General features: G+C 64.6%; 146 protein-coding genes, 5 tRNA genes, 3 rRNA genes and 1 pseudogene (1 of these 155 running past the window's edge). 82 read left to right on the top strand and 73 right to left on the bottom strand.

What is annotated here, in order from left to right; genetic code table 11:
• From ACSQ8Y_RS27615 to ACSQ8Y_RS27630, 4 genes are all read right to left on the bottom strand, one after another.
• Positions 1–141, bottom strand: partial view of a DUF1427 family protein gene (locus tag ACSQ8Y_RS27615; RefSeq protein ID WP_436269576.1) — the 5' portion only. The gene continues 12 nt to the left of window position 1, outside the view; only the first 141 of its 153 coding nucleotides appear in the window; the start codon lies at positions 139–141; the stop codon falls past the left edge of the window.
• Positions 138–377, bottom strand: coding sequence for a DUF1427 family protein (locus ACSQ8Y_RS27620; protein WP_436269577.1), 240 nt, complete (start codon positions 375–377; stop codon positions 138–140). The genes ACSQ8Y_RS27615 and ACSQ8Y_RS27620 overlap by 4 nt, the downstream gene beginning before the upstream one ends.
• A 10-nt stretch (positions 378–387) precedes the next feature.
• On the bottom strand, positions 388–2,265 hold the full coding sequence (locus ACSQ8Y_RS27625) for an amidohydrolase (RefSeq protein ID WP_436269578.1): 1,878 nt from the start codon (positions 2,263–2,265) through the stop codon (positions 388–390).
• A gap of 110 nt (positions 2,266–2,375) precedes the next feature.
• Positions 2,376–3,086 carry a dienelactone hydrolase family protein gene (locus tag ACSQ8Y_RS27630; RefSeq protein ID WP_436269579.1) on the bottom strand — a complete coding sequence of 237 codons (711 nt, stop codon included), beginning with the start codon at positions 3,084–3,086 and terminating at the stop codon, positions 2,376–2,378.
• A gap of 106 nt (positions 3,087–3,192) precedes the next feature.
• Here ACSQ8Y_RS27630 and ACSQ8Y_RS27635 point away from each other — a divergent pair, with 106 nt between their 5' ends.
• Together ACSQ8Y_RS27635 and ACSQ8Y_RS27640 are read left to right on the top strand one after the other, a co-directional pair.
• On the top strand, positions 3,193–6,090 hold the full coding sequence (locus tag ACSQ8Y_RS27635) for a bifunctional diguanylate cyclase/phosphodiesterase (RefSeq protein ID WP_436269580.1): 2,898 nt from the start codon (positions 3,193–3,195) through the stop codon (positions 6,088–6,090).
• 8 nt (positions 6,091–6,098) lie between these two features.
• Positions 6,099–7,259, top strand: coding sequence for a histone methylation protein DOT1-like protein (locus ACSQ8Y_RS27640; protein WP_436269581.1), 1,161 nt, complete (start codon positions 6,099–6,101; stop codon positions 7,257–7,259).
• 67 nt (positions 7,260–7,326) lie between these two features.
• Here the strand turns inward: ACSQ8Y_RS27640 and ACSQ8Y_RS27645 are convergent, their stop codons facing one another.
• Complete coding sequence (locus ACSQ8Y_RS27645; protein ID WP_436269582.1) at positions 7,327–8,970, bottom strand: M28 family peptidase; 1,644 nt, start codon at positions 8,968–8,970, stop codon at positions 7,327–7,329.
• Between the two features lie 101 nt (positions 8,971–9,071).
• The gene (locus tag ACSQ8Y_RS27650) at positions 9,072–9,464 is read right to left on the bottom strand and encodes a nuclear transport factor 2 family protein (RefSeq protein WP_436269924.1); all 393 of its coding nucleotides are present in this window, start codon (positions 9,462–9,464) and stop codon (positions 9,072–9,074) included.
• 123 nt (positions 9,465–9,587) lie between these two features.
• Here ACSQ8Y_RS27650 and ACSQ8Y_RS27655 point away from each other — a divergent pair, with 123 nt between their 5' ends.
• From ACSQ8Y_RS27655 to ACSQ8Y_RS27690, 8 genes are all read left to right on the top strand, one after another.
• Positions 9,588–10,406 (top strand): substrate-binding periplasmic protein, encoded by an 819-nt coding sequence (locus ACSQ8Y_RS27655; protein WP_436269583.1) that lies wholly within the window; start codon positions 9,588–9,590, stop codon positions 10,404–10,406.
• Between the two features lie 105 nt (positions 10,407–10,511).
• Positions 10,512–12,851 carry a DEAD/DEAH box helicase gene (locus ACSQ8Y_RS27660; protein WP_436269584.1) on the top strand — a complete coding sequence of 780 codons (2,340 nt, stop codon included), beginning with the start codon at positions 10,512–10,514 and terminating at the stop codon, positions 12,849–12,851.
• Positions 12,852–13,103: 252 nt separating this feature from the next.
• Positions 13,104–14,951: a Mu transposase C-terminal domain-containing protein gene (locus tag ACSQ8Y_RS27665; RefSeq protein ID WP_436269585.1), complete on the top strand. Its 1,848-nt coding sequence runs from the start codon at positions 13,104–13,106 to the stop codon at positions 14,949–14,951.
• Between the two features lie 339 nt (positions 14,952–15,290).
• Positions 15,291–16,859 (top strand): flavin monoamine oxidase family protein, encoded by a 1,569-nt coding sequence (locus tag ACSQ8Y_RS27670; RefSeq protein WP_436269586.1) that lies wholly within the window; start codon positions 15,291–15,293, stop codon positions 16,857–16,859.
• On the top strand, positions 16,856–17,278 hold the full coding sequence (locus ACSQ8Y_RS27675) for a c-type cytochrome (protein ID WP_436269587.1): 423 nt from the start codon (positions 16,856–16,858) through the stop codon (positions 17,276–17,278). The genes ACSQ8Y_RS27670 and ACSQ8Y_RS27675 overlap by 4 nt, the downstream gene beginning before the upstream one ends.
• Before the next feature lie 8 nt (positions 17,279–17,286).
• On the top strand, positions 17,287–17,811 hold the full coding sequence (locus tag ACSQ8Y_RS27680) for a RidA family protein (protein ID WP_436269588.1): 525 nt from the start codon (positions 17,287–17,289) through the stop codon (positions 17,809–17,811).
• A 36-nt stretch (positions 17,812–17,847) separates the two neighbouring features.
• On the top strand, positions 17,848–20,337 hold the full coding sequence (locus tag ACSQ8Y_RS27685; protein WP_436269589.1) for a TonB-dependent receptor plug domain-containing protein: 2,490 nt from the start codon (positions 17,848–17,850) through the stop codon (positions 20,335–20,337).
• 72 nt (positions 20,338–20,409) lie between these two features.
• Positions 20,410–21,309 carry an alpha/beta hydrolase gene (locus ACSQ8Y_RS27690; protein WP_436269590.1) on the top strand — a complete coding sequence of 300 codons (900 nt, stop codon included), beginning with the start codon at positions 20,410–20,412 and terminating at the stop codon, positions 21,307–21,309.
• Positions 21,310–21,484: 175 nt separating this feature from the next.
• On the opposite strand, the gene ACSQ8Y_RS27695 is transcribed toward ACSQ8Y_RS27690, so the two are convergent.
• Both ACSQ8Y_RS27695 and ACSQ8Y_RS27700 read right to left on the bottom strand, forming a co-directional pair.
• Complete coding sequence (locus tag ACSQ8Y_RS27695) at positions 21,485–21,841, bottom strand: nucleotide pyrophosphohydrolase (protein WP_436269591.1); 357 nt, start codon at positions 21,839–21,841, stop codon at positions 21,485–21,487.
• A complete protein-coding gene (locus ACSQ8Y_RS27700; RefSeq protein ID WP_436269592.1) occupies positions 21,841–22,293 on the bottom strand; it encodes a GNAT family N-acetyltransferase in 453 nt (150 codons plus the stop codon). Before ACSQ8Y_RS27700 ends, ACSQ8Y_RS27695 begins: the two co-directional genes overlap by 1 nt.
• A gap of 359 nt (positions 22,294–22,652) precedes the next feature.
• Between ACSQ8Y_RS27700 and ACSQ8Y_RS27705 the strand changes: the two genes are divergently transcribed.
• On the top strand, positions 22,653–24,725 hold the full coding sequence (locus ACSQ8Y_RS27705; RefSeq protein ID WP_436269593.1) for a prolyl oligopeptidase family serine peptidase: 2,073 nt from the start codon (positions 22,653–22,655) through the stop codon (positions 24,723–24,725).
• Between the two features lie 50 nt (positions 24,726–24,775).
• Here the strand turns inward: ACSQ8Y_RS27705 and ACSQ8Y_RS27710 are convergent, their stop codons facing one another.
• From ACSQ8Y_RS27710 to ACSQ8Y_RS27720, 3 genes are all read right to left on the bottom strand, one after another.
• A complete protein-coding gene (locus ACSQ8Y_RS27710; RefSeq protein WP_436269594.1) occupies positions 24,776–25,114 on the bottom strand; it encodes an HNH endonuclease in 339 nt (112 codons plus the stop codon).
• A 4-nt stretch (positions 25,115–25,118) separates the two neighbouring features.
• The gene (locus ACSQ8Y_RS27715; protein WP_436269595.1) at positions 25,119–27,452 is read right to left on the bottom strand and encodes a putative bifunctional diguanylate cyclase/phosphodiesterase; all 2,334 of its coding nucleotides are present in this window, start codon (positions 27,450–27,452) and stop codon (positions 25,119–25,121) included.
• Between the two features lie 201 nt (positions 27,453–27,653).
• A complete protein-coding gene (locus ACSQ8Y_RS27720; RefSeq protein WP_436269596.1) occupies positions 27,654–28,118 on the bottom strand; it encodes a cache domain-containing protein in 465 nt (154 codons plus the stop codon).
• 163 nt (positions 28,119–28,281) lie between these two features.
• On the opposite strand from ACSQ8Y_RS27720, the gene ACSQ8Y_RS27725 reads away from it, so the two are divergent.
• Both ACSQ8Y_RS27725 and ACSQ8Y_RS27730 read left to right on the top strand, forming a co-directional pair.
• Positions 28,282–29,703: a M16 family metallopeptidase gene (locus tag ACSQ8Y_RS27725; RefSeq protein ID WP_436269597.1), complete on the top strand. Its 1,422-nt coding sequence runs from the start codon at positions 28,282–28,284 to the stop codon at positions 29,701–29,703.
• 10 nt (positions 29,704–29,713) lie between these two features.
• Positions 29,714–31,156: a M16 family metallopeptidase gene (locus ACSQ8Y_RS27730; RefSeq protein ID WP_436269598.1), complete on the top strand. Its 1,443-nt coding sequence runs from the start codon at positions 29,714–29,716 to the stop codon at positions 31,154–31,156.
• 3 nt (positions 31,157–31,159) lie between these two features.
• Here the strand turns inward: ACSQ8Y_RS27730 and ACSQ8Y_RS27735 are convergent, their stop codons facing one another.
• A complete protein-coding gene (locus ACSQ8Y_RS27735) occupies positions 31,160–32,107 on the bottom strand; it encodes an alpha/beta fold hydrolase (RefSeq protein ID WP_436269599.1) in 948 nt (315 codons plus the stop codon).
• 137 nt (positions 32,108–32,244) lie between these two features.
• Here ACSQ8Y_RS27735 and ACSQ8Y_RS27740 point away from each other — a divergent pair, with 137 nt between their 5' ends.
• Positions 32,245–32,802 carry a DUF805 domain-containing protein gene (locus ACSQ8Y_RS27740; protein ID WP_436269600.1) on the top strand — a complete coding sequence of 186 codons (558 nt, stop codon included), beginning with the start codon at positions 32,245–32,247 and terminating at the stop codon, positions 32,800–32,802.
• Between the two features lie 24 nt (positions 32,803–32,826).
• Here ACSQ8Y_RS27740 and ACSQ8Y_RS27745 read toward each other — a convergent pair whose 3' ends face one another.
• From ACSQ8Y_RS27745 to ACSQ8Y_RS27780, 8 genes are all read right to left on the bottom strand, one after another.
• Positions 32,827–34,203, bottom strand: coding sequence for a DUF58 domain-containing protein (locus tag ACSQ8Y_RS27745; protein ID WP_436269601.1), 1,377 nt, complete (start codon positions 34,201–34,203; stop codon positions 32,827–32,829).
• A complete protein-coding gene (locus tag ACSQ8Y_RS27750; RefSeq protein WP_436269602.1) occupies positions 34,200–35,198 on the bottom strand; it encodes an AAA family ATPase in 999 nt (332 codons plus the stop codon). Before ACSQ8Y_RS27750 ends, ACSQ8Y_RS27745 begins: the two co-directional genes overlap by 4 nt.
• Positions 35,185–36,543, bottom strand: a complete 1,359-nt coding sequence (locus ACSQ8Y_RS27755; RefSeq protein WP_436269603.1) for a DUF4350 domain-containing protein — start codon at positions 36,541–36,543, stop codon at positions 35,185–35,187. The genes ACSQ8Y_RS27750 and ACSQ8Y_RS27755 overlap by 14 nt, the downstream gene beginning before the upstream one ends.
• A complete protein-coding gene (locus ACSQ8Y_RS27760; protein WP_436269604.1) occupies positions 36,540–38,171 on the bottom strand; it encodes a DUF4129 domain-containing protein in 1,632 nt (543 codons plus the stop codon). The genes ACSQ8Y_RS27755 and ACSQ8Y_RS27760 overlap by 4 nt, the downstream gene beginning before the upstream one ends.
• Positions 38,158–39,120 (bottom strand): stage II sporulation protein M, encoded by a 963-nt coding sequence (locus ACSQ8Y_RS27765; protein ID WP_436269605.1) that lies wholly within the window; start codon positions 39,118–39,120, stop codon positions 38,158–38,160. Before ACSQ8Y_RS27765 ends, ACSQ8Y_RS27760 begins: the two co-directional genes overlap by 14 nt.
• Positions 39,117–39,800, bottom strand: a complete 684-nt coding sequence (locus tag ACSQ8Y_RS27770; protein WP_436269606.1) for an RDD family protein — start codon at positions 39,798–39,800, stop codon at positions 39,117–39,119. The genes ACSQ8Y_RS27765 and ACSQ8Y_RS27770 overlap by 4 nt, the downstream gene beginning before the upstream one ends.
• An 89-nt stretch (positions 39,801–39,889) precedes the next feature.
• Positions 39,890–40,627 (bottom strand): substrate-binding periplasmic protein, encoded by a 738-nt coding sequence (locus ACSQ8Y_RS27775; protein WP_436269607.1) that lies wholly within the window; start codon positions 40,625–40,627, stop codon positions 39,890–39,892.
• Between the two features lie 320 nt (positions 40,628–40,947).
• Positions 40,948–42,225, bottom strand: coding sequence for a TIGR04552 family protein (locus ACSQ8Y_RS27780; protein ID WP_436269608.1), 1,278 nt, complete (start codon positions 42,223–42,225; stop codon positions 40,948–40,950).
• A 184-nt stretch (positions 42,226–42,409) separates the two neighbouring features.
• Between ACSQ8Y_RS27780 and ACSQ8Y_RS27785 the strand changes: the two genes are divergently transcribed.
• Positions 42,410–43,564 (top strand): sensor histidine kinase, encoded by a 1,155-nt coding sequence (locus ACSQ8Y_RS27785; protein ID WP_436269609.1) that lies wholly within the window; start codon positions 42,410–42,412, stop codon positions 43,562–43,564.
• Positions 43,565–43,761: 197 nt separating this feature from the next.
• The gene (locus ACSQ8Y_RS27790; RefSeq protein WP_436269610.1) at positions 43,762–46,716 is read left to right on the top strand and encodes a TonB-dependent receptor; all 2,955 of its coding nucleotides are present in this window, start codon (positions 43,762–43,764) and stop codon (positions 46,714–46,716) included.
• Between the two features lie 59 nt (positions 46,717–46,775).
• Here ACSQ8Y_RS27790 and ACSQ8Y_RS27795 read toward each other — a convergent pair whose 3' ends face one another.
• The 4 genes from ACSQ8Y_RS27795 to ACSQ8Y_RS27810 all read right to left on the bottom strand — a co-directional run bounded on the left by ACSQ8Y_RS27795 (position 46,776) and on the right by ACSQ8Y_RS27810 (position 49,691).
• On the bottom strand, positions 46,776–47,183 hold the full coding sequence (locus tag ACSQ8Y_RS27795) for a hypothetical protein (RefSeq protein WP_436269611.1): 408 nt from the start codon (positions 47,181–47,183) through the stop codon (positions 46,776–46,778).
• Between the two features lie 107 nt (positions 47,184–47,290).
• Complete coding sequence (locus ACSQ8Y_RS27800; protein ID WP_436269612.1) at positions 47,291–48,514, bottom strand: erythromycin esterase family protein; 1,224 nt, start codon at positions 48,512–48,514, stop codon at positions 47,291–47,293.
• A gap of 122 nt (positions 48,515–48,636) precedes the next feature.
• The gene (locus tag ACSQ8Y_RS27805; RefSeq protein WP_436269613.1) at positions 48,637–49,080 is read right to left on the bottom strand and encodes a nuclear transport factor 2 family protein; all 444 of its coding nucleotides are present in this window, start codon (positions 49,078–49,080) and stop codon (positions 48,637–48,639) included.
• Between the two features lie 143 nt (positions 49,081–49,223).
• Complete coding sequence (locus tag ACSQ8Y_RS27810; RefSeq protein ID WP_436269614.1) at positions 49,224–49,691, bottom strand: host attachment protein; 468 nt, start codon at positions 49,689–49,691, stop codon at positions 49,224–49,226.
• 135 nt (positions 49,692–49,826) lie between these two features.
• Between ACSQ8Y_RS27810 and ACSQ8Y_RS27815 the strand changes: the two genes are divergently transcribed.
• Positions 49,827–50,363, top strand: coding sequence for a DUF2058 domain-containing protein (locus ACSQ8Y_RS27815; RefSeq protein WP_436269615.1), 537 nt, complete (start codon positions 49,827–49,829; stop codon positions 50,361–50,363).
• Positions 50,364–50,492: 129 nt separating this feature from the next.
• Here the strand turns inward: ACSQ8Y_RS27815 and ACSQ8Y_RS27820 are convergent, their stop codons facing one another.
• Positions 50,493–52,055 (bottom strand): S8 family serine peptidase, encoded by a 1,563-nt coding sequence (locus ACSQ8Y_RS27820; protein WP_436269616.1) that lies wholly within the window; start codon positions 52,053–52,055, stop codon positions 50,493–50,495.
• 357 nt (positions 52,056–52,412) lie between these two features.
• Between ACSQ8Y_RS27820 and ACSQ8Y_RS27825 the strand changes: the two genes are divergently transcribed.
• Positions 52,413–54,467 carry a TonB-dependent receptor plug domain-containing protein gene (locus ACSQ8Y_RS27825; protein ID WP_436269617.1) on the top strand — a complete coding sequence of 685 codons (2,055 nt, stop codon included), beginning with the start codon at positions 52,413–52,415 and terminating at the stop codon, positions 54,465–54,467.
• Positions 54,468–54,565: 98 nt separating this feature from the next.
• Here the strand turns inward: ACSQ8Y_RS27825 and ACSQ8Y_RS27830 are convergent, their stop codons facing one another.
• Positions 54,566–55,585 (bottom strand): glycoside hydrolase family 43 protein, encoded by a 1,020-nt coding sequence (locus ACSQ8Y_RS27830; protein WP_436269618.1) that lies wholly within the window; start codon positions 55,583–55,585, stop codon positions 54,566–54,568.
• Positions 55,586–55,786: 201 nt separating this feature from the next.
• Here ACSQ8Y_RS27830 and ACSQ8Y_RS27835 point away from each other — a divergent pair, with 201 nt between their 5' ends.
• The 3 genes from ACSQ8Y_RS27835 (at position 55,787) to ACSQ8Y_RS27845 (ending at position 58,550) form a co-directional block, all read left to right on the top strand.
• Positions 55,787–56,617 carry a GNAT family N-acetyltransferase gene (locus ACSQ8Y_RS27835; RefSeq protein WP_436269619.1) on the top strand — a complete coding sequence of 277 codons (831 nt, stop codon included), beginning with the start codon at positions 55,787–55,789 and terminating at the stop codon, positions 56,615–56,617.
• A 20-nt stretch (positions 56,618–56,637) separates the two neighbouring features.
• The gene (locus tag ACSQ8Y_RS27840) at positions 56,638–57,402 is read left to right on the top strand and encodes a transporter (RefSeq protein WP_436269620.1); all 765 of its coding nucleotides are present in this window, start codon (positions 56,638–56,640) and stop codon (positions 57,400–57,402) included.
• A gap of 113 nt (positions 57,403–57,515) precedes the next feature.
• A complete protein-coding gene (locus tag ACSQ8Y_RS27845; protein ID WP_436269621.1) occupies positions 57,516–58,550 on the top strand; it encodes a glycoside hydrolase family 43 protein in 1,035 nt (344 codons plus the stop codon).
• A gap of 105 nt (positions 58,551–58,655) precedes the next feature.
• On the opposite strand, the gene ACSQ8Y_RS27850 is transcribed toward ACSQ8Y_RS27845, so the two are convergent.
• Entirely contained in the window at positions 58,656–60,335 is a 1,680-nt protein-coding gene (locus ACSQ8Y_RS27850; protein ID WP_436269622.1) for a GH39 family glycosyl hydrolase, read from the bottom strand.
• Between the two features lie 202 nt (positions 60,336–60,537).
• On the opposite strand from ACSQ8Y_RS27850, the gene ACSQ8Y_RS27855 reads away from it, so the two are divergent.
• Together ACSQ8Y_RS27855 and ACSQ8Y_RS27860 are read left to right on the top strand one after the other, a co-directional pair.
• Entirely contained in the window at positions 60,538–61,872 is a 1,335-nt protein-coding gene (locus ACSQ8Y_RS27855; RefSeq protein ID WP_436269623.1) for a selenium-binding protein SBP56-related protein, read from the top strand.
• Entirely contained in the window at positions 61,856–62,539 is a 684-nt protein-coding gene (locus ACSQ8Y_RS27860; RefSeq protein WP_436269624.1) for an SCO family protein, read from the top strand. Before ACSQ8Y_RS27855 ends, ACSQ8Y_RS27860 begins: the two co-directional genes overlap by 17 nt.
• 98 nt (positions 62,540–62,637) lie before the next feature.
• On the opposite strand, the gene ACSQ8Y_RS27865 is transcribed toward ACSQ8Y_RS27860, so the two are convergent.
• The 3 genes from ACSQ8Y_RS27865 to ACSQ8Y_RS27875 form a co-directional block, all read right to left on the bottom strand.
• Positions 62,638–63,099, bottom strand: coding sequence for a cupin domain-containing protein (locus tag ACSQ8Y_RS27865; RefSeq protein WP_436269625.1), 462 nt, complete (start codon positions 63,097–63,099; stop codon positions 62,638–62,640).
• Positions 63,100–63,231: 132 nt separating this feature from the next.
• Positions 63,232–63,684: a hypothetical protein gene (locus ACSQ8Y_RS27870; RefSeq protein ID WP_436269626.1), complete on the bottom strand. Its 453-nt coding sequence runs from the start codon at positions 63,682–63,684 to the stop codon at positions 63,232–63,234.
• An 81-nt stretch (positions 63,685–63,765) separates the two neighbouring features.
• Positions 63,766–63,841: transfer RNA gene (locus ACSQ8Y_RS27875), tRNA-Phe, on the bottom strand.
• Positions 63,842–63,964: 123 nt separating this feature from the next.
• On the opposite strand from ACSQ8Y_RS27875, the gene ACSQ8Y_RS27880 reads away from it, so the two are divergent.
• A complete protein-coding gene (locus ACSQ8Y_RS27880) occupies positions 63,965–65,857 on the top strand; it encodes a hypothetical protein (RefSeq protein WP_436269627.1) in 1,893 nt (630 codons plus the stop codon).
• Positions 65,858–66,235: 378 nt separating this feature from the next.
• Here the strand turns inward: ACSQ8Y_RS27880 and ACSQ8Y_RS27885 are convergent, their stop codons facing one another.
• Positions 66,236–67,162: a hypothetical protein gene (locus ACSQ8Y_RS27885; RefSeq protein WP_436269628.1), complete on the bottom strand. Its 927-nt coding sequence runs from the start codon at positions 67,160–67,162 to the stop codon at positions 66,236–66,238.
• Positions 67,163–67,400: 238 nt separating this feature from the next.
• Between ACSQ8Y_RS27885 and ACSQ8Y_RS27890 the strand changes: the two genes are divergently transcribed.
• From ACSQ8Y_RS27890 to ACSQ8Y_RS27900, 3 genes are all read left to right on the top strand, one after another.
• A complete protein-coding gene (locus tag ACSQ8Y_RS27890; RefSeq protein ID WP_436269629.1) occupies positions 67,401–68,846 on the top strand; it encodes a cytochrome P450 in 1,446 nt (481 codons plus the stop codon).
• 145 nt (positions 68,847–68,991) lie between these two features.
• Entirely contained in the window at positions 68,992–69,903 is a 912-nt protein-coding gene (locus ACSQ8Y_RS27895) for a CsgG/HfaB family protein (RefSeq protein ID WP_436269630.1), read from the top strand.
• A gap of 10 nt (positions 69,904–69,913) precedes the next feature.
• On the top strand, positions 69,914–71,215 hold the full coding sequence (locus ACSQ8Y_RS27900; RefSeq protein ID WP_436269631.1) for a hypothetical protein: 1,302 nt from the start codon (positions 69,914–69,916) through the stop codon (positions 71,213–71,215).
• A 1-nt stretch (position 71,216) separates the two neighbouring features.
• On the opposite strand, the gene ACSQ8Y_RS27905 is transcribed toward ACSQ8Y_RS27900, so the two are convergent.
• Genes ACSQ8Y_RS27905 through ACSQ8Y_RS27915 form a run of 3 tightly spaced genes read right to left on the bottom strand, consistent with a single transcriptional unit; the run spans position 71,217 to position 73,999 of the window.
• Positions 71,217–71,390 carry a GIN domain-containing protein gene (locus ACSQ8Y_RS27905; protein ID WP_436269925.1) on the bottom strand — a complete coding sequence of 58 codons (174 nt, stop codon included), beginning with the start codon at positions 71,388–71,390 and terminating at the stop codon, positions 71,217–71,219.
• A gap of 2 nt (positions 71,391–71,392) precedes the next feature.
• A complete protein-coding gene (locus tag ACSQ8Y_RS27910; protein ID WP_436269632.1) occupies positions 71,393–72,127 on the bottom strand; it encodes a DUF4197 domain-containing protein in 735 nt (244 codons plus the stop codon).
• A gap of 15 nt (positions 72,128–72,142) precedes the next feature.
• Positions 72,143–73,999, bottom strand: coding sequence for a hypothetical protein (locus ACSQ8Y_RS27915; protein WP_436269633.1), 1,857 nt, complete (start codon positions 73,997–73,999; stop codon positions 72,143–72,145).
• A gap of 189 nt (positions 74,000–74,188) precedes the next feature.
• Between ACSQ8Y_RS27915 and ACSQ8Y_RS27920 the strand changes: the two genes are divergently transcribed.
• The 7 genes from ACSQ8Y_RS27920 to ACSQ8Y_RS27950 all read left to right on the top strand — a co-directional run bounded on the left by ACSQ8Y_RS27920 (position 74,189) and on the right by ACSQ8Y_RS27950 (position 82,356).
• Positions 74,189–75,829 carry an isovaleryl-CoA dehydrogenase gene (locus tag ACSQ8Y_RS27920; RefSeq protein ID WP_436269634.1) on the top strand — a complete coding sequence of 547 codons (1,641 nt, stop codon included), beginning with the start codon at positions 74,189–74,191 and terminating at the stop codon, positions 75,827–75,829.
• A gap of 119 nt (positions 75,830–75,948) precedes the next feature.
• Positions 75,949–76,665: a glutathione S-transferase N-terminal domain-containing protein gene (locus ACSQ8Y_RS27925; protein ID WP_436269635.1), complete on the top strand. Its 717-nt coding sequence runs from the start codon at positions 75,949–75,951 to the stop codon at positions 76,663–76,665.
• Positions 76,666–76,702: 37 nt separating this feature from the next.
• Positions 76,703–78,331, top strand: coding sequence for a M28 family peptidase (locus tag ACSQ8Y_RS27930; protein ID WP_436269636.1), 1,629 nt, complete (start codon positions 76,703–76,705; stop codon positions 78,329–78,331).
• Positions 78,332–78,373: 42 nt separating this feature from the next.
• Positions 78,374–78,616 carry a hypothetical protein gene (locus tag ACSQ8Y_RS27935; protein ID WP_436269637.1) on the top strand — a complete coding sequence of 81 codons (243 nt, stop codon included), beginning with the start codon at positions 78,374–78,376 and terminating at the stop codon, positions 78,614–78,616.
• Positions 78,617–78,890: 274 nt separating this feature from the next.
• Positions 78,891–81,410 carry a TonB-dependent receptor plug domain-containing protein gene (locus ACSQ8Y_RS27940; protein ID WP_436269638.1) on the top strand — a complete coding sequence of 840 codons (2,520 nt, stop codon included), beginning with the start codon at positions 78,891–78,893 and terminating at the stop codon, positions 81,408–81,410.
• Positions 81,411–81,533: 123 nt separating this feature from the next.
• On the top strand, positions 81,534–81,878 hold the full coding sequence (locus tag ACSQ8Y_RS27945) for an ArsR/SmtB family transcription factor (protein WP_436269639.1): 345 nt from the start codon (positions 81,534–81,536) through the stop codon (positions 81,876–81,878).
• Positions 81,865–82,356, top strand: coding sequence for an SRPBCC family protein (locus ACSQ8Y_RS27950; protein ID WP_436269640.1), 492 nt, complete (start codon positions 81,865–81,867; stop codon positions 82,354–82,356). Before ACSQ8Y_RS27945 ends, ACSQ8Y_RS27950 begins: the two co-directional genes overlap by 14 nt.
• Before the next feature lie 355 nt (positions 82,357–82,711).
• Here the strand turns inward: ACSQ8Y_RS27950 and ACSQ8Y_RS27955 are convergent, their stop codons facing one another.
• The 5 genes from ACSQ8Y_RS27955 to ACSQ8Y_RS27975 form a co-directional block, all read right to left on the bottom strand.
• Complete coding sequence (locus ACSQ8Y_RS27955) at positions 82,712–83,086, bottom strand: collagen-like protein (protein ID WP_436269641.1); 375 nt, start codon at positions 83,084–83,086, stop codon at positions 82,712–82,714.
• A 255-nt stretch (positions 83,087–83,341) separates the two neighbouring features.
• Positions 83,342–84,991 carry a M28 family metallopeptidase gene (locus tag ACSQ8Y_RS27960; RefSeq protein WP_436269642.1) on the bottom strand — a complete coding sequence of 550 codons (1,650 nt, stop codon included), beginning with the start codon at positions 84,989–84,991 and terminating at the stop codon, positions 83,342–83,344.
• A 58-nt stretch (positions 84,992–85,049) separates the two neighbouring features.
• The gene (locus ACSQ8Y_RS27965) at positions 85,050–86,969 is read right to left on the bottom strand and encodes a glycoside hydrolase family 28 protein (RefSeq protein WP_436269643.1); all 1,920 of its coding nucleotides are present in this window, start codon (positions 86,967–86,969) and stop codon (positions 85,050–85,052) included.
• Between the two features lie 61 nt (positions 86,970–87,030).
• Entirely contained in the window at positions 87,031–88,638 is a 1,608-nt protein-coding gene (locus ACSQ8Y_RS27970; RefSeq protein ID WP_436269644.1) for a glycoside hydrolase family 43 protein, read from the bottom strand.
• 2 nt (positions 88,639–88,640) lie between these two features.
• The gene (locus ACSQ8Y_RS27975) at positions 88,641–91,457 is read right to left on the bottom strand and encodes a TonB-dependent receptor domain-containing protein (protein WP_436269645.1); all 2,817 of its coding nucleotides are present in this window, start codon (positions 91,455–91,457) and stop codon (positions 88,641–88,643) included.
• A gap of 224 nt (positions 91,458–91,681) precedes the next feature.
• Here ACSQ8Y_RS27975 and ACSQ8Y_RS27980 point away from each other — a divergent pair, with 224 nt between their 5' ends.
• Genes ACSQ8Y_RS27980 through ACSQ8Y_RS27990 form a run of 3 tightly spaced genes read left to right on the top strand, consistent with a single transcriptional unit; the run spans position 91,682 to position 94,907 of the window.
• Positions 91,682–93,970, top strand: coding sequence for a pectinesterase family protein (locus tag ACSQ8Y_RS27980; protein ID WP_436269646.1), 2,289 nt, complete (start codon positions 91,682–91,684; stop codon positions 93,968–93,970).
• Between the two features lie 20 nt (positions 93,971–93,990).
• Positions 93,991–94,197 (top strand): hypothetical protein, encoded by a 207-nt coding sequence (locus tag ACSQ8Y_RS27985; RefSeq protein ID WP_436269647.1) that lies wholly within the window; start codon positions 93,991–93,993, stop codon positions 94,195–94,197.
• A gap of 50 nt (positions 94,198–94,247) precedes the next feature.
• Entirely contained in the window at positions 94,248–94,907 is a 660-nt protein-coding gene (locus ACSQ8Y_RS27990; protein WP_436269648.1) for a glutathione S-transferase family protein, read from the top strand.
• A 67-nt stretch (positions 94,908–94,974) separates the two neighbouring features.
• Here the strand turns inward: ACSQ8Y_RS27990 and ACSQ8Y_RS27995 are convergent, their stop codons facing one another.
• From ACSQ8Y_RS27995 to ACSQ8Y_RS28005, 3 genes are all read right to left on the bottom strand, one after another.
• Positions 94,975–95,766: a DUF2182 domain-containing protein gene (locus ACSQ8Y_RS27995; RefSeq protein ID WP_436269649.1), complete on the bottom strand. Its 792-nt coding sequence runs from the start codon at positions 95,764–95,766 to the stop codon at positions 94,975–94,977.
• Between the two features lie 15 nt (positions 95,767–95,781).
• Positions 95,782–96,414 (bottom strand): DUF1326 domain-containing protein, encoded by a 633-nt coding sequence (locus ACSQ8Y_RS28000; protein WP_436269650.1) that lies wholly within the window; start codon positions 96,412–96,414, stop codon positions 95,782–95,784.
• A gap of 107 nt (positions 96,415–96,521) precedes the next feature.
• Complete coding sequence (locus ACSQ8Y_RS28005) at positions 96,522–97,535, bottom strand: cyanophycinase (protein WP_436269651.1); 1,014 nt, start codon at positions 97,533–97,535, stop codon at positions 96,522–96,524.
• 225 nt (positions 97,536–97,760) lie between these two features.
• Between ACSQ8Y_RS28005 and torT the strand changes: the two genes are divergently transcribed.
• Positions 97,761–98,846, top strand: coding sequence for a TMAO reductase system periplasmic protein TorT (torT, locus tag ACSQ8Y_RS28010; RefSeq protein WP_436269652.1), 1,086 nt, complete (start codon positions 97,761–97,763; stop codon positions 98,844–98,846).
• Positions 98,847–98,863: 17 nt separating this feature from the next.
• Here torT and ACSQ8Y_RS28015 read toward each other — a convergent pair whose 3' ends face one another.
• The 3 genes from ACSQ8Y_RS28015 to ACSQ8Y_RS28025 form a co-directional block, all read right to left on the bottom strand.
• Positions 98,864–99,229 carry a DUF1840 domain-containing protein gene (locus ACSQ8Y_RS28015; RefSeq protein WP_436269653.1) on the bottom strand — a complete coding sequence of 122 codons (366 nt, stop codon included), beginning with the start codon at positions 99,227–99,229 and terminating at the stop codon, positions 98,864–98,866.
• Between the two features lie 179 nt (positions 99,230–99,408).
• Complete coding sequence (locus tag ACSQ8Y_RS28020) at positions 99,409–100,125, bottom strand: substrate-binding periplasmic protein (RefSeq protein ID WP_436269654.1); 717 nt, start codon at positions 100,123–100,125, stop codon at positions 99,409–99,411.
• Positions 100,126–100,163: 38 nt separating this feature from the next.
• Entirely contained in the window at positions 100,164–101,540 is a 1,377-nt protein-coding gene (locus ACSQ8Y_RS28025) for a methyl-accepting chemotaxis protein (protein WP_436269655.1), read from the bottom strand.
• Positions 101,541–102,316: 776 nt separating this feature from the next.
• On the opposite strand from ACSQ8Y_RS28025, the gene ACSQ8Y_RS28030 reads away from it, so the two are divergent.
• The 3 genes from ACSQ8Y_RS28030 (at position 102,317) to ACSQ8Y_RS28040 (ending at position 106,523) form a co-directional block, all read left to right on the top strand.
• A complete protein-coding gene (locus ACSQ8Y_RS28030) occupies positions 102,317–104,035 on the top strand; it encodes a methyl-accepting chemotaxis protein (RefSeq protein ID WP_436269656.1) in 1,719 nt (572 codons plus the stop codon).
• 221 nt (positions 104,036–104,256) lie between these two features.
• A complete protein-coding gene (locus ACSQ8Y_RS28035; RefSeq protein WP_436269657.1) occupies positions 104,257–104,772 on the top strand; it encodes a chemotaxis protein CheW in 516 nt (171 codons plus the stop codon).
• Between the two features lie 32 nt (positions 104,773–104,804).
• Entirely contained in the window at positions 104,805–106,523 is a 1,719-nt protein-coding gene (locus tag ACSQ8Y_RS28040) for a methyl-accepting chemotaxis protein (RefSeq protein WP_436269658.1), read from the top strand.
• Positions 106,524–106,634: 111 nt separating this feature from the next.
• Here ACSQ8Y_RS28040 and ACSQ8Y_RS28045 read toward each other — a convergent pair whose 3' ends face one another.
• The 3 genes from ACSQ8Y_RS28045 to ACSQ8Y_RS28055 all read right to left on the bottom strand — a co-directional run bounded on the left by ACSQ8Y_RS28045 (position 106,635) and on the right by ACSQ8Y_RS28055 (position 109,928).
• On the bottom strand, positions 106,635–108,278 hold the full coding sequence (locus ACSQ8Y_RS28045) for a methyl-accepting chemotaxis protein (protein ID WP_436269659.1): 1,644 nt from the start codon (positions 108,276–108,278) through the stop codon (positions 106,635–106,637).
• 86 nt (positions 108,279–108,364) lie between these two features.
• Entirely contained in the window at positions 108,365–108,796 is a 432-nt protein-coding gene (locus tag ACSQ8Y_RS28050; protein ID WP_436269660.1) for a phosphate ABC transporter substrate-binding protein, read from the bottom strand.
• A gap of 13 nt (positions 108,797–108,809) precedes the next feature.
• The gene (locus ACSQ8Y_RS28055; RefSeq protein WP_436269661.1) at positions 108,810–109,928 is read right to left on the bottom strand and encodes a hypothetical protein; all 1,119 of its coding nucleotides are present in this window, start codon (positions 109,926–109,928) and stop codon (positions 108,810–108,812) included.
• A gap of 296 nt (positions 109,929–110,224) precedes the next feature.
• On the opposite strand from ACSQ8Y_RS28055, the gene ACSQ8Y_RS28060 reads away from it, so the two are divergent.
• Positions 110,225–111,205: a helix-turn-helix domain-containing protein gene (locus ACSQ8Y_RS28060; RefSeq protein WP_436269662.1), complete on the top strand. Its 981-nt coding sequence runs from the start codon at positions 110,225–110,227 to the stop codon at positions 111,203–111,205.
• 202 nt (positions 111,206–111,407) lie between these two features.
• Here the strand turns inward: ACSQ8Y_RS28060 and ACSQ8Y_RS28065 are convergent.
• Positions 111,408–111,483, bottom strand: a tRNA-Phe gene (locus tag ACSQ8Y_RS28065).
• Positions 111,484–111,938: 455 nt separating this feature from the next.
• On the opposite strand from ACSQ8Y_RS28065, the gene ACSQ8Y_RS28070 reads away from it, so the two are divergent.
• The 3 genes from ACSQ8Y_RS28070 to ACSQ8Y_RS28080 all read left to right on the top strand — a co-directional run bounded on the left by ACSQ8Y_RS28070 (position 111,939) and on the right by ACSQ8Y_RS28080 (position 116,855).
• Positions 111,939–114,563 (top strand): bifunctional diguanylate cyclase/phosphodiesterase, encoded by a 2,625-nt coding sequence (locus ACSQ8Y_RS28070; RefSeq protein WP_436269663.1) that lies wholly within the window; start codon positions 111,939–111,941, stop codon positions 114,561–114,563.
• A 42-nt stretch (positions 114,564–114,605) separates the two neighbouring features.
• Positions 114,606–116,222, top strand: a complete 1,617-nt coding sequence (locus tag ACSQ8Y_RS28075; protein ID WP_436269664.1) for a methyl-accepting chemotaxis protein — start codon at positions 114,606–114,608, stop codon at positions 116,220–116,222.
• Between the two features lie 93 nt (positions 116,223–116,315).
• Entirely contained in the window at positions 116,316–116,855 is a 540-nt protein-coding gene (locus tag ACSQ8Y_RS28080) for a YgjV family protein (protein ID WP_436269665.1), read from the top strand.
• Positions 116,856–116,972: 117 nt separating this feature from the next.
• On the opposite strand, the gene ACSQ8Y_RS28085 is transcribed toward ACSQ8Y_RS28080, so the two are convergent.
• Positions 116,973–118,730, bottom strand: coding sequence for a chloride channel protein (locus ACSQ8Y_RS28085; protein ID WP_436269666.1), 1,758 nt, complete (start codon positions 118,728–118,730; stop codon positions 116,973–116,975).
• Entirely contained in the window at positions 118,727–119,140 is a 414-nt protein-coding gene (locus tag ACSQ8Y_RS28090; protein WP_436269667.1) for a MarR family winged helix-turn-helix transcriptional regulator, read from the bottom strand. Before ACSQ8Y_RS28090 ends, ACSQ8Y_RS28085 begins: the two co-directional genes overlap by 4 nt.
• A 104-nt stretch (positions 119,141–119,244) precedes the next feature.
• Here ACSQ8Y_RS28090 and ACSQ8Y_RS28095 point away from each other — a divergent pair, with 104 nt between their 5' ends.
• Positions 119,245–120,075: an AraC family transcriptional regulator gene (locus tag ACSQ8Y_RS28095; RefSeq protein ID WP_436269668.1), complete on the top strand. Its 831-nt coding sequence runs from the start codon at positions 119,245–119,247 to the stop codon at positions 120,073–120,075.
• On the opposite strand, the gene ACSQ8Y_RS28100 is transcribed toward ACSQ8Y_RS28095, so the two are convergent.
• Positions 120,041–120,655, bottom strand: coding sequence for a LysE family translocator (locus ACSQ8Y_RS28100; RefSeq protein WP_436269669.1), 615 nt, complete (start codon positions 120,653–120,655; stop codon positions 120,041–120,043). The two genes, ACSQ8Y_RS28095 and ACSQ8Y_RS28100, sit on opposite strands and share 35 nt — an antisense overlap.
• Before the next feature lie 403 nt (positions 120,656–121,058).
• Here ACSQ8Y_RS28100 and ACSQ8Y_RS28105 point away from each other — a divergent pair, with 403 nt between their 5' ends.
• From ACSQ8Y_RS28105 to ACSQ8Y_RS28115, 3 genes are all read left to right on the top strand, one after another.
• Positions 121,059–122,630, top strand: a complete 1,572-nt coding sequence (locus tag ACSQ8Y_RS28105; RefSeq protein ID WP_436269670.1) for a family 43 glycosylhydrolase — start codon at positions 121,059–121,061, stop codon at positions 122,628–122,630.
• Between the two features lie 369 nt (positions 122,631–122,999).
• A complete protein-coding gene (locus ACSQ8Y_RS28110) occupies positions 123,000–124,343 on the top strand; it encodes an ABC transporter substrate-binding protein (RefSeq protein WP_436269926.1) in 1,344 nt (447 codons plus the stop codon).
• A 157-nt stretch (positions 124,344–124,500) separates the two neighbouring features.
• Positions 124,501–125,472: an MYG1 family protein gene (locus ACSQ8Y_RS28115; protein WP_436269671.1), complete on the top strand. Its 972-nt coding sequence runs from the start codon at positions 124,501–124,503 to the stop codon at positions 125,470–125,472.
• Positions 125,473–125,518: 46 nt separating this feature from the next.
• Here ACSQ8Y_RS28115 and ACSQ8Y_RS28120 read toward each other — a convergent pair whose 3' ends face one another.
• Both ACSQ8Y_RS28120 and ACSQ8Y_RS28125 read right to left on the bottom strand, forming a co-directional pair.
• Positions 125,519–127,369: an alpha/beta hydrolase family protein gene (locus ACSQ8Y_RS28120; RefSeq protein WP_436269672.1), complete on the bottom strand. Its 1,851-nt coding sequence runs from the start codon at positions 127,367–127,369 to the stop codon at positions 125,519–125,521.
• Between the two features lie 249 nt (positions 127,370–127,618).
• Positions 127,619–128,608 carry a creatininase family protein gene (locus ACSQ8Y_RS28125; RefSeq protein WP_436269673.1) on the bottom strand — a complete coding sequence of 330 codons (990 nt, stop codon included), beginning with the start codon at positions 128,606–128,608 and terminating at the stop codon, positions 127,619–127,621.
• Between the two features lie 178 nt (positions 128,609–128,786).
• On the opposite strand from ACSQ8Y_RS28125, the gene ACSQ8Y_RS28130 reads away from it, so the two are divergent.
• The 4 genes from ACSQ8Y_RS28130 (at position 128,787) to ACSQ8Y_RS28145 (ending at position 135,080) form a co-directional block, all read left to right on the top strand.
• On the top strand, positions 128,787–129,656 hold the full coding sequence (locus ACSQ8Y_RS28130) for a c-type heme family protein (protein ID WP_436269674.1): 870 nt from the start codon (positions 128,787–128,789) through the stop codon (positions 129,654–129,656).
• A gap of 8 nt (positions 129,657–129,664) precedes the next feature.
• Positions 129,665–130,309 (top strand): toll/interleukin-1 receptor domain-containing protein, encoded by a 645-nt coding sequence (locus tag ACSQ8Y_RS28135; RefSeq protein ID WP_436269675.1) that lies wholly within the window; start codon positions 129,665–129,667, stop codon positions 130,307–130,309.
• Entirely contained in the window at positions 130,260–132,356 is a 2,097-nt protein-coding gene (locus ACSQ8Y_RS28140) for a hypothetical protein (RefSeq protein WP_436269676.1), read from the top strand. Before ACSQ8Y_RS28135 ends, ACSQ8Y_RS28140 begins: the two co-directional genes overlap by 50 nt.
• A 162-nt stretch (positions 132,357–132,518) precedes the next feature.
• The gene (locus ACSQ8Y_RS28145; RefSeq protein WP_436269677.1) at positions 132,519–135,080 is read left to right on the top strand and encodes a DUF4214 domain-containing protein; all 2,562 of its coding nucleotides are present in this window, start codon (positions 132,519–132,521) and stop codon (positions 135,078–135,080) included.
• Positions 135,081–135,172: 92 nt separating this feature from the next.
• Here the strand turns inward: ACSQ8Y_RS28145 and ACSQ8Y_RS28150 are convergent, their stop codons facing one another.
• Complete coding sequence (locus tag ACSQ8Y_RS28150; RefSeq protein WP_436269678.1) at positions 135,173–136,111, bottom strand: LysR family transcriptional regulator; 939 nt, start codon at positions 136,109–136,111, stop codon at positions 135,173–135,175.
• A 104-nt stretch (positions 136,112–136,215) separates the two neighbouring features.
• On the opposite strand from ACSQ8Y_RS28150, the gene ACSQ8Y_RS28155 reads away from it, so the two are divergent.
• Both ACSQ8Y_RS28155 and ACSQ8Y_RS28160 read left to right on the top strand, forming a co-directional pair.
• On the top strand, positions 136,216–136,839 hold the full coding sequence (locus ACSQ8Y_RS28155; RefSeq protein ID WP_436269927.1) for a glutathione S-transferase family protein: 624 nt from the start codon (positions 136,216–136,218) through the stop codon (positions 136,837–136,839).
• Positions 136,840–136,842: 3 nt separating this feature from the next.
• Positions 136,843–137,469, top strand: coding sequence for a LysE family translocator (locus ACSQ8Y_RS28160; protein ID WP_436269679.1), 627 nt, complete (start codon positions 136,843–136,845; stop codon positions 137,467–137,469).
• 18 nt (positions 137,470–137,487) lie between these two features.
• Here the strand turns inward: ACSQ8Y_RS28160 and ACSQ8Y_RS28165 are convergent, their stop codons facing one another.
• From ACSQ8Y_RS28165 to ACSQ8Y_RS28175, 3 genes are all read right to left on the bottom strand, one after another.
• Positions 137,488–137,958 carry a helix-turn-helix domain-containing protein gene (locus tag ACSQ8Y_RS28165; protein WP_436269680.1) on the bottom strand — a complete coding sequence of 157 codons (471 nt, stop codon included), beginning with the start codon at positions 137,956–137,958 and terminating at the stop codon, positions 137,488–137,490.
• A 186-nt stretch (positions 137,959–138,144) separates the two neighbouring features.
• Positions 138,145–138,639: a gamma subclass chorismate mutase AroQ gene (gene aroQ, locus ACSQ8Y_RS28170; protein ID WP_436269681.1), complete on the bottom strand. Its 495-nt coding sequence runs from the start codon at positions 138,637–138,639 to the stop codon at positions 138,145–138,147.
• Positions 138,640–138,964: 325 nt separating this feature from the next.
• A complete protein-coding gene (locus tag ACSQ8Y_RS28175; RefSeq protein WP_436269682.1) occupies positions 138,965–139,915 on the bottom strand; it encodes an SDR family oxidoreductase in 951 nt (316 codons plus the stop codon).
• A gap of 130 nt (positions 139,916–140,045) precedes the next feature.
• Here ACSQ8Y_RS28175 and ACSQ8Y_RS28180 point away from each other — a divergent pair, with 130 nt between their 5' ends.
• Together ACSQ8Y_RS28180 and ACSQ8Y_RS28185 are read left to right on the top strand one after the other, a co-directional pair.
• A complete protein-coding gene (locus ACSQ8Y_RS28180) occupies positions 140,046–140,720 on the top strand; it encodes a TetR family transcriptional regulator (protein WP_436269683.1) in 675 nt (224 codons plus the stop codon).
• 21 nt (positions 140,721–140,741) lie between these two features.
• Positions 140,742–141,188, top strand: coding sequence for a hypothetical protein (locus ACSQ8Y_RS28185; RefSeq protein ID WP_436269684.1), 447 nt, complete (start codon positions 140,742–140,744; stop codon positions 141,186–141,188).
• On the opposite strand, the pseudogene cas5 reads toward ACSQ8Y_RS28185, so the two are convergent.
• Positions 141,185–141,247 (bottom strand): annotated as a pseudogene (cas5, locus tag ACSQ8Y_RS28190) (CRISPR-associated protein Cas5); the annotation flags it as partial. The gene ACSQ8Y_RS28185 and the pseudogene cas5 overlap by 4 nt on opposite strands.
• A 29-nt stretch (positions 141,248–141,276) precedes the next feature.
• Here cas5 and ACSQ8Y_RS28195 point away from each other — a divergent pair.
• The 6 genes from ACSQ8Y_RS28195 (at position 141,277) to ACSQ8Y_RS28220 (ending at position 146,259) form a co-directional block, all read left to right on the top strand.
• Positions 141,277–142,380: an IS5 family transposase gene (locus ACSQ8Y_RS28195; protein WP_436269685.1), complete on the top strand. Its 1,104-nt coding sequence runs from the start codon at positions 141,277–141,279 to the stop codon at positions 142,378–142,380.
• A 532-nt stretch (positions 142,381–142,912) separates the two neighbouring features.
• Positions 142,913–143,470: a DUF1643 domain-containing protein gene (locus tag ACSQ8Y_RS28200; protein ID WP_436269686.1), complete on the top strand. Its 558-nt coding sequence runs from the start codon at positions 142,913–142,915 to the stop codon at positions 143,468–143,470.
• Between the two features lie 21 nt (positions 143,471–143,491).
• Positions 143,492–143,845, top strand: coding sequence for a hypothetical protein (locus tag ACSQ8Y_RS28205; RefSeq protein WP_436269687.1), 354 nt, complete (start codon positions 143,492–143,494; stop codon positions 143,843–143,845).
• A gap of 71 nt (positions 143,846–143,916) precedes the next feature.
• Complete coding sequence (locus ACSQ8Y_RS28210; RefSeq protein ID WP_436269688.1) at positions 143,917–144,408, top strand: type II toxin-antitoxin system VapC family toxin; 492 nt, start codon at positions 143,917–143,919, stop codon at positions 144,406–144,408.
• Between the two features lie 561 nt (positions 144,409–144,969).
• Positions 144,970–145,518 carry a hypothetical protein gene (locus ACSQ8Y_RS28215; RefSeq protein ID WP_436269689.1) on the top strand — a complete coding sequence of 183 codons (549 nt, stop codon included), beginning with the start codon at positions 144,970–144,972 and terminating at the stop codon, positions 145,516–145,518.
• Between the two features lie 36 nt (positions 145,519–145,554).
• Positions 145,555–146,259 (top strand): hypothetical protein, encoded by a 705-nt coding sequence (locus ACSQ8Y_RS28220; protein ID WP_436269690.1) that lies wholly within the window; start codon positions 145,555–145,557, stop codon positions 146,257–146,259.
• Between the two features lie 212 nt (positions 146,260–146,471).
• On the opposite strand, the gene ACSQ8Y_RS28225 is transcribed toward ACSQ8Y_RS28220, so the two are convergent.
• A tRNA-Phe gene (locus tag ACSQ8Y_RS28225) sits at positions 146,472–146,547 on the bottom strand.
• A gap of 272 nt (positions 146,548–146,819) precedes the next feature.
• On the opposite strand from ACSQ8Y_RS28225, the gene ACSQ8Y_RS28230 reads away from it, so the two are divergent.
• From ACSQ8Y_RS28230 to ACSQ8Y_RS28260, 7 genes are read left to right on the top strand one after another with little or no spacing between them, the layout of a single operon-like run.
• On the top strand, positions 146,820–148,025 hold the full coding sequence (locus ACSQ8Y_RS28230) for an FAD-dependent monooxygenase (RefSeq protein ID WP_436269691.1): 1,206 nt from the start codon (positions 146,820–146,822) through the stop codon (positions 148,023–148,025).
• Positions 148,026–148,036: 11 nt separating this feature from the next.
• Positions 148,037–148,762 carry a DsbC family protein gene (locus tag ACSQ8Y_RS28235; protein WP_436269692.1) on the top strand — a complete coding sequence of 242 codons (726 nt, stop codon included), beginning with the start codon at positions 148,037–148,039 and terminating at the stop codon, positions 148,760–148,762.
• A 14-nt stretch (positions 148,763–148,776) separates the two neighbouring features.
• Complete coding sequence (locus ACSQ8Y_RS28240) at positions 148,777–149,235, top strand: (2Fe-2S)-binding protein (protein WP_436269693.1); 459 nt, start codon at positions 148,777–148,779, stop codon at positions 149,233–149,235.
• A gap of 10 nt (positions 149,236–149,245) precedes the next feature.
• Complete coding sequence (locus ACSQ8Y_RS28245; protein WP_436269694.1) at positions 149,246–151,498, top strand: molybdopterin cofactor-binding domain-containing protein; 2,253 nt, start codon at positions 149,246–149,248, stop codon at positions 151,496–151,498.
• A 3-nt stretch (positions 151,499–151,501) separates the two neighbouring features.
• Positions 151,502–152,107, top strand: a complete 606-nt coding sequence (locus ACSQ8Y_RS28250; RefSeq protein WP_436269695.1) for a nucleotidyltransferase family protein — start codon at positions 151,502–151,504, stop codon at positions 152,105–152,107.
• Positions 152,104–153,933 (top strand): M61 family metallopeptidase, encoded by a 1,830-nt coding sequence (locus ACSQ8Y_RS28255; protein WP_436269696.1) that lies wholly within the window; start codon positions 152,104–152,106, stop codon positions 153,931–153,933. The genes ACSQ8Y_RS28250 and ACSQ8Y_RS28255 overlap by 4 nt, the downstream gene beginning before the upstream one ends.
• A complete protein-coding gene (locus ACSQ8Y_RS28260; protein ID WP_436269697.1) occupies positions 153,933–155,117 on the top strand; it encodes a GGDEF domain-containing protein in 1,185 nt (394 codons plus the stop codon). The genes ACSQ8Y_RS28255 and ACSQ8Y_RS28260 overlap by 1 nt, the downstream gene beginning before the upstream one ends.
• A gap of 85 nt (positions 155,118–155,202) precedes the next feature.
• Here ACSQ8Y_RS28260 and ACSQ8Y_RS28265 read toward each other — a convergent pair whose 3' ends face one another.
• The 8 genes from ACSQ8Y_RS28265 to rpe all read right to left on the bottom strand — a co-directional run bounded on the left by ACSQ8Y_RS28265 (position 155,203) and on the right by rpe (position 162,175).
• Positions 155,203–155,760 (bottom strand): energy transducer TonB, encoded by a 558-nt coding sequence (locus ACSQ8Y_RS28265; protein WP_436269698.1) that lies wholly within the window; start codon positions 155,758–155,760, stop codon positions 155,203–155,205.
• A 20-nt stretch (positions 155,761–155,780) separates the two neighbouring features.
• Positions 155,781–156,581, bottom strand: a complete 801-nt coding sequence (gene trpC / locus ACSQ8Y_RS28270; protein WP_436269699.1) for an indole-3-glycerol phosphate synthase TrpC — start codon at positions 156,579–156,581, stop codon at positions 155,781–155,783.
• A gap of 10 nt (positions 156,582–156,591) precedes the next feature.
• A complete protein-coding gene (locus tag ACSQ8Y_RS28275) occupies positions 156,592–157,326 on the bottom strand; it encodes a LysE family translocator (protein WP_436269700.1) in 735 nt (244 codons plus the stop codon).
• 10 nt (positions 157,327–157,336) lie between these two features.
• Positions 157,337–158,395, bottom strand: a complete 1,059-nt coding sequence (gene trpD, locus ACSQ8Y_RS28280) for an anthranilate phosphoribosyltransferase (RefSeq protein ID WP_436269701.1) — start codon at positions 158,393–158,395, stop codon at positions 157,337–157,339.
• A 98-nt stretch (positions 158,396–158,493) separates the two neighbouring features.
• Positions 158,494–159,057: an anthranilate synthase component II gene (locus ACSQ8Y_RS28285; protein ID WP_436269702.1), complete on the bottom strand. Its 564-nt coding sequence runs from the start codon at positions 159,055–159,057 to the stop codon at positions 158,494–158,496.
• 1 nt (position 159,058) lies between these two features.
• A complete protein-coding gene (gene trpE / locus ACSQ8Y_RS28290) occupies positions 159,059–160,555 on the bottom strand; it encodes an anthranilate synthase component I (protein ID WP_436269703.1) in 1,497 nt (498 codons plus the stop codon).
• A 217-nt stretch (positions 160,556–160,772) separates the two neighbouring features.
• Complete coding sequence (locus tag ACSQ8Y_RS28295; RefSeq protein ID WP_436269704.1) at positions 160,773–161,510, bottom strand: phosphoglycolate phosphatase; 738 nt, start codon at positions 161,508–161,510, stop codon at positions 160,773–160,775.
• Complete coding sequence (gene rpe / locus ACSQ8Y_RS28300; protein ID WP_436269705.1) at positions 161,510–162,175, bottom strand: ribulose-phosphate 3-epimerase; 666 nt, start codon at positions 162,173–162,175, stop codon at positions 161,510–161,512. The genes ACSQ8Y_RS28295 and rpe overlap by 1 nt, the downstream gene beginning before the upstream one ends.
• Before the next feature lie 142 nt (positions 162,176–162,317).
• Here rpe and apaG point away from each other — a divergent pair, with 142 nt between their 5' ends.
• Positions 162,318–162,692 (top strand): Co2+/Mg2+ efflux protein ApaG, encoded by a 375-nt coding sequence (gene apaG / locus ACSQ8Y_RS28305; RefSeq protein WP_436269706.1) that lies wholly within the window; start codon positions 162,318–162,320, stop codon positions 162,690–162,692.
• Here apaG and ACSQ8Y_RS28310 read toward each other — a convergent pair.
• Positions 162,689–162,820, bottom strand: a complete 132-nt coding sequence (locus ACSQ8Y_RS28310) for a hypothetical protein (RefSeq protein WP_436269928.1) — start codon at positions 162,818–162,820, stop codon at positions 162,689–162,691. The two genes, apaG and ACSQ8Y_RS28310, sit on opposite strands and share 4 nt — an antisense overlap.
• A gap of 52 nt (positions 162,821–162,872) precedes the next feature.
• Between ACSQ8Y_RS28310 and mltA the strand changes: the two genes are divergently transcribed.
• Positions 162,873–164,099, top strand: a complete 1,227-nt coding sequence (gene mltA, locus ACSQ8Y_RS28315) for a murein transglycosylase A (protein WP_436269707.1) — start codon at positions 162,873–162,875, stop codon at positions 164,097–164,099.
• Positions 164,100–164,126: 27 nt separating this feature from the next.
• On the opposite strand, the gene ACSQ8Y_RS28320 is transcribed toward mltA, so the two are convergent.
• The gene (locus ACSQ8Y_RS28320) at positions 164,127–164,570 is read right to left on the bottom strand and encodes a universal stress protein (protein ID WP_436269708.1); all 444 of its coding nucleotides are present in this window, start codon (positions 164,568–164,570) and stop codon (positions 164,127–164,129) included.
• Between the two features lie 49 nt (positions 164,571–164,619).
• Complete coding sequence (locus ACSQ8Y_RS28325) at positions 164,620–165,861, bottom strand: MFS transporter (protein ID WP_436269709.1); 1,242 nt, start codon at positions 165,859–165,861, stop codon at positions 164,620–164,622.
• A gap of 115 nt (positions 165,862–165,976) precedes the next feature.
• Between ACSQ8Y_RS28325 and ACSQ8Y_RS28330 the strand changes: the two genes are divergently transcribed.
• Positions 165,977–166,753, top strand: coding sequence for an enoyl-CoA hydratase (locus ACSQ8Y_RS28330; protein WP_436269710.1), 777 nt, complete (start codon positions 165,977–165,979; stop codon positions 166,751–166,753).
• Here ACSQ8Y_RS28330 and hisC read toward each other — a convergent pair whose 3' ends face one another.
• Positions 166,754–167,824 (bottom strand): histidinol-phosphate transaminase, encoded by a 1,071-nt coding sequence (gene hisC / locus ACSQ8Y_RS28335; protein WP_436269711.1) that lies wholly within the window; start codon positions 167,822–167,824, stop codon positions 166,754–166,756. It lies immediately after the preceding gene.
• 385 nt (positions 167,825–168,209) lie between these two features.
• Between hisC and ACSQ8Y_RS28340 the strand changes: the two genes are divergently transcribed.
• From ACSQ8Y_RS28340 to ACSQ8Y_RS28380, 9 genes are all read left to right on the top strand, one after another.
• Positions 168,210–169,740 (top strand): 16S ribosomal RNA (locus ACSQ8Y_RS28340).
• A gap of 64 nt (positions 169,741–169,804) precedes the next feature.
• Positions 169,805–169,881, top strand: a tRNA-Ile gene (locus ACSQ8Y_RS28345).
• Positions 169,882–169,900: 19 nt separating this feature from the next.
• Positions 169,901–169,976: transfer RNA gene (locus ACSQ8Y_RS28350), tRNA-Ala, on the top strand.
• A 201-nt stretch (positions 169,977–170,177) separates the two neighbouring features.
• Positions 170,178–173,052 (top strand): 23S ribosomal RNA (locus ACSQ8Y_RS28355).
• Positions 173,053–173,190: 138 nt separating this feature from the next.
• Positions 173,191–173,303, top strand: a 5S ribosomal RNA gene (rrf, locus tag ACSQ8Y_RS28360).
• Together the 16S, 23S and 5S rRNA genes with 2 tRNA genes alongside form the textbook arrangement of a ribosomal RNA operon.
• Positions 173,304–173,579: 276 nt before the next feature.
• Complete coding sequence (locus tag ACSQ8Y_RS28365; RefSeq protein WP_436269712.1) at positions 173,580–174,389, top strand: CheR family methyltransferase; 810 nt, start codon at positions 173,580–173,582, stop codon at positions 174,387–174,389.
• 7 nt (positions 174,390–174,396) lie between these two features.
• On the top strand, positions 174,397–174,912 hold the full coding sequence (locus tag ACSQ8Y_RS28370) for a chemotaxis protein CheD (RefSeq protein WP_436269713.1): 516 nt from the start codon (positions 174,397–174,399) through the stop codon (positions 174,910–174,912).
• On the top strand, positions 174,909–175,988 hold the full coding sequence (locus ACSQ8Y_RS28375; protein WP_436269714.1) for a protein-glutamate methylesterase/protein-glutamine glutaminase: 1,080 nt from the start codon (positions 174,909–174,911) through the stop codon (positions 175,986–175,988). Before ACSQ8Y_RS28370 ends, ACSQ8Y_RS28375 begins: the two co-directional genes overlap by 4 nt.
• Before the next feature lie 15 nt (positions 175,989–176,003).
• Positions 176,004–177,263, top strand: coding sequence for an EAL domain-containing response regulator (locus ACSQ8Y_RS28380; RefSeq protein ID WP_436269715.1), 1,260 nt, complete (start codon positions 176,004–176,006; stop codon positions 177,261–177,263).
• On the opposite strand, the gene ACSQ8Y_RS28385 is transcribed toward ACSQ8Y_RS28380, so the two are convergent.
• Positions 177,220–178,443, bottom strand: coding sequence for a sensor histidine kinase (locus ACSQ8Y_RS28385; protein WP_436269716.1), 1,224 nt, complete (start codon positions 178,441–178,443; stop codon positions 177,220–177,222). The genes ACSQ8Y_RS28380 and ACSQ8Y_RS28385 overlap by 44 nt on opposite strands.
• Positions 178,444–178,845: the final 402 nt, after the last annotated feature.

Here is a 178,845-nt window from a genome sequence, read left to right on the forward strand (position 1 = left end):
GGCGACCACGTAGCCGCCTGTCATCGCCACCACCAGCAGCGCGCCCACCGGCGTCGGCGGCGAAGGGGAGGGAATGTCGAACCAGCGGCAGACCGCGCCTACGGCCAGCCCCAGCAGCGCACCTGTCAGCAGCGGGCTCATTTCGCGGCCTCGCCGCCTGCCGGCTGCTCGAGCGCATGGCCGCCGCAGTTCTTCTTGTTTTTCGCCTCGCCTTTGCAGAGGTAGCGGTCGGCCAGCCAGTAGCCGCTGCTCATTGCGAAGACCAGCAGTGCGCCGCTGAGCACGGGCGGCGATGCGGCGGGTATGCCGAACAGCTTGCAGCCCATGCCGACCACGAAGGACAGCGCCAGCCCCAGTGCGATTTTGGTGTAGTTCATGCCATCCTCCTCAGAATGCGAAGCAGCTGCAGCCCAGCGCGCCCCAGAAGCCGCTGTAGTCCGAAATGGGCACCGCCGACTTGCGGGCCCGGTCGTGCGCGTGCGCGTGCACGCCGCAGGGCCCCTGGCACTGGTGCGCCAGCGCGGCGGGCTGGGCCGGCGCGGGGGCGGACCGGCGCCAGTGGCCCGGCGTGGACGCCGCCGGCGACCAGTCCGGCAGCACGGGTATGGCCGGCGGCGCCAGCTTGGTGAACTCGGCCTGGCCGTAGACGATCTTGCCGCCGACGATGGTCAGCACCGACTCGATGGACTTGATGGCTTCCTCGTCCACCGTGAAGAAGTCGGCCGACAGCACGGCCAGATCGGCCAGCATGCCTTCCTGGATGCGGCCTTTCTTGCCCTGCTCGCTGGAGAACCAGGCGCTGCCGGCCGTCCACAGTTCGATGGCGGTGTCGCGCGACAGCTTGGCGCCGGCGTCGTACAGGCGCAGGCCGCCCACGGTGCGGCCGGACACCAGCCAGTACAGCGCGGTCCACGGATTGTAGCTGGCCACGCGGGTGGCGTCCGTGCCGGCGCCGACCGGCACGCCGCTCTCCAGCATGCGCTTGATGGGCGGGGTGGCCTTGGCCGCCTCGCTGCCATAGCGCTCGACGAAGTACTCGCCCTGGAAGGCCATGCGGTGCTGGATGGCGATGCCGCCGTTGAGCGCCTTCACGCGCTCGATGTTGCGCGGGCTGATGGTTTCGGCGTGGTCGAACATCCAGTGCAGGTCGCCGAAGGGGATGTCGCGGTTGACCTTTTCGAACACGTCGAGCATGCGCGAAATCGATTCGTCGTAGGTGGCGTGCAGGCGGAAGGGCCAGCGTTTCTCGACCAGGTGGCGCACGACTTTTTCCAGCTCGGCCTCCATGTCCGGCGACAGGTCCGGACGCGGTTCCAGGAAGTCCTCGAAGTCGGCCGCCGAGAACACCAGCATTTCGCCGGCGCCGTTGTGGCGGAAGAAGTCGCTGCCCTGGCCGGGCGTGACCATGTCGGTCCACCTCTCGAAGTCGGCCAGTTCCTTGCCCTTGTTCTGCGTGAACAGGTTGTAGGCGATGCGGATGGTGAGCTGCCCGTCGCGCGCCAGCTGGTCCACCACCGAATAGTCCTCCGGGTAGTTCTGGAAGCCGCCGCCGGCGTCGATGGCGCTGGTCACGCCCAGGCGGTTCAGCTCGCGCATGAACTGGCGCGTGGAATTGACCTGCAGGTCCAGCGGCAGCTTGGGGCCCTTGGCCAGGGTGGCGTACAGTATCATCGCGTTGGGACGGGCGATCAGCATGCCGGTCGGGTTGCCGGAGGCGTCGCGCTGGATTTCGCCGCCGGGCGGGTTCGGCGTGTCCTTGCCGTAGCCGACCACGCGCAGCGCGGCGCGGTTCAGCAGCGCGCGGTCGTACAGGTGCAGCACGAATACCGGCGTGTCGGGCGCGGCCGCGTTGATCTCGTCCAAGGTCGGCATGCGCTTTTCGGCGAACTGGAATTCGTTCCAGCCGCCCACCACGCGCACCCACTGCGGGCTGGGCGTGCGCAGCGCCTGTTCCTTGAGCATGCGCAGCGCGTCGGCCAGCGAAGGCACGCCTTCCCAGCGCAGTTCCAGGTTGTAATTCAGGCCGCCGCGTATCAGGTGCGTGTGCGAGTCGTTCAGGCCGGGCACCACGCTGCGCCCGTTCAGGTCGATCACCTGGCTGGTGGGGGTGCGGTGGCGCATCACCTCGTCGGGGTCGCCGACGGCCAGGAAGCGGCCGCCCTGGATGGCCACGGCGCTGGCCTGCGGCTGGGATTTATCGACGGTGTGGAAACAGCCGTTGATCAGGATTAACACCGGATCGGGTGCGGGGGCTTGGGGGCTCATGCGATTCTCCAAAATGCGATGGCCTAGTATGCCGCTGCGCGGGGCGCTGTACTATGCGCCATAGGGGAGAGGTGCACAGTAGGGGGGGGGCACCACAGGCCAGCGGGGCGCTACAGCGTCTCGCTGAGGAATACCAGCGAATGGCCGTGCGCCAGCGCGGCGGGTTGCTGCCGGTAAGTGGCGCGGTGGTTGCAATTGAAACCGTGCTCGGCCTCGGTGTAGACGTGCACTTCGATGTTGTCGCGGTCGTCGAAGCGCTCGGCGATCTTTTTCACGGCGTCGTGCGGGATGTAGCTGTCCTTGCCGCCGAAGTGCATCATCAGCGGCACGCGGATCTGGTCGGCGCGCTGCAGCGCGTTCTGGATGCCGCCGCCGTAGTAGGCGATGGCCGCGTCGACGTGGCCGTTGGCGGCCGCGTGGTAGGACAGCAGGCCGCCGTAGCAGAAGCCGAGCGAGGCGATCTTGGCGTCCACGCCGGGCAGGGCGCGCAGCGCCAGCGCGGCGGCGTGGATGTCGGCCTGCGCCTGGTCGATATTGCTGGCGCTTTTCAGCGCCACGGCGCGCTTCCAGTCCTCGTCGCCATAGCCCAGTTCGATGCGTGCTCCCTGGCGCCAGAACAGGTCCGGCGCCAGCACCACGTAGCCGTCGGCGGCGTACTGCTCGGCCACGCTGCGGATGTGTTCGTTGACGCCGAATATCTCCTGCAGCAGCACGATGCCGGGGCCGCCGGCCTTGCCGTTGGCGCTGCGGGGCAGCGCCAGGTAGGCGCCGAAAGTGCCGTCCGCGCCTGCGATGTCGATCCACTTGGAAGTGCCGTTCATGTCCACTCCTTTCAGCCGTCGATGGGGGAAGCAGCATGCTACCCTAGTTCACTGCCGCCGCGGCGCCATTCCATGCTAATCTTGCAGCTTTCACGATAGACGACGGGTGAACCCGATTAGCGCTTCCCCCCATTCCGCCGCATCTGCGCCGCCGTCCGGCGGGCTGGCGGCTTATCGTCCCATGGCGCTGGCTTTGCTGTCGGGCCTGGCCGTGACGGCGCTGCTGTTTGCCGGTGTCAGCCGCCTGGAGCAGGACAATGTATCGCTCGCCTTCCAGCAGCGCGCCCAGGCGCGCGTATCGTTGCTGCAGCAGGGCGTGGCCAACGCCATCGGCGGACTCGGCTCGGTCAACCAGCTGTTCGCCAGCCGCGAGCAGGTCAGCCGCACGGAATTCCATTTGTTTACCCAGCCCATCCTGGCGAGCCACCCCTACATACAAGGTATCAGCTATCTGCGCTTGCTGCCGCACGCGGAGCGGCCCGCTTTCGAGGCTGCCCTGGCGCAAGTGCTGCCCGGTGCGCGCATGACCGAGATGCGCGCCGGAATCCCGGTGCCGGCCGCCGAGCGCGCGCGGTACCGCGTGGTCGAATTCATGGAACCGATGGCAGGCAACGAGGCCGCCTTCGGCCTGGACACCGCCTATCCGGACCTGGGCGGTGCGGCGCGCGAACAGGCTGTCGTCAGCGGCCGGCCCGCCGCCGGCGATCTGGTGCGCCTGGCGCAGGGACCCGAACCGCGCCTGGGGGTGATCGTGTCGATGCCGGTGTACCGCTACGGCGCGCCGCTGCCGGACGTGGCCGCGCGCCGCGCCGCCTTGGCCGGCGAGACCGCCATGGTGATGCGCCCGGCCGACATGATAGACAAGATCTACACGGCGGCCGGCCTGCGCCGGAACATGGGCCTGGACCTGCGGGTGTATGCGGCCGCCACGGCGGATCCGGCCGCGCTGGTGTTCCAGGCCGCGCCGCCGGCCAGCGGGCAAGCCATGCTGCCGCGCTGGCTGTACCCGGCGGCGCCGCAGCCTGTCGCGCAGCAGCTCGACGTGGCCGGCAAGCGCTGGCTGGCGGTGGCCAGCCAGCCGCGCGCGGCACCCGTCAGCGACCATCTGGCCTCGATCTTCACCCTGGCGCTGGGCGCCGTCGTCAGCGTGCTGGGGGCGGCTTATGTGCATACGCTGGCCAGCCGCAACCGCGACATCCAGCGCCGCGTCGACCAGCGCACCGCCGAGCTGCGGGAAGTGGGCCGCGCCATGCGCCTGCGCGACCGCGCCATTGAATCGAACGTGAACGCCATCATCATCACCGGCGCCGGGCCGGATTATTCCTTCGTCTACATCAACCCGGCGTTCGAGCGCATCACCGGCTACAGCATGGCCGACGTGGCCGGCCGCAGCACGCGCCTGATGCACGGCGACGATAGCGACCAGCCGGGCGTGCAGGAGATGACCGCCGCCGTGCTCGAACAGCGCGACGGCCACGCGGTGCTGCGCCACTACCGCAAGGACAGCACCATGTTCTGGAACGACGTCTACGTTTCGCCGGTGCGCGACGAGCACGGCGTGGTCACGCATTTCGTCTCCTTCATGCACGACATCACCGCCATCAAGGCCTACGAGTCGGAACTGCACCACCAGTCCACGCACGACGCGCTGACCGGCCTGCCGAACCGCGTGCTGCTGCAGGACCGCGTGCGCCAGACCAGCACCCACTCGGCGCGCAAGGGGCATGCGCTGTGGGTGGTGTCGATCGACCTGGACCGCTTCAAGTTCACCAACAGCCGCCTGGGCCACAAGGGCGGCGACCGCCTGCTGCAGGCCGTGGCCGAGCGGCTGCAGCTGGCGGTGCGCCCGGTCGACACGGTGGCGCGCATCGGCGGCGACGAGTTCGCGCTGATGCTGTTGCCCGAGCAGGGTGCGGCGACGCCGCGCGCCGACCAGGTGCAGCGGGTGCTGGACTGCATCGCCGCACCCTTGCTGATCGACGGCCAGGAACTGTTCTTCACCTGCAGCGCCGGCATCGCCGTGTACCCGGACGACAGCGCCGAGCCCGGCGTGCTGATGGAGCGGGCCGACATCGCCATGTACCGCGCCAAGGAAATGGGCGGCAACAACTACCAGTTCTACACCGCCGCCATGAACGAGCGCCTGGGCGAGCGCATGCTGATCGAAGGCGCGCTGCGCACGGCGCTGGAGCGGCGGGAGCTGGTGCTGCACTACCAGCCGCAGGTCGACACCGGCAGCGGGCGCATCGTCGGCATGGAGGCGTTGATACGCTGGCAGCATCCTGAGCTGGGCATGGTGGCGCCGAACCGCTTCATTCCGCTGGCCGAGGAAAACGGGCTGATACTGCCGGTCGGCGCCTGGGTCATGCGCACCGCCTGCGAGCAGCTGATGGTGTGGCGCGCGGCCGCCCCGCAAGACGGCTGCCGGGAGCATCTGCGCATCGCCGTCAACGTGTCGGCGCGGCAGATGGCCGAGCCGGACTTCGTGCAGTCGGTGGCGAAGGTGCTGGCCGAAACCGGCTTGCCGCCGGCCTGCCTGGAACTGGAGCTGACCGAGAGCCAGTTGATGACCGACGTCGAACACGCGATCGCCGTCATGCACGAGGTGAAGAAGCTGGGCGTGAAGCTGGCCATCGACGATTTCGGCACCGGCTATTCCAGCCTGGCGCACCTGAAGCGCTTCGAGATCGACGTGCTGAAGATAGACCAGACTTTCGTTCGCGACCTGACGGTGGATCCGGACGACGCGGCCATCGTCATCACCATCATCGCGCTGGCGGCCAACCTGAAGCTGGAGGTGATCTCGGAAGGCGTGGAGACGGCCGAGCAGATGGCCTTCCTGCGCCAGCACGGCTGCCGGCAGATGCAGGGCTACCACTTCAGCCGGCCGGTGCCGGCCGCCGCCTTCGAGACCGTGCTGGCCGCGAACGAGGCCCAGGCGGCCGCCGCCAGTGCGGGCGACGCACAACGCAAAGCCGGCCAGGCGGTCGGCCACGCCATCTGACGCCTGCCATGACGATAGACACCGGCACCCCGTGCTTCCGCACCGAAGACCGCGCCGCCGTGCCGGTCGCCGCCTTCAACCGTCCCGAGGACGTGCTCGAAGCCATGCTTCAAAGCGTGCAGGGCGGCGAGATGCACGTGCGGCCGCTGATGGACCTCAAGGAGAGCGGGCGCTTTGCGCGCTTCGTCGAGATCGGCCTGGCGCTGAGGCGCGCCTTCCGCGATCCGGCGCGGCGCGACTACTTCATCGCCCGCATGAGGCCGCACCTGCGCTTCGTGATAGGCGTGCTGCCGGCCAGCATACAGCGCCACGGCATGCTGCCGCAGGAAACAGCCGGGCCGGCGCCGGACGCCCTGCGCCTGGAGGACGTGGGCGACGCGGAACTGCAGCAATGGCTGGTCGACGACGGCAGCCTGATCTACGGCGAGATGAAGCGCTACGAGCTGGAAAACTATTTCGACGCCATCGCGCCCTTCGTGCAGCCGGGCGGGAAGATGATCGATTTGGGCAGCGGCCTGGGCAAGGTGGTGATGTCGGCCGCGCTGGCCTTGCCGTTCGCGCAGTGCACCGGCGTGGAGCTGCTGGGCTACCGGCATGCCATGGCGCAGGAACGGCTGGCGCGCCTGCTGGAGTTGGGCCAGCGGGGCATGGCGGCGCTGGCGGCGGTCCAGGCGGCGCCGGTGCCGCTGCAAGGTATGGCGCAGGGGGCAGCGCAGGGTGTGGCGCAGCTTGCGCCGCCCGCGCCGGACGCGCCGCTGGCCTTGCCGACGGGCGGCACGGCGACCGTGCGCCATGTGCTGGAGCTGGGCACGCGCATCCGCTTCATCGAGCAGGACATGTTCCAGGCGGACGTGAGCGACGCCAGCCTGGTGTTCATCTACAGCACCTGCTTCGCGCCGCTGATGGACGCGCTGGCTGCCAAGCTGGCGCGTGAAGTGCAGCAGGGTTGCCTGGTCAGCTGCACCACCTTCCCCCTGTCGCATCCGGCGTTCCGGCTGCTGCGCCATTTCCCGGCGCAGACCATCGCGTGGACCGGCGTGTTCCTGTACGAGCGCGTGGGCGCGCCGGATGGCTTGCCGCTGCCGCCGCCGGCCTATCTGTATGCGCCCGATCCGGATGAATGGGAAGCGCGTGCGCGCGCCGAGTGTGCTGCTTACGACATCAGCTAACGTGTCATTCCCGCGCGTGTCATTGCGCATCGACGGGCCGCCGCGCGGGCGGGAATGACATGCCAGGTCAGCGTTTCACCTTGGCGAACGCGTCGCCTTTATTGAAACTGGCCATGGCCGGCGCGTTGGCCACGGCGTAGCCCAGGTTCAGCGTGAACTGCGCCTGCTGCACCATGCCCGACAAGTCCCATTCCGGCCGGTACTCGTCGCTCACCTGGTGGTAGTCCTTCTTGAACGCCACCAGCTTGTCGCTGGACGCCTTCTGGTCCTTCTCGAACTCGAAATGGCCGTCGCCCGAGAACACCGCCGAACCGACGTTGAAGGCCGGCACGCCCGCCTTGGCGAAGTTGAAGTGGTCGGCGCGGAAATAGGCGCCCGAGATATCCGGTATCGACGGCGCCAGCCTGAGGCCCATTTTCTTGGCCACCTGGCCGGCCGTCTCGTACAGCGAGCTGCGCTCGGCGCCCGCCACGCCGATGTCCCTGGTGCGGCCGACGAAGTTCATGCTGTCCAGGTTCAGGTCGGCGCTGGTCTTGTTCAGCGGCCAGACCGGATTGGCGACATAGGCGGCGCTGCCCAGCAGGCCCTGTTCCTCGGCCGCCGGCCACAGGAAGACCTGGGCGCGTTTGGCCGGGTGCCTGACCGCTTCGGCAGCCATCGCCAGCAGGGCGGCTGTGCCGGAGGCGTTGTCGATCGCGCCGTTGAAGGTGTGGTCGGTCCTGTCGTCGCGGCGCACGCCCTCGTCGATGCCGAGGTGGTCCCAGTGCGCGGAATAAATCACGGCCTGGTCCTTCAGCCTGGCGTCGGTGCCGGGCGCGATGCCTGCCACGTTGAACTGCTCGACCTGGCGCACCACGCTGCGCAGCTCGACCTTGGCGCTGGCCTTCAGGTCCACCGGCTGGAAGTCGCGCCGCTCGGCGCGGCGGCGCAGTTCGTCGAGGTCGAAGCCGGAGGCGCCCACCAGTTCGCGCGCGGTGTCTTCGTGCAGCCAGCCCTCGATGCCGTTGCCGCCGGCGTTCAGGTGGAAGCGTTCATGGCTGAAACCGTTGGCCGGCACGCTCCAGCCGTAGGAGGCCGACGGCGTGGTGTGGATCAGCAGCACGCCGGCGGCGCCGCGCCGCACCGCTTCCTCGAATTTGTACAGCCAGCGGCCATAATAGGTGTAGGCCTTGCCGGCGAAGCGGTTCGGCTCCTCGGCGGTGGGCTGCGGGTCGTTTACCATCATCACCAGGATCTTGCCCTTGGTGTCGGCATCCTTGTAGTCGTCCCAGTTTTCTTCTTCCGCCTTGACGCCGTAGCCGACGAACAGCAGCGGCGCCTCGAAGCTCACGCTGGCCTTGCCGCTGCCGGTGCCGTACACGATGCCCTGGCCGGGGATGGGCGTCAGCCGTGTGCCGCCGCCGGCGTGGAAGCTCACGCTGCTGGCCGGCAGCAGCCTGGTGCCCTGGAAGCGCACCGGCTGGCGGTAGCCGCCGTCGGGCAGCGGCTTGAGGCCGATCAGGGCCGCCTGCGTCTCCAGGTAGCGCACCGCGAGCTCGCCGCCGCGCTGGCCGGTGCCGCGTCCTTCGAGCAGGTCGTCGGCCAGGAAGGACAAGTGGGCGCGCAGCGGTGCTTCGCGCACGAGAGGCAGGTTTTGGGCCAGGGCGGGAAGGGCGGCCAGGGTCAGGCCGGCGGCGATGGCGAGCGGGGTGAGGCGCGGGCTGAAATGCATTGCTGCTCCATATTCGGGTTGACAGGTCAGGTGCCGGCTATCTTACCCCGGCCGTGGCTTTTCAGCTAAGCTTGTCAACCCTGGAACGCGGGGCGTCCGCCTTAGTCGGCGGTGGGCTGGCCCTGGAAGGCCTTGTTGGCGATTTTCCAGCCGGCTTCCGTCTTGAGCAGCACGAAATAATCGGTGAAGGTGGTGGCGCCGTGCACCAGCGTGATCTTGGCGCAGGCCGCGCTGCCCTGCACGTCGATCCATTCCACCACGCGCTCGCGCTCTGCCTCGTCGGCGGCCGGCGTGCCCTTGAAACGCGCGCAATAGACGTCCAGCGGCCAGGAGGTCAACACGCCTTCGCGCATCGATTCGATGTGGGCGGTCGGCAGGAAGGCTGCGCGCATATGGCTCGCCTCGTCGTTGGCGTGGCCGAGGAAATAGGCGTTGATCGGGTCCAGCACGGCCGCTTGTTCTTCGTTGAACGGAGGGCGGAAAATGGTGTTCATGTTCATGGGAGGCTCCTTTGTGGAGGCCCATCATGCCGCGCCGCCGCAGTGCTGAACCGCGCTCTGTTGTTATACCGGGTATGCACCTGCACGCATGGCCAAAAGGATGCTAGCATTTCCAGGATGAAACGCGCCGCTGCCCTCGCCACCCTTGCCATTTCCGCCATGTTGCCGCCGCAACCGGCGGCCGCCGCCTGCTCGCGTCCCATGGTGGTGCCCGCGTCCTCGCTCGGGCGGATGATGACGGTGGATCCCGCCAGCGGCGAGGTCGGCGGCGTCTATCCCGAGCTGTTGCGGGAGCGCGGCCGCAGGGCCGGTTGCACATTCGTCTTCCCGGCGGTGCCGCGCGCCCGCGCCGAGGCCATGCTGCGCCAGGGAGAGGCCGACCTGATCGTGGGGGCGGTGCAGGTGCCCGAGCGCGACCTGTGGGGCCGTTACGTGCCGATGATAGGCACCGAATGGATGTTGATCTCGACCGATCCCGACCCGCCGCGCTCGCCCGGCGACTTGCTGGCCCGTCCCGGCATCCGCCTCAATGTGGTGCGCGGGTATAACTACGGGCCGGCCTATTTGGCCCTGCTGGCGCGCCTGGACCAGCAGGGCAAGCTGGAATACGTGAAGGATCCGCAGACCATCGCGCGCAAGATGGCCGCCGGGCGTGCCACCTACGCTTATATGCCCTCCAACACCTTCGCCGGCACGCTGGAGGAGATGGGGCTGCGCGAGTCGCTGGGCGCGCGCGTGCGCTACACGCGGCTGGCCGGCATCCCGGCCTCCACCAGCGGCGTCTACATCTCCGACAAGACGCCTGCGGCCGACGCGGCGCTGCTGGCGACCATGCTGGAGCAGCTGAGCAAGGATGGCGAACTGCTGGCCCGCACGCGCAAATTCTTCACGCCGGCCGAGATGTCGAGCAGCTTTCCGCTGCCGCGCGGGCGTTAGCTGGACGTTGGCTTTCAGGCAAATTGGGCGCTAGGCCGCCGGAGAGAGTAAACTAGCGTCTTTTGTTTCGCATTGGGCGATTCGAACATACTTGTGAGTGACGCCATGTCTGGAACACCGAATACCGCAGTCAACCTATTTTCCGACCTCGACCTGATACCGGCGCTGATCAAATCGCTGAAGGAAGTCGGCTACGAGTCGCCGTCGCCTATCCAGGCCGCGACCATCCCCTACCTGCTGGACGGCCGCGACGTGCTGGGCCAGGCCCAGACCGGCACCGGCAAGACCGCCGCGTTCGCGCTGCCCATCCTGTCGCAGATCGACACCAGGCTGACCGCGCCGCAGGCACTGGTGCTGGCGCCGACCCGCGAACTGGCGATCCAGGTGGCCGAGGCCTTCCAGCGCTACGCCGCCCACATCCCCGGCTTCCATGTGCTGCCCATCTACGGCGGCCAGAGCTACGGCCCGCAGCTGTCGGCCTTGCGCCGCGGCGTGCACGTCGTCGTCGGCACCCCGGGCCGCGTGATCGACCACCTCGACAAGGGCTCGCTCGACATCTCCAAGCTGAAAACGCTGGTGCTCGACGAGGCCGACGAAATGCTGCGCATGGGCTTCATCGACGACGTCGAGCGCATCCTCAAGGAGATCCCGGCCACGCGCCAGATCGCGCTGTTCTCGGCCACCATGCCGTCGGTCATCAAGCGCATCGCCACCACCTACCTGAACAACCCGGCCGAAGTGACCATGGCCGCCAAGACCGGCACCGCCGAAAACATCCGCCAGCGCTATTGGCTGGTGAGCGGCATGCACAAGCTGGACGCGCTGACCCGCATCCTGGAAGCCGAGCCGTTCGACGGCATGATCATCTTCTCGCGCACCAAGATGGGCACCGAGGAACTGGCCGAGCGCCTGAACGCGAGAGGCTTCTCGGCCGCCGCCATCAACGGCGACATGCAGCAGGCGGCGCGCGAACGCACCATCGCCCAGCTCAAGGACGGCAAGATCGACATCCTGGTCGCCACCGACGTGGCCGCGCGCGGCCTGGACGTGGAGCGCATCAGCCACGTGGTCAACTACGACGTGCCGCACGACCCGGAAAGCTACACCCACCGCATCGGCCGCACCGGCCGCGCCGGCCGCAGCGGCGAAGCGATCCTGTTCATCACGCCGCGCGAGCGCCCGCTGCTCAAAGCCATCGAGCGTGCCACGCGCCAGCTGGTGAGCGTGATGGAACTGCCGTCGCTGCAGGCGGTGAACGACGTGCGCATCTCGCGCTTCAAGGACGAGATCACCGAAGTGCTGGCCAAGGGCGGCCTGGAGCACTTCCAGGGCCTGATCGAGGACTACGAGCGCGAACACAACGTGCCTGCCATTGAAGTGGCGGCCGCGCTGGCCATGATGGCGCGCGGCGGCAAGTCCCTGCTGCTGGACAAGAAGAAGGAAACCGGCTGGCACGACAGCCCGCAGGCCGCCGCTGCGGCCCAGGCGGCGCGCGGCGACCGTCCGGAACGCGAGCGCTTCGACCGTGGCGACCGAGGCGACCGCCCCGACCGTTTCGAGCGCGGCGACCGCGTGGACCGTCCGGACCGCGGCGAACGCGCTTTCCCGAAAAAAGAGCGCGTGATCCGCGAGCCGGAACCGGGCATGCAGACCTACCGCATTGAAGTGGGCTACCAGCACGGCGTCAAGCCGGGCAACATCGTCGGCGCCATCGCCAACGAAGGCGGCATCGATTCCAAGTTCATCGGCCGCATCGAGATCTACGACGACTACAGCGTGCTCGATATGCCGAGCGACCTGGCGCAGGACACCATCACCCACCTGCAAGGCGTCAAGATCGCCGGCCAGATGACCCGTTTGAGCCGCGACGGCGAGAAGGCGCCGGCCGGGGCATCGTCCAGCCCGGCCCTGGCCCCGGCACGTCCTGCGGCGCCGGCCCGCGCGCCGGCGGCCCCGGTTGCCGAACGCGCGCCGGCCGCCGAGCGCGCGCCTGCGCCGAAGCGCGCCGCCAAGCCTGAACCGGAACTGGCGCCGAAAGCCGACGACAGCGAGCCGGCGTTCGGCGACGAAGCGCCGAAGAAGAAAAAGAAGGACAAGAACAAGGTCTCGCTGCCGATGAGCGCCTTCCGCATCGAAGTGGGCAGCAAGCATGCGGCCACGCCGTCCAACATCGTCGGCGCCATCGCCAACGAAGCGGGCATCGAAGCCAAATACATCGGCCGCATCGAGATCTTCGACGACCACAGCGTGCTCGAACTGCCGGACGGCATGCCGGACGACGTGTTCCAGCACCTGGGCAAAGTGTGGGTGGGCGGCCAGCAGCTGCGCATCAGCCACGCCGACGCCATGCCGCCGGAATCGGCCAAGCACACGCCGGCCAAGAAGGCGCCGCCGGGCGCGGACAAGCCGCTGCGCAAGCCGGGCAAGTTCAACAAGTTTAAATAAGCACGCATGCATTAAAGCACGCATGCATTAAAGTACGCATCGGGTAGTACGCAAGACCAAGGGGCCGCAAGGCCCCTTTTGTCGTCCCGGCGCCCGCCCACGGTGCGCTGCCTCCTTGCGCTGCACCATAAGAACGCCTGCCCGCCGCGCTCGCGTGCTAGCGCTATCCCGTTTTGCCCGGTAAACACGGTTTTTTGCCACCTGGCCCAAAATTTGCATCGAATGCATTATTTCCTGGCCAGCGAGGGCATCGTGATATCCCGAAATGACTTACTTGAATACGCCGGGGCGGATGGCAAAACCATCCGCGTGCTTTGGATCGACACGGCGCAGGCGAGCGCCTACGTGTACGACGTGCAGGCGCACAGCGCGGAAGCGGAGCTGGCGCGCGTGGCCATGCTGCAGGACGACCTGGTGACCGGCCGCGCGCGCCTGCTGCAGGACGACCCCTACATGGTGGTGGTGAACCAGGACCTGCTGCCGGCCAAGCATCTTGCGCTGCGCGCGCGCGCCTGGGAGATCGTGCGCGAACTGACCGCCATGGAGCCGGCCATCTACGAGCCGCGCCGGCGCGGCCAGCTGGTGGCCGAGTACACCCAGCGCCACGGCGTGTCGCATCCCACCATCTACCGCTACCTGCGCCGCTACTGGCAGCGCGGCCAGACCCCCAACGCGCTGCTGCCCGACTACGCCAACTCCGGCGGCCGGGGCAAGACCCGCGCCGCATCCGAGGGCGTCAAGCGCGGGCGGCCGCGCAAGGCGGGGGCCGCGCCGGGCGTGAATGTCGACGAGCCCATGCGCGCCGTGTTCCGCGTCGCCGTCGCGCGCCACGCGGCCGCGCACCCGCCGCTGTCGCGCCGCGCCATCTTCGACCAGATGCTGCGCGACTTCTTTTGCCGGCGCCGCATCGATGCCGCCACCTTGCGCGTGCAGCGCCACGATACGGTCGAGGCGCAGCCCACCTTCGGCCAGTTCAGCTACTGGCTGGAGCAGGACCAGCTGCTGGAAGCGCAGCGCATCGCGCCGCCGCTGGCGCCGGAAAGCGCCGTCACGCGCCCGGGCCGTCCCGGCGCCGCCTTCCGCGTGGACGTGGTGCAGGCCGACGTGCAGCTGGTGTCGCGCGCCGACCGCGGCCAGGTCACCGGCAAACCCTATCTGTACGTGGTGACGGACATCTTCAGCGGCGTGGTGGCGGGCACTTATGTCGGCATGGAGCAGCCCGGCTGGGCGCAGGCGCTGATGGCGCTGGCCAACAGCGCGGCCGACAAGCGCCGTTACTGCCTGCGCCATGGACTGGACATCGTGTCCGGCGCGTGGCCCGCGCGGCATCTGCCGGAGCTCTTGTTCGCCGACGCCGCGCTGCTGGGCAATGCGGACGACTGCGCCGACAGCACCTTGCGCAACAATTTCAATGTGCGCTGCCTGGTGGCGCACGAGGACGCGCCGGCGGCCTGGCGCGTGGAGTTGGGCAAGCGCTTCAAGCTGCTGCCCCGCATAGCCGCTGCTGCCGCGTCGGCCGGCGCGGCGGCGGACGACAGCGGCGGCCTGCCCTGCGGCGCGGTCGACGCGGTCCTGGACCTGGAGCAGTTCACCCGCATCGCCATCGGCAGCGTGATGGCCTACAACCACAAGCCCGGGCACGATGGCCGCACCCCGCAGCAGTTGTGGGACTGGGGCGTGGCGATGCGCGGCGCGGCGTTGCGGCAATATTCGGAGGAACTGGTGCATTGCAGCCTGCTGCCGGTGAGCGACGCGCTGGTGACTGCCGACGGCATCCTGCTGCACGGCACCTACTACAGCTGCGCGCGCGCCGTGGAAGGACGCTGGTTCGAGCGTGCGGCGCAGCGCGGCCACTGGCAGGTGAAGGTGGCGTGCGACGCCTCCAGCCTGGACACCGTCTACCTGCTCGACCCGCAGGCGCCCATGCATTTCCACGCCTGCCACATTGCCGAGCGCAGCAAGGCGCACCGCCGCCTGTCCTCGGCCGAGGTGGCGCGGCTGCGCGCCGGCGACCCCCTGGCCCGCCCGCACGTACAGCACGTACAGCAGCCGGGGCAGTACGCCAGTTTCGAACGTATCGTGGCGGCGCTTGCCGGCTAGGCGCGGCCGCATCCCCTTGCGCCTTCAAATGGTGCGACGCATCAAAACCGGGCTTCAACCCCAGAAGGCCATGACGTTCGCACCGTCATGGCCTTTTTTCCTTCCCGGTACGGTCATGTTGCGCCGCAAAATAGAGTTGCTCGCGGCGGAAAAGAGTCCGTTTCCAGGCGCCGGACCATGCCAGCCGTCCCGCCCTGCGACCTGCGCGCGGCGCAGCAACATTGTTTTCGGCGCTGGAAAAGTCTGTATTTTATTTCGTATATGAATATTACATTTATAGCTTATTGGCACGGCGATTGCTAAGCAGGAAGGGTAGTTCCAACTACCTGGAGGTTGCCGATGATAAGCAGGAGAGATTTCTTGTACCGGGCCGCGGCAGTAGGCGGCACGGGTCTGATGCTGAACACGATGCGTGCCTGGGGCATGGGGATCGAATCCCGGGCGTCCGCGCCGCCTGCCTTGAGCGGCAGCGGCAAGGGCAAGAAGGTGCTGATCCTGGGCGCCGGACTGGCCGGTATGACCGCCGCCTTCGAACTGGGCAAACTGGGCTACCAGTGCCAGGTGCTGGAGGCGCGCGCCTTCGCCGGCGGCCGCTGCCAGACTGCGCGCAAGGGCTTCGCCCTGACGGAGCTGGGCGGCGAGGAGCAGCGCTGCCAGTTCGACCAGGGCCACTACATCAACCACGGCCCGTGGCGCATTCCGCTGCACCACCAGTCCACGCTGCACTACACGCGCTTGTTCGAAGTGCCGCTGGAAGTCATGGTCAACGACAACGACCATTCCATCGTCTACCTGGAAAACGGCGGACCGCTGTCGAAGCAGCGCTTGCGCCCGGCCCAGATCAAGGCCGACCTGCGCGGCCATGTGGCCGAGCTGCTGGCCAAGTCGGTCAAGGCCAGGCAGATCGACCAGGCCCTGACCGAGCAGGACCAGCGCCTGCTGCTGGACTACCTGGCGCATGAGGGCCAGCTCGACGCGGGCGACCTGCGCTACAAGGGCCGCAGCGGCCGCGGCTACGCCGTCAATCCCGGCGCGGGCATGATGCCGGGGGCCGGCAAGGAGTCCGACCCGCTCGGTTTCAAGGACTTGCTGGAATCGCAGGTCGGCAAGGTGTACAGCGCGGTGCAGGACTTTCCCATGCAGAACACCATGTTCCAGCCGGTGGGCGGCATGGACCAGATCGCGAAGGCGTTTGAAAAACGGGTCGGCAGGCATATCCGCTACCGCGCCGAGGTGCAGCGCATCTTCCACGGCGAGAACAAGGTGTCGGTCACCTTCAAGGACAGCGCCAGCGGCAAGCTGTCCACGGAGTCCGCCGATTACTGCCTGTGCACGATACCGCTGTCGGTGCTGCGCATGGTCGACAGCGATTTCTCGCCCGGCTTCAAGGCCGCCATCAAGCAGGTGGCCTACGCGCCGGTCGGCAAGATCGGCCTGCAGATGAAGCGCCGCTTCTGGGAGGAGGACGACCAGATCTACGGCGGCCATGTGCTCACCGACATCGAGGGCATCAACACCATTTCGCTGCCGTCGTCCAGCTGGCAGAAGCGCAAGGGCGTGCTGCTCGGCTATTACAACTACCAGACTGCGGCCATCGAAGTGAGCGCCATGACGCCAGGCGAGCGCGCCGAATTCGCGCTCGCGGCGGGCGAGAAGATCTTCCCTGCCTACCGCGCATCGTTCGAGAACGCGTTTTCCGTGGCCTGGCACCGCGTGCAGTACAACCTGGGCGGCTGGGCCGACTGGAACGAGGAAAGCCGCAAGCACGCCTATCCGGTGCTGCTGGAAGGCGAGGGGCGGGTGCTGCTGGCCGGCGAACACCTGAGCTACCTGACCGGCTGGCAGGCCGGCGCCATCGAATCGGCCTGGCAGCAGCTGGCCAAGATCCATGAAAGGGCCAGCGCATGAAGGATCCCCGGATTGTCGCGATGCTGATGGCGGCCGCCGCTGGCCTGTGCGCCGCGCCGCTGGCGGGCGCGCAAGGGCCGGCGCAGGCGCCGGCCGGCAAGGCGCTGTTCCTGAGAAACTGCGCGGCCTGCCACCAGGCCAGCGGCAAAGGCATCCCGGGCGCTTTTCCCGCGCTGGCGGGCAACCCGCTGGTGCAGGGGCCTGCGCCGGAGGTGGCCTCGGTGCTGCTGCAGGGGCGCGGCGGCATGCCGGACTTCAGCGCCAGCCTGAGCGACGAGGACATCGCCGCCGTGCTCAGTTTTGCGCGTGGCGCCTGGGGCAACAAGGCGCCGCCATTGGCGGGGGAAGAAGTGGGCACGCTGCGCACCAGGCTGGGCGTGCCGCAATACGCGAACGGCCGGATGTCCAACAAACACTGAAAGAGACCATGAAGAAAACCATCGTTACGAGCTCCTTCTCCGCGCTGGCGCTGTTGTCGGCGCTGGCCCCGAACCTGGCGCAGGCGCAGGCGCAGGCGCAGGCACAGGAAATCATCCGCCACAAGATCCCCGGTTCCGACTTCCCCATCGCCCAGGCGGTGACGCTGCCGCCGGGCGCCACCATCCACTTCATCAGCGGCCAGGTGCCGCCCGTGACCGACAAGAACGCCGCGCCCGACTCGCTGGCGGCCTATGGCGACACCAGGACCCAGACCATGGGCGTGCTGAAGAAGATCGACGAGATCCTCAAGGGCATGAACCTGGCCATGGGCGACGTGGTGAAGATGCAGGTTTTTCTGGTCGGCGACCCGGCCAAAGGCAACCGGGCCGACGTCAAGGGGTTCATGGAGGCCTATACGCAGTTCTTCGGCGGCAGCCAGCCCAACCTGCCCGCGCGCGCGGTCATGCAGGTGGCGGCGCTGAACGTGCCGGGCTGGCTGGTTGAAATCGAAGTGGTCGCCGCAAAAAAATAAGCACATAAGAAGTCACTCAACCCAAGGGATATCGTTATGCACAAGGCCAAATTGAAAGCATGCGCAGCAGCCATCACGGTGCTGTACTCGGGATACGCGCTGGCTGCCGACGCAGCGGTCGGCGCAGCTGTCGATGCGGCGGCCGAAGAAGCACAGGCCGTGGCGGCGGCGGGGGCCGCCGTCACGCCGGTGTCGGCGGGCGCGGTGATCGTGACCGGCACCCGCGCCAGCGGCCTGAAGGTGGAAAACAGCGCCTCGCCGATCCAGGTGCTCGACAACGCCTCGCTGGCCCGCACCGGCCAGCCTGACCTGATGCAGGCGCTGGCGCAGAACCTGCCGTCCTTCACGGCCCAGGCCTTCGGCGGCGACACCGCCAACCTGACCCTGTCGGCGCGGCTGCGCGGCCTGAGCCCGAACAACACGCTGGTGCTGGTGAACGGCAAGCGGCGCCACGGCACGTCCAACCTGGCGGTGCTGGGCGGGCCATTCCAGGGCGGCGCGGCGGCCGACCTGAGCTACATCCCGGTCACCATGATCGACCACATCGAGGTGCTGCAGGACGGCGCGGCCGCCCAGTACGGCACCGACGCCATCGCCGGCGTGATCAACATCATCCTCAAGTCGAACCAGCAGGGCGGCACTTTCAACGTCAACGGCGGCGGCTATTCCGACGGCGGCGGCAAGACCGCCGACGCCATGGGCAACGTCGGCTTCACGCCGTTCGACAAGGCCTTCGTCAGCCTGTCGGCCGAATCGAAATACCACGGCTTCAGCAACCGCGGCGGCATCGACCCGCGCGTCGCCGACCCGGCCAACATCAAGGCCATGCCGCTGCTGCAGGCGCCCGGCTACCCCAACTTGAACAGGATCTCGGGCGATGCGCAATACCACCTGACCGTGTTCGGCCTGAACGCCGGCTACGACATCGACGACGACAGCGCGCTGTACCTGTTCGGCACCGTGGGCCGCAAGGAGGCGCGCGCCTTCGAGAACTACCGCATGCCGAGCCGGCTGCCGCAGGTCTATCCGCTCGGGTTCAGCCCCAAGGAGACCATCAAGGACCAGGACCACGCCTTCACTGCCGGCTACAAGGGCAAGCTGGGAGCGGCCTGGAACTGGGAGCTGAGCACCACCTACGGCCGCGACAAGGCCGACATCGGCGTCGAGGATTCGGGCAACGTCTCGCTGTACCAGGACACCGGCTTCACCCCGACCGTGTTCTCGGCCGGCGCCTTCGTCTCCACCCAGTGGACCAACAACCTGGACTTCAGCCGCGAGCTGGCGCTGTTCGGCGCCAAGCCCGCCACCTTTGCGCTCGGCCTGGAGCACCGCGTCGACAAGTACCAGATCAAGGCGGGCGACGCGGCCTCGCGCTACAAGGAGGGTTCGCAGTCCTATCCCGGCTTCTCGCTGACCGACGCCGGCAAACACGACCGCAACAACAAGGCGGTGTACGCCAACCTGATCGTCTACCCGGCCGACGCGCTGACGCTGGACCTGGCCGCGCGCTATGAGAAGTTCAGCGACTTCGGCAGCGCCAAGGTCGGCAAGGTCACCAGCCGCTACGACTTCACGCCGGCCGTGGCGCTGCGCGGCACCGTCAGCAACGGCTTCCGCGCGCCGACCCTGGCCGAGCAGTACTACTCGGCCACCAACGTGTCGCCGCGCAGCGCCTTCGTGCAGCTGGCGCCCAATTCGCCGGGCGCCGCGCTGGTGGGCGTAAACGGCCTGAAGCCGGAGAAGTCCACCAACTTCAGCGCCGGCCTGGTGCTCAACCCGAGCAGCAGCGTGGCCGTGACGATGGACGTCTACCAGATCGCCATCCGCGACCGCATCGTCGGCAGCGGTTCCCTGTACGGTTCGGGCGGCGCCGACAACTCGCCGGCGGTGACGGCGGCCATCCTGGCCAACGGCAACGTGCTCGATCCGACGGTGGTGCAGACCGGCATCAACATCTTCTCGAACGCCGTCAACACCCGCTCGCGCGGCGTGGAGTTCGTCGCGACCTTGAACAGCAACTACGGCGATGCGGGCCGGGTCGACTGGTCGGCGGCGGCCAACTATAACAAGGTGCAGGTGACCAAGATCAACCAGGCGCCGGCGCAGCTGCGGCCGCAGACGCTGCTCGACAAGACCGCCATTTCGGACATCGAGACCGCCTCGCCGAAAATGCGCGTCAACCTGGGCGCCTTGTGGAAGAAGGGTGCGTGGACCGTCAACCTGCGCGAGGCGATCTACGGCAAGTCGTCCGAATGGGGCACGCCGGACGGCGCCGACTACTACAAGACCGAGATCGGCGTGACCGCCATCACGGACCTGGAGGTGAGCTACCGCATGGGCGACGGCTGGACCCTGTCGGCCGGCGGCAACAACCTGTTCAACAAGTATCCTGACCAGGTGAACGCCAAGCTGCTGGCCGTGTACCGCGCCAACCTGGACAACTCGGCGGTGACGGTCTACCCATCTTTCTCGCCGTTCGGCATCAACGGCGGCTACTACTACGCGCGCGCCAGCTATAAGTTCTAAGGCCCGCGCGGGCATGACAGGCGGGGCGGGGCGCGGTATGCTGCGCCTTGCCCCGTTTTTATTGGATAGCCCATGCTGACCCGACTCCGCAAGACCCTGTGCGCCGCCGCTGTCGCCGGCGCTGCCGGCGGCGCCGCCGCTGCCCCGATGACCTTGCAGGACTACCTGGCGCTGTCCGGCCCCGGGCCTGACCGCCATATCGCCTACGGCAGCGCGCCGTCGCAGTTCGTCGAACTGTTCAAGCCTGCGGGGCAGGGGCCGTTCCCGGTGGTGATCCTGATCCACGGCGGCTGCTGGACCGTGCACTTCGGCGGCATCGCGCAGATGCGCAATATGGCGGGGGCGTTGATCAGGAACGGCATCGCCGTGTGGAACGTCGAGTACCGGCGGGTGGACGAGGAGGGCGGCGGCTATCCCGGCATGTACCAGGACGTGGCGGCGGCGGTGGACCTGCTGCGGCAGGAAGCGGCCGGGCACCAGCTGGACCTGGCGCGCGTGGTGGCGGTGGGGCATTCGGCGGGCGGCCACCTGGCGCAGTGGGCGGCCTCGCGCCACAGGCTGGCGACCGATAGCCCGGCGTACCGCGCGGCGCCGCTGGCGATACCGCAGGTGATCAGCCTGGGCGGGCTGGCCGACCTGCGCAAGGAGGAGGGCTTGATCAAGACCAGCTGCGACCGCGCTATGGTGCAGCTGACCGGCTTGCCGAGCGCGGCGCGGCCCGACGTGTTCTCGGACACCTCGCCCGCGGAACTGCTGCCTGCGGGTGTGCGCACGGTGCTGGTGACGGGGGAGCTGGACACGGTGTCGCCGGTGCGCGTGGCGCAGGACTACGCCCGCCGCGCCAGGGCGGCCGGCGACGCGGCTGACGTGGTGGTGCTGCCGAACGCCAGCCACTACGACGAGGTGGCGGCCAGCTCGCCGGCGTGGAAGCTGGTCTACGCCGAAATCCGCAGGGCGCTGGCGTTGCCTTGATGCTGGCTTGGCGGCCGGCTTGGCGGCTTACGCGCTGGCGCGCTATCCCGCCCTGCGACGCCCCGTAGTTCGCAGGCGCAGCTACCGCATCGCTGCGCCGCTGCATCCCTCTGTAGGGCGGATTGGCACGCAGTACGTAGTCCGCCGGTGCCGCCGCGCATCATCAAGCGCATCATCAATATTCATCATACTTGCGGGCGTCGCCGCGCACCTGCGCGGCGGGGTATTTGGCGCGGTTCAGCTCCATCTTTTCCAGCACCGCGCTGCGCAGGTCGACGCCGGTCTTGTCGGCCAGCTGGATCAGATACAGCATCACGTCGGCCAGTTCGTGGCGTATGCCTTCCCGCTTGCGCTCGTCGAGCTCGTGGTCGGCGCCGGTCGGCAGCCACTGGAAATGCTCGGCCAGCTCGGCCGCTTCCACTGTCAGCGCCATGGCCAGGTTCTTCGGCGTGTGGAACTGGCCCCAGTCGCGCTCGGCCGCGAAGGCGCGCGCCAGGTCGCGCAGCTCGGTCAGGCTGTCCTGCCGCGCCATCACTGCGCCGTCTTGCGCATGAACACGCTGAGCGGATCGTCGCGGTAGCCGCCGTACGGGCCGCAGCGCTGGTAGCCCAGCTTTTCATACAGCGCGATCGCTTCCGGCTGGGACGGCCCGGTCTCGAGCGTATACAAGGTGCAGCCGCGCGCCGCCGCTTCCCGTTCCAGCATGCCCAGCACGCGCCGCGCCAGGCCCTGGCCGCGCGCTTCGGGACGGACATACATGCGCTTGATTTCGCCGAATTCCGGCGTCACCACCATCGCGGCGCAGCCCACCGCCGCGCCGGCCGCGTCGCGCGCCACCGCGAACACCACATTGGGCTGCTTGAGCGACGCCATGTCCAGCGCGTACACGCTTTCGGGCGGGTAGAGCGTCAGCTGGTAGGCGTCCAGGTCCGCGATGAGGGCGATGATGTCGGGCTGGTCCGGCGTTTCGAAAGCGATATTCATGGGCGTGGCGGGATGGAGTGAGGTTGGGCTGGATGACGTGGCTGCAGGGGGCTGTCGGGGTCGCTGTAGGGCTGCTTGCAATTGTAGCGCAAGCCCGGCGGCGGCATGCAGGGGCGCTATGCGCGGCGCGCCGCAGCGAGGAAAATACTATCCCGCGGCGCCGAAAGCTCGCTATATTGAATCTTGACGGGATGGTTTCGTGTAGTGAACCGCGGACGTGTCCGCCGTCCGTGGTGTCTCCCTTTCCGCCGGTGCCAGGCAGGGCCGGCGGGTCTCTTTATGTCCGTGAATCTTGGTATCATGTCCGACTGCGCCGGCCACAAGCTGGCGATTTTTATAACGATGTCGGAGAAAACCGAATGAAATTACGTCTGCTGGTACTGGCGGCCGCGCTAAGCGCGTGTGCCGCCCAAGTGGCACATGCCGCCCCGCGCGGCTTTACCGTGGAAGACCTGGTCAACATGGAACGCGTCGGCAGCCCGCTGCTGTCGCCGGACGCGTCGAAGGTGGTGTACACGGTGCGCTCCACCAATATGGAGAAAAACCGCGGCAACACCCAGCTGTGGATGATAGACCTGCGCGCGGCCAAGCCGGCGCCGGTGCGCCTGACCCAGGCCGACGCCAGCAGCACGGACCCCGAGTGGTCGCCGTCCGGCGACGCCGTCTACTTCCTGTCCGGCCGCTCCGGCAGCAACCAGGTGTGGCGCCTGCCGCTGTCGGGCGGCGAAGCCGCGCGCGTGACCGACCTGCCGCTGGACGTGGAAAACTTCCGCCTGTCGCCGCAGGGCGACCGCCTGGCCATGAGCCTGGCGGTGTTCCGCGACTGCGCCGACCTGGCGTGCAGCAAGGGCCGCCTCGACGCGCAAGCCAAGGACAAGGCCACCGGCAAGGTCTACGACCGCCTGTTCGTGCGCCACTGGGATACCTGGAACGACGGCCGCAACAATGTGCTGTACACCGCGCCTATCGACGCCGGCGGCAAGGTCAGCGCCGCGCCGGTCAGCCTGAGCGGCAACATCGACGGCGACGTGCCGTCCAAGCCCTTCGGCGACCATGAGGAATACCAGTTCAGCCCGGACGGCAAGACCGTCGTGTTCTCGGCCCGCGTGGCCGGCAAGACGGAAGCCTGGTCCACCAACTTCGACATCTACAGCGTGCCCGCCGCCGGCGGCGAGCCGCGCAACCTGAGCGCCGACAACCCGGCCTGGGACACCAGGGCCACCTTCTCGCCGGACGGCAAGACGCTGGCCTATACCGCGATGAAGCGCCCGACCTTCGAGGCCGACCGCTTCCACCTGGTGCTGATGGATGTCGCCACCGGCAAGAAGCGCGCGCTGACCGACGCGTGGGACCGTTCCGTGTCCGACTTCCACTGGGCGCCGGACGGCAAGTCCCTGCTGGCCACCGCCGACGACGTCGGCCAGCATCGCCTGTTCAGCATCGACGCCGCCAGCGGCAAGACCACGGCTGTTTCCGGCCCGGGCTACGTCAGCGCCTTTAGCGTCGCGCGCGACACGGTCGTGATGGCGCAGGCCAGCCTGGCCTCGGGCGCGCAGCTGTACAAGTTCAAGCTGGGCGGCGCTACCGGTGCGGCCAAGCCCGAGAAGATCACCAACGTGAACGAGGCCGCGCTGGCCGACGTGCGCTTCGGCGAATACGAACAGTTCTCCTTCGCCGGCGCCAACGGCGAGACCGTGTACGGCCACGTGATGAAGCCATGGAATGCCCAGCCGGGCCAGAAATTCCCGGTCGCCTTCCTGGTGCACGGCGGCCCGCAGGGCAGCTTCGGCAACGCGTGGAGCTACCGCTGGAACCCGCAGGTGTACGCCGGCGCCGGCTACGCCACCGTCTTCATCGACTTCCACGGCTCCACCGGCTACGGCCAGGCCTTCACCGATTCGATCAGCGGCGACTGGGGCGGCAAGCCGCTGGAAGACCTGAAGAAGGGCATGGACGCGGCCGTGGCCAAGTTCCCCTGGCTGGACCGCGAGCGCAGCTGCGCGCTGGGCGCGTCCTACGGCGGCTACATGATGAACTGGATCGAGGGTAACTGGTCGGACGGCTTCAAGTGCATCGTCAACCACGACGGCGTGTTCGACATCCGCGGCATGGCCTATTCGACCGAAGAGATCTGGTTCACCGAGTGGGAATACGGCGGCCCGTACTACAAGGCGGCCGAGTCGCACGAGAAGTACAACCCGGTGCACCACGTTGCCAAGTGGAAGACGCCGATGCTGGTGGTGCAGGGCGACCTGGACTTCCGCATCCCGACCGCGCAAGCGCTGGGGACCTTCACCGCGCTGCAGCGCCAGGGCATAGCCAGCAAGCTGCTGGTGTTCCCGGACGAGAACCACTGGGTGCTCAAACCCGCCAACTCCGTGCTGTGGCACCACACGGTGCTGGACTGGCTGAACAAGTACACCGGGAAGTAAGCTTGCTACGCTTCCCTGAAGCCCGCCGCGCGCAAGCCCGGCGGGCTTTTTTAATACCACTCGAGATTGTCGACCGCGTTGTTGCGCTTGTTGCCGTCTTTGTGTCGCACGCGCTGGCGGCCGGCGGGATTGGGCAGGTGGGCTTCGGCCACCAGGTCGTGCACGAAGAAATTGCCGGTGCGGGTACCGCTGCGCAGGGTGACGCGCAGGCCTTCCTCCATCGCCAGCGCGCGCAGGCATTGCACCCGCGCGCCGCGCGTCAACAGCACGCGGCCGTCGCGCGAGACCGCGTAATAGTCGCTGCCCACTACCGGCTTGGTGCCGGCCGCGCGCAGCGAATAAGCGAAGGCAGCCACCAGCAGGCAGGCCGCGACAATTATCAATTCCATGGTCTCAGGCCCCTGCTGCTGCCGCCGCTGCGGTGGCGGCGGTGGCTGCCGGCGCCGCGCTGCCCAGGCGCGCCATCAGTTCGGCGAACGGGGCGGGGCGCGCGTACAGGTAGCCTTGCATGGCGTGGCAGTCGCTGCTGATCAGGAAGTCGGCCTGGGCCTGGGTTTCCACGCCCTCGGCCACCACTTTCAGATCCAGGTGGTGCGCCATCGCCAGGATGGTTTGCACGATGGCCGTCACCGACGCGTCGTTCGGCGTGTCCTGGATGAAGCTGCGGTCGATCTTCAGCTCGTACAACGGCATTTTCTTCAGGTAGGCCAGGCTGGAATAGCCGGTGCCGAAATCGTCGATCGAGAAACGGATGCCGAGCGCGGCCAGCTGGCGCATGCGCAGCACCGTGTCTTCCAGGTTCTCCACCAGCAGCCCCTCGGTCACCTCGAAGATCAGCATGCCGGCCGGCGCGCCGGTTTCGGCCAGCAGCGCGCGCACCTGTTCGACAAAGCCGGCCTGGCGGAACTGGTTCGGGCTGACGTTGACCGACAGCGGCAGCGCGTGCCCGGCTTGCGCCAGTTGCAGCACGGCGGCGCAGGCCTGGCGAATGGCCCAGTCGCCCAGCGCCAGGATCTGGCCCGATTCCTCGGCCAGCGGAATGAACAGCGCCGGCGAGACCCAGCTGCCGTCGGCGCGCTGCCAGCGCATCAGCAGCTCGGCGCCGATGACGGCGCCGCTGCGGTCCACCTGCGCCTGGAAGTGCATCGCCAGCTCGCCGTGCTCGATGGCGTGCGCCAGGCCGCGCTCCAGGTTCAGGCGCTGCTCGACCTCGGCTTGCATGGCGGCCTCGAAGAAGGCGATGCCGTTGCGGCCGTCGGCCTTGGCGCGGTACATGGCGATGTCGGCTTCGCGCAGCAAGTCCTGCGCGCTTTGCTCGCCATGCTCGCCCTTGGGCAGCAAGGTCACCCCGATGCTGGCCGAGCTGCTGTAGGTCTGGCCGTCGATCTCGAAGTCCTGGGCGATGGCGGCGCGGATCTTCTCGGCCACCAGCAGCGCCGCGTGCGCCGCAGCCGCGTGCACGCTGCCCAGGTGCGCCAGCAGCACGACGAATTCGTCGCCGCCGATGCGCGCCACCGTGTCGGCCTTGCGCATCAGCTGCGCCAGGCGCGCGGCGGCGTTCTTCAGCAGCGCGTCGCCGGTGGCGTGGCCGCGCGCGTCGTTGATGTATTTGAAGTTGTCCAGGTCGATGAACATCACCGCGCTATACAGCTTGCCGCGCTCCGAGCTGGCCAGCAGCTTGTCGATGCGGTCCATCAGCAGGCGCCGGTTCGGCAGGCCGGTTAGCACATCGAAGTAGGCCAGGCGGTGGATGTCGTCTTCCGATTTCTTGCGCTCGGTGATGTCGCGCTCGACCGCCACCCAGTGCGTGTTGTTGCCGCCCTCGTCGGAGATCGGCACCAGCTCGCGCTCGACCCAGTACGGCTCGCCGTAGCGGGTGTAGTTGAGCAGCTCGGCGCGCACCGCCTCGCTGCGCGCCATGGCCTGCGCGATGCGGTCCAGCGTGCCGGTCGCCGTTTCCGGCCCTTGCAGCAGGCGCAGGCTGCCGCCCATCATCACGTCGCGGTCGTAGCCGCTGCGGCGCTCGAAGGCGCGGTTGACGAAGATGATGCGCTGCTCGGTGCCGGCCACCTCGGCGATGCTGACCATGTCGTTCAGGCGCGCCACGGCGGCGGCGGTCAGGCGCAGCTCGGCGTTGAGCGCGGTCAGTTCCTGCTTGCCCTGTTCCAGGGACGCGGCGGTGGCGCGCAGGTCGGCGATCGAGCTTTCCAGGCGCTTGAGCAGCACGCCGCAGGACAGGGTCAGCACCGCCGTGATGAACAGGTAGTTCAGCGTGATGACGCACCACTTGAGGAAGGCCGCCAGTTCCAGCCCCACCAGGTCCGGCATCGAATTGGTGTAGTAGCCGATCACCAGCAGCGCGGCGGTGTCGATCGCCAGCGCCCACAGGCCGGCGCGCAGCCCGAGCAGCAGCGCGGCCAGCACCGGCACGGCCATCAGGTAGATCTGGCTGACCGGCCCCACCTTCACCAGCAGGCCGACCCCGAACACAAAGGTCACGGCCAGGAAATTCATCACGCGGACGTTGAACGGGACGCTGCGCCAGCGCCAGATGCCGACGATCCACGCCAGCGCCACCACGTCCAGGACGGCCACCGACCACAGGCCTTCGGAGATGCTGAGGATGATGCTGGGCACGGCCGTGATCATGCCTAGCCCAAGCACGAACTGCAGGATGCGCATAAAGATCTGGGCGCGCCAGTGCGCGACGTCGTTCAGCGCTGCCAATGCAGGCCTCCTTGGACACGTGAAAAATTATCTATTATGCAAGGATGATGACTTGCAATAGAGCAGTTGCCAGGCAGACATGGTAACTGGAAACCCGCAGCCTGTCACGGATCAGCCCGGTTCGCAGGGGCTGCCTGGACTGGCGAGGGGCGGGAGGGGCGGCGCCAACTGGCTGGTGCCGCCCGCCTGGCGGGAGGGCGCTTAGTCGGGCTTGTAAATACCGCAGCCGACGATCAGGTCGTCAACCTTTTCGACGTACATCGATTTGGGCTCGATCTTCTTGGTCAGCGGATCGAGGAATTTGTAATCCTGCCAGCCCTTGCCCTTGGTCTTGATGAGTTCGACGCGTTCGCGCATATAGGATTTGCCGTCGGCGTCGCGGATGTCGATCAGGTCCTTGCCTATCATGCGCGGGTTCTGGCCGTGCGCCAGGTTCTTGCCGTTCAAGTCGTACACCACCACGTACAGGTCGCGGTCGACGAACTGGCCGGCGTGGTTGTTGATTTCGGCGAAAGCCTTCTCCCTGCCGTTGGCCTTCAGGTAGGCGATGGCCTTCTTCGCCATGGCCATCGCTTCGTCGGCGGTGCCGCGTTCCGCCGCCAGCGCCGGTGCCCGGGCCAGCAACAGGGCAGTGCCGAGGGTGAGTAATAGCAAGCGTCGTTTCATGGAACCACCTCGCATGGGGAGTGAGCTTGCCCCATCATAATCCCGCCGGTGCCGCGCACAACTGTTCAGTACGCAAAAATTGTTGGCGGCGGCGATCATAGGCGTGTATTTTTGCTATCGTAGCTGCAAAATTGCACGAACAACCAATGAAAGGTGTCCACCTATGCGCATGCGCCACATTCCTGTCCTGCTGGCGGCGGCCTGGCTCTCGCTGTCCGCGCAAGCGGCCAGCGCCGACCGCTGGGACGTGCCGGTCCACGTCAAGAAGCTGGCTAACGGTTTGACCGTCGTCGTTACCGAAGACCACAGCTCGCCCACGGTCGGCGTCAGCGTGGTGTACCGGGTCGGCATGCGGCTGGAGCCGAAAAACCGCACCGGCTTCGCCCACCTGTTCGAACACCTGATGTTCCAGGGCACGCCGAACGCGCCCAAGGGCGTGTTCGACAGGACCATCACCGGCGGCGGCGGCCGCAATAACGGCTCCACCCGCGCCGACTTCACCAACTACATCGAAACCGCGCCGGCTTCCGCACTGGACGCCATCCTGTGGCTGGAGGCGGACCGCATGAAGACGCTGGACTTCAACGAGAAAACGCTGAAGAACCAGCAGGACGTGGTGAAGGAGGAGATCCGCGTCAACGTGAAGAACCAGCCCTACGGCGGCTTCATGTGGATCGAAATCGGCCAGCACGCGTTCCAGAAGTGGGAGAACAACCACGACGGCTATGGCAGCTTCCAGGACCTGGAGGGCGCCAGCCTGGACGACGTGCGCGCCTTCCACCGCGACTACTATGGCCCCAACAACGCGGTGCTGGCCATCGCCGGCGACGTCACGCCGCAGCAGGGCTACGCGCTGGCCGGCAAGTACTTCGGCGCGATACCGAAGCGCGCCACGCCGAAGTCCGGCGACTTCACCGAGGGCCTGAACACGGCCGAGAAGCGCGTCGAACAGAGCGACGCGCTGGCGCAGGTGCCGGCGCTGGCGGCGGCGTGGAAGATGCCGGAGCGGGGCAGCAAGGACCAGGCGCCGATGGCGGTGCTGGGCGAGCTGCTGAGCGGAGGCGACGCCTCGCGCCTGTACCTGGGCCTGGTCAAGGGCCGCGAAGTGGCGCTCAATGTGCAGCCGCTGTACGGCCTGACCGGCCCGTGGGAATACGACGGCCCGACGCTGTTCACCGTGTTCAGCATGTACAAGCCGACCAGCAGCGCCGACGCGGTGCTTGCCGCCATGGACGAGGAAATCGCCAAAATCGCCAGGGAGGGCGTGGACGCGGCATCGCTCAAGCGCGTGAAGACCGCCATGCTGGCCGACTGGTACAACAAACTGGAAAGCTTCATCAACCGCGCCGACACGCTGGCCAGGCTGCAGACGCTGTGGGGAGACGCCAAGGTGGTGAACAGGATCCCGGGCTGGATAGACGGCGTGAAGTCGGAGGACATCCAGCGCGTCGCGGCCACCTACCTGACCAGGGCCAACCGCACCGTGATCGACCGCAAGCCGGCCGCCAAGCCAGCCGCCCCGGCCGCCCCGGCCGTTCCCGCGACTCCCGCGGCCCCAGCGGCCCCCGCGCCGGCAACGAAATAAGGACCGCACCATGAAAAAACTGATACTGGCCATGGCCGTCTCCACGCTGTGCGTCCCCGCGCTGCAGGCCCGGAACGCAGCCGCCACGGCGGCCATCCCGGCCGCTCCCGCTCCCGCCACTTCGCCGGTGCCGCCGTACGGCGCCGACAAGCCGCTGCCGGTGGCGAAGATCGCCCGCAAGACGCTGTCCAACGGCCTTGAAGTGTGGGTGGTGCCGCGCCAGGGACTGCCGCGCGTGGACTACGTGCTCGCCGTGCGCGGCGCCGGCTATGCGGCCGACGACGCGCAGCATCCGGCCTTCGCCAGCCTGCTCGCCTCCCTGCTCAACGAGGGCAGCGCCAAACGCGATTCGCGCGCGGTGGCCGAGGCGGCGCAGGGCATGGGCGGCAGCGTCGACGCGTCCGCTTCCAACGACGGCATCACCGTGTCCGCCAACGCGCTGGCCTCGAACGCCGCGTCCATGGCCGGCCTGCTGGCCGAGGTGGTGCGCGAACCGTCCTTCCCGGATGCCGAGGTGCAGCTGGCCAAGGCCAACGCGCTGCAGGCGCTGAAGGCGTCCGAGGCCCGCCCGGCATTCCGCGCCGAACGTGCCCTCGCGCGCGCGGTCTACGGCGACCATCCCTACGGCCGCACCACGCCGACCGCCGAAGCCATCAACTCGGCCGACGCCGCGCTGCTGCGCGCCGAACACGCCAGGCGTTTCCGTCCCGAGCGCAGCCTGCTGGTGATCACCGGCCGCATCAAGGAAGCGGAAGCCATGAAGCTGGCCGAGGCGGCCTTCGGTGACTGGAAAGCCAGCGGCCCGGCCTTGCCGGCCACGCCGCCCGCGCCCGCGGCGGCTGCGCCGGCACGCCTGCTGCTCGAACGCGCCGGCAGCGTGCAGTCCACGCTGCGCCTGGGCCGCCCCGGTCCGGCGGCCAGCACAGAAGACCACGTGCCGCTGCGCCTGGCCAGCACCATCCTGGGCGGCGGTTTCAGCAGCCGGGTCAACCTCAAGCTGCGCGAAGAGAAGGGCTACACCTACGGCGCGTCGGCCGGCGCGCGCATGTACCGCGAGGGCGGCGGCATCGTCGGCGGCGCCGATGTGCGCAACGAAGTGACCGGTGCGTCGCTGGGCGAGTATTTCAAGGAATACCGCAAGCTGGGCACGGAACTGGTGGGCGAGGCGGAAATGGACATGAACAAGCGCTACATGGCCGGCTCCTACCTGATCACCAACCAGCTGCAGGGCGCAGTGGCGGCCACCCTGGCCAATAACTGGCTGGTGGGGCTGCCGGCCGAATTCCTCGGCGCCTTCGTGCCGAAGATCCAGAAGGTCACCGCCGAGCAGGTGCGCGACATGGGCAGGAAATACTTCGCGCCCGAGACGCAGGCTATCGTGGTGGTGGGCAGCAAGGACGCCGTCGGTGAACAGCTGAAGGAATACGGCGAGTTTACCGTCACCGGCAAATAGGCTTCAGGCCTGGCCCCGGCGGAAGGCGAGGTAGTCCTGCGCGCAGCGCTTGGGCGCTTCGAACATCGGCAGGTGGCCGACGTCCGGCATCATCACCGTGCGGCTGCGCGGGAAGAGCGCAGCGAAGGCGGCGGCGCCGGCGGGGTGCAGGATCTTGTCCTGCTCGCCCCACACCACCAGTGCCGGCATGGCCGCGCACTGCGGCAGGGACTGCAGCGGCTGGGCGCCTGCCAGCTGGCGCATGATGCTGGTGTGCAGCGCGAAGTCGGCCACGCCGCGGCGGCCCAGCATGGTCAGCACCGAATAGGGCAGGAAGGGACGCCTGTGGGTGCAGGCTTCGACCATCGCATCCACGTCCTCTTCCTGGCGCAGCAGCAGCGGCATCTCGCCGCTGGCGAGGTAGTGCTGGACGACTTCCGACGCGTTCGACGCTTCCGTGCCGACGGCGTCGAGCAGCCACAGGCTGGCCACGCGCTCCGGATAGGCGGCCGCGAACCGGGCGGCGATGAAGCCGCCCATGGAATTGCCGCCCAGGTGAACCCGGCCGGGCGCGATCTGGTCCAGCAGCGCGCGCAGGCGCTCGGCTTGCTCCGCCATCCCGTAGCTCGCGCCGGCGTCACGGCTGGCGTCGCCGAAGCCCGGCAGGTCGGGACAGATGACGCGGTAGTGCGGCGTGAGGAAGCGCGCGACGCGGGTGAAGTTGTCCTTGTCGCCGCCGAAGCCGTGGATCAGCAGCAGCGGCTCGCCGGTGCCGCCTTCCAGGTAGGGCATGGTGAAGCCGGGCACCTCCGCGCTGCGCAGGCCCAGGCCGGAGCGGCGCCGTTCCAGCGCCAGGCCGAGGCGGGCCGCCGTCAGCGGCGCCAGGCGGTCGAACAGCACCAGCGCCATCAGCAGGATGGCGGCGAGGGAGAGCAGGGCGCTGATGCCGAAGACCAGCTGCATGGAAGTCATGTCGTTTCCTTTGTTCGCGGATGCCGGATAGTGACATTGTTGATCTGGTTTGGGTAGTATAAAGACGAGCAATTAGAGGGGCTATTCCGGTATGATTGCTGAATTGGTAATTCATCTATCCACCGGGAGCTGCAAACGTGAACAATCCTTACTCGGCGCCGGGCGCCGCCCTGTCCGGCGCGCCTGCGGGCGACGAGACCTACGAACCGAAGGTGTTCGCCTGGAAGGGCCGCATCGGCCGCCTGCGCTACATGGCCTATCTGTTCGGCATTTCCCTGCTCAACATGGTGCCCGTCATGGTGCTGATGAGCGTTCTGGGCGCGACCGGCATGATGAAGGGCAACGTCGAAGCCATCACCGGCCTCAGCGTCCTGCTGTACCTGCCGCTGCTGGTGTTCAGCTTCGTGCTGGCCAAGCGCCGCTTCAACGACACCAACCGCAGCGGATGGCTGTCGCTGCTGCTGTGGATACCGCTGGTGAATTTCTTCGTGTCGCTCTACCTGGTGTTCGCGGCCGGCTCCGAAGGCGCCAACGACTACGGCCCGGCGCCGTCGCCGAACAGCACCATCGTCAAGGTGGTCGGCTTCATCTTCCCCTTCATTTTCGTGGTCGGCGTGCTGGCCGCTATCGCGGTACCGGCCTACCAGGGCTACGTGCAGAAGGCGCGGGCGGCGTCCGGCTCTACCGGCCTGTAATTGGCCGCTTTGTCACTGGCCGCCTTATAGCTGGCCGCTTTCCTTGATGTCCAGATAGCGCTCGATCAGCGCAGTACTGAGCTGGCCGGGCGCCACGTCCACCAGCGCGTTCGCGCGCAAGCCCAGGCGCCGTATGGCTTCCCGCCGCTGCTGCAGGTACAGCATGGCCGCCGGCTGGCGCAGCGCGTCTGGGAAGGTCTGCACCGGCGCAGCCGCCGCGCGGTCCAGCGCCTGCTCGCGCAGGCTGGCGCACAGCACCATGTGGTGCGTGCCGAGCAGCTCGATGGCGCTGCGCATGGCCTGGTCGTCCTCGTCGCGCAGGTTGGTGATCAGCACCACGAAGGCGCGCTTGTTCAGTTTCTTCATCAGCGCGCCCGCCGCCAGCGTGTAGTCCGGCGCGCTTTCATCCGGCTGCAAGTCGTACACGCCCGCCAGCAGGCGGTCGAACCCGGCGCGGCCCTTGTGCGGACTGAGCCACCGGTTGCCGCCGCCGTCCGCGCCGCCGCCAAAACTCATCAGCCCGACCGCGTCGCCCTGTTTCTGCGCCACGAAGCCCAAGGTCAGCACGGCCTGCAGCGCGTGGTCGAAGTGGCTGCCGTGCTGGCCGGTTTCGAGGCCATCGGCGCCGCCGGCGTCCTCCTTGGCCAGCATGCGGCGGCCGCAGTCGAGCAGGAATACCACCTGCTGGTCGCGCTCTTCCTGGTATTCGCGGGCGATGGGCTTGCGCTGGCGCGCCGTGGCTTTCCAGTCGATGGCGCGCAGGCTGTCGCCCTGGCGGTATTCGCGCAGCTGGCGGAAGTCCGTGCCTTCGCCGCGCCGCCGCTTGCGGATGGCGCCCGCCGCCGGTGCGCGGCGGTCGGTCGCCTGCAGGGTCTGGCCCAGCAGGCGCGAATAGTCGGGGAAGACCTTGACCGTCTGCTCGGGGCCGACGCGGTGGCTGCGCTGCCACAGGCCAAACGGCGTGGCGACGCGCACATGCGGCTGGCCGAAGCGCGCGTCGCCGCGCCGGTCGGGCCGCAGCCGGTAGCTGACGGCCGCGTGGGCGCCGCCGGCCACGGTGCAGGCGTGCGGCATGCCCTCCATGGCCCAGGCGGTGGGATAGTCGTCAAACAGCTGCAGCGCCAGCGGGCGCGCGCCGGGGTTGTGCACCGTCAGCGTCACGCCGTGCCACAGTTCCACGGGCAGCACGCCGGACAGCTGGCGTTCCAGCCGCAGCGGCGCCTGGCCCAATGCGCGCCAGGCGTCGGCCAGCGCGGCGGCCAGCAGCGCGGCGCCGCCCAGCCACCACAGCGGCGCCAGCCAGCGGGCCTGCGCCGGCCACAGGCCGGCCGCCAGCGCGGCGCCGGCCCCGGCGGCAGCCCAGGCCAGCAGCAGCCGCAGCAGGCGCGGTGTGGGCGTCATGCGCGCGGCGCGGCGACCTGCTGCACCAGCGTGGTCAGCAACTGGTCGCTATTCAGGCCGTCGAGTTCGCTTTCCGGCGAAATGGCGATGCGGTGGCGCAGCACCGGCAGGCTGGCCTGCTTGACGTCGTCCGGCGTCACGTAGTCGCGCCCGGCCAGCAGGGCCATGGCGCGCGCCATGCGCACCAGCGCGATACTGCCGCGCGGTCCCGCGCCGATGGCGATGCCGGGCCAGTCGCGCGTGGCGCGCACCAGCCGCACGGCGTAGTTGGCCACGCTGTCGTCGACGCGGATGCGCGCCACCAGCTGCTGCAGCGCCAGCACCGTTTCGGGCTTGACCAGGGTGGCCACGGCGGCCACGTCGAGGTTGTCGCCGACGCGGTTGCGGGTGACCGCCTGCAGCATGTCCTGTTCCTCGCTCTCGCTCGGGTAGGCGATGCGCACCTTGATCAGGAAGCGGTCGAGCTGCGCTTCCGGCAGCGGGTAAGTGCCTTCGTTTTCCAGCGGATTCTGCGTGGCCAGCACCATGAAGGGCGGCGCCAGCACGTGCGCTTCGCCCTCGATGGTCACCTGGCTTTCCTGCATTGCCTCCAGCAGCGCGGACTGGGTCTTGGCCGGTGCGCGGTTGATCTCGTCGGCCAGCAGCAGGTTGGCGAACACCGGGCCCTTGCGCACGCTGAAGGTCTGGTTCTTCAGGTCGAACACGGCGTGGCCCATCACGTCGGCCGGCATCAGGTCGGGCGTGAACTGGATGCGCGAGAATTCACCGGCGAAGGTCTTGGCCAGCGCGCGCACCAGCAGCGTCTTGCCCAGGCCCGGCACGCCTTCGACCAGCACATGGCCCCCCGCCAGCATGCAGGCCAGCACCTGGTCGATCACCTCGCGCTGGCCGACCACGGCGCGGCGGATTTCTTCGCCCATGCGGCGCGCGATGTCGAGCGCCTGCTGCAGGCGCTCGGGGGCGATGCCGTTGCTGTCCTGATTATTGTCGATCATATTGGTTTCTCACTTGTTGAAGTATCTGGATCTGGCGCGTGAACGCGGCCGGGCTGGGCGCGGCCGGGCCGTGCAGCGCGTCGCGCATGTCGATCCCGGGCAGGCCGCACAGGCGCGCCAGGCGCGCGGTTTGTTCGTCCGCGCCCAGCGCCTGCAATTCGGGTGCGCGGCGCGCCAGCAGGGCCTGCGTTTCCTGGCGCGCGGCGGCCAGCAGCGTTTCGCGGCCGCCTTTGGCCCGCCACAGCCAGTTGCCGCTCGCTTCCACGTGCTCCAGCAGCGAGCGGCGCTCGGCGGCCGGCTCCGGCAGCAAGGGGCCGAAGCGGCGCGTCGCCCGCCACAGCAGCAGCGCCAGGAACAGCGCCAGCGCCGTCAGCGGCATCCAGGCCGCGCGCCACAGCTTGGCGTACCACGGCACCGCATCCGCATGCAGCACCACCGTCACGTGCCGCGCTTGCTCTTGCCGGTTCAGCGCGGCCAGGCCGAGCAGCAGTTCGGCGTGGTCGAAACGGGGCAGGCGCTGGTTGTTGAAGTAGTTGTCCGACAGCATGACGACGTGGCCCCGCCCTTCGGCGTAGACGCGCACGGACATGCCGTCGATGTCGCTCCACGCCGGCGTGCCGGCCACGCGCCTGGATGCCAGCACTTCGGTGCCGGTGTCCAGCGCGAGCGGGTAGGCGCCGCCCGGCAGCGTCACGCAGGTGAGCTGGCGGGCTTCCTTGGCCGGCTTGGCGGCGGCGGCGGAACGCGCGCCCTGCGCCGGCGCCTGCCCGTCCTGGCCGCCCTCGTCCCCGTCCTCGTCTTCCTCATCCTCGTCATCATCCGGCGGCAGGACGTCTTCCGATACGCAGTTGGCGCGCAGCTTGTGGCGGTAGTTCAGCGCCACGCCGAAGTGCGCGCCCAGCGGGTCCGGATCGAGCAGCGGGCGCAGCCGCTTGCGTTGTGCGTCGCCGGCCTGGCCGCCGCTGCCGATCTCCATCGTGCCCCATTTGGGCTGCATCAGCAGCGTGTTGCCGCGCCGGACCCACGCCAGCAGTTCGGCCGCTTGCGCGGGCGATATCTGGCCGCCGTTGTCGGCCATGATCAGCATGCCGGCGGGCAGCCTGGACAAGTCGCTGCCGCCCAGCCGCGGCTCGACCTCGACCCGGTAGCCGTGACGGTGGAGCAGGGTGCCGGCGGCCAGCATGGGGTTGTCGATGGCCAGCGGCGAAATGTAGGGCACCGCTTCCGGCGAGCGCTCCATGACGGCGTACCAAAGCCACACGCAGCCCGCCAGCGTGGCCGCGCCCGCCAGCGCGCCCAGCACCCGCAGGGTGCGGTCGGCCTTGTTGTTGCCGGCCGCGCTCATGCCGCCTTCCCCGGTGGCGGGAACGAAGGCGCGCCTGCCTGCCCGGCGGGTTGCGGTTCCAATGCCCTTCCTGGCGGCGCCTCGAACTGCGCGCGCCACGCGTCGCAGGCTGCGTGCACGGCGGCGCTGTCCGGCCAGCGGCCGCCGTAGGCGCCGTTGAGCCATAGCGTGGTGACGGTGTCGACGGCTTTATCGCGCGCTTGCGGCAAGCCGGCTTGCCGCGCCATGCGCAGGCAGTCGCCTTCGGTCGCGCCTTGCGCCAGTTGCAGGCCGTCCAGCGTGACCAGGCGCGACAATGTGGCCCGGTACAGCAAGGCCAGCGCGTTGCGGCGCTCGTCCCGGTCCCACAGCGCGCGCACGGCGGCCGGCACGTCGGCCGGCAGGCTTTCGGCGCGGATGTCGAGGCCGGCTATCTCTGTCGCCGGCGTCACCCTGGGCTTGGGCAGCAGCCAGGCGAATTTGCCCCGGTGGCGGTACAGCAGCCACCCGACCAGCGCGACGGCGCCCGCGATCAGCGCGATCTTGACGGCCAGGGCCAGCCAGCCGAGGTCCGGCATTTTCAACGGTTTTTCCTCGGGTGGCCGGTCGAAGTCCTTCAGGTGCCAGGTCTCCTCGCATTTGTAGCCGCGCAGGTCGTCGGTGTCGTACAGCTGCCGCAGTTCGCTGCGCAGCGCTTCCTGCTTCGCGTCGTGCGCGGGAGCATGCTTGCCGACCGGGCTGTGCATGCCATTGGGCGGCGTGCACGCCGTGGCGGACGCCGCTGGCGCTTGCGCCAGCGCGGAGCCGAAGCCGCAGGCCAGCGCCGCCAGCACCGCCAGCACCGCCAGCATCGGCGCGCTGGCGCGGCCGGCCTGCGCATTGCGGCGCGCGGCCGGTGCCTCGATCTGGCGCAGCGTGAGTTCGATGTCCCATGCCTCCAGCGTGGCGCGGCGGTTCAGGTAGAGCGTGAAGCAGCAGGCCGTGTAGACCGGCCCGATGACGGCAGCCCCCAAGGCGTAAGTACCCATGTAGACCAGCTCCAGCGCCTCCCTGGCCGCGGGCGGCGCGTTGACGATATAGGCCAGCGGTTGGACCGACGGCCCGTCGCTGAGGAACAAGCCGACCAGGGCGATCAAGCCGAATTGCAGGATCAGCTCGAAATGGACGCAGGCCATGCCGAAGCGGTAGGCGGCCGCTCCGGTACCGTTGCGGCCTATGGCGAGCCGGCGTTCGGCGGCGGCCTTGCCGCGCACCTGCTCCAGCTGCCAGATCGGTTGATACAGGCCGCGCCCCGGCATGAAGAGGCGCCACCAGGTCAGCAGGCGCACCGTGCCGCCGCCCAGTTGGCCGGGCCAGGCGCGCACCGCCTGGCGCCACGTCACGGCCTCGCCGAACACCTGGCGCGACAGTACATAAAGCGGCCCGCGCTCGAGCAGCGGGCGCAGCCACCATGCCAGCATCATCCACAACAAGTCATAGGCGGGCAGCAGCAGCATCAGCGCGAAAGTCAGCGCCACCGCCGGCAGCCACAAGGCCAGCCAGGTCTTGTACACCGCGCCCGCGTGCGCGTGCAGCAGCGCGAAACCCAGGTCCAGCGCCTGCGGCGCGGGGCGTGGCCGCAGGGCGATCTGCAGCTTATCGATCCGCATGCGGCGCTCCCCGGTCACGTCCCGCCAGCAGGAAGAAGGCGAACACCGCCGCCCAGCACGCCCCGCCCACCGCGTATTTGACAGCTGCCGGCACCGCCGGGCTGGCCGACCAGAACGCTTCGACGAAGGCGGCCAGCACCGTCAGCAGCGCCGCGCCGACAATCACCGGGAACATGGCGCGGCTGGCCGCGAACAGGGCGTGCCGCCGGCTCAGCCGGCCGGGTGCGATCAGCCCCAGGCCGAGGCGCATGCCGGACAGGCCGGCCAGCACCAGCCCCGTCATCTCGAAGCTGGAGTGCGTCACCACGAAGGACCAGAACTGGGTGCGTGTCAGCGGGTCCTTGCTCAGCCAGCCGGCGATGACGCCCATGTGCATGCCGTTGAAGGCCAGGCTGAGCAGGGAGGGAAGGCCGCCGAAGACGCCGCCGGCGAACGTGCGGAAGCAGATCGTCACGTTGTTCCAGATGTAGTGGCCGAACATCTGCACATCGCCCTCCTGCCCGCGCCCCAGCGTGATGCGGCCGGGCCGGTACATCTGGCGGTATTTTTCCAGCTGCTCGGGCGGGATGAAGCTGTAGGCCCAGTGCGGCTGCTGCCACACCAGCAGGCCGAGGGCCAGCGCCACGCCGAACACGGCCAGCGTGGCCAGCAACAGCAAGCGCCATTCGGCGCGCACCCGGCGCGGCAGGTCGCGCAGCATCCAGCGCAGCAGCGCGCGCGGGCGTTCCGCAGCCGCGCCGTACAGGCGCAGGTGGCAGGCCGATGCCTGCGCTTGCAGGTAGTCGCCCAAGGCCGGCGAGTAGCCGCGCTGGGCGGCCAGCGCCTGGCACTGGCACAGGCGGCGGTACAGCGCGGGCAGGGCGGCAGGGTGGTCCGAGCGGTTCTGCAGGATGGCGTCGATGGCCTCCCACAGCGGGGCATGCTGCTGTTCGAACTGCGTCTGTTTCATTGCTTCAGCCCCGCGGCGTAGGAGCGCAGCAGGGCGAGCGAAGCGGCGCCGGTGCGGCCGGTCAGCGCTTCGGCTATGCTGCCCAGTTCCTCCAGCCGCGCCGGCGGCAGGCCGGCTTCGCGTTCGAACAGGTCGGCCAGCGCGCGCTGCTGCGCCGACGTTAGTGGAAAAGGCAGGGGCAAGGGAGGGGACAAGTGCGCGTCCGCGCGCGCGGCGGGACGGGGCGGCGTCTTGTCGCGGTAGACCACCAGCGTGCCGGCCACGATGTCGCCCAGGCGGCGGAACTGGCGGTCGTACAGCATGCAGGCCAGGCCGGTGGCGTAGGCCAGCGGCAGGAAGTCCGCCGCCAGCAGCAGGTTGCGCAGTGCCGATTCGCGCCAGCCCACCGGCAGCCCGTTGGCGCGCCGCACTTGCAGGCCGAGCGCGCGCTTGCCCAGCGTCTGGCCCCGGAAATACACTTCGCAGATGACGGGGTAGCCCCAGTAGGAGAGGAAGGCCAGCAAGGCCAGCAGGCCCTGCGCCAGGCGCGGGCCGCGCAGCAGCCAGGCGGCCAGCAGCATGAAGGCGGACCAGGCCGCGAAGTCGATCGCCCAGGCCCAGGCGCGCGGGGCCGGGCCTGCCGGGGTGAGCAGCAGGCGCGTGCCTTCCGGCGTGGTCAGTGAGAGGCGGCCGTCGATCAAGCCGGTAGCGGTTGGGCTGTCATGGTTTTATATTGTATCCAAGAAAGCATAGCGACGTTGTAAATAGAGTAAACGCGGCGGCGAAGGCCTCAGTCGCGCACGCCCGCCTCGGCTTCCAGATGGCGGTACTCGGGCGATTGCCTGGCGGCGGCGACGGCGCGCCAGATCGCTTCCACGCGGCGCGGATTGCGGAAGTACAACTCGCGGTTGAAGGGCAGGTGCAGCGCCACCACCCGGTACGGCTGGGCGGCCTGCACGACCTGATTCTGGAACCGCGCGTCGTTGTGCACCAGCCGGCTCGCTTCCACACCCTGAAGGATGGCGACGTCGAACATGCCGCTCAGCAGGAGGCGCAGGCCGTCCTCGGCCGACTTGCCCATTTCGCGCGGCCGATAGCCGCGCTCGCGCAGCACACTGGCAACCAGGTAGCCCGACTGCACCGCCACCTCCATGTTCGGCGCCACCAGCGTGCGGCCATCCCAGCTGGCGCGGCCGCCCACGCGCAGAAAGACGTTGACGCTGTCGGTGAACAGCGCGCGCGCCGGGTCGGCGCTGCCGTCGGCCAGCAGGGGAAAGGAGGCGAAAGCGCGCCGCTCGCGGGAATCTGCGGCGGCGATCACACCGTCCACGGTGCCCAGGCGCAGCTCCTCGATGCAGCGGCGCCACGGCTTGGCGGCGTAGATGAACTGTTCTCCCGCCAGTTTCGCCGCACGCCGCAGCAGCTCGAAATTCAGGCCGGTGGCGTCCGGCGCGCTCCAGGGGCGCTGCGCGACGTCCTCGTAGCACAAGGTCAGCGGCACGCCGGCTGCCGCCGCCGGGCCGGCCAAGAGCAGCGCCGCGAGCGGCGCCGCGAGCCGGGCGGCGAGGCGGGCAGAGACGCTGGCAGTGAGGCAGTCGCCGAGCCGGTAAGACCGCCGCTTGGCGAGCCGGTCAGACAGCGGGGGCGCGAGCCGGTAAGACGGCAGCTTGGCGAGCCGGTCAGCCAGCGGGGGCGCGAGCCGGTAAGACAGCCGCTTGGCGAGCCGGTCAGACAGCAGGGCGGCGAGGCGGCAAGACAGCCGGGTGGCGAGGCGGGCGGGCTGCGGCGGCTTGGAAATGGCGTGCGGCTGGGGCATGCGGAAGCGGCTTGCTGGCATGTGGCGGCCGTTCAGGCCGCTGCCGAGTGCTCGGCGACGGCGGCCGCGGCGCTGTCTGCAGCGGAGGCTGCCGGGGCGGTGGCTGCGGGCACGACGGCGGCATGGCCGGCGATCCAGCGCAGCAGCTCGCGCCCGAACACCCGGATGCGCGCCGTTTCAATCTGGCGTTTCTTGTAGGCGTCGTGGCTGGCCGGTCCGCTCAGGCTGCGGTCGTGGCTGGCCTTGTCCATCAGCTGGATCTCGTATTCGAAGAAGAAGCCGACATCGTAGTCCGGTTCGACCGATTCCTGCGCGGCGGCGTCCTGCGCGGCGAAGATGGGCACGCTGCTGCCGCCCACGTCGTCCGCGTGCAGGTGTATCATCTTGCGTACCGTCACCTGGATACTGTTGAAGCCCTCGCCGCTGTGCGGATTGTCGGCGCGGGTCTGCTGCGCGGACAGCGCCAGCAGCTCGTCGTCCATGCGCATCAGCAGCTGCGCCGGGTACTCCTCGCTGCGCTCGAGCATGGGCCGGTATTTGCAGAACACCTGCTTGGCCGCCTCCATGTCCAGCAGCGTGTTGCGGGTGCGCTGCGAATCGACATTGGTCACCGACAGCAGGTGCGCGCGCTGCAGCGTCTGCAGCGCCAGCAGGCACTCGAAGCGGGTGTTGAAGATCATGCGCACGCCCAGGTGGTCGTAGACGTCGGCCGCCAGGTAGCCGGCCTTGTGCAGCAGCTTGAGCAGGATGCTGTTGCGGCCCTTGTTGTTTTTACGGTCGAAGTGCAGCAGCGGCAAACAGGTGTCGCCGTGGGTCAGGAAGTAGTGGCCGTCCTCGCTGCGTATCACCTCGTCCAGCGAGGCGAACACCTGCTCGCGGATGGTGTTGAAGTGGCGCAGCTTGAGATTGTTGTCGATGTAGAAAATCCCGTGCATCACCTTCAGCACCGCGCACGACCACATGCGCAGCGCGTCCGCGTGCAGGCCGCGGTGCGAGGCGTACACCAGCAGCTGCAGCGGATCGGCCGGTTCGCGCACCTCGGGCGGGATCAGCTGCTCCTGGCCGGGTTCGAGAAAGCTGCAGACGATGAAGGCGAGCGCCTCCTTGTGGGTGCGGCGTATCAGGGCGGGGGCGGCCGGCTGCTCCAGGTCGAAACCATACTCGAGCACGAACTGGCGCGCGTCGTGCAGGTTGCGCAGCGCGAGCGCACCGAGGTCGATAGCGGACACGCCGCTGGCGATCGCGTTGAGGTAGCCCCAGTTCAGTGAAAATTTGTGCGCGCTCTTGAGCGATGCATGCAGTTCAGTCATGTGCTTATGCCACCACTCCTATCTGATGAGCAAGTATCCCCTTCGGACGGGCCACGGTCAATCTGCACTGCACCATGTTGCAAATCGGTCGCCGGACGGGGGCGGGAGGTGCGCCAACGGCGCGTCGCCGGGCTTGGCGAAGCGCTATATTGGAACCCTGACGCCCAGCGACCGCGAGGAACCCTTGAGCTCAAACCTGACAGGCAGTACCGACCCCTGCGCCCCCGGCATGGCGCCCGCCACGCGCGCCGTGATGGCATGCCGCGACCAGGTGGTCCTGGCATGGATGGACACCATGCGCGCCGTCGTGCCCCGCGCCGGCCCGCTGCACACGGCCATCCTCGGCAACACCCTGCCGGCCATACTCGAAACGCTGGCACTGCTGCTGACCGAGTCCGAGAAGGACCGCGCGGTCAGCGACCTGACCGTGCTGGCCAGCGAACACGGCGGCGAACGCGCCCGGCTCACCCCTTATGACATCACCACCCTGATCCACGAGCTGCAGCTGTTCAAGCAGGTGCTGTTCGCCGAGCTGGACAAGGCGGCCGTGGCGCTGACGCCGGAGCAGCACACGACGATCGCCACGGCCATCGACAACATGATGCGCGACAGCGCGAACGCCTTCTCCGCCGTGCAGGCGGCCCTGCGCGAGCAGTTCGTGGCTTCCATCACGCACGACTTGCGCACGCCGCTGTCGAACGCGCTGTTCGCGGCCGAACTGATCGAGCGCATGGCGCCCAACGACGACATCCGGCTACTGGCGCAGACCATCCTGCGCAGCGCGCAGCGCATCGACGGCATGACGGGCGAACTGCTCGACCGCATCGTGTTCGGCGGCGGCGGCAAGCTGGGCCTGCACATCGCCCGCTTCGACATGGTCGAGCTGGTGCGCGAAGTGGCGGACAGCCTGAACGCCGGGCGGCACGTCGAGCTGGTGCTGCAGGAAGCGCAGCCGCCCCTGCCCGGTTACTGGTGCCGCGAGTCGCTGCGGCGCGCGCTGGAGAACCTCATCGACAACGCGCTCAAGTACGGCAAGCCCGGCGCGCCGGTGACCCTGGCGTTGACCAGCAGCTTCGAGCGCGTCCAGCTGGCCGTGCACAACGACGGCAAGCCCATCCCGCCCGAGGAATGCGAGAGCATCTTCCAGCTCTACCGCCGCGCCGCGCGCAAGAAGGACGGGGTGCGCGGCTGGGGCGTGGGCCTGCCGTTCGCGCGCAAGGTGGCCGAGGCCCACGGCGGCAGCCTGATGGTGTCGAGCACCGAGCACGACGGCACGACCTTCGTCATCGATGTGCCGCTGGACACCAGGCCCCACCATGGCGCGCCGTCGGCGGCCTGATCCTCGATCCTCGATCCTCGATCCTTGATCTTTGATCCTTGACCCTTGATCTTTGATCTTTGAACGGCAGCAACGAATCAACTAGTTGACTATTTGGCTCCGGCATGCGCCGGCGTAAATGTTTGCGCATATGATCCCAATCGCGTTGGGGACAACCGCATCATTTCCAGATCAAATAAATCAAGAGGAAATTCGTCATGGCTAGCCGTTTACCGTTTCAACCCACCCTGATCGTTCTTGCCGTACTCAGCGTTTGCGCGGCAGCGCAAGCCCAGGAGGCCAAACCCGCCGAGGACGCCGTGGTGGTGGTCACCGGCTTCCGCGCCAGCCTGAACAGCGCCTTGAACACCAAGAAGAACAGCGACGGCATCGTCGACGTCATCAAGGCCGAGGACATCGCCAAATTCCCCGACGCCAACCTGGCCGAGTCCCTGCAGCGGGTGCCGGGCGTGTCGCTCACGCGCGGCGACGGCGGCGAAGGTAAGCAGATCACCGTGCGCGGCCTGAACGCGGGCTTCACGCGGGTGCGCATCAACGGTATCGAGGGCGTCACCGCGACCGGCGCGTCCGACATCAACGGCAGCACCAACCGCGGGCGCGGTTTCGATTTCAGCGTCTTCGCCTCCGAGCTGTTCAACAGCCTGGAAGTGCGCAAGACCTCGGAGGCCGGTATCGAGGAAGGCTCGCTGGGCGCCACCGTCGACCTGCGCACAGCGCGCCCCTTCGACTTCAAGGGCCGCACCTTCAGCCTGGGCGGACAGGAATCGTGGAACGGCCTGTCGCGCAAGGCCGAGCCGCGCGTCACCGCGCTGTATTCGGACCGCTGGGACACGCCGATCGGCAAGATCGGCGCGCTGGCCTCGGTGGCCTACTCCAAGCGCACTGTGCAGGAAGAGGGCTACGAGGCGGTCGAACTGCTGAGCGCGAGCCAGGACGGCGGCTTCTGCTCGCCGCTCGGCTACGCGCCGCAGAACCCGGTCAACACGCCGGCCAAGGGCATCACCGCCACCAGCTGCGGCTTCGGCGTGCCGCGCACCTCGAGCACGGCCGCCTACAGCGACGTCATGGGCCGCACCGACAACTACGGCGGCACGGTGGCCAACCCGGCCGCCGGCTCGGGCGCGTTCGCGCCGCGCATACCGCGCTACCGCCGCTCGCTGACCAACTACGAGCGCACCGGCCTGACCGGCTCGGCGCAGTGGCGCCCGGACAGCAAGACCGAGCTGAACCTGGACCTGATGGGCGGCAAGTTCGTCAACGACCGCTACGACAATTACATCTCCGCCATCTCCTTCGGCCGCACCCTGGGGCAGTCCAACGGCAAGCCGCAGTCGTCCATCACGGACGCCCACTTCGACAGCAACGGCAGCTGGGATTACGGCAAGTTCAACGCCGTCGACATCCGCACCGAGGGCCTGCTGGACAAATACACCACCATGTTCCGCCAGCACGTGGTGTCCGGCAGCCGCCAGGTCACCGACCGCTTCAAGCTCGACTTCCTGAGCGGCGTGTCGAACTCCGACCTGGACGAGCCGATGCGCGCCACCGTGCAGTTCGATTCGCCCAATGTGAACGGCTTCTCCTTCGACTTCCGCAACAACCGCAACGTGCCTGCGCTCAATTTCGGCATGGACGTGGCCAACCCGGCGCTGTTCAGCTTCGCGCCGCAGGAAGCCGACGGCACCTTCCACGGCCAGTTCGTGGGCCGCTACCTGCACACCAAGAACAAGCTGCGCACCAACGCCGTCAACGCCAGCTTCGAGGTGAACGACAACATCACGCTGCGCGGCGGCCTGTCGAACCGCAAGAACACCTGGACCAACGTCGAAATCGCCTCCGGCGGCAACGGCCTGGCGCTGCCTGCCGGCACCACCATGGCCGGCATCACGCGCCAGATCGACGGCTTCGGCCGCGGCCTGGGCGGCAGCGGCGTGCCGGCTTCCTGGACGGCGGTCGACCTGGATAAATTCCGCCAGGTGTACGACATCGAATGCCATTGCTCGAAAGTGCCGGGATCGGAATACAACCTGCTGGGACAGGTCAACCGCGGCGTGGAGGAGGGCATCAATGCGCTGTACGGCATGGTCGACTTCAAGTACGACGTCGGTCCGGTCGGCCTGCGCGGCAACGTCGGCGTGCGCGGCGCGGAAACCAAGGCCACCTCGTTCGCGCTGCTCAACGCCAACGGCGTGCTGACGCCGGCCACCGTCGAGCACAAGTACCGCGACGTGCTGCCGGCGCTGAACGTGACGGCCAGCCTGCCGCAGGACGTGCTGCTGCGCTTCTCGGCCGGCAAGACCCTGTCGCGTCCGGAATACACCGACCTGGCGCCGCTGGCGACCTTGTCGACGCAGAACCAGTCCGTCAACATCGGCAATCCCAACCTCGATCCGATCCGCGCCCGCACCTACGACCTGCAAGCCGAGTGGTACTACGCCAAGAACGCCTTGCTGTCGGTGGGCTACTTCCGCAAGGAGATCAACACCTTCATCCAGGGCGTGTCCGAGCGCGCCGTGTTCTCCTCGCTGGGCTTGCCGGATTCGGTTCTGATCGGCGGCGGCTGCAGCATCACCGGCGGCACGCCGGCCTGCCCGACCCTGCCGGACACGGTGGTGACGGTGGGCCGCAAGGTCAACACGCCGGGCGGCCCGTTGAACGGTTTCGAAGTGAACCTGCAAGCGCCGTTCAGCTTCCTGCCCGGCGTGTGGAGCAACTTCGGCCTGCTGGCCAACTACACCCATGTCGACTCCAAGATCACCTACGTGACGCGGGTCGATAATCCGAACACGCCGGCCAACGAGCTGCTCAGCAAGCAGGCCAACTTCACCGGCCTGTCGCCCAACGCGCACAACATCACGCTGTTCTACGAGGATCCGAAGTTCAGCGCGCGCGTGTCGGCGGCGCACCGCTCGGCCTACCTGCTGAATGTGCTGGGCGACGTGGCCGGGCATGACTTCACCGTGGTGGACGGTTCAACCAATGTCGACTTCAGCGTCTCCTACAACATCACGCCGAAGCTGCGCGTGAGCCTGGAAGGCCAGAACCTGACCGACACGCCGCTGCGCTACGGCCGCGATTTGCAACGCAACGACACCTTGCTGTACGTGCATTCCGGGCGCAGCTTCGTGGTGGGGATGACTTATAAGTATTGAGAAGTACTGAGGCCGCAACACGGCATCAAAAACAAAGCCGCCCAGGGGCGGCTTTGTCCTTACTTGACCGGCGGCGCGTCGGGCGCCGGTTCCTGCGTCGGTTTGATATCGTCGAGCGGCTTGTTGGTTGGCGTCGGCTGCTGGTCCGGGCGCGGTTCGCCTGCTCCGGGGTTGCCGCTGCCGGTGGTGCCGCTGGTCCCGGAGTTGCCCGAGCTGCCGGTGCCCGAGCTGCCGGAATTGTTCATGTCCGGCGCCTTGTTCATCTCGCCGGTATGGTTATGCTTGCTGGACTTTTTGTGTTTTGGCTTGTTCTTGCCGCTATCCTGGTAGTTCGCCGTTGGCGGCCCCTGGTCGGTGGCCATCGAGCCGGTGCCGTAGGCGGTCGGGCTCTTCGGATCCTGGGTCTGCGCCCATACGCCGGTGCTGATCAGCATGGCCAGGATTGCAGTCGTTGTTTTGGCTTTCATGGCGTTCCTCCTTGCATTAAAGAGTGGCCATTATTGCACCGGCATTTTGCCGGAAAAGTAGGAGCACGCGCTATCGTCCGGTCGGACAATGGCGTGCTCACCCATCGCTAGCGCGACATGCTGACCGGCGTGATGTTGCGGATAAAGAACAGCACGTCCCAGTTCACGCCCAGCCTGGCGCCGCTGTGCGTTCCGTATTCGTAGCTGAACTGCGGCCGGGCGCCAGCGGCGTCCGCGCCGGCCAGGCCGAGCACGGCGTTGGCGCCACCGGCCTTGGCGGCCAACGCGGCCTCCAGGCTGTCCGGCGCAATCGCGGGCAGCGGCAGCTTGCTCATGGTGGCGAAATCCAGGATCTCGCCGCCGGCGCCGCTGAATTGCACCACCTTGTAGTCCTGGCCCCAGTGGCGGTGCATGACCTCGCCCGCCTGCAGATGCGCCGGCGTGCGCTGGAAGCCCCGCGCGACATGGACGGTGTGGGCCCAGATCACCACTTTGCGTCCCGGGTAGAGCCGATCCGCCAGCCAGATCGCGTTGTCGCCCATCTGGTTGTCGCGCTGGTAGTCGTGGTCGGCGCTCCAATAACTGGCCGCCTGTGCATCCACGCTTTTGACCGTCTGGCACCAGAATGCAGCCCCTTGCGGTTCCGGGGGCTTGGCGGGCCCGGAGGCGCATAGCGCGTCCTTCAGCGCCGCCGCGTGCTGCCGGAACGCGGCCTGCTCCGCGCTGGACGGCGGCGTGCGCTGCATCTCGAGCAAGGGCTGGGCCGTCCGGGCGTACTGCCGCCATGCGGCGCCGTTCGCCAGTGCGGGTGCGGTGGTGTGCAGATAGGCCTGCAGGCGCGTCAGCAGCTCGGCCTTGCTCAGCGCGCCGGTGTGCTGGCTGTCGATGCCGCCCAGCGCCATCGGCCTGCCCAGCGCGCGCTGCTGGTCGACATAGCGCAGCATGCCACGGCCCTCGGCGCTGTTGGCGTACATGAAGAACACGTTGCCGGGCGCGATGTCGTCCAGTTTTTCGCCGCGCTCGACGCGCTCGGCCAGCCGGGCGATGTCATAGAAGCCGCTCTCGAGCAACAGCACGTCGAAGCCCATTTTCTGGTGCAGGAATTTGAGCAGCCGGGTCTTCAGCAGATACTCCTCCCGCGCGCCGTGGGTCTGCTCGCCCAGCGCCACGATGCGCGCCTTGCCGATGGCGTCGGCGAAAGATTGCAGGTCGCTGTCATCTTCCTGCTCAGCTTGGACGGTGGCCACCGGCCACGGTGCTGCCGCGCAGGCCGGCGCTGCTGTCGCGGCGGCCAGCGCCAGGCTGGCGAGGGCCGCCTTATGGATATGCATGCTTCCTCCGTCGGGGTGATCGGCTTGGTGACCAGGTGGATAACGCTGATGCAATATGACCAATTGCATACCAAAGACGATAATCTAACACCTTTCCGATACCAATTGGAAGAAGCATGCGGTTAATGGTGCAACTGGGCCGCGCTGGCGGCCAGGCCCGGCTGGTCGGTGTGCAGGGCGCGCTCGGCGCCGGCTGTGTCCCAATAGGACTGGAAGCGCGCCACCTTGCCGTCGCGCAAAGTGAACACGTGGACCCAGGGGCTGTCGTAGCTGCGGCCGGTGTTCCTGGCCATCCAGGTGGCGTCGCCCGTCACCACCACCAGATCCCCTTCGGCGATGAACTGTTTGGGAACAAAGCTGATCGGTTTGATGGCGGCGTCGAGCTTGTAGAAAAATTGCGCGATTTCGGCCTTGCCGTGGAAGCAGCCGGCAAATGGCACGAACTCGGACTCGGGACCGAGCCATTCGGCGTCGTCGTGGTAGCGCTCCAGCAGATTGCGTATGTCGCCGGTCTGAAAGAGATGATAGCCCCCCATCACCAGCTGCTTGTTTTCCTGAATGCCCATGACATACCTCCTGAGAACTCGGCGGTCCGCCAGCAATCGCGGATGGTCATGCCGCGAAGAGCCGATCTTTAAAGCGTAGCTCTGCCTTGGGGGATGTCAAGGGCCGGGTCAAGGGCCGGACTCCCAGCCGGGATGCCGCGCGCTCAGATTTTTTCCTGATGGGCGTGGATCTGTTCGCGCAGCTGCTGGGCGTTCGCGTGCGTGTAGTCCTTGTTGATCTCGTAGCTGAGCAGCGGCTTGAGCTGGGGATCGAGGTATTTGCGCAGCGCGCCGAGGAAAGCGGGCGCGGCCACCAGGGCCAGCTTGTCGTAGCGGCCTTGCTGCTTGCCCCTGAGCAGATAGTCGCCGATGTCCTTGGCGAACGCTTCCGATTCGCGCTCCTCGGGCGTCTGCTGCGGTTCGAACTGCTTGCTGGGCACGGCGTCGCCGCTGCCGTGCGTGCTCTTGCCGGCTGCCAGCGGCGCCATCTTGTCGGACACGGTCTCCAGCGTGCGCAGCCGGGCCACGGTGTTGACGATGTCTTCGATTTCCTGCAGCGGCTTGTTGGGGGCCGTTTCTGCGAATATCCGGGCTCGGCCGCTGTCGGCCGATACGATCCAGGTGGTGTCCATAGTTCCTCCGTTACGATAGAAGACCGGGTGCTGAAAACAGTCTATCGCATGCCGATTTTTGGGGCGGCACGAAAGGGGGCCGCAACTTTGCTATGCTAGCGTCTTTTCCTCGGCGTTATTTACGGAGCAGCAGATATGGTCTCGTTACAAGAGCAGTTTTTGAAAGCCGGCCTGGTCAACAAGAACAAGATTAAACAGGTCCACCAGGAAAAGACCGCGCAGAAGAAGGAAGAGCGCCGCACCGGCACCGAGTCGGTGGACGAGGCGCGCCTGGCGGCGCTGGAGGCGCAGCGCAAGAACGCCGAGCGCGCGCGCGAACTCAATGCCCAGCGCGATGCGGCCGCCAACCAGAAGGCCATCGTGGCGCAAATCACGCAGATGGTGCAGAAGAACCGGCAGAGCAAGGGCAAGGGCGACATCGCCTACAACTTCACCCACGGCAGCAAGATCGACCGCATCTATGTGTCGGCCGAGGTGCAGGCGCACCTGATCGCCGGACGCCTGGTGATCGTGGTCCAGAACGGCATGGTCGAACTGGTGCCGCGCGTTATCGCCGACAAGATCGCCGAGCGCGACGCCGCGCTGGTGGTGCGCGTGAACAAGACCACCGCCACCGTCGACGAGGACGATCCGTATGCAGCCTTCCAGATCCCGGACGACCTGATGTGGTAAGTTGACGCGCCAGCGCCTGGCCCTGGAACGGCAACGCCAACCTCACCGGTTGGCGCAGTGCATTGTGAGGGCCGCCTTCCTTGTAAAAACGCCACCCGAAGGTGGCGCTGAATACTGCCGGGTGCGCGCTTAGTTGGCGCAGCCCATGGTGCGGATGCGGTCGTAGGCCGCCTTGGCCTGCACCAGGCCGTAGCCGTAGTAGTCGTCGCGGCCGGCGCTGCCCAGGTCCAGCGCCGACTTGTCCAGCGTGCTGCGGATCTGGCCGGCCGAGCAGCCTGGGAAGTAGCTCCACACCAGCGCCGCGACGGCGGAGACGTGCGGCGTGGCCATCGAGGTGCCGTTGAACAGCGCGTAGTTGACCGCCTTGATATTGATCGTCGCGCTCTGGCCTAGTTGGCCCAGCAGCATGGTGCCTTCGGTGCCGGACGCGGTCACCGACGGGATGGCCGACGGGGTGCCGCCCAGCGTGCCGCTGAATGCTTCCGGCGCGTTGTTGTAGATCACGGCGCCGACGCCGCCGCTGGCCTGGCAGTTGGCGACCTTGACGCCGAAGGCGATGGCGCCGCGCTTGATCAGGCAGACCTTGCCCGCGACGGACGTGTCGACCACGTCGCCGATGCCGAACGGCGCCAGCGGCGCGGTGACCGTGGCCGCCGGGGAGCCGTCCATGCCGCCCGGCGCGTACGTGGTGGCGCCCACCTTCAGCGACGACTCGCGGCCCGCGCCCATCGGCACGGTCGACAGCACTTGCACGCCCGGCGCGGCGATTTCCACCTTGGGCGTGAACTGCGAGAAGTTGGCCACTTTCTTGTTCTCGTCCAGCGCCGCCACCGACATCACGCTAGGGTAGCCGGCCGGGTAGGACTGCGCGTTGTTGCCGTCGTTGCCGGCGGCGGCGATCGACAGCACGCCGCGCTTGGCCAGGCCGTCGAAGGCGCGCTCTTCGGCGCGGCTGATCTCGTCGCCGCCCAGCGACATGCTGATGACGTTGGCGCCGGCGGCGCCGCATTTGTTGGCGGCCGCGATCAGGGTCGAGGTGTAGGTCCACTCCTCCGGGCCGAAGACTTTGACGATGTGCAGGTTCAACTGGCGGTTGGCGTTCACGCCCACCACGCCGACGCCGCCGTTGTTGACGGCGGCGATGGTGCCCGCCACGTGCGTGCCGTGGTGGTTTTCATCGGTGTACCACGGGCCGGTGCCCGGGTTGGTGTTGCCGGTCAGGCGGTTGCCGGCCAGGTCTTCATGCGCGCGGTCGATGCCGGAGTCGATGATGCAGACGGTGCGGTTGCTGGCGTAGGTGTCGGGCAGCTGGTCCGCCTGCACCATGGCTATGCCGTAGGGCACTTGCTGGCCCGCCAGGTAGGGCGTGCCGGTGGACGGGGTGCTGGTGGCGAGCAGCTTGCGCTTGCCGTCGTTCTCGACGAATTCGATGTGCGGGTTGTTACGCAGGCCGTTGAGCGCGCTGGCCGGTACCTCGGCGGCGGCGGCGTCGATGTCGGCCAGGTCTTCCTTGATGCTGCCCTTGGCGGCGGCGATGGCCGCCTTGCCGTTTTGCTGCGCGCCCTTCTTGAAGCCGACGATGACGCGGACATTGTCCGTCTGCGCAGCGGCGGTCACGCTCGCGCTCACTGCGGCGGCGATCACGCCCAGGGCGAACATGGCGCTTAACTTCTTACTTTTGGCTGTGAACATGCTGTCGTTCCTATAGTCTGTAAGTATGGATGAGACGCCTGCTTGTGGCGAGCGAAAGCCGATCTTAGGCAGCTTGTCTGGACAGGTCAATCATGATGTTGAGCAATTTCGATGGAAAAACAACAATGTTGAGCTTTACTTTTTGAAAAGATTGGGTGGCGACCGATGGGGATTGGATCGCATGCGTTGTATTTGAGGAAAAAAAACATCAGTCAAGCATAGTTGTCGCTCTGATATGGCGACGGCGTCGCTGCGCTGTGGCAAGATGTCGGAGTGTCAGCAGCTATCGAATGACAAGGGTGTTACATGAATCGGTTCACATTAGGCGCCTCACTGGCTTTGGCTTCGGCTTGTTCGATGCTGCCGTCGGCGGCATGGTCCAGCCCCACCGAGGAAGACGAGCTGGCCCAGGTGTACGGCGGCAAGTCCGCCATCAGCATCGCCATCGGCAGTTCGCAGCCGTTGCGGCGCGCGCCGGCGGTGGCCACGGTGATCACCGCCGAGGACATCCGCGCCATGGGCGCGAGCGAACTGGACGATGTATTGGAAACCGTGCCGGGCATGCACGTGGCCAAGTCGCCGCTGGTGTACGAGTCGCTGTATATCACGCGCGGCATCTTCAGCCTCAATAATCCGCAAATCCTGTTTCTGCAGAACGGCGTGCCATTGACGACGGTGCTGACGGGCAGCCGGAGCTTTATCTGGTCCAGGGTGCCGCTCGAGCACATCGCACGCATCGAAATCATACGCGGCCCCGGTTCGGCCCTGTACGGCGCGGACGCCTTCAGCGGTGTGGTCAACATCATCACCAAGACCGCAAACGAGGTGCCGGGCACGCAAGTCGGCGCCCGCGCCGGCTCCTTCAAGACGCGCGACGCCTGGGTACAGCATGGCGGCACGCTCGGGCCGATCGAAGTGGCCGCCTATCTGCGCCTGGGCGCGACCGACGGCATCCGTGAAACCATCACCGCCGACGCGCAGACCGCGCGCGACAGGACCTTCGGCACCCATGCCTCGTTGGCGCCGGGGCCGGTCAACAATTTCGCCGAAGCGCTCGACGCCCATGTCGATCTGCGGCTGGACAAATGGCGCATGAGCACCGGCTACATGCTGCGCGACAACGTCGGCACCGGCGCGGGCGTGGGCTCGGCGCTCGACCCGGTCGGCAACATGAAGGCCGAACGCGTGATGGCGGACCTGTCCTGGACCGACGCGCAGATTGCCGACGACTGGGGCGTGGGCGTCATGCTCAGCGGCTTGCAGTACAAGCAGCGCATCCTGACCGATCTGCGCCTGGCCCCGCCCGGCACGCGCTTTCCCACCGGCCTGTTCCCGGACGGTTTCATCGGCCACCCGGACACCTCGGAACGCCAGCTGCGCCTGTCGGCGTTCGCCACCTATTCGGGCATCGCAGGGCACGAGTTGCGGGCCGGGGTAGGGCACGACAACCTGGACCTGTACCAGACCGCCACGTTCAAGAACTATATCTTCAACGCCGCCGGCGTGCCGGTGCCGACCGGGCCGGTCAAAGACTATTCGGCCATCCAGCCTTTCCTGCTGCCGCATCTGCGCAAGGTCGACTACCTTTACGCGCAGGACGTATGGCAGTTCGCGCGCGACTGGACCGCCACGGCGGGCGTGCGGCACGACCGCTATTCCGATGTCGGCGGCACCACCAACCCGCGCCTCGCCGTGGTGTGGGATGCGTCGGTTGACGTCACGGCAAAGCTGCTTTACGGCCGCGCGTTCCGGGCGCCGTCGTTCAACGAATCGTACGGCATCAACAACCCCATCCAGCGCGGCAATCCGGACCTGAAGCCGGAGACCATCGGCACACTGGAGGCGGCGTTCGCCTGGCAGGCTACCACCGATCTTCAGCTCAACCTGAACCTGTTCAGGTACCAGATGAAGGACATCATCCGTGGCGTGGCCAACGCGACGGCCGCCACCGGCAGCACCTTCAGGAATGCTGGCAACCAGGACGGCAAAGGCCTGGAAATGGAAGCGGGCTGGGATGCCAGCCGCGATCTGCGCGTGTCGGCCAACTACGCCTACCAGCGTTCCATCGACGAGAACACGGGCAGGGACGCCGGCTATGCGCCGCGCCACCACTTCAACGCGCGCCTGAGTTGGCATGCGCCCGGCGGCGTCGTGCTCACGCCCCAGATCAACCGCGTGGCCGACCGCCGCCGCGCTGCCGGCGACATCCGCGCCAAGGTGCCGAACTACACCACGGTCGACCTGAGCGCCAGCATGGTCGGCGGCGCGGGCAAGAATTGGGATCTGTCGGTCGTCTTGCGCAACATCTTCAACGCCGACGTGCGCGAACCGAGCACTGCGGCCGGCGCGTTGCCCAACGATTTGCCGATGGCGCCGCGCGCGCTGGGCCTGAGGCTGAGCTATAAGCTGTAGAGCCCGCCGGGCCGCGCGACGCCGAGGCAGCAGCCAGCCCGCAAGCCGGCGACCGGCCGACGGTCCGGCCGTCAAGCTGTCCGGCCTGCCTGCCGGACTCAGTGGGCGGCTTGGCCCTGGTCGGCCACCGGCGCGCCGAAATCCGGGCTGCCGTCGGCGCGCCAGTGGATGACCTGGGCGCGGGTGTGGCGGTTCGTGTCATTGAGCGGATCGCCCTTGATGTCGCGGTAGTTGCGGGCGTGGTAGACCAGGATGTCGGTCTTGCCGTCCGGCGTGGTGGTGAAGGCATTGTGGCCGGGACCGTATTGGCCGTTGGCCTCGCTGGTGGCGAATACCGGCTCGGCCGTCTTGCGCCAGGAAGCCGGGTCGAGCAGGTTGGCGTCCGCGTCCGCGGTCAGCAGGCCGAGGCAGTAGTTGGCGTCGGTCGCGCTGGCCGAGAAAGTCAGGAACACCTTGCCGTTCCGGACCAGCACGGCCGGCCCCTCGTTGACGTTGTACTTGACCTTTTCCCAGGCGTAGTCCGGCTTGCTCAGCATCACGGGCTTGCCGCTGATCGAAGTCGGCGTGTCCATCCTGGCGATATAGATGTTGGTCGACTTGTCGTCCGGCGGGGCGCCGCGCTGGGTCCATACCAGGTAGCGCTGGCCCCGGTGGGAGAAGGTGGTCGCATCCAGCGAGAAGCTGTCCCATTCGGTCTTGATCTGCCCGCGTTCGGTCCAGGCGCCCTCGAGCGGGTTGGCGCTGCTGTTTTCCAGCACATACATGCGGATTTCCCAGATCGCTTCGGCCGGGGCAGCGGTGAAATACATGTACCACTTGCCGTCGATGCGGTGCATTTCCGGCGCCCAGATGTGTGCGCCCATCTGGCCGGACGCGTGCTTGCGCCACACCACTTTGGCTTCCGCCTTGCCCAGCGCGTCCAGCGATTTGGCGCGCCGCAGTTCGATGCGGTCGTATTCGGGCACGGTCGCCGTGTAGTAGTAATAGCCGTCGCTGTGCAAGGTGACGTGCGGATCGGCGCGCTGCGCGACCAGCGGATTGGCGAAGGCCGGTTCGGCTTGTGCCGCGGTGCACAGCAGTAGCAGCGAACAGACGAGGCAACGCAAGGCGGTACGCATAAAGGAATTCCTAGCCAAAATGGACAGTGTCGCAGGGAGATCATGCGCAATCCAATCATATTTTGCAAGGCCGGGATACCGATTTGCATATCGGTGGATCCGGCGCGGCTTCCGGGACCGGGGAGCGGATTAGAATATGGGACCGTCTCACTTCTTCAGGGCGAGGACCCGATGCAGGCAACACCGCTGGAAATCCGTCAAATGCATGCGCATGAACTCGATGCCGTGCTCGATTGGGCCGCCGACGAAGGCTGGAACCCGGGTCTGCACGACGCCGCGTGCTTCCATGCGACCGATCCCGGCGGCTTCTTGCTTGGCATGGCCGGCGGGGAAGCGGTGGCCAGCATCTTCGCCGTCGCATACGGCGCAGGCTTCGGCTTCATCGGCGGCTACATCGTCAAGCCTGCATGCCGGGGACGCGGCTACGGCATGGCGCTGTGGAATGCCGCGACGGCCCGCCTGGCCGGACGCAACGTCGGCCTGGACGGCGTGCTTGCGCGGCAGGCCGATTACGCCCGCTCAGGCTTCCGGCTCGCACATCGGAATATCCGCTTCGAGGGCAGGGGCGGAGGCGGGCCGGCCGCCGCGGCGGACGCGGGCCAGGTCGTGCCGCTCACCACGCTACCCTTCGGCGACATCGCCCGCTACGACCGGAGCTTCTTCGCGGACGAACGCAGCGCCTTCCTGCGCTGCTGGATAGCCCAGCCGCACAGCGTCGCGCTCGGCATCGTGGGACCGCAGGGGCTGGCCGGCTACGCCGTGCTGCGTCCGTGCCGCGAGGGCTACAAGATCGGCCCTTTATTTGCGGACACGCCGGCGGGGGCCGAGGCCTTGTTTGCCAGCTTGCGCGGCCGGGTGGCGCCCGGCGCGCCGGTTTTCCTTGACGTGCCCGAACCGAACGCTGAAGCGATGGCGCTGGCCGCGCGCCACCGGATGCGGCCGTGCTTCGAAACGGCGCGCATGTACACCGGGCCGGAGCCGGAGCTGTGCCTGGCGCGGCAGTACGGCATCACCACTTTTGAGCTGGGTTAGATAAACAACATGGGAGATGTATGAAGATAGTGAAACAGCTTGCGTTGCTGGCGCTGGGCGCGGCAGCCGTGCCGCTTTATGCCCAAGACGAGACGGGCATTACGCCCTACCGTCCATCCGTGTCCAGCCCGGCGCAACTGCCGCTGGCGGGGCAGCTGGAATTCGAGGTCGGCGGCTGGAGCGGCAAATCGGACCAGGGCCGGCGCAAGAGCGTGCCGTACACATTCAAGCTGGCGTTCAGCGAGGAGTGGGGCGTGCTGCTCGGCGGCGAGGCCTACATCGGGGTGCGCGACGCGGCCGGGCAGCGCGAGCGGGGCGTGGGCGACACCTCGCTGGTGCTCAAGCGCGCCTTTCCTGTCGATAGCGGCACCGCCTTCGGCCTGGAACTGGGCGTGAAACTGCCCACCGCCAAAGACGCGATAGGCAGCGGCAAGCGCGACGTCGTCCTCAACGGCATCTTCAGCAAGGACATCGGCGACTTCCACCTGGACGCCAATCTGAACGCGGCCCGGCTGGGCGCCTATGCACCTGGCACCGGGCGCATGCAGACCGGCATGTCGGCTTCGGTGTCGACGCCGGTATCGGAGCAGTGGGGCCTGACAGCCGAGCTGTCGGACACGCACCAGCGCCGCCAGGCGCACGCCACCCAGTTGCTGCTGGCCGCCGGGTATAGCCCGACCAAGCTGCTGACCATCGATGTCGGCGTCGCCAAGGGCATCAACGGGGCGTCCGGGAACTGGTCCCTGTTCAGCGGCATGGTGCTGCCGCTGGCCAGGCTCTGGTAGAGCGCCATACCGAAACGGGTATGGAAGCCTGCAATTAAGTCATTTGAATTGCCGTGCGGGGCGCGCTAGGATGGGGCCCGCGCAGCGGTTTGATGAACTTGATGGGAGTTGAGATGTGGCTCAATAGCAGGAAATTTTCAGCGGCGGGCTGCATCGCCGCCCTCGTCCTCGGCGCGCTGTCCATGCCGGCGCAGGCAGCGCCGGCTGCCAGCCCGCGCGACGGCTATCTGCTGGTGTATTTCACGGGGGAAGGCGCCGACGGCGAACAGATCTATTTCGCCACCAGCAAGGACGGGCGCAACTGGCAGGATCTGAACGATTCGAAGCCGGTGCTGCTGTCCGACCTTGGCGACAAGGGCGTGCGCGATCCCGCCATCGTGCGCTCGGCCGACGGAAAGAAATTCTACATCCTGGCGACCGACTTGCGCATCGCGAATGGCAAGGGCTGGGAAGCCGCGCAGCACAGCGGCAGCACGGCGCTCATCATCTACGAATCGGCCGACCTGGTGAACTGGTCGGCGCCGCGCAAGGTCGACGTCGCGGCGGGCATATCCGGCGCCGGATGCGCCTGGGCGCCCGAGGCGATTTACGACGAAGCCAGCGGCGACTACATCGTGTACTGGGCCACCATTTCACCGGCCAACGGCATCGACAAGGCGCGCATCTACTATTCCAGGACGCGCGATTTCGCGGCCTTCACGCCGGCGCAGCTCTACATCGACCGCCCCGGCGAGGCCGGCATCATCGATACCCAGATCGTGAAGATGAAGGACCGCAGCAGCGGCTACCAGTTCTATCGCGCCTCCGGCGACGGCCAGATCACGCTGGAAGGCAGCAACCAGATCCTGGGCGACTGGACCGCCATCGGCGATCTGCGCTCCGTCGGCCTGACCGGCAAACAGGTCGAAGGCCCTATCCTGTACCAGTTGAATGACAGCGGCCAGTGGGCACTGTGGGTCGACCAGTTCGCCGCCAACAAGGGCTATTTGTTCCTGGCCTCGTCCAACCTTTCCAGCGCGGGCAACTTCCGCATCCTGGATGCGGGCGAATATTCCATGGGTAAGAGCAAGAAGCGGCACGGCTCCATCCTGAACCTGACGGCGCAGGAGTACCAGGCGGTGACGGCGCGCTGGCCGGCCGCGCGCTAGCCCAGGCCAGGCCAGGCCAGGCCAGGCCAGGCCAGGCCAGGCCGCGCCTTGCGGCCTGGCGCCCTTGCAAGCGGACTTGTAACTAGCGGACTAGTAACCAGCGGACTAGTAACTGAGCGTGAGCAGCGACACCGCCTGGCGCGGCAGCTGCATCTTGACGACGGCTGTTCCATTCTGGACCTGCACCGTTGCCGTGGCGCCCAGTTGCGCCAGCTCGCTGGCCTTCTGCAGCTGGACGATTTGCGCGGCCGTCGGCGTGGCGGGCGAGCCCATGCTTTTCCACGCGCTGTAGGAATTGCTGGTGTCGTTGTCGACCCGGAAATGGCGCAGCTGCACCTGCTTGGCGGGGATGCCCGCGATGCGCAGTTCCACCGGCGAGCCGGCGTCGATGACGTCGTCGTCGTGGTAATTCCAGACCATCACGGCGATGCTGTTCTTGTCCCTGGTGGCCAGCGCATTGATGTCGTTGCGCGCGCCGCGCACGCCCTCGGCCATGATGCGCGCCGCGTCGTACGCCTGGTCGCCGCCCACCGCCACCCGGTCGCCGCGCATCATGCCGAACATGCGGAACACGTTCAGCACCGGCTTGTTGACGCCGTTGGTGGCCAGGTCGCGGAAGCCGGCGAACCAGGGCTGGTCCTCGAACTCGAATGACCAGTTCACGGCGCCGATCAGATTGACGCCGCGGCGCGCGGCCAAGTCGAACTCGCGCGCGATCGAGGCCGCCGTATAGCTGGAATACAGCGTGCCGTTGCGGTAGGCGTTTTCCGGACTGGTCTGCATGCCGCAGGCGGCGCAGCCTTCCGGATCGGATTCGCCGATAATCACCGGCACGCCTTTCAGCTCCGGATGCTTTTCCACCAGCGCGAAGCCTTCGTCGAGGCGTTTGAAATGGGTGTCCATGCCCATCCGCACCACGCCGTCGACGAGCTTGGGCGAGCCCTTGGCGTGGAAGGCCACGAAGTCCAGCGGCGCGCCGGTCTTGCCGGTGGCCAGGTTTTTTTCGTGCAGCACATGCCGCAGGAAGTCGTCCATAAAGCGCCCGGCGCCCGCCGTGTGCGGCCCGCCCATGCGCGCCGTCGGCAGCGCGCGCTTGACGGCGTCGGCGGCGTAGTCGTACATCTTGAAGTATTCCAGCTTGGTGTCCGGCGCGATCAGGTAGTGGCCGTCCGGTTCGTTCCACACTTCCCAGTACCAGCTTTCCACTTCCTGCTGCCCGTAGCGCGCCACGCTGTGCTTGACCCACTGGTAGATCAGTTCGGCCCACTTGTCGTAATCCTTGGGCGGCGTGGCCCAGCCGGTCATGATCTCCTGGTAGGGCGTGCCCGGCTTCCAGCGGTGCTGGTAAGGCTGGGGCCGCTGTGACAGCGCCTCCGGCATGAAACCGATCTGCGCCAGCGGCTTCATCTTGCGTTCGACATAGGTGTCGAAGATCTGGTCGACGATGGTCCAGTTATAGACCGGCTTGCCGTCCTTGTCCTCGCTGTACATGCCCGTTGAGCCCCATTTGAGCGCGTAGCTGCCGTCGCCGGAGGTCATCAGATTGTGCGCGCGCACATACACCGGGACCGGGCTCAGGGCGGCGATATCGCTGAGCAGCTTCTTGCCGTTGGGCGCGGTGGTGTAATTCGGTTCGTCATAGCCGAACCATGCCCAGATCGGGGTCATCGGGCCGGTCACCCGGGCCGCGTCGACGGTCAGCTGGACCGTTTGCGGGGCGGGTTCGGCGGCCAGGCACAGCGGCGCGCCGGCCGCAAGGCTCAGGGCGGCAAGGAGTCTCTTCATTGTTGTTCTCGTGGAAAGGGGATGTTGCGCGATGGTAGGCCGGTGCGCCCAGGGGATCCAATCACATTTTTGGCGGCCTGGATATCGAAATAGATATCGCTTGCCGTCCGCGTTTCACATTGATGTGCATCAATCGTGCGGTGCTTGCCGCCGGCTTCGATGCGCGTATATTCGACTGACCTTGACTGTTGCGGGAGATCGCATGAAAACGTCGCGTGGTCTGCTTTTCTGCCTTGCCGCCCTGGCGTTGCCGCTCACGGCAGCGGTGGCGGACGAGACCTGCAATTCCCCCTATCTGGCCAGGCTGATCAAGGGCCAGGAGGACTATCTCCACGTCTGGACCCTGGGCGTGGCGGGCATGGGCGACGGCGCGGACAAACTGGTGACGGTCGACGTCCATCCCAAATCGCCGAAGTATGGCAAGGTGGTCGACGTGCTGTCCGTCCCGGGCCGGGGCGAGGCGCACCACATGGGCTTTAGCGACGACCGCCGCTATCTGTGGGCCGGCCGGCTGGACGACAGCAAGATCTTCATCTTCGATGTCGGCACCGACCCGGCCAAGCCCAAGCTGGTGAAGACCATCTCGGACCTGCCGGGCAAGAGCGGTTACATCGGTCCGCATACTTTCTATCCCATCCCCGGCCGCATGCTGGTGGGGACGCTGTCGAACGCCCGCGACCACGGCGGCGCGACCGGGCTGGCGGTGTACAACAACCAGGGCGACTACGTGGCCAGCTATGCCATCCCCACCGCCATGCCGGGCGGGGAGAAGGGCGACGGCTACGGCTACGACATCGCCGTCAATCCCGCCAGGAACGTGATGCTGACCTCCAGCTTCACCGGCCACAGGAACTACATGACGGAGCTGGGCAAGCTGATCGCCGACCCCGCCGCGATGAAACAGTTCGGCAACACCATGGTGCTGTGGGACTTCAAGTCCATGCGGCCGACCAAAGTGTTCAACACGCCCGGCGCGCCGCTGGAGATCCGCTGGTCGCTCAACGAAGGCGACAACTGGGCCATCACCGCCTCGGCGCTGACCTCCAGGCTCTGGCTGGTGCGGCAGGACGAGCGGGGCGAATGGCAGGCGCGCGACGTGGCGCCCATCGGCGATCCGGCCAAGACGCCGCTGCCGGTCGACATCTCGATCGCGGCGGACGGCAAGAGCTTGTGGGTGAATACCTTCATGGACGGCAAGACGAGGCTGTTCGACCTGCGCGACCCGGCGGCGCCGAAGCAGGTGTATGAGAAAGTCACCGGCAAGCAGGTCAATATGATCAGCCAAAGCTGGGACGGCAAGCGCGTCTACGTCACCAGCAGCCTGCTGGCGAACTGGGACAAGGGCGGCGCGGACAACGAGCAGTTCCTCAAGTTGTTCAGCTGGGACGGCAAGGAACTGCGCGAACAGTGGAAAATCGACTTCACCAAAGAGGCGCTGGGGCGCGCCCACCATATGAAGTTCAGCGCCAAGCCGACCGGGATGGCATCCGTGAACGCCGCCGGCAGCGCGGACCGCGGCCTTGCGTCGCCGCGCTGATTCCATGGCGCTGGCGCGCGCCGCGCTGGGCGCGCTGGCCTGCCTGGGCCAGTTGCAGCTGGCGCTGGCGGGCTCGCCGCCGCGCCAGCAGTTCGTCGCGCCGGCCCCCGGCAGCTACCGGCTCGAGTCCATCCAGGCGGCGCCGGATGGCGAGGTGCTCGACACGGACGGTGCAGCCTGGCCCCTGCGCCGCTACATGAAGGGCAAGGTGACGCTGCTCAGTTTCATCTACACCTATTGCGTGGACCCGGTCGGCTGTCCGCTGGCGTTCCAGACTTTTTCCGACTTGCGCACCCGCCTGCTGGCCACGCCTGCCCTGGCGCGGCGCGTGCGCTTCGTCAGCATGTCCTTCGACCCCACCAACGACACGCCGTCCGCGCTGCGCAACTACGCCGGCCCGCTGGCCGCGCCCGGCAACGCGCTGCGCTGGCATTTCCTCACCACCCGCTCCGTGGCCGAACTGCGGCCCGTCATCGCCGGCTTCGGCCAGGATGTGTCGGTCACGCTGGACGCGCAGGGGCGGCCGACACGGCTCTACAACCACCTGCTGAAGGTCTTCCTGATCGACGCGCGCGGCAAGGTGCGCGAAATCTACACCACCGCCTATCTGATGCCGGACGTGGTGCTGAACGATATCCGGACGCTGCTGATGGAGCGCACGCCCTAGCGGCGTGCCGTCGGCCGCAAACAAAAACGCCACCCGAAGGTGGCGTATGCTTGGGCCTTGCCGCCCGCAGCGATGCGGCGGCGCGCCGGCTCGCTCGGCTAGGGGGCGGTGGGCGCGGGGGTGGACGCGCTCGGTGTGAATTCAGGGTGTGCGATGGTGAGCTTCCCGTCGACGGCTCCGGTATAGAGTACCAGCAGCTTGACGCTCTTGCCGTCCATGGCGCGGCCGCTGTGCAGCGTACTCACCACTTCCGCCAGGGTGTCGCCGGCGTGCAAGAGTTTGGTCGCGCCCGTGCTGCGGGTCACTTCCAGCGTTCCTTCAAGCACGTAGGCGAACGAAGGTACGGGATGTTCGTGCCAACCGGTTTGCTGTCCTGCGGCAATCTCGACAATCAAGGCCGTTACCTCTGCCTGGCCCTGCGGATAAACAATCGGCTTGGCATCCCAGCTCGTCGTGGTTTTCAACAGCGGCGTCACCTTGACGGCGGCAGAATTGTCGAGCGCGCTTGCCGTTTGCGAAGCGCTGAAAAGAATGGCGGTTGCCAGGAATAGAAGTCTCATTTTTCGCCGATTAGTTCTAGTATGAATATGCTGGTTGCCTCAAGACGCACAAGGCGAATGGCGCGCAAATTATACGCGGCCCCGAGCGTTCGCATCAAAGACATCCATGGTCCTGGACGCTTCGCGGACCGGTCATCGGCAGATCTGGTCGACTGAGATGGGCGATCGCTGTTTAGGCAAATCAGGGTTGCATACGACGGCAAGCAGGGAAGGCGTGCTGCGCGGGGTGACGAACTGCCCGCCAAACAAGACGGGTTTTCCTTGCGCCTGAAAGCACAGATTGGTGAGCTGCCGCACGGTATCCGGCGGGTTCAGCAATGAATAAGGCAGTTCGGTCTCTTGCCTGGAGGGGATGCGGAACTCTCCTTGCTCGTCGGTTGTCGTCACCACGGCGGCATCTTTGCAGGGGGCCGAATACTCCGAGCTCGTGCCGATGAGAACCGCCACGTTGCGGGCGGGCGACGCGCCGAGGATCAGTGTGCCGCGAATTTCCGGAACCACGTTGGCCCGGTGCGGAACGGGCGCGCACCCGGCAAGCGCCAGGGCCGCGAAACTGAGCAAGACCGGAAGGGAATTTGGGAACATGTCATTAGCATAACCCGAGAATCCGCGAAGTGGCGTTCCACAAACAAAAACGCCACCCGAAGGTGGCATTTTCTGAATTCTTGGTGGCCCGGGGCGGAATCGAACCACCGACACAAGGATTTTCAATCCTCTGCTCTACCAACTGAGCTACCAGGCCAAGAGGGCGCAATTATAGCAGGGCAAAAAGCGGTTTGCCAAGGTCCCCGCGAATTTTGTCTTTCCGGCAACAGCCAGTGGGGAGGATCTATAATGCCGGCTTCCCCTCACTTTGTATGTCGACATGAAGCTATCCAGCGTTCCCCCGCCTTCCACGCCGCTGCCGGCCCGGCCCTTCGCCGCGCTGGAGGCGTGGTTCGTTCGCCGCACCGCCGCGCTGTCCGGCCCGCGTGCGCCCTTCATCGCTGCGCTGCTGGTGCCGCTGGTGTGCGGCCTGCTGTCGCTGATGCTGGGACAGGACGACGGCTGGGACTTGAAGAACTACCACTGGTACAACCCGCACGCGCTGCTGAACGGCCGGATGGCGGTGGACATGGCGCCGGGCCAGTGGCAGAGCTATTTCAATCCCACGATTGATATTCCCTACTATCTGCTGGCGAGCTGGTTTCCCGGCCCGCTGGCCGGTTTCGTTTTCGGCGTGCTGCACGGCTTGAACTTCCTGCTGGTGCTGGCCATCGCGCGCAGCGTGCTGGGTGCGAGCGTCGCCGAAGGCCACCGCGTGCCGCTGCTGCTGGCCGTCGCCGGCATGTGCGGCGCGGGTTTCCTGTCCGAGCTGGGCAACTCCATGGGCGACAATATGACATCGCTGCTGGTGCTGTCCGCGCTCGCCGTGCTGCTCAAGCGCTGGGATCGGCTGCGGCGCTGGAGCGCCGCCGCTGCGCTGGCCGCGATCGCTTCCGGTTTCGTGATGGGCTTGGGTACCGGCCTGAAACTGACCAACGTTACCTACGCCGTGGCGCTGTGCCTGGCCTTCTTCATCGTGCCCGGCTCGCTCTGGCTGCGTTTCCGCCTGGCGTTCGTGTTCGGCCTCGGTACGCTGGCTGGCATTGCGGTCACCGCCGGCTGGTGGTTTCTGAAAATGTGGCAGACTTTCGGCAATCCGCTGTTCCCGCAATTTAACGACATCTTCCGCAGTCCGCTGGCCATGCCCTTGGGCGTGATCGACAACTTCCACATGCCGAAGAACGCGCTGGAAGCGCTGTTCTGGCCGGTGGTGTTTTCGTTCGACTTCACGCGCGTGTCCGAACTGGTGCTGCGCCAGACCATCTGGCCGATACTCTACCTGCTGTTCGCGGGCGTATGCGTCTGGCTGCTGTATCGCCGCGTGACGAAAAAGAGCGGCGGCCTGCCGCCGCTGTCGCCGCGCGCGCAATTCCTGATGCTGTTTTTTGCAGTCGCCTACCTGGGGTGGATGAAGCTGTTCGGCATCTATCGCTACCTGGTGCCGGTGGAACTGCTGGCGCCGCTGCTGGTGTGGGTGCTGCTGCAGCGCGTGCTGGCGCCGGCCGCCGCGCGCCGTGTGGGCGGCTGGGCGCTGGCCTTCACCACGCTGGCCGTATTCCCCTTCGTCACCTGGGGCCATGCCTCCTGGGCCAGCAAGAGCTTCAGCGCCGAGGTGCCGCCGTTCACGCAGCCCGCGTCCAGCATCGTGTTTACCGCACACGCGCATCCGCCCATGGGCTGGATGGCGACCTTCATGCCGAAGGAGGTGAGCGTGATTTCGCTTGGTTCCGGCTTCCCCGAAACGCCGGCCTATGTGGCGCGTATCAAGGCGGTGGTCGACAGCCGTCCCGGCCCGCATTTCGCGATGCTGTACGCCAGTAAAAACTACAAGGAAACCAGCATGCAGAAGAAGCTGGAACTGGTGCAGGCGCTGGGGCTGACCGGTAGCCCGGCCAGCTGCGCGACGCTGGACAAGCTGTTGCAGCGCGTGCGCTTCCAGGTGCAGATGAAGCCACTGCCCGGCGCGAAGGATGGCCAGCACTGCACGCTGGAGCTGCAGCCGAAGTACCGCATGGACCTGGCGCAGCTGGACCGCGAAGTGGTCGCCGCCGCAGAGAAGAACTTGGCCAACTATGGATTGAAACTGGACGGCCCTGCCTGCAAGATCTACCCGGCCGCCATCGGCGCCGATCCTTATCCGTATCAGCTTTGCCCCGTGACGGTGCTGCGATGAGCGCGCAAGCATGGCCTGTCGTCCTCGCGAACGTGGGGACCCATAGTGCATAGACCTGGCCGGCGAACGATGGATGCCCGCAGGTGCGGGAATGACATCAGGGCACCTCGAATAACCGCCAACTTGTCATTCCTTCGAAGGCGGGAATCCATGCCGTGCCTCTGAGCATGCGACGTATGGATTCCCGCTTTCGCGGGAATGACAGGTATTTCGAGGTGCCCTTTGGGGTTCGCGGCGGCCCTTATCCGTATCAGCTTTGCCCAGTGGCTGTGCTGGGATGAGAGCGCGCGCATACCCCGTCGTCCTCGCGAACGCGGGGACCCATAGTGCGCAGACCTGGCCGGCGAACGATGGATGCCCGCAGGCGCGGGAATGACATCAGGGCTCGCGGCGGCGGAATTTGAGGGTCTTGCCGCCGCCATCGAACAGCAGGACCAGTTCCGCCATCGGCTTCCTGCCGTCCGCTCCCGGCGGCTTGGGTGCTGCGGGCGGGTACTGGTACTGCCACACTTCGTAGCCGCTGTCGAAGCGCTGCGCCGCCGCCGGCTCTCCCAGCGCCGTGCGCGCCGCTTCTTTGCTCGCCACGCCGGGCGGCATCGGCCCTTCCGCCTCTTCCATATACTCGAAACCGATCAGCGTGTCGTCCGGCCAGCTGCGGTCCCATATCGGCGCGTAGTAGCTGCGGTCCAGCAGCACCTGGCAATCGCAATAGGGCAGGGTGGCCGGCGTTTGCGTGCCGCCGGCGTACAGCGCCCGGAACGGCAGCGCCTCCACCCGCGCGCCCGAGTGCAGGGTCGCGCCGAATAGGGGCCGGGGCGCGAACTGCAGGTAATTCCCTTCCGGCGATCCGCACACCTTGTCCGCGTCGGCCAGCATGTCCGACAGCCACGCGAACAGCGCGGCATTGTTCGACACCAGGCCGGCCTCCATCCCCACCAGGCACTCCAGCCGCAGGTCGCCCAGGCGGCGCATGCCTTCCGGCACACCGGCGCTGCGCACCAGCGCGCGCCAGGTCATGCTGCTGGTCTTGCGGTTGGCCACCAGCGCGGCGTCCTCGTCGAGGGCCTGCTGCTTGCGCTCCAGCGTGAAGCTGTAGTCCGGCGCCATCGCCACCGGCAGCGCGATATGGTCGCCTATCACTTTCAGGCCGACGCCTTCCAGCTTCACCGTGGGCAGCCGCGGCAGCAGCTGGAAGCGCAGCGTCGACTGCGGCGCGAGCGCGATGTCGCGCGCGTAGCGGTCCATGCCGCGCACCATCTTGCGGTAGGACTTGTCGACCGGATCGCGCGTATAGGGTACGGTCACGCTGGGAATCGGGACACTGGATGAGGGCGCGGGCGGAGGCGGAGGCGCTTGCGCCGCGGCCCGGCCGCAGCAGAGCAGGGAACCAAGCAGTGGGAGCGCGGCTGCCGCCAGCCGCGCCAGAATCGTGAACGCGTCCATGCGGCCATCTTACGCCGCCGGCGTTTTCCCCATCGCACCGCTGGGGCGATGATCCGGTATCATTCGGCACTCATAGCAATTCGTCATCAAGGATCGCCGCATGCACACCACCGCCACCCTGCCCGCCGCACACCAGCCGCTGCGCCACATCTCGTCGTTGCGCGGGCCGCGGCCCTGGCCGCTGGTGGGCAATCTGCTGCAGATACGGCCGCTGAGCGTACACCGGGATGTCGAACGCTGGTGCCAACGCTACGGCACTCTGTTCCCGGTCTACTTCGGCCGCATGCAAGTGCTGGTGGTGGCCGATCACGAAGCCGTCTCCGCCATTCTGCGCGACCGCCCCGACGGCTTCCGCCGTCCCGGCGTGACAGCCCAGGTATCGCAGGAGATGGGCGGCGGCATGCCCGGCTTGTTCATGGCCGAGGGCGGCGAATGGCGCAACCAGCGCCGCATGGTGATGCAGGGCTTCGCGCCGCACGCCATCAAGGCTTATTTCCCCTCTCTGGTGAAGGTGGCGCTGCGCCTGCAGCAGCGCTGGGACGGCGCTGCGCAGGCCGGCCAGGCTATCGACCTGGCGGCGGACCTGAAGCGCTACACGGTCGACATCATCGCCGGCCTGGCCTTCGGCACCGACGTCAACACCATCGACGGCGGCGAGGACACGATACAGTGTTATATGGACGAGATCCTGCCCGCCGTCGCGCGCCGCAGCATCGCGCTGTTCCCGTACTGGCGCTATTTCAAGCTGCCGCGCGACCGCCGCCTGGACCGCTCGGTGGCAGCGCTGGCCAGCGCTGTCGACGCCCTGATCGCCAAGGCGCGCGCGCGCATGGCGGCAGACCCCGCGCTGGCCACGCGTCCGAACAATCTGCTGGAGGCGATGCTTGCGGCCGCCGACCAGGAGGGCAGCGGGGTGGACGACCGCGCTGTGGCGGGCAACGTCTCGACCATGCTGCTGGCCGGCGAGGACACCACGGCCAACACCATCGCCTGGCTGATCTATCTGTTGCAGCGCCATCCGGCGGCCCTGCGGCGGGCGCGCGACGAAGTGCTGCGCCATGCGCCCGATCCGGCTGGCTTCAGCATCGAGCAGATGGATGGGCTGGACTACCTGGACGCTTGCGTGCAGGAGGCCATGCGCTTGAAGCCGGTGGCGCCTTTCATCCCGCTTGAAGCGCTGCGCGACACGGCGGTGGCGGGCGTGCAGGTGCAAGCCGGCGCGCTGGTGTGGTGCGTGCTGCGCCACCACAGCGTGGCCGAAAGCCATTTCCCGCGCGCCTGCGAATTCGAACCGCAGCGCTGGCTGGCGGATGCGGAAGGCCATATCGCGGCCGACAAGAAAGTCGGCGTGCCTTTCGGTTCCGGCGCGCGCACCTGCCCGGGCCGCTACCTGGCGCTGCTGGAGATCAAAATCGCCATGGCCATGCTGTTGGCGCGCTACGACATCGCCGGCGTCGGCACGGCCAGCGGGGCGGAGGCGAAAGAGATGATGGGCTTTGTCATGTCGCCCGAAAAACTGACCCTGCGCCTACGGATGATTAGTTAATGCCTATTGATTTATGTATTTCGATTGCAAAAATTTCATCTGTTGTGACAGTTGTATAGAATTTAACTAGTTATTTGAAATATACTTCCCGACGACTAAAATGAAGCTCGTCTTTGCCCACGCAAACGTCCAGGGAGTAATAAAAATGACTATGAAGAACACGATCCAGATCCAGGGGAAATACCTCGCCGTTGCCATCGCCGCGCTGACGCTGGCCGGCTGTGCAGGTACTGAAGCGAAACTGGGCGGCGGCGGCAGCGTCGCCACCGGCGCGGCGGGCGGCGAGAACGCCTCCAATGCCAATTCCCAGCTCGAAAAATGCGAGCGCTCGCTCGGCACCCTGGGCGTGGTGGAGGACCAGTCGGCGCCGTGGTACCACGCGCTGTCGCAGTACAAACTCGGCTCCACCGTGCCGGTGCTGCGCATGATGATCCAGCAGTCGAACTGCTTCGTGGTGGTCGAGCGCGGCGCCGCGATGAAGAACATGAACATGGAGCGCGACCTGCAGCAGACCGGCGAAATGCGCGGCGGCAGCAACTTCGGCAAAGGCCAGATGGTCGCCGCCGACTACACCATGAGCCCGACCATCAACTTCAGCCAGAAGGGCACCTCCGGCATGGGCGGCGCGCTGGGCGGCTTCGGCCTGATCGGCAGCGTGGCCGGCCTGGTGGCTGGCGGCATCAAGGCCAACGAGGCGTCGACCACGCTGCTGATGATAGACAACCGCTCCGGCGTGCAGCTGGCTGCGGCCGAGGGCAGCGCCAAGAACTTCGACTTCAACATTTTTGGCGGCGCGTTCGCGGGCGGTTTCGTCGGCGCCGGTGGTTATTCCAACACGCCTGAGGGTAAAATCCTGATCGCCGCCTTCATGGACTCGTACAACCAGCTGGTGAAAGCGGTGCGCAACTACAAGGCGCAGGAAGTGGCGGGCGGGCTGGGAACCGGCGGCGCGCTGGGCGTGCAGGGCGGCTCCACGCCGGCGTCGCAAGCGCCGGGTGGATCGCTGGTGAAAGAGAGCAAGCCCGTTCCTGCGAAGAAGGACACCAAGAAAAAATAAGGGATAGTGCATGCGTAAACTGCTTGCGGGAGGAGTGGCCATGCTGATCGCAGGCGGTGCCTGGGCGGCCTCGGTTCAGGAGGTCGGTGAACGCTATATGAAGCTGGTGCTGGCCGTCGGCCGGCACGACGCTTCCTATGTGGACGCCTACTACGGACCGGCGCAACTGCAGGAGCAGGTGGCGAAGGAGAAACTGAGCCTGGCCGCCATCCGCGCCGAGGCGGAGGCGGCGCTTCATTCCTTGCCTGCCTTGCCTGCCCCGGCCGGTGCCGGCATAGACGCTGATGAGCAACTGCGCATCACTTTCCTCGGCAAGCAGCTGCAATCCATGCTGATGCGCATCGATATGCTGGGCGGGAAGAAGTTCAGCTTCGATGAGGAAACCGCGACCATGTACAACGCGGTCGCGCCCCGGCACGAGCGCGGCTATTATCTGGAACTGCAGGATCGCATCGGCAAGCTGCTGGGCGGCGAAGGTCCGCTGGCCGAACGCGTGAAGGCCTTCCGCGCCCGCGTTGAAATCCCGAAGGACAAGCTGCGCCCTGTCATGGAGGCGGCCATCGGCGCCTGCCGTGAGCGCACCGAAAAATACATCCCCCTGCCTGCCAAGGAAAGCTTCGTGCTGGAGTTCGTGCAGAACCAGCCCTGGTCCGGCTACAACTGGTACAAGGGCAACGCGCACAGCCTGATCCAGATCAACACCGAATTCCCGATCTATATCGACCGCGCGGTGGACCTGGGCTGCCACGAGGGCTACCCGGGCCACCACGTCTACAACGCGCTGCTGGAACAGACCTTGGTGAAGGGCAAGAACTGGCAGGAGTTCAGCGTCTATCCGCTGTATTCGCCGATGTCGCTGGTGGCCGAGGGCAGCGCCAACTACGGCATCCTGATGGCCTTTACGCCGGCGGAGCGGCTGGCTTTCGAGCGCGACGTGCTGTATCCGCTGGCCGGCCTCGACCCTTCGCTGGCCGAAAAATATGCCGGCTTGACGCAGCTGTTCGGCAAGCTGGCCTACGCCGACAACGACGCCGCACGCAGCTACCTGGACGGCAAGGCGACCCGCGCGCAGACCGTCGAATGGCTGGTGAACGTCTTGCTGTATCCGCCCGAAAAGGCCGAGCAGCGCATCCGCTTCTACGACGCGAACCGGGGCTACGTCATCAACTACACGGTGGGAGCCGATATGGTGGGCGATTACGTGAAGCGCCACGCCACCGCCAGCGATCCGGAAGCGGCGCGCGTGCAGCGCTGGGCGGCGTTCCGCCAGCTGCTGTCGTCGCCGCGCCTGGCGGACAGCTTGCGCCAGTAGATCAGTCGCCGGCCTTGACGCTGCCGATGCCGTTGGCTGTCTTGTTCACGTTGCGCGGCTTGCCGTAACAGGTCAGCTTGCCCGTGCCGTTGACCACCGCGTTCAGCGTGTCGCGCGCGGTAACTTTCACGTTGCCGACGCCGTTGAAGTTCACGTCGGCACGCTCCGTGTCCAGCCCTACTTCAGCGCCCCGAACACCTTGCCGATGAGTTTGCTGCCCGTGCCGATCGGGTCGTCGCGTATGGCTTTTTCCTCCTCGGCTATCATGATGTACAAGCCGTCCAGCGCACGCTGGGTCACATAGTCTTCCACGGTGCCGGTCTGCGCCAGGCCCATTTTCGATACCTTGGCCATGGCGCCGTTGTATTTGGCCGAGAGGTCGGAACGGTCGGTGACTTTCTTCACGATGGGCAGGAATTTCACGCCCAGCTGGGCCGACGTTTTCTCGCGGAAGAATTGGGTGACCGAGGTGTCGCCGCCGGTGAGGATGTTCTTGGCGTCGGTCAGCGTCATGTTCCTGACGGCATCCATCAGCAGCGGCTTGGCTAGCGGCACGGCCGCTTCGGCCGCGTGGTTCATGGACACCACCAGCTCGTCGAGCCGCTGCGCCTGGCCGGTCATCTGCAGGATGGGGCGGGCCTGCTCCAGGATGCGCGGCAGCTGTATCTTCACCTTGTCGTTGCTGAGGAAGCCGTTCTCAACGCCCAGCTTGCCGACCGCGGCCGAGGAGCCGCGCTCCAGCGCGGCCTTGAGCGCGCCGTTCATGTCCTGCCTGGACAGGTCGGCCAGGGACACGGCCCAGGCGCTCGACGCCAGCAGCAGTGTGGACAGCAGCGCCGGCAGCAGCGGGCGGAGTGGCAATCGGTTGAGCTTGAACACGGCGGCCTCGCGGAGTCGTTGGTAATCCGCCATGGTACGCCATGCGCGCTATGCCTGCACCCCGGTGTGCACACTGGCCAGGTGGCGCGGCGCTTTGCGGCGGCCGGCCATCAGGCGCAGCTCGTTGCCCTGCAGCTCGGACTGGTGGGTGAGCTTCTGCAGCTCGCGCTCGAGCAGTTCCACCTTCAGCGCGTGCAGGTCCAGGCCAATCTGGCGGGTGGCGAAATCGAGCGCGTCGCACTCGTCGGGGCGGTAGCCTTCGCCGTTCGGCTTGGAACCCAGCAGCACGAAACCGTACAGCGCCCCCCGATGGCTCATCGGCAGCGCAAGCTGCGCCTTGGTGCCCGCGCCCGCGCCGTCGCTGCCGCACTGCAGCGGCGCCATGTCGGCACGCAGGGCGACGGCCACGGCATCGTCTGCGCCGACGCGCACCGCCGCGCCCAGCAGCGTGTTGGTGGTGGCCAACTCGTAGGCGCCGTCCGCCTGGCGCAGATAGATGGCGCAGCCGGCCTGGCAACTGAAGCGGTCGACCGCCAGCCGGAAAGACGTGAGCAGCGCGTCCACCGAGGTGATGTGCGCGGCCTGCTTCACGTACTGCCGCAGCCGGTGCTCGTTCTCGTGCCACTGGTGGAAGAAGATGCGCTCGACCCAGCGCTCGACCTTGCCGTGCATGTGGTGGAACGCGAGGTAGACGCCGAGCGCGATCAGGCCGTCCACCAGCAGCACGATGGCGGGAGCGTCGGCGTGGCCGCCGCCGTGCAGCAGGGAGGACGAGATGCGCTCGACGACGCCGAAGGTGCACAGCAGCAGCACGCTGACCACGCTGAAGATCAGCGCGCGGCTGACGGCGAACTCGAAGTGGAACACGCGGTGTTTCAGCACCGCGTAGGCCAGCCCGACATACATGGCGAGCTGGCCGGCGAAGGTGGCCATGACGGTCCAGCGCATGCCCTGGTAGCCGCCGTCCAGTGCCGGTATCCACACCAGCAGGGCGGGCGCGCTGCCGCCCGCGAACGACAGCATCAGCCAGTAGTGGCGCTGGCGCACTTCGCCGCGCGACTGGCGCCAGCCGTCGACCAGGCTGAGCACGCACATGCCCAGCCCCAGTCCCATCACCGCGCCTATGCAGGGAAGCAGGAAGGGCGCCTCCCTGCCCAGCGCGTACCAGCCGGCGTAGGCGGCGGCGCCGAAGGCCAGCGCCCGGTAGAACGGCAGCAGGCGCCATAGCCAGCGCCGCAGCCGGGTTTCCTGGTAGCGCTGGTAGTGCAGCCCGAACAGCACGCAGCAGTACCACATCAGCGGCAGCGAGGCCAGGTGGGCCAGTTTGCTGAAGCCCAGCGCGAGCCCCGCCGGCAGGTAGTTGATGCTGACGTACATCATGTAGTTGAGGCCGCAAAAGACCATCGCCAGCGCGCGCTGCGAGCGGTGCTGGCCTTGCTTGAGGCCGATGAGCGCGCTGAACAGCAGTGCCGGCACGGCCAGCGCCAGGCGCCCCCAGTAGTCGAACGCTTCGGCGAAGGGAACCGGCGAGGCCACGGCATTGACGCTGATGTGCTGCATGCGGCCGGAGCGGTACAAGGTCAGCGCGACGGGCTCGCCGATGTCGAAACGGCGCCAGCGGTCCTGCACGCGGTCGAATTGCAGCTGGTCGCCCGGGCGGGCGTCGAAAGCGAGCAGCGGCGAGCCCGGTTCCAGCGCAACGATGCGCAGCTGGTGCGTGCCCTGGCTTTCCGGGTGCAGGCCGACATGGTCGTTGAGTTGCGCCCCCAGCGTGCCTTGCTGCTGCGCCAGCACCAGCATGCGGAATGCGCGGCTGGCGTCCATCACCAGCAGCAGGGCGGAAACGGCGGTGAGCATGCAGATCAGCCATTTCCACGTCGTGGTCGACATTTGAAACCCAGCCATTGCCCGCTCCCTGGAAGAAGTGCAAGTGACTGATTATAAATTGACAATTTGTAACGAGAAAGCGATTTCTGGTTAAAGCCCGCCGGAGTCGCGCGCGGGCAACGGTTGCGCCGGCGGCATCGAGGCGAGTCCGCCTATACTAGATCGACACTGGATCGACACCGCATCGTTACCAACACGGAGACTGCCATGCAATGGGAAACCCACGAAGTCGGCAACCAGGCCGCCGAACTGAAAGACTACAACCTCTTCCTCAGCGACCCGCTGCTGCGGGACGCCGTGCAGCGCGGCGGCGCGGGCTGGCACGCCGATGCGCTGGCCGCGCAGGGCGCGCTGCTGGGCAGCGAGGCGGTGATACGCATGGGCGAGCTGGCCAACCGCCACCCGCCGGAACTGCGCACCCATAGCCGCACCGGCGAACGTATCGATGTGGTCGAATTCCATCCGGCCTGGCACGGTTTCCTGGACCTGACGCGCCGCCACGGCCTGGTGTCGCTGCCGTTCACCGAGCAGCGTCCCGGCGCCTGGACCGCCTACGCCGCCAGCCAGTACATGCACAACCAGATTGAAGCCGGTTCCTTCTGCCCGGTCAGCATGACGTTCGCCTGCATCCCCTTGCTGCAGCAGGAGCCGGCGCTGTTCGCGCAGCTCCAGCCGCTGCTGTTCTCCAGGGAACACGACCCGCGCGACCTGCCCGCCGCCGCCAAGAAATCCATCATGATCGGCATGGGCATGACGGAAAAGCAGGGCGGCACCGACGTGCGCTCCAACACCACGCGCGCCACGCCGCTACTCGCGGGCGGGCGCGGCGGCGAGTACAGCCTGGTCGGCCACAAATGGTTCTTCTCGGCGCCCATGTGCGATGCGCACATGGTGCTGGCGCGCACCGATGCCGGCCTGTCCTGCTTCTATGTGCCGCGCTGGCGGCCGGACGGCAGCAAGAATCCCATCCACATCCAGCGCTTGAAGGACAAGCTGGGCAACCGTTCCAACTCCAGCAGCGAAGTGGAGTTCCACGGCGCCTGGGGCGTGATGGTGGGCGAGGAAGGGCGCGGCATCCCCACCATCATCGAGATGGCGACCAACACGCGGCTGCACAACAGCATCGCCAGCGCGGGCCTGATGCGCCAGGCGCTGGTGCAGGCGCTGAACCACACGCGCCAGCGCCAGGCCTTCGGCCGCAAGCTGATCGACCAGCCCTTGATGCGTTCCGTGCTGGCCGACATGGCGCTGGAAAGCGAAGCGGCCTTGCGCGTGTCGATGCGGCTGGCCGAGGCCTTTGGGCAGCAGGACGATGTGGCGCAGGCCTGGAAGCGCATCGTGACGCCGGCCGCGAAATTCTGGATCTGCAAGCGCGCGGTGGAGATGATGGGCGAGGCGATGGAAGTCTTCGGCGGCAACGGCTACGTCGAGGAGGGGCCAATGGCGCGGCTGTTCCGCGAGGCGCCCGTCAACTCGATCTGGGAAGGCTCGGGCAACGTGATGTGCCTGGACGTGCTGCGCGCCATCGCGCGCCACCCGGACAGCATGCAGATCCTGCTCGACGACCTGCAAGCGCGGGCCGGCGACGAGGCGCGCCTGCACAGCGGGATCGCCGGGTTGCGCGACGCGCTGCGCCAGCCTGCTGAGCAGCTGGAGGCGGACGCGCGCCGCATCACGCAAAAGCTGATGCTGGCGGCGCAGGCGGTGCTGATGCGTGGATCGGCGTCGTCCGTCTGCGCGGACGCCTTCCTGGCCAGCCGCTACGACGGCGAATGGGGCCGCGTGTTCGGCGCGCTGGGGCCAAAGGCGGACTGCGGCGCCATCCTGGCCGAGGCCTGGAGCGCTTGAGGGGCTGTGCCTGCGGCGCTTGTGGCGGGTTACGGTGCGCCGCACCTGACCCGCCAGCGCGCCGGCAAGGCCTGCCGCATCGCGCTACACTGCCATCTCTCATACGATGGAGACCACCCATGCCCCACCTCACCGACTTCCCGATCGCCCAACGCTGGCCCGCCCGGCACCCTGACCGCATTCAGCTGTATTCCCTGCCCACGCCGAACGGCGTGAAGGTGTCCATCATGCTGGAAGAGACCGGCCTGGCTTACGAGCCTCATCTGGTCGACATCATGAAAGACGAAAGCAACACGCCCGAGTTCCTGGCGCTCAATCCGAACGGCAAGATCCCCGCCATCATCGACCCCGACGGCCCGGGCGGCAAGCCGCTGGCGCTGTTCGAATCCGGCGCCATCCTGCTCTATCTGGCCGAGAAAACCGGCAAGTTCCTGTCCGCCGACCCGGCCGCGCGCTATGAAACCATCCAGTGGGTGTTCTTCCAGATGGCCGCCATCGGTCCGATATTCGGCCAGGTCGGCTTCTTCCATAAATTCGCGGGGCGCGAGTACGAGGACAAGCGTCCGCTGCAGCGCTACGTGAACGAGAGCAAGCGCTTGCTGGCCGTGCTGGAGACGCGCCTGCAAGGCCGTGACTGGATCATGGACGACGGCTATTCCATTGCCGACATCGCCACGTTAGGCTGGGTGCGCAACCTGATCGGCTTCTACGGCGCGGGCGAGCTGGTGGACTACGCCAGCCTGTCGCGCGTGCCGGCCTGGCTGGAACGCTGCCTGGCGCGACCCGCCGTGCAGCGCGGCCTGGACATTCCGAAGCGCCCTGAGGTTACCCCCTGAATTTACCCCTGAATTTACCCATGAACAGGACGACATAGTGCTGAACCATAGCTCCATCATCGCGGCGGGCCTGCTGGCCCTGGCGGCAAGTGCCACCAGCCTTGCGCAGGACGTGCAGGCCGATAAAAAAATGATTAAAGCCCATCTGAGTTTCCTGGCCGACGATCTGCTGGAAGGCCGCGAAACCGGGAGCCGCGGCTACGATATCGCGGCCAACTATGTCAAAGCGCAGTTCATGCAGTACGGCCTGGAACCGAAGGGCGACAATGGCGGCTTCCTGCAGCAGGTGCCGCTGCGCGCCGCGCGCCTGGTGCAGGACTCGACCGTGGTGGAGCTGACCGGCCCGTCCGGTACCGAGAAGCTGGCCTACCTGAGCGACTACTTCGTCAGCGGCAGCCTGCTCGAGGACAAGTCCGAAGTCAGTGCACCGCTGGTGTTCGTCGGCTACGGCATCGAGGCCGAGCGCTTCAAGCACAACGACTACGCCGGCGCGGATGTGAAGGGCAAGATAGTCGTCGTGCTGTCCGGTAAACCGAAAAGCTTCCCGACCGAGGAGGGTGCGCATTTCGGCAGTTCGGACGAAAAGCGCGAACTGGCAGCCAAATACGGCGCCGTGGGCGTGATCACCATCCCGACCCCTGCCTCGGAAAAAGCCAGCCCCTTTTCCAAGTACAAGGATTACCAGTACATCCCCGTCATGAGCTGGGTGGAGAAGTCCGGCGTGGCAGCGAACCAGCAGCCTGCGGTGCAGAACCGCGCCAGCCTGAGCCTGCCCGCGTCGCAGAAACTGTTCGCGCAGTCCGGCGTGAAGCTGGACGATATCTATGCGCTGGCGGCGGCCAACAAGCCGGTGCCACGCGTGGACCTGAAGCTGTCGGCGCGCTTGGCCAAGCAGAGCACGCGCAGCGAAGTCCGAAGCAGCAATGTGGTCGGCATGATAGAAGGCAGCGATCCAAAACTCAAGCACGAATACGTGGTGTTCAGCGCCCACCTGGACCACCTGGGCCAGGTCAAGGAAAAGAGCGGCGACAACATCTACAACGGCGCCATGGACAACGCGTCCGGCGTGGCCACGCTGATTGAAACCGCGCGCCTGTTTGCGCAGGGCAAGGTCCAGCCCAAGCGCTCCATCCTGTTCGTGGCCGTGACCGGCGAGGAGAAGGGCCTGCTGGGCGCCGATTATTTCGCCAGCAACCCGACCGTGCCGCTGAAGGCCATCGTCGCCAACGTCAACCTCGACATGCCGTTGCTGACCTTTGATTTCCGCAACGTGATGGCATTCGGCGCCGAGCATTCCAGCCTGAAGGACCATGTCACCCGTGCGCTGGCGACGATGAAGCTGGATCTGCTGCCCGATCCTTGGCCTGAGCAGGGCCTGTTCACCCGTTCCGACCACTATATGTTCGTGCGCCAGGGCGTGCCGTCCATCTTCCTGGCCACCGGCATGGGCTCGTTCCAGAAGGGCGAGGATGGGGCCAAGGCGTGGGAGGAGTTCTTCAGCAAGCACTACCACCAGCCCAGCGACGACTTGAACCTGCCGATCAATTTCGACGCGGCGGCGCGCTTCGCCCAGCTCAATTACAACATTGCGCTGGAAATCGCCAATGCGGCCGAGAAGCCGGCCTGGAACAAGGGCGACTTCTTCGGCGACACATTCAGCAAGTGATTTACAAGTAAGATGCTGGTCTTTTAAAGCAAGGAGCGCATCATGACGTACGAAGAATACCTGGACGAAGTCACCACGCTGATCGTGGAAAATTATGGCTTGTCCGACGCGGCGGCCATCAAATTGGTAGTACAGGCGCAGGACAAGGAATTCTTCGTGCGCCATGACGACGACAAGGCCCTGCGCAATCTGGACCAGGCCCATAAAGACGCGAAAACCCTGTACACAGCAGCATCGGCCGCGCCTGCGGCCAAGAAACCGGCGCCATCCAAGCCGCGCCGATAAGCACGCCGGGCCGCCGTTCGCGCGGCCCGAAAAATAAAGTGGTATCGCCGCCAAAGGCAGGCGTTCCGCGTTTATCTTATCCCAGAAATTACCACTAATTACAAATACAACAGTCAGCTGTTGTATTCATGCTCCATAACTTGAAAGAATGGACGCATGACAATGTTACATATACATTCATTCTCTGTAACTGTGCCACGAGCGCGTTCATATCAAAAAAATCCCGTTACAAGAGAGAAGATCAATGAAGAAAAGCTTTCCGTTTGCAGTGTTGATGTTGTCCGCCAGTCCTTACATCCTGGCACAGGAAGTCAAGCCCGCAGCACCGGCCGCCACCGAGGCGGCAGGTGAAGAGATCCAGAAGGTGCTGGTCGTTTCCACCGGTAGCCGCGGCGCGCAGCGCACCCTGGTCGACACCCCGGTCCCGATCGATATCCTGAGTTCGCGCGAACTGACCAAGACCGGCCAGAACACGCTGGATAAATCGCTGCAATTCCGCGTACCTTCGTTCAATACCGTGCAAACCCCGGTCAACGACGCGACTTCTCTGCTTGACCCCTACGAAATCCGCAACATGGGACCCAGCCGCGTGCTGATCCTGATCAACGGCAAACGCAAAAACTCCAGCTCCCTGATCTACACCCAGACTTCCCCAGGCCGTGGCGAAAGCGGCGCCGACATCTCCGCCATCCCGACCGACGCCATCAAACGCATCGAAGTGCTGCGCGACGGCGCGTCCGCCCAATACGGTTCGGACGCCATCGCAGGCGTGGTCAACATCATCCTGAAAGACGCCGCAGAAGGCGGTTCCGTCACCGCGCGCGCCGGCATCACCCACGAGAGCGACGGTCAGATGGGCGGCCTGAGCCTGAACCAGGGCGTGGCGCTGGGCGACCGCGGCTTCATCAACTACACGCTGGACGTCTCCAAGACCAAGCTGTCGAACCGTCCGGGCCTGGTCGACGCCAAGGGTGAAGCGGGCGACTTCGGCGCCTCGCTGAAGGACGTGCAGGCTTTCCTGGCGCTGAAACCGGACGCGGGCAACATCAACGGTTCGCCGGCGACCGAATCGGCCAAGGCGCTGATCAACAGCCGCTACGACCTGAGCGATGGTGTGTCGATCTACGGCAACGCCGCCTACATCCACAAGAAAATCGATTCCTACGCCAACTACCGTACCCCGTACTGGCGTCCAACCGACTACGGCCTGCTGCACCCGTCGGGCACCCCCTACATCGGCTATGTGCCCACCTTCATCGGCAAACTGGACGACTACAACGCGACCGGCGGCGTGAAGTTCGATGTCGCCGGCTGGAAGACCGACCTGAGCCTGACCTACGGCGGCAACGAGCAGGAATACGCCGTGGGCAATTCGATCAACCGCGGCATGGCAGCGGACTTCGCCTCCGGCGCCAGCAAGGTCCAGTCGCCGACCAGCTTCAACGCGGGCGGCGTCAAGTTCGAGCATTTCGTGTTCAACGGCGACATCAACAAGCAAATTGCGCCTAACGTCAGCGCCTACGCCGGCACCGAGCTGCGCCACGAGAAGTACGAAGTGCTGGCTGGCGAAGAAGCGTCCTACATCAGCGGTGGCGCCGACTCTTACGCCGGCAATGACCCGCGCAACTCCTTCCCGTCGTCGCGTTCGAACTATGGCGTGTACGGCGGCGCAACCTGGGACATCAGCGACTCCTGGCTGGTGGACGGCACTGGCCGCTTTGAGAAATACACTGACTTCGGCAGCGCCTTCGTCTGGAAAGGTTCGACCCGCTACAAGGTGAACGAGCAAGTGACCTTGCGCGGCTCGGCTTCCACCGGCTTCCGTGCCCCATCGCTGGCGCAGACCTTTACCCAGAAGAAGCAGTATTCCTTCGTGGCGGGCAAGGGCATCCAGGTATCTGGCCTGGTCAATAACGTGTCCAAGGAAGCGTCGGATCTGGAAGTTGCCAAGCTGAAGGCAGAAAAGTCGAACAACATCACCATCGGCCTGGGTTTGAAGCCGGACAGCAACACCAGCCTGACCGTCGACTTCTACCATATCAAGGTGAAAGACCGTATCGTGCTCGGCAAGGAAATCGTGCCGACCGGCGATCCGAGCAAAAAACTGGATCAGGTGCTGAAAGCGAACGGCATCGTCTCCGTCAGTTTCTTCGTCAACGCGATCGACAGTGTCACCTCGGGTATCGACTATGTTGTATCGCGTAAAAACATTCCATTCGCCGATGGCAAGTTGACGCTGAACCTGTCGGGCAATTACTCGCTGAAAAACGAGCGTGACGGCGCGGTTAACAATCCTGGCCCGGTCGCTTCGGCCGGCCAGTCGGTATTGGACGCCACGCAGGAAGCGCTGATGTTCACCTCGCGTCCCAAGTTCAAGACCATCATCGGTGGCGACCTGGACTACAAGGACATCAACTTCTCGCTGAACAACACAATTTTCGGTCCGACATATTTCCGTCAAGCCGGCCTGGACAGCAATCTGGAAACGGCCTTCAAGACCAAGACCGTGACCGACTTCGCGCTGAACTACAACCTGACCAAGTCGACTACCCTGTCGTTCAACGTCAACAACGTGTTCAACGTGACGCCGAAGTGGACCATCCGCGCGCTGAATTCGACTGGCCAGGCGCTGCTGGATAGCAAAGTCATCGATCCGGCCTACGGCTTGACCCCGGCTGAAATCCAGCGCAACCTGATCACTTTCAACGGCCGCTATTCGATGGTGACCTACGACGGTTCGCAGTTCAGTCAGCTGGGCCGCACCTTCGCCGCGTCGCTGAACTACCGCTTCTAAGTTTTACCGCAGTCCCACCGGAAACCGCCCGGGTCAGTTCGCTGATCCGGGCGGTTTTTTTGTTGACAGCGGTCGCCCCGTTTTATATATTCCACTATGGTTATATAATAAGGAGGCTATGCAATGCATGCCGAGGTACTCAACCGTGCATTTTCTGCGCTGGCCGATCCGACGCGGCGCGCCATTCTGGCGCGGCTGGCGTCGGGGAAAGCGACCGTCAACGAACTGGCCGAACCGTTCGCCATGACGCAGCCGGCCATCTCCAAGCACATCAAGGTGCTGGAGCAGGCCGGGCTGATCTCGCGCGGCCGCGTCGCGCAAACGCGCCCCTGCAAGCTGGAGGCGGCGCGGCTGAAGGAAGTGGCGCAATGGCTGGACGCCTACTGCAGCCTGTGGGAAGACAGTTTCGACCGGCTGGACGCCTATCTGCAATCAACTCAGGAAGGAAATCAAGATGAACACCAATAACGCATTCACGATGACGCGCCAGTACAAGCAGCCGCTGGCCACTGTCTGGCAGGCCTGGACCGAAGCCGAACGGTTGCAGCAGTGGTGGGGGCCGAAGGGCTGCAAGCTGGAGGTGCGGCGGCTGGAGTTCCAGCCCGGCGGCTTCTTCCACTACGCCATGCATTTCGACGGCGCGCCGCCGATGTGGGGGCGCTTCAACTACCGCGAGATCGCGCCGCTGGAGCGTATTGTGTGGTTGAACTCTTTCTCCAATGAGCGCTGCGGCATCGCGCGCGCCCCGTTCAGCGCAGTGTGTCCGCTGGAGATCGAAAACACCGTGCTGTTCAGCGAGCAGGACGGCGTCACCGCCGTCGCGCTGAGCGCCATCCCTTTCGGCGAAACCGCGCCTGAGTACCAGTTCTTCGACGAACTGCGTCCATCGCTGCAGCAAGGCTACGGCGGCACGTTTGATCAGCTGGAAGCGTATTTGCGAGGGTAAGTGTTGCGGGGCGAGGCCGCACCTTTAATTTACTGTGTCGCGACAGCAATGAGGTGCGCGCGCTTTGATAATTGTCAAAGCGCGCAGGGGTGGCCTTGATACGATGAAGATCTGCTTGTGAGTTGGAGGAGACAAACAGACATAGCGTCCACAAGAGACGCTACTACCGGCGCCGGCGGTCGGGAAATATACCGGCACCAATTCTTTAGTACTTGCCTTCCCCCGCGATCGCTCCTTATCGCGATTCCGATCGGGTGGCCGATTGTACAAATGGCAGCTTGAATCCAGTCCGGTTCAAGCTGCCATGCATGGATAAAACTGCTTTAATTGTACAGATCTGCCGCGCGTGCGGCTGTTAGCGCTGCGGAACCACGATCAAGGTGTCGCCGGATTTGCCTTTGGCGCCGGTATCGCCCTTGGCGCCGTCGTAGCCGGTAGCGCCGGTTTCGCCTTTGGCGCCGGTATATCCGGGCGCGCCGGTGGCACCTTTGGCGCCGTCAAAGCCCGGCATGCCGCTGTCGCCGGTCTGACCGGTCTGGCCCGTGGCGCCGGTTGCGCCAGTCGCACCGGCGGGCGCTTCGGCCCCCTTGGCGCCCGTGGCACCGGTCGCGCCAGCGGGACCGGCCGGGCCGGCGACGACTTGCACCACTGGAGCCGGCGGCGCTTCGCGTTGGCAGGCGGTCAGGGAGACGGTGGCGGCCAGCGCAAGCAGTATCAGTGAATGTTTCATGATGTATCCTTTTTGAGAACGGAGACCAGGCGGCCGGGAGGCCTTTGGAAGTGGATGAAGCTTGCGCCACCATGCCGCCTCCAGTCCGTTCGGTTCCGTACAAAGGGCCTTGATCGAAGGCCTGCATGGCCCGCGTCTTGCGGAGCACTCCACGACACCGGCTCCACGGGAACCGGCGCCAGCGATAGATACGCCGTCAGCGAGACGATGCCGGGACCGCCAGCGTTCTTCGCGACATGCTTGCTCCTTCCGGGTTTATTTGCGCTTGGATGCGCTCTGGTCCCGGATGGCGCGGAACTCGGAATCCGTGCCCCAGTTCGGCCACGCCTTCGAATCGGCCAGGTCGCGGCCCACCGCGTACAGCAGCTCCAGGTCGCGCGCCATGCCGGTGAAAGGCCACTGCGCGCTCCACTCGTCCGACGGCTGGTGGTAGTTGTTGGTGTTGTACGACTCTTCAGCCGCCTTGCCGGCCGCCAGGCCGCCGTCTATCCAGTCTTCACCCGAGCCGATCGAGAACGCCGGCACGCCGCGCTTGGCCATCGGGAAGTGGTCGGAGCGGAAGAAATGGCCCGCCTCCGGTTTCGGGTCCGGCGAGTAGACCATGTTCCACTGCTTGGCCTTTTCTATGGTCTGGTCGATCAGTTCCAGCTTGGCGCTGCCGGAGATGGTGAAGTTGCGCGCCGGGCCTTGCGGGCTCAAGGCATCCATATTGATCACGCCTGCGGTCTCCGCCAGCGGATACAGCGGATTGGACGCGTAGTACTCGGAACCGAGCAGGCCTTTTTCCTCGGCCGTCACGGCCAGGAACAGCACGCTGCGCTTGGGCGCGGGCTGCTTGCCGTACACGCGCGCCAGTTCCAGCAGGGCGGCGATGCCGGTGGCGTTGTCCACCGCGCCGTTGTAGATCTTGTCGCCCTTGGCGTCCGGCAGGCCCACGCCCAGATGGTCCCAGTGGCCGCTGTAGATCACGGTCTGGTTCGGACGCTCGCTGCCGTCGATGCGGGCCGCCACGTTCTGCGACTTGATGACTTGCGTGTCGACCGCGTAGTGCGCGGACAGGCTCAGGCCCGTCAGCGGCAGCGGCTTGAAGGCGCGCGTTTGGGCCTGCTTCTTGGCGGCGTCGAAGTCGAGGCCGGCGCGCTTGAACATGTCGGCGATCACGTCGCGCTGTATCCACGCTTCCATCGGCGCGTGCGCCTTGCCCGGCTGCTTGCGCACGATGTCGTACATGGTGTTGGTGTTGGAGTTCTTCACCGTCGGCCAGCCGTAGGAGGCGGGCGCGGTTTCATGCACGATGATGGTGCCCAGCGCGCCACGGCGCGCCATTTCCTCGAACTTGTAGGTCCAGCGGCCATAGTAGGTCATGGCCTTGCCGCCGAAGTCGCCGTCGCCGGTTTCGAAGTCCGGGTCGTTGATCAGCACCACGGCCAGCTTGCCCTTCAGGTCCACGCCCTTGAAGTCGTCCCATTTGCGCTCCGGCGCGTTGACGCCGTAGCCGACGAAGACCAGCGGCGCCTTGTCGAAGTCGACGCGCTTGGCGCCGTTCATGGCGGCGCGCACAGCCATCTGGTCGCCCTGCAGGAAGGGCTGGCTGGTTTTGCCGTCGTTCAGCGACAGCGCCACCGGGCCCTGGATTTCGAAGCGGCCCAGCGGTACTTCCTGGGTCCAGCTGCGCTTGCCCTTGACCAGGTCGCCGCCCGGCTTCATGCCGGCGGCTTTGAACTGTTCGATCAGGTAGTTGACGGTCTTGGTTTCGCCGGCGGTGTTCGGACCGCGGCCTTCGAACTCATCGGATGCCAGCACTTTCACGTCTTGCGACAGGTTCTTGGCATCGAATTTCGGGGTACTGTCGGCCTGCGCCGCCGCTGCGGATAGCAGCAGGGTGACCAGCATGGACTTTTTCACTGATAATCTCCTAGGATTGAATAAAGCGCTGCAAGTATCGGCTTATTCAATCCCGAGGTCAAACCCCCGCGAGGATGGTGTCGTAGCGTTTGCCCGCTATCGTCACGTTGCTCAGTGTGACGTTGCGCACGTTGTGCGTGTACCAGGGCCGCTCCCTGCTGCGCGGTGTGCCGAAGTCGCAGTCCGTGATGGTGACGTTGGCCAGCGGCAGGATCGGCTTCCCGGCGGGACCGTTGTAGCTGTGCGCGACGGGGCCGAGCAGCACGAAGGCCTGGTAGCACGAGAACGCGCCGCCATCGCTGTGCACATTCGCCGCCCGCACATTGGAGATATGCACGTCCGAAATTTCCGGCGGCCGGGTGCGCACGCTGTCGAAGGCGGGTGTGTAGTCGCAATCGATGGTGATGATGGCGCCGCCGCTGGTGGACACGGTCTTGGGCGCGACCACGCCGCCCGGTATCGGCGTGTAGAAGCCGCCCTGCGTCTTCACGCCGTTCGGCAGCGTCATATTGCGCACGTAGAAATGGCGCAGGAAGCCACCCCGGTTCATATTGGTTTTCATGCGGATCGCGGTGCCGAGCGGGTGGTCCGCCCAGTGCATATTGCGCACGTCCAGGTTCTGCGCGTACACGTGCTCGATGCCGGCCGCCATTTCGCTGCCCAGCGTGATGGCGCCGTGGCCGCTGTTCATGACGCTGTTCTGGATCACCATGTTGCGGGTGGGCCCGTACTGCACGTCGGTGTTCTTGCCGGCCTTGATGGCGATGCAGTCGTCGCCGGTGTTGAACAGGCAGCCGTCCACCAGGATGGTGTCGCAGGATTCGGGATCGAAGCCGTCCGAATTCGGCCCCATGCTTTCCATGCGCACCCTGGAGATGTGCACGTTGCGGCAGTCGACCGGGTGGTGCTGCCAGAACGGCGTGTGGTTCAGCTGGTAGCCCTGCATCAGCACATCGGTGCAGCCGACGAATTCGACCATGCATGGCCGCAGGTAGTGGCCGATGCCGAACACGCGCCGTTCGGCGGGCACGCGCGCTTCGGACAGCGCGGGCAGGAAGCGTTCATCGCTGCGCCAGTCTGGGTGGGCGCCCTGGATCAGCGCCAGTTCGGCGGCGGGCAGTTGCGGTGCGAGCGCGGCCAGCGAGGCCGGGTTGGCGCCGTTGACGACGTTCTGGCGCTGGAGCGAAGTGGCCGGCTTGCGCGCGCTCCAGGCCCACCAGCTGGTGCCGCTGCCGTCCTCGAACGGCACGTTGCCCTGGCCGTTAAGGACACTGGTCCAGTCTTCGCCGGTGAGGGCGATGTTGGTCTGGTTGCGGGCGTAGACCATGGGCGAGTAGTTCAGGCAGTCGTTTCCCTGCCAGCGCGACAGCACCAGCTTGCCGTTTGCGCCGCAGTCGAAGTCGCCATCGCGGGCATAGTCGGCCGGGTTGGCGCTGAAGTGCACGCGCGCGCCTGCCGCCAGGTGCACGTTCACGTTCGACAGCAGCACGATGGGGCCTTTGCAGTACCAGTCGCCGGCAGGGATCAGTACGCGACCGCCGCCGGCCTGGCTGGCGGCGGCGATGGCGGCGCGGATCGCCGGGTAGCTGTCGGGCGAGCCTGGCACGGGCATGGCTGTCGCCGCCGGCGAGCTGGCAAGGCCGCCGGCGGGAACCGGTCCCATCTTGCAGGGCCGCGCGCCGTGGGCGGTGACGAGGAAGTCGCGCGCAGGGAAGGGCAGCGGTTTGGCGAAGACCGCGGCGATGCGTTCAGCGCGCGCCCACGGGTCCGCGCCGCTGACGGCGGCACCTTGGCCAGCCGGGGCACCGGCATTGCCAGGGGGGCTTGCAGCGGCACCGGTGCCCGCGCCGCCGGCCTGCGGTGCAGCCGGCAGCGCGGATGCCGGCGCTGCCGCTGCGAGCATGGCCGCTGCCATGGCGCCTTTCAGCAAAGTGCGGCGATCCTGGTCGACAGGGAGCTGTGGTGATATTTTTTTCATGCGTGATCCTTTTTGCAGAACGTCGAGCAATCCCAGCCAGGATGCGGCTCGACCTGGCCCCTTAACGGCTGAGCCGGAAATAATCGACATCCAGGTAGCCGCCGGCAGGGGCGGAACCCACGCTGAACAAGCCCACTTGCGCGCCGACCCAGTGGCCCTTGGTGGCGGCGAATGGCGCGCCGGCCGACGTGTAGCCCTTGCCGTCCACGCTGTATTCGAAGCGCGCCTGCGCGCCCTCGGCCATGGTCATGCGCAGCGACAGCGCGGCGGGTGCCTTCGGCAGAAGCACGGTGCTCTGCTCCTTGCAGCGCGGCGCGAACGGCGTGCAGGTGGTGTAGACCAGTTGCAGGTCCGGCCCTTGCTGGCGCAGGCCCAGCCAGGCGTAGCTCATGCCGTTCAGGATCAGGCCGGCGCGGTCGCCGTCGGCGGCCTTTTGCAGTTCGACGCGGGTGTCCACCGTGAAAGAAGTGGCGGGCAGCTTCTGGCCCAGGATGTTGGGCGCGGCCCGCACCCAGGCGTCCGCCTGCGGCGCGGCCAGCACGGGCAGGCGCAGGCTGCCGGGACGCGCGTCCAGCGAGTGCCAGCCGTCCTGCGGATTGGCGTTCCATTGCCACTGCAGGCCGAGCGCCTTGCCGTTGAATTCATCGCTGGTGGGAGGTACTTTGATGGCCTGCCCCGCGACCGGCTTGCGGTAGCTTGCCACCGGATTGCCGACGCCCGGTTTGGTGCCTGGCTTGCCGATCAGCGGCCAGCCGTCCACCCACGTCATGGGTTCCAGATGCACCGCGCGGCCGTAGGCCTTGCGGTCCTGGAAGTGCATGAACCAGTCCGCGCCGTCCTGCGCGCGCACCCATGCGCCCTGGTGCGGACCGTTGACCGGCGTCGTGCCCTGGTCCATCACGATGCGGTCCTCGTACGGCCCTTCGATGCTGCGCGAGCGGAACACCGACTGCCAGCCTTCCTCCACGCCGCCTGCCGGCGCGAACACGTAGTACCAGCCATCCTGCTTGTAGAACTTGGGCCCTTCCAGCGTGCGGTAGCCGGGCAGCTTGTTGCCGTCGATGACGGTCTTGCCCTGTTGGTCGAGCAGGCGCTGCCCGTCCGGCGCCATGGCGTGCAAGGTTAGCAGATTGTTGATGCCGGAGCGGCTCTTGGCCCAGCCGTGCAGCAGCCAGGCCTTGCCGTCGTCGTCCCACAGCGGCGTGGGATCGATGATGCCGCGCCCCGCCATCAGCAAATGCGGTTCGCTCCACGGGCCGGTGAAGTTCTTTGCGCTCATGACGTAGATGCCGAAGTCCGGGTCGGGATAGAAGATCCAGAACTTGCCGTCGTGGTAGCGCAGGCAGGGCGCCCACACGCCGGCGCCGTGGCGCGGCGCGGCGAAATGCTCTGCCGGCACCTGCTTCGGCAGCGCGTGGCCCACCAGCTCCCAGTTCACCATGTCCTTCGATTGCAGCAGCGGCAGGCCGGGGGCGCTGTTGAAGCTGGAGGACGTCATGTAGTAGGTGTCGCCGACTCGGATCGCGTCCGGGTCCGAGTAGTCGGCGTTCAGCACCGGGTTCTGGTAGTTGCCGTTGCCCAGGTCCGCGACCCAGGGTTCGGCTGCGTGGGCCGCGCCGGCTGCTTGCAGCGCGGCCAGCAGCGCGCAGGTCAGGAGTGGTTTTTTCATGATTAGAACGTGTAGTTCATCCGTACGTTGTAGGCGCGGCCGATCGGCTTCGAGACGTTCTGCGCAAATACCACGCGCGAGCCCAGGCGCTGGTTCGACAGCGGCGGATCCTTGTCCAGCAGGTTGTTGATGCCGAAGGTGAGCTTCATCTGCTTCGAGAACGAATAGCTGCTGGTCAGGTTGTACAGGATGTAGGGCTCGATCACGTTGAAGTAGGGCTGGCCCGGCTTCTGCGTCGGCAGCGCGTTGGTGTCCTCATAGTGCGATGTGTAGGCCTGGGTCAGCTGCACGCCGAAGCCCTGGTGGCTCCAGGAGGCGCGCAGGTTGTGGCGCCAGCGGTAGACGTAGGTGTTGGCCGAGGTGGCCCCGGTGGACAGCGATCCCGGTTTGCCGACACTGTCGATCCAGGCGCCGCCGGCCTCGTTCTGGCCCTCATAGCGGTCCACATAGGTGCCGTCCAGGCTCAGGCCGAACTTGCCCCAGTCGGTTTTCGGCCAGGTGTAGCTCATGCTGGTGTCGATGCCGCGCGTGCGCAGGCCGCCCATGTTCAGGCGGGTCTTGACGATGTAGTCCAGCGAGCCGTCCGGATTGCGCACGAACAGGTCGTTGTAGCCGGCCACGTTGTTGAAGATGGTGTCCTCGCCTATCTGCGCGATGGTGCCTTTCATCTTGATCGACCACAGGTCGAACGAGACCAGCATATTCTTCACCGGCGACAGCACGATGCCGGCGGTGACGGTGCGCGCCTTCTCCGGGTCCAGGTCCGGGTTGGCACCGGTCAGCGTCACCAGCGTCGTGTTGCAAACCTTGGTCGGGTCCAGGTTCAGCGCCGCGTATTTCGGATCCTTGGTCACCGAACCGGTACCGGGGATGGACGGCGTGGCGCTCGGGCACAGCAGCGGATCGTCCCATTTGCCGGTCGAACCGGCGCGGGTGCGCGGGGTGCCGTACAGTTCCGGCAGCGTGGGCGCGCGGAAGCCGGTGCTGGCGGTCCCGCGCAGCATGATTTCCTGGGTCGGCTGCCAGCGTACGCTCAACTTGGGATTGACGGTGTTGCCGAAGTCGCTGAAATGGTCGGCGCGCACGGCGGCCGTGATGTCCAGCGTCTTGGTCAGCGGCGCATCCATTTCCAGGTACAGGCCGGCCACGGTGCGGGCGGCGCTCGGGTAGGTGTTCGGCGTGCCGGACACCTTGTACACCACTTCATTGGCGATCGGATCGGTGCCGTCGTTGTAGATTTCCTTGTGCCAGTCGCCGCCCACCGCGAGCGCGAGCGAGCCGCCTGCCAGCGGCATCAGGTTGCGCGTCAGGTTGAAGTCCGGGCCGAAGTATTCGACCGTCGCGCTGCGGTAGGTGACGCCGTCGGCACGGATGCTGTCGAGGTAGGTCTGGCCGGCCGCGTCCTGCTTGCCGAAGGGATTGAGCGTACCGTCGGCCACGCCCTTGTAGATGCCGGCCGTGGTGAAGAAGCCGCTCTTCCAGCTGACGTCGCGCCGGCTGCGCGAGGCGTTCATGCCGACGCGGTAGTCCCAGCCCATCACTTCGCCCTCGTCGGCGACGATGATGCGGGTGGTGTGCTGGCGGTCGTCTGTGATGGCGGGGCCGGCTTCGTCCATGCTCCAGGTCAGCGCCAGGTCCTGGCCGGTGACGCCGGCCACGGCGGGCACGCCGCCGCTGCCGCCCGGATACCACTTGCTGCTCTTGTTGATGAACAGCGGCTTGCGGACGCCGGGGTTGTATTTGTCGTAGTCGGTCTGCGCGCCGAAGGGCTGCGGCGGGTTGAGCGCGTCGATGTAGGACTCGGTGGCCAGCAGTTCCATGGTGAGCAGCTTGCCGTCGCCGTGGCGCAGCGAGGCCTTGGTGAACAGCGTGGCCTGCATGGCGTCGGCCAGCAGTTGCGGGTACAGCTCCGGGTCCAGGATGCAAGTCTTGCTGCCTGCGCCGGAGGCCTTGGTCGAGGCCAGTGTGGTCTGCGCGTCGTACGGCGCCTTGCAGCCGGCGGCGAAGTAGGGGTTGCCGGTGGTGGTCGTGGCCTTGCCGTTCTGGTACACGGTGAAGTTGGCCGGCGAAGCCGAGGAGCCCGAGGTGTTGGTGCTGAACGGATTGCCGCCCAGTTGCGCGATTAGCGCCGGGTCGCTGATGTTGGGGCGGTCCTTCTGCAGCAGGGATGCGCGCTTCTGTACGTCCAGCGCGGCGTAGACATTCCAGCCTTGCTCCTGCAGGTCGCCCCAGCCTGAGATGATGCTGACGCGCTGCTGGTCGCCGCCGCCGTGGCGCTCCGGCTGTACCAGGCCGCCGCTGATGGTGGTGTTCTTGAAGCTGCGCTTGGTGATGAAGTTGACCACACCCGCGATGGCGTCGGTGCCGTAGATGGAGGAGGCGCCGTCGCGCAGCACTTCGACCCGTTCGACGGCGCTCATCGGCATCACGTCCACGTTGATCGAGCTGTCGCCGATGGCCTCGTTGGGCAGGCGGCGGCCATTGAGCAGCACCAGCGAGCGGTTGGTGTTCAGGCCGCGCAGGTTGATCTGCGTACCGCCGCCGCCGCCGCCCACCGGTTCGTTGGTGGCGCCCACCGTCAGCGAGGTCGCTACTTCGGACATCGTGGTCAAGCCGCGCGCGACCAGCTCTTCGGCGTTGATGCTGGTCAGCGGCAGGGCGTTCTCGGAGGCGACCTTGCGGATCGACGAACCGGTGATTTCAACGCGGTTCATGCTGTCGCCGGTGTTTTGCGCGGACGCGCCGTTGGCCAGGGTGAGGACGGCGATAGCGATGGCGGACAGCGCCAAGCGGCGAGGGATGTGCTTGCTACGGGTCATAAGGTCTCCTATCTTTTTTTGCTGGTCAGGCCGAAAGTTCATTGGCCTGACCAGATTTACAAAAGCATGCGTGAAGATCGATGATTGCGCAAACATTATTTTGTAAATTTGTCAGAAAATCACGACGTTGCTCAGTAAGGGTGGGGTGCGCGCTATGAAATGCGCTGGCGTTAACTGGTCAGGCCAGTTAAAGTATCCGGTCCGTCCTTTAACAGGAAACCATTATGCCGCGCCGTCTTTTGCCGTTCTTGTTCACATTCGCCATCGGTCCGGCGCTGGCGCTGGCGCAGGAGCCGGGGCTGTTGCCCGTGCCTGGCACCGGCAAAGTGCAGCTGGCCGGGATCGCCGCCACTTCCGCCACTTCCGCCACCTCCGCCGCCCCCGCCGACAGCTATGTCGAAAGCCGCTTCCGTCCCATGGAGGCGGGAGGCGGGCAGTTCTATGTGGTGGGCCGCTACCGGGACGAGGGCAACTGGGTTGGCGCCGGCCTGGCTTTCACCCCCGGGGGAAAGCGCATGCAGGTTGAAATCGTGCGCATGCAGGACGGCGTGCTGACGCGCCTCAAGCAGTTCGGGCGAGAGACGGCAGGCGATGGGCGTCTGTATGCAGTGCGGCTGGAAATGGCGGGCGCGATGCTGACCGTGTATTTGAACGGGGAGAAGATCACCAGCGTGATGGACAAGGCCTTGCCGCGGTTTGGCGACAGCGGTGTGATCGCCAGCGGGGTTGCTTTCGAGGCCAGCGCGCCGGCGACGGGGAACGCCGCCGACAAGCCGGCCCGCATTGCGCTGGCGCGCGCGCCGCAGCGCCTGCGTTTGCAGGCGGGCGAGGCGCCGGCACGGCTGCTGGTCAGCGCACTGGGCCCTGGTGACGGAGCGCCCATGCCGTTCACTGCGTGCGCGGGCGATGCGGCGCTGCTGCGGGTGGAGCAGGATGGCGGTGAGCTGGTGCTGACGCCACTGGCATCCGGCGCAACCACGCTGTCGCTGGCCAGCGCGCGGGACCCCAATGTCTTCAACGTGGTGGAGGTCATGATCGAAGCGCGCCCGCCGGCTGCTGCCTTTGCACTTGCTGCCACGTCCCTGGGCGGAGCGGCGACACCCGAAGCGGGTGCGCGCGACATCCCTTACGACACGCCTTTGCGGCTGCGCTTCGATCAGCCTCCGGCGCTGGGAACGAGCGGCGCCATCCGCGTGCTGCGCAAGCGCGACAACGCACTGGCCGATACCATCCGCGTCGCCGACGAATACGATGTGCTGGGCTACGAAGGCCAGGAATTCGGGCGCGCGGTGCGGCGCCAGCCGATAGCCATCGAAGGCCGCAATGCCGTCATCCACCTGCACAGCGCACGCTTGCAACCTGGCGAGGAATACTACGTCACCATCGACGCAGGCGTGTTCGCCGGCGCGTTGAACGGCCGGCCTTTCGGCGGCGTCGCCAAGGAGCAGGGCTGGACCTTCCGTACCCGCTCCGCTGTGCCGCAACGGACGCGGATCACGGTGGATGACGATGGCGCAGCCGACTTCCGCACCGTGCAGGGCGCCTTGAACCATGTGATGCGCCAGCCGCAAGGCGCGCGGCCCGTGACCGTCGCCATCCGCGACGGCCGCTACCAGGAGCTGCTGTACCTGCGTGGCAGGAACGCCGTCACCCTGCGCGGCCAGAGCCGCGACGGCGTGGTGATCGAGGCCGCCAACGGCGACGGCATCAATCCCGGTTCAGGCGCGGGGCAAGCGGCCGACGCGCCCGCCATCAATGGCGGCCGCGCCCTGTTCCTGGTGGAAGACGCGGACCTGCTGACGCTGGACACGCTTACCCTGCGCAACAGCGCCGTGCGCGCCTCGCCCGGCGGCGGCCAGGCCGAGGCGCTGTTCTTCAGCAGTGAAGGGCGGCTGGCCGTGAAAAACGCCGGTTTCTACAGCGAGCAGGACACGGTGCAGGTCAAAGGCTACGCCTGGTTCTATCGCACGCTCATCGCCGGCAATGTGGACTACGTGTGGGGCAACAACCATGCGGCGCTGTTCGAGGAAAGCGAGCTGCGCACGCTGGGCGACAGCGCCAATCCCAACAGCGGGGGCTATGTGCTGCAGGCCCGCACTGTGGGGCCGCTGGACAAGGGCTTCGTCTTCCTGAACAGCCGTTTGACGCGCGGCCGCGGCCCCACCGGCAACCAGGTTCCGGACGGCGCCACCTGGCTGGCGCGCAGCGCCGGCTACGACACCAGCTGGGACCATGTGGCCTTCATCAATTGCAAAATGGATGCGCACATCGCGCCAGCCGGTTGGGCCGGCAAGGGCGTGGGCAGGCAGCCGGCGCCGAATCCGGCCCAAGGCACCGCAGCGGCGGGCTGGCGCGAATACGGCAGCACGGATATGGAAGGCAAGCCGCTGGACTTGGGCGCGCGCCGCCATGTGCGCCTGTTGACGGCGGAGGAGGCCGCCGCGCAGTTCGGCAACCGCGCGGCCGTTTTCGCGGGTTATGGTGGTGGCAGCGGCTGGAACCCGATGCCATAGGCAGCGCCAACTACGGCTCGATGCAAATCCATAACTTTAGCCTGAAGCAAAGCATCCTGGACTACAACTGGGGCGGCGGCACCGGCAGGCAGGGCGATCTTGGCCTGGGCACCAACGGCAGCGGTCATCCGGACTGGACTTTTGCCGCAAGCGTGCCAAATAATCCCGAGTTGAAGAAGCTTGATATGGATCAACGTACGCGCCGCCATTCGATTCGGCGCGCATGATGCTCATTAATGGGTAAGCTTGCGGAACACTTTGCCACGGAGATTACAAAATGCTGCCCTCGCTCTACGGTCATCCCTTTTCCTCGTACACGCAGAAAGTACTCGTCGCGCTGTACGAGAACAACACCCCCTTCGAATTCCGCTGCATCGGGCCGGATACGCCGCAGCACACGGCCGACTGGCTGCGGCGCTGGCCGCTGGCCAAGTTCCCCCTGCTGGTGGACGGCGAACGCAACGTCGCCGAGACCAGCATCATCATCGAATATCTGCAACTGGCCCATCCCGGTCCGCTTCCTCTGCTACCGGCCGATCCGATGGCCGCGCTGGAAGTTCGCTTCCTGGACCGCTACTTCGACCTGCACGTGATGAACATGATGCAGCGCGCCGTGGATGGCGCGCTGACGGGCGACCCGGTGAAGCGCCGCGACGGGCTGGCGCTGGCCAGCGAAAAACTGGAGCGCGCCTACGCCTGGCTTGAAGGGGAACTGGCCGGCAAGGCCTGGGCAGCAGGGGATGCGTTCACGCTGGCCGACTGCGCGGCGGCGCCCTCGCTGTTCTACGCCGACTGGACACACCGCATTTCGGAATCCTTCCCAGTGCTGCGCGCCTACCGCGCGCGCTTGCTGGCCCGTCCGTCCTTCGCCCGGGCGGTGGAGGAGGCGAGGCCGTTCCGGCCGCTGTTCCCCTTGGGGGCGCCGGACCGGGATTGATGGCATCGCGCTAGCGTTGCAGCGGCGCCGCCTGTTGAGCGGGCGCGGCGCTGCCGGGCTCTCCGTCTCAGTACAGGCGGCCGATGCCGGTGGATTGATACAGGGTGGCCAGCCCCCATCCGAGCAAGACCAGCCCGGCGCCACGCCCGATCCAGTGCCCCGCCGGGGCGAGCTTTTCGGCCAGCACGAGCAAAGCCAGGCCGGCGATCCATGCCAGGTTCATGACGCCGCCGACAAAGAGCAGCAGCATCAGCATCCAGCAACAGCCCAGGCAATAGAGGCCGTGCCGCGCACCCATGGCGAACGCGCCGTAGGCACCGCGGCGCCAGTGTGTCAGCACAAATTCCAAAGGGGAGCGGCAGCGCTGCAGGCAAGCTGCCTTGAGCGGCAGCCACTGGTAGATGCCGGCGCCGGCCAGGACCAGGCCGGCGAAGACGACGCTGGTCGTCTCCATCATGGGGGACAGCAAGGCGAGCCTTTCCAGCCCCAGTTGCAGCGCCACCGCCGCCAGGCTGAACGAGGTCCAGACGGCGATATAGCCCAGCGTGAACATGCCGGCCAGCCGGACATGGGTGCCATGCGCCTGCTTGCGCGCGATCGTGGTGTAGAGCAGTATCATCGGCGCGGCGCTGGGCAGCATCATCGCCGCCATCATCACGGCCCACATGAACAGCATGAGCATGATGTAGCCGAAGGTCCACGGCCCGCTAGCCATGGGCATCAGCATGCCTTCCATCGGCTGCATCATGCCGGCGCCGCTGAACAGATAGGCCCAGGAGGCGATGATGACGGCCAGCAGCCCGCCGGCCACCAGCAGGCGGTCATGCCGCAACACCCGTTCCGCGATTGCGCCGCGCATCGGCCGCCCTTGCTCCTATCCCGCCACCCCTTGCGGCGTCTGTACCACGCGGGCCAGCGTACTGTGCGATCCCCTGGTGTCGAAGCGGTTCGCGCCGGTGCTGTGGATGTTGGCTGCCGCCACTTCGCCCTCCAGGTGCTCGAAACCCTCGGGCATGACCACGCGGATGCGGTGCGGCGCGCCGGTCACGGGATTGCGGATCGGCTCGACGTCGGTCTCGAGCACGCCCGGAATTGTGATCCGCGCGAGGCGCGCATCCATGTCGAAGGAGAATTGCACCGGCGCGTAAACGGGTTCGTGCATGGTGCTCACGATCATGCTGAAGATGTTGAACAGCGTTCCCTCGTCCGAATTCTGGCCCGACATGATGGCCAGCAAGGCGTCGCGTTGCGCCGGCGTGGCGCGCTCGTCGATGATCGCCTGCGCCTGGCCATTCCCCTCGTGCAGCGGCCCCGGGAATTGGACCGTGACGAAGAAGCACAGTCCATCGAGGCTCGTTTCGTTGAAATTCCCCTTGCTGATGCGCATGCCGAGCAAGCCCTTGCATTCCCCATTGGTCGGACGGGCATTAAAGTCGCAAGGACAGCCAAATGCGCAATTACAATTCTTGATCCATTCGCCCTCAAGCCGCCAGTTTGCGTGTGCCATGATCGCCTCCCCCTGTTGCCGCAGCCGATACGGCCCCTGTCTTTTACTGTAGTACGGATTCGGGCGTCGGCAATGTTTTTCTATGCGGTGCGGGTCTGGCTCCGGCCCTAGTAGACCGAGCCGCCCGGCTGGCTGGAGCTGAGCACGCCTTTGACGGCGGAAATACTGTAGTCGACGGTGCCGCCCTGGTAGCTGGCCCAGTTGCGCATGTCGAAGCTGGCGCCCCCGGACAGCCGTTGCGTGGTGATGTTGCGGTAGGTAAGCGGCGTCTTGGCCTTGCAGACTTCGGGCAGGCCCACGGTGCGCAGGAAGTACACCGAGCCCACGCCCACGCGTGTGGCGTTGCCGCCGTCGACCAGCAGCGCGGTCTCGACATCCACGCCCAAGCCATGCACGCTGCCGGCCCAGCCGTCGTTGACGACGCGCGCCATGAAGGTCACCAGGCGCCCCATGCGGTCGCGTTCGACCAGGTGCGGGTCGACGATCAGGCCGCCCATGTCGCGCAGGGTCAGGAAATCGCGCTCCAGCGTCACCGACCTGTCGTACGGGTTGGCCAGCGCCGCTGCCGAAGTGATCGTGCCGTTCAATGCGGCGAACGCGAATTTTCCCATCACCGCCATGCCGGCGCTGGTGCCGCCGATGGGGATGTTCTTGCTGGCCAGCGCCTCGATCGCCGTTTGCACCGGTGTGCCCTTCCAGAACTTCACGTAGTCGCTCTGGTCGCCGCCGGCGATGAACAGGGCTTCCGCGCCCTGTATGCGCGCGATCACAAAGGGATCGTTGGCTGCTTCGCGGCTGGGGATGATGATGGTCTCCACCGAAGCCACTCCGCCCATCGCGTAGATGTAGGGGTTGTAGGCGTCGGTGCCGCGCGAGCGGATGACGACGAAATTGCCGCCGCCGCCCTTGTTGATCATCCACTTGAACGCATCGTCCACATCGGGACCGCCGCCCATCAAGACCATGGTTGGCGAGGCCGGAGGCGGCAGCACCACGTTGGCCGGATTGCCAACCACCGCGTAATCGTAGGGCTTGCCCGCCGCCGCATGGCAGGGCATCAGCAGCGCCGCGAGCGAGATGGACAGGATGGACAACAAACCGCGTGGGGAAGGCAGGCGCATCTCGGACTCCGGGAGGTGGTTGTTAAAATGTAATCTGATTATACGCTCAACAGTGCAGCGGCCGGCATGGCTGGGCGCATCGGTGCGCATGTATAATCGCCCGGGGACACAACGATACGTAGCGGATGGTGGCGGTTGCTCGATACGGAAGAAAAGGTCACGATGTCTAATCAACGTAAGCGAGTACTTGCCGTTTTGAGCGCGCTCGGGCTGTGTGTTTTTTCAGTGCGCGCTCAGCAAGTGCCGGATGCGGTGAAGTTCGCGCCCATCCCGGTCCATTCGATCTACCGCCCACTGCAGGCCAACGGCACGGCCGACGACGCCTTGGCGAGCGGCCGCGTGGTGCCGGGCAGTTATGGCATGGCGGCGCGCGCCACCAAACGTTGGCGCATTGCTTTCCTGTTCCCCCACCTGAAGGATCCCTACTGGGTAGGCTGCAGCTACGGGGTCATCAGCGAGGCCCGCAGGCTCGGGGTGGCGGCCGACATCCTGCCGGCCACCGGCTATGACGACCTGGCCGGCCAGTTGCGCAAGATGGACCAGGCGATCGAGGCCCGCTACGACGCCATCGTCATCTCGCCCATCAACATGACCTTCAACATGGCCTCGATTGCCAAGGCCCGCGCCGCAGGCATCCCCGTGTTCGAGCTGGCGAACGACAGCCGCAGCGACGACCTGGTCATCAAAGTCACCACTTCGCTGCGCGGCATGGGCCTGGAGGCGACGCGCTGGGTCATACGCGATGCACAGCAGCGCGGGCTGAAATCGATCAATGTCGCCCTGCTGCCCGGCCCCTCGGGCGCCGGCTGGGTCAAGGGGGAGGTCGATGGCAGCCGGATCGCCGCGCAGAGCGCGCCCATCAAGGTCAATATCCTGGACATCCGCTACGGCGACAGCGATTTCAACGGCCAGGCGAAACTGGCCACGGAACTGCTCGCCAAGAACGGCAGCAAGCTCGATTACATCATAGGGTGCACCGGTTGTGCGCCGCCGGCCTACGTGTCCTTGCAAAGGGCCGGACTGCAGGACAAGATCCGGCTGGTTGCCTTCGACCTGACCGGCGATATCGCGCACATGATACGCAAGAAGGAAATCTACGCGGCGGTCGATACCAAGGGCGTCAGCCAGGCCAGGGTTGCCATCAATGCGGCCGTCAATATGCTCGAAGGACGCAGCAAGGAGCTCCCGCATACCATCCTGATCAATCTGGGCATGGTGGATTACCAAAACTACGCCGACTACCCCTTCGACACGTCCATCGCCCCCGATGGCTACAAGGCGCTGCTATCCTACGATCCCGGGTCGAACTGAATTGGCGTCGTTCCTGCTCAGACGCCCCACATGATGTATTCGTTTTGCTGGCTGGCCGAGCGCAGCATTTCCAGCAGCGGATAGGCGCGGGCAGAAAAGCTAACCCGCTGCAGCAATGCGTGTTCCGTGGTTTCGCCTTCCTCCTGCTCTGGCGTATGGGCGTCGTGCTCGACGTCCTGTTTCGGGTGTTCCTTGGTATAAGCGACTTCCTGCTCCAGCAACGAGAGCGCTTTGGTCGCTTCGGCCGCAGTGATGACGCCGCGCTGCGGACTCTTGTCCAGCAGCCGCAAAATGCGCTCGGCGTGCTCCTGAAACATCAATACTTCCGGGGAGGACTTGGATTTGAATGAAATTAACATATGCACAACTCCTGGCCATGTCATACAGGATGACGTTCAAATGCACTGCGTTTGACCAGGCAGCGGCTTGGATGAGTGCTGCCTGATGTGATGACAATAGGCTTGTTCGGCGAAATTCCCAAACGAAATCGGGCCGCTTAAGCGGCCTTTAAGGCGGGCCCGGCATTCAGCGCCCGGCCGGAGCCGGGCGGCGGTGCGCCCGATCAAGGCTCGATGTTGTTGTTCAGGAATTCCTTTTCATACTGCGCAGTAAGCTTGTCCAGTTCACCCGACTGTTTCATGGCGGCGGTGGCTTTCGCCAGTTTTTCCGCGTTTTGTTTTTTGGCGGGATTGAAGATGGCGCCCTGTTCGAATTTGGCCAGCGTTGTCAGCACCTTGATATCGCCCAGCTTCATTTTCTTCAGGCGGTAATTCCCGTCGATCTCGCTCGATACCGCGACATCGATCTTGCCTTCCTCCAGCATGGTGAACAATTGTTCCGGATTATTCACCTCGGTGACCTTCAGGCCTGCGGTGACGGTCATCGCGTGGGCCACGCCGCGGATAATACCCACCTTGTATTTTTTCAAATCGGCGATGGATGCGACCGCTTTATCGCTCTTGCCGAAGGCGGTGGAGTTCAAGTAGTAATACAAGGGCTTGCTTTGAACCAGCGAGGGATTTTTGGCGGCGTAGGCGTCGATGCGCGCAATTTCGCCGTCGATTTCCCCCGATAAATTCATTTCACTGGCGCGCGCGGCGGGCAGCGGTTTCACCTTCACCGTGACGCCCGCCTTGTTGCCGATATCGGTGATCAGCTTGGCGGCCACCCATTGGTCGGCCAGGCCCTGGTTGCGTCCCATCGTCACTTCCTCGGCCGCGGCGGCAGAGAAAACGCCCACGGAAGCCAACAAGGTGCACAGCCATTTTTTGTTCGTCATAGTCACTTTCCTTGGTTGATATAAAGCTTGCATCGGTATCAGGCGGCGCGCAGCCGCGTACGCTGTTCCGGCGCGGGGAGGCGCGCCGCGGTGGACCCGGCAGCCCGCAGAACGGGGCGGGGCGCGGTGTCGGCGAGGCGGAACACGCTCAGCGCGGCCTCCAGCGCCGTGGTCTGTGCTTTCAGCGAGGCGGCGCTGGCTGCCGCTTCTTCCACCAGCGCCGCATTTTGCTGGGTGGTTTGATCCATCAGGCTGATCGCATCGCCGGCATGGGCGATGCCGACCGTCTGCTCCTCGCTGGCCATGGTGATGGAAGTCATGATTTCGGCCACTTGAGCGACGCTGGTGACGACGTCGCCCATGATGTTCCCGGCCTCGTTCGCCAGTTGCGTGCCGGTGCCGACCTTGTTGACGGAATCGTTGATCAAGGCCTTGATCTCCTGGGCCGCCGCCGCCGACCGGTGGGCCAGGTTGCGCACTTCCGTCGCCACCACGGCGAAACCGCGGCCTTGTTCGCCCGCGCGCGCCGCCTCGACGGCGGCGTTCAGCGCGAGGATGTTGGTCTGGAAGGCGATGCTGTCGATCACGCCGATGATGTTGACGATCTTATGGGAAGCGTCGTTAATCTCGTTCATGGTGGCCACCACCTTGGCAACCGCCTGGCCGCCCTTGCCGGCAATCGCCGAGGTGGATTGCACCAGGCCATTGGCGTTCCTGGCGTTGCCCGCGTTCCGGGTGACGGTCCTGGTCAGCTCGGCCATCGCGGCGCTGGTCTCCTCCAGCGAAGAGGCTTGGGACTCGGTGCGGGCCGACAGGTCGAGGTTGCCGGTGGCGATTTCGGCAGAGGCCGCCGCGATCAGATTGGTTCCCTCGTGCACCTGTTCGATGATGCCCTGCAGGCGGCCGATGAAGGTGTTGAAATTGTCGGCCACCTCGGTGAATTCGGCATTGATGCTGGCCGGCAAGCGCTTGGTCAAATCGACCTCGCCCACGGCGATGTTGCGGATGGCTTGCTGCACCTGTTTCAAGGGGCGCAGCACGACCGTGCTCAAGCTGTGCGAGAGGGCGGCCAACAGCACTGCGAGCAGCACGCAGGTGGCCAGGGCCAGCCACAGCAAATCCTTGTGCAGGGCGGCCAGCATGTCGGCGTAGGCGATGTGGACGGTGACGTCGCCGACCGGGTTGGGTTTGCCATCCTCGAGGTAGACCAGCTTGGCGTGCCGGGTGGCCTCCGATTTGCCCACCTTGTCCGCGCCCACGGCCACCGAGCCGTCCGGCGCGCGTCCCGTGCCCGCGATTATCTTGGCGCCGTTGCTGATCGTGATGCCGACGATAAATCCGGCTGACATTTCAGCGCGCAGGCCCTGTTCGACGCCCTGCTTATCGGAATTCCATATGGCGATAGGCAGGTTCATCGTCATTCGGCTAATGGCCGCCTGCACCTGCCGTTCAATCTCGACTTCCCGCTCGCCTTTCGTCTTGACGTAGTTGATGGCGCCAAATGTCGCGAGCAGCGTGGTGATAATAAGCAGGAATCTGACATTCAGGCGAAACGCTATGCTTTGCACGTTCATAAGAATATAAGTGTATGGAGATTGACGCCTGTCATGGCTATCCAAGGCGCTGGCGCAGGGGCGCGCACCAGAAAACTTGATAATTCCGGCTTTCTTCTTTCAGTATATTTATTTACCTTTGGAATTGGAAATTATTTCTCGGAAATAAAATAGAGTATATTCATAGTGAAAGTGTGAAGGCGTTATAGCGGCACTCTTATAGCGGCGGCTATAAAAAAGATATAGGGAGATTCTTATTCTTGTGTAGGGAATTCGGTAGGGGCCTGATCTTCGTCCAATGACGAATAGATCCCGCCTGCGCGGGGATGGCGCGATTGAGAAAGCGCTATTGGTAGGGATTTCCCTACTGAAATATCGGGATTCTCCGAATGTCGGGGGTTTTGCATTCGGTGATAAAGTTAATATCCGAGCAGGTTGAAAGCGACTATCGCCGCGCGAAGGCGCTTTCATGCCCCCATCCTGCGCATCATCCCTGTCTTGCTCGATTAAGCGTTGTTGTTGGCGGCGGGTTGCTCCGGCCGATATCGATAAGCTGCTCGTCTCCACCGAGATGGATGAGATCCACCGGCCGGCGGAGCGAATCTTATTGAAAAAAAATTAAAAAAGGGGACTGATAAATGAAAAATATGAAAATTGGCGCACGTCTGAGTTGGGGATTTGCCTTGGTCCTTGCGTTCATGTGCGCACTGGCGGTGTTCGGCCTGTCCGCCATGAGCCGCATCCAGTATCAGTTGGACGATATCACCGGCGACAATATCGTCAAAGTCAAATTGCTGGTGGAGATGGAGGATGCGGTACAAACGACCGCCATCGCCGTGCGCAACGCGGTCATGCTGACGGACGAGGCGGACATGGCCTCCGAATTGAATCGGATAATGCTGCAGCGAAAAAAACATCTGGAAAATTTCAATAAGCTGTCCGAAATCGTCAAGAGCCTGGCGGGCAAGGCGGCGCTCGTCAAGATCGAGGCGGCGCGTGGGCAAACGGACCCGTTGGTGGACAAAGTGATCGGACTGGCCCGCCTCAATCACGACGAGGAAGCCGTCCGGGTGCTATTGAAGGAAGTTCGCCCGTCCCAGCGCCAGTGGCTGGAGGCGCTCCAGGCGTTTATCGAGTTGCAGGAGAACGAAACCGCCGCATCTGTCGTAGATGCGCATGCCTCATATACGGGCGCTTTCAGACTGATGGTATGCCTGGCCGTTGCCGCCCTGGTGTCGGGGACGTTGATTGCATGGCTCACCACCCGTTCCATTACCGGGCCCATAGGCGTAGCGGTCAAGGTGGCGCAAACGGTGGCGGAAGGAGACCTGACGAGCCATATCGAAGTGACTTCCAAAGACGAGACGGGACAATTGCTGCAAGCGCTGAAGGATATGAACGACAGCCTGGTCAATATCGTTGGCCAGGTGCGCAGCGGCACCGACACTATCGCCGCCGCATCGAACCAGATCGCCAGCGGCAATCTTGATTTGTCTTCCCGCACCGAACAGCAGGCCGGTTCGCTGGAGGAGACCGCGTCTTCGATGGAGGAAATGACGTCGACCGTCAAACAGAATGCGGACAATGCGCGCCAAGCCAATCAGCTGGCGATTTCGGCTTCTGAAGTGGCGCTCAAAGGCGGGACGGTCGTGTCGCAGGTGGTCGATACCATGGAGTCGATCAACGCATCGTCCAGGAAAATCGTCGACATCATCGGCGTGATCGACGGCATTGCCTTCCAGACCAATATCCTGGCGCTCAATGCGGCGGTGGAGGCGGCGCGCGCCGGGGAGCAGGGGCGCGGTTTTGCCGTGGTGGCCAGCGAGGTCCGCAACCTGGCCCAGCGCTCTGCCGCCGCGGCCAAGGAAATCAAGACCCTGATCGGCGACTCGGTCGAAAAAGTCGATATTGGCGCCAGGCTGGTCGATGAGGCCGGATCGACCATGCAAGCCATCGTCGAGAGCATCAAGAGCGTGACCGATATCATGGGCGAAATCACTGCCGCCAGCCAGGAACAGACCTCGGGCATCGATCAGATCAACCAGGCCATCAGCCAGATGGACCAGGTCACCCAGCAAAACGCGGCGCTGGTGGAAGAGGCCGCCGCCGCCGCCGGATCGCTGCAAGACCAGGCCGGCGGCCTGGCGCAAGTGGTCAGCGTGTTCAAGCTCAATGCAACGCATGCGGCCGCCGTGACGCCGTTGCGTGCGGCAAGACGTCATGTTGCGGTGGCGGCAGTGGGCTCCGCATCGCGCGCGCCCGTCACGCGCAATGCCGGGCGTCCGGCGGAGACGGTACAGCCCAAACAGGTGGTGAATGCGGCCCCGTCCGTTAATAGTGATTGGGAAGAATTCTGACGCGGCCGAGCGCCTCTCCCGCTCGCCTCGGCCCCCGTCCTCGCATCGAAGTCGAACCCAGGCGGCACCCCGCTAACTGGCAAATGCACCTCGTTGCCATCCCCGCTTGACCACAACATGGCCAAGTTTCGCGTCCCCTCCCGATGGTGACCGGCGACAGGCCAATGGCGCCTGTTTGCAATTGATTTTCCAGGCATATTGCTATTTTTAGGAGTTTTTGAGTGAGTACGGCACAAAATATCGCACCGGCAGCCGGTTCTGCCTCACAGGCGAGGGAGCTTAAGCAAGCCCTCGAATTCCTTGCCTTTACTTTGGGCGAGGAAGAATATGGCGTCGACATCCAGAAGGTCCAGGAGTTGCGCGGTTACGAAGCGGTGACCCGGATCGCCAACGCACCCGAGTTCATCAAGGGCGTGGTCAACCTGCGCGGCATCATCGTGCCGATCATCGATATGCGCATCAAGTTCAATCTCGGTACCCCGACCTACGACCAGTTCACTGTCGTGATCATTCTCAATATTGATGGTCGCTTGATGGGCATGGTAGTCGATAGCGTGTCGGACGTCATTACGTTGACGGCGGAGCAAGTCAAGCCAGCACCGGAGATGGGCGCGCTGCCGGATACGGATTACCTGATCGGCCTGGGCGCGGTTGAAGAGCGCATGCTGATCCTGGTCGACATCGACAAACTGATGTCCAGCGACGAGGTAGGTTTGATCGACAGACTGGAAGCGTAAGTTTTGTTTAAAAAAAGAAAAAGGAGATAAGGATGAAAAATCTCAAAATTGGTGGTCGCTTGGGCATCGGTTTCGGCATCGTGTTGTTGTTGTTGGCAGTTGTGGCGGGAGTCGGCATCAACGGCATGAGCCGCACGAAACTTGCGATTGACGATATTGTCGACGCAAATGTCTATAAGATGAACTTGGTGCAAGACATGTCGGAATCCGTCCACATCGTGTCGCGAGTGATACGCACGGTCGTGCTCCTTAACGAGCCGGAGGCCATGGAACGGGAACTTAAGAAGGTCGCCGCCGCGCGCGACAAATATGACGCTTCCTTGGCTGCGCTGGAAAAGACGGCAGCGAGCGCCGAGGGCAAGGCTATCCGCGCCAGGATAAACGAAGCGCGCCGGGTGGCCAATCCGCTCAACGACAAGGTGATCGCGTTGGCGAGGGCCGACAAGGACACCGAGGCGACCGAGCTCCTGATCAAGGAGGCCGGACCCGCAGTGGCGAAATGGCAGGACGCGATGGACGAGAACATCGAACTGCAAAAAGCGAACAACAAGGTGGATGTGGCCCTGGCCGGCGAGGCGTACCGGTCGGCGCGCATGCTGACCCTGACCCTGGCCGGACTTGCGATGGTGCTGGGCGCAGCCATCGCCTGGTCGGTCACACGGTCGATCACGCTCCCCATCAGTGAGGCGGTGACGGTAGCCCAGACCGTTGCACGCGGCGACCTGACCAGCCGTATTCAGGTTAAAGCGCGAGACGAGACGGGGCAATTGTTGCAAGCGCTGAAGGATATGAACGACAGCCTGGTCAATATCGTCGGCCAGGTACGCAGCGGCGCGGACACTATCGCCACCGCATCGAACCAGATCGCCAGCGGCAATCTTGATTTGTCGTCGCGCACCGAACAGCAGGCCAGTTCGCTGGAGGAGACCGCGTCTTCGATGGAGGAAATGACGTCGACCGTCAAACAGAATGCGGACAATGCGCGCCAAGCCAATCAACTGGCGATTTCGGCTTCTGAAGTGGCGCTCAAAGGCGGGACGGTCGTGTCGCAGGTGGTCGAGACCATGGAGTCGATCAACGCATCGTCCAGGAAAATCGTCGACATCATCGGCGTGATCGACGGCATTGCCTTCCAGACCAATATCCTGGCGCTCAATGCGGCGGTGGAGGCGGCGCGCGCCGGCGAGCAGGGGCGCGGTTTTGCCGTGGTGGCCAGCGAGGTCCGCAACCTGGCCCAGCGCTCTGCCGCCGCGGCCAAGGAAATCAAGACCCTGATCGGCGACTCGGTCGAAAAAGTCGATATCGGCGCCAGGCTGGTCGATGAGGCCGGATCGACCATGCAAGCCATCGTCGAGAGCATCAGGAGCGTGACCGATATCATGGGCGAAATCACTGCCGCCAGCCAGGAACAGACCTCGGGCATCGATCAGATCAACCAGGCCATCAGCCAGATGGACCAGGTCACCCAGCAAAACGCGGCGCTGGTGGAAGAGGCCGCCGCCGCCGCCGGATCGCTGCAAGACCAGGCCGGCGGCCTGGCGCAAGTGGTCAGCGTGTTCAAGCTCAATGCAACGCATGCGGCCGCCGTGACGCCGTTGCGTGCGGCAAGACGTCATGTTGCGGTGGCGGCAGTGGGCTCCGCATCGCGCGCGCCCGCCACGCGCAATGCCGGGCGTCCGGCGGAGACGGTACAGCCCAAACAGGTGGTGAATGCGGCCCCGTCCGTTAATAGTGATTGGGAAGAATTCTGACGCGGCCGGGGGCGGCGAACGCGAGAAAGGACAACGCCCGCTTGCATGGGTGGGTATTGGGCGAGCTTGTGTTCTCTGCGCTCCGTTGCATAGTGCAGGGTGCTGTACTGTTCAAAACTCTTCCCAGCTATCGGCCACGTTCATCCTTGTCGAGCCGGCTGCGCGGCGCGATATGGAACTCGTGCCTGTACTGGCAGCTGGGAGTGCCAGGAGATGCTGCGGCACAACAGTCCGTTTGACAGCTGACAGTTTGAATATGGCCAAGCTGGTGTTCAGCACGCCGGCCTGGTCCTGCAGCGATGCCGCCGCCGCAGCAGCCTGTTCCACCAGCGCGGCATTTTGCTGGGTCATCATATCCATTTGCGTGATCGCCTGGCCGATCTCGCCAATCCCCATGCTCTGTTCCTGGCTGGCCTCCGTAATCTCGCTCATGATGTCGGTGACCCGCTTGACCGATGACACAATCTCATCCATGGTTCGCCCGGCCTGGCCGACGAGGCGGGAACCGATTTCCACTTTTTCAACAGAGGTGTTGATCAGTTCCTTGATTTGCTTGGCGGCGGCGGCGCTGCGCTGCGCCAGGTTACGCACTTCGGATGCGACCACCGCGAATCCGCGGCCCTGTTCGCCGGCGCGCGCCGCTTCCACCGCCGCATTCAAGGCCAGGATATTGGTCTGGAACGCGATCCCGTCGATGACGCTTATGATATCGACGATTTGTCTGGCCGACGTGTTGATATCGTCCATGGTAGCGACCACCTGGCTGACCACGTCGCCGCCCTTGACGGCGACATCCGAGGCCGTGACCACCAGCTGATTGGCGTGCCGCGCATGATACGCGTTTTGCCTGACGGTACCGGTCAGGGTTTCCATCGCACTGGCGGTCTGTTCCAGGCTGCTGGCCTGCGATTCGGTACGGGACGACAGATCGGCGTTGCCGGAGGCGATCTCAGCACTGGCGACCCTGATCGTCTCGGAGGCGAGCTTGATGTCCGAGACGATGCCGCCCAGTTTGCCTTGCATGAGTTTCAGGACAGCCAATACGCTGCGCTGGTCGCCGTCGCTGGTGGCGATCTCCATCGACAGATCGCCGGCCGCGACGGCATGCGCGATGGCACAGGCGTACTCCGGCTCGCCGCCCAGCTGTTGCCAGATCGAGCGGACGACGTAAAGCGACACCAGCGCGAGGCTCAGGATCACCACGATGGCCACCAGGATATTCGTGTACAGGACCTTGTGCACACTGGCATCGCTATCGGCGACGCCAGCCTTGAATTGCTGTTGTGCCGCATCGTTGGTATGGCTTAGGTCGGCCTCCAGTATCGTCAAGCTCTTCTGCATGGGGCCGATGGCCGGGCCCGCGTCGCCTTGCTCCATTTCCAGCATGATGCGCGCAACGCTCAGCGCCGGCACATAGTAATCGTCGAACTCCTTGCCCAGGCGTTCGGCCAGCGGCCCTTGCCCCGGAATCGCCGCCAGCGCTTTGATTCGTTCGCGCACCTTGAGCGCTTGTTCGCCCACGAGAGCGATGCGCTTCTTGTCCCCCTCGGAGACCGCCTCCCTGAGCGTGGCGCTGACCCGGTTCACCTCCAAGCCCAGGGCTTTAGTCTGGTCGAGCAGCGGATAGTCGATTTCCGCAGTGGCATTGATCGATGCGATGGCCCCGGTCGTGAAATAGACAGCGATGGTCAGGCCGACGCCAAATAACATCGTGGCGACCGCGGGCAAGGTCCAGATTCTGCGTTTGATGCTCATTTAATTGGATTCCTTTGCGCGACGATCACGTCGATAAAACAGATCAAGCAGGATGGCCGCCGTCTTGCGGCCATGGACTTTGAAAATCAAGGAATGAACACAACCTTGACGGAGGCGTCAACACTGCTCTTGTCGATGTAGCCGATGGCGTTCGGGTCGTTGGCGACGGCCTTTCTGATTTCCTTGCTGTCCGGCAGATTCCGTGGCGGCTCGCCCTTGCTGGAGAAGATGATCCTGGACCAATAGGACTTCATTTGCGTTGCCGATTTGTGCACGAGCTTGTTATAGAACTCCTCACGCTGCGGCGAGTTTTCCGCCTGGTCCAACGGCACCGCAGTTGCGCCGCCTGGAAACGTCGATGTCTTCCCCAGGAAGATGTCCGACACCTGCTCGCCCGACAGCGCAGCCGTCGCGTTTTTTGCCGATATGATTGCCACGACTTCCGCCGACGCGCCGCCGGCCGTCAGCGCCAAAAGAAGGCCGAGCATGGGTAACTGAAGGCTATGCTTAGACGACATGGTATCTCCCTGTTCAGAATACGAAATCGACGGCGGTGCTGAGTACGTTTCCGCCCGCTGCGCCGCTCGCGTTGATGAAGAGACCGGTCGATCCGGCACCGGGGCGAATGTGGTCATACTGCACCTTGATGTCGGCGTTACGCATGAAGTCCCAGCGCAGGCCCAGGGAAGCCGATTGCTGCGGGTTTGCCGGGAACACCGTCGGGGCGGCGGTTTGCTGCATTTGTCCATAGGTGAGGTAGGGCGTGTAGGCGCCCAAACGGACACCGCCGGTCAGGTAGGCGCCGGTTCTCACACCGCCGATGTCGAATGGCCGCTTCTTGACCGTGCTCCGGGATCCTTCGGCCATCACGAACCAATCACTGGCGTCGTATGAGAAGCCGGCGGTGGCGACCTTGAGCGGCACATCGCTTTCGCAACCCGTACAGCCAAAGGCGTTTAAGAACGCGAGGGCTGGCATGTCCATCTTCGTCTGTACGTAGCCAAGGCGGGCGGTGAGATTGCCGGATTCGATGGTGTCGGAGAAGCTAATGCCCTGCTTGAATTTCGATTTTGCGCCACCGCTGTTCGTGTTTTTGGTCTGCCCATACATGAGCGTTGCACTGTTCTTGACGCCGCCGAGCGTGGAACGGTAGGTGGCGTCGACACCGTCGTTATTCGTTAGCACTAGCAGGTTATACACTTCAACCGGTGGACGAATCCAGGGGTTGGTATACCCCACTTTGCGCGACTCCGACCACATGAAGGTGGGAACGAGAACGCGACCGGCACGGACGCTGAAATCCGGCGTGAAAGCGTACTTGAGGCTGGCCCACTCCACAAAAGGCCGGTAGGAATTGTCCCAGCGTTGCTCCGAAACGATTTGCACCACGGCAGACAGTTCATTGCTCAGCTTGGCGTTGACTTGCGCACCGGCGCGGCTATCGACACTGGTGCTCCAGTCCCGCGTCTTGCCGACACCGTTTGGTTGAACCCAGTAGTTGGAAACGAAGTCCGCGTTCCGCATGCTGGAGTAAGCGATGCCAAGCGTGCTGAAACCCGTCACCTTGAACATCGGCTGGCTGTCCTCGGCCAGTACCGTACCCGCAGCCATTGCGAGGATCGCTGCTGCGGCTATTTGCCTTCCTGCCATCCGGTTTCTCCTTGTGAACGTTGATATAAATTGGATGGCAATTGTAATTTCCATCTTGCAACACAACTTGTCTGTGGCGGTACATGGATTCGACCGAGGCGGCCCTTTGTGCAGAAGCGGGATGGGGGCGTGCCCCGCATGTGCCGTGAAGCGCGGCCGCGGTCAGGATTCCCTTACATCACTTGGCGTCATGTCTGACGGCGAAGTCAGGCGTGACTGATGGACGCCGGCGTCTAGTCCCGGCATGCTTGCAGCTTGTGCGAACGCGGTGGAGGCGCCGCCAGAAGGAGACCAGGATGAAGGATCACCCGACAGCGCCGCCGGGACTGCCAGTACATTCGATATCGACGCGTCACGTCCCGCCCGGTAAAGAGCTCGATTACTGGCGTGAGGCGAGCGGGCCCGCCTGTCCGGTGCACTTCGAGGCTGTGGGAGAGCGCCGCTTCCATGGCGATTTGGCGTTGTCCCGTGTCGGTGACCTGGGATTGAGGGATATCCGTATCGGCCCGCTCATGGTGGAACAGTCTTCCGAACTGCTTAGCCGGCGCGGCAGCGACGTGTTGCAATTCACCATAGTCACATCGGGCGTGCTGGAGTGCGCGCAGGAAGGCCGGCACGTCAAGCTGGGGCGCGGAAGCGGCGCCTTCGTGGATGGCGCGCGCCCTTACACAATGCTGAACCGGGAGGATGTGCACATGCTGGTGCTGCAAATTCCCCACGTGATGATGGCGGGGGGAGTGACCGGAAGCGATGCCCTGATCAATCGGGACTTGGCGCTCGCCAGCGAGCTGTTCCCACTGGTGATGGGATACGTGACGCAACTGGCCGCGCACGCCGCCCAACTCGATGCGCTGTCGGCCCGCCGGGTTGGCGGCAATCTCGCCGATCTGGTGAACGCCATGCTGGCCGACGTGGCGCGCAAGACGCCGTTTTGCCTATCCCAACACACGACCGCCGCGCTGATGCGGGTGCATGCCTTCGTCGCGGCGCATCTGGCCAACCCCGATCTGGACCCGCACATGGTGTCTCAGGCGCTACGGCTGTCGCCGCGCTATATCAACAAGTTGCTCGAGGCGGAAGGCACGTCGCTGGGACGCTTGATCTGGCACCGCCGGCTGGAGCGGATCGCGGCGGATTTGCGCGACCCGGTGCTGGCGCCGCGCACCATCTCAACGATCGCGCTGGCGCGCGGCTTCAACGACCTGTCCCATTTCAGCAAGACCTTCCGGCGCCGCTATGGCAAGACGCCGCGCGAGTATCGTGGATCCTCACTATAAAACCAGCGGCCGCGCCGAGATCACGCCGGGCCAGGCAGGGAAAGCTAAAGCGCGACTTGATGATGTGGGAAAGCGGGCCGTGGATTGACCCCAAAAGAAAACGCAAGGCAGAAAGCATAAACCGGGCATTTCCCAAATCGGGGCACAGGCGCCAGAAAGCAAAAAGCCCAACCATGTGGGCTGGGCTTGTTGCTCGATTCTTTGGTGGCCCGGGGCGGAATCGAACCACCGACACAAGGATTTTCAATCCTCTGCTCTACCAACTGAGCTACCAGGCCAAGAGCGCGCAATTATAGCAGGGCAAAATGGCTTTGCCAAGGAATCATTTGCTTTTTGGCGATAGACTGCCGGTGCGGTGCTGTTTGAAAACGATTTCTCACCCAATTTTGCACCAATAGCGGGCGCGGCTGCACCGGGATCGCTCGCTGCGTGGGCGTATGCCGTGAGAATCACCGCTTGCTTCCTCTGGCGTAACGGACTGTGGTTCTGGGCATGATCGTTGCTTGGTATAACGAGGGGCGGCAATGATCGCCTCACCCAAAACCGGTCTAACGAGGGACCGGCAGGACAACGACGTCCGTCTGGCTTGGCATGATGCCGAGGCTGGGCGGGCGTTTTTTATTTTCTGGAATATGGAATGGCAGCGAAGGTTTAATACATGCCGATCACAAGGACTGCGGCGATCCGCAGAAAGCAAGCGTGGCTGCCTTGGCTGATTTTGGCGGTCGGTTTGTTGTCGACTGCCATTGCTGGCTGGCAAATACAAGGCCAGGCCGAGCACGAATTGTCGACGCGGCTTTACCTTCAAAGCAATGAAGCAAAATACAGCGTGGAGCGGCACGTCAACGCCTACACGGAGGTCCTGTGGGGTGTGCAAGCGCAGTTTGCCGTCCATCCCGACATGTCGCGGCTCAGCTTCCAGAAGATCGCCGCCTCGCTGGACCTGGAGCGCCGTCTGCCCGAGGTCAGGGCGGTGGGGTTTACGCAAGGCAGCGGCATGCCGCAAACCTCCTTCCTGATCCAATACATCGAGCCCATCGCCAGGAACCGGCGCGGTGCCTGGGCCGACCAGGCGGCCGAGCCCAAACGCCGCGCCGCCATCGAGCAAGCCCGGGACAGCGGGGAATGGGCGGCAAGCGGCCGCGTACGTTTATTTGCCGATCCGGGCAATGTCGACGGCGTGGTCCTGTACCTGCCGCTGTACCACGGCGGCGGGACGCCCGCCAGCCTGGCCCAGCGGCGCGATCAATTCTACGGCGTGGTGTTCCTGGGCATCGAGGTGGACAGCATGCTGCGCAGCGCGCTCCATCCGCAGCGGCTCGGGCAATTGCACGTGGACCTCTACAGCGCGGGGACCGGCGAGCGGGCCGGTCCCGCCCATCTGGTCTTCCAAAGCGGCGGCGCCGTCCCGGCCGGGCGGCAAGCGCCCGCGCTTTGGCAGGACCTCGAACTCGGCGCCAGCACCTGGCAGATGCACGTGACGGCGCTGCCGGAATTTGGCCGCGGCCCGCGCGACGGGCTGCCCTTGCTGGCCGTCGTGATCGGTACAATGCTGAGCGTCGGCGGCTTTTCCCTGGTACGGGCGCTGCAGTCCTCGCGCCAGGCGTCCGAGGCCTATGCCAGCGAAGTTGAGCGCGCCATGCAGTTCAAGCAAAAAGAACTGGTGGGCATTACGGAATCGATAGGCGAAGTGCTCTGGACCTTCGATTTTCCCGGATGGAAGATCAACTACGTCAGCCCGGCGGTGGAACGCATGTACGGCCGGCCGGCCACGGCGTTTTACGAGGATCCCAACCTCTGGCTCAAGTGCGTCCATCCGGCGGACCGGCAAAAAGTGATCGCCCTCTCGAAGAGCCTGGTCGATGTCGGCTGCACCACGTTTCAGTATCGCATCGTGCGCCCCGATGGGGAGGAGCGCTGGATACGATACGAGGCCCACTTCGTCGCCGGCGCGGCGCCCGGCATAGGCCGCGTCGACAGCGTCGGCAGCGATATCACGCAGCAGCACCGGCTGGAGGAGTCGTTGCGCATGCAGGCCAGCCACGATCAGCTGACCGGCCTGCCCAACCGCACCCTGCTGCAGGATCGCCTGCGGCAAGCGATCGGCCACTACGCGAACTCGGCGTCGCCGATCTGGATCGCCTTTGTCGACCTGGACCGTTTTAAATTCGTCAACGACAGTGCCGGTCATAAGGCCGGCGACATCGTGCTCAAGGAAATCGCCAGCCGGCTGCAGTCGGCGGTGCGCAGCACCGACACGGTGGCACGGCTGGGCGGCGACGAATTCGTGCTGCTCATGTCGGAACGGCCCGACCGGACCGCGAGCTCCGCCGCAGCGGCCATGCAGCGCATACTCGACGTGGTGGCGCAGCCGCTGACCATCGAGGGCCGCGAGTTCTTTCCCACTTGCAGCCTGGGCGTGGCGCTTTACCCGGGCGACGGCGCAGATGCCGACACGCTGATGAAGCATGCCGACGTCGCCATGTACCGTGCCAAACAGCAGGGCGGCAACAGCTTCCAGTTCTTTACCGAGTCGATGAAAGCCGAAGCGCTGGGGCGGCTGCAGATCGAAGGCGACTTGCGCCGCGCGCTCGCGCAGGAGGAATTCCTGCTCCACTACCAGCCGCAGATCGACTTGCGCAGCGGCCGTATCGTCGGCATGGAGGCGCTGGTGCGCTGGCAGCATCCCACCCTGGGCATGATCGCGCCGGCTCGCTTCATCGGCCTGGCAGAAGAAATCGGCTTGATCGTCCCGATCGGCGCCTGGGTGCTGCGCACGGCGTGCGCCCAGTGCCAGGCGTGGCAACAAGCCGGCCTCGGGCAGTTGCGCGTCGCGGTAAACCTGTCGGCGCGGCAGTTCGCCCAGCAAAACCTGGTCAGCATGGTCACGGCCATCCTGCGCGAAACCGGACTGGCGCCGCAGTACCTGGACATCGAACTGACTGAAAGTTCGGTGGTCCAGGATGTCGAGCGCGCGGTGCACATCCTGTCCGAACTGAAACGGGCCGGCGTGCAAGTGTCGATCGACGACTTCGGCACCGGCTATTCCAGCCTGTCTTCGCTGAAGCGCTTTCCCATCGACGTGCTGAAGATCGACCAGTCCTTCGTGCGCGACATCGCGACCAATGCCGATGACGCGGCGATCGTGGTCGCTATCATCTCGCTGGCGCATCACCTGAAGCTCAGGGTGATAGCCGAAGGGGTGGAATCGCAGGCGCAGCTGGACTACCTGCGCCGGCACGGCTGCGAAGAAATGCAGGGCTATTACTTCAGCAAGCCGCTGCCGGCCGCCGGATTTGAACATATATTGCGCAGCGGCCGGAATCTTGCGCTACAGTTCGACGGCGTCGCGGCATAGCCCGCACAGCTTTACAACAATAAATCGGTAAGAGGACGAAAAATGAGTTTTGCAAACATGAAAATCGGCGCGCGCATGGCGCTCGGCTTCGGCGTCGTATTGACGCTGATGATCGCCCTGATCACTGTCGGGCTGCTGCGCTTGCACGGCATCGGCGACATCAACCGCAAGCTGATCGAACTGGACTGGGTCAGGGCGGAGGCGGCCAACACGGTCAGCCTGCTGACCCGGGCCAACGCGCGCTGCAGCATGGAATTGCTGATCGAGCGGGACGCTGCCAAATCGGCGCAGATCACGCAACGCATAGGCGTCAACAAGAAAGCGATCGACGTGGCGCTGGAGACGCTGGACCGCCTGGTCGACCCCGACGGCCTGAGCCTGCTGGCCCGGATCCGCCAGCAGCGCAAGGCCTACGTGGCCTCGTTCAGCGCGGTTGGCAAACTGATCGCGCAGGACCAGCGGGAGCAGGCCACCCAGATGATGCAGGCGGAAACGCTGCCGGCGCTGGACGTGCTGCAGGAATCGATCCAGGCCCTGACGGGCTACCAGAAGAAACTGGTTGAAGCCAGCGGCGCGCAGGCGGAGCAGCATATCAGCCACGCCCGCACCGCCATGCTCGGGCTGGGGACGGCGGCCGTGCTGCTGGGCATAGGCCTGGCGTATTACACCACGCGCTCGATCACCGGTCCGCTCAAGGAGGCGCTCAAGGTCGCGCAGACCGTGGCCGGCGGCGACCTGACCTGTGATATCGACAGCAGCGCCAAGGATGAAACAGGTGAACTGCTGCACGCCTTGAAGTTGATGAACGACGGCCTGGCGGCCATCGTCAACCAGGTGCGCGACGGCACCGAGTCCATCGCCACGGCGTCCGGACAGATCGCCTCGGGCAGCCAGGACCTGGCGGCGCGCACCGAGCAACAGGCCAGCTCGCTGGAAGAAACGGCGTCGTCGATGGAAAACCTGATCACGGCGGTGCAACAGAATGCCGCCCATTCGCAGCGCGCCAACGAGCTTGCGCTGGCGGCCTCGGACATCGCGGTCACGGGCGGTGCGGTCGTGACCAACGTGGTCGCGATCATGGGATCGATCAATGCCTCGTCGCGCAAGATCGTCGATATTATCGGCGTGATCGATGGCATCGCTTTCCAGACCAATATCCTGGCGCTGAATGCGGCGGTGGAAGCGGCGCGCGCGGGCGAGCAAGGGCGCGGCTTTGCCGTCGTGGCTTCCGAGGTCCGGAGCCTGGCGCAACGCAGCGCCGCCGCGGCGAAGGAAATCAAGGGCCTGATCGACGACTCGGTGCAGAAGGTCGATCTTGGCAGCACGATGGTGGAAGAGGCGGGCGGCACCATGGAAAGAATCGTCGCCAGCATCCACCAGGTCACCGACATCATGGGCGAGATCCTGACCGCCAGCCGGGAGCAGAGCGGCGGCATCGACCAGGTGAACCAGGCGATCACGGAGATGGATGGGGTGACGCAGCAGAACGCGGCGCTGGTGGAAGAGTCGGCGGCGGCGGCCGGCACGCTGCACGACCAGGCCGACCGCCTGGCCGAGGTGGTCAGCGTGTTCAAGCTCGGCCACGCGCCCGCCGCCCCGGTGGCCAAGGCGCATACCGCGCGCTCGCTCGCCCTGTCCGGTCCGCAGCGGTCGCAATAGCGGTCCCGTTCGCGTTGCGCCGGACTGGATGGCTGGCGCAGCGTGATCCGTTCCGGCCCGAGGCCGGTTTCATTTCTAGTTGGCATCACTTTCATGGTCATAGACTGGTTTTCGCCGGCGCAATGCGTCGGCTATGCCGCCTTCGTGCTTGGCGTCGGCTCCTTCCTGCAAACCGACGACCGGCGCTTCAAGCTGTTCATGGCCGGCGAGTGCCTGGCCTACGTGGTGCACTTTTCCTTGCTCGGCAATCCGACCGCGGTCGCCAGCTCCAGCATGTCGCTGCTGCGCTCTTTGCTGTCGCTGCGCAGCCGCTCGGCATGGCTGGCGGCGGCGATCATCGCGGTCAATCTTGCGCTCGGGCTGGCCCTGGCAAAGCATGCCAGTGACTGGCTGCCGCTGGCGGCGTCGTGTCTCGGCACGCTGGCCTTGTTTTTGTTGCAGGGGATCCCGATGCGTTTGGTGATGCTCTGCGGAACAGGGCTGTGGATCGCCAACAATGTGATCGCCGGGTCGATCGGCGGCACCGCGCTCGAGGTCGTGATTGCCGTCGTCAATAGCGTGACGATCTGGCGCATGGCGCGCCAGTCGCGCGCCGCACGCTTTCATCAAGCTTGCGACGGGCAACAGTCGTGAGCGGGAAAGCCAGCGCCGCCTGTTTCGCGGGCGACGGCCGCCGCGCCTTGGGGAAGCCCGAAATACCTGTCGTTCCCGCAGGCGGGAACGACAAACTGGGGCTTATCCGAGGTTCCCTTATTCGGGCTTGCCCCGCCATAAGGAAAGGCGGCGGAAGCGGTGCCGCGCATTCTCCTCATCGTGCAGGATCAGCGTCGACTTGATCAGGTCGCTGCGGCTGACCACGCCGACCAGTTCGCGACTGGCTGCATCGGCCACGACCGGGATGCGCTCGAGGCCATGCACGGCCAGCCGGATCGCTACGGTACGGCAGGTCTCGCCGCGCAGCGCGACGATGGGCGCGTTGACGCCGAACAGTTCGCGCACACGGGCGGCCGGCCGGCCCGCTGCGGCCAGGGCCGCGCGGTCCAGCATGCCGATCACGGCGCCCTGGAGCGTGACCGGATAGGCGCGGTGGCGCTGCGCGGCGCCAAAATGCGACGCCAGCACGTCGGCCGCGAGGGCTTCTGCCTCGATGGCGACCGGCTCGGCGTTCATCACTTCGTCGATGCTGTGGCGCTCCAAAGGATCGATGCCGTATTCGCGGTAGATGTGGCGGCCGCGGCGCGCGATCTTTTCCGTCAGGATGGAGCGGTGCATGACGATGACGGTGAAGCCGTACGCCACCGCCGACGCCGTCAGCACCGGCAGCAGGGCCTGGGCGTCGTGCGTCAGCTCGTAGGCGAACACGGTTGCCATGATAGGAGCCCGCATCATGCCGCCCAAGGTGGCGGCCATGCAGACCAGCGGCCATGCCGACGGCGCGCCGCCCGGCAGGTAGGGACCCAGCAGCGCACCCACGCCCGCGCCCAACATGAGCAGCGGCGCCAGCACGCCGCCCGATGTCCCGGAGCCCAGGGCAAGCAGCCAGATGACAGCCTTCGCAAGCAGCAGGCCGACCACGACCCCCGCGGCTAAATGGTTCTGCAGCAAGTCGCTGATCACGTCGTAGCCCACGCCCAGGGCGCGCGGCTGCAAGTAACCGCCGATGCCCACGGCCAGTCCGCCGATCGCGGGCCACCACATCCAGTGCAGCGGCAGCTTGTGGAAGCCGTCTTCCACCCGGTAGAGCGCGGTCGACAGCAGCCAGGCCAGCGCGCCGCACAGGACGCCGGCGATCAAGCAAGAGAGCAGCGCTATGGGCAGCATGGGCTGGGATTGCTGCGGAAACAGGGGCGAGGCGTCCATGATGAGTGGGCGCAGGAAGCCCGCCACCGCGCAGGCGACGGCGACCGGCAGCAGGCTGCGCGGCCGCAGTTCGAACAACAGCAGTTCAACCGCCAGCAGCAGCGCGGCGATGGGGGTGCCGAAGATGGCGGTCATGCCGGCCACAGCGCCTGCCACCAGCAGGGTCTTGCGCTCCGCGCCGCTGACGTGGAAATGCTGGGCGATCAGGGATCCCACGGCGCCGCCGGTCATGATGATGGGGCCTTCCGCGCCGAAGGGGCCGCCGCTGCCGATGGCGATGGCGGACGCCAGCGGCTTGAGCACCGCGACCCGGGGCGACATGGCGCTGCGGTTGAACAGGATGGCTTCTATCGCTTCAGGGATGCCATGCCCGCGAATCTGTTCCGAACCATAACGGGCGATCAGGCCGATGGCCACGCCGCCGATGACAGGCACGGCGATGACCCAGGCCCCCAGCGTGTGGGCCGCCGGCGTATGAAAGGCGTCGGACAGGGTCCGGAAGAAAAACAGATTGGTGAACAGGTGGATGGCCCGCAGCAGCAGCCAGGCGGTGCCGGTGCTGAGCACGCCGATAACGGCGGCAATGGCGGCAATCGGGATGAGGCGCGCATCGCCGTTGAAGTCGCGCCGGATATCGTAGGAGCTCATGCCTGGGCTGCCGGTTGGGGGACGACGAAGACGCCGGTGAGCGATTGCAGCTCGGCGCGGTGGATGGCGGCCAGCCGCGACAGCACGGTCTCGCCGGCAGGCAGCAGATGCACCTCGACGCGGCGACGGTCGGTGGCGCTGGCCTTGCGCCGCACCAGGCCGGCCGCTTCGCAGCGGCTCAGCAGGGCCACCACGCCGTGCTGCTGCGCTTGCAGGCGTTCGGCCAGTTCGCCCACCGAGGCCCAGTCGCGTCCCTGGTAGCCTTTGATGTGCAGCAGCAGCAGGTACTGCAAGGGCGTGATGCCCTCGGCTTGCGCCGCGTTTTCGGAAAAGCGCTCGAAGCGCCGCATCTGGTAGCGGAATTCAGACAAAGCCGTGAAGTCCGCCTTGTTCAAGGCAGGAGTGGACATGGATATATATCATAATGTGATGTAATTTCCGAAAATCATACCACGGCTGGGCACGCATGGTTGCCGGCGAACGTAAATGGAACGGATCGGTGTATCCTGCGGGGATGCCGCTTCCCAACACGCACACAGGTCCCCGCTTCTGGCGCGATGCCAGCCTGCCCTTCATCGAGGCGCGCTCGATCGACGAAGGACGCAAGGTCTGCTATGTCAAGCACTCGCACGAGACGTTTTCTATCGGTGCGATCAGCTGCGGGCGCACGGATTACATCAACAAGACGGCACGGCAGCGCGTCGGCCCCGGCGCCGTGGTCGTGATGAACCCGGGCGATGTGCACGGCTGTAACCCGGTCGCCGACGAACCCTGGTCGTACCGCATGCTGTATGTCGACCGCGCCTGGCTGGGCGGACTGCAGCATGAATGGGGCGTCAGCGCCAACCAGGATTTCCGTCCGTTTGCCGCGACCATGAGCATGGCGCCGGCGCTGTACGCAGGCTTCAACCGTTTTTACGAAGTCTTGACGGACGGAGCGGCCGACACGCTGCAGCGGCAGTGCGCGGCGGTGGCTTTCTTCGGGCAAGTGCAGTCCAGCCTCGATCCTGTCGCCGCCGCCGTTGCCGAGCGCAGCGCGCACCGCAAGCTCGAACGCGCGGCCGAATACATCAGCGACAATTGCACCGCCGCGCTGAAGCTGGAAGACATTTGCGGCGCATCCGGCCTGTCGCCGTCCTATCTGATCCGCGCTTTCAGGACGCGCTACGGCATGACGCCGCATGCCTACCTGTTGAACCGCCGCATACAGCTGGCGCGCGGCCTGCTCAAAGAAGGCGGGGCGATTGCCGCTGTCGCGCTGGAGACCGGTTTTGCCGACCAGGCCCATTTCCAGCGCATCTTCAAACAGTTCAGCGCGGCGACACCGGGCCAATATCGCCGCTGAGCCAGAGGTAGCCGGCGCTGGCCGCCAGCAGCAGCGCCATGGCGCGGTTGAACAGCCGCATGCCGGCCGGATCGTGCAGCCGGCGGCGCAGCAAGGTGCCGGCATAGGCCCAGCAAGCGATCGAGACGTAGCAGACCGCGAAATACAGGGCGGCGAACTGTCCGACCAGCGCCGCGTCGCCGTTGGCGGCAAAGGCACCCATGCCGGCCACGGCGGCCACCCAGGCTTTCGGATTGAGCCACTGCATGGCCGCGCCGGCCACCAGGGACGGACCCTTGCCGCTGCCCGCAAGACTGAGCGTGCCATCGTCGCGCGCCAGTTTCCATGCCATGAACAGCAGGAAGGCCGCGCCGGCCAGCTGCGTCGCGCGTGCCATGGCCGGCACGCGCGCCAGCAATTCATGCAGGCCGGCGCCGGTCAGCAGCAGGAGCAGCGTGAAGCCGACCGTGGCGCCGGTGACATGGCGCATGCTGGCCCGGAAGCCATGCCGGGCGCCGCTGCTGAGGGCGACGATGTTGACCGGGCCGGGAGAAATGGAGGAAGCCAGGGCGAAGGCTGCCATGGAAATGAGGATGCTCATGGATTAAGGTCTCCGATTAGTAACTAACGGAGTGGACGATACGGCGCGGGGCCGGGCGCTGTATTGAAGAAAACGCCCCTGGTGCCGCGTGCGATTACCGGCATGCGATAACCATTTTGTCGTCTGCGATGAGAAATTGCGCTGCCGCAGCCAAAATCCTTCGTTGCGCAAATAAAAGAATGTTATCGTTATCAGGGGGCCTTGAATAACCGCTAAATTGTCATTCCCGCGCAGGCGGGAATCCATGCTACGCCTCTGAGCATGCGAAGTATGGGTTCCCGCCTGCGCGGCGGTCCGCCGATGCGGAACGACAGGTATTTCGAGGTGCCCATCAATCTCTCGTCTGCGGCACCGGGTGCGCGGCTGCGACGTTCCCGGCGTTGAACTTTGCATAGGAAGTGAAATGAAAGTACTGGTAAGAAGTTTGCTGGCGGCAGGCATGGCGTGGTCCGCTTTCGGCCTCGGCTTGCCGGCATTGGCCGTAGCGTCCAGCGAGGAATGGCCCGACGATGCCTGGATCATGGCCTCGTCCGAGGGCGGGGGCGACGGCTTGCACCTTGCCGTCAGTGGCGACGGCAAAGCGTGGCGCGACCTTAAACAGGTGTTCATCAAGCCCTCGGTGGGCGGTGGCCTGATGCGCGATCCCCAGCTGCTGCGCGGGCCGGACGGCATCTTTCGCCTGGTCTGGAGCACCGGCCCGAAAGGCCAGGGCATCGCTTACGCGTCCTCGGTCGACCTGGTGAACTGGTCCCCGCAGAAATCCCTGCCTCTGCCGAAAGGCCAGCCAGGCGGCGGCACGGCAATGGCGCCTGAGATCATCTACAACCAGCCCGGCGGCGAATACTTTATTAGCTGGACTTCGGATAGCAAGGGCCAGCGCAGCTACCGCGTGGCGACCAAGGATTTCGAAACCTTCAGCAAGCCGCAGCTGCTGAGCGGCTCCGGGACCGGCCGCACTGCCGCGGCGCGCAAGGTGCTGTGGGTGCCGCCCTGGTTCGTGAAGGAACTGGAGTCGGGCAAGGCCCAGGCCCAGGCCGGGGCCGCGCCAGCCAAGCCGATACCCGCCCCGCCACCCGCGCTGGAAGGCTTTACCGCCGATCCGTCGATCCGCGTGTTCGGCGACACCTACTACCTCTACCCGACCTCGGACAAGCCGCACTGGCAGACCACCGACTTTTCAGTCTGGTCGTCCAAGAACCTCGTGGACTGGAAGAAGGAGCGCATGGTGCTGGACGTCACGCGCGACCTCAAGTGGGCCAATATCGAAGCCTGGGCGCCGGACGCCATCGAGCGCAACGGCAGCTACTATTTCTATTTCTGCGCCCACGGCGAGATCGGCGTCGCCAAGGCCGCCAGTCCGCTTGGCCCCTTTGTCGACGCGCTGGGCGCGCCGCTGCTGCGCAAAGGGACGGGGATAGACAGCAATACCATCGACCCCTATCCCTTCATCGACGACGACGGCCAGGCCTACCTCTACTATGGCAATGGCCGCCTGGGGAATGTGTACAAGCTCAAGCCCGACATGGTGACGCTGGACGGGCCGCCGCAGGCCATCGAACTCAAGGACTTCCGTGAAGGCATCGTCGTGTTCAAGCGCGGCGGAAAATACTACTTCATGTGGTCCATCGACGATGCGCGCAGCCCCGATTACAGGGTAGGCTGGGGCGTGGCCGATTCGCCGCTCGGACCGGTGACGTCCAAGGCGGACCAGTTCATCGTGCTGCAGCGCTCCGGCACTGCGGTCGGCACCGCCCACCACAGCGTGGTCAATGTGCCCGGCACTGACCGCTGGTACGTCGCCTACCACCGGCACGCCCTGCCGGAAGGCGGCGGTTACCAGCGCCAGACCGTGCTGGCGCGGATGGAGTTCGACAACGCAGGCAATATCCAGCCGATGGACCCGCTGAGCGCGGCGTTCAAACCGGGCGACGTCGGCGAGCCTGTCGTCAACGGCAAAGGGCTGCCTGGCCGTTAATAGTCCATCTAGTCCATCGTGAAAGACAAGCGCCAACTGAGAGGTTGGCGTTTTGCTTTGGGCAGTCAGGGTCGGTATGCGTCGTTGCCGTCAAGGGAACTTGTGTGTACGGCGCAACATTAGCGTTTAACAATTTCAATAAAAAACAACGATTCCGTTCGGTCCTTCGGTACGGATAGACGTGCCGAGGACTCGCGCACTTGCCCTTGTGGGCGCCCTTTTTTGCGGCGGTATCCCGTCATCTACCATGAGTGGAGGCATTGCCGTAAACGAAATTGTTGATAACGATTGTGATTGATGCGTCAGCAATTGCGCTGCTATATTTCGATCGAAGGGTTTCCTTATAACAATACCAAACAGGGGGGGAATATGAAATTGCGGGTTGTCGCCATGCTTTTCGCTTTCGCGTTGTCACCGTCGGACTATGCGCTGGCCGCTCCCATCACCTTGATCACTTCCTTTCCCAAGGAGATCACGGACACCTACAAAAAGGCGTTTGAAAAGAAGTACCCGGACATCAAGGTCGAGGTGCTGAACAAGAACCACAACGCCGCACTGGCCTTCATCAAGGAAAACTCGCCCGGACAACGTCCTGATATTTTTTGGGCTTCCGCACCGGATGCCTTCGAAGTCCTCGCGCGGGAGAAGTTGCTGGAGAAGGCGCTGGACGCCAAGAATACGGCAGCACCCGAAAGAATCGGCAACTACCCGATGAACGACCCGGAAGGTCTCTACTTCGGCCAGGCATTATCGGGTTACGGCATCATGTGGAACACGCGCTACCTGAAGGCGAACAAGATTGCGCCGCCGAAGGAATGGAGCGACCTGACCAAGAGCAGCTACTTCGGCCATATCGCCGTCAGCGCGCCGTCCAAGTCGGGCACTACGCATTTGACTGTCGAAACCATACTTCAAGGTGAAGGCTGGGACAAGGGATGGTCCCAGCTCCTCGAGATTGCTGGCAATTGTGCGCAGATTACCGATCGTTCATTCAACGTTCCAGACGGCGTTAATAGCGGTCAATATGGTATTGGCTTGGTTATCGATTTCTTCGGCTTGGCCGGCAAGTACGGCGGTTTTCCAGTCGAGTTCGTTTATCCGTCGATGACCGCTGTCGTACCGGCCGGCATCGGCCTGATCGCCGGTGCCAAGAATTCTGCCGACGCCAGGAAGTTCATGGCGTTTGCGTTGTCCAACGAAGGGCAGGAGCTGCTGCTCGATCCCAAGATCTCCCGGATGCCGATCATCACGTATGACAAGCTGCAAGGTAAAGTGCCAGCGGGCTATCCCAATATCTTCGAGGTGGCGAAGAAGGCGAAAGTGGAGTTCGACTCCAACCTCGCGCAGGCGCGCTATCACGTCGTGACGTCCATGTTCGATCAGATGATCACGCTCCGCCACAAGGAACTGCAAGCAGCCACCAAGGCCATTCACGAGGCCGAAAAAAAACTCGCGGGTAGATCCACGCCGGAGGAAGCCGCTATCCTCCTCAAACAGGCTCGGGAGCTGGCGTACACGCCGGTGGTCGACGCCGCAATGCTTAAAAAGTCGGCATTCCTCGACCTGTTCTCCAAATCCGTGGCGAAGAAAACGATGGGCGAGTTCGCCGACAAACAGCTCAGCTCTTTGGAAGAGCTGTGGAACGCGAAGGCCAAGGCCAACTACGCGAAAGCTCTCGAGCTTGCGCAGCACGCATCGTCCGCCATCAAGTAGCCGGCAATGCCGGGGCGGCGCGTGGGCCTTCAGCGCGCACCGGGAAAACAAGCGCCAACCGTAGCGTTGGCGTGTTGCTTGGGGCTGCCAGGGTTGGGGTTTGTCGGTATGATGCCTGCTTCCGTCCAACTGCTGAAACTCTGAGATTGGATTTCCCATGGTCATCGTGACTCACAGCGGCAAGTTCCACGCGGACGACGCGTGGGCTGTCGCCACACTGAACGTTTTATTTCCCGGATGCGAAATCATTCGCACGCGTGACCCGGCGGTCATCGCCGCGGCCGACTTCGCGGTCGATGTCGGCGACATCTGGGACCCGGCTTCAGGCCGCTTCGACCACCACCAAAAGGGCTTTAGCGTGGCGAGGCCGACGGGCGTCCCCTACGCAAGCGCGGGCCTGGTATGGCGCGAATACGGAGCACGTTGCGTCGCTGCGCTGGCCGCTGCGCATACAGGGCATCAGCTGCCGGAAGACAAGGCAAGGGAGATCGCCTACGCCATCGATGCCGACATCGTGCAATACCTGGATTTGTCGGACGTCGGCGCTGCGAAAAGCGCACCGGGAGGGTATGGACTGTCGGCGGTGATCTCGGGCTTCAATCCGAACTGGCTCGATGAGCAAAGGCTGGGTTACGGCGACGCTGCGGACGCTTACCGGCTAAGCCAGTTCCGATGCGCGATGGCACTGCTGACGGACGTCCTGGTCAATGGGGTGAAGTACCGGGTCGGTGCCTTGCTCGCCTTGGAACAAGTCCGCCAGGCGGAAGTACTGGAGGGAGGCAAAGTGCTGTTCTTGAAAAACAGCGCGCTGCCGTGGAGCCAGGTGGTGCGCAAGGAAATGCCCAAGGTCCTGTTCGTCATCAGCCACAGCATCGCCGAGCAGCGTTACCTGCTGCACACTGTCCCAATCAGTGCGGGGAGCTTCAAGGCGCGGGCCGACTTGCCGGCGGCCTGGGCCGGACTCCGCGATGCGGAGCTGGCGGCGGTAAGTGGCGTGCCGGACGCGACCTTTTGCCACAACGGCAGGTTCATCGCCGCAGTCAAGTCATACGAGGGAGCGCGCGCCATGGCATTGCTGGCGCTGAAAGCCGTCGAGGAAGACCTGCGGCAGGCCAGCAATCCACCGTGAACTGCCGACATGATCGGTATGAATTTCCCTGGTGGTCCGGCACGGCCTATTTGGCGCCGATCTGCTTCATCAGGAAACTTTCGATGTGCCGCCACAGATCGATGCGGTTTTTTTGCGTCTTCCAGTCATCGACGGTCGAAGTGTATTCCAGCCATTCTGCGTGCGGATTGCCGGCCTTGATCGCCTGGTAGAGCGCCAGCCCCTGTTTGTAACTCACTGCCTCGTCGTCGGTGCCATAAGCAAGCAGCAGCGGCAGCTTGATACTCTTTAGCTTGTCGTCGTCCGGATTGTTCTGGTACGTCGTCAGGCCGGACCAGTTGATGCCGCACTTGAAAGTGTCCGCATCCCTGAGCAAGCCCATCATGGCTGCATAGCCGCCGTAGCCGGTGCCGGCAACGCATACCCGCGCCGGATCGGTGTGGCCCTCGGCCACTGCCCATTTCACGGCGTCTACGATGTCGTCCTGGGATGCGCGGCCGGTTTGCTTGATGCCCGCCTGGAAATGGGCACGGCCGAAACCGTCGACGCCACGCGGCTCAGGTTGCAGTACCGCGTAACCACGCGAAGCGAGGAACTGCACCTCGGCACTCCATTCCCATTTGCCGCTGCGGAGCCCCGCTTGCGCGCCGACCAGCACCACCGTCGGCAGCTTCTGCTGCTGTCCGGTGGCGTTTGGCAGGGTCAGGAAGGCCGGGATCTGCAATCCGTCGCGCGCCTTGTAGCGCACCATCGTCATCTGAGCCATTTGGTCGGCGGCGATCTCCGGCGTAGTTTTACCCAGCAGTGTCCGCTTTTTGGTCTCGGTGTTGTAGAGGATGTAGGCGTGGTTCTGCAGGTCCGAATAGGTGTCGATCAACACGTAAGGCGTTTCACTGGCGTGGCCGCGCGAGATGTTGTTGACCGTGCCGGGCAGCAGCTGGTCAACCTCCTGCTGGATCGCTTTCATCTGCTGGTCGAACCACACGGTGACCTCGGCGTCGGTGGTGAAGCGGAAGCCCAGCATTTTGTTGTCGCTGACGATGAAATAGCCATTGGTGTCGAAGCCAGGGGCCGCGATCAGCGGCTGGGGCACGAGGGCGTTGGTCGTCAAGTCGTAGCGATAGATGTGCGCTTCATCCTTGCCGTTGCGCGAGCTGACGTAGAGAGTGTCGTCCACGTACAGCAATGGATCGAAATTGGACTCGGACTTTTCGTCGCGGTTGTCGATCTGGCGCCAGTCGCCCTTGTCGAAATAGAAGGTGATGACGCGGCTCCCCCGCTTCGCGGTGGCGATGCGCGTATTGCCATCGACATCGGTCAGCCAGCCGTAAGTGTCGTACGGCGCCTTGACCCGGGATTGGCGCCCATTGTGGACGTTGAGGCGCAGGAGTGTCGCCACGCCGTCGTCGGTCTCGATGGCGTCGATGGCTTCGCCTTTACTGAGCGGGAAACCATGCAGAGAGTGCTGTGACGGGTAATTGTGATCGACCAGATCGCTTTCAGAGAACGAGCGCTTGCGCACAATGGTCTGCGACAGGAAAAAGCGGTTCTTGCCATCGCGGTCGATCGCATACAGACCGGATTTACCGGCGTCACCCTCGTGATCGACGTTGATCAGGGTGAATGCCAGGCGCTGGTCGTTGAGCCAGCGAAACAAGTCGATGTCAGCGTTGTTGAAGTTGACGATCGCCCGTGATTTCAGTTCTATCAGATCGATCACCGCGAGCATCGTGCGTCCCTGCGGCGACAGTTTGCGCACGGCGACAAAGCGACCGTTGGGCGAGAGCTCGGCACCGGTGGTGGCCGATTTTTTAAAGAAGGTGGCGACTGGGATGGGCGCGGTATCCGTCGCCGCAGTTGTAGCCAGCGGCTGAGCGGCGCAGATAATCAGCACCAAGGCGCGTAAAGTGAATTTCATGCAAAAAGATTTTGGCTGGAACATGGCGCTTGGAATAGACAGTCATTCTTTCCCAGGAGTAGTGAGAAAGCCGAGATGTTTGCTGAACTGTGCGACAGCGGCCGATGTTAACACAAACTTTCCAACGGGAAATACACGCATTGTCACAAATCATTCTGCGGCGCACCGGTATTGGTGCCAGTTCGTGACCTGGGACGGTACGGGCATTTGGGAACTGCCGTCCGCCAGCAGTGCCGCCTTGGCGGACGGTCAGCGCTGTGGACTTCCTTCCCTCTGCTTTTGAAGCCAGGCCTGCTGCTTGCGTGCGATGTCGTCATAGTAGTTCTGGGTGGCGGTTTCAACGCGGCGGATGTGCGGGCTCTTCATCGCCATTTCCGACAGGCGCGGCATGGCACGCGGATCGCTGCCGTCCAGTATGGAAAGCGCAACGGTGTTATAGGTGGCCGCACGCTGGCGCATTTCCTGCTCGCCGAAGGCGGCGCTGGCCAGGCGGGGCGAGCCGATAAATCCTTCCCAGTTGTCGGCGCTTGCCGCTGCAACAGCTTCGGCCGGCGAATTGGCCGTACGGGGCGCAGCTTGCGCATAGTCGCCCGGTACCAGATCGGGACGCAGGAACAGCATGCGGCTGGTTTCGGACATCCCCGCATGGACTTCGAATTCGCCGTCTTCCTTGCCTGCCTCGGCCGTACGCAGAGGGCGCGCGGGCCGAGCACCGCTGAGCAGGCCCGGCAGGTTGACCATGCGCCCGCCATAGGTGTCATGGAAATAGTCGCCTGCCTGGTCCAGCATCAGGTTATGCAAGGGCGAGCCATGGTTGTGCATGACGAAGATCCAGCGAAAGCCTTGTTGGCCCAGTTCGCTGGACAAGTCCATGAAGGCTGCACGCATGGTCTCGGGCCGCACGGTGTACGTGCCCGGGAAGACAAACTTGCCGCCGAGGACGTTCGCGCCCGAGGTGCCGAGCGGGATGGTCGGAAACAGGATGACCTTCCAGCCGGGCCGCCTGGCGATCGCTTCGGCCAGCGATTGCGCCCACCACTCGTTCATGTAGGTATCCGTCCCGGACGGCAGGTGGGGGCCGTGCTGCTCGAGGATGCCGCCGGTCAGGATGACGGCCGTTCGGGCCTTGTCGAGCGCGGCCAGTTGCCGGGTATTCAGCTCGGCGGCGAGATACACCTGGGCGTGGGCCGTCAGCGGGAGCAGCAGGGCCATTAGCAGGACGCGCAACAGGGATTGCATATCTTTCCTTCGCGGTGGGTTTGCCGGACCAAGTGTACGTGAACTGGAGCAGGAAGGGCTCGCCCGGCGGCGGGCGTTGCGTCGGCGCACATTTTTTCGCCTCCGGAGCGGCACCTCGATAAGTTATGAAATTACTATGTTAGTATAAAAGCACCATTCAGGTCCCAGGCAAACAACCATGAAATTGCTGCATAAATTCAACTTGGTGCTGTTGCTGATTTTCGGCCTGGGCTGGTTCGCCACCGCCAACATGACGCGCGAGGTGCTGCGTGAAAACGCCCGGCGCGAAGTGTTGTCCCATGCCAGCCTGATGATGGATGCTGCCATGGCCGCCCGTGAATACACCACCAACGAGGTCAAGCCGCTGCTGGCCGCAGGCATGCTGGAGGCGTTTCTGCCGCAGTCGGTGCCGTCTTACGCGGCCACGCAGAGTTTTAACAGGCTGCACCAGACGCATCCCGATTTCAGCTACAAGGAAGCGGCGCTCAATCCCACCAATCCGCGCGACCGGGTAGTCGACTGGGAGTCCGACGTGGTGCAGCAATTCCGCGACAATGCCGAACTCAAGGAAGTGATCGGCGACCGCCAGACGCCGTCCGGACCGTCGCTCTATCTGGCGCGGCCGATCCGCATCAGCGACGGCCGCTGCCTGGCCTGCCACAGCACGCCGGCCGCCGCGCCGCAAACCATGACTGCGCTGTACGGCGTCAACAACGGTTTCGGCTGGAAGCTGGGCGAGACCATCGGCAGCCAGATCGTCTCGGTGCCCTTGGCGCTGCCGCAGCGCGAAGCCGAACGGGCCTATACGCATATCATGTGGGGCGTGGCGCTGACCTTCGCGTCCATCCTGCTGGCGCTGAACGCCATGTTCTACCTGCTGGTGCTGCGGCCGATGCAGCGCATCAGCCGCATCGCCGACGCCGTCAGCGCCGGCCAGATGGACGCCGAACCTTTCCAGGCCGGCGGCAAAGACGAGATCGCCGTTCTGGGCCGGGCCTTCAACCGGCTGCGCCGCAGCCTGGAAAAAGCCATGGACCTGCTGGCCTGAGGCGCGCCATGGGGATAGACATTTTCCTTAGCCATTCGCATGTCGACAAGGTGTTTGCCGACGCCATCTGTCATCGGCTGGAGGCGGCCGATATCCGTTGCTGGGTGGCGCCGCGCGACATCCGCCCCGGTGACGACTGGGCCGAGGCCATCATCAACGCGATGGACCAGGCCAAGATGCTGGTGCTGATTTTTTCCGCCAGCGCGAACAATTCGCCGCAAGTGCGGCGCGAGGTTGAACGGGCCGTCAACAAGGGGCTGATGGTGCTGCCGTTCCGCATCGAGAACGTGCCGCTGTCGAAAAGCCTGGAATACTTCATCAGTTCCCAGCATTGGCTCGATGCCATCAGCGGCGATCTGGAGCAGCATCTGGACGAATTGCGCCGCTGTGTGGCGATGCTGCTCGAACGCCTGCCGTCGCCGGCGCCAGCCGCGGCGCCTGCGCCGGCCGCTGCGGCTGTGATTGCGCCGGCCGCGCTGGCGGCAATCGAACGCGCGCTGGCGCTGGAGCTGGGCCCGATCGCCAGCCATCTGCTGCGGCGGGCGCTGCCGGCCGCGCCGTCGCGCAACCAGTTGGTAACGGCACTGGCCCAGGAAATTGACGATGCCGCCGAACGGCAGCGCTTCATCGCGCGGTGCCATGCTGCCGGCTGACGCTGCGCCGCCATCCTATGGGCTGCCTTTCGTGGTGGCCGTCTCCGGCCATCGCGACCTGCACCCCGGCGACGTGCCGGCGGTGGCCGGCCAGCTGTACCAAGCTATCGAACTGATTGCGGCGGCGCTGCCGCATACGCCCATCCATTTTTTGTCGGCACTGGCCGACGGCGCCGACCAGCTGTTCGCCGAACAGGTGCTCGCTTTGCAGCAGGCCTGCGTCGCGCGCGAGGGCGAGGGCGGCCGGCGCATCGAACTGGTGGTTCCGTTGCCGATGCCGGCCGACGACTATTGCCGCGAGCAGGCCGGCGGCGAGGCCGGGTGGCGGCGCGACCCGGAACAGTTCGAGGCCAGGCGGCTGGCCTTTAGCCAGCGCTTCCAGCACTACAGCGCGCGCGCCGGCAAGGTGTTCGTGATCCCGGCGGCGCCCGAGGACGAGCTGCCCGGCACGCCGATGACGCGCACCGATGCGGCGTATGCGCAGCTGACGCGCTACCTCGGCATCCACGCTCAGCTGCTGCTGGCGGTGTGGGACGGCCAGAGCGGCGACGAGGAGTTCCCGCGCCGCCCCGGTGGTACCTTGGCCCTGGTCCATGCGCTGCTGCACGGCGTCGAGCGCAAGCAGCACCAGCGCAGCCGCCAGCGCCTCACCGAGCCGGCGCGCGGCAATCTGCTGCACATATACAGCCGGCGCGCGCAACCCTCGTCGGACGGCCTGCCCAGCGCGTTGGCGGCGGGCGGCTTGCGGCTGCTGCGTGCGGGCGCGCTGGACGGCGAGGCCGCGCTGCACTGGATGGCACCCCAGCCAGAGTGGCCCGGCGTGCTGGCGCCACCGGCGCGATTGTGGCTGCGCGCGCCGATCCGTGCCTGCGAGCGCTGGGCCGAGCACCGCGCCTGGCGTGCTACGCTGGTACACACCGAACGCCGGCTGGAACGCGCGCTCGATGCGCCGGCGCTGGCGGTGCTGTATCGCACGCACGCCGCCGGCCGCGAGATCGACCAACTGAACCGCCTGCACCAGCGGGCGCTGCGGGGGAACGACGGCGCCGCGCGCCGCTACGCCGGCCGTCTCGACGACAGCGGCGGCAGTTTCCTGGCCAGCCTGGGGCTGGACGGCGCGCCCGCCTTGCCGGCCGCCTTGAAGCCGGGCCTGGGGCCGCTGCTGCAAGGCTTTCGGGTTGCCGACGTGCAGGCCGAGCATGCCCAGCGATGGTGGCGCTATCGCTGGCGCTTCATGGCGCTGGCGGTGATCATGGCAGCGGCCGCACCGACGCTGAACTTGTTGAGCAAGCCCCACGGCGAACTGGTGGAGTCGGTCGTATTTTCGTCGGGCGCATTCTGCGCGGTCGGCACGTATCTGTGGGTGGCACTGTCGCGCCAGCGGAATGCCTACCTGGATTACCGCGCGCTGGCCGAAGGCTTGCGCTGCCAGATGTACTGGCTTTGCGCGGGCGAACCATCGCTGGTGACCGACCACTGCGCGCAGCGCGCCGGAGGCGGCTTGGGCTGGGTGCGGCATGCGCTGGACGCCTGCCTGGTCGCCCCGCCGGTGCCGGGCCTGGCGGCGCGGAGCGTATTGCGCGGCTGGATAGACGACCAGCGCGCGTATCTGAGCGGCGCCGGCAACCGCGTGCGGCGGCGCAAGCACACCCGCGCGGTCGCGTTCGGCAACAACATGCTGTTGAGCAGCCAGCTGATGGCGCTGACGGCGCTGACGGTCGTACTGGCTTTTGGCCGCAGCTACCTGCTGCCCCTGGTGGTGCTGCTGGCGGGCATGAAGCTGGCGGCCGGCATCGGCGCGGCCTGGCTGTCACTGGCCACCAAAATGGGGCACGGCGAAACCCTGCTGCAGGCCGAGCAGCTGCACAAACTGTATAGCCGCGCCGATGCGGCGCTGGCGCGCAGCGACGCGGCGCCCTGCTCGCACGCGGAAAAGGAACACCGTGCCCGTGACCTGGTGTTCGCCCTCGGCAAGGCCGTGCTGGACGAAAACGCCGGCTGGCTGGCGGCCTGCCAGCAGCGCCGCCTGAACTGGCACGGGCGCTAGCGATCCTGACATCTTTTTACAGAACCGCTGCCAAAATTCGTCACCTGGCTGACGAGGATTGTCAGTGGCAAGTCCGAAAACCGGTGTATTGTGGTGGCATGGAAAATGCGTTGATTTGTGGCAATTCATTTGCATTTCCATACATTGACAAGGAGAGCCGCCATGGCCACACCACCGAGCAGCGCTGCAATCGAGAAGCTGTACGTCGCCTATTTCAACCGCCCGGCCGACGTGGCGGGGCTGGCGTATTGGACTGCGGTGGTATCGGCCGCCGGTGGCGACACCAGCGCCGTGTCGCAGGCGTTTGCGCAATCGAAGGAATATGCCGACCTGCTGATGTCCAGGACGCCCTCCGAGGTGGTGGACAGTGTGTACCTGAACCTGTTTGGCCGCCATGCCGAGAGTGCGGGCCTGGCTTACTGGACCGGCCTGTACGAGTCGGGGGCGATCGGCGCGGCCGACGTGGTCACGGTGCTGGCCGACGCCGCGCTGGGCAGCGACGCGGCGGCAGTGGCGAACAAGGTCACGGTCGCGACCGCTTTCACCGCCGCCTTGCAATCGTCGGCCCATCCGGAAGCGTATGGCGGCGCCGCAGCGCTGGCCTACGCCAGGCAGTTCCTCGCCGGCGTCAGCGATGGCGCGTCGGCCGTGGCGGCGAGCACCGGGCTGGAAGCGGCCCTGCAGGCTACCGCCGATCTGACCGGTACGCATGCGCTTGACAAGCAGGGGCCGCCATCGGTGGCGGCCACGCCGCTGCTGCCGGCTGCGCACCTCGCCGTGCCCGACCCGTCGATTGCGCCGGGCAGTGTGGATGCGAGCAAGTTCATGGCCCTGCTCCAGTGCAGTGTGTCCTGGTACGGCAAATTCATCCAGCAGGGGCCCAACGGCACGCCGCTGACGCTCACCTACAGCTTCATGACGGCGATTCCCGCTTATTACAGTGAGTACGAATACAGCCACCAGCCGAACGTGGCGCGCGTTACCGGCTTTGAAGTCTTCGGCGACGCCGCGAAGGACGCCGCGCGCGCCATCTTCGACATACTGGCCCATGCCACCGGACTGTCGTTCCAGGAAGTGCCCGCCACGCTGGACGCCGACATTGCGCTGGGCCTGCGCGAGATGGGCCTCAATACCGCCGGCACCGCCTACGAACCAGGGGTGGACGACGGTATCAACAACGACAATCCCAAGTCGCTCGAAAACCTGGACCAGGAAGGCAGCTACGGCGATGTGTTCCTGAACGCGAAGGTCCTGGGCGGCGTGGCGATGACGCCGGGCAGTGAAGGATATTACGTCCTGATGCACGAGATCGGCCATGCGCTGGGCCTGAAGCATGCCGTGGTGTCCGACGACGGCTTGACGCTGGCGGAGGACAATCAGGACTATACCGTCATGACCGAGTCGTACAGCCCGGGCGCCGCGTTTGCCGCGCACTACGGGGCCTATGACCTGGCCGCGCTGCAGTACCTGTATGGCACGGACGCTGGCGAAACGGCGCAGCGCGCCGGCACCAGCACCGTACTGGACGGCGGGGCAATGACGATCACGGCCAGCGCGGCAGGCGGCCCGCTGCTCGGCACTTCGGTCCAGGATCACATGACCGGCGGCGCCGGGGCCGATGCGATGTGGGGCCGCGGCGGCAGCGACGTGCTGCAGGGCGGCGCGGGCGACGACACGCTCGATGGCGGCATCGGCAACGACGTGCTCTCAGGCGGCAGCGGCAACGACTATTTGCAGGGTGGCTGGGGCGCGGACAGTCTCGACGGCGGCGCCGGGATCGATGTCGTCAATGGGGGAGATGGCAGCGATGTGCTGGTAGGCAGCGGCGACGGCGACACCCTGCTCGGCGGCGACTGGGCGCCGTCGGGCGTAGCGGAAACGGTGGACTACAGCGCCGCCGGCGCCGGTGTGACGGTGCTCCTGTCCGGCTCCATCGAGAACAACGATACCGAATACCACTTCGACGGCACCAAGGGCTATGCGCATGTGGTTGGTACGGGGCAGGTGGCGGGCATGGCCACGCGTGACACGCTCATTAACATCAACGGCGTGATCGGGACGGCATTCGACGACTACCTGTCCGATGGCGCCGCGACCTTTTATTTCGATGAAATCCTCGATGGCGGCGCGGGCAACGACACGCTGGCGAGCCACGGCGGCGGCAATTACAGCTACAGCACGCACGACACCCTGATCGGGGGCGCGGGCGACGACCGCTATGTACTGTCGATTTACGAGTTGACCGACGGCGCTGTCAGCATAGTGGAAGCGGCCGGGGAGGGGCATGACACGATCGAGATCACGGGTGGGCGGGCGGTGTTTACCGTGCCGGCCAACGTGGAAGACGTGATCAGCGGCGCCATCGCCAGTGTGGAATTGACGGGCAATGCGCTGGACAACCGCCTGGCCGGCGGCAATGGACGCGATGTGCTGCGCGGTGGCGATGGCGACGATACGCTTGCCGGGGGCGGCGGCTCGGACTACCTCGCCGGCGGCGCCGGCGCCGACCGCTTCCTGTATGCGCCGTATGCCGACGGCAGTGCGCAGCAGGACGTCATCGCCGACTTTGACGGCGCGCAGGGGGACCGCATCGTGCTGTCCGGCGTGGTGCTGGCGACGGTGGGCCTGACCGGCGCCAACGCGCTGCTGACGCTGTCCGACGGCGAGACCATTGAGCTTGTCGGGGTAGCCACGGTCAATCCGGCGTGGATCGTTACGGCCTAGCAGCGAGGTCCCCGGGCTTCAGCGCTTGGGCAGGAGGTGCGCAAACGCTGGCTGGCGGCCTGCCAGCAGCGCCGCCTGAACTGGCACGGGCGCTAGGACGCCTCAGGATGACGACCGATCTGGTCTGGTCGAGCGCGGCCTGCTGGCTGCGTTCGCAGGCCGAAGCGCTCCACCACGAACTCGACAAAACTGCCCAGCTTGGGCGTGGACTGGCGGTCGCGCTGGTAGATCAGATGCATGGGGCGCGGCACAGGCCAGTAAGCGCGCAGGATGGGCACCAGGCGGCCGCGTGCCACTTCTTCCGCCAGCATGGCTTCCGCCTGCATCACGATGCCCAGACCCGCAATGGCGGCGCGACGCAGGGCCTCGCCGTTGTTCGAGCGCATGCGGCAGGCGGGCGGCGCGGCGTCATCGCCGTTCTCCAGGCGCCAGCGCGCGGCGTGGCGCCAGTGCATGAAGTCCATGCACTGGTGCTGCGCCAGATCGGAGGGCGTGCGCGGCGTTCCGTGGCGTTCCAGATAGGCGGGCGCGGCGCAGACGATCATCTGTAGCGGACGCAGGGGGCGCGCCACCATCGAAGTATCTTTCAGCGGGCCGATGCGCACGGCCGCGTCCAGCCCTTCTTCCACGACGTCGGCCACACGGTCGGACAGTTCCATATCCATGTTCACTTCGGGATGGCGGCCCAGATACTCCGCCATGGCGGGCGCCAAACACTGGCTACCGAAGGCGACCGGTGCGCTGAGCTTGATGGTGCCGCGCGGCAGCGCGCGCATGGCCAAGGCCCCCGTCTCGGCCGTTTGCACCAGTTGCAGGATATGGCGGCATTGCTCGGCGTACTGCTCGCCTATCTCGCTCAGGCTCTGGCTGCGGGTGGTTCGGTGCAGCAGGCGCGCGCCGACCAGCTTTTCCAGCGCGACGATGTGCTTGCTCACCATCACCGTGGACATGTCCAGCGTGCGGGCGGCGGCGCTGAAGCTGCCTGCATCGACCACCCGCACGAACACTTCCATGCTGCGCATCTTGTCCATGGGCTGTTAATCACGAGTTAAAGATGTTGTTCATTTTACGGGATTTTTAATAATTCGGAGATGCGGGATACTGGCGGCTCTTGTCCATCAACCCCCATGCCGCCATGCTCGCCATTCTCGGAAAGCCCACTTCCATCAACGTTCGCAAAGTACTGTGGACCTGCGCCGAAATTGGCGTGCCGTATGCATTGCAGCCCTGGGGCGATGCCGGCCTGCCCACCAGCGCGCCCGAATTCCTGCTCCTGAACCCGCGCGGGCTGGTACCTGTGCTGCGCGACGGTAACGAGACGCTGTGGGAGTCGAACACCATCTGCCGCTATCTGGCCGGACGTCATGGCCGTACGGACCTGCTCCCTGCAGAACCGCTAGCGCGCGCCCACGTGGAGAAGTGGATGGACTGGCAGGCCACGGAGCTCAACAATGCGTGGCGCTATGCCTTCATGGGGCTTGTGCGCAAGAGTGCGGAGCACGCCGATCCGGACGCCATAGCCGCCAGCGGTGCGGCGTGGAACCGCATGATGGCCATCCTCGATACGCGTCTGGCCGAGACGGGCGCCTACCTCGCGGGTAGGGAATTCACGCTGGCCGATATCGTGCTTGGCCTGTCCGTGCACCGCTGGATATCGACGCCGATCAAGCATGCCAGCCTGCCCGCTGTGCAGGCCTATTACGAGCGCCTGAGTGAACGCTCCGGCTTTGTCGCGCACGGCCGCAGCCACGAGTCCTGAGCCATGACATTCACACTCTGGTTCGCCTTTTTGTGCCTGGCGCTGGCCGCCAGCTTCAGTCCGGGCCCCGGCGTGCTGCTGGCCATCTCCACCACCATGACCTTGGGCGCTCGGCGCACGGCCTACAGCTCGGCGGGTAATGCGGTGGGCGTGTTCCTGGTGTCCTGCGTGGCGGTGAGCGGCGTCGGCCTGTTGTTCCAGCGTTCCCCGCTGGCGTTTTCGGCGCTCAAGCTGGCGGGCGCCGCCTACCTCGCCTGGCTCGGCGTGAAGCAGTGGCGCGGCGCGGCGAAGGGCGCGCACAGCGCTGTGCCGGCCGCCCCGGCAGTACCGGACGCGGGTAGCCGGTATGCGGTGTTTCGTCGCGGCCTGCTGGTTGCATGCAGCAATCCGAAAGCCATCCTGTTCTTTGCCGCCATTTTTCCGCAATTCATGCCGCCCGGCCAAGTGGACGCCCGCCGCTTTCTTCTGCTCAGCCTGACCTTCGTGGCATGCACATTCGTTTCCCACTTATCCTACGTGCTGCTGGCTGCCGCAGCCGGCGCGCGCTTCCTCACCGGCCCCGGCATGGCCCGCCTCCAGCGCGGCACCGCGCTGCTGTTTATTGCCCTCGCCATCGCCATGGCCCGCTGAGCGTGCGATGGCTGCGAGTTAGACCTGGGGATGGGTTTCGGGTGCGTCGTACCAGATGCCGAGCTTGTCGCCCTGCCATGTCAGCAGGTGGAACAGGTAGGCGTTCGACAGCATGATCAGGCCGCCGGCCAGCGCCGCCTCGCTCCATAAACCGAGCAGGCAAAACAGGAAGCCGCTCACGTGGGAAGTGAGCACGATCCTGCTGGCCGCCCTCCGGGCAGGCCGCGCGGCGAGGAAGTTGAGGGAGAAACAGCACTTGAGCCAAAGCGGCAGACGCTCCCAGTTATCCGTATTCTTGTCGATCACGAGTTCCTCCTGTTCCAGAGTTGATATCTCCACTTCGAGCACCGCAGCCAGACATTTCAGAGACTCGACACTGGCCTTGTGGCCGCTTTCGATCCGCTGGATGGTCCGGACGTTCAGGCCGGACATCTGAGCTAACTGCTCTTGGGAAAAATTGCGGCTAAGGCGTATTTGCTTGAGTATCATTCATGCGCTCCGATGCTGGTGAACCTTGAGTATTCAGCATGATCTGTCCTGTCGGTGACGAAATTGCCCCGACTTTTACCCGACAGTGAAGGATTCCGGCCGTGAAGGAGGCTTCTTGGTGGCCGGAGGCGGAGTCGGACCACCGGCGCCAGGATTTTTAAGCCCAAGCTCCGGGGCCGCCTGGCTTTATCGTGGCGTCATAAACGGCAATAGCGCGCGCTCAGCGGCGCTTGGGCTGAGGGTTGCCGCCGCTAGCGGAAGCATGGCGCGCGCCACCTCGGCTTGCCGCGCCGCGTTGGTCAGCACGGCCTGATTGTTGGCCAGGGAACGCAATATCTGCGTGGTGATGCGGTCCAGTTCGGGACGGACTGTCCGGGCGAGATCGGGCGCGTCATCGAACTTGCCCGCATGTTGCGCCGTCCAGTTGGCGAACAGTTCGCGCTGCACGATCTTCGACGCCTCGATCTGCGCCCGAAATACCGATTCGACCCAACCGTCAGGCAGACCGAGCGTAGCGCCTTGCTTGACGGCTGCCTGGATCACCTGCGCCTCGCGCTGCAAGTCCTCGACCGGTGCCTGCACATTCCATTTGGCACGCGCGACCGCCTGCGCCAGCAGCAGGCGCTGGTCGATGGCCAGCCGCAGCGGCTGCAGATCATCGTGCACTTGGCCGGCTTGCATTTGCGCGCTTGCGGCCGTCCCGACTAGCAGCAGGCACAACAATGCGATGAGTCTATTCAAAACGACACGGAAACTAGCTAGGTGCATGCACGCCTCGAAGCAAAGATTGCAATGATTGATAAGGGCCGGCCCGTAAGCCAGCGTTTTGATGTCGCCTGTCTGTGGCCTATGGGCTGTCATAGTTGCGGCTGGAGTGCAGGGCGTCAATTGCCGATGGCTGCTGCGCCGGGAATGCCTCCATCCACCTGGGCATGATCATAACTTCAGGAGCACGTTAATTGCCAGTGCGAGCGCTCGGCCATATCAAATGCCGCAATGACAGTGTTCATGCTTGCACCAAAGCTTCGCTGGCGCTCCACAGGCGCGCGGCAACGTCGTCGTCGTGCGCCACCGGATTGGGCGAGCTCAGCGGCCAGCCGCCTCGGCGCGATGGCTTGTCTTTGTAGCGGGCGATCTGGCTGTAGTAGGCGCCCGAATGCTGTTCCACTTCCGGAGCCAGCAAGGCGTGCAGGCTCGTCTGCGCGCCTTCCCATGGCTCGATCATGCCGGCCAGGCGCAGCACCGGTATCACCAGCAGACGTTGCAGCCACATCGGCAACGGGATCGCCAACAGGTTGGTGCGCACGAAGCCGGGGTTGACGCTGGCGGTGGTGACGCCGGTGCCGGCCAGGCGGCGGCCGAGTTCGCGTGCATGGAGGAGATTGGCCAGCTTCGATTGAGCGTACGCCTCCCATGAATCGAACGGCCGCCGCTGATAGTTCAGGTCGTCGAAGTGGATATCACCCTTGCGGCCCATAGCAAACTCATGGAAAAAGCTCGACAGGTTGACCACGCGCGACGGCGCCCCTGCCTTCAGCGAGTCTGTCAGCAAATTGGTCAGCAGGAAGTGCCCGAGGTGGTTAACGCCGAACTGGGTCTCGAAGCCGTCCTTGGTATGGCCGAACGGCGTCTTCATCACGCCGGCGTTGTTGACCAGGCCCTGCAGCTTCGGATGGTTGCGGTTCACCTCGGCGGCGAAGCCGCGCACCGATGCCAGATCGCCCAGCTCCAGCTGGTACACAACCAGCTTGGCCGACGGCGCATCGCTGCGGATCTCGGCGGCGACGCGCTGCCCCTCCTTGACGCGGCGCACACCCATGACAATGGTGGCGCCTTGCCTGGCCAATTGCTGCGCGGTGACCAGGCCGATGCCCGAGTTGGCGCCGGTGATGACATAGGTCTTGCCGGTCAAGTCCTTGCTGAGAAGTTCCGGACGAACCATGAGTGGGGTAGGCATAACGTGCTCCAATGCAGGATATTTAAAATAAAGAACCAGTGGTCTCCAATATAAAAGACCGATGGTCTCTTGTCAAGCATGGTGGTAGCCGTTACAGTTGCGGTACATGTTTTCTTGCTTATAGACTTTTATGACAAATCCAGAGCCATTCCAACGCGCCCGCCGCCCCGAGCAAAAGGAGGAGCGCCGGTTGCATCTGCTGGAGACGGCCAGGGCGGCTTTGCGCGGCGGCATGGAGCTTAGCGAACTGGGTCTGAATGAGCTTGCGCGCCAAGCTCAAATGACCAAGTCGAATGTGTACAGGTACTTTGAGAATCGCGAGGCGCTGCTGCTGGCCTTGCTGGAAGAAGAATCGGCACAGTGGCGGAGCGAGTTGAGCAGGCGGTTCGTCGCCATCCCGCAAGCCACGGCAGAAGGGATAGCGCAGGCATTCGCCGGAGCAAGCGCGGCCTATCCGCTGATGTGCCGTTTGCTCAGCATCCTGCCGTCCATCATCGAGCACAACGTGTCGTCTGAACGGCTCGTGGAATTCAAGCTGAGCATTGCGGCATTGCTGGCGGATGTGGCGGCGCAACTGCACCACATCGCGCCGACGTCGTCGGTGGCCGCATATGTTTCCTTCCTGCGCATGGCGATGGCCCTGCTGATAGGCTTATGGCCGCTTAGCCACCCGGCCGAGGCACTTAGCAGTGTGCTTTCTCTGCCGGAGCTGCAACCGTTGCAGTATGACTTTGAATCTGATCTTGCGGCAGGCCTGCTGCTGCTTTTGCAAGGTCTTGCGCGCGAGGTGTCTTTAAAAGGCTAGGTTTTCTCGCGCCTTGCGAAAATGGCAAATGCAAAACTTAGACAGCAGTTCAGCGAAAGGCTGGCGAAGGAATTTATTCGTCTAGGCCTTCCAGTTTCCAGTCCAACCCAGATCGCGAACGAGTTCAACACCCGCTACCCTGCGAAGAAGGTAGCGGCGCAGACAGTGCGTAAGTGGTTGCTTGGTGACGCCATCCCGACGCAGGCCAAACTGGTGGTGCTCGCTGATTGGCTTGGCGTATCGCCCCAGTGGCTGCGTTTTGGGACTGGCGGGCGAAAGGTGGCGAAGTCGAGCGACGCGACGCCTGACGAAGTAGGCTTTCATACAGGCGTCATTGTTGTTGGGCAGCAGCAGGCGTTGCTGGTACCTGTTGTCGAGCTACTGACCCGACTTTCTTCCGATAATGTGCGCCTCGTGGAGAAGATCGTTAGGGCGGTCTTGTTAGAGCAAGATAAAGGTGAGCGCTAGCAGGCTGCTGAAATACCGCCTCGACAAGCCTGCCGAGGCGGCTCATCCAATGTTATCCTGACATCCCCCTATCCCTGCAAAAAAACTGATGCGCGGTCCCGATACCTTCACCGAAAGCCTGTTCTCCGTGCGCAAGCTGGAGGACTTCATCCCGGCGAACCATCCACTGCGTGCGATCCGGCAGATGGCCAATACGGCACTGGAAAAGATGAACGGTCTGTTCGCCGAAATGTACGAAGCCGACACCAAAGGCGGCCGCCCCAGTATTGCGCCCGAAAAGCTGTTGCGCGCCATGCTGCTGCAGGTGCTGTACAGCGTTCGCTCGGAGCGCCAGTTGATGGAACAGGTCCAATACAACCTGCTGTTCCGCTGGTTTATCGGGTTGTCTATGGACGATGCTGTGTGGGTGCCGATGGTCTTCACCAAGAACCGGGAGCGCCTCGTCAAGCACGACGCGATCATTGAATTTTTCAACGAAGTGCTGGACATCGCCGAGAAGAAAGATTGGCTGTCGGGGGAGCACTTCAGCGTAGACGGCACGCTGATCCAGGCCTGGGCTGGCCACAAAAGTTTCGTGCGCAAGGACGACGACCAGAATAACGGCGACGGCGGCGACTTCAAAGGCAGCAAGCGCAGCAACGACACCCAGCAGTCGAAAACCGATCCGGACTCCCGCTTGTACCGCAAGGGCAATAACACCGGCAGTGAGTTACGCTATATCGGCCATACCCTCAGCGACAACCGCCACGGCCTGATTGCCAGCGCCATGGTGACGAAGGCCGATGGCTATGCCGAACGGGAAGCGGCCAAGGCCATGATCAATGACGCGTGCCAAGCGCTGGACGATCCGCAGCGGGAAATCACGCTGGGCGCGGACAAGGGTTACGACGCGGCCGAATTTGTGCAGGCTTGTCAAGCCATGAGCGTCACGCCCCATGTGGCACAGAACAAGTCGGGGCGCAGCTCGGCGGTGCCCGAGTCGATTGCTCAAAGCGTGGGCTATGCGATCTCGCAGCAAAAACGAAAGCTCATCGAACAGGGTTTCGGGTGGGCCAAGTCCGTCGGCGGCATTCGCCAGGTGATGGTGCGCGGCCTGAAGAAAGTCGACCAAATGTTTGTGCTGACCATGGCCGCTTACAACCTGGTGCGTATGCGCACGTTGGGAGCAATCCGTCCGCAGCCGGCGCAATGACGGAAATACGGCGGGAAATATCGTAGAAACAGGTATAAAACGCGGGAATTGGCATCCAAATCCCACTTTCTGAAACGATAACGGCCGGCTCACACCATCAAGGGGCATGACCGGTTCAAGCTGGCCGGTATTTCAGCAGCCTGCTAGCCCTTTGCGCTGAACATCCACAGTTCGGGTAGGAACCGCCCCCAGTATCATAGACAAGGCTAGATCTGATGCCGATCACACGGCCAGTGTTGCCTCCGACGTCACAGCAATCCCCGCCGTCCACTTGAATTCGATAGCCCGGGGCGATTCAGCCATAGCAAAGAATTACGCCCCGCGTCCGTACGCTCCGATCATCCTCTAGTGTGGCGCACGGCGTCGGGGATGTCTTCTCCAAGGTGGGTTTGGCCCTTAGGATTCGGGTGTGCTAAAGTGAGCTAACTCTTTGATAATAGTATAAAGGCACTGGTCTTCCGTGCGGAATCTCAAGACTTGCTCGGGGGAGGTGGCGGCGGTTAGGGTATCTACTTCACGTTGGACAACAACCATGGCATATCGATTAGCACATTGCGAAGAGGAGCCAAACTACAGGTACTCGCTGGTAGTCGAGACGGATGCAAAGAGTACGGCGAGCCTTGTTGTAGTGCAGTGCAATCCTAGCCACGCTTCAAGCTCTCGCTCCGATCCCACAGTCGGAAAAGTGTCAATATGGGCCGAAGAGATGGGCTTTGCCACGATATCGTTCTTAAACCTATTTGCTAGACGCAGCCCAACCGTAAGTGAAATAAGCCATCTACCCTATAGTGATTTAATTGGGCCGAAGAATGACACGGTTCTTAGGCGTTACAGTTCAATGGATGCAACCTTGGTCTTTGCGTGGGGCGCGACACTGCCTGTACTTGGTCACCTGTATGAACGTAGATTGCTGGAGATCCAAGGTATCTTTGCCGGGCAATCCGTCCATCGTGTGGGCGCAATGTCGTCGGTTCGCTATCCGCGCCACGGCAGAATGTGGAACAACGGCAATCGCGCGCTCCAGCCTCTGAGCTGGTCTGAACTATTACCTAACAGCTCGTTCAAGGCGGACGCCGTGGGCGCCGCTTAACTCAAGCATCAGAAGATTGCAATGGCTCAACTGACCTTTAGAGAACAATTGGAAGCGCACGGAAGTGAGGCAGACGTTCGCGATCGAATCGCTCGAGGTCTCTACCATAGCGGCAATTTAGGGGTTGCGAAAGATTGGCTTCGCTCACGTGAAGAAGCACGTCGAAATGCTGCCGATGGCCGTCGCGAAACACGCGAAGAGCAGACTTTGGCTGCGTTGCTTGATAGCACTGCTGCGGCGCTTGACTCTGCTGAAAGCGCAGCAATTAGTGCGGCGGCGGCGCGCCAGCAAGCTAGGTGGGCTATCTGGGCTGCGGTTATTGCCACGACGGCCGCTGCCGTCGCAGCGGCGACCTATTTCCAGTCACTAAAATGACGAAAATTGCTCTAACACTTCAGTCAACCGGACGCGCAAGTGCGCGCCGGTAACCTCCACGTTAGCGAAAAATGCGACCACCTCCTCGTGCAAATTGTTTCGATGCATCCGCGTTGGTGAAGGTGTTCACGGACGAGGAGGGTGGCGATCCCGTACGCGACTATTGGAATAACCGCTCCCCCACGAAGTACACGACCGCGTTTTGCTTCTACGAGGCACTGGGCGTGCTTAAGGTCAAGTGGATGTATCGAAATCAACTCACGAAGCAGCAATATCATGATGCCGCGTTTCGAATGGCCGCTTGGTTTTCTTTCAATACGCGGTATGCGAAGGAAGTTGACATACATGACCCACTTGTATTTTCAAAGGTACGTGAACTGTCAGATCGCTATTCTCTGGATCTTTCAGATGCGTTCCAGATCATCAGCGTCAAAGACGGGTATTATTCGCATCTTGTGAATGATTCGCAAACGGTACTGGTTACCGCCGACGAAGGTCTGGCCAAGGCGGCTCGAAGTGAGGGGCTGAAGTGTTGGTACTGCGTAGGAGAAGCGGAGCCGTGAGGCGCTAACAAGTCGAGCCGGACTGGCCGGATGCGACGCAGTTTTCTGTTTTTGTCCCGGGCGGCCAGCCGCTCACCGTCACGCTAGAGATTCTCTGGAGGCTACGTTGGAAAAAGAAACCGTGGCTGTCTTCTTGGCCCTTCTGTCCAGCCACCTTACTTGGCGAGCTGGGCAGTCGTTGATCTCGTTGCCCCGGTTCGAACGACCTATGTTTTTCGCTCGCCTCAGCGTTATTGGCGATATCTTGATAGGTGGTCTTGTACCCGTTGCCATCCTACTAGCGTTGATAACTATTGTTTGGGGCCAGTTTCACTTAGCGTGGTATTTGCCGATCCCACTATTTGTCTTGGCTGGACTGACTTTCGCGCTTATACATAACGCACTCGCTCGTACTCTCGGCATGGCTTATATCGCGCTTTTTCCAGCATTGGGTGTTATGCTTGGTTGGGTCGCGCTGATAGTCACGCAATGCTTGCTTTGGGGGCATTAATATGCGATCTAACTTTCAGCTCCAGCGGACGCCTGCCGGCGTTGCGTATCGTTCACGTTGGGAAATCGTTTATGTCTGATTCCGACAATTTCGCGTTCACTCCATCGCTAATAGACTCAGTCGCCATTCGATTGGGCGATGGCTCCAGTATCAATGTTGCCATTGGGACTATGCAAAGAATGGCCGCCTTACGCTCCTACGTTGCCTTTAATGACTGCAAGGACTGGATGGAAAAGCTCTCGTGTGCGTATGTGGTTGCACTCGCAACGCGGTCAGCCGATCAATTGTTAATGCAGCATATTCAAGATGATCTTAATGGCCGCATGAAGATTTCTTGCGTCGGGTGCAGAAGAGCGAGTATTGGCCATCCACTTATACGCGAACGACTTTTTCCCGCTTTAAAGGTTGCTCGAGAGCATTCCAACGATCTTATTCATCATCTCGACGATCCGACCAATAAGGGAGTTGCAGAGTTGAACATTGAAGGAGTTTTTCTCTATTGCCATCTTCTGTCCCAGGAAAATATCGAGGCGCTATTCGGAACCATTCCTGACCCCGCCAACAGGTTTCCTCGCGTCATATGTAAAAATTGCAGCGCGAAGCTGAAGAAATCAAAGTGATCCCGTATTTGGTTTCGCCAAAACTTGGAGGGATTTATGTTTTGTAGTCGATGCGGCGTGGTGGCCACTGATGAAGCCCGATTTTGTTGGAAGTGCGGCACGTCGCTGGATGAAGACTTAGATCCCTTAGCACGAAGCACGCCCCAACCAGCTATCGCAATGGAGGCAGACCCTCTGTCCTTTGGAAATCCATCTAATCGCTGGTGGGTGCCGTTTATGGGAAAGAATTCATTCCCCATCGGCTATGAATGGCTTGAGCAACGGAATACGTTGCTGGTCTGTCCTAATCACTTAGTCTTACTGCAGGGGGACGAGAAACGAAGCGGCGCTTTGGATATCATTCAGTCGATGGGTCTTGTTGGCTCTGCGGTTGGTGTTATTCGGAACCTGAAGGATGCGGTAGCGAATAAGAAGTTTGAGCTTTCAGGTGCGTTTGCCACACGTCTCTTCGAAGAAAAGTTAATGGTCTGGTGCAGGAAAAGCGATGCTGTGATTTGGCGATACCACGAGAGGCCTTGGATGTTCATCAAATCATCTTCTGAGCAGCTCTATTGTCAGTTTAATTCCAAAGCGGGTGTTCTACACGCATGTTGTATCCTGTGGTGTACTGCCGAAGATACTGGCCATGGTAAGGGTGATATTGAGGGGTTTGGGTGTCATATCGTTGATGCAGGAAGCAATCTACCTGAGAAGAAGGTTCCTGAAGCCATGGCTGCGTCAAGAGCAGGTATCCCTGACTAGGCGTGTTATGCCCACCGAATTATTACTCGTCTGGCGCGATCTGGTGGGCGAACTCGTAAGATCGCTCAGCCGGAAGCAATGCGGCATCTGGCTGAATGGCGAGATGGCAAGCGGAAATTCCAAGAGCCGAAAATAGACCGGAGCCGAGGACTACGAATCCCGGAAACGACAACGCCCACTTGCATGAGTGGGCGTTGCGCTAGGGATGTTCTTGGTGGCCCGGGGCGGAATCGAACCACCGACACAAGGATTTTCAATCCTCTGCTCTACCAACTGAGCTACCAGGCCAAGGAGCAGAACTATAGCAGGCCTGAACGCATTTGCAAGGGTCTTTTGGGCATTGTTGGCCGATGGCGGATGGTGCTCTCCCACGGCCGCAGTGCTATTTATACAGGATCGTCTGCACGGTCTTGTCGCCTCATTCCTGGCGTATGCCGTCTACGGACCGGCGAAATGGATTCCCGCTTTCGCGGAATGACACGGTGGCGGCGATGGCGGCGGGGACGCATCCGCAGGCCGCCGCCGCTACATTCGCAGGCCGCCGCCGCTATAATGGCCGGATGACTAGTCCAATTTCTCCCACCGACATCTGCATCGTCGGCAATGGCGCCATCGCCAAGACGGCGGCGCTCGGATTTGCCCAGGCGGGACAGAGCGTCACCCTGCTCAGCCCTCCGTCCGCTCCCGCATCCGCCAGCCCGGCGCCGCAAGCCAGCTGGGATGTGCGCGTCTACGCGCTGAACCACACGGCCAACAACTTGCTGTCGTCCCTGAAAGTCTGGGGCGCACTGGACGCCGCGCGCGTGGCGCCGGTCGATGCGATGCTGGTCAACGGCGACGGCGTGCAGCCCGGCGGGCTGGCTTTCGACGCCTACGGTGCGCACACCGGCACCCTGGCCTGGATCGTCGAGGATCGTAACCTGAACCAGGCGCTGGACGCCGCGCTGCGCTTCGCCAGCAACGTCACCACCGTCAGCGGCCGCGCCATCGGCCTGCGGCAAGGCGCCGACGATATCACTGTGCTGCTGGAAGGCGGCTCGGCCATCAAGGCCGAACTGGTAGTGGGCGCGGACGGCGCCGATTCGTGGGTGCGCGGCCAGTGCGACATCGGCCTGGACTACCGCGCGTATGGACAGAACGCCATCGTGAGCAACTTCCATTGCGAACGTCCGCACCACGGTGCGGCGCAGCAGTGGTTCACCGGCGCCGACGGCACCGTGGCGCTGCTGCCGCTGCCGGGCAATCTGGTGTCGCTGGTCTGGTCCGCGCCGGACGCGCTGGCCGAGCGGCTGCGCGGCGAGTCGGCCCAGCAGCTGGCCGACCGCCTGGCGGTGTACGCGCAGGACAAGCTGGGCAAACTGACGCCGGTGCAGCCGGAACTGGTGCGCGGCTTCCCGCTGCGCCTGATGCGTCCGCACGCCATGGTGGCGCAGCGCGTGGCGCTGGTGGGCGACGCGGCGCACGTGGTGCATCCGCTGGCCGGCCACGGCATGAACCTGGGCTTCGCCGACGTCGAGCAGCTGGTCCGCACCGTCAATGAGCGCGAGCCGCAGCGCGGCCTGGGCGACGAGCGCGTGCTGGCGCGCTACGCGCGCGCGCGCAAGGAGGACGTGCTGCTGATGCAGTTGGCCACCGATGGCCTGGACCGCCTGTTCGGCACCGACTTGGAGCCTTTGCGCGTGGTGCGCAATTTGGGATTAAACTTGCTGGACAAATTGCCGGTCCTGAAACGCCGGCTGATTTCCCACGCACTTGGAAAGCAGTAACCGGAGCCCTTATGAAATTCAGCAAGACCGCATTATTATTCGCATCCACCCTGATGGCCTCCTGCGTCGGCGCGGAAAACCCGACCGAAGCCAGTATCAAGAAAGCCATCGAGCCGCGCCTGGGCACCGGCGTCAAGGTGGACTCCATCAAGGAGACCCCTTACGCAGGCTTGTACGAAGTGCGCATCGGCGAGGAAATCCGTTACACCGATAAAACCGGCAGCTATCTGATCGTCGGCCACGTGTTCAACCTGAAAACGTCGGAAGACCTGACCCAGGCCCGCATCGACGACATCAACAAGATCAAGTTCTCCGACCTGCCGCTGGAAATGGCGCTGAAAACCGTGAAGGGCAACGGCAAGCGCGTGATGGCGGTGTTCGAAGACCCGAACTGCGGCTACTGCAAGCGCTTCCGCCAGCAGGCGCTGAAGGACGTGGACAACGTCACCATCTACACTTTCATGTACAACATCCTGTCCGAGGATTCGTTCACCAAGTCGAAGAACATCTGGTGCGCGTCCGACCGCAACAAGGCTTGGGACGACTGGATGGTGTCGGGTAAATCCGCACCGGCTGCGCCGGCCGGCTGCAACACGCCGAACGAGCAGGTGCTGGCGCTGGGCCAGAAGCTGCGCATCAACGGCACGCCGAATATCTTCTTCGCCGATGGCAGCCGGGTGCCGGGCGCCATCGATATCAAGACGCTGGAATCCAAGTTGTCCTCCACTAAACAATAAGGGGAAGTGCCCACATGATCACGTTGAACATCAATGGCAAGGACGTACAGGTCGATGCCGATCCCTCCACGCCGGTCCTGTGGGCCTTGCGCGACAATCTGAATATGACGGGCACCAAGTTCGGCTGCGGCATGGCGCTGTGCGGCGCCTGCACCGTGCACATCGACGGCCAGCCGACTCGTTCCTGCATCACGCCGATTTCGGCGGTGGCCGGCCAGAAGATCACCACCATCGAGGCGATGGAGGGCGACGCGGTGGGCAAGGCGGTGCAGGACGCGTGGGTCAAGCACGACGTGCCGCAATGCGGCTACTGTCAAAGCGGCCAGGTGATGAGCGCGACAGCGCTGCTGCGCACCAACAAGGCGCCCACCGATGCCGATATCGATAGCGCCATGGCGGGCAATATCTGCCGCTGCGGTACCTATCAGCGCATCCGCGCCGCCATCAAAGACGCCGCCAAAACCATCGCCTAAGGGGAGCACCATGCGTACAGAATGGTTGAATCAAGGGATGGACCTGGGCGCTGCGATGAGGACCCCAGATGGCGTATCAAGCACGCTGTCGCGCCGCTCCTTCATGAAGGCCGGCGCGTTTGCCGGAGGCGGCCTGGTGCTGGGCTTCTTCGTCGGCGGGGGCAACAAGATGGCGCGCGCGGCCGAAGCGGCGGCGCCGGCCAAGGTGTTCGAACCCAATGCTTTCCTGCGCATCGCGCCGGACAATACGGTGACCGTGCAGGTGAACCGGCTGGAGTTCGGCCAAGGCGTGCAAACATCGCTGCCCATGCTGATCGCCGAGGAACTGGACGCGGACTGGGCGCAGATGCGCGGCGAACTGGCCGACGCGGGCGAACAGTACAAGGACCCGGCCTTCGGCATCCAGATGACCGGAGGTTCCGGCACCATCGCGCACTCCTATATCCAGTACCGCGAAATCGGCGCCAAGGCGCGCGCCATGCTGGTGTCTGCCGCTGCCGCCGAGTGGAAGGTCAGCCCGGACCAGGTGCGCACCTCGAAAGGCATGCTGATCGGTCCTTCCGGGCAGCAGGCCAAATACGGCGCCTTCGCCGAGGCGGCCATGAAGCAGCCGGTGCCCGCCACGGTCAAGCTGAAAGACCCGAAGGACTTTGTCGTCATCGGCCAGCCCGTCAAGCGCCTGGATGCGCGCGCCAAATCGAGCGGGACGCAGCAGTTCGGCATGGACTTCAAGCCGGCCGGCACCAAGGTCGCGCTGGTGGCGCGGCCGCCGGTGTTCGGCGCCAAGGTGGCCAAGCTGGATGCCAGCAAGGCCAAGGCCATCCCGGGCGTCATCGCCGTGCTGGACGTGGCGACCGACCGCGGTGGACGCGGTGTCGCCGTGATCGCGGACGGCTACTGGCCCGCCAAGCAGGGGCGCGAAGCGCTGGTGCTGGAATGGGACACGAGCGCGGTCGAGAAAGTCAGCACCGCCAAACAGATGGCCGAGTACAAGGCGCTCGCGCAAAAGCCGGGCTTGCCGGTGAAGACGGCCGACATGTCCAAGCTGGCCAAGGCCGCGAAGAAAGTCACCGCCGTCTACGAGTTCCCTTACCTGGCCCACGCACCGATGGAACCGCTCAACTGCGTCATCGACCTGAGGGCGGACGGCTGCGAAGTGTGGGCCGGCTCGCAGTTCCAGACGCTGGACCAGATGGCCATCGCTCGCACGGCAAACCTGAAGCCGGAGCAGGTGACCTTGCACACCATGATGGCGGGCGGCGGTTTCGGCCGGCGCGCCGTGCCGACGTCGGACTACCTGGTGGAGGCGGCCAACGTGGCGCTGGCCTACAAGGCGGCCGGCAAATCCGGTCCGCTGAAGGTGATCTGGAGCCGCGAGGACGATATCCGTGGCGGCTATTACCGTCCCTCGCACGTGCACCGCGCGGAGCTGGGCTTCGACGCCAAGGGCAATCTGCTGGCCTGGAACCACAGCATCGTCGGCCAGTCCATCATCACCGGTTCGCCGTTCGAGCCGATGATGGTGAAGAACGGCGTCGACGCGACGATGGTCGAAGGGATGGGGGAGCCGTACGAACTGCCGATGAACCTTACCGTCCACAACGCCAAGGCCAATGTGCCGGTGCTGTGGTGGCGTTCCGTGGGCTCGACCCACACGGCTTTCGTGATGGAGACGCTGGTCGACGAAGCCGCGCATGCCGCCAGGATGGACCCGGTGGCCTACCGCAAAAAGATCATCGATGCGAAGCACGCGCGCCATCACGCGGCGCTGGACCTGGCGGTCGCCAAGTCCGGCTACGGCAAGAAGACGCTGCCGAAAGGCCAGGCATGGGGCGTGGCGCTGCATGAATCGTTCGGCACCGTGGTGGCCTATGTGGTCACCGCCTCGGTCAAGGGCGGCGTGCCGCATCTGCACACGGTAACCGCCGGCGTGCACTGCAATACGGCGGTTAATCCGATGACCATCGAGGCGCAGGTGCAGGGGGCCGTGCTGATGGCGGTCGGCACCACGCTGCCGGGCGCCGCCATCACGTTGAAGGACGGCGTGGTGGAGCAGCAGAACTTCGGCGACTACGTGGTGGCGCGCATGCCGGACATGCCGGCGGTGGAGGTGCACATCGTGCCCTCGACCGATGCGCCGACCGGCATGGGCGAACCGGGCTTCCCGCCGCTGGCGCCGGCTTACGCCAACGCCATCTTCAAACTTACCGGCAAGCGCTTGCGCAAGCTGCCCTTCGACCTGGCCAAGACGGCCAAGGCCTAGGGTTTGACCGTCACCGGCATCCTGCTGGCTGCCGGAAGGGGCCGCCGCTTCGACCCTTCCGGCCGGCGCAACAAGCTGCTGCAAACACTGGGCGCGGAGGACGACAGCGGCGGCCCTGGTTCCGCCGTTGTCGTGCTCAGCGCGCGCCACCTGCTGGCCGCGCTGCCGCGCGTGGTGGCCGTGGTGCGGCCCGGTGCTGAAGCGGTGGCCGCGCAGTTGCTGGCGCTGGGCTGCGAACTCACCACCTGTCCGCTAGCGGACACCGGCATGGCCGCCTCGCTGGCGCACGCCATCGGCCGCGCCCGCGAGGCCGATGGCTGGGTTGTCGCGCTGGGCGATATGCCCCATGTGCAGCCATCTACAATACAATCACTGAAAACCGCCCTGGAACAAGGCGCAGGCATTGCCGCGCCCATGTACCGGGGCCAGCGCGGCAACCCGGTCGGGTTCAGCCGCCGCTACCTGCCGCAGTTGCTGGCGCTGGAGGGCGACCAGGGCGCGCGCGGCATATTGAAGCATTCTCCGGTGACGGAGCTGGACGTGGACGACATCGGCATCCTGCAGGACGTCGACACGCAGGCCGACCTGCACCCCAAGGACAACACATGAAGAAGACCGACATCGCAAAGAAACCCGCCAGGAATAACGGCATCAGCTACGCCATCGTCGGCAAGGACCTGGCCGGGCATATATTCGAAGTGACGCTGACCGTGGAGCATCCGGCGCCCGAAGGCCAGCTGCTGGCGCTGCCGGCCTGGATACCGGGCAGCTATATGATCCGCGAGTTCTCGCGCAACATCGTGCGCATCCGCGCCGAGTCGGGCGGCCAGGCCGTCAAGCTGGCCAAGCTGGACAAGCATTCCTGGCAGGCTGCGCCGGTGAGCGGCGTGCTGACCGTGGTGTACGAGGTCTACGCCTGGGACCTGTCGGTGCGCGCGGCGCACATGGACCAGACGCACGCCTTCTTCAACGGCACCAGCGTGTTTCTGCGCGTGGCCGGCCAGGAGGATGCGCAGCACGTGGTCGACATCCAGCGCCCGGCCGATCCGGCCGCCAAAACCTGGCGCGTGGCCACCTCGCTGCCCGAGCTGAAAGCCAAGCGCTACGGATTCGGCACCTACGCCGCCGCCAATTACGATGAGCTGATCGACCACCCGGTGGAGCTGGGCGACTTCGCGCTGGCCACCTTCAAGGCGCACGGCATTCCGCACGACGTGGTGATCACCGGCCGCGTGCCGAACCTGAACATGGCGCGCCTGTGCAGCGACCTGAAAGCGATCTGCGAAACGCAAATCGCCTTCTTCGAGCCGAAAACCAGGCGTGCACCCATGGACCGCTATGTCTTCATGACGATGGCCGTCGGCGACGGTTACGGCGGGCTGGAACACCGCGCCTCCACCGCGCTGATCTGCGCCCGGGCGGACCTGCCGACCACCGCCACGCCGAAAGGCGCGGACATCAGCGAGGGTTACCTGAAATACCTGGGCCTGTGCAGCCACGAGTACTTCCACACCTGGAATGTCAAGCGCATCAAACCCGCCGCCTTCGCGCCGTACGACCTGCAGGTGGAGAATTACACGCCGCTGCTTTGGCTGTTCGAGGGCTGCACCAGTTATTACGACGATTTGATGCTGGTCCGCGCCGGCATCATCGGCGAGCAGTCCTACTACAAGATGCTGGGCAAGACCGTGGGCGGGGTGCTGCGCGGCGCCGGACGCCTGAAGCAAAGCGTGGCCGATTCCAGCTTCGACGCATGGGGCAAATACTACCGCCAGGACGAGAATGCGGCCAATGCTATCGTCAGCTACTACACCAAGGGCTCGCTGGTGTGCCTGGCGCTGGACTTGACCATACGCGCCAAGACCGCCGGCAAGAAATCGCTGGACGACGTGATGCAGGCGCTGTGGCAGCGCTACGGCCGCGACTTCTATAGCGGCGCAGGCCGGGGCGTGACGCAGGCCGAAGTGGAGGCGCTGTGCGACGACATCAGCGGCGCCAGGCTGAAGACCTTCTTCGACAAATACGTGCGCGGCACCGAAGACCTGCCGCTGGCCAAGCTGCTGGCGCCGTTCGGCGTGAAGCTCAGCGACGAACGCAAATCGGCCAAGCCCAGCCTGGATGTAAACCTGGGCCGCGAGGGAGCGGACGCCAAGCTCTCCACCGTGCATGAAGGCGGCGCGGCGCACCAGGCCGGCCTGTCGGCGGGCGACCTGCTGGTGGCCATCGACGGTCTGCGCGTGACGCCGGCCGGCCTGGAGGCGCTGCTGTCGCGCTATGCGGTCGGCGCCAGCGTCGAAGTGCACGCTTTCCGGCGCGACGAGCTGCACGCGTTCCGAGTCACGCTGCAAGGCGACCGCGCACCGGGCGTGACGCTGACCTTGGCAGAAGCCGGCAAGAAGTCCACCGGCCCGTTGCGGCCTAGCGCGGTCCGCTGATGAACCCCTGGCCAGCCCAGGCCTTCCAACTGGATCTGCGGACCCTGTTGCTGATGACGACCGTGATGAGCGGCGTCATGAGCGTGGTGATGTATTCGGTGCACCGCAGTTTCCGGGGGGAGGTGCGAGGGCTGGAGCGCTGGTCGCTGGCCCTGGCGTGCCTGGTCCTGGCAGGCGGGATATTCACCCTGCGGGGCTGGCTGACGGACGGTATCGCGCTGCTGGGAGCAAACGCGCTGCTGTTCGCCGGCGTGGGCCTGACCATGATAGGAACGCAGGAATTCTTCGGGCGCCGGCCGAGCTGGCGCTTGTTTCACGGCGTGTGCGCGGTGGGCATCGTTCTGACAGCGTGGTGGCAGCTGGTGCAGCCGCATTTCGGCCTGCGGGTGGCGGTGTTTTCCTTCGCCGCCTTCATTTTCTATGCCGTACAAGTGTGGCTGGCGTGGCTGCACGGCGTGCGTCATTTTTCGAACTGCTTCTTCGGTGTGCTGGTGACGGTGCAGGCGCTGGTGGTGCTGGTGCGCGCGACGATTGCGATGTCGATCGATGCCGGCACCGAGGACGTGCTGCGCAACGGATCGATGGTCAATCTGTTCCTGGCGCTGGCCAATTTCATGTCGCTGATGCTGGCGATCGCCTTCATCATGATGGCGATGCGGCGCCTGCAGACCATACTCGAAGAGCGCTCCACGCACGACCCGCTGACCGGCGTGCTGAACCGGCGCGGATTCGACATCTTCTACAACAAGCAGCGCGTGCAACTGGGCCGCGAGGGCAGGCCACTGTCGCTGATGAGCATAGACCTGGATCATTTCAAGGCCATCAACGACCGCTATGGCCACGTGGTGGGAGACCGGGTGCTGGTGCAGATCGCGCATGTCATCAGCCAGGCGCTGCGCGAAAGCGACTACGTGGCGCGCTTCGGCGGCGAGGAGTTCGTGGTGCTGCTGCCGGACGCCGAGGTGCCGCGCGCGATGCTGGTGGCCGACCGCATCCGCGAGGCGCTGCGTCACGGCTGGGACGACCAGCTGCCACCCTGCACGGTGAGTATCGGCATCGGCACGCATGTGTCGCGGCAGGAGTCGCTCGACAGCCTGATCGGCCGCACCGACGCGGCGCTCTACCGCGCCAAGGAAAACGGCCGCGACCGCGTGGAGCTGGCCGGCACCGCCGAGCTGGCATGATGGGGTGTCATCCTCGCGCAAGCGGGTATGGTGTGCTGGACAGGTGGCGGCGCGTGGCCCGCCTTCGCGGGGCGGCACGCTGGGGCTATTGGACCGGCGCCAGCGTGCGCAGCTGGAAGCGGTAGTCCTTGTTGAATAAGAATGTCTCGCTGACGTCGAAAGTCTTGTGATGCGCGGGCATCAATTTTCCAGGTCTGGGGTAGGGCGCGGCGCTGCGCATCGCGGCGAGGGCGATGCCGCTGGCTTTCTGGTCGCGCGAACGCACCACGCGCAGGCTGGCGATGCCGCCATCGCGCTCGATCTTCACTTCCACCACCACGATGGACGTCAGCAGCGGCGGGATGGCGCCGGTGAAGGTGGCCGCCGGCGTCGCTTCGTTAATCTTGTGGGCCAACAAGCGCTTGTAGTCGTCCAGGTTATTGGCCGGCGGCCTGGCGGCAGGCAGCACCTGTTCGGTCGGCAAGGGCGTGCGGGGAATGTCGGCGGCTTTCACCGGTGGCTCGCGCCGGGGCGGTTCCTTGCCGCAGGAGGCCAGCAAAAGCGTGCCCGACAGCGCACACAACGCCGCACACAAGCGCACATACGCACGCGCCGGCAGCGGCGCCGCCAAGCCCGGCGCGGCGCGGTGCTGAAATCTGCCCATGGCGGGCCTCCGTTTGCTGGTTAGTTGAACAGGCGGCGCAACTCGGCGCCCGGGTCCGGCGCGCGCATGAAGGCCTCGCCCACCAGGAAACTGTGGACGTTCGCGTCGCGCATGCGCTTCACGTCTTCCCCGTTCAGGATACCGGATTCGGTGATCACCAGGCGCTCGGCTGGAATGCTGCCGAGCAGGTCCAGGGTGGTGGCCAGCGAGGTTTCGAAGGTGCGCAGGTTGCGGTTGTTGATGCCGATCAGATTGCTCTTCAGCTTCAGCGCGGCGGTCAGTTCTTCGCCGTCGTGCGACTCGATCAGCACGTCCATGCCCAGTTCGTGGGCGCAGGCTTCCATCTCCGCCATCAGGCCGTGATCCAGTGCGGACACGATCAGCAGGATGCAGTCCGCACCCATCGCGCGTGCCTCATAGATCTGGTACATATCGATCATGAAGTCCTTGCGCAGTACCGGGATGTCGCAGGCCGCGCGGGCCTGTTTCAGGTACGCGTCCGCACCCTGGAAGTAGTGCACGTCGGTCAGCACGGACAGGCAGGAGGCGCCATGCCTGGCGTAGCTCTCGGCGATATCGGCTGGCCGGAAGTCGGCGCGGAGCACGCCTTTCGACGGCGAGGCTTTTTTCACTTCGGCGATCACGCCGGCGTGGCCCGCCGCGATGTTCTTGCGCAGGCTGGCCTCAAAGCCGCGCAGATTGGCGCGCAGTTCGGCGTCGCCTTCCACTTCGGCGCGCAGGCTGGCCAAGCCGCGATGCTTCTTGGCGGCGGCCACTTCATCGGCCTTGGTGGCCAGGATTTTGTTCAGGATATCGGACATGGTCTTGCTTTCAGTGTTGTTCGGACAGCGCCAGGCGCGCACCGAGTGCCAGGAACAGGCCGCCCGTGACACGGTTCAGCCACAGCGCCACCAGCGGTTGGACTTTCAGGCGCGCGCTGGCGAAGGCGGTGAATACCGCCAGCCCGTTACACCACAACATGCTGTTGAAGTTGAAGATGCAGCCCAGGATCAGGAAAGCCAGCGCCTTGTTGGGCGCGTCGGCCGAGATGAATTGCGGTACGAAGGCCAGGAAGAACAGCGCCACCTTGGGGTTCAGCGCGTTGCTCAGGAAGCCTTGGACGAAGATGCGGCGGTAGGTCGGCATGTCATTCCGGATCGCCGAACCGCCGTCCGCGCGTAAGCTGTCATTCCCGCGCACGCGGGAATCCATACTCAGCATGGGCCGCATCGGCGAACCGTCCCGCCTGCGCGGCAACGACACGTCAGTATCATCCTTGAGCTTGGCCCGCAGCATGCCGATGCCGACATACGCGATGTAGGCCGCACCTATCCACTTCACGACGCTGAATGCCGTGGCGGAGGTGGACAGCAGCGCCGACAGGCCGACAGCGGCGGCGGTGACATGCACCATCGTGCCCGCACCGACGCCCAGCGCCGCGGCGCAGCCGGCGCGCCAGCCCTGGGTCGCGCTGCGCGCCATGATGAGCAGTGTATCCGGCCCCGGCATGATGTTGAGCAGCAGGCCGGAAACGATGAACAGCGTGAGGTCGTGTATGCCTAACATACAATTCCCCTTAATTGGCGGCGCCGAGCTGCTGCGTTACCGATACGAACTGCTCGACCTTGGCCAGCGCCGCGCCCGATGCAATCGCCGCGCGCGCCTTGGCCAGGCCGTCTTCGATGGAGGAGGCCACGCCGGCCGCGTACAGCGCGGTGCCCGCGTTCAGCGCCACGATGTCGTGCGCCGCGCCGGGTTCGCCGCGCAGCGCTTCCAGCATCTTGGCTTTCGATTCGGTGGCGTCGGCCACTTTCAGGTTGCGGCTGGCGATCATCTGCATGCCGAAATCCTCCGGATGGATTTCGTACTCGCGGATCTCACCGTTCACCAGCTCGCCCACCATGGTGGCGGCGCCCAGCGTCACTTCGTCCATATTGTCGCGGCCATACACGACGATGGCGTGCTGCGCGCCCAGGCGCTGCAGCACGCGCACCTGGATGCCGACCAGGTCCTCGTGGAACACGCCCATCAGGATGTTCGGTGCGCCGGCCGGATTGGTCAGCGGTCCCAGGATGTTGAAGATGGAGCGCACCCCCAGTTCCCGGCGCACCGGCGCCACGTGCTTCATGGCGGAGTGGTGGTTGGGAGCGAACATGAAGCCGATGCCGGTCTGCGCGATGGACTGCGCGATCTGCTCCGGCTTCAGGTTGATGTTGGCGCCCAGCGATTCGATCACGTCGGCCGAGCCGGACGAGGACGACACGCTGCGGCCGCCGTGCTTGGCGACGCGCGCGCCGGCGGCGGCGGCCACGAACATGGCGGTCGAGGAGATGTTGAAGGTGTGCGCGCCGTCGCCGCCGGTGCCGACGATGTCGAGCAGGTTGGTGGTGTCGGCCATCGGCACCTTGGTGGAGAACTCGCGCATCACTTGCGCGGCGGCGGCGATTTCGCCGATGGTCTCCTTTTTCACGCGCAGGCCCATGGTCAGGGCTGCGATCATCACCGGAGACATGTCGCCGGACATGATCTGGCGGAACAGGTGCAGCATCTCGTCGTGAAAAATCTCGCGGTGCTCGATGCAGCGCAGCAGCGCTTCCTGGGTGGTGATCTGGTGCGAAGCTTTAGGCGTGGGCATGGCGTTTCCTCTTCAATTCGTGTGAGCGCGGGACGGACTTCGGGCTAGGTCGCGGGGCTATGGCAGCGGGGCCAAAGTAGCGCCGCGCGCCCCCCGAATCAACGTTCCAGGAAGTTCTTCAGCAGCGCATGGCCGTGTTCCGACAGGATGGACTCGGGGTGGAACTGCACGCCCTCGATGTCGTATTCCTTGTGGCGCACACCCATGATCTCGCCGTCGTCGGTCCACGCCGTCACTTCCAGGCAGGAAGGCAGCGAGGTGCGTTCGATCGCCAGCGAGTGGTAGCGGATCACGGTGAAGGGGCTGGGCAGGCCCTTGAAGACGCCCACGCCGGTATGCGCGATAAGAGAAGTTTTGCCGTGCATGACCTGCTTGGCGCGGATCACCTTGCCGCCGAAGGCTTCGCCGATGGCCTGGTGGCCCAGGCACACGCCCAGTATCGGCTTCTTGCCCGCGAAGTGCTTCAGCACGTCGATGGAAATGCCGGCCTGCGCCGGGTCTTTCGGCCCGGGCGAGATGCAGATCCGGTCCGGGTTCATCGCCTCGATTTCAGCGATCGTGATTTCGTCGTTGCGGAAGGTGCGCACATCCTCGCCCAACTCGCCGAAGTACTGCACGATGTTGTAGGTGAAGGAGTCGTAGTTGTCGATCATCAGCAGCATCTTAGAACTCCCCATCCAGGCCATCTTGCACTTGTTCGGCGGCGCGCAGCACGGCGCGCGCCTTGTTTTCGGTTTCCTGCCATTCCATTTCGGGAATGGAGTCGGCCACGATGCCGGCGGCGGCCTGCACGTACAGCATGCCGTCCTTGATCACGCCGGTGCGGATCGCGATTGCCACATCCATTTCGCCGCCGAAGGACAGGTAGCCGCAGGCGCCGCCGTAGATGCCGCGCTTGGTGATCTCCAGCTCGTCGATCACCTCCATGGCGCGCACTTTCGGCGCGCCGGTCAGGGTTCCTGCCGGGAAGGTGGCGCGCAGCACGTCCAGGTTGGACATGCCTTCCTTCAGCGTGCCCTCCACATTGGAGACGATGTGCTGCACATGCGAGTACTTCTCGATCACCATGCGGTCGGTGACCTTGACGGTGCCGATGTCGGAGATGCGGCCCAGGTCATTGCGCGCCAGGTCGATCAGCATCACGTGTTCGGCGATCTCTTTCGGATCGGCCAGCAGTTCCTTGGCCAGCTCGGCGTCGCGTTCCGGCGTGCCGCCGCGCGGACGGGTGCCGGCGATGGGGCGCAGCGTGACCTTCTTCTGGCCGTCGGCCAGCGTCTCGTTGCGCACCAGGATTTCAGGCGAAGCGCCGACGATCTGCATGTCGCCGAAATTGTAGAAGTACATATACGGCGACGGGTTCAGCGAGCGCAGCGCGCGGTACAGGGTCAGCGGCGAGTCCACGTAGGGCTTGCGCAGGCGCTGGCCGATCTGCACCTGCATCAGGTCGCCGGCCATCACGTATTCGTGGGCCTTGGCCACCGCTTTCAGGTAGTCTTCCTTGTCGAAGTCGCGGATGGTTTCGGTGCGCACCGAGGCGGACGTCACCGGCGCGTCGACGCCGCGGCGCAGCAGGCCGCGCAGGTCTTTCAGGCGCTGGCGCGCTTTCGAGTACGATTCCGGCTGGCTGGTATCGGCGTACACGATCAGATAGAGCTTGCCGGAGATGTTGTCGATCACCGCCAGTTCCTCGGTCACCATCAGCTGGATGTCCGGCAGGTTCAGGTCGTCCTTGGGGGCGCCGCCGGCCAGCTTCTTCTCGATGTGGCGCACGGTGTCGTAGCCGAAGTATCCGGCCAGGCCGCCGCAGAAGCGCGGCATGCCGGGACGCAGCGCCACCTTGAAGCGCGACTGGTACTGCTCGATGAAGTCGAGCGGGTTGCCTTCATGCGTCTCGATGACGGCGCCGTTCTTGACGATTTCGGTCAGGTTGCCGTGGGTGCGCAGCAGCGTGGTCGCCGGCAGGCCGATGAAGGAGTAGCGGCCGAAGCGCTCGCCGCCCACCACCGATTCGAGCAGGAAGGTATTCTTGCCGTGGTTCTGTGATTGCGCAAGCTTCAGATACAGCGTCAGCGGGGTTTCGAGATCGGCGAAGGCTTCCGCGATCAATGGGATACGGTTGTAGCCTTGCGTGGCCAGCGATTTGAATTCGAGTTCGGTCATGTCTTCTCCATACCGCCAGATAGTATGTGGATGCGCAGATGTGCGGACGGAATACTGGCGGGGTAGTTCAAAAAACCTGTCGGCCGCAAAAATTCGGGCGACAGCAATCAACGGGGGCTAATTAGCCCAGGATTGCCAGCGTCGCCATAGCCAGGCCTCAATCGAGCCCTGGTGCGTGACATTGTGTCTTTTGTTGAGAAACATGCTGTGTTTAGGATCAGTTTGCTGGTTGGTTGTGCAAGCGTATCAAGTCGGCCGCGTGTAGCAGCGTGTCAACTATACCATCGGAATCCGTGTCGTGTATAGACTCGCCGTGATTGTAGCCGTACGGCACGGTCAGCACCGGGCAACCGGCCGCGCGCGCCGCTTGCGCGTCGTTCGAGGAATCGCCGATGGCCACCACCTGGGCCGGTTCCAGCGCGAAATCGCGGCACACCTGCAGCAGCGGCAGGGGGTGGGGTTTTTTGTGCGGCAGCGAGTCGCCGCCGTAGACCACCTCGAAATAGCCGGCCAGGCCTTTTTGCTCCAGCAGGGGCTTGGCGAAGGCGATGGGCTTGTTGGTGACGCAGGCCAGGCGCAGGCCGTGGGCCTTCAGCGCGTCCAGGCCGGCGGCCACGTCCGGATACAGCGCGCTATGGTTGCCGTTGATGTCGAGATAGTGGCGCTGGTAGGATTCCATCGCGGCGCTGAAGTGGTCGTCCACGCCGGCCGCGTCGAAATCGACCGCCAGCACCTGGCGGATCAGGTTCTCAGAACCTTTGCCCACCATCAGTTCGATCTGTTCGACCGCCAGCATCCGGCGCGCGCCGCGGCCGGCGAACAGCTCTTCGCGCATGCGGTTGATGGCGATGTGGAAATCCGGCATCGTGTGCAGCATGGTGCCGTCGAGGTCGATGATGGCGGCCTGCACGCCGCACAGCGGGCTGAAAGCGGGAGTAGGGGCCGCCGTCGTCATTACAGGCCCGCCAGTTCGGCGCGCATGGCGTCGATCACGGCCTTGTAGTCGGGCTGGCCGAAGATGGCCGAGCCGGCCACGAAGGTGTCGGCGCCGGCGCGCGCGGCGGCGGCGATGTTGTCGATCTTGATGCCGCCGTCCACTTCGAGCAGGATGTCGCGGCCGGAGTCGTCGATCAGGCGGCGCGCTTCGGCGATCTTCTTCAGCGCCTGCGGGATGAAGGACTGGCCGCCGAAACCCGGGTTGACCGACATGATCAGTATCATGTCGATCTTGTCCATCACGTGCTCCAGGTAGCTCAGCGGCGTGGCCGGGTTGAACACCAGGCCGGCCTTGCAGCCGTGGTCGCGGATCAGTTGCAGCGAGCGGTCGATATGGTCGGACGCTTCCGGGTGGAAGGTGATGATGTTGGCGCCGGCCTTGGCGAAGTCGGGAATGATGCGGTCCACCGGCTTGACCATCAGATGCACGTCGATCGGCACTTGCACGTGCGGGCGGATGGCCTGGCACACCAGCGGGCCGATGGTCAGGTTGGGCACGTAGTGGTTGTCCATCACGTCGAAGTGGATGATGTCGGCGCCGGAAGCGACGACATGGCGCACTTCCTCGCCCAGGCGGGCGAAGTCGGCGGACAGGATGGAAGGTGCGATGCGGAAGGTTGTCATGGATGGGCCTGCGATAAAAAGATGCGCTATTTTACGCTGACCCTTGCGTGCGCGCCGGATTTGCGGTGCAATGTCAGGTAGACGATAACAATTCGTTACGCTTGTCTAAAGTTTTACCTCAGAGTTTTATTAAGGATTGCCGATGGCCACTTATGAATTCACTGTTTCGGTCAGAACCCAGTATCTGCCCGAGCAGTCCGATCCCGAACGCACCAACTTCGTGTTCACCTATTCGATCACGATCAAGAACACGGGTACGGTGGCCGCGCAGCTGATTTCGCGCCATTGGGTGATCACCGACGCCAACAACCATACCGAGGAAGTGCGCGGCCTGGGCGTGGTCGGCCACCAGCCGCTGCTGCAGCCTGGCGAACAGTTCGAATACACCAGCGGTACCGCGCTGGCGACGCCGCAGGGCTCGATGGTCGGCGAATACTTCTGCGTGGCCGAGGACGGGCACCAGTTCGAAGCCAAGATTCCCGAGTTCGTGCTGTCGCTGCCGCGTACGCTGCACTAAGGCTGCTGGTCCGTGCCGGCGTCCGGCGCGGGCTTGGCCTTGGGCGCCGGTTTCTTCTTAGGCGGCAAAGTCCACCAGACAATGAACACCAGCAGGAACAGCGCCACGAACGCTTCCAACATCAACACCCACATATTCCAGCCCCCAATGTCATTTGAACGCAGTAGTTTAATCCTTTCCATGAGCGCCGTGGCGCTGGCGCTCGCCGCCTGTACTTCCCCGATGCCGCAGCAGCCTGTGCCGCCCGTGCGACCGGTACCGCCGGCGCAGCCGCAGCCCCCTCAGCCGCCGCAGCCGCCGGTGCAGCCGCCTCCGGCCAAGCCCGCCGCCATCCAGTTCCTTCCTTCCACCTTCTCGGCACTGCCGGGCTGGGACAGGGACGACCTGCGCGCCGCCTGGCCGGCCTTCATGTCGTCCTGCTCGGTGCTGGGCAAGCGCGCCGAGTGGAAAGAGCCGTGCGGCGTGGCGCGCCAGGTCAACGCCAATGACGAAAAGGCGATCCGCTTGTACTTCGAAAGCTTCTTCGAGCCGCAGCAGGTCATCGCACCGGACGGCGCCGACACCGGCCTGGTCACCGGCTACTATGAGCCGCTGCTGCGCGGCGCCCGCAAGAAGGGCGGACCCTACCAGACCCCGCTCTACAAAGTGCCGGAGGATATGCTCACGGTTGAACTGGCAAGCGTCTATCCCGAGCTGAAGGGCATGCGCCTGCGCGGCCGCCTGCAGGGGAAAAAGGTGGTGCCGTACTCGACCCGCGCCGAGATCGAGCGCGCCGACTTCAGCGGCAAGGAATTGCTGTGGGTGGACGATGCGGTGGAAGCGTTCTTTCTGCAAGTTCAGGGCTCCGGCCGCGTGCAGCTGACCGACACCCAGGAAACCGTGCGCGTCGCCTACGCCGACCAGAACGGCCACCCCTACAAGTCGATCGGCCGCTACCTGGTGGAGAAAGGCGAGCTGACGCTGGAGCAGGCCTCGGCGCAGGGCATCAAAGCGTGGATCGCCGGCCACCCGACGCGCCAGTCCGAACTGTTCAACGCCAATCCCTCGTACGTGTTCTTCAAGGAGGAGAGGCTGCCGGACCCGAAAGTGGGGCCGAAAGGCGCGCTGGGCGTGCCGCTGACGCCGCAGCGTTCGGTGGCGATCGACGCTTCGCAGTTGCCGCTGGGCGCGCCGGTGTTCCTGTCCACCACCCAGGCCAACAGTGATATCCCGCTGCAGCGCCTGGTGATGGCGCAGGACACGGGCGGTGCCATCCGTGGCGCGATCCGGGTCGATTACTTCTTCGGCTTCGGCACGGAGGCGTCCGAAAACGCCGGTCGCATGAAGCAGCGCGGCAGCGTCTGGGTGCTGATGCCCAAACAATTGCCGCCGGCCGCCGCTGGGCCGTTGACCCGTAAGGCCGGTTAGCGGGCCCTGCCTGCGCAAGCCGCCATGTCAGCGCAGCACCAGCACCGGCAATTCGGTATGCGCCAGCACTTTCTGGGTCTCGCTGCCGAGAAACAGCTTGTTCAGTCCCTTCCTCCCATGCGACGCCATCACGATGGCGTCGCAGCCATGTTTCTCGGCCGCCGCCACGATCTCCTGATACGGGCTGGGCGACAGCGCCACGATGCCTTCGCACGGCACATTGGCCGCGCTGGCCGCCGCGCGTACCCGGTTGACGAAGTCGCGCGCCGCGCCCTCCATCTTGTTTTCGTACACCTCGGCGTCCGGCGCCACCATGCCGCTGTCGCCTGCCAGCGTGACGAAGGGGAAGGGCTGGATCACGCTGATGGCGACGATGCGTCCGCCGTGCGCGCGCGCAAGGTCGATGGCCTGGGCCGTGGCCTTGTCGGATAAGGGCGAGCCGTCCGTGGGCAGCAGTATGTTCTTGAACATGGCGACCTCCAGAGCAAATATGCGATAGCTCAGTGTAGGCTTATTGACATTACCCTGGGCGCACGCTACGCAGCGGTTTGGACAGCAGCAGCGCGGCCGCCAGCATCACGCCGCCGGCCGCCACGCAGGCCATGCCGGTGCGCACGCCGTAGTGGTCGCCAAGAAAACCCGCCGCCAGCGCGCCCAGCGGTCCGGTGACGCCGGTCAGGAAGCGCATGGTGGAGATCACGCGGCCAGTGTATTCGTCCGGCGTTGCCATCAGGCGCAGGGCCATGAAGGGGATGAAGAACAGCATCACCGCGCAGTCGTACATGAATACCACCAGGCCATAGGCGGCCGCGCTGTAGACGGGGTCGCCGAACAGGCCGGCCGGAATCGCCGGCATCAGTGCGAAGCCGGCCACCGTGCCGCAGGCGCCGACCAGGAAAGTCTTGCCCGCGCCGTAGCGGCGATTGAGCCGTTTGACCAATACCGCGCTCAGCAGCATGCCCAAGCCGCCCAGCATTTGCGCGATGCCCAGCATGCCGGGCGTCATGCCCAATTCGCGCGTAGCCAGCAGGATCAGCAGCGCCGTGTAGCCAAAGAAGAAGAAATGCCACAGGGCGGCGCCCCAGGCCAAGGTGCGCAGCAGCGGCTGTTTCCAAATGAAGCCGAAGCCGGTGGCGATGTCGCGCAGCGGATGCTTGTCCGAGGGCACAGGCTGGGGCTCGAGCAGCTGGGTCTTGCGCAAATTCCATGCGGAGATGAAGAAGGTGGCCGCATCGAACAGGATGGCGACGGGCGCGGTCAGCCATTGGATCAGGATGCCCGCCAAGCCGGGCGCGGCCAGGCGCGACACCGAGTCGGTGGTGGTGAACTTCGATTGCGCGTCGATCAAGTGTTCGCGGCCCACCAGCAGGGTCAGGAAAATCTGCTCGGCGGCGCCGTTCAGCACGCCGCATGTGGCGAACAGGAAGGTGACCGCGTACAGCCAGGGCATGGACAGCATGCCCAGCCACCATGCCAGCGGAATGCTGGCCAGCAGCGACCCTTGCAGCAGCCGGCTGGTCAGCAGGATGGGCAGCTTGCGGCGGCGGTCCAGCCAGACCCCGGCGGGCAAAGCGAACACGGCGTACGGCAGTGCCTGGCAAGCGGCGATCAGGCCCATCTGCCCGGGTGTGGCGTGCAGCAATAGGGCGGAGCACAGCGGAATGGCCAGGGTGCTGATCTGGGCGCCAAAACTGTTCAGCACGCTGCTGAACCAGTAGCGGCGGAAGTCGGCGCTGCGCATCAGGGGATCGCTGGCGAGCATATCGCCAAGGTAGCGGCGGAGGGCGGAGGGGAGCAGGGGCATCGGTTGCAAATAATACCAGTGCCTTGCCAAGTAACGCTACAATCCTCCGATACCCGCTTATAAGGAGATCTCGATGCAATATGAAGACCTGATCGTGGAAACGCATGGCAAGGTGGCGCTGATCCGCCTGAACCGCCCCAAGGCGCTGAACGCGCTGAACGACCGCATGATGAATGAACTCGGCGACGCGCTGCACAAGTTCGACGCCGACCCGGACATCGGCTGCATCGTGCTGACCGGCAGCGAGAAGGCCTTTGCCGCCGGCGCCGACATCGCCGCCATGGCCGACTACACCTACCAGGACACTTACCGCGACAACTACATCACCCGCAACTGGGAGCACATCCTGAAGGTGCGCAAGCCCGTCATTGGCGCGGTCGCCGGTTTCACGCTGGGCGGCGGCTGCGAACTGGCCATGATGTGCGACTTCCTGATCGCGGCGGACACGGCCAAGTTCGGCCAGCCTGAAATCAAGGTCGGCGTGACGCCCGGCGCCGGCGGCACGCAGCGCCTGCCGCGCACCATCGGCAAGGCGAAGGCGATGGACATGCTGCTGACCGCGCGCATGATAGACGCGGCCGAGGCCGAACGCATCGGCCTGGTGTCGCGCGTCGTGCCGGCAGACAAACTGATCGAAGAAGTGCTAGCCGTTGCGGCCACCATCGCCGCCATGCCGACCTCGGTCGCCATGATGATCAAGGACGCGGTGAACCGCGCCTTCGAAACCACGCTGACCGAAGGGGTCGGTTACGAGCGCCGTCTGTTCCACGCGGCCTTCGGCACGCCGGCCCAGCGCGAGGGCATGCACGCCTTCCTGGAGAAACGCGCACCGAAGTTCGACGGCTTGTAATCAGTCCTTTGCGCTGCCGAGTATCTCGCGCAGCGCCGCATGCAGCAGTTCGCACTCGTCCGGCGTGCCGATGCTGATGCGCAGATGCCGCTCGGCGCCCGGCTGTTTCAAATGCCGCACCAGTATCGCGCGCTCGCGCAGGGCGGCGGCCAGCGTGGCCGCCTCGTGCTCCGGATGCTGCACGAACAGGAAGTTGGTGGCCGACGGCGTCACATCGAAGCCCAGTGCCGCCAGTTGCGCCGCCAGCAGTTCACGGCTGGCGATCAGCAGCGCGCGTTTTTCCTGGAAATACGCTTCGTCTTCGAGCGCCGCAGCCGCGCCCGCAATGGCAAGCCGGCCCAGCGGATAGGAGTTGAAACTGTTCTTTACGCGCTCCAGGCCGGCGATCAGGTCGGGATGGCCGATCGCATAGCCGACGCGCAGCCCAGCCAGCGAGCGCGACTTCGAGAAGGTGTGCACCACCAGCAGGTTGGGGTACTTCTGCACCAGAGGTATCGCCGTCTCCGCGCCAAAGTCGACATAGGCTTCATCCACCAGTACCACGCACTCGGGGTGGGCGGCGACCATGCGCTCCACCTCGGCCGAGGCCAGAGGCAAGCCGGTTGGCGCATTCGGGTTGGCAAAGACGATGCCGCCGGCGGGGCGGCCATAGTCAGCCGCCACGATGCCTTTTGCATGGTTCAGCGGCACAGCCTCGTAGGCGATGCCATATAAGCGGCAATACACCGGATAAAAACTGTAGGTCAGGTCCGGCATCAGGATGGGCAGTTCCTGGTCGAAAAAGGCATGGAAGGCGTGCGCCAGCACTTCGTCCGAGCCGTTGCCGGCAAATACCTGGGCCGCGCTCACCTTATAGTAAGCAGCCACCGCTTCTTTCAGGCGTGTCGCATCCGGATCCGGATACAGGCGCAGGCTGTCGCCGGTTTCGTCCCGCAGCGCCGCGAGCACGGCGGGCGACGGGCCATAGGGATTCTCGTTGGTATTCAGTTTGGTCAGCTTGGCGATGCGCGGCTGTTCGCCAGGTACATAAGGTGTCAGTTCCCGGATGCTGGGACTCCAGAGCTTGCTCATATCGATTCCGATAGTTAAGAATGTCGACAAGCATGCCACATTTGGCCTTGTCAGGTTGGAGGGGCTTTGCTATAGTTCTGTCCCCGCGCTGCTGAACAGTCACAGCGCAGGGTAGAGAAGGAAAAACGAGGGGTTGACGGCAGTAACGAACAGCCCCATAATCTTCCTTCTTCGCGGCTGACAAACAAAACGCTTTGTCAAATGCCGCAGATCTTTAAAAATTAACAGTTGATAAGTGTGGGCGTTTGGTGATGGAGCCCGCGGCGCAAGCCGCGACTCAAATTATTTAAACGCTCAACAAAAGAAATAAACGTGACCTTCGAAAGAAGGAATCGTCAGTTATTTTGAAGAGCGACCACGATAGCAATATCGTAAAACAGAGATTGAACTGAAGAGTTTGATCCTGGCTCAGATTGAACGCTGGCGGCATGCTTTACACATGCAAGTCGAACGGCAGCGCGGGGGCAACCCTGGCGGCGAGTGGCGAACGGGTGAGTAATATATCGGAACGTACCCAAGAGTGGGGGATAACGTAGCGAAAGTTACGCTAATACCGCATACGATCTACGGATGAAAGCAGGGGACCGCAAGGCCTTGTGCTCCTGGAGCGGCCGATATCTGATTAGCTAGTTGGTAGGGTAAAGGCCTACCAAGGCATCGATCAGTAGCTGGTCTGAGAGGACGACCAGCCACACTGGAACTGAGACACGGTCCAGACTCCTACGGGAGGCAGCAGTGGGGAATTTTGGACAATGGGCGCAAGCCTGATCCAGCAATGCCGCGTGAGTGAAGAAGGCCTTCGGGTTGTAAAGCTCTTTTGTCAGGGAAGAAACGGGTGGGGCTAATATCCCCATCTAATGACGGTACCTGAAGAATAAGCACCGGCTAACTACGTGCCAGCAGCCGCGGTAATACGTAGGGTGCAAGCGTTAATCGGAATTACTGGGCGTAAAGCGTGCGCAGGCGGTTTTGTAAGTCTGTCGTGAAATCCCCGGGCTCAACCTGGGAATGGCGATGGAGACTGCAAGGCTAGAATCTGGCAGAGGGGGGTAGAATTCCACGTGTAGCAGTGAAATGCGTAGAGATGTGGAGGAACACCGATGGCGAAGGCAGCCCCCTGGGTCAAGATTGACGCTCATGCACGAAAGCGTGGGGAGCAAACAGGATTAGATACCCTGGTAGTCCACGCCCTAAACGATGTCTACTAGTTGTCGGGTTTTAATTAACTTGGTAACGCAGCTAACGCGTGAAGTAGACCGCCTGGGGAGTACGGTCGCAAGATTAAAACTCAAAGGAATTGACGGGGACCCGCACAAGCGGTGGATGATGTGGATTAATTCGATGCAACGCGAAAAACCTTACCTACCCTTGACATGTACGGAAGCCACGAGAGATCGAGGCGTGCTCGAAAGAGAGCCGTAACACAGGTGCTGCATGGCTGTCGTCAGCTCGTGTCGTGAGATGTTGGGTTAAGTCCCGCAACGAGCGCAACCCTTGTCATTAGTTGCTACGAAAGGGCACTCTAATGAGACTGCCGGTGACAAACCGGAGGAAGGTGGGGATGACGTCAAGTCCTCATGGCCCTTATGGGTAGGGCTTCACACGTCATACAATGGTACATACAGAGCGCCGCCAACCCGCGAGGGGGAGCTAATCGCAGAAAGTGTATCGTAGTCCGGATTGTAGTCTGCAACTCGACTGCATGAAGTTGGAATCGCTAGTAATCGCGGATCAGCATGTCGCGGTGAATACGTTCCCGGGTCTTGTACACACCGCCCGTCACACCATGGGAGCGGGTTTTACCAGAAGTAGGTAGCTTAACCGCAAGGAGGGCGCTTACCACGGTAGGATTCGTGACTGGGGTGAAGTCGTAACAAGGTAGCCGTATCGGAAGGTGCGGCTGGATCACCTCCTTTCTAGAGTATGGCAACACGCCAAGCGCTCACACTTATCAACTGTTGAAGATTAAAGAACAGCATTGGGGCTGTAGCTCAGCTGGTTAGAGCACCGTGTTGATAACGCGGGGGTCGTTGGTTCGAGTCCAACCAGCCCTACCAGTCTCATTGGTCACACCATGGGGGATTAGCTCAGCTGGGAGAGCACCTGCTTTGCAAGCAGGGGGTCGTCGGTTCGATCCCGTCATCCTCCACCATTACTGTTCAAACGTAAATGCAGACATTTAGGTTTGAGTAGTACCGTTCTTTAAAAATTTGGAAGAAGTAAAGATTTATTATTTTTCGTTCGATCGCAAGATCGAACGTTGGGTAGTGATTGCAATATCAACAAACGCAACAACGTAGTACTTCTTGCTTTATAACGGTTCTTTGTTAGTCGCAAGGGATCAATGTTATAGGGACAAGTGAATAAGTGCACATGGTGGATGCCTTGGCGATTACAGGCGATGAAGGACGTAGAAGTCTGCGATAAGTCTCGGGGAGCTGACAATCAAGCTTTGATCCGAGAATTTCCGAATGGGGAAACCCGGCCTTTTAGGTCATTGCATGCTGAATACATAGGCATGCAAAGCGAACGCGGCGAACTGAAACATCTAAGTAGCTGCAGGAAAATAAATCAACCGAGATTCCCAAAGTAGTGGCGAGCGAAATGGGAAGAGCCTGCACGTTTTAGCATGACGCATAGTGGAACGCCCTGGAAATGGCGGCCATAGAGGGTGATAGCCCCTTACACGAAATGCGATGTGTGGAACTAGGCGTGCGACAAGTAGGGCGGGACACGAGAAATCCTGTCTGAATATGGGGGGACCATCCTCCAAGGCTAAATACTCGTAATCGACCGATAGTGAACCAGTACCGTGAGGGAAAGGCGAAAAGAACCCCGGGAGGGGAGTGAAATAGATCCTGAAACCGTGTGCATACAAACAGTAGGAGCGGACTTGTTCCGTGACTGCGTACCTTTTGTATAATGGGTCAGCGACTTACATTCAGTGGCAAGGTTAACCAGATTGGGGAGCCGTAGAGAAATCGAGTCCGAACAGGGCGCTAGTCGCTGGGTGTAGACCCGAAACCAAGTGATCTACCCATGGCCAGGTTGAAGGTGCGGTAACACGCACTGGAGGACCGAACCCACTAATGTTGAAAAATTAGGGGATGAGCTGTGGGTAGGGGTGAAAGGCTAAACAAACTTGGAAATAGCTGGTTCTCTCCGAAAACTATTTAGGTAGTGCCTCAAGTATCACCATCGGGGGTAGAGCACTGTTATGGCTAGGGGGTCATCGCGACTTACCAAACCATTGCAAACTCCGAATACCGATGAGTGCGAGCTTGGGAGACAGACGTCGGGTGCTAACGTCCGGCGTCAAGAGGGAAACAACCCAGACCGCCAGCTAAGGTCCCAAAGATTGGCTAAGTGGAAAACGAAGTGGGAAGGCTAAAACAGTCAGGATGTTGGCTTAGAAGCAGCCATCATTTAAAGAAAGCGTAATAGCTCACTGATCGAGTCGTCCTGCGCGGAAGATGTAACGGGGCTAAGCCAGTCACCGAAGCTGCGGATATGCGCTTGCGCATATGGTAGGAGAGCGTTCTGTAAGCCTGCGAAGGTGTCTTGTAAAGGATGCTGGAGGTATCAGAAGTGCGAATGCTGACATGAGTAGCGATAATGGGGGTGAAAAGCCCCCACGCCGTAAGCCCAAGGTTTCCTGTTCAACGTTCATCGGAGCAGGGTGAGTCGGCCCCTAAGGCGAGGCAGAGATGCGTAGCTGATGGGAAGCAGGTTAATATTCCTGCACCGTCGTATGATGCGATGGGGGGACGGATCGCGGAAGGTTGTCTGACTGTTGGAATAGTCAGTTTCTGCTTCATAGAAGGCACTTAGGCAAATCCGGGTGCGTAATTCAAGGGAGCGGGACGAGCGCACTAGTGCGTGAAGCAATCGGAAGTGGTTCCAAGAAAAGCCTCTAAGCTTCAGTCATACGAGACCGTACCGCAAACCGACACAGGTGGGCGAGATGAGTATTCTAAGGCGCTTGAGAGAACTCGGGAGAAGGAACTCGGCAAATTGGTACCGTAACTTCGGGAAAAGGTACGCCCCGGTAGCTTGGTCACTTTACTGTGATAGGGCGAAAGGGTTGCAATAAACTGGTGGCTGCGACTGTTTAATAAAAACACAGCACTCTGCAAACACGAAAGTGGACGTATAGGGTGTGACGCCTGCCCGGTGCTGGAAGATTAAATGATGGGGTGCAAGCTCTTGATTGAAGTCCCAGTAAACGGCGGCCGTAACTATAACGGTCCTAAGGTAGCGAAATTCCTTGTCGGGTAAGTTCCGACCTGCACGAATGGCGTAACGATGGCCACACTGTCTCCTCCCGAGACTCAGCGAAGTTGAAGTGTTTGTGATGATGCAATCTACCCGCGGCTAGACGGAAAGACCCCATGAACCTTTACTGTAGCTTTGCATTGGACTTTGAACCAATCTGTGTAGGATAGGTGGGAGGCTTTGAAGCGGTGACGCCAGTCATCGTGGAGCCAACCTTGAAATACCACCCTGGTTTGTTTGAGGTTCTAACCTTGGTCCGTGATCCGGATCGGGGACAGTGCATGGTAGGCAGTTTGACTGGGGCGGTCTCCTCCTAAAGTGTAACGGAGGAGTTCGAAGGTACGCTAATTACGGTCGGACATCGTGATGATAGTGCAATGGCATAAGCGTGCTTAACTGCGAGACCGACAAGTCGAGCAGGTACGAAAGTAGGACATAGTGATCCGGTGGTTCTGTATGGAAGGGCCATCGCTCAACGGATAAAAGGTACTCTGGGGATAACAGGCTGATTCCTCCCAAGAGTTCATATCGACGGGGGAGTTTGGCACCTCGATGTCGGCTCATCACATCCTGGGGCTGTAGCCGGTCCCAAGGGTATGGCTGTTCGCCATTTAAAGTGGTACGTGAGCTGGGTTTAAAACGTCGTGAGACAGTTTGGTCCCTATCTGCCGTGGGCGTTGGAAATTTGAAGGGGGCTGCTCCTAGTACGAGAGGACCGGAGTGGACGAACCTCTGGTGTACCGGTTGTCACGCCAGTGGCATTGCCGGGTAGCTAAGTTCGGAAGAGATAACCGCTGAAAGCATCTAAGCGGGAAACTTGCCTTGAGATGAGATTTCCCGGAGCTTTAAGCTCCTTGAAGGGTCGTTCGAGACCAGGACGTTGATAGGCTGGGTGTGGAAGTGCAGTAATGCATTAAGCTAACCAGTACTAATTGCCCGTAAGGCTTGTCCCTATAACATTGATGGTTGTAGGCGAGAAGTACGCATGTTGTGCGTAGTTGATACGCAATCGCTACAATAATAAATCTTGCTTCCTCCAAATTTTAGAGCGCTGTTGCCCAACAGGGAACAGTGACTCGACCAAGTCAAAGCTTGATGACCATAGCAAATCGGTCCCACCCCTTCCCATCCCGAACAGGACCGTGAAACGATTTTGCGCCGATGATAGTGCTGCAACCAGTGTGAAAGTAGGTTATCGTCAAGCTAGTTATAAGAGAAACCCCCTCCGGTGATCCGGTGGGGGTTTTTTGCGTTTGTGGCTCCCCGTGCCCTTTTTTGTCGCGCTCTATTGCCTGCCTGCAGCACTCGGCCTAGCATGGGGCTTCAAACTGCGATAATGGGAGAGTCATGATAGCGCCGCTGCCGCTCCTTGCCTGGCGTCTCGCGCCGCGCCAATCGGCCGGGCAGGACGGCGAACCGGATGAATCGCAGTTCACGCGATTTTAGCTTGGGAGGGAATTGAATGCGGGACAGTGTTGCAATGTCAGTGGAACCGATCAGCGAGCGTGAATTCTGCCAGTTCCAGCGCTTCATTTTCGAGGTGGCCGGCATTACGCTGGCATCGGGCAAAAAGGCGCTGGTCAGCGGGCGCCTCGCCAAGCGCCTGGCGCACTATCAGCTTGCCAGCTACGGCGCTTATTTCAATATCATCTCCAGCGGGCAGTCGCCGGCCGAAACCCAGACCGCGATCGACCTGCTGACTACCAACGAAACCTATTTCTTCCGCGAGTCCAAGCATTTCGACCTGCTGCGCAAGCTGGCGGCCGAGGCGCTGTCGCAGCGGCGGCCGTTCCGGGTCTGGAGCGCGGCCTGCTCCTCGGGGGAGGAACCGTACAGCATCGCCATGGTGCTGGATGACGTGCTCGGCGCCCAGGATTGGGAGCTGTACGCGTCCGACATCAGTAGCCGGGTGCTGGCGGCCGCACGCACCGGCCACTACACGCGCGAACGCACCAGCCACATTCCGCCGGTTTACTTGAAGCGCTACTGCCTGCGCGGCATCGCCGAGCAGGAAGGCACGCTGCTGGTGGCGAAATCGCTGCGGCAGCGAGTGCAGTTCCACCAGGTGAACCTGAACGCGAATACGCTGCCCAAGTTCGGCCAGTTCGACGTGGTCTTCCTGCGAAATGTGCTGATCTACTTCAGTCCGGAGACCAAGCACCAGGTAGTGGGACGCTTGCTGGCGGCGATCAGGCCGGGTGGCCATCTGCTGATCGGCCACTCCGAAAGCCTGCACGACATGGCGGGGCCGCTGCAGGTGCTGGCGCCGTCTGTCTACCGCAAGGTATGAGGCGGCCGTGTCCATCATCGACGTCTTCCTGCTGCCGGGCGAACATTTTGTCGGCGACGCACGGCACCGGATACGCACTGTGCTCGGTTCCTGCGTTTCGATTACGCTCTGGCATCGGCAGCGCAGGGTGGGCGCCATGTCGCACTTCCTGCTGACCAAGGCCGACAAGGGCGGCATGGCGCAGCTGAACGGACGCTATTGCGAGGGCGCGCTGGAGCTGATGCTGGCTGACCTGGTGCGCGCGGGCGTCGATCCGGCCGAGTGCGAGGCCAAGATATTCGGCGGCGGCATGATGTTCCCCGCCCTGGAGCGGGAAGACGGTACTGGAATAGGGCGGCGCAACGGCGAGACGGCCGAACGCATGCTGGAAATGCACAAGATACCGGTGGTGTCCGAGAGCCTGTTCGGCATCGGCCACCGGCACATTATTTTCAACGTCAAGACCGGCGATGTGTGGGTGCGCCAGGGCCCGCCCGGTGCGCAGCCCACGCCACGCGTCAGGCCGTTGAAGGAGCGCTTATGAAGAAGATCAATGTCATGGTGGTGGATGATTCGGCGGTGGTGCGCCAGGTCGTCACTGCCCTGCTCAACAAGGCGCCCGACATCCAGGTGCTGCACGCGGTGGCCGACCCCATCCTGGCGATGGAGCGGATGAAAACCGTGTGGCCCGATGTGATCGTGCTCGACGTGGAAATGCCGCGCATGGACGGCATCACCTTCCTGCGCAAGATCATGGCTGAGCGGCCCACGCCGGTGGTGATCTGCTCGACGCTCACGGCCAAGGCGGCCAAGACCACCATGGAGGCGCTCGCTGCCGGCGCCGTATCCATCATCACCAAGCCCAAGCTGGAACTGAAGCAGTTCCTCAACGATAGTTCGGATGAACTGGTGGCGGCAGTGCGCGCCGCCGCCGTCGCCAATGTGCGGCGCTTGGCCGGCCGCGCCGCCGCGCCGCTGCAACCGGTCGCCAAGCTGACCGCCGATGCTATCCTGCCCGCAGCCGACGGCCGCGCGATGACGCAGACCACTGAGCGCGTGGTCGCCATCGGCACCTCGACCGGCGGCACGCAGGCGCTGGAAGTGGTGCTGACGTCCTTGCCGCGCGTGTCGCCCGGCATCGTCATCGTGCAGCACATGCCTGAGAAATTCACCGCCGCTTTCGCCGAGCGGCTCAATTCGGTGTGCGAGATCATGGTCAAGGAAGCGCAGACCGGAGACCGGGTTTCCCCGGGCCGCGCGCTAATCGCTCCCGGCGGCAAGCACATGCTGCTGCGCCGTAACGGCGCCCAGTATTTTGTGGAGGTGATGGACGGCCCGCTGGTGAACCGCCACCGGCCTTCGGTCGATGTGCTGTTCCGCTCCGTGGCCAAGTGTGCCGGCGCGAACGCACTGGGCGTGATCATGACCGGCATGGGGGATGACGGTGCAGCCGGCATGCTGGAGATGCGCAACGCCGGCGCCTATACCGTTGCGCAGGACGAGGCCAGCTGCGTGGTGTACGGCATGCCGAAGGAAGCGGTCAAGCGTGGCGGCGTGGAACGCACCGTGGCGCTCGAGCAGATCGGGCGCGAGATCGTACAGCAGTTGAATCACTTCTGATCCCGGGGCGAGCGCATGGCAGACTGGGACAACTGCACCGCGATGGTCGTTGAGGACAGTCCGGTCCAGCGCGACCACATGGCCAGCCTGCTGCGCCAGGCCGGTTTCGGCAAGGTATTGCAAGCTTGCGACGGTATCGACGCGCTGCGCCAGCTGGACGCGCGCGGCCTGCCGGTGGAACTGGTGTTGACCGACCTGGACATGCCGGGCATGGACGGCATCGAACTGATACGCCACCTGCGCGAACTGGAACTGGCGGCCATGCTGGTGGTGGCGAGCGCGCGCGAATCGCGCTTGCGGGAAGCGTCGGCCAGCATGGAGCACGGCACGGCGCGCCTGGCCATGCTGGGCACGGTGCTCAAACCCCTGCACTTCGACATGTTGAGTGAGATCCTGCAGCACGCCGATATGGGCAGTATGCGGGAGTTCGCGTCCAGCGAGTTGCCCGCGCAGGACGAGGTGGCGGCGGCGCTGGCGGCGGGGCAATTCCTGCCCTACTACGAGCCCCGGGTCGAGCTCGCGAGCGGCATGCTGCGCGGCCTCGACGTGTCGCCTTGCTGGCTGCATCCGCGACGCGGCCTGATACGTGCCGCGCGTTTCCTGCCTGCCCTGCACGGTACGGAATGGATCGTGCCGCTGACGGCCGCCATCGCTGACCAGGCTTTGCGCCAGCTGCGCGCCTGGCAGGACATCGGCTTGCTATCGCTGACGATGTCGATCAGACTGCCGGCCGAAACGCTGGCCGACCGCGCCCAGGTCGACGAGCTGAGCGCATTGTCGCGCCAACTCGGACTGGCGCCACATTGCATCATCTGGGAGTGTGCCGAGCCAGTGCTGGCCGGCGGTGCGCCACTCAGTATCGCCAACCTTGCACACCTGAGTGTGCGCGGATTCGGCCTGGGACTGTGCGGCTACCGCGCGGGCCACACCACGCAACAGCAACTCGCGCGCTGTCCGCTGACCGAACTGCGCATCGACCGCGTCATCGTGCATGAAGCGTCGCGGCATCCGCCGCGCAAGGTACTGATGGAGCAAACGATCGCCGCCGCGCACCAGATGGGTATGGCGGTGGTAGCGGAAGGTGTAGAGCTGGAGGCCGACCTGGCGCTGCTGCGCAGCCTGGGTTGCGAACTGGCGCAGGGCGTGCTCGTGGCGGCGCCCATGCCCGGCAGCGCGCTGGCCGGCTGGATCAAGGGCAACCGCCGGCGCCTGAAAGACATGGCCAGCGCGCCTAAGCCGCCCGCATCGGCGCCGTCAGAGGCAGGGTCAACGTAAAGGTGGTGCCGGTGCCGGGCGTGCTGTGTACATCGATGCGGCCGCCCAATATGTCGCTGACGATGTTGTGGACGATGTGCAGCCCCAGTCCTGAGCCGCCCACTCCCAGCTTGGTGGTGAAGAAGGGTTCGTAGATGTGCAGCAGGTTGTCCGCGCTGATGCCTTTGCCGTCGTCGGAAACGGTCATTACCACGTTGTCCTGGTCCTGGTCCTCGTTACCGGAAGCGATCGCAATGGTGCCGTAGGGGCGACCGTCCAGCCCATGGGTGATGGCATTGGCCACCAGGTTGGTGATGACCTGGCCCAGTGGTCCCGGGTAGCTGTCCATCATCAGCGTGGGCGGAATCTCCTGAGTCACGGTATAAGGCGTGCGGCGTATGGTCGGCAGTAGCGTGAGCACATTGCCCGACACGACTTCGGCCAGTAGGAAGGTGCGGCGCTGTGCACTGGTCTGGTCCACTGCCACCTGTTTGAAGTTCGACACCATGTCGGCCGCCCGGTGCAAATTGCGCACCAATACTTCCACGGCCGTATTCGCATTGGACAGGTAACCTTCCAGCACGGATCGGCGCATCGGCTCGCCCTTGCCGAACTGTGCGCGGAATTCGCTGGTCTGATCTTCGAAAGCGCTGGCGATCATCAGGCTGTTGCCGATAGGCGTGTTCAGTTCGTGCGAGATACCGGCCACCAGCGCGCCCAGCGCCGCCAGTTTTTCGTTGTGCACCAGTTCTTCCTTGGCGCGGGTTAGCTGTTCGAACATTTGCTGCAGATCACGGTTGGCCTTGCGCAGTTCCAGATGGGTATTGATACGGGCCAGTACTTCTTCGATCTGGAAGGGTTTGGTGATGTAATCGACGCCACCCGCAGCGAAACCGATCACCTTCTGGCGCGCGTCGGAAAGGCTGGTCATGAAAATGAGGGGGATGTCTTTGGTGTCGTCGCGGGCTTTCAAGCGGCGGCAAGCCTCGAAACCGTCCATGGCCGGCAAGACCACGTCCATCAATATCAGGTCGGGACGGCCGAATTCGGCCCGCATCAGTCCTTCTTCCGCAGTGCGGGCAATCAGGACCAGGAAACCACGGGAGGCCAGATGGTCGAGCAGCGCTGTCAGGAATGAAGGGGAGTCGTCAACGACCAGGATCGTTGGCGGCGTAGTGGCCGGCAGTTCATGTGGGACCATCCTGACTCCTGTCGATAGCTGCTTCGGCAAGTATATTCCAAAAACAGCCTTGCAAGCCTCCGCATGCTTTGCTATAGTTCTGTCCCCGCGCTGCTGAACACACGCAGCGTAGGACAGAAGGAAAAGTAGGGGTTGACGGTAGTAATGAAAAGCCCCATAATCTTCCTTCTTCGCGGCTGACAAACAAAACGCTTTGTCAAACAGTGCCGCAGATCTTTAAAAATTAACAGTCGATAAGTGTGGGCGTTTGATGATGGAGCCCGCGGCGCAAGCCGCGTCTCAAATTATTTAAACGCTCGCACAATATATTAAACGTGACCTTCGAAAGAAGGAATCGTCAGTATTTTGAGTGAGTGATTTTATGCTTAGGCATGAAATCAAGACAAATCCTGAAAAGGATTT

The sequence above is a fragment of the Pseudoduganella sp. LjRoot289 genome (assembly GCF_964252925.1).
In the GTDB taxonomy this organism is placed as follows: domain Bacteria; phylum Pseudomonadota; class Gammaproteobacteria; order Burkholderiales; family Burkholderiaceae_D; genus Rugamonas.

Coding starts and splice junctions, on each gene's coding strand:
- ACSQ8Y_RS27620 (WP_436269577.1), bottom strand. CDS start 377: ATGAACTACACCAAAATCGCACTGGGGCTGGCGCTGTCCTTCGTGGTC.
- ACSQ8Y_RS27625 (WP_436269578.1), bottom strand. CDS start 2,265: ATGAGCCCCCAAGCCCCCGCACCCGATCCGGTGTTAATCCTGATCAAC.
- ACSQ8Y_RS27630 (WP_436269579.1), bottom strand. CDS start 3,086: ATGAACGGCACTTCCAAGTGGATCGACATCGCAGGCGCGGACGGCACT.
- ACSQ8Y_RS27640 (WP_436269581.1), top strand. CDS start 6,099: ATGACGATAGACACCGGCACCCCGTGCTTCCGCACCGAAGACCGCGCC.
- ACSQ8Y_RS27645 (WP_436269582.1), bottom strand. CDS start 8,970: ATGCATTTCAGCCCGCGCCTCACCCCGCTCGCCATCGCCGCCGGCCTG.
- ACSQ8Y_RS27650 (WP_436269924.1), bottom strand. CDS start 9,464: ATGAACACCATTTTCCGCCCTCCGTTCAACGAAGAACAAGCGGCCGTG.
- ACSQ8Y_RS27655 (WP_436269583.1), top strand. CDS start 9,588: ATGAAACGCGCCGCTGCCCTCGCCACCCTTGCCATTTCCGCCATGTTG.
- ACSQ8Y_RS27660 (WP_436269584.1), top strand. CDS start 10,512: ATGTCTGGAACACCGAATACCGCAGTCAACCTATTTTCCGACCTCGAC.
- ACSQ8Y_RS27670 (WP_436269586.1), top strand. CDS start 15,291: ATGATAAGCAGGAGAGATTTCTTGTACCGGGCCGCGGCAGTAGGCGGC.
- ACSQ8Y_RS27675 (WP_436269587.1), top strand. CDS start 16,856: ATGAAGGATCCCCGGATTGTCGCGATGCTGATGGCGGCCGCCGCTGGC.
- ACSQ8Y_RS27680 (WP_436269588.1), top strand. CDS start 17,287: ATGAAGAAAACCATCGTTACGAGCTCCTTCTCCGCGCTGGCGCTGTTG.
- ACSQ8Y_RS27685 (WP_436269589.1), top strand. CDS start 17,848: ATGCACAAGGCCAAATTGAAAGCATGCGCAGCAGCCATCACGGTGCTG.
- ACSQ8Y_RS27690 (WP_436269590.1), top strand. CDS start 20,410: ATGCTGACCCGACTCCGCAAGACCCTGTGCGCCGCCGCTGTCGCCGGC.
- ACSQ8Y_RS27695 (WP_436269591.1), bottom strand. CDS start 21,841: ATGGCGCGGCAGGACAGCCTGACCGAGCTGCGCGACCTGGCGCGCGCC.
- ACSQ8Y_RS27700 (WP_436269592.1), bottom strand. CDS start 22,293: ATGAATATCGCTTTCGAAACGCCGGACCAGCCCGACATCATCGCCCTC.
- ACSQ8Y_RS27705 (WP_436269593.1), top strand. CDS start 22,653: ATGAAATTACGTCTGCTGGTACTGGCGGCCGCGCTAAGCGCGTGTGCC.
- ACSQ8Y_RS27710 (WP_436269594.1), bottom strand. CDS start 25,114: ATGGAATTGATAATTGTCGCGGCCTGCCTGCTGGTGGCTGCCTTCGCT.
- ACSQ8Y_RS27720 (WP_436269596.1), bottom strand. CDS start 28,118: ATGAAACGACGCTTGCTATTACTCACCCTCGGCACTGCCCTGTTGCTG.
- ACSQ8Y_RS27725 (WP_436269597.1), top strand. CDS start 28,282: ATGCGCATGCGCCACATTCCTGTCCTGCTGGCGGCGGCCTGGCTCTCG.
- ACSQ8Y_RS27730 (WP_436269598.1), top strand. CDS start 29,714: ATGAAAAAACTGATACTGGCCATGGCCGTCTCCACGCTGTGCGTCCCC.
- ACSQ8Y_RS27735 (WP_436269599.1), bottom strand. CDS start 32,107: ATGACTTCCATGCAGCTGGTCTTCGGCATCAGCGCCCTGCTCTCCCTC.
- ACSQ8Y_RS27745 (WP_436269601.1), bottom strand. CDS start 34,203: ATGACGCCCACACCGCGCCTGCTGCGGCTGCTGCTGGCCTGGGCTGCC.
- ACSQ8Y_RS27750 (WP_436269602.1), bottom strand. CDS start 35,198: ATGATCGACAATAATCAGGACAGCAACGGCATCGCCCCCGAGCGCCTG.
- ACSQ8Y_RS27755 (WP_436269603.1), bottom strand. CDS start 36,543: ATGAGCGCGGCCGGCAACAACAAGGCCGACCGCACCCTGCGGGTGCTG.
- ACSQ8Y_RS27760 (WP_436269604.1), bottom strand. CDS start 38,171: ATGCGGATCGATAAGCTGCAGATCGCCCTGCGGCCACGCCCCGCGCCG.
- ACSQ8Y_RS27765 (WP_436269605.1), bottom strand. CDS start 39,120: ATGAAACAGACGCAGTTCGAACAGCAGCATGCCCCGCTGTGGGAGGCC.
- ACSQ8Y_RS27780 (WP_436269608.1), bottom strand. CDS start 42,225: ATGACTGAACTGCATGCATCGCTCAAGAGCGCGCACAAATTTTCACTG.
- ACSQ8Y_RS27790 (WP_436269610.1), top strand. CDS start 43,762: ATGGCTAGCCGTTTACCGTTTCAACCCACCCTGATCGTTCTTGCCGTA.
- ACSQ8Y_RS27795 (WP_436269611.1), bottom strand. CDS start 47,183: ATGAAAGCCAAAACAACGACTGCAATCCTGGCCATGCTGATCAGCACC.
- ACSQ8Y_RS27800 (WP_436269612.1), bottom strand. CDS start 48,514: ATGCATATCCATAAGGCGGCCCTCGCCAGCCTGGCGCTGGCCGCCGCG.
- ACSQ8Y_RS27805 (WP_436269613.1), bottom strand. CDS start 49,080: ATGGGCATTCAGGAAAACAAGCAGCTGGTGATGGGGGGCTATCATCTC.
- ACSQ8Y_RS27810 (WP_436269614.1), bottom strand. CDS start 49,691: ATGGACACCACCTGGATCGTATCGGCCGACAGCGGCCGAGCCCGGATA.
- ACSQ8Y_RS27815 (WP_436269615.1), top strand. CDS start 49,827: ATGGTCTCGTTACAAGAGCAGTTTTTGAAAGCCGGCCTGGTCAACAAG.
- ACSQ8Y_RS27820 (WP_436269616.1), bottom strand. CDS start 52,055: ATGTTCACAGCCAAAAGTAAGAAGTTAAGCGCCATGTTCGCCCTGGGC.
- ACSQ8Y_RS27825 (WP_436269617.1), top strand. CDS start 52,413: ATGCTGCCGTCGGCGGCATGGTCCAGCCCCACCGAGGAAGACGAGCTG.
- ACSQ8Y_RS27830 (WP_436269618.1), bottom strand. CDS start 55,585: ATGCGTACCGCCTTGCGTTGCCTCGTCTGTTCGCTGCTACTGCTGTGC.
- ACSQ8Y_RS27835 (WP_436269619.1), top strand. CDS start 55,787: ATGCATGCGCATGAACTCGATGCCGTGCTCGATTGGGCCGCCGACGAA.
- ACSQ8Y_RS27840 (WP_436269620.1), top strand. CDS start 56,638: ATGAAGATAGTGAAACAGCTTGCGTTGCTGGCGCTGGGCGCGGCAGCC.
- ACSQ8Y_RS27845 (WP_436269621.1), top strand. CDS start 57,516: ATGTGGCTCAATAGCAGGAAATTTTCAGCGGCGGGCTGCATCGCCGCC.
- ACSQ8Y_RS27850 (WP_436269622.1), bottom strand. CDS start 60,335: ATGAAGAGACTCCTTGCCGCCCTGAGCCTTGCGGCCGGCGCGCCGCTG.
- ACSQ8Y_RS27855 (WP_436269623.1), top strand. CDS start 60,538: ATGAAAACGTCGCGTGGTCTGCTTTTCTGCCTTGCCGCCCTGGCGTTG.
- ACSQ8Y_RS27865 (WP_436269625.1), bottom strand. CDS start 63,099: ATGAGACTTCTATTCCTGGCAACCGCCATTCTTTTCAGCGCTTCGCAA.
- ACSQ8Y_RS27870 (WP_436269626.1), bottom strand. CDS start 63,684: ATGTTCCCAAATTCCCTTCCGGTCTTGCTCAGTTTCGCGGCCCTGGCG.
- ACSQ8Y_RS27880 (WP_436269627.1), top strand. CDS start 63,965: ATGAAGCTATCCAGCGTTCCCCCGCCTTCCACGCCGCTGCCGGCCCGG.
- ACSQ8Y_RS27890 (WP_436269629.1), top strand. CDS start 67,401: ATGCACACCACCGCCACCCTGCCCGCCGCACACCAGCCGCTGCGCCAC.
- ACSQ8Y_RS27895 (WP_436269630.1), top strand. CDS start 68,992: ATGACTATGAAGAACACGATCCAGATCCAGGGGAAATACCTCGCCGTT.
- ACSQ8Y_RS27900 (WP_436269631.1), top strand. CDS start 69,914: ATGCGTAAACTGCTTGCGGGAGGAGTGGCCATGCTGATCGCAGGCGGT.
- ACSQ8Y_RS27910 (WP_436269632.1), bottom strand. CDS start 72,127: ATGGCGGATTACCAACGACTCCGCGAGGCCGCCGTGTTCAAGCTCAAC.
- ACSQ8Y_RS27915 (WP_436269633.1), bottom strand. CDS start 73,999: ATGGCTGGGTTTCAAATGTCGACCACGACGTGGAAATGGCTGATCTGC.
- ACSQ8Y_RS27920 (WP_436269634.1), top strand. CDS start 74,189: ATGCAATGGGAAACCCACGAAGTCGGCAACCAGGCCGCCGAACTGAAA.
- ACSQ8Y_RS27925 (WP_436269635.1), top strand. CDS start 75,949: ATGCCCCACCTCACCGACTTCCCGATCGCCCAACGCTGGCCCGCCCGG.
- ACSQ8Y_RS27935 (WP_436269637.1), top strand. CDS start 78,374: ATGACGTACGAAGAATACCTGGACGAAGTCACCACGCTGATCGTGGAA.
- ACSQ8Y_RS27940 (WP_436269638.1), top strand. CDS start 78,891: ATGTTGTCCGCCAGTCCTTACATCCTGGCACAGGAAGTCAAGCCCGCA.
- ACSQ8Y_RS27945 (WP_436269639.1), top strand. CDS start 81,534: ATGCATGCCGAGGTACTCAACCGTGCATTTTCTGCGCTGGCCGATCCG.
- ACSQ8Y_RS27950 (WP_436269640.1), top strand. CDS start 81,865: ATGAACACCAATAACGCATTCACGATGACGCGCCAGTACAAGCAGCCG.
- ACSQ8Y_RS27955 (WP_436269641.1), bottom strand. CDS start 83,086: ATGAAACATTCACTGATACTGCTTGCGCTGGCCGCCACCGTCTCCCTG.
- ACSQ8Y_RS27965 (WP_436269643.1), bottom strand. CDS start 86,969: ATGAAAAAAATATCACCACAGCTCCCTGTCGACCAGGATCGCCGCACT.
- ACSQ8Y_RS27970 (WP_436269644.1), bottom strand. CDS start 88,638: ATGAAAAAACCACTCCTGACCTGCGCGCTGCTGGCCGCGCTGCAAGCA.
- ACSQ8Y_RS27975 (WP_436269645.1), bottom strand. CDS start 91,457: ATGACCCGTAGCAAGCACATCCCTCGCCGCTTGGCGCTGTCCGCCATC.
- ACSQ8Y_RS27980 (WP_436269646.1), top strand. CDS start 91,682: ATGCCGCGCCGTCTTTTGCCGTTCTTGTTCACATTCGCCATCGGTCCG.
- ACSQ8Y_RS27985 (WP_436269647.1), top strand. CDS start 93,991: ATGCAAATCCATAACTTTAGCCTGAAGCAAAGCATCCTGGACTACAAC.
- ACSQ8Y_RS27990 (WP_436269648.1), top strand. CDS start 94,248: ATGCTGCCCTCGCTCTACGGTCATCCCTTTTCCTCGTACACGCAGAAA.
- ACSQ8Y_RS27995 (WP_436269649.1), bottom strand. CDS start 95,766: ATGCGCGGCGCAATCGCGGAACGGGTGTTGCGGCATGACCGCCTGCTG.
- ACSQ8Y_RS28000 (WP_436269650.1), bottom strand. CDS start 96,414: ATGGCACACGCAAACTGGCGGCTTGAGGGCGAATGGATCAAGAATTGT.
- ACSQ8Y_RS28005 (WP_436269651.1), bottom strand. CDS start 97,535: ATGCGCCTGCCTTCCCCACGCGGTTTGTTGTCCATCCTGTCCATCTCG.
- ACSQ8Y_RS28015 (WP_436269653.1), bottom strand. CDS start 99,229: ATGACATGGCCAGGAGTTGTGCATATGTTAATTTCATTCAAATCCAAG.
- ACSQ8Y_RS28020 (WP_436269654.1), bottom strand. CDS start 100,125: ATGACGAACAAAAAATGGCTGTGCACCTTGTTGGCTTCCGTGGGCGTT.
- ACSQ8Y_RS28025 (WP_436269655.1), bottom strand. CDS start 101,540: ATGAACCTGCCTATCGCCATATGGAATTCCGATAAGCAGGGCGTCGAA.
- ACSQ8Y_RS28030 (WP_436269656.1), top strand. CDS start 102,317: ATGAAAAATATGAAAATTGGCGCACGTCTGAGTTGGGGATTTGCCTTG.
- ACSQ8Y_RS28040 (WP_436269658.1), top strand. CDS start 104,805: ATGAAAAATCTCAAAATTGGTGGTCGCTTGGGCATCGGTTTCGGCATC.
- ACSQ8Y_RS28045 (WP_436269659.1), bottom strand. CDS start 108,278: ATGAGCATCAAACGCAGAATCTGGACCTTGCCCGCGGTCGCCACGATG.
- ACSQ8Y_RS28050 (WP_436269660.1), bottom strand. CDS start 108,796: ATGTCGTCTAAGCATAGCCTTCAGTTACCCATGCTCGGCCTTCTTTTG.
- ACSQ8Y_RS28055 (WP_436269661.1), bottom strand. CDS start 109,928: ATGGCAGGAAGGCAAATAGCCGCAGCAGCGATCCTCGCAATGGCTGCG.
- ACSQ8Y_RS28060 (WP_436269662.1), top strand. CDS start 110,225: ATGAAGGATCACCCGACAGCGCCGCCGGGACTGCCAGTACATTCGATA.
- ACSQ8Y_RS28075 (WP_436269664.1), top strand. CDS start 114,606: ATGAGTTTTGCAAACATGAAAATCGGCGCGCGCATGGCGCTCGGCTTC.
- ACSQ8Y_RS28080 (WP_436269665.1), top strand. CDS start 116,316: ATGGTCATAGACTGGTTTTCGCCGGCGCAATGCGTCGGCTATGCCGCC.
- ACSQ8Y_RS28085 (WP_436269666.1), bottom strand. CDS start 118,730: ATGAGCTCCTACGATATCCGGCGCGACTTCAACGGCGATGCGCGCCTC.
- ACSQ8Y_RS28090 (WP_436269667.1), bottom strand. CDS start 119,140: ATGTCCACTCCTGCCTTGAACAAGGCGGACTTCACGGCTTTGTCTGAA.
- ACSQ8Y_RS28095 (WP_436269668.1), top strand. CDS start 119,245: ATGCCGCTTCCCAACACGCACACAGGTCCCCGCTTCTGGCGCGATGCC.
- ACSQ8Y_RS28100 (WP_436269669.1), bottom strand. CDS start 120,655: ATGAGCATCCTCATTTCCATGGCAGCCTTCGCCCTGGCTTCCTCCATT.
- ACSQ8Y_RS28105 (WP_436269670.1), top strand. CDS start 121,059: ATGAAAGTACTGGTAAGAAGTTTGCTGGCGGCAGGCATGGCGTGGTCC.
- ACSQ8Y_RS28110 (WP_436269926.1), top strand. CDS start 123,000: ATGAAATTGCGGGTTGTCGCCATGCTTTTCGCTTTCGCGTTGTCACCG.
- ACSQ8Y_RS28115 (WP_436269671.1), top strand. CDS start 124,501: ATGGTCATCGTGACTCACAGCGGCAAGTTCCACGCGGACGACGCGTGG.
- ACSQ8Y_RS28120 (WP_436269672.1), bottom strand. CDS start 127,369: ATGAAATTCACTTTACGCGCCTTGGTGCTGATTATCTGCGCCGCTCAG.
- ACSQ8Y_RS28125 (WP_436269673.1), bottom strand. CDS start 128,608: ATGCAATCCCTGTTGCGCGTCCTGCTAATGGCCCTGCTGCTCCCGCTG.
- ACSQ8Y_RS28130 (WP_436269674.1), top strand. CDS start 128,787: ATGAAATTGCTGCATAAATTCAACTTGGTGCTGTTGCTGATTTTCGGC.
- ACSQ8Y_RS28135 (WP_436269675.1), top strand. CDS start 129,665: ATGGGGATAGACATTTTCCTTAGCCATTCGCATGTCGACAAGGTGTTT.
- ACSQ8Y_RS28140 (WP_436269676.1), top strand. CDS start 130,260: ATGCCGCCGAACGGCAGCGCTTCATCGCGCGGTGCCATGCTGCCGGCT.
- ACSQ8Y_RS28145 (WP_436269677.1), top strand. CDS start 132,519: ATGGCCACACCACCGAGCAGCGCTGCAATCGAGAAGCTGTACGTCGCC.
- ACSQ8Y_RS28150 (WP_436269678.1), bottom strand. CDS start 136,111: ATGGACAAGATGCGCAGCATGGAAGTGTTCGTGCGGGTGGTCGATGCA.
- ACSQ8Y_RS28155 (WP_436269927.1), top strand. CDS start 136,216: ATGCTCGCCATTCTCGGAAAGCCCACTTCCATCAACGTTCGCAAAGTA.
- ACSQ8Y_RS28160 (WP_436269679.1), top strand. CDS start 136,843: ATGACATTCACACTCTGGTTCGCCTTTTTGTGCCTGGCGCTGGCCGCC.
- ACSQ8Y_RS28165 (WP_436269680.1), bottom strand. CDS start 137,958: ATGATACTCAAGCAAATACGCCTTAGCCGCAATTTTTCCCAAGAGCAG.
- aroQ (WP_436269681.1), bottom strand. CDS start 138,639: ATGCAAGCCGGCCAAGTGCACGATGATCTGCAGCCGCTGCGGCTGGCC.
- ACSQ8Y_RS28175 (WP_436269682.1), bottom strand. CDS start 139,915: ATGCCTACCCCACTCATGGTTCGTCCGGAACTTCTCAGCAAGGACTTG.
- ACSQ8Y_RS28180 (WP_436269683.1), top strand. CDS start 140,046: ATGACAAATCCAGAGCCATTCCAACGCGCCCGCCGCCCCGAGCAAAAG.
- ACSQ8Y_RS28185 (WP_436269684.1), top strand. CDS start 140,742: ATGGCAAATGCAAAACTTAGACAGCAGTTCAGCGAAAGGCTGGCGAAG.
- ACSQ8Y_RS28195 (WP_436269685.1), top strand. CDS start 141,277: ATGCGCGGTCCCGATACCTTCACCGAAAGCCTGTTCTCCGTGCGCAAG.
- ACSQ8Y_RS28200 (WP_436269686.1), top strand. CDS start 142,913: ATGGCATATCGATTAGCACATTGCGAAGAGGAGCCAAACTACAGGTAC.
- ACSQ8Y_RS28205 (WP_436269687.1), top strand. CDS start 143,492: ATGGCTCAACTGACCTTTAGAGAACAATTGGAAGCGCACGGAAGTGAG.
- ACSQ8Y_RS28210 (WP_436269688.1), top strand. CDS start 143,917: ATGCGACCACCTCCTCGTGCAAATTGTTTCGATGCATCCGCGTTGGTG.
- ACSQ8Y_RS28215 (WP_436269689.1), top strand. CDS start 144,970: ATGTCTGATTCCGACAATTTCGCGTTCACTCCATCGCTAATAGACTCA.
- ACSQ8Y_RS28220 (WP_436269690.1), top strand. CDS start 145,555: ATGTTTTGTAGTCGATGCGGCGTGGTGGCCACTGATGAAGCCCGATTT.
- ACSQ8Y_RS28230 (WP_436269691.1), top strand. CDS start 146,820: ATGACTAGTCCAATTTCTCCCACCGACATCTGCATCGTCGGCAATGGC.
- ACSQ8Y_RS28235 (WP_436269692.1), top strand. CDS start 148,037: ATGAAATTCAGCAAGACCGCATTATTATTCGCATCCACCCTGATGGCC.
- ACSQ8Y_RS28240 (WP_436269693.1), top strand. CDS start 148,777: ATGATCACGTTGAACATCAATGGCAAGGACGTACAGGTCGATGCCGAT.
- ACSQ8Y_RS28245 (WP_436269694.1), top strand. CDS start 149,246: ATGCGTACAGAATGGTTGAATCAAGGGATGGACCTGGGCGCTGCGATG.
- ACSQ8Y_RS28255 (WP_436269696.1), top strand. CDS start 152,104: ATGAAGAAGACCGACATCGCAAAGAAACCCGCCAGGAATAACGGCATC.
- ACSQ8Y_RS28260 (WP_436269697.1), top strand. CDS start 153,933: ATGAACCCCTGGCCAGCCCAGGCCTTCCAACTGGATCTGCGGACCCTG.
- ACSQ8Y_RS28265 (WP_436269698.1), bottom strand. CDS start 155,760: ATGGGCAGATTTCAGCACCGCGCCGCGCCGGGCTTGGCGGCGCCGCTG.
- trpC (WP_436269699.1), bottom strand. CDS start 156,581: ATGTCCGATATCCTGAACAAAATCCTGGCCACCAAGGCCGATGAAGTG.
- ACSQ8Y_RS28275 (WP_436269700.1), bottom strand. CDS start 157,326: ATGTTAGGCATACACGACCTCACGCTGTTCATCGTTTCCGGCCTGCTG.
- trpD (WP_436269701.1), bottom strand. CDS start 158,395: ATGCCCACGCCTAAAGCTTCGCACCAGATCACCACCCAGGAAGCGCTG.
- ACSQ8Y_RS28285 (WP_436269702.1), bottom strand. CDS start 159,057: ATGCTGCTGATGATCGACAACTACGACTCCTTCACCTACAACATCGTG.
- trpE (WP_436269703.1), bottom strand. CDS start 160,555: ATGACCGAACTCGAATTCAAATCGCTGGCCACGCAAGGCTACAACCGT.
- ACSQ8Y_RS28295 (WP_436269704.1), bottom strand. CDS start 161,510: ATGACGACGGCGGCCCCTACTCCCGCTTTCAGCCCGCTGTGCGGCGTG.
- rpe (WP_436269705.1), bottom strand. CDS start 162,175: ATGACAACCTTCCGCATCGCACCTTCCATCCTGTCCGCCGACTTCGCC.
- apaG (WP_436269706.1), top strand. CDS start 162,318: ATGGCCACTTATGAATTCACTGTTTCGGTCAGAACCCAGTATCTGCCC.
- mltA (WP_436269707.1), top strand. CDS start 162,873: ATGAGCGCCGTGGCGCTGGCGCTCGCCGCCTGTACTTCCCCGATGCCG.
- ACSQ8Y_RS28320 (WP_436269708.1), bottom strand. CDS start 164,570: ATGTTCAAGAACATACTGCTGCCCACGGACGGCTCGCCCTTATCCGAC.
- ACSQ8Y_RS28325 (WP_436269709.1), bottom strand. CDS start 165,861: ATGCTCGCCAGCGATCCCCTGATGCGCAGCGCCGACTTCCGCCGCTAC.
- ACSQ8Y_RS28330 (WP_436269710.1), top strand. CDS start 165,977: ATGCAATATGAAGACCTGATCGTGGAAACGCATGGCAAGGTGGCGCTG.
- hisC (WP_436269711.1), bottom strand. CDS start 167,824: ATGAGCAAGCTCTGGAGTCCCAGCATCCGGGAACTGACACCTTATGTA.
- ACSQ8Y_RS28365 (WP_436269712.1), top strand. CDS start 173,580: ATGTCAGTGGAACCGATCAGCGAGCGTGAATTCTGCCAGTTCCAGCGC.
- ACSQ8Y_RS28375 (WP_436269714.1), top strand. CDS start 174,909: ATGAAGAAGATCAATGTCATGGTGGTGGATGATTCGGCGGTGGTGCGC.
- ACSQ8Y_RS28380 (WP_436269715.1), top strand. CDS start 176,004: ATGGCAGACTGGGACAACTGCACCGCGATGGTCGTTGAGGACAGTCCG.
- ACSQ8Y_RS28385 (WP_436269716.1), bottom strand. CDS start 178,443: ATGGTCCCACATGAACTGCCGGCCACTACGCCGCCAACGATCCTGGTC.